Here is a 227,434-nt window from a genome sequence, read left to right on the forward strand (position 1 = left end):
TTCCCAGACGCATGCTCACGCCGAATCCGAACCACTGTCTCCACTACCAACATCCCGTTCTCGCCAACTGATCAAACCAGTCAGCCGCCTAAATCCTCGGGATGAAGGGGTCCTTTTTACACGCCGATCACCCCCCGACGGGGGTGCCTATTGCACGCTGATCCTCAGGCTTCGCCTTCAACCCACTGGCGGAAGCGATCGGTGGCGGCTGGTGAAGGCGAGTTGACGGGGACCATGCCGCGTCGTGATTTGGACCGCACGACTTCGTGGAGACCGCGAACCGAAGTCAATCGGATAGGGCGCGGGCCTCCGCCGGTCTGCACGCGAACGAGCCGCATGTCCCCTTCGGCAATCCTTCGGGCCGGTTGGTCCACCTGCGGAATACCGTTTTTCAGATGGAGAGCGAAAGCGCGGCACACGTCGTAAAGGACGAACCAAGGGCGCCCTTCGATGATGACGGCCCGAATGGCGTTGCCGGTATAGTCGAGGGTGATCGGGTGGAGGATGTCCATGTCGGTGATGTCCTGAACGGGTGAGCTGACAGGCCCCGAGCGGTCCTATAGGCCACCTTCATCCACCCTCCATCTAACCAGAGGCTAGGTCTGTAGGAGGTGTTTAGGTGAGCCTTCAAGGCCGTGACGGTCCCTGTAGGTGCCCTTTAAGGTGACCCATATATCTGACCGGGGGGCGGAGAGAGTATCTCTGTCCGATAGTCCGGACTAATTGCCCTTTTTCAGAATGGGTAGGATTTCTGCGGGTTTCAGCGCAGCCAACCAACTACGGTCAATAGGACGCCCGCCGCCACGGTGATGGACACGGCAGCGACCTCCCACAATCTCACCGGGCGGTCGTGTTGAGGGTCAGGCCACGGGCGCACGGTCAGAGCAGCGCGGGCGCGTCAGGCGTTGAAGACTTGCGCGCAAACCACGGATCGCTGCTCCGTTCCACAGTCAGCATCTCCGCCGGGTACTTCGCGACAAGCGCCATTGCTTCTTCCGCCGGGGCGTGAAGCCAAGTGTCGTGATCCTCGGGCCGAAGGATGACGGGCATACGGTCGTGGATATGCCAAAGCTCCTCGGTCGCATCGACCATGACGCCGGTATAGCAGTCGCCCCATTCATCGGTCGGGCGCCACAGGCCCGCCCACGCGGCTAGAGGCTGGTCGGCAACGCCGATCCACGTCCGAGTCATCTTTCCTTTCTCGCCCTCCGCCTCGGCGAACGAGGTGAACGGGATGAGGCATCGTTGCGCCGGGTTGGTGAACCAAGGACGCCAGAAGGTCAGGAGCTTGTCGTCGCGGGCGTTGTTGACCGGCTTCGGCTTGCTGGTCGGTTTCATATGTTTGAGCCTGACCGGGAAGCCCCATGTCATCGCCTGTACAACGCGCTCTCCGGAATCGCTCCGGACGACAAAACCCTGCCCGCCGGGATAGACGTCGCCGGGGGATGCGTTTGTTGCCTGTGGGCGCCGTGCTTTGAAATGCGATGCAACCTCGTCAACGGACGATTTCAGGGTGACCAAGTTGCACATAGGCGGTCCCTTCTAGGCCGCCCCAAGCAACTCGTCGAAGTTTTGCTGGATCGGCGGCATGATGCTGAAACTACCCTTGGGGAACGGGCGGAGAATGTCCAGCGGCGGACGCGCGCCCATAAGCCAGTCGAACCAGTCGTCGGGGGCCACGACGGCAACGTGGCGGTCCTTGTGGGGCGCAAGGTCATCATATGCTGGCACGGTGAGCGCCGCGAAGCTATCTGGCCAATCGCGACCGCCGGGACGCCAGACGGCCGCGATGCAGAAAAAGGGCTCATCGGAAATGAGGCTCGCCGCGTAGATCGTCTTCCCACGTTTCACCAATCCGAACTCATTGGCGAGGAGCAGGCACGGGCGGTCGATGATTGCCGTCTCCGATTTCAGGAGCGGTATTTGGAACACCTCGGGATCGCGTGAAGGCAGGCCCCAATGAAGTTCCTTCTCGCGCTCTTGGTGCCCGTCCCAAATCATTACGCGGTGTTGCTTGCCAATGCCCGAAAGGGCCTCGTCGTTCTCAATGTCCATCGGACACTCTCCTATGCGCGGAAGCGACTTACTGCTCGCTTCCATTCTCGCTCGTCCGGCATCGGAAGCTTGATGTCATCGGGGCCGGGCTTGACCAAGTCGAGCCGGATTGGCCGGACGCGCTTCCCGGTCCTTGCTTTGCATCGCGAACACCAAAACTTCTCGCGGGCTTTCCAGAGACTATCGTCCCACATCTTGCACTGAAAGCGCCACCATATCCCGTAGGGATCGAAAGTCGCGCTATGGCCGCACTGACACACAGGTTTGACCGCCTGATACCACGCGGCGGCTTCGAAGAGGTGAGAAGCGCGGCGCTGTCCGTCTCTCGTCCAGCCGCCCACGTCACAACGACCACCCTAGCTGGTCCCCTTCGGGGCCCTCGCGGGGCGAAACGTCCAGCTCGGCAAGAATTACGCGCGCAAGTTCGTGCGCCGCGTCTTCGCGAAGGTGCGCCGCAGGCGCGGTGATGCCAAGCCTCGCCCATCCGGGGGCGGAGAGGATGGTGTCGGCTATGCGGGCGGGATCGAGTCGTTCCATTCAATTAAGAGAACATAAGAAGAACAGACAGGCAAGGGCTATCGAACGAACTTTTCCCGCATGATTGGATGATTGCAGAGGAACTCAAACAACGGGGTCACTTGCTCTTTATCGCCTTCCAGCTTCACGGTCTTCCGTTTCCATAGTCCTTGGAGTGACCAATATTTCTCGTGGAAATGCAGCCACAGCACCGGATGCCCGCTGACGATCTCCACGGACCAGTGCGAAATCTCGCTATAGCTAGCGGGCGCACCCCTCACAGCAGGATGAAACTCCAAACGATCGGGCAGGGCCGTCACATCCGGCGTCGAGTCCACAGCCTTCCATAAGGACACGACCCCATAGACCGCAGCCCATGCAGCAAACGCCAACAGCAAAGCGACGAATAGCTCCCAGCCGATGGTCTGTTCTATGATTTTAAGGAAGCCACCGCGCCGCGCTCGTGTGCCGAGAAACTCCGTCTCGTTCATGAAGAAACCGACATAAACCACGCACGCGGTGAAGGATAGAAGCCCCAAGCCAGTGAGCGCATTGGAGGCCCTCGTCGATCTAAACTCGGCGTAATCCATCCGCCCTCTCCCCCTGTATCCCCATTGCACGACTATCACCGGGTTGAGTGAAGAAAACGGCCAAAAGGGACAAGGGCGGATGGAAGCTCAACCGATATGGTATCGAATAGGCCAGCGTAACGCCTCCTCTTTCGACGCCACAATACCAAAGCGGACGCGAGCGGTACACGAGTGCCCCCCGAGACCTTCGCGGCCCTAAAGGGATTCAAAAGTGGGCCTTACGTTGCATCGGCTGGCATGGTGTAAATGACTTCCGTAGAGCCACCTTGACGCCAATCGAAGCGCAGCCAACCCGTCCGATGGTCCACGACGACGCCAGAGAAGAGCAGCCGAAGCGCCGCGTTGATCTTCCCGAAGTCCAGCGGCTCGCTCTCCTCAACCTCAAAGGCCGCAGCAAGGCCCTCTAGGCGAGAATGTACAAGGCCATGATCGGCAACCGCTCGCGACTGCTCAATTGCCGAGAGGGACGAATGCAGGGCCGTTAGGCTCGCTTCCGCCGCCTGTACGCGCGCCGACAAAGCGAGAGAGGGTTTGCAGTCGAGAAGTTCGAGGAGTTCCGTTAGGTGATCCTCTGTCCCCGCTATTTCGCCCCGCAGACTCTGTGCCTCTCGATCAAGCTCCGGTGCGCGATCACCGGCAGGGATGTCGTCGATGAACTTGGCCCACCCGCTCGCGATGGCATCGTGGACGGCCTCCAACGATACCGAAACGTAGCCGTGCGCGGCTGCGCCGAGCTTCGCCTTGGTGCAAACCAACTTCGGCGATCCTGCTTTCTTCCGGTCTCCTTTATAGACCCGCGTCATGGCGGCGCCGCAGTCAGGACAGCGCGCGAGTCCGGCGATCATATTCTGAACGGGACCAGCGGCCGACTTCCCCCGCGCGCGGGCGATGCTGCCGTCCTTTATCGCACGAACAGCGGTCCAGTCCGCCAGCGAGACGGCGGCGGGGTAGAAGTCCGCAACAGGCTCTTCATACGCGCGCCGCTTCTTGCCCGACGAGTAGTCGAGATACCCCGGCACAAGCGTGCCGATGACGGAGACGTTGCCGAGTATCTTACAGACCGTCGAGCGGTGCCACATCATCCCGCGCCCCATCGCCGGCACGCCTTCGGCGTTCAATGCTTGGGCAATGGAATGGTCCCCGATGCCGCCGATGGCATCCCGATAGATGCGGCGGACTACTTCGGCGCGGTCAGGCTCCAGCTCCCATCCCTCGGGAGACCGGCGGAGCCATGCGGGGCCTCTAAGGGTGTAGTGGCTGCATTGACCAGAGGCGACTTGCCGCCGCTTCTCCTGCCATGCGGCAGCCACGCGGCGCCCCTTCGTCTTGCTCTCTTCATGGGCACGCCACGAGACCATGAGGGAGACAATGAGCGCCATAGGGTCGCCGTCGAGGCGCGCGGCATTGTACTCTTGCCCGTCGTTGAGGGTGACAATCGTCACGCCCGCGTCAACGATGTCGTCAACCAGCCGGGAAGCGCGGCGGGGTGTCATGCGAGATATGCGGTCGAGGCTCTCCACGAGAAGATAAGAGCCGTGCGGAATGAGACCTTCGCGGCAAGCATGGAGGAAGCCGCCAAGGCCGCTATCGGTGTCGGCGTTCGCGCCGCGATATGCGGACACGCCAAGGTCATGAAGCGACAGGCGGTTGTCCATCGCCAGCCCCTTGGCATCCGCCCACTTGCCAGCCGCGTCAGATTGGCGGCGATAGCTGTCGCCTTGGGCTTGCTCGGGCGTGCTGAAACGGGTGTAACTGTAAACCTTGGGAAGAGCGATGAGCGTGCCGGGGGAGTTTGCGAGTTGCAACATGCGTTGAGTTCCTTTGGAAAACCGGCGCGTTTTCATCGCCGGAAGTCCGGAGTAATTCCGGGTCTCAACGCCTCGTACTTGATGATGAGCGGGCCGCCGGGCTCGGGCAAATCCCTGATGGCGGCGTGCATGCCGGGAATATTGCCCGACCTCACGCCTGCCGAAGCGCTCGAAGTGTCGATGATCGCCTCGGTCGCGGGCAGCCTCGACGGCGGCCGGCTGAGGCGCGCGCGGCCCTTTCGTGCCCCGCACCATTCGGCGTCGATGCCTGCGCTGGTCGGCGGCGGGTTGCGCGTCCGGCCGGGCGAGGTCAGCCTTGCGCATCTGGGGGTCTTGTTTCTCGACGAACTCCCCGAATTCCAGCGCGGCGTGCTCGATTCGCTTCGCCAGCCGCTCGAGACGGGCGAGGTCAGCGTTGCGCGCGCCAATGCGCATGTCACCTTCCCGGCGCGCGTCCAACTGGTGGCGGCGATGAATCCGTGCCGCTGCGGCCATCTTGGCGACCCGGCGCTCGCGTGCAGCCGCGCGCCGCGCTGCGCCGCCGATTATCAGGCGAAGCTGTCGGGGCCGCTGCTCGATCGCATCGACCTGCATGTCGAGGTCGAGGCCGTGAGCGCCGCCGATCTCGTCCTGCCGCCGCCCGCCGAGGGCAGCGCCGACGTCGCGGCGCGCGTCGCGGCGGCGCGCGCTGTCCAGACCGCGCGCTACGCCGATCAGAAAGCGCGAACCAATGCCGAGATCGACGGCGCGTTGCTCGAGGCGGTCGCGACTCCCGACGAGCCGGGGCGAAAACTGCTGGCGCAGGCGGCCGAGGCGATGCGCCTGTCGGCGCGGGGCTATACGCGGATCTTGCGGGTCGCGCGGACGATCGCCGATCTGGCGGGTGCCGACGCGATCGGCCGCATCCATGTTGCCGAGGCGCTGAGCTATCGGCGCCAGGCGCCGCGGAACTGATGGCGGTGGACGCCATCGCATTCGACGCGGTGATCATCGAGTGGCGCGGCCCACCGCCCTATCTGTTCGCGGTCATTCCCGACGAGCATATCGCCGTTATCCGCTATGCGGCGCTGTCGGAAAGCTATGGCTGGGGCGTCGTGCCGGTGACCGCGCGGATCGGCGCGACCGACTTCACGACCTCGCTGTTCCCGCGCGACGGGGGCTATCTGCTGCCGGTCAAGGTCGCGGTGCAAAAGGCGGAAGCTATCGCGATGGGCGACCGCATCGCGGTGACGATGCGGGTCGGCCGACCCGCTCGCTGATCGCCGGTCAGATGCCGAGCGACTTGTTTCCGACGACTTCGAGCGGCGGCACCGCCTTGACCGCTCCGGCGCGGCGATGGCTGAGCTTGCCTTCGACCTTGCCGCCATTTTCGATCGTGATGCTTTCATAGATCACATCGCCGGTGATGCGGGCGGTCGCATGGACGATCAGCGTCTTGGCTTCGATCGACCCGTCGAGCAAGCCCGCGATCTTTGCGGTTTCGGCCACGACTGCGCCCTTGAGCTCGCTCGCCTCGCCCTGGACAAGGTTCGCGCATTTGAGGTCGCCGTCGATCTTGCCGTCAATGTGCAGATCGACGCTCGCCGACACATTGCCGGTGATGACGACATCCGATCCCAGGACCGAGAAGGTCGTGTGGCGCGCACCGCTTGCCATCTTAGCGGGCACTGCTGGCTGCGAGGGCCCCGACTCGCTGTCGGGCGTCGTCTTTGACTTCGAGAACATCGGCTTTGGCCTCCAGGAAACGGCGCGGATTGACCGCGACACCGTTCAAACGAACTTCGAAATGCAGATGGCTGCCGGTCGAACGGCCGGTCGAACCCATCTTGGCGATCTGCTGGCCGGCGGCAACCTGGCTGCCGACCGCAGTGGTGAAACCCGAAAGATGGGCATAACGGGTCAGGATGCCCTGGCCATGATCGACTTCGACGACATTGCCGTACCCCGACTTTTGCCCGACGAAGGTGACGCGGCCCGGAGCGGCGGCGACGATCGGCGTGCCGAGCGGCCCGGGGAAATCGAGCCCGGCGTGCATCGCGCCCGCGCCGGTGAACGGATCGCTGCGATAGCCGAAGCTCGACGAGAGCATCAGCACGTCGGCCGGCTTGCCCGAGGGCACTGCGACCAGCGTGCGCTCGAGCACTTCCATACGGAACAGCGCGCCTTCGAGCGCCGCGAACGAGGCGCCAAAGGCTTTCGTTTTCGCCATCTTGCCGCGGTACGGGATGAAAGGACCACCGCGGCCGGCCGCCGCGTTGCGGACGAGCGACCTGGGGTCGAGCCCAAGCTGGGCAACCGCGACTTCGGCTTTCGCCGCGCGTTCGTTGACGGCGGCGAGCAGGCGGCCGGCAAAGGCCTCCTGCCGCTTTTCAAGCCGCGCGAGCATCTGCGCTTCGGGGGGCAGGTTCGGATCGATCGCGCTCGTTTCGAGCGCGGCGGGGGCAGCCTTGGCCTCGGTCGCCGCTTCGGGCGCTGCCGCGGCAGGCTCGACGCCGAAATGATCCTTCGACCATTGTTCGAGCTGCTCCTGCCGCTCGTCGAGATCGGCGACGCTTTCGGCGACATTGTCGCGATATTTGGCGATGCGCGCTTCGGCTGCTGCTGCGGCGGCCTGCTTTTCGGCGACGTCGGCGCGTTCGCCCGAGGTCAGAAGCTGGTTCGCGAGAATCGCCAGGGTGATCCCGGCCCACAGCAACACCACCGCGCCGGCGATCAGCGCAACGCGCTTTTGCCAGACCGCGCTGATACGAAGAAACCGCACGTTGCCGTGCGTGCGAATGAAGATTTCATGGTCCTGAAACAGCGCAGAAATCCGCTGGCGCAAATCGCGCAGACCCATATATTTCGAAGACAAGTGGCGACCCCATCTTGTTATATTTTGGAGCCCTCCGCCCCGATTGATCGGCGCTGTATCAGGCCGATTGACCCCTTGCGAATCTTTGAGCGGCGACTCGCGCCGAGTCGAACATGACTCGCGGTGAACGGTGTCAGAGGGTGCAACCACTGCCATTCTGGCGGGATATCGCGCCGCGAATCGCCTGTTATCATTGACGGCTTGCTTACCATTTCGGGCTAAGGGAGAGGGGTGACCCATATGCCCAAAATCGCGCTCGCCGACGGTGCAAATGCCTTGGAAGAACAGGTGACTGCCGACACGCAGCGCCCGCGATCGGCCGTCAGCGCCGGCGTCGGGATTGTCGGGCTGATCGGGCTGATGACCTATCTTTTCATCGCCCGCTATGCGCCCGAGGTCGCGGCATTCCTCGGCGTCGACTGGGGCCAGCGCGGGCGGATGGACGGGCCGAATTCGGCGATCGCGAGCGTGCTCGCCTGCGGCATGCCGATGGTGCTGTGGTCGCTGTTCGTCGACAAGGTGCACCGCAATCCTTCGACGGGGATCGACTGGGCGCTGCGCCGTCCGTGGCGCGAGACCCTCGATATCAGCCTGACCAAGCTTGCGGGCCTGTGGGCGACCTGGGCGCTGATCGCCGGCTTCTACGCGATGATGCGCTATTATTGGGAGGGCAATTACGCTTTCTCGATGACCCTGCTCGAACGCGCGGCGCCGTGGCTGCTGCTCGTCTCGGTTCCGTATATCCTCTGGCTCGACCGCCGGATGACCGAACCGCGCGACGGCTGCTATCAGTTCGGTCGCTGGATGATTGCGCCGGGACAGGCGGTCGATGGCCGCGCGATCGCGCACCATTTTCGTGCCTGGGCGGTGAAGGGCTTTTTCACGGCCTTCATGCTGTCGATCGTGCCGGGCAATTTCTCGTCGCTCGTGTCGGTCGAGATGAGCGACGTGCTCGCGAACCCCTATATGACCGGCATCTGGACGATCAATATCCTCTATCTGGTCGACGTCCATATCGCGACCGTCGGCTATATCCTGACGATGAAGCCGCTCGATTCGCACATCCGGACGGCGAACCCCTATTTCATGGGCTGGATCGCGGCGCTGGTTTGCTATCCGCCCTTCATCCTGATGAACGGCGGGCCGCTCGATTATCAGGTCAACGGCGCCGACTGGGGCTATTGGCTGGAGGGTCACCACACGCTGTTGATGATCTGGGCCGCCGTGCTGTTTCTGCTCGTTTCGGTCTATGCCTGGGCAACGATGGCGTTCGGCATCCGCTTTTCGAACCTGACGCATCGCGGCGTGATCACGCACGGGCCGTACAAGTTCACGCGGCATCCGGCCTATGTGTCGAAGAACCTCAGCTGGTGGGTCGCCTCGCTGCCCTTCCTCGTGACCGCAGGCGGGCCGATCGAGGCGGTGCGCAACACGCTGCTGCTCGCGGCGGTCAGCGGCGTCTATTACTGGCGCGCCAAGACCGAGGAGAAGCATCTCCTGGCCGATCCGGCGTATCAGGCCTATTGGAACTGGGCGCAGGCGCATGCACCGGTGCCGCGGCTGTTCGCCAAACTGGCGGGCCGTTCACGCCCGCGGATCCGCCTTGAACCCGACCCGCGCGTGGGGCCGGTGGCCTGATCCGATCCTCCCCATCGCTGCGCGACAGGGAGGATCCCATGCTTAGAATTTGAAGCCCGCCTCGACGCCCCAGATGCGGGGTTCGTTGACGTAGCTGGTGATGTTGTTGAAATCGATGCCGCCGGTCGGCGAGGCGTCGTTCGTGATGTTGCGGACAAAGCCCGCGACATCGAAGCGATCGGTCTTGTAACCGACGCGCAGGCCGCCCTCGATCAGCTTGTCGTCTGAGAATTCGACCGAACGATACAGGAAGAACTGGATCTTCGAACGATAATACCAGTCGGTGAAGGCATAGATGGCGCCATTGCCGACGGGGATTTCATAGCCGGCGGTCCAGTTGAGCGTCCATTTCGGCGATTGCGGCAACTGGTTGCCGTCGATCGAATAGATGCCGGGGCTGCCCGCGCGAACCGGGTCCAGCACGGTGCAGGGCGTTGCCGAGCCGCAGCCCGCGACGAAGGCATTGCTATCGTCGATCTTGGCGATGTTCCACGCGCCGCCGACCGAGAAGGTCAGACCCTTTGCCGGCGCGGCCTGCAGTTCGGCCTCGACGCCATGACCCTTGGCATCGACGTTGAGCAGGCTGGCCACGTTCGACGTGCCGCCGACCGCCGTGAGCTGAAGGTCCTTGGTGTCGAAATAATAGCCGGTCAGGTTGAAGCGGACGCGGTCGTCGAGGAACGCCGTCTTGATCCCTGCCTCATACGACATCGTCTCTTCCTGGTCGGCGGTCGAGATCGCGCGCGAGAAGGTCAAGCGGCCCTGCACCGACGGCGCGCGATAGCCGCGCGCGACGCGGGCGTAGACGGTGAGCGCATCCGACGCCTCATAGGTCGCGCTGGCGTCCCACGTCAGCAGCTTGCCCTTGACGTTGGCAGCCTGCGGCGGGACCGGGGTGTTCGGATTGACGACGAAGATTGGCCGCGTCTCGACCGGACGCGACGCGACGAAATCGCGCGTGTCGTGGTTGTACCGCGCGCCGGCCTGCAGCTTGAAGCCATTGTCGAACGCATAGTTGACCGAGCCGAAGAGGCCATAGGCTTCGCTGTCCTGACGCTGGATCGCGATCGCCGACGGAGTCGCATCGGTCGGACCGCCGAACTCGAAGCTGGAAATGTCGAGCTTTTCGTCGAAGTAGAAGGCACCGAACTGATAGCCGAGCCCGCCGCTGTTGTTCGAGGCGATGCGCAGTTCCTGCGTGAACTGGTCGAGGCTGGGGACATTGTCCTGGCTCTGCGCCTGGAACGGGATGAGGCCCGGACCCGATACCGGCAGGAACACTGCGCCGAAGCCGCCGTCGATGTCGCCGCGGCTGCGGAAATTGCCGTTCCAGTAGGACGTGACCGAATAGGCGGTCACCGGCCCGAAATCATATTCGAGGTTCAGCCCGACATTATAGGTGTTGAGCTTCTGGAAGTTCAGCCCGTCCTGATAGACCTTGTCGCGCTCGAACGCGGTGCCCGCCCCGCCGAGGCCGACCAGATGGTTGCTGCCCGGAACCTGGGTGTTGGCGCGGAAGATGATCGCCGAGCCATCATAGATGCGGACCTGGCCGGTGACGCGGCCGGTGAAGGGGCCGCTTTCATATTGAAGCTGAAGCCGCGCGGCGATGTCGTCATAGCCGCCCAGATCCTCTTTCGCCGTCGTCGCGACATTGTCGACCCAATCGTCGCGATGCTGGAACAGGGTCGACAGACGGACCGAAAAGCCGTTGTCGTCGGCGGCGCCCGCCGCAACCTCGACCTGGCTGGTGCCATAGCGGCCATAGCTGACACGCGCATAGCCGCCGGTCTTGCCGGGGCGGACGGTGTCGAACTTGACGATGCCCGCGGGCGTGTTGCGGCCGAACAGCGTGCCCTGCGGCCCGCGCAGCACTTCGACGCGGTCGAGATCGAAGATCGGGAAGCCCTTCAGGATCGGATTTTCGAGCACGACATCGTCGTAGACGACGCTGACCGGTTGCGAGGCGTTGAGGTCGAAATCGGTGTTGCCGAGCCCGCGAATATAAAAGCGGGGGAAGGTGCGGCCGAACGAGCTTTCGATGTTCAGGCTGGGCACGCGGCCCGCAAGCGCGCGAACGTCGGAGCCCGTCGAGGTGATCGCGCTCAGCGTATCGCCCGACAGCACGCTGACCGCGACGGGCACGTCCTGCAGGCTTTCTTCGCGGCGCTGCGCCGTGACGATGATTTCGCCGAGGCCGCTTTCTTCAGCAGCGGGGGCATCCTGTGCGGCGGCGGGCGCGGCCCAGCCGGCCGAGGCGAGAACAAACGCTATAGCGGTGGCCGAAGGAAAATGGCGCATGGCGAGCTTCCTGAAACAGAGTGAGAGATGGGAGAGCGGAAATACCAATCGCTCTTTGGCTTCCGGCGCGCTCTCGATCAATTGCGGAAGCGCGCGCCGCTGACGTTCGTGTCAGCAGTGTTGCCGATTTGCTGCACTTTGGGGGGGTGATGGCGACCGGTTTCGACCGATTGCGGCCATTCTCCATCATCGTCATCCCGGACTTGATCCGGGATCCATGATCGCCACGGCAGCCATGGACCCCGGATCAAGTCCGGGGTGACGAGGGAGAAGACGATCGCTCTCCACCCGCTTCGGCCTCCCGCTGCTGGTCCGTGTGGAACCCTGGCAAACGAATGATTGCGAACGATGTTGACGTGTTCCCCGGCGAAGGCCGGGGTCCAGAGCGCGCGCACGCAACGTCGGCTGTCGAACGCCCTGGACCCCGGCCTGCGCCGGGGAACACGCTGGGTCATGGACCCCGGCCTTCGCGGGGGAACACGCTGGGTCGCTAGGTCCCGCTTTCGCGGCAATGACGAAGAGCGCGATGACCGCTTTCGACCGGAACGCGACATTTATAGCATCGTCATCCTGAACTTGTTTCAGGATCCATGGGCTGCCGTTTCCGTCGACGCGGCGCGAAAGGAGAGGTCAGGCCGTGGATGCTGAAACAAGTTCAGCATGACGGAGAGCTAACGACCCATTGCGGACGATTGTGATGTGCTCCCCGGCGAAGGCCGGGGTCCAGTGCGCGCGAACGCAACGCCGGCTCTGCAACGCCCTGGACCCCGGCCTTCGCCGGGGAGCACGCTGGGTCGCGCGACCGTCCACTCACCACCCTAACCGGACGCCCAATTGATCGTCACCCCGGACTTGATCCGGGGTCCATGACGACGGTGCAGCCGTGGATCCCGGATCAAGTCCGGGATGACGAAGGTGGGTGACGCCGCTCCCCACCCCTAACCGGCCATTCGCCGCGCACCAAAAAAACGCTGTCCTACATTATTCGGCTGTGCCAGCCTTTGTCCCGGCTCTTTGAACATGGGAAAAAAGCGATCGCTGCCGGTTACGGATAGCGGCAAAAGCCAGGCGCAGCCTGTCGGCGGAACGCGACAAACCGCGGGCCGCACGAGGCTGAACTTTCCTGAACTTTGGAATAGAGTGATGACGGCTCGCCATCCCAAAGGCGCCGTAGCTATCTAGAAACTCAGCTCGTCGTAGATCTTCGCCAGGTCGTGGTTCCACGGCCCTTCGTAGCGGTCGAGCAGGTCGTGCGCAGGCGATTTGCCGCTCGCGGCGATGCGGCGCAGCGGTTCGAGGAAGCCAACCTCGTTATCGCCCATCGAATTGACTTCGCCGCGCGCGGCGAGGCCGGCAGCCGCGATATCGAGGACGCGATGCGCAAGCTGTCCGACGGTACCGCCGCCCGGCGCGGGCGCGTCGAGGCCTTCGCTGGGGACGGCGTCGCGCAGCGTCTGCTGCTCCTCGATGCTCCAGCCCTTGACCAGATCCCACGCTGCGTCGAGCGCGCCCTGGTCATAAAGCAGACCGACCCACAGTGCGGGCAACGCGCAGATGCGGTTCCATGGGCCGCCGTCGGCGCCGCGCATTTCGAGGAAGCTTTTGAGGCGCACTTCGGGGAAGGCGGTCGAAAGATGGTCGTTCCAGTCGGACAGCCTGGGCAGCTCGCCGGGCAATACCGACAGCTCGCCGCGCATGAAGTCGCGGAAGCTCAAGCCCGCAGCGTCGATATATTTGCCGTCGCGGAAGACGAAATACATCGGGACGTCGAGCATATAGTCGACATAGCGGTCATAGCCGAAGCCATCCTCGAACACGAAGGGCAGCATGCCGGTGCGCGCCGGATCGGTGTCGGTCCAGATATGGCTGCGGTACGACATAAAGCCGTTGGGCTTGCCTTCGGTGAAGGGCGACGACGCGAACAAAGCGGTCGCGATCGGCTGGAGCGCCAGCGACACGCGAAATTTCTGCACCATGTCGGCCTCGCTCTTATAGTCGAGGTTGGTCTGGATGGTGCAGGTGCGCAGCATCATGTCGAGGCCCATGGTGCCGACGCGCGGCATATGGTCGAGCATGATCTTGTAGCGGCCCTTGGGCATGATCGGCAGCTCGGCGCGCGTCTTGTCGGGCCACATGCCGACGCCCAGGAAGCCAAGGCCGAGTTCGGCGCCGACTTCCTTCACCTGCTTCAGGTGGCGGCCGGTTTCGGCGCAGGTCTGGTGGAGGTTTTCGAGCGGGGCGCCCGACAGTTCGAGCTGGCCCGCGGGTTCCAGGCTGACGGTGCCGTCGCTGCCCGCGAGCGCGATGACGTTGCCGCCCTCGATCACCGGTTCCCAGCCGAAGCGCGTGAGCGCCATCAACAGGTCGCGGATGCCGCCCGGCTCGTCATAGGAAGGGGCGCGATGATCGGCGGTGCGATAGACGAATTTCTCGTGCTCGGTGCCGATGCGCCAGCGTTCCTTGGGCTTCTCGCCCTTGGCCATGGGAACCGCGAGCTGGTCGCGATTTTCGATGATGGGATCGTTTTGATCTGAAACCGTCCGCGTGCTCATTCCGCGCCCTTAAAAGCAATCGCGGAAAAAGCAATCGCCGCTATTGGACCATCGCGCGGAGATTGACCGTAAAGCTCGATCCCGGCGCCATGCTGCCTTTCGGATTGATGCGGATATTCGTGACATTGGCATCGACGCCGTTCGCGTCGGGTGCCGGCACATAGGTCCAGCTTGCGCCGCCATTGTTCGAGAAGGAGAGATCGTCGGTCGTGCTCGCGAGGCTGGCAAAGCTGTAGCTGAGGGCGCTTGCCCCGGCGCCGAAGGCTATCGGCCCCGGTCCCGGCGCATAGGTGCCGACGAACAGGCTGAGGTTTGCGGGAATCGCGTCGGAGACGATCACGCTGTTGCTGCTCGGCGCCGTGCCCGCGGGTGCGGTAACGGTCAGCGTATAGGTCGCGAAGCCGCCAGGGATCAGCTTGGGATTGATCGCGCCGTTGAACGGGTCGCTGTACGCGGTCGACGTCTTGGCGATCGACAGCGGCAGGACATAGGCGTTGGTATAGGTGCAGGTCGTCGCGGTAACGCTGCCCGCGATCGTCAGCGTACGGCCGGTCGCGCCGCTCGCGAGCGGGCTGCCGCCGGTGCATTCGACCGTCGCATTATAGAGCGCCGCCACCGCGCCGCCGCCATAGCTTTCGGCAGGCAGGGTCAGGACGTCGCCCGCGCGGACGGTGACGAAGCTTCCGGTGGTGGCCGTCGGCGCGGTCGAGGCGAAGCTGGGGTTCGCGGGTCCGCCGCTGGTTGTGGCGCTGGCCGTGTGCCCGGTCGTCGCGCCGCTCCACGCCTTGGCAAGGCGGATCTGCTGCGCGATCCGGCTGTTGGTGAAGGTGCACATGATCGCCGTGTCGGCGGCGCCCACCGTCAGCACCGCACCGGACAGCGCGGTCGCATTGCCGGTGCACGCGAGCGCTTGCGTGTAATGGGCGCCATTGCCGACCGTGAACGTCTCGCCCAGCGTTGCGGCTTCGGCGGCGTACACGGTGACCGCAGCGTTGGTATCGGTCTCGGTCGCGCTGTTGGCGACCGAGGCAAGGCTGGCGTTGTTGATCAGCCCGCTCGTCGCGACGATGACCGCATCGGCGACCAGCGCGTTCACCCAGCTTTTGCGGACGACAAGGGTCGCGCTCTTGCGGCTGTTCGTCCAGGTGCAGGTCAGCGCCGATCCCGAAGGCATGACGACGGTGCGGCTGAGCCCGGTGCCCGATGTCGCCACCAACGCATTGTCGCTGTTGCGCCGGCATTCGAGGCTGCTGTTGTAATTGACGGCGTTGCCCGCAGTGAAGGCTTCGGTGAGCGTCAGCGTCGATCCGGCGATAGCGACCGAGGTTGCGTTCGTCGCGCTGCCGCCGACCGTCGAGGTCCCGGCGACGGCGGCGAGACCGCCCGAAATCGCCAGGCCGACCGCGTCGTTCGCGATGCCGTTGGTCCACGCCTTGGCCAGAACGACGGGCGAGTCATTGTCGGTGATCGTATAGGTGCTGGCCGTGATCGGCGTGCCGCCGCAGCTCGACGTGCTCGATACCGTGTAGCCGGAGCCGGTGCCCAGCGCGATCTGGATCGTCTCGCTGCTCTCGGTCGCGGTGTCGTCGATGATCGCGATGCCGAGCGGGACGGTGGTGTTGTTATAGGTGCCCACCGGGATCGTGACGGTGAAGCTCGCCCCGCCGCCCGGCGTCGTATAATCGGTGCCGCGCACCGCGGTACCGCCTGTGATGCTGACATTGACCGTGCGCGCGGTGAACAGCGTGCCGCTGACGCGCAGCGCCGGGACATTCGCCGACGGAATCGATTCGACCCCGGACGCGCTGGCGGTCGACAGCTCGACGAACGGATTGAGCGTGATGCGGATGTCGTCGAGGAAATTGCCGTAGCTGCCGGGGTCGGTGGTGATGAACTGGACGCGCTGGACCCCCGACGTGCCGGTGTAGGTCGCCGACCCGCTGTTCACGTTCCAGATATTGTTGACCGTCGAGGCCTGGGTCGCAAGATTCTGGATCGGCGTGCCGCTGCTATTGGCGATCTGAAAGCTGGCGGTCTGCGTCGCGGGGCCGCCCGACCGCGCGCGATGTGCAAAGGTCCAGCCGATCGTCTCGCCATTCACCATGCAGATATTCTGGTAAAAGGCACCCGGGACGTTCGCGTTCATCTCGGCGAATACCGACCCGTCATAGGCCGGGACGCCCTGGAAGCCCGTATCCCACAATTCGATCTCGCCCGACGCCGAATCCCAGCCCGCGACCGATCCGTTCGAGTAGATTTCATAATTGGCCGCGCCGGGCCCCTGCGGATCGTTCGATTCGAACGAGGGGTTCACGATCACGCGCTGGGCGTAGGCGGGCGGGGGTGCAACGGCGAGCGCCGACGCCAGCCAGACGAACAGGGTCAATGTCCGTCCTGACAGCGTGCGCTGGCCCCCACGCCAGCGATCTCGGCTTTGGTCCCGCCGTTGCATGGCGCCGCTTTGGGACGGATATGACTAATATGGAGTTAAACGCTGCCAGATTGGCAGCAATTATGTCCCATAATAGAACAGGTTCACGCGATCAGGCGGTCCAGTCGCCGTGCTGCGCCATCCACACGCCGATTGCGGCGATTGCTGCGGTTTCCGCGCGCAGGATTCGGGGGCCGAGCGCGACTCGGCGCACTGCGGAGACCGTGAGCAGAAGGTCGCGCTCGCGCACCGTGAAGCCGCCCTCGGGTCCGGTCAGGATCGCGGCGGGCGCCGGCGCAGCGATCGTCGCCATCGGCGCGCCGCCCTCTTCGTCGGCGAACAGGAGCGTGCGATCGCCGGGCCAGCTCTTCAAGAGCTGCGGCAGCTTCACCGGATCGGCAAGCTCGGGCACTGCCGTGCGCCCGCATTGCTCGCATGCCTCGACGATCTGCGCCTCGAGGCGCTCGCTCTTCACGCGCTCGACGATCGTGCGTTCGGTGATCACCGGCTGAAGGCGACGGACACCCAGCTCGGTCGCTTTTTCGATGATCCAGTCGAGGCGCGCTTTCTTGACGGGCGCGAAGCAGAGCCAGAGGTCGGGCACCTGTTCGAGCGGCCGCGTCTGGCGCTCGATGCGCAGAGTCGCGGCGCGCTTTCCCGCGTCGGCGATGACAGCGAGCCATTCGCCGCTGCGATTGTCGAACAGCAGCAGCGGATCGCCGGCCTTCAGCCGCATCACGTTCAACAGATAATGCGCCGCCGGACCCTCGATGACAGGCGCGGCATCCGATCCCAGCGGCTGGTCGATGAAAAGGCGGGGCGTGCTGGCGGGCGGCCAAGCGGGTGTGGCGGGCATCAGACGGCGATAGCAGACGGCGATTTCTTGCGCATCTGTCGACGCAATAGAAACGCTTGTGTCCCGATACGGGTCAGAAAGGGCAGAAAACTGCGGATGCCGCCGGATGCGATTAGCAATTTGGTAAGCACTCCTGCCTTAGGTGCAAGACGCCGGACACGCATCTGGGTGGGTAGCGGGTGTTGGCCAAGAGGGGTTTTAGACCATGCGAGGGACCTTTTTCCGCCGCCTAAAGGCTGGCACCTCGAACCTGATTCGCGACCAGCGCGGCAACGCCATGATGCTGACGGCAGCCATGATCGTGCCGATCGTCGGTTTCGCCGGATCGGGCATCGACATCGGGCGCGCCTATATGGCGCAGCTTCGCCTGCAACAGGCGTGCGATGCCGGCGTGCTCGCCGGCCGCCGCTCGATGGCGGGCGGCGCCTACACGACTGAAGCGAAGTCCGAGGCGAGCAAGATGTTCTCGGTCAACTATGCGTCCGATGCCTATGGCAGCACGGGCGTCACCTTCAACTCGGTCGCGCAAGGCACCGCCGACGTCAACGGTACCGCGACGGCACGTCTCCCGTCGACGGTGATGCGCGTATTCTCTTTCGAAGGTTTCGACCTGTCGGTGAACTGCACCGCGAAGCTCGAAATCTCCAACGCCGACATCATGATGGTGCTCGACGTCACCGGGTCGATGGACACGGTGAATTCGGGCGACTCGGTGTCACGCATCGAGGCGCTGAAGTCGGCGTCGGTCGCGTTCTTCGATACGCTGACGACCGCCGACCTGGGCGACGGGCGTCTGCGGTTCGGCGTCGTGCCGTACAGCGGTACGGTCAATGTCGGCTCGATCCTGTATGCGGCCAACCCGGCCTGGATTGCCGACAAGGCGCCGACGCCGTCGCGCACTCCGCACTTCGACAACTGGAGCACCGGAACATCGGTCGACGGCGCCGTGAGCGGCACGACCTATCCCGGCACGGCGGTATCGGGCAGCAGCTGGTCGACCTATTCAAACCTGTCGAGCGGCATCACGCAGGCGAATTGCACGGTAGCTGCGCAAGGGGCTGGCGGCACCGCCAGCAAGTCGGGATCGCCGACGTCGACCCAGACCAGCCAGTATATCGACGGCAGCGGGAACAGGATCACGAAGTCGGACGTCAAGCAGGACTGGACGTACAAAAAATACGAGTATCAGTGGAGCTCCGGCAGCAGCCGATGCCAGCGGCGTCAGCGCGACTATCTCTATACCGAGACGAATCCGTCGACGCTGACCCAGGTTCCGGCCTTCTCGCACTTTACCTATCAGAACCGCGACCTGGATGTCGCGGCCGGCAAGGACGGCACTGGCCTGACCTTCAGCACGGGTACCAAGGGCGTCAATGAAACCTGGAGCTGGGGCGGTTGCATCATCGAACGCGCCACCAAACCGTTCAGCTCGACGCAGACGGCGCCATCGACGGCCTATGACATGAACATCGATTTGGTTCCGACCGCGGATGAGGCGACGCAATGGCGGATGTTCCTGTCCGACTTTGCCTATAGTCGCAATTCGACGGCGGACACCGACTCGACCAGCACGTCGAACGTCAACAGCTTTGGCGACAATGCCACGGGCGGTTCGGACATCGCGGCCTGTCCGCCGGCGGCGATGAAGCTGACGACGATGACGAAAAACGATCGGACGACCTTCTCGAACTACATCGGTTTGCTGAAGGCGCAGGGCTATACCTATCATGACGTCGGCATGGTCTGGGGCGCGCGGCTGCTGTCGCCTGACGGTCTGTTCGCGAGCGAAAATGCGACCGCGCCGAACAACCGGCCGATCGCACGCCACATCGTCTTCATGACCGATGGCGAACCGACCGCGCCGCGTTCCAACTTCTCGTTCCAGAGTCAGGAGCAATCGACCGGGCGCATCGGCGCGACGAGCGACACCGACGCCGTCAACCGCCACGTCAATCGATTCCTCCAGATCTGCGAGGCGATCAAGGCCAAGAATGTGACGATCTGGGTCGTTGGCTTCGGTACGTCGATCACGACGCCGCTGAAGACGTGCGCGACGCCGGGCAAGACCTATTCGGCAGCGAATTCGGCGCAGCTCAATGAGAATTTCCAGGCCATCGCCCGGCAAATCTCGAAGCTGAGGCTGTCGCAGTGACCCGGCGGTTCGCTTTCGTCCGCCGCCTGGCGCGCGACCGGCGCGCCACGGCCTTCATGGAATTCGCGCTGGCGGCGCCGCTCTTCCTCCTGCTCGCGCTCGGCGGCATCGATTATTGCTGGCAGCTCTATGGCCAGCAGGTGTTGCAGGGCGCCGTGAACAAGGCGGCGCGCTCGTCGACGCTCGAAGGCTATATCAACGACCCGTCGTCGCTCGACGCCGAGGTAAGGGCCCGCGTGCGGAACGTCTTCAAGGACGCGCAGGTGAATTTTTCGCGCAAATCCTATGAAAGCTTTACCGAGGTCGGCAAGCCCGAACCCTTCACCGACAAGAATGCGAACAACAGCTATGACAGCGGTGAATGCTTCGAGGATATGAACGCCAACGGGGCTTGGGACGCCGACCGCGGTTCGACCGGTAACGGCGGTGCCGACGATGTCGTCGTCTATATTGCGTCGATGAAATATGACCGCATCCTGCCGGTCTGGCGGATGCTCGGCCAGCCGCAGCAAAAGACGCTGGTTTCGACCACCGTGCTGCGCAACCAGCCGTTCAACGCCAACACAGTGTCGAGTAAGGTGATATGCACGTGAACCCGCTCCTCCGCCGGACGAAGATCGCTGGTCGGCGCGCCCTGCGCCGCACGCGCCTGCTTCGGGACAATCGCGCGACGGTGATGGTCGAAATGGCCTTTTGCGTCCCGCTGCTCGTCCTGATCGGCTTCGGCGGCATCGAGATTTCGAACCTGACGCTGGTGAACACGCGGATCAGCCAGATCGGCCTCAACACCGCCGACAATGCGGCGCGTATCGCCTATGGCAGCAACCTGTCGCTGCCGCGTGTGCGCGAAGTCGACATCAACGACGTCTTTGCTGGCGCCGAGGCGCAGGCCTCCGGCCTGAGCTTCAAGCAGAACGGCCGGATCATCCTGTCGAGCCTCGAGGTCAATGACGACGGCGGCCAGACGATCAAATGGCAGCGTTGCTATGGCGATCTGAACATCAATTCGAGCTATGGCCCGCAGGGCACCGGCGCGACCGGATCGAGCTTTCCGGGGATGGGCCCGTCCAACAACCAGGTCAAGGCGGTGTCGGGCACGGCGATCATGTTCGTCGAAGTCACCTATCGATATCAGCCGGTTGCCTATGGTAACTGGCTGGGTCCGCGGACGATCCGGAACGAGGCGGCCTTCAATATCCGCGAAGGGCGCGACCTCGAAGGGCCGGATGGTGGCGGCGTCTATAATCCGTCGCCCTCGGTCACCAAGTCGTCCTGCACCTGACGCGCCGACGTCCGATTTCGTAATCGGTCATTTATCGGCGACGCTCCGGCTGCTATCGCGCGCCGGACGATGACTGCAACGCACCCGCCCGACAGCCAGCTTCAGGGTTTCCTCGCCTATCTGCCCGCAGGTGCGCGGCCCTATGCGCTGCTTGCGCGGTTCGACCGGCCGATCGGTTGGTGGCTGCTCTATTGGCCCTGCGCCTTTGCGCTGGCGCTCGGCGGCGGCGCGGTCGATCACTGGCCGCTGCTCCTGTGGCTTCTGCTCGGCGCGATCGCGATGCGCGGCGCGGGCTGCGTCTATAACGACATCGTCGACCGCGATCTCGATGCGCAGGTCGCGCGCACCGCATCGCGCCCTGTCGCAAGCGGTGCGGTTTCGGTGCGCAATGCGCTGCTGTGGACCCTGCTGCTGTCGCTCGTCGGGCTGCTCGTCCTGATCCAGCTCCGCTGGCCGGCGCAGATCGTCGCGCTTGCCAGCCTCTTTCTGGTCGCTGCCTATCCCTTCATGAAGCGCATCACCTGGTGGCCGCAGGCGTGGCTGGGCCTGGTGTTCAGCTGGGGCGCGCTCGTCGGCTGGGTTGCGGTCGCAGGGCCCGAAGGATCCGGATTACCGCTTCTGTACGGCGGCTGCATCGCGTGGGTGATCGGTTACGACACCATCTATGCGCTCCAGGATATCGAGGATGACGCGCTGGTCGGCGTGAAGTCGAGCGCGCGCGCGATGGGGCGACATGTAAAGGGCGGCGTCGGCCTGTGCTATGCGCTGGCGCTGGCGTTTTGGGGCGCGGCGCTCTGGGCCGTCCGCCCCGATCCGCTGGTCCTGGTCGCGCTGATCCCGGCTGCGCTGCACCTGACGGGGCAAGTCGTCACGCTCGATCCCGCCAATGGCGCCGACGCGCTCGCGAAATTCCGCAGCAACCGCTTTGCGGGGCTGCTGGTGTTCGCAGCGATGCTGGTCGTGGGCAGCGCGCCCTGAGTTTCGATCCTCCCTGTCGCGAAGCGATGGGGAGGATATCATTCCGCCGCGAGCAGCTCCTCGGCGCCGCCCAGATCGACCGACACAAGGCGGCTCACGCCCTTTTCGATCATCGTGACCCCGAACAGCCGGTGCATGCGTGCCATCGTCACGGCATTGTGGGTGACGATCAGATAGCGGGTGTTCGTCTCGCGCGTCATGCGGTCGAGCAGGTCGCAGAAGCGCTCGATATTGGCGTCGTCGAGCGGGGCGTCGACTTCGTCGAGGACGCAGATCGGCGCCGGATTGGTCAGGAACAGGCCGAAGATCAAGGCGATCGCGGTCAGCGCCTGCTCGCCGCCCGACAACAGGGTCAGGGTGCCGAGCCGCTTGCCCGGCGGCTGCGCCATGATTTCGAGCCCGGCCTCGAGCGGATCGTCCGAATCGACGAGTTCGAGATGCGCCTGGCCGCCGTTGAAGAGAGTCGTGAACAGGCGCTGGAAATGTTCGTTCACCGTCTCGAACGCTGCGAGCAGCCGGACCCGGCCTTCGCGGTTGAGATTGCCGATCGAGCCGCGGAGACGGTTCACCGCCTGCGTCAATTCATCGATCTCGGCAGCGCTCTTCTCGCGCTCGGAGTCGAGTTCGGCGAGTTCGTCGGCAGCAACGAGATTGACCGGGCCGAGCCGCTCGCGGTCGGCGATCAGCCGGTCGTGCTGCGCCGATTCCGCGGTCGCATCATGGACGCTGTCGCTGTCGAACCCGGCCTTTTGCGGGAGCAGCGGCGGCGGGCATTCAAAGCGCTCGCCCGACAAACGCCCCATTTCGATGCGGCGAAGTTCGGCATTTTCGGAGCGGGCGATGGCGCCTGCGCGCGTCTCGCGTGCGGCCGCGACGCGCTCGCGGATCGCGGTGAGCGCGGTTTCGGCCTCGCGCAGCGCCGCTTCGGCTTCGCGCTCGCGCGCCTCGGCGCCGCCGACTTGTTCGCGTAGCGCGGCCTGCTGCGCTTCTGCTGCGCCGCTGTCGGCCGCGAGCCTTGCGGGCAGATCGGCCAGCTTGGCGGCTTCGGCGGCGAGGCCTTCGGCGCGCTTGTCCATCTCGGTGATACGGCGTGCGGCCTCGCCGGCGCGGGCCTTCCAGCTCTTGATTTCGGCGCTGACGACGGCCTGCCGTTCGCTCAGGGCTGCCAGTGTGCGGTCGTGCGCGGCGAGCGCTTCGCGCGCTTCGCCGGCGTCGTTGCGCGCGCGGTCGGCTGCGGCTTCCTCGGCCTCGAGCGCGGCGCGCGCGATGCCGTCGTCGGGAAGTGCGGCAAGCGCGGCGTCCTGCGCCGCGAGCCCTTGGGCGGCTTCCTTCGTGGCTTCGGCAATTTCGCCGAGCCGGCGGTCGAAGAGTGCAGCAGCGTCGCGGTGGCGGTCGAGCGCGGCCTGTGCCTGGTCGGCAGCGCGCAGCGCCGTGCGGCGCGTCTCGTCGGCTCCGGCCAGGCCTTTGCGTGCGGTTGCCGCCGACTCGGCGAGGGCGCCGGCCCTGGCGGCTGCGGCATCGCGCCGGTCGCGAAGTTCCTGCACGCCGAGTTCGACCTGGGGGCGCTGCGCGGCGAGATCTTCAAGGCGATTCTGGCGCATCAAGCGTTCGGAGGCGGTCGCGCCGTCGCCGCGCGTCACGAAGCCGTCCCAGCGACGCATCACGCCATCGGCCGTCACGAGGCGCTGCCCGACCGCGAGCGGCTGGCCGTTGTCGGCTTCGGCGACTGCGACCTGCGCCAGGCGGCGTGCGAGCGCTGCGGGGGCATTCACGAAATCGGCGAGCGGCTTGGTGCCGGGAGGCAGCGCGGGATCGCCCTTTGCCGCGTCGGCGCCACCCCAACTGCGCGCGGCGTCTTTGCCGGTGCCCGCGTCGAGGTCGTCGCCCAGCGCCGCGGCCAGCGCGGCTTCATAGCCCGATGTCACGCGGAGCTGATCGAGGATGCGATCCTTTCCGCTGCGCGCGGCGGCGAGCGCCCGCTCGAGCGTGGTGGCTTCGCCGTCGAGCGCAGCCAGGGCAGCGCGCGCTTCGGCAAGGCCTGCTTCGATCGTTGCCAGGTCTGCGGCCGTCGCTTCGCGATCGGCTTCGGCTTCCTGCAAAGCCGCTTCGGCTGTTGCGATCGCTGCTTCGGCGGTTTCGGCCGCTCGCGTGCTTTCGGCATGCGTTGCGCCGAGCGCAGCGCTGTCGCCGAGCGCAGCGATTTCGGCATCGACACGCGCCTTGTCATTGGCAACGCGGCGTACTGCCGCGTCGGCGGCGTCGCGTGCCGAAACGGCAATGCGCCGGTCGGCGGCTTCGCTCGCGGCCTTGGCGCGCGCCTGGGCCAGCGCGACTTCGGCATCGCGCAGGCGCGCCTGCGCGGCGTGGTTCGCTTCGGCGAGCGCCGTCTTGCCCGCGCCGTGCTTTGCGACGTCTTGCGCAAGGACCTTGGCCTCGGCGTCGAGCGCGGTCAGGGCGCCATGCGCTTCGCGGGCAAATTCACCCTCGCGCTCGCGGTCATCGGCAAGGCGCTGTTGTTGCGCGGCCAGATCCTGGAGCCGCTGGCGCGCCGCGCGCTCCTCGCCCTGAAGGCGGACGAGCGTCGCGGTTGCATCGGCGAGCGCGTCGCGCTTTGCCTGCGCTTCGGCGCGCGCGCTGCCGACACGGGTCGCGACTTCGGTCTGCGCGGCGGAGACCGTATCCAGCTCGTGCTGTGCTGTCTTCACCGCGGCTTCGGCGTTGTCGGCGTCGCGCCGGGCTTGATCGGCCGCTGCGGCGGCATCGCGCCAGCGGGCGTAGATCAGCCGACCCTCGGCGACGCGGATTTCGTCGCTCAGCTTCTTGTAGCGTTCCGCCGCGCGCGCCTGACGGCGCAGCGCGTTGGCGCGCACTTCCATATCGGCAACGATTTCGGACAGGCGCGTCAGATTGGTTTCGGTCGCGCGCAGCTTTTGCTCGGCGTCCTTGCGGCGGACGTGCAGTCCGGCAATGCCCGCGGCCTCCTCCAGCATCGCGCGGCGATCGGTCGGTTTCGCGGAAATGACGTTCGCGATCTTGCCCTGACTGACCAGCGCGGGGCTGTGCGCGCCGGTCGCCGCGTCGGCAAAGATCAGCGCGACGTCCTTCGCCCTCACGTCGCGGCCGTTGGCGCGATAGGCGCTGCCGGTGCCACGTTCGATCCGGCGGATAATTTCGAGTTCGCGGCCCTCGGTGGCGTCGGCCAGGCCGGCGACCAGTTCGCCTTCGCTGTCGCAGTGGATTGCGACTTCGGCGAAGTCGCGGGGCGGGCGCGATGTGGTGCCCGCGAAAATAACATCCTCCATGCCGCCGCCGCGCATCGACTTGGCGGAGGATTCGCCCATCACCCAGCGGATCGCTTCGAGCAGGTTCGACTTGCCGCAGCCATTGGGGCCGACGACTCCGGTCAGCCCGGGTTCGATGCGCAATTCGGTGGGTTCGACGAAGGATTTGAAACCGGTCAGGCGCAGCCGCTTTATCTGCACGAAGCCACCTCGTGCAGTTTGCCGAATCGGAGCTGGCGTAACCTTGGTGTCACATATCCCCCTGCAGCCGTCATGCCGCGCAGCAGGGGGAGTCGCAAGGGCTCTCTAATCCTCGTCACCCGGCTTTCGCCGGGATGACGAAAATGGATCGGGAACCGGCCTCAGCGGGCGCCCATCGTGCGCAGGCGATCGCGGAGCGGGCCCCATGCCGCAATGCCTTCGGCGACCTGGCCGTTGATGACGAAGGTCGGCGTACCCTGGATCGTATATTTCTCGGCCGCGGCGTTGGTGCCCGCCTCAAGCTTCGAGATATTATCGATATTGCCCAGGCAGGCGTTGATCTGGTCGGCGGTCACGCCGCGCGACTGGAAGAAGGTGTCGAGCTTCCACGCTTTCGCCAGCGCGGGAAAGCGCTGTGCGGGGGGGAGCTTCATGGCCGCTTCGCCGCCTGCGCCATTGGCCTGTGCGCCAGCGAACAATTCTTCCTGCGAAGCAAAGACATTCTCGGCGAGCGGGAAATAGCGGTCTACCGGTGCGCACTGGATGATCGCCGCGGCGGTGGCGTCGAGCGGATCGCGGATGAAATTATGAACTTCCAGGCTGACGCGGCCGGTGTCGATGAAGTCGCGCTTGATCTCCTCATGGCTTTCCTTGGAGAATTCTGCGCAGTGCGAACAGGTCAGCGACGCGAACTCGACGACCTTGATCGGCGCGTCGGGGTTGCCCATCACATAGCCGCCTTCGGCGGTCTTGCTGACCGTTTCCGACCATGTCTTGCCCGCAGGCGCCGCGACTTTTGCGACAACATCCTGTTCTTTGCTCGGGTCGGTCTTGCTTTCGCCGCAACCCGCAAGCGCCAGCGCGCCGAGCGAGGACAGAAGGAGGATGCGCAGGGGGGACTTGGTCATGTTCGGGCTTTCTCCAATAGATCCGGTTCGGCGGGCTTTTACGAGCCCTTCAGCGCGGCGTCGAGTTTCGTTTTCACCGCCGGCCATGCGGTCACGCCGGCTTCGCGACCGTTGATGAAAAAGGCGGGGGTGCCGTGCACGTCGTCGGCGCGGATCGCGATGTTGGTCATGCCGGTAATCTCGGCCTGCGCGACTTCGCTGTCGAGGCAGGCGTGCAGCGCCGCGACGGTATAGCCGCGCTTCTGCATCAGCGCCAAAAGCCCGGTATCGGCGGCAATCTTGCGCGCGCGCTGCCCGGTCGTGCCTTCGTACCAGCTCGTCTTTTGCGCGGTGCTCGCTTTCACGACCTTGTCGAGCCAGACGGGCTGCGCCGCAAAGATCGCCCGGTGGTTGCCGGCAAAATTATTGACCGTGCCGCAGCGGGCGAGAAGCGCGGCGGTCATGTCGACCGGATCGCGTACCAGATTGCGGTATTCGAAAAGAACGAGACCCTTGTCGATATATTGAAGCTTGAGCGGGCCGTCGCCGAGCTTCGAGAATTCGGCGCAATGGCTGCAGGTGTAACTGAAATATTCGACCATCTTCACCTTGGCATCGGGATTGCCGACGATGTGCGCGCCGATCGCGCTGGTGGCGATATTCGCCGACCAGAGCGGCTTGGCCGGCGCCGCCGCGGCGACAAGCGCCAGCGCGCTTCCGGCCAACGCGGCGGTTGCCAGGGCGCGGAACGGGAACAGGGTTCGAAATGCCGACATGGTTGGCCGTCTTTCCTAGCTTATCTTGGGGATTTTGGGCGCCGACGCCAGCCCTGCCGCCATGCGTTCGAGCACGGTGCGCAGTTCCGGGTCGCCGATGTCGCGCAGGCTATCCCCCAGTTCCGCCGGTACCGGTTTCAGCATTGCCGGTGGCTGAACGGCAGGGGCGGGGGTGACCTGGCCGTGGGTCATGCGCACGGTCGCGATCGCGGCATAGCCGAAGAAGCGGTTGACCGCGCCGATGATGTCGGGTGCGACATGCTGGAGCATCGGGGCGTGCGCGCCGCTGATCGTGAGGTGCAGCGTGCCGCCCGCTTTCTGCCCGACGGGAAAGCGGATCATCGCGGGCTGCGTCACATCGGCAAGCCGGTCGCCGACGATCTCGCGCCAGCGGCTGACCACCGACGACTGGATGAAGCCGAATTTGCGGAAAGCGGTGCGGCCGATTTCCGGAACAAGGTCTGCGATCGATCGCGCCTCGCCGCCGCGCGGCCGCTCGTAAGGACGCGCGGCAGGCTTGGCGGATTTCGCTCCGCGCTTCGCCGTCGCCTTTTTGGCGGGCTCGTCCTTCCCCACGTCTTTCGTCATCCCCGGCGCCATGCCATAGGCGGGGGGTGAGCGTCCAGACTTCGCACATCGATGGCAGTTTCGCGGATCGGCTGCTTGGCTGGTACGACCGCTCGGCGCGCGCGCTGCCGTGGCGCATTCCGCCGCACAGCGACGCGGTGCCCGACCCCTATCGCGTGTGGATGGCGGAGATCATGCTGCAACAAACGACCGTCGCGGCCGTCGCCGCCTATTTCGAGCGGTTTACTGCCCGCTGGCCGACCGTCACCGCGCTGGCCGCCGCGCAAGACGCCGATGTGATGGCGGCGTGGGCGGGGCTTGGCTATTATGCCCGCGCCCGCAACCTGCTCGCTTGCGCGCGGGCGGTCGTGGCCGATCATGGCGGGCATTTTCCGGGCAGCGAGGACGCGCTGCGTACCCTGCCAGGGGTCGGCGACTATACCGCCGCATCGGTCGCCGCGATCGCTTTCGGTCGGCCTTCGGTGGTGATCGATGCCAATGTCGAACGCGTGATGGCGCGGCACCGGCTCATCGAAACGCCGCTGCCCGCAGCGAAGCGCGAGATTCGCCGCGAACTGGCGCCGCTCGTCCCCGACGACCGGCCGGGCGATTTCGCACAGGCGTTGATGGACCTTGGCGCGACCATCTGCACACCGCGCTCGCCCCGTTGCGCGATCTGCCCGCTGATGGCCGATTGCCGCGCGCGGGGGCGGGCCGACATCGACCGGCTGCCCGTGAAGCCGCCCAAAAAGGCGAAGCCGCAACGCCATGGTCTTGCCTGGTGGATCGAGGAGGATGGCGCGATCTGGCTTGTCCGCCGACCCGACAAAGGCATGCTCGGCGGGATGCGGGCGTTGCCTGGCGACGAATGGACCGACAGCGCGCCGCTCGAATCCGGCATCCTTCATGTCGACCATGGCTTCACCCATTTCGACCTTCGGCTCACGCTCGTTCGCCGCGAAAGCGCGCTTGCCGCAGGGGAAGGCGAATGGTGGCCGCTTTCGGCGCTTGACGCGGCGGGATTGCCGACGCTCTATCGAAAACTGACCGACAAGATGCGGGAGAGAGTTGCATGAACATGATGGTTTCGCGCCGGGCGTTGCTGGGCGGTATGGCGCTGGGCGGGGCGGGTGCGATGCTACCGGGCGCGGCCTTTGCGTGGAAGGCCGACGGCGCGGCGCTCTATCCCTCGACCTACGCCTTCGTGAAAGGCTTCGTAGACCGGCGCGAGCTTGCCGGAACGCTCGCGGCGATCGGCAAGGGTCAGGACGCGCTCGATGTTTTCGGCGCGGGTACGCAGGCGATGGATTCGGCGAAGGCGGTCGATGGCGACACGCTGTGGCGGCTCTATTCGATGACCAAGCCGGTGACCGGCATGGCCGCGATGTTGCTCATCGAAGAAGGCAAGATGAAGCTCGATCAGCCGATCGCCGATTTCCTGCCCGCCTTCGCAAAGATGAATGTCCAGAACACCCCCGACGGGTCGATCACCGATGTCCGCCCCGCCAAAGGCCCGATCACTGTGCGCCAGCTGCTCACCCACACCGCGGGGCTTGGCTATGGCATCGTCCAGAAGGGGCCGCTCCGCGACGCGTATAACGAGGCGGGGATCCTGGGTGGCCAGGTTAGCCGGCTGCCGATTCCGGGCTTTCCGCCTGCAGTCGCGGCGCCGGGGCTCGCCGCTTTCGCCGACCGTCTCGCCAAGCTGCCGCTCGTTTACGAACCCGGCACGCGCTGGAGCTATTCGGTCGGGCTCGACCTGATGGGCCGCGTGATCGAGGTCGTGTCGGGCCAGCCGTTCGATGCCTTCCTGAAAGCGCGCATCTTTGGCCCGCTCGGCATGACGAGCACGGGGTTCCAGGTCGCGGCGGCCGATGTCGGGCGGCTCACCACCAACTATGCGCCCTATGGCGGCGCGTTGCTGCCGATCGATCCCGCGACGAGCTCGATCTATCTCGACCCGCCGCCAATCCCCTATGGCGGGGGCGGTCTTGTTTCGAGCGCGCGCGATTACGACCGTTTCCTCGCGATGTTGCTCGGCGAGGGCGAAACCGGCGGCGTGCGAATCCTGAAGCCCGAGACCGCGCGGCTCGCGATGTCGAACCTCCTGTCCGATGCGGTCGATACCAAGGGAACCTTCGTCGCGGGCGAAGGCTTCGGCGCGGGCGGGCGTGTCTCGCTGCCGACCTCGCCGACGGGCGAGGGGATTTACGGCTGGGGCGGCGCGGCGGGAACGATTGCGTTCGTCGATCGCAAACGCGGCTATCGCGTCGGCGGTTATGCGCAATATATGCCGTCCGAAGCGCTCCCCTTCCAGCGCGATTTCGGCAAGGCCTTTTTCGCCGATGCGATGACGCGCTGATGCCTTTGCCGCTTGGCTTTACCGGCGCGCGGCTCGACCGCGCGGATCAGTTGCGGACGAATGCAGAGGCTTTTGCCGCAGCGATCGCCGATCCGCGCGCGACCTGTCTCGCCATGGACGGGATCGATCCGGTTCCGGGCGAGGGCGGCGGCTTGATGTGGGATCCGCTCGACCCCGCCGACGACCGGTTCCTGATGCTGCTGGGGATCGACGACGCGGGTGCTCCGCATTTTGTTCGCGCTCCCGCGCCGGGGGCGCGCATCGACGCGCGCTCGCGCACCGTCATGCGGCTCCTTCCGCTGCTGTCGTCCGAGGAAGCGGCGCTCTATGGCGGCGCACGCAGCCTGATCGACTGGCACGCACGCCACGGTTTTTGCGCCGTCTGCTCGGCGCCGACCGAGATTTTCCGTGGTGGCTGGGGGCGGCGCTGTGGCCAGTGCAACGCCGAACATTTTCCGCGCGTCGACCCGGTGGTGATCATGCTTGCCGAATGCGAGGGCCGCGTCCTCGTCGGACGCCAGCCGGGATTTCCGCCCGGATTCTTCTCGGCGCTCGCGGGCTTCGTCGAACCGGGCGAATCGCTCGAGGAAGCGGTGGCGCGCGAATTGTTCGAGGAAGCCGGAATTCACGTCTCGGACGTGACGTATGTGGCGAGCCAGCCCTGGCCTTTCCCTTCGTCGCTGATGATCGGCTGCCGCGCTGTCGCGCACGATCCCGCGCTGACGCTCGACACGACCGAGATCGAGGCCGCGATGTGGGTCGACCGCGCCGAGGTGCGCGCGGCGCTGGCAGGCGAGATGGGCGCAAGCTTCATGGCGCCGCCGCCACTCGCGATCGCGCGCTATCTACTGGAAGATTGGGCGGCTTGAATCGTCCCTATCGCGGCGCGACAGGAACGATCGCACATATCAGAACCGATTGCCGGTAATCCGGCTGATTTCCTTCGCCACCATCGCCTCGACCATCGAGGGCAGGTTGGTGTCGAGCCAGTCCTTGAGCATGGGGCGGAGCGCGTCGAGCACGACCTCCTCCATCGAGCGGCCACCGGCGGGTGAGGGCGCGGCGGCTGCGACGGCGGGAGCGACTGCGGCGGTCAGCGCGTCGAGCGACTGGCGCGCGGCGTCGGCACTTGCGGCCGAAACCAGTTCTTCCTCGGTCGGAATCTCGGGCACGGCATCGTCCTCCGATTCTTGCTCGTCGAGATCGAGGACATCATCGCTCTCTGTCGCGAGAAGTTTCTCGCGGGCACCGGGGGCCTCGTCACGCGCGATGACGCGGCGAATCGACGACAATATGTCTTCCATAGATGGCTCTCGCGAAAGATCGCCCATTACTGCCCCCATTTGCCCGCTCAGGGCCCCACGATATCAGGGTCGCCCTTACAGGCGGTTAACCATCATCTTACCGGTCGGGAGCAGGCTTTGCCAAGCCTTATTGTTTCGGTCCCGCTTCGACATAGGCAGGAACATCGGCAGTGGCTGCCGGAACCGCCTTGGTATCGGTCGCCTGCTGTTGCGGCTTCGGATCGTCGGCCCAGTCGAAGATCTGGCCCCTCACGCGGCGATAATTGACTTCGGGATCATAGAGCGCGCCGCCCTCGATCCCCAGGTCGCGGGCTTCTGCCTTGCCCATCGCGGCGAGAACCGAGAAGGCAGCGACATAGCTGTTGCGCCGCGCCGACACGAGCTGGACCTGCGTGTTCAGATATTCCTGCTCGGCGTTCAAAATGTCGAGGATTGACCGCGTGCCAACACTGTTCTCGGCGCGCACGCCTTCGAGCGAAAGGCCGTTCGCGCTGACCGCTTGCTCGGTCGCGGCGATGATCCGCTCGTTCGCCTGCCACGCGGCATAGGCGCCGCGCGTCTGTGCAATCACATCGCGTTCGATCGCGACATAATTCTCGATCGCCTGGCTGGTGCGCGACTGTGCCTGGCGAACCTGCGCCGACGGGCGGCCGCCCTGGAAAATCGGCAGCGTCACCGAAAGGCCCGCCGTTGCACTCGTCGTCGTCTGCGCGAACCGGTTGCCATTCTGGTCGACGCCCTGGATCGAGCCGAGATAGTCGCTGTAGCCGCCGCTGACGATGCCCGACAGCTTCGGCATGCGCGTCGCGCGCGCCGCACCAATGTCGGACTTCGACGCGTTGACCAGCTGGTTTGCCGCTTCGATGTCGGGATTGGTGTTGAGCGCGATCGCCACCGCATCTTCGGCCGTCGCGGGCAGGTTCGGCAGCACCGGCGGGGCTTGCAGGTCGACCGGCGCTTCGCCGACGAGCTTGATATAGGCTTCGCGGCTGGCGATCAGATTCGCCTCGGAGGTGCGCAGATCGCCTTCGGCCAAGGCGAGGCGCGCCCGTGACTGCGCGACGTCGGTGCGCGTCAGGTCGCCGATCTCGAAGCGATCGCTCGTCGCCTGCAAATTGGTGCGCAGCACCGACACATTCTTCTGGTTGAGCTGGACGATCGCAATATCGCGGATGACGTCCATATAGGCGCCGACGACCTGCGAAAACACGCTCGCTTCGGTCGCGCGCAAATCGGCCTGACCCGCCTCGACGCGATATTTTGCTGCCTTCACCGCGTTGCGAACCGCGCCGCCCTGATAGATCGGGACGGTAACGCGCCCGCCAAGGCTCAGCGACCGCGACGGCGACGAAAAGCTGTTGCCCGGCTGGACGAGGATTTCCTCATAATCGGCCGAGGTGCCGATGTTCGGAAGCCCCGACGCCTTCTGGATCGGGACATTCTCGTCATTCGCGCGCTGCTGCGCGCGCGCGCCGGTCAGCGTCGGGTTATTCTCATAGGCCTTGGCCAGCGCGCCTTGCAGCGTCTCGGCGTGCGCCGGCGCCGCAACCGTCATCGCCCCCACCGCCAGGCCGGCAAGCCAGCGAGCGCGGCGACCGATAGTCTTGTTCTTCTTATCGTGCATCGTGATGATCAGCCTGAAACGGGGAAAGGGGAGATGCCTTTAGAACTGGAATCGCTGGGGTGCGGCAAAGCCGGGCAGCGGCGCGACGTCCATGTCGGCGAAAGAGCGGATCGCGATCGTGCCGCCCGCCTTCACCCCCTGGACAAGGCGCGTGACCGTGCCGTCGCGCCATGCGGCGACGATCCGGCCGCCTTCGACCAGCTGCTTCGCCAGCGCGTCGGGCAGCGCCTCGATCGCGCCCTCGATGATGATGCGGTCGAACGGCGCCGCTTTGGGCGCGCCGGCAGCGAGCGGCCCTTCGATCCATTTGATGTCGGTACCGGTCACGGTGGCGCGCGCGGTGCCGAGCAGGTCGGCCTGTTCCTCGACCGCGTGGACTTCGGCACCCAGCTTCGCAAGCAAGGCGGCCGTATAGCCCGTCGCAGCACCGATCAGCAGCACGCGCATCCCGGCGCGAATCTCGGCGGCAACGAGCAGGCGTCCGGTGACGAGCGGCGGGTTGAGCGCGCGCCCTTCGCCCAGCGCGATCGCGCGGTCCATATAGGCGACGCCCGACAGCGCGGCGGGCACATGCGCTTCGCGCGCCACGCTTCCCATCGCGGCGATGATGGCGGGATCGATCACGTCGTTGGTCCGCAGCTGGCTGTCGACCATCGCCGCACGCATGTCGGCCGCACCAATCTCGCTCAATTTCGTTGCCATCGTTCCGTTTCCGATTCCCTGGGACCCAAAGCTTTGCGGGCCGCTTTAGCCCAAGCGATGCTGTATTGCAATACTAATACAGCCATGCCCGCGCGTCGCGCCGCGCATAGCTGGCAAAGCGAAAGCCGCCAAGCCCGCAGTGCGGCGGCGAAACGCGAAACAGCGCCAGTGTCGGGAAACAATCGGATTGCAGTGGCGGACCATGTTCGCTAGGGGCGCTCACTCCACGCTAATCTGCGTTCGAGGCCCGATGGCGGAGTGGTTACGCAGAGGACTGCAAATCCTTGCACGCCGGTTCGATTCCGGCTCGGGCCTCCATCTATATGTCGATTAGCAACGAAAACTACTCATTGTGAGCAATTGAGTAGTTGTTGCGGAACGAGAAAAGTTGCTCTTGCTGACAAATCCTTTCCCACGGCAACCGAATCTGCCGAGGACCGATTGATCTGCTCGTCGCGCCAATGTGCGTCCGGATTTGATTTGATGAGTTTGACAGTTCGGCTGAGCGATTGGCAAAGCCGGTTGCGCGGTCGCGTTTGCTCGTCGCGGCAATCCCGCAGTCTGTCTTAGAACGAGGTTGCCTCGCCCTTTAAAAAGCGGCCCAGGAATTTCACCGGACCAAGGCGGGATACAGAAAGAGGGCCTAAGAAGTTAAGTCTCCGGCGAGCTTGCTTGCCGGCGGGTAATGCCGATTCGACGGCGGTCATCTTTTGTGCCGCGCCTAATCTCCGCAGACCAACCATTACAAAGTTGCATTCTCCCCGCGACGAGCGGTCACCGCGACAGACCGCCCGCGCCGACGATGACCGACAATAGATGGGTTGTCAGCGCAGCCGCGCTCTTTCGGTAGGCGATCTCCCCCCAATCATCCCAACGGTGCACCCGCTCGGCGATCCAGGCGAAGAGGTCATCGCGCGATTTTGCATCGGCGAAGGACTGCGACCACGCGATATTGCGCGTCGGCATCCGCGCGCCAACCTTAAGTCCGGTCAACGTCACCAGGTATCGACTTCCCAAATCTTCGCGCGCGAACAGATGGCGACGAAATCCAACCTGCTGCTCAAAGGTGATCAGCGCCCGCTCCCGCGCCTCGGCGTCGAGCCCTTTGCTCGCACTTACCGCGGCGACAACCGCCGACATTGGCAAGCGCTCGAATTCGGGCTCGCGCGTCGCCTGCAGCATCATGAGGACCGACCTGCCCAAAGATGTCAGTCCCCCGTCGAAAAAATTCCTCTCGTTCGATTTCCCGACCATTCCGATGCTGGCGAGCCAGCACTGATAGAAACGCCAGAACATCATGTCCCCGCCAAAAATGTCGTGCTGACGCTCTTCGCCGCACCACATCGATTTTATCGCGGTCATCACCCTGAGCATCAGTTCATGCTGTTCGGGCGCGAAGTGGACCGATGGGAAGCCAAGCTCGCCTACCCAGAATGCGTCCCTGACGCTCGCCCAATTTCGCCCAGCCTCATCCTCGTAGCCGCGCGGATTGGCTCGAAGCCACCAGCCCCACGGGAGTTCGCCGACGTGACGCTCAAAGTCAGCCACGGCGACCCCCGCGACCAGGATCGAGGCCGAGCGGCGGCGGCGCGCCATCGCGCGCGGGCATCGCGCCTCCTTCAGCGATTGCTCGCAGCTGAGCCGCGAGGGCGATCGTTTCCCGGACAACATAGGCGTCGTCACGATATATCCGGGCAAGTTCCGACGACTTCGATCCGGAGGAATTCGGCCTATCGTTCGGACTAAGATCGTAGGCATGATCGCAACTGAAGCCGAACCACCACGCATGCGAATTTTCGACCCGGTGGTCGGTTGCGTGTTCTACCGGATGGTAGAACGCCGGTCGTAATGTCACGTGGCAGATGCGGCGCGCCTCTACGGCTAAACGACGTGCCGGACTTGGCCCTTCCTCGCACAGTCGTGAATAGGTCAAACCGCCATGCACATCGATACCGATGTCCGGCGGAACTGCGTCGGCATCCCAGCCCCAGAGAGGGTGATCCTGGGGAATGCCGACATATCCGCATAGAAAGCCACTGTCCGTGTCACGCAACATGATGCAGTCGTAGCCACTCACCTCGTCGCGCCAGCTGACCTTGTCCGCCTCTCCGAGCCACGCGCCCTTGCCACCGGGCCGCGCGGCCTGATCGTAGAATATTTCTTCCGCGGGAACGACGCATTCGCGGGTTGCATAGGCTCGGCCGGTGACGAGACCGACGCCACCTTCTCGCGCGACATCGCCTCCAACGCCGATTAGTTTCGCCAGAGCGAGTTCGGAGTCGACGATCGACAGCAGCGTGTCGTCCGTGGCGGGCACGACCGCAAGCGTGGCAGCCTTTCGTTTGACGGGCGCCTTATGCCTTCCGGTCGGGACGAGCGCGGTGGACTTGGTGGACTTTTTGGTCATGCCTTTTCTCCAATCTAATAAGGGGTGTCGATGCGCATCGTTTCGGGCTGAGCGTTTATGGCGGTCGGTTCGATGGCGCTGTTGGTGCGTAGCGTTCCCGCCACGTCAGCCGCTCGATGATCGGTCCAAGAGCTCGGGGATTGGCCTCCATCGAGTAGACATGACTGGCGAGCCACCATTCCTCCTCGGCGCGACGGGCGTCGGGCACTTCTCGCCACCAGCATTTCGGATTGCTCGCAGCGTCCCAGCGGTAGCCCCGCAGTCGCAGCAAGTCCTTCACCTCGAAGGAGGCGCCGACCGCGCGGAATCGCCAGCTTGGCGCGCGGGCGTTAGTGAGCATCTGCGCGAGCGCAGTCGTGCCATCAGGTATATTCTGTCGTAGAATTTGGATCACCGCGTCGACATCGTCCACGGCGCGGTGCGCACCGTGGAAGTATCCGCTCTGCGCAAGAAGCCACCCCAGCGACCGGCCGTCGAAACCATTGGCGCGCCAGTCGATGTCGTTGCAGCTGCAGCACCACGCAAGCCCCGCAGCCTCCGGTAGGCGGCGTTCGACATGACGACGATCGAAGGCAGCATTGTGCGCGCAGACAAACGTGGCAGATTTGAGTAGTCGCACGGCCACCCCGTCGTCGATGGATTTGCCGGCTACGTCGACGTTGGTGATGCCAGTTAGGCGCACAATGTCCTCGGGCAGTTGGCATCCCGGATCCTCTAACCACGAGTATGGCCGGTCGATCTTGACGATCACGCCAGCCGGATCGACGCGGAAGCGCCGCAACGCGAGTTCGATGATCGCGTCATCATCACCGATGCCGGTTGTCTCGCAGTCGACGGCAACGCCGATAAAGGTATCGACCCGGCCGCCGACGCCGGTCTCTCCCTCGCGGACATCGAGCCGGCGCAGCAGGCGCACATCGTCATCGCCGTTCGGCACGCACAGCGCACCCGGATCAGGAACCTCGTCCTGCATGGTTGTCTCCGATCGTTGAAGGAACTTTGCCTGGGCCGAACGCCCCCATGATGGGCGGCGGACGTGGTCAGGAATATTGTCAGGCCGCGAAGCGCTGCCTGAGGCTAACGTTTAAACGACGCGTGACGACATAGGCTCGGCGTCGACCATCCTCATTTTGGATCAGACGTCGATGCGCTGCTCGATGGTCACTGCGAAATCATTGTGTAATGGATGATCTGCTTCAGGCGCCACACGGCGGATAAGTTCCGCGACGGGCTCCTGCACCAATGCCATCGCCACTGGGGTTGATTGGTGGAAACCTTCGCGAATGTCGGCGACATTGGCGGCAGAATGCCCAAAGCGTTCACACAAACGAGCCGAGATCTCGGACGGCTCATGTGCGATGGAGGCATGGAACGCCTGAAGCATCAGCTTTCGGCTAGAATATATGATGGTCGCCGTGAACAAGCGGGGCGCTGCCAAAGGCCGACGACCGGAACAGTGATCCTTTTTTCCCGCCTTCCGTTTGGACGACATATGTTGCCGTGATCGTCGGCGCTTGTCCTCATCATCGTTTGAAAGAAGCGTATCAACGACCGTGGGCGCGAGGTCGAGTCCAAGTGACAGCCCATGGACGAGAATGCTGCGTAGACAATGCTCGCGCTCGAGGCACGCGTCGATAGCCGCCCTGCCATCAAACAGCCGCCGCGGTGCGAGCATCCATGACATAGGGTCATGCTCGATGCCCTCGCGCTGGAAGCGGCCTCCCGTTTCTACCGCAACCAGAGCAACGCGTGTAATTGCGCGCCGTGTGGTGATGATGGCGGTGTCATCGTATGGACAGTCTTCCGCAAGGGGATCGAGAACGATCGGATTTACTTCGATTGAGGCAGCGCTGCCGGGAATGGTTTGCGGGGCAATGGTCATGATGTCCATTGGAAGTCTCCTGGTCGCCGAAGTGGCAATTCCTCTTATGCAAAAGCGGGGCGACACCGCCGGCGAATGACCATATGGAAACTTCAATTTATATTTCAATAGTTCGCGAAGTATTGCACGTTAAAATCTGTTAACCAGGATTGCGAAAGCCCACAGTTTAAGGGCTTCTCGAAGGGCACATCGCAAAAATGAATGTCCGATGGGCCGACAGTTCTGCTTCGATGACCGCCCTACAGGCCCAACAGTTTCCTTTTCTGCGCGTCAAATTCGGCGTCTGTTAGAACGCCGTCATCGCGGAGCTTGGCGAGCTTAGCCAATTCGTCGGCTACCGACGGTGCTGCCACCTCTTTAGCCGCCGCCGCCGGGGTCGTATCTGGCGCTGGCTTAGCAACCTCGGTCCAGTCAGGACGGAACGCCCGTGCAACAGTCACTTTCACGGGTTTACCATCGCGCATCAGTTCCACGACGTAAGTGGGGGTCTGCGCGGCCTTGGCGGTGGCGTCCAGATAATCGTCGTATTGCTTGAACTTCTTCCCGGCCACTGAGAACACGATATCGTTTGGCTTTATGCCGGCCACTTCCGCAGGGCTTCCCGGATCAACCTCAGTAACTCTCAACGCCGCATTTTTCCCCATCGCGTAATCGTCCGATTTGAATCCCATCATGACGTGGTTCGGGAATCGTGTGCCGACAGGGAATGTTCCGCCGGCGGCGCTCATGAATGAAAAAATGCTGTTCTGAAATTCCGGTCCTGAGAAATCGGTGCGCTTCATCTGCCCGAAGGCCATCTGCAGTTCCATCCATCCCGATGCCTGGACACGGGACACGCCGCTGATTTCAGCAACGTTAAAACGGAAGAAGCGGCGCGGCGGGGTTGAATAGCTGTTACCCATGAGCATCTGCCCCAACACCGACTGCCCCATGTTCATGGGAGCCTCGCAGACAAGATCTGTCGGGGTCGAAGATATGACCGTCCAACGGGCGTCGATGCACTTGTTCGACAGCTTACCAACCGCCTCACCGGCGTGATTAGGGAATAGCATCTCCGCCGCGCCGGAAGGCGTCACAGCCATAAATTCGTCCGCCAACGCCGGCACCGAAATATACGTCAAAACTAAAACACAAAGTAGCCGCCCCAATTTCATTTTTAATATCCCCCAAACTTTCGCACATTGTCGGCGTGTATATCCCAACCTCACTGCAAGGAATACGGCAACCATTTCTCAAGATTGTTGATGCATCAGCTAGACGCACCAACGGGAGAGAGATTGATCATGTCGTCTGAACTCCTCGCCGAACAAGCCAAAAAATTCTCCCGCCTTCATAGTCTAGATGACAAAGGTCGTGCCCGAGATCGTGAAGAAGGTGCGGCGATCTTCCTGCGGCTGAACGATCGCGAGCGTTTGGAACTGGTCGCTTCAATGGTCGAAGCCTGGGCATGCGATCTGCCCTTGAACAGGCCAATGATCAGTGGGGCGTTGCGCCATGCTTGGGACAGCGAGCCTTACATAGGCGTCGGCCGACGTGGATCTTATGTTAGCGCTGTTGCACGTTGTCCGGGCGGAGAAGAATGGACGATGCAGGATTTCGTAGAAGACTGGGGTCCGGATCTCATGACGGCGGACGAAGAAGATCAGCTCAACGCGATGGAATTTCCCCTAACCGTATATCGCGGCGGCGCAGGTGATTTCGAGGAGCTCGCGGACGGTGTGAGTTGGACCTTAAATCTCGAAATTGCGGAGTTCTATGCAAACACTTGGCCCAAATCATGGGGGATTATGGGTCAGCCATTGATCTTGTCGATGACAATCGAGCTGCAAGACGTCGCTGCATTTCTAAACGACCGGAAGGAAGAAGAATTGCTCATTCCCGAGGCGCGTTTCATGCACAAGTCGATGCGGATCGTGGACCATGAACAGCCTGCTGCAGCGATTGGATAGTTAGGGCGGATCGGGCGTTCCAATCTCATGGCTGATCTTAGCCAAATGAATCGCTGAGCCGCGTGATGCCGTTTGAGAATGCGTAGCGAACTACCATCTCAATGAAATGGACATTGTCGACGTCCCTGTAACTCAGTGCGGCCGACGCCTTTGAGCCCTGGGGACCATTGATTATGAATGATCCGGAGTAGGTCGTTACCGTTACGTCGCCCCAGTCGTATTCCGCTGGTTCATCTCCAAAAAATTTCTTTCGGCGTAAAATGACGGAGGTATCCTTTAGGACCGCATTACCGGCATGCAATTCGCGGCCGCTGCGCAGATGCGATAAGATTCCGCTGACAATCTGTTCCATCAGCGCCTTCCATAAGCACCCGATAAACGCCTCGAAAATGCGACTATTGCCAAATTCGACGGTGGTCGTCTGAATGCCGTCATACCAAGAAATCAAATATTCGGTGCCAGTCGAGATGCCATTGACCGAATTGTTCACCCCTCCCCAGCGGACGCTTCGAACGTCTTCCAAAGGTGTAATTTTGCCTTTCCATTCAAGTCCCGAGGGACTGATCGCTAGCCGAGTTTTGAAAATCTTTCCAACGTCGGCTGCGTAGGAAATCTCGGCTTCACGCGCGCTGGCCTGTGTCTCAAGATCAGCGAGGTCACTGCCATCCTTGGCAATCGCTCCAGCGACTTGTGGAAGAGCCGAGAAGCTAGAACCCACCAATTCGGAGATATGGCGCGACTCATTGATGAGATTATGTTTGTTGAAGAGATCGATCGAGAGGTCGCGAATCATGAACGCCAAATTTTCGCTGTCCCTGTCCTTCCGTCCGCGCAATGTTGCGCTCATCTGCACTGGGTAGGTCAGCTCCTCCCACGTATTCAGCAGCTCTGCGATCGCTGCGAAGATTGGCGGAAGAGCATCGGGACGATTGCCAGCTAACGTGCGGGCCTTTTCGATCAGCCTCTCAGCCGTCGCGACCTCTTTCGCCATGAAGGGTTGGGCGCGCAGTGCGTAATCGTCGATAATCTCATGCAGGAAACGCGGAAAGATATGGGCGTCAGCCGCGTCCTTGACCAAAATATACAAGGCTTCGGCCATCTCCGCTGTGGGCGCTCGATCGAGTGCGGTAATAACTGATCTGCGCCAAGCGTGTTGTCTGGACTGGAACGCGTCATCAGCGATCTGCTCATTCGCTATCGCGGGCAGTCCGGCGATTTCGCGATCCTCGTTGATCTCACGAATAACCTGATCGAGCTGGGCTTCGTCGACCGCCGCGACAACATTCTCAATAAATTGCCGAAGGTCGGATGTGGAAGACGGCGGCATCTTCGAAGCTGCCATAATTAGGGCATTAGCCATTGCCAGCCCAGACAGCGGGAGATTTTCCACCTCTCCAATACTGGATGCCTCAACCGCCTTCATCGCGGTCCCAGGGGCGACTCCAGGAAACCATGCGAATTCCGCTTCGACACGCCGCCTCGGATTGGTCAACGTTGCCCTGGCCTGCTGGCAGGCTTCGGGATCGTGGTAGAGCGATTGATCGTCGGCTGCTTCCATGATGCGACGGGCGTCGTCACGGGTGCTAACGGCAAGTAACGCAAATGCGTTCAGTTCCAAGCTGGTATCACTGGACACGGCGGCGTCCCTCCGATTCAAGCATATAGCGACGCCCGTTGACATTCGTTTCGGCTAACGGGCGCTGCGAAGCGCGGATTTGCCGGTTAGAGCATGCGCTGTTGTATTTTCTTACGGCTGAATTGAAGTCGTCCACGTTCCGATTGAAGCGGTCCGAATCGACGCCTTCTAGACTTTCCATCTCCGATTTTTGCGACGACAATCTGATGTCTTCCGCCAGACAATATTGCATTTCGGCCATAGTGAGAGTTGCGCTGCCAGGAGCAGGCATCATCTCCTCGGAAGGAGCGGCAACTGGGCCGTTATCCGATATCGAGTCGCCATCGTAGGGCGTATCCGTGCCGGCGCCACTTTCGACGCCATAGGCTGGCGCGGCCGATTCATCGGTCGCCATATAATCGCCCGAAGCGTCGGCGGCTTCGTCGCTACCGTCGGTAGAAGTCGAATAGTCCTGCATCGTTTCGTCATAATCGGGCGACGATGCGCTATCGACCACACTGCGTGTGCCTGCGAAGAAGCAAGATTTGATGGCAATAATTAGCGCGATTGCGAAGACCCATCCTCCGATCTTCTTGATGCCGCGGAAAAACGCGCCGCCATCTTGATCAATCGGTTCGGAAGGTGGTCCGGCCCGCGGCGTGGGAGCCTGCAGTGGACGGGGACCCGCTGCAATTTTATCAGCTGAAGCGATCGCCGCGTCGGCGTCCGTCACGAACGACGAGAGGCCATCGAAACCAGTAGGTATGGGTGGCAGCATCGTCAGAAACCTATCCGCTGTCTATCTTCGGGGTTTCGAGATGGACATCGCGCCAGTGCAGTCCCGATTTCCTCGTCCCCCACGCGATCCTTCCGCGCTTTGGCGGCTAGGCGACCAGCTTCGCGCACGACGAACGCTGCGTCAGACAAGGGTCGATCTGACAGTTTTTGAGCGAGGCCCGGCACATCAGTGACGTTATTTGGAATGTTTTCGAGCAATGCCTCGAGAAGACCAGCCACCTCATCCGCGCCTGCATGATCGACGTGAATAACGTGATCAAAGCGACCCCGCCGAAGGATTGCGGAATCGATCGCGTCGATCTGGTTCGTCATGCCGATCACGAGAACCCGGTTAGCGCTCGCTTCTGGAATGCGCCTTAAAAACTCGGCGATTTCTTCAACATTGTGTTGATGCGACCCGGAATCCCGGCTGGCCAAAAAAGCATCCATTTCGTCAATAACGACAACTGCTGGCGCTGACTTCATCGCTTCAGAAAAGATTTCGGCTACCTTGCGTGACGTTTCATGAATGTAGGGACTGGCGACGCTTGACGCTTCAATAGAAAAGCTGGGCCAGCCGAGGTGCTCGACCAGTCGTTCGACCGCATAGGTTTTGCCGCAACCAGTCGGCCCCTCAAGGATGATTCCGCCTGGAAAGCCGATCCCCATCGCGGCATAGCGTTCCTCGTCGGCGACGATGTCCACCACGTGCTCATTAAAAAACGCGGAAAGTTCGCGGCGGCCAGGTAGCGCGAATGGCGCCAATTGCTTTGCGCTCTCGGAATTATGGAGCCTCGGGTGCGGTTTGGCCAATGCCCTCCGGCCGCGGTCGATTGGCGTCTTCGGAGCTATGCCCGCAATACCCAAAAGGTTCGAGATTTGCTCCTCCGTCACCATTGGCACGATTTTCTGAAGAGCAACTACGTCGTCAGCCGATATATCGACTCCTCCGGTAAGATATGCCCCCAATACTTGCGCCTTGTTTTTCCGTTGGCTGCTCTCCGACGCGAGCATAACAAAGGCTTCGTATTCCTCGACGAAAATTGCCTCCTCGATCGTTCCGGATACCCGTGACAATGCTCTGGCGAAGGCCATCGCAGCATTGGCAGATCGAGGTCGAGGCAGTTTCGATACGGACTCCACAACCCCGGTCGCCAATATGAAACGATACCCCGTCCCACTATAGGTGAGATGGAGCCATTCGAGTTCATCGTCCCCGATCAGCGATGACGGCTCAGCGACGATGACTGCGCGTCTGCCGTCCTTGGTCACATGGATCCACGCAACCTCGTCGCAAGTAAATGTCGCCCGGCCGAGCTGAACACCATTCGGCAATTGGAAGCCTTGAGGAAAAGGGGATCCCTTCATCAGCCCCTCACAATGTTGGCCATCGCGAGCATTTCCTCTTCTCCAATTCGCGTGAAACGCATGTTGTCGAGATGAATGAGGATATCGCGCAACTTATCGAAATCTTGGCTTGCCAAAGCTGTCCGGCCTTTATCTACCAATCGTCCGTATTGAGCATGATCTGCGAACTGCTCCGGGCTCTGAGCGAGCCACTGGAAGCGGGCAACAATAAATTCGTCCGAACGCCACAGAATGACGATATTTTTGGAGCGAAGCTCAGACAGGTGAGACTCGAAGTCATTTCCGTTGATATCGATCGAATGCTGCGCCGTGCGCACCAAGGCATCGAATGCTTGCTCTTCGTCCGGACGCGCCAGACCGCGGGCCAAGCCATCGAAGCTATCAATGATGCCATCCAGGTCTACTTGGCGTATCAACTTCAGATGATCACGGCGCAGGATCGAGATGTCTTTTCGTGCCGCCCTGATTTCATCGAGCGCCTGCTTGGTCTCCTCCGGTTCGGCCCGGTCGATGTCGATCGCGCCCGCCTTAGCAATCCTGTCACGGATTTGATTGATACGGGGATCGTCGATATGCGCTGCGAAAGCGTCCAGCCTCTCGATGGTCGTCTCGGCCTCGACCGCGACGAGAGTAGCGGCTTGTCCGTAATCCAGCTGCGCGTCCTGACGCGCATAGTAGTTGTGACCGCTTGAGAACGATCCGCCGATATCGGGGACGGAAATATCGAGGCGAATATTGCCTGCGTCGGTAATCTCGTATTCGCAATGGACCTCAGCACCGGTTGCGATCATCCCCTCATCGAAGTCTGATCCGGAAACACGAAACGTGCCGATGAAGATATTGTCTTCGATCGGCTCGCGTATCGATCCCTCCCAAAGCTTGAAATTCAGTGCGCCCGGGCTTCCCGCTCGCAGGGTTTCACCTGCGCGAAACTTTAGGACGCCCTTCTTCGGAAGCGGATCACCTGCGCGCACTAGAGGCTCGAGGCCTCGCATTCCGTTCCGACCCTCAATTACCTCAATGCTGATCGTGTGCGATGCTGGAATTGCATCGATGGAAGCCGCGGTCCGGCTAATTGTGATACGATCGTTGGGGATGCTCACCGGACCGCCATCGGCGTCGAAAACGAAGACACGAAAGGCATTCTGCCCCGGCTTGGACAGAGGGAGGTCAATCGACGCACCATCCTTCAACAATTGCCGTCCGGACGACCAACCTGTCTCCAGACTGTCGACCTGGAATTCGCCGGCCATGCCCCCGACTTTCCGCGCGACGATTTTAGCCGACGCATCAGGGGTCCGCGCGACATAGGCGAATTCGAGCCCGCTCGAGGAGAGCGAACTACGGGACGATTTCCTTCCGCGGCTTTCAGTTTCCCAATTGATAGATTCCGCAAAAATAGCGGCACCCTCTGCAACCGCCGTCATCGGGTTAACGTCCGTTGAGGCAGAAATTCCAAGCTCGAATGCGACTTTGTCGCGAAGCGGCTTATATTGTGTCGGACCTCCCACGAAGACTACCCGATCAACATCGTGTGCGCTGATCCCGGCCTGATCCAGTGTTTCGCGTGCCGAATGAATGGCTTTCTGCAAGATAGGGTCGATGAGCGCATCGAGACGGGCACGGTCTAGGGGGATGTCAACATAGACTTCCTCTCCTGACCGATCCCGAACCCCAATCTCAGTCTCCGATAGCGCGATGACAGTATCTTCAGCGTGCGAAAGCTCGATCTTGGCTTTCTCTGCAGCCCAAGTCGCCATACGGACCAAAGTTTTGAACATCGGGTTAGTCGCGAAGTCGTCGCCGAGATCGAAGGTGTCAACGAGCCAAGGTTTGACCACATCATCCATGAGCGCGCGATCGATGTCCCGTCCGCCACACATTTCAACACCGCCGTGAGCGAGGAGGCTGACGCGCCCCTTCATGCTCTGCGCGATTGCAATATCAAGCGTTCCTCCGCCCAAATCGAACACGAGAAACGTGCCATCACGATTGCGTTGCCGCATGATGCTCATCACTGCGGCAACGGGCTCCTGCATGAGCGCGACGCGACCGATCCCAGCGCCCTCCGCGGCGGTCAATGTCGCGTCTTTCTGCATCTGATTAAATGCCGCCGGCACGGTGATCACCGTGCCCGTGTCTCCGCCATTGCGCATTGACTCTGGCAGATACCCAAACACGGTCCGCAAAATCTCGGCAGAGCATTCCTCCGGCGTCATCGTCTTATCGAGCGCCTTAAGATTGATCGGCGTGCTGGTGCCCATCATGCGCTTGAAAAGAACCGCCGCGTTGTCCGGATTACGAGCCGCATTGTTATAGGCGCGGGTCCCAACGAACTTATTGCCTCGTCGATCGAGGAATATTGCTGACGGCGTCACATCATGCTGCTCTGGGCTTTTGTAAAGTGACACGGATTCGCCGTCAAAACTCGCGATGGCGCTATTGGTGGTTCCTAGATCGATGCCAACGTAATCCATTTTATCACTTCCTAAGCATCATGGTGCCGGTCCGACGCACGCCGTCGGCGCCCATGACAACTGGTTCTATCATTTGGTCGACGAAGAGCTCATCTTCGGGACCGAAGTCGGCGACATTGAGTGCCGTGGCAGCCATGCCTGGCTCATAAGATTGCCCCTCAAGATCAACGATGCGTAATCCGAGTGGCAAGAGCGTGTCCTCCAGCTTGCGCTGGAAATACCGAACCTGATTGGATTGCCGTCCCGCCGATTTGATGTCTCGGGTATCGATTGATCGTTGAAACATGCGGCAAAGTCGCCAGCTTTCAACTGCGAGGCCGATTAACAAATCTTCGGTATCAACTTGTCCGTCCACGACTGCCCCGCCCCTTCATTCGCATGCGTTAAATACTTAAACTTTGGCATGGTTTTAGGTTGGAACCATGCATTTCGCCAAGGGCATAGAAGCTAAATCTGAAGATTTTTATTTGGGGCCAACAGCCTTACGGGCGAACCAAGGGTCATCGGTGCGCTCCACCGTCAGCTTCGCCGCGGGATATTGCGTCACGACGGCCATTGCTTCCTCGGCGTCAGCACGCAGCCATGCCTCATGTGCGTCAGGGTGCAAGATCACCGGCATTCGGTCGTGAATGTCCCAAAGTTCTTTGGTCGCATCGACCATTACGCCGGTATAGGCGTTGCCCCATTCATCAGTGGGCCTCCAAAGGCCGGCCCATGCAGCAACCGGCTGGTCGGCGACGCTGATCCAGGTTCGGGTCATTTTACCAGGCTCCCCCTCGGCCTCGGCAAATGACGTGAACGGGATCAGGCATCGTTGAGCTGGATCGGTGAACCACTGCCGCCAGATCGTCCATAATTTGTCGTCCCGAGCGTTGTTCGTCGCTGTCGGCTTGTTGGGTTTTCCGGTCCGCTTGTTGATCGAGTGCCGCGGAAAGCCCCAGGTCATCTGTTCGAGCACCCGCTTACCTTGATCTTCGCGAACCACAATGCCGGGATACTGCGGATACACGTCAGCGGGCGCGTTGAAGCCATGGGTCACTGGCGTCCCGAACAGCGAAGCCACCTCCTGCACAGTCGATTTGTTGGTGTAGAGGTTGCACATGGGCATAGAGTGGCGCCCGGTTGAAAACTGTCAACCGGGCGAGCTTCGGAGAACGATATAGTTTTTTGGCGTCTGGAACTGCAGCCGCGTCATCTTCATGGGTCTGGCACATCGAGCGCAAACTCGGACCGCCACCATTCCCGGTTTTCGGCCGTGTTTGTCGCCCTGGTTCCCGGGCGCTCCAACGATGGGTTGGATATTATCCAAAGGGCTCTGGGTATCCTCGACAGCCACCCCAAGCACCCCTGCAAATCGTCCCAACAGATAGAGTGTTTCTCGTCGTTGAGTTCCCAGTGCAGTTGGGCTGGCATTTGCTCATTTGCCGCCGAAATGCCGACAAGCCCGTGGCATAAGCCATTGCGTATATCGAGCGGCCCTTGCAGTTGGCATCGAAGAGTTGTCGCCAGCAACGGGCAAAGCGAGGTAGCTGGTTGAGCCGCGATCACTGTGCTTTCCCATGACCGCACTGCCGCAGCAATGCCGTGCGCTCTTGGCGGCAGAAAGCCGTGGAAGCGAACGACTTCGTCGCGCACAGATTTTTCGACCGTCGACCATATTAACAGCAGTGACCCCAACGATCCGCTGATCTTGTCATAGTTTATGTCCAATAGCGTGCGCCCCCCACTGCCGACCTCGTCAATGCACGATATTGCCCATGCGCTAATGTTTGGTATCCACCGATACGGGCAATCGAACGCGTTGATGTTTTTGCCGTGAACTTGCCATTCGTTTTAGATATCGTTGGCAGGAAGCGGTGATGAACGATAATGCATCTTGGGGCGGTCGATGTGAGTTCAAGTGGGACTAGGTTGCCGTGCCCGTGCTTTTTGGGCGTATTTCAGCGAAAAGCTCTTACACACGAACGGATATTTTTGTCGAAATTGCGGGGGTGGTAGTGGGTTTTTCTGACTGGATAACCGTTGTCGGCGTGGCAGTGACGCTGATAAGTATGTTTGTAAGTATTCGTCAGGCTCGAAGCGCCCGGAGCTCAAGTCAAGCTGCAAGAAGAGCGATGGCCACCGTTCAACTTGCTGCCGTCGGAGAACGCCTGAAGTCTGCTCAGGAACACATCCGCGACGTTTCGCCTGAAAAGAAGCGGGCGCGAGGCTACAAGGTGGGCAACAGGTTCGATCTTATCCGTCGAGAGTTTGACAACGCGTTGGGCGCATTGCCGAGAACCGGACACGGAAGTGTAGCCCGGGAGCAGTTGACCAAAGCACAGAAAGAACTCAACGCCTATGAGGCGTCATTTTTCTCGTCTCCAGATCCTACAAAATGGCGTGAGCTTCAGGTTCTAGTTCAAGACACAATTTCAGAACTGGCGGCGAACACGGCGGACATCGGAGAGTTGAAATGAACAGTGAAGATATAGAGAAAATTATCGATAAGCTCGCCTATCATGTGTCTCTACTCGGACTGACCATCGATCACGAAAAATATCCTGTTGAATCACTAGTCTTGGATATGAATTGGAATCGAGCGGAACTGGAAAAGGTTCACGATATTTTTGAGCAATGGGATCAGAGATTGGAAAACGGTGAAGTCATGAACACCGCTGCGTTCGAGAGCGACTTTGATCGAGAACTCGGGATTTCATACCAAGGCCTAAAATCTGTTGTTTTAGCATTTTACCGGAATCACCAGTGGACCAATGTTTGCGAAGCATACGTTGACGCTTTTGGAAAATCGCCAGCGCTTGAATACCATTCGATCATGCGACGGGAGCGCTGAAACATCGGTTGGATCCGAAAGAGTGGGAGCGAATGGATTTTAGCGTTCAGAGGCAAAACCTTAGAACGCGCAACTTAGCTTTCCACCCCATTCCAGCCGTTCGCTATCGTCGGCGCCTGAGCTGGCGCTTCCATTCGATGATGTCGGGCATCGGTAATTGCCGCGTATGATCGACGTTCACCAGTTCGAGCGTCGCGAGCGTTCTCTTCCGCTTTGCGTAATAGCATTGCAGACACCGCATGCGCTTGCGCACCTCGGGTAGCCGATCGTTCCAGCCTTTCCGCTCAAATAGATACCAGAGCGCGTGCGGATCGAAGATACCGACGTTCCCACACTTGCACGACACCTGAACGGTGTGGTGTCTGCAGGCGACATCGAAAAGGTCGCTGATGGGGTTCACTAGCTGCCGACTCATGACTCGACAAAAGAGAACGAAAGAGGAACAATGGGCAAGAGAGATTCGAGTCGGAGTATGGAAAAATGGATGGGATCGACCGCAAATATCGCGGCCTTGAGATATGGGATGTCGATGACGTTTCGCTCGAGATCAGAGACGAAGCGACCGCTGCCGCGTTAGCGGTGCTTGACCTAGCAGGCGTGTCGCCCCTGCAAGCTCGCGTCGCGCAGTTCACGCTTGAAGCGATGGACGACAAGGGCGTCCTCGATCGCGCTGATCCGTCAGACTTCGGCCTCAATATGGCGCACCTAAATGCCTGCCGAGAAGCTGAAGGCGCTTCTCGCCGAGTGATTGAACGGCTCGCGCCGAACCGCGCCGAACCCTATCTTATGCTGGGCGTCGCAGAATGGGCGCTAAGCGAATGGCAGACCCACGATACGGATCCGACCAAGTTATGACGCCGGGTCATAACGGTAAGCCAGAGGCGGACCGCATCGCCGATTACCTGGAAGGCAAGGCAGAGCGGTTCAAGGATCGCGCAGGGCGAACGGGCGACGTTGATCTACGCACTCGCGCTTCGACGCTGAATGCAGCCGCGTCAGACATTCGCGCGCGGTTGTTTGACGACTGACATGCACCGTGTTGATCGCGATTACCTCAGCACCTGTATCTATGTAGCCATTAAAACGATGCGTGCCGGGAAGAACGGAAAAGGAAAACATCCGGTCCCCGAATTGAGGGACGACTGGAATGTGCAGAAGCTCGTCAGCGCCGTGCTGAACCAGGTGGACAACGACAGCACGTTCGTTTGCCGTGCCGGACCCGCTCCCACTGACATCGCTTTCGTCCCATCCTACTCGACGAGGAAATTCGGGATCGACGAGCCGTGGCCCGATGGTATCAAACCGCGATGATGTTCACACTCCTGCTCGCCGTTTCCAACGTCCCCGCGGGGCAGACCTTCGATTGCACCCCTACCGCGGTGTGGGACGGCGATGGACCGATCTGGTGCGCGGAAGGTCCGCACATACGCCTCTCCGGTATCGCCACACGCGAGATGGATGGAACTTGTCGTCCAGGGCATCCTTGCCCCGCCGCCGACCCCATCGCGGCACGCGATCATCTTGTCGGATTGCTCGGCAACCGTGGCGGTGTGCGTCCCACAGGTCACGTCATCGTGGTCGGACCGGTTATGCGATGCAGGTCAGCTGGTTCGGCCGGCGGCAATCGCACGGCCGCATTTTGCACTTCGCCCCGATCGGGAGATATTTCCTGCGCGATGTTGCGAGATGGCTATGCGGCGAAGTGGGATCGCTATTGGCAAGGTCATCGCTGCCAGTGAAAGTTGATCCGGAGGAGAAATCGCTGGCGTTCGCGATCGAATATTGGATGCTGACGGCATTGGTCGCCGGATCATTCGTAGTCGGTATCGTATCCGCAGTGAAATATCTGCTCAAATGATTGATCTTGAATTTGGACTTCAGGCCTGCGCAACGCAATCATGATGTATCGCATGACCGCGTGGGGGATAGACTGCGCGATCGCATCCGCCCGAATCGTATTTGTCGGTGTGATCCGGCACTGACAAGGTAAGCTACGCCATGGCTGATACATTGAATCTAAATACAACTTATCAGGCGATCATTTCGGCGGCAAAGGCTCGCAAATTCATAGCCTATGGCGAAATCGCAAAAGCGCAAAGCCTCGATTGGCAAAAGGTGCGCTATGCCATGAATGGTCATCTTGAGACTTTGCTGGGAATATCCGCCGCCAACGATTGGCCCCTACTGACGGCAATTGTGGTGAACCAGGACGGGCTTCAATCGGGCAGCATGGTCGACAGCGCGATGGAAGGGTTCGTTGCGGCGGCGAAGCGACATGGACGCTCGGTATCTTCGCCTGCTGATTTCGTGCGCGCCGAACAAGAAGCTACATTCGAATGGGCGCAAACTGCTCCAGAAAATCTTCCCAACGAAGACGGTGCATCATCAGCACCGAAGGGTGCAGCGGGCCCAAGGTTCGTTCAATATTTCCCACATGTGCTCGATTTCCTGCGTGCGCATGGCGGCTCAGCCGAGCCGCGCGATGTCTATGCTGCACTGCCCAGTATGACGGTAGTTGGCGAGGACGAACTCACCAACAAGACCAAAGGCGGGCAATCTAAATTCGAGAACAAGGTCGGCTGGGCGAGGTTTTACCTCGCCAAGGCGGGTCTCATAGACGGCAAGAACCGCGGCGTGTGGGCCCTAACAACGGAGGGACGTGAAACCCACCTCGACCACGCGTCTTCTCTTGCTCTCTTCAAAGACGTTCAGTCGCGTTTCAAGGTGAAAGGCGGAGGCGATGTCGATGATGATGCACCCGCACCCTTGGTAATTGATGACACGCTACTTTTCGAGGATCCCAACCGCCGCTTCTGGTTTGTAGGTGCCGCTTGGGCTGGCAACGACGATCAAACTGATCGGTTTGTCGACGAGGGAATTTGGCAGAACGGTTACGACGACAAATTCTCGGAGCACGTGCAGCGGATGCAGGTTGGCGATCGCATCGCAATCAAGGCGGCATTCACGCAGAAGTATAATTTGCCGTTCGACAACGCAGGGAAGACGGTTTCCTGCATGCGGATCAAGGCCATTGGGACAATCACCAAAGCTTCTACCGACGCTAAAACTGTGAAGGTTGAATGGCAAAAGCTGGATTCGCCGAAGGAATGGTATTTCTACACCTATCGGGTCACTGTAGTGGAAGCGAACGCATCAGATGACCTGGCGAGGCGACTGATCCAGTTTACGTTCGGCGATCATCAGCAAGACTATGAATTCTGGCTGCGCATTCCCTATTTCGCCAAGAAGTATCGCCCCCAAATGGCGGTGGGCCTCGAACCGTTTTTCAGGGACGAACAGGACGAGACTGAGATCGAAAGTGACGAGTCCGCTCTAGAAGAGTATGATCTAGACACCATCGTCCATGAAGGCTGCTTCCTTGACGATCACGAGCTTTCAGATGCGTTCGACCGGTTGAAGGCGAAACGAAACCTCATATTGCAGGGGCCACCTGGAACTGGAAAAACGTGGCTTGCGAAGCGGCTCGGATACGCTCTTATCGGAACCAAGGATCGCAAGGTCACGCGAAAGCGTTTGCGCTCAATTCAATTTCATCCATCACTGTCTTACGAAGATTTTGTGCGTGGCTGGCGTCCTCATGGGAACGGGGATCTCTCGCTGGTCGATGGCCTGTTTCTTGAGGCCGTCGAAGCTGCACGCGCTGAGCCTGACCGCCCTCTGGTCGTGGTCATTGAAGAAATCAATCGAGGTAATCCCGCGCAGATTTTTGGCGAGATGCTGACGTTGCTCGAACGTGATAAGCGGCGCGAAGAAGAAGCCATTGAGCTTGCGTATCGTCGAGCTGAAGGCGAGCGCGTGTTCATTCCAGAGAATCTCTATTTGATCGGCACGATGAATATCGCTGACCGCTCCTTGGCTCTTGTCGATCTCGCGTTGCGCCGCCGCTTTGCGTTTGTCACGCTCAACCCAAGACTTAATGATCGATGGAAAGCCTGGTGCAGCGAGCACGCGAAAATTGATGATGCGTCCATCTCCCTGATCCAGCAGATCTTCACCGAACTGAACGCCGAGATTGCTGGCGATCGGTCACTCGGCCCGCAATTCCAGATTGGACACAGCTACGTCACGCCCACGACAGGGGAGGTCATCGGTGATGCGCGGGAATGGCTGCGGCAGATTGTGACCACCGAAATTGCGCCGCTGCTCGAAGAGTATTGGTATGACAATCCCGACCGCGCGCGGAAACTGACGGGGCGACTGTTAGAAGCGCTGTGATGCTAACCGCGGAACTTGATAGCCCGGATGGGGAGACTGACGGCCTAGTCGGCAAGATTCCGATCAAGAACGTCTGGCTACTGTTTCTATATGCTTCTGGTCTTGCGCAATTTCGCGATCGCTTTGATGCAGAGGTCGAGCAGTCTCCCGACCTCAAATCCCTGATCGCGCGCCTCCTCTGCTATGCGGTGGAAAAACGACTTCGCCGAAATCTCAGCTTTGGTTATCGAAACCGAAGCGAGGTTCTGAAGCGCATCCGAGGTCGCATCGATATTCTACAAACCGCCTCGGGAAATCTCCTCCGGCGCGGTGAAGTCGCGTGCCGGTTTGAAGAACTTACGATTGACACTCCACGCAATCGATTGGTCCGGACAGCTTTGGCGCGTCTGTCATCAATTCTCGATGACTACGATCTCGCGCACCGCTGTCGAACTCTGGCAAACGATCTCGGGCGCGTAGGTGTTTCTGGCCGCGAGCCCACACGATCGGAGATGGCAGCCGATCAAGTTGCGCGCCATCAGGGCGATGATCGCCTTATGGTGTCACTTGCGACCGCCGTGTTCGATTTGGTCTTGCCGCTGGAAGCGGCCGGAACGCGCGCGGTTTCAAAGGCGGAGCGCGAAGAGACAGAATTTCGGAAGCTCTTTGAGAAGGCCATCGGCAACTTTTTCGCGGCCGAACTTGATCGTGATGATGGCTGGAGGGTTTATCCCGGAAAGCATTATAGGTGGCCCGTTCAGGCAGCGTCGCATGGCCTGGCAGAATTCATGCCAATTATGATCACGGACATCATCATTGAGAACGAACGGCAACCGCGCCGGATCATCATCGATACCAAATTTACAAACATTTTGACGGCATCGAACCACAGTGGCGAGCGGTTTAAGACCGGGCACCTTTACCAGCTTTATGCCTACCTTCGCAGTCAAGAAAAAGACCACGATCCGCGATCACGGGATAGCGAAGGTTGGCTGCTCTACCCGTCGATTGACAAGGACATCGACGAAGCCGCGACAATCCAAGGACATCGCGTTCGATTGGTCACAATCGATCTCTCGCTGCCTAGCAGCGAGATCATCACCCGTCTCAGGAATCTTCCGCTACGTAGCGCAGTATCTTACGGCGAAGCCGCGGCAAGGAGCGCCCGCTGAACCAATGCAGGCGGAATTTTTACTCGAACCGCGGCGAAGCGACGCAACAGATCCTCGATCATAATGAATTCAGATTTTTGTTCCAATAGTTCGCGAAATGTTGTAGGTTAACGTCTCTTAACTATGGAATGCGGACTCCTGCCGCTTGCGGGGCCTGCGCTTTCGTTTGAGGAGGCGGAATGGAAAAGAAGAAGGCCCGGATGGCGATGAGCGCTCTGAGCCAGGAAACGCGGCTCGCGGTGTTCAAACTGCTGATCGACGCAGGCGATGCGGGTTTAGCGGCAGGCGCAATCTCGGAAACGACGAAGACATCGCCCACAGCAATGAGCGCGCATCTTGCCATACTGTCCCAAGCTGGACTGGTTAAATCAAAAAAGGTTGGTCGCAAGGTGATCTACCGGGCACTGCCTCGGGTTGCAGATGAACTGGCGGACTTTCTTAGAAATATCTCCGGTTCCGATGCACGCCCCTGATAATCGGAAATTTTGAATTCGGTCAACGTCTGGCACGCTTTGTTTCTCAGGCAAAGCTAGACCTCCATAATGATCGTCGTTTGGTTCGATTCCGCGAGCATCCTATAAGGCAGTTTTCCGCTTTAGCGGACCGATTGGAGAGTATGAGTGGCAACGCAATTGACTGGTCAAAGCACCACGCTAGCTTCCTTTATCTGGAAGAACGCGGACGACCTCTGGGGTGTCAAACGGCGTTCAAACGGGACCCCCGATCGGCGTCGAAGAAGGACCCCCTTGCGGATATGATGGGGGTTTGTTGAGGTGAGCCTTGCGCTGCGTGCGGCGGAGGTCGGGCGTAGCCCGACCGGAGGCGCACGCAGCGCAAGATAGATTTTTGAAGGCGGCGAAGGTGGCGGTCAGCTGCGGTTTTTGAAGCGCCAGCTATCGTTGCCCGTCTCGACGATATCGCAGTGGTGGGTGACGCGGTCGAGCAGCGCCGTGGTCATCTTGGGATCGCCGAAGACGGTAGGCCACTCGCCGAACGCGAGGTTCGTGGTGATGATGACGCTGGTGCGCTCATAAAGCTTGCTGATGAGGTGGAACAGCAACTGCCCTCCCGAGCGTGCGAACGGCAGATATCCAAGCTCGTCGAGCACGATCAGGTCGAGCCGCGACAGCTGCGCCGCCAGGGTCCCGCCCTTGCCGATCCGGGTCTCCTCTTCGAGGCGTGTCACCAGTCACGAACGTCTTCGCGGCGGAAGACTGGTGCCGGTATTCGATCCGGGTGACGTAAAACAGTTCGCAGAAGCGTTTAGCGCTCGCGTAGCCCCTGAAACCGTAGGGTATGGGTTTGGACTTGGTCGTCGAGCAATACAGGAGATCTTCGAGTGCGGTCACATCACCGCAAGCGGCATATCCCTGTTCGACGAAGACGTGTGGTTCACCACTTGGGACATCACGGATTTCGAAGCGCGAATTCGAAAAAAGCGCCGATCGAAACTCGAGAACCCTGTTAGCTTGAGAGAAGCACTCATGGTCGTTAATGGTCGACCAAAGCCTTGGGGAGCGATCACTGGCGCACTGCTGCAAGAAGACTTGCCTTTGTTGCCGTTCGCGATAGACCGGCCAGGTCGGAAGCTGTTCGATGCTATCATGGTGGAAAAGAACGCCATTCGTTCGATATCAGGGATGACATCGCCACCGCCTCGCGCCCCATTAGAATCTTTACGCGTGACCCAGCGTGAGGCGCGGGAAATCCTCAACGCCAACATCAAATGCAAGGCGCTCGATAGTCTCGATTCAGCCGGTAAGAACCCTATCACTTACTCGCTAGCTGACGTGCAAAATCTTGCTCAAAAAGGTGTGACAGTCCTTGAGATTGCAACCGTGATTGGACAATTGCCTCCCACCACATTTCAATTGATCAAGAACAAGAAGATCGATCTCGTGGCCGATGGACTGTGGGATCGCGCCCAAGTGTGCATTCGCATACCAGGCTTTCACGTTTGATATCCGCCGTTCGTCAATAATCAAGCGCTATTGATCGCGTCAGCAATCTCATGTTCGCGCCATCACGGAAATCTGAGCAGTCGTTGTTGCCAAATTCAGGATTTTGAGTAGTTTAATTCGCAAATTACTCAATCATCTGTTTTGCACTTTTCCAGTATTTACAGCGCATTGCGCTGGCAGTCCTTATTGCTAATCGACACTATAATCGATAAACCCGCAGGTTTGCTTGTGCCCCGCCAAAAGGGCGCAATTGCGCGCCCTTGGAAGAGGCCCGTGTGTCGCTGCCGTCACCCAGATCGACGGATTTGGCTGCGTTCTGCGGCAGAGTCTCTGCTCGCAAATCGGCATGCAGCGATGTGATTTTCCACCGCGGTATTGAGGCAATGTTGAGCGATTGCTTGCTCGTTCCGGCTGGAGTCGGGCCTTCGCTGACGGCCGACAATCTAGTTTTAGGCGGGGAGCGGCAGAAGCGGACATGATCGAGCCGCCGTCCGAACGATCTTAAAAGGCGCTCACAAAAGGACGCGTAGCCCGGCGCCGCGTTGGCGCTGCGAACAGTGCATATTACTTGGGCGACCGCAACCTAGTCCGCTCCGGATCGAATTTGTACACCCGCCGCACACCCGATATTGGCGATCGGCCTGGGAAAAGCGACGGAACTTCAACATGCTTCCGCGGCGCGGCGGCGGGCGTCCAGGCCGGGCGGCCATCCGGTGTATCCTCGGTCCGTCGCGACGATTCCGATACGGACCGGCCCCCGCGCGACAAACGCGCTGGCACATGCCATTCCATAGCAATCGAAACTGCCCTTAGTGGCTTTGCTGTATCGGAATAAATATCCGATGCAGTATTACCTGTTATTCTATCACTATAGATAAAATGTATCTCATTCCGATACACATATATTATTAATCTCTATTTCGTATTGTTTGCACATCGAAGACTATTTCTGCCGATTGTTCATCGCATGGCAGGACTTGTGGAGTGTGCATCATGCGGAAGACCATCCAATCATCGCTCGCGGGTCTCGGGCTCGCCGCGGCATCGCTGGCAACCCCGGCACAGGCCGACATCACCGGCACGATCGATGCGACGATCACGCTCGAGGCCGGCTGCATCATCAACGGCCAGACTCTCTCCGACGGAGCGGGCGGTGCCGATTTCGGCGCGATCAACTTCGGAACGCAGAACACCCTGTTCGCGCAGAGTGACGCCGAGGTGCTGAACAGCGGGAGCGCACTCTCGATCCAGTGCAGCCCAGGGATCACCCCCAATCTTTCGTTCGAGGCGGGTGAAAATGACGGCGACGGCGCCGGGGTCGGGCTCCGCGCGATGGCGCATGCGAGCGCCGTCGGCCAGTTCGTCACCTATAATCTCTACACCGATGCCGGACGCACGGCGATCCTGCCGATCGGCGGCGACATCGGCCTCGCCGCGACGGGCGCGGTGCAGACCGTCCGCATCTACGGCCGCGCCTTTGGCGAGGCCGGACTTCTACCCGGCAGCTACAGCGACACGATCACCGTCGTCGTCGAGCTCTGACCCGAGCCCTCTAGCCCGGCGCATCGACATGGCCCAACCCATGACGGATCCTTCGGAACCCTTGCGCCGGGTACTGGCCGCCCTCCTCGCTGTGGTCGCGAGCGGGGGCGGCCTTTTCTCGCCCGCACAGGCTGAAACATCTGCGAATTTCGATGTGACCGCGACGGTGACGCCAGGCTGCCGCGTCGACGCGCTCGGCGGCAGCGGCAATGCCGGGACGATCGGCACCCTCGACTTCGGGCAGGATTCGAGCCTGTCGACCGCCTCGCACAGTGCGACGACGACCGGCAACCAGGCGATCCGGGTGCGCTGCACGCCCGGCGTCACCCTGATGATGACGATCGACGGCGGCGCGCATGCGGCGAGCGGCCAGCGCCATCTCCAGCGCGGCGCCGATCCGGCGTCGCGCATCCTCTACTCGCTCTGCTCCGACGCCGCATGCAATCAGCCCATCGCGATCGGCGGCAGCACCGCAGTAACCGCAACTACGGCAAACGGCGAGGACATCCGCCTGCCCGTCCATGCCCGGTTGACGCTGCCCGGCGCACTCACGGCAGGGACGTACACCGACCGGCTCACGGTCACCCTTTCATGGTGAGGAAACCCGACCATCTCATGCGTTCGATCTGGCTCTCGCTCGCGCTGCTCGCCGCAGCCATTGGCCTCCTCGTCACCGTACCGCACCCCGCGGATGCACGCGAGGCGCCCTCGTCGGTGCTGATCTGGCCGGTCGGCCCCGTGATCGAGGCCGACCGGCAGGCCGCCGCGCTCTGGCTCGAAAATCCCGGCATCACCCCGGTCATGCTGCAGGTCCGCATCTATACCTGGGACCAGCAGGATGGCCGCAACGTCTATGCCGACCAGGGCGACGTGATCGGCACCCCGCCGATCGTCAGCATCGCACCTGGCACCAGGCAGCTCGTGCGGCTCACGCGCACCGGCGCCGCTCCCGAGGCCATCGAGACGCCGTACCGCGTCATCATCGACGAGATTCCCGCGGCCGATGCCGAGACCATGGCGCCTAGCGCCGCAGTCTCCTTCCGTATGCGCTATTCGCTACCGCTCTTCGTCGAGGGCAGGGGTGCGGGCGCGAAGGACAAGAACAAGCTCGCCCCCGCTCCTATCCTCGTCTGGCGTATCGCGCGCGAGGGCGAGGGCAGCTTTGTCGAGCTCCGCAACACTGGCCCCGTCCATGCCCGGCTCACGGAGGCCGCGCTCGGCGGCACGCCATTGGCATCGGGCCTTCTCGGCTATGTGCTCGCGGGGCGGACGATGCGCTGGCCGCTACCCGAAGGCACGCGCACCGATGCGGCGCTCATCGCTTCAATCAACGGCGCGCCCGCCGCGCCGATCGCGCCGCAGCCGGATTGAGATCATGGCCGCGCGCGCGCCGAGGACCGCACAGGCCAGCGGTGCCGCCGCGCTCATCGCGGCGGCCTGTTTCCTCCCCTTGCCCGCGCTCGCTGCCGACAGCGCGTCGAGCTTCGGCGAGCTGCCACCGCCGCCGTCGCGCGCCGACCTTGTGCAGGCACAGAGCCTCCGCCTCGAGCTCGTCATCAACGAGCGGCGGACGGGCATCGTCGCGGCGGTTCGCGTCGAGGGCGCGCGCTTCCAGCTTCCGCTCGCCGATCTCAAACGCGCCGGGCTGGTCGTCGGGGCGCAGGGCGACAGCGTCTGGCTCGACGAGCTGCCGGGGCTCGCCGCACGCTATGACGCACCGCTCCAACAACTCCTCCTTACCGCCGACGCCGACTATTTCCCGCGCCAGCGGATCGGCGGCGCAAAGGCGAAGTCCGTCCGCGCATCCTATGACATGGGGGTGCTCCTCAACTATGACGTCGTCGTCACCGGCGGCGGCGAGCGCAAGGCCGAGGCGTCGCTCTGGCACGAAACGCGCGTGTTCGGCGGCGCCGGTACCCTCTCGGCGAGCGGCGTAGCGCGCAGCGGCCCGGGCAAGACCTATGTCCGCTACGACACGAGCTGGCGCCGATCCGACGAGGCGACTGCGGTGACGCTAGAGGCCGGCGACCTTGTGACGCGCAGCCTCCCCTGGGCGTCCGCAGTGCGGCTCGGCGGTATCCAGGTCAGCCGCGATTTCGCGGTGCGGCCCGATATCATCACCTACCCGCTCCCCGAATTCACCGGCAGCGCGGCCGTGCCGTCGACAGTCGATCTCATCGTCGGCGGGCAGAGAATCGGCGGCGGATCCGTCGCCCCGGGGCCGTTCGCGATCGAAAGCCTGCCGCCGATCAACGGCGCGGGAGAGGCGAACATTCTCGTCACCGACGTGCATGGCCGCACCATTTCCACGTCGATGCCCTTCTATGTATCGAGTGACCTGCTCAGGCCAGGACTTACCGACTTCGCGCTCGCCTTCGGCGCTTTTCGCGAGAATTACGGCAGGCGCAGCTTCGACTATGGAGGGGTCGCCGCCAGCGGCTCGCTGCGCCACGGGGTCAGCGACACGATCACACTCGAAGTCCGCGCCGAGATCGCGGGCGACATGAGCGTCGCCGGCGGCGGGGCGGTCGTGCGGCTTGGCGGCGGCGGCGTGATCAACGGCTCATACAGCCGGAGCTTCCGCTCGGACGCGGACGGCGGCGACGGCGCGCAATGGACGCTCGGCTATGAATATCAGGGCCGGATCCTGTCGCTCGCGCTTCGGCGCAGCCACCAGAGCGCTGGCTATGTCGACCTAGGGCTTCTCGGCGCCATCGGTGCAGGCGGCGCGCGCGACATCAGTTCGGCAACGCTCGCGCTGTCGCTCGGGCCCGCGGGGACGCTCGGGCTGGGCTGGTTCGATGTGCAGGAGGAAGGCGGCACCGATCTCAGGCTCGCGAGCGCGTCGCTATCGCTGCCGCTCTGGGGCGGCAGCCGTCTCAACGCGAGCGCGTCGCGCGCGTTCGAGGCGCGGAGCTGGTCGGGCGCCCTCACAGTCACCCTGCCGCTTGGCGGGCGGCGTGGCAATATCGCTGTCGGCGTCGCCGACGACGCTCGGGGGCCGCGGAGCTGGCGCGCCGACTATGCGCGCGCGATGCCGAGCGAGGGGGGCTTCGGCTGGAACGCGAGCGCCGCAGGCGCGGGCAACGATGTGGCGTTGCGCGGCGATGTTTCGTGGCGAAGCGATCCGGTCCTGCTCCGCGGCGGCGTCTACGATGCGCACGGAACCAATGTCTGGGCCGGCGCGAGCGGCGCGCTCGTGCTGATGGACGGCAGCGTGTTCGCCGCCAACCGCGTCCCCGACGCCTTCGTCGTGGTCACCACGGACGGGGTCGAGGGCATACCGGTCCGCTATGAAAACCAGCTCGTCGGGCGCACCAATGGCGACGGCAAGCTGCTCGTCCCCTGGGCAAGCGCCTGGTATCCGGGCCTCTACGAGATCGACCCGCTCGACCTCGCCGCCAATATCGCGGCGCCGGTGGTCAGCGAGCGTGTCGCGGTGGCGCGCGGCAGCGGGCATATCGTCCGCTTCCCGGTCACGCGCACGCAGACCGCGCGCCTGACCCTCAAGGATTCCGCAGGCATGCCGCTTCCCGCCGGTATCCGCGTCCGCATCGGCGGGCACGAAACGCTCGTCGGCTGGGACGGCCTGCTCGTCATCGATGATCTCGCCGGATCGACCGCGATCGAGGTCGCGCTTCCGGCAGGCGGCCGCTGCCGTCTCACCGTCGCTCCGCCCGCGAACACCGCCGGCGCCGGCATCATCGACCTCGGAGATCATCTATGCGCACGCACCGACTGAGCTTTCGGCGCTGGCTGACCCGCGCGGCGCTGCTTTCCGCGGCCGCGCTCGCGCCCGAAGCGGCCTCGGCCTGCACCGTAACGGCCGCGAGCACCGATCTTGGCAGCCACAGCAGCTATGTCGCCGCCGCCAGCGCGCGGCAGGGCAGCGGCTCGGCAGGCCTCAGCTGCGACATCTTGCTCGCTGCGCTGACCGCGCATTATGTCGGGCTCAGCGTCGATGCCTCGACCTTCCAGCTTGCCGGTCCGGGCGGGAGCAGTATCGCCTTCCAGGCCTCGCTGACTCCGAATGGCACCGCGCTCGCCGTCGGAAGTTTCCAGAATCTGTCGTCGCTGAGCCTCGTCAGCCTGTTCGCCGGGGCGAGCAGCAGCGTCCCCATCTATATCCGAACGACGCCGACCGCGGGGCTGCGCGCCGGCACCTACACCGGATATCTCGATCTTCGTTGGCATTATTCGGTGTGCGCGCTCGGGGTCGCGGTCTGTCTTGCCCATTCGGCGAGTCCGGGGTTCGTGCGCCCGGTGCCGCTCGTCACCCCGATCAACTGGGGCCCGGGCACGGCGGTGCGCGTCAATATCGAACTGCGGATCGAGAAGGATTGCATCATCCAGGCTCCCGCGCTCGATTTCGGTAGCGCGCCGCTCGCCGGAAGCTTCAACCCGGTGACGCGGACGATTCAGATCCGCTGCAGCGCCGGCGCCACCTATTCGGTGGGTCTGGACAATGGCGGCCACGCGCTCGGCAATGTCAGGCGCATGGCGAGTGGTACCAACCATCTCCGTTACGAAATCTATCGATCGGCGACCTCGCCCGATCGCTGGGGCATGGCAGGCGCCGAGCGACGCCAAAGCACGAGCGCCGACACCGGCGCCGGCACGCTCGATTCGCTGACCAACCAGGGCTTCACCTACCGCGCCGCGATCGATCCCGCACAGCCCACTCCGCCCGGCGGGAGTTATAGCGACACGGTGCGGATCGACGTCGAATTCTGATGGCCGGCGGGATGCGAGCGATCCTCGGCTCGGAGAATGCTGCCAATGCTGTTTCACTTCGTCGCAACCATTCCGCTTCGGACCAGAAATGGGTCCGGATGGGGCTAAAATCCGCGATATCTGCGCCGTCACCTTAAGGTACGAAAGGGGATATGATGGGTCGATTGGTGGAGGTCAGGCGCGAGGCAGAGGGAGATCGGCTGGGCTCTCCCGGGACCTTCGATCGTCACATCGCGTCGCTGATCACGCAACTCGAGGATCTGCTCGACGAACGCGCGCGTTGCGGCCGTGCCGACTCAGTGCCGCCTGACCCGAATGCGGCGGCGGCAGCGCATCTCGCGGCTCCCTATTCGGACTTCCCTTCCGTTGCACCATCGGGATTTCCCGCTGGCCGGGCCGCGCTGGCGCGCGCGATTGTCCAGCGACGGCGGCTCCGGTCGGAGTTTCTGCCCCCGACGCTGTTTGCCGAGCCCGCCTGGGACATGCTCCTCGACCTTTATGCCGCGCATCATGAAGGCAAGCGCGTAAGCGTCTCGAGCCTTTGCATCGCCGCGGCCGTCCCGTCGACGACGGCCCTGCGCAGCATCGAAGGGATGACCGAGCAGGGTTGCCTTGTCCGCGAGCGCGATCCGGACGACGGCCGCCGCATCTTCGTGGCCCTGAGCGACAAGGCACGCCGCGGCCTCGATGCTTGGTTCGATGCCGTGGGGTCCTGACGCTCCTTACCCTCTGCGCCGAACTTCCCTCTGCCGTTCCGGATCCCCACCGCCGGAGCGGCATTTTTTTGCGCCGCGAATGGAGAGATTCTGACGCTGGTGCGTCTATCGTCTTGGGAGAATATATAATGCCGGAGCCATGGTTCGCCCGACCCGCAATCAGCCCGACGCGAAATCAGCGCCAGAGTGGCGCCATTTTGGCAATAATCGGGGCGAGACTTTCCCAATCGCCGCTGCCGATCGGCACTTTCGCTGTGCCGATTTCAGGTCTCACAATGCAACTCATATGGAACGTACTGATATTTCAAAATAATACGTCCAAAATGCCATAGTGACGCTGCCATCGGTCTCTTGAAGAGCTACGGGTAATTTGGGCAATATGGGCAGAACATGTTATTCCCTGTTAAGGAAACAATGCGTGCAGCTTTTTTCTGACGACACGAAAGTGACTAACCGAGCAGGATGAAAGTCATGGGGTCACAAAGCCCACCCGCTAGGGAATTTGATTTCCTGACCGACAAACAGGCTGCCGTGCTCGACCTGTTAGCGCACAACCGGACGAGCAAGGAAATCGCCTGGGCGCTTGGCGTGTCCGAAACCGCGATCAATCGCCGGATCGAGGTGCTGCGCTCGCGCCTCGGAGGGGTAACACGCCACGAACTGGCCCGGCGTTACCGTGAATGGATCGCGGCACGGCCGGGCCCCAAAACGGGCCCCGATCATACCAAGCCCCTGAAAGATCAAGATACCCCATGTGTAGAAACTGAAATCCGGATTCTACAACTGGCCTCGGACGAGCATCGCGAGACAAAAGCGCCACAGGACAGCAAGGTTTCCGCCGCAGCCTTCGAGGACCCGATCGCCATGTCGATCGACGCGCCCTGGAGAGAGTGGAAGGAGCCCGGCATCGTCCCCAGGGTGCTCGACGGCGAAAACGCCACACTCACCCGCGGCGCAGCGATTGCACTTTTGGTGCTCGCGATCGTTGCCAGCATCGTCGTGGCCCTGGCGGCCGCGAAGGCGCTCGCGGATGCAGTCAGCTAGCCGACCCTGAGTCGTCAAGGATAATGGACGCGATGACGGGCATCGCGGCCGAGGGGAATCAAATGACCATCGAAGCCATCAAGCCGGCTCCCGCCTATATGGCGCGAATCCGCAAGCAGATCCGCGATGCCGAAGCCAAGGCTGACGAGAGCCTGATTGCCAAGCTCGAACTCATGAGCTCGATCCTGCGTGCCCGTCAGATCGAAGAGATGCCGGCGCCTCACGTCGGCCAGGATGCCATCATCCGTATCGGCCGCGCCGTCGCGTCGGATATCAGTTCGGCAAACGACATCTTCCGCTCGCACAATGCGCTCGTCGACGCGCAAACGCGGATCACCGGCTGCCCGCCGGGCCATGGCGACACATTGAACTTCGTCGAGGACGACGGCAGCCGACAGGTTGCCGCCTGATCCTTGACGCCGTCGCTGCCGGGCGCCACCACCATGCCGTGGACCCCTTTCTCATCCTCAACCTGATTTGGGTCGGCCTTCTCGGCGCAGCGGCGCTGCGCTGGGGAGCTGCGCCCGAACGGATGTGTGTGGCAGCGCTCTTCGCGATGACCTTTGGCGACCCCGTGTATCACCTGCTGGTGGAGCATGGCCCGACCTACGGCACGGTCGACCTCGGTCATCTCACAATGGACGTGATCGTTGCCTCCGTTTTCGTGGGCGTCGCGCTCCGATCGAACAGGGTCTACCCCATATGGCTCGCGGCCTTTCAACTGGTCTCGCTCCTCTCGCACTTCGCGCGCGAGGTGACAGACTTCTTTCCCAGGCTCGCCTACGGGCTGATGAGCTATGGACCCTATTATATCATCCTGCTGATCATGACGCTGGGGATCGCGGCGCATGCGCGGCGAAGCCGATACCTCGGGCGGTATCGGTCGTGGCGGATCTCCTCAAGCCCTTCGCGGGACAGCAGGCCGAGGACGCAGCCGAGCGGCTGATCAGTCACTTCGGCGGCCTCGGCCGCGCATTGCTGGCATCGCGCGAGCAGCTCGATGTGGCGCTTTTCGACAACAAGAGCCTCGTTGACACGATCGTCGCCGCGCGCGACCTCGTCGGCGCGGGCCTTTACGAGCGGATCCAGCGCACACCCATTTCGGCGGATGATCCCGACTATCGGCGCTATCTTCGCTTCACGATCGGCAAGGGCGCGGTCGAGCGGTTGCACGCAACCTTCGTCACCGCCGAATGGGGCTATATCGCCGATGACCAGATCGCGGTGGGCAGCGCGGCACAGGTCGACGCAAACCTGCGCTTCCTCCTTGGTCGCGCGTTCGACGTCGGAGCGCATGGCGTGCTCCTCGCGCACAATCATCCCTCGGGTTCGGCCGAACCGAGCGCAGGTGATATTGCCCAGACCCGCCGTATCGGCGAGCTCATCCGCGCGGTCGGGGTCGAATTGCTCGATCATCTGATCGTCGGCGACGACGATATCGTCAGCATGAAGGCGCGGGGACTCCTCGCATGACGGGCCCGTCACGCAAGCTTGCTCTGTCCGCCAGCCTCGACGCGCTCGCTTGCGAACGGCGGCCGTTCACGAGCGAAGCGCCCGACGCCGACGTCGCCGCGTACCGCGAGGATGGGCGGCTCGCTGCCGTCGCGCAGGCCGAATATGCCGCACGGCGTACCCGCGACCGACTTTTTGGAATGGATCTCTTTGCTGAGCCTGCATGGGATATGCTGCTCGATCTCTACATCCAGCGCCACCGCGGGCGGCAGGTCAGCATCCACAGCCTCTGCATCGCAGCGGCGGTGCCGCAGACGACCGCGCTGCGCTGGATCAACAAGCTCGACGCGAACGGGCTGGTCGTCCGCGAGCCCTGCCAGCACGACAACCGCGTCATCCATGCATCGCTCAGCGCGGCAGGGACCGACCTCATGGAACGCTATCTCCTCGGCCAGCTCGGCGCGAGCGGCGCCGCCGCCGGACCGCAGCCGACGCTGAGCTGACTTGAAGGACCGATGATCATGCCAGTTTACCGGATCGCCGCCATCCGCCCCGACGGGCAGGATGCAGATCGCTGCATCGACGCGCTCCGGATCGAGGGCACGCTCTGGCCGATCGACACGGTAATCGACTGGATCCGGAGCGGAGCCCATGACTTCTGGATCAAGGCGAAGGAGGGCCGAATCGCCGTGGTCGTCGCCGAGCATCCGCAGTCCGGGCGGCTCTTCCTTACAACCGAGGGCGAGAGTTTTCCGCCGCACCGCCTGCTCGCGCTACGCCGAGCTTGATCGTTTCGTCGCAATTCCTCCGAAATGGAGGGAAATGCAGGAGCGCGCACATCGTCGATCGCAGATTGCCGCCTTATTGGCCGACAACGCGCAGAAGCCCCGGAATACCGACCACCGCTTCGGCTGGGCCACCGAACAGAAACCCCTGTGCCTGCGGGCAGCCTTCCTCAAGAACCATGCGGCGCTGCTCTTCGGTTTCGACGCCCTCGGCGACCACGGGCAGGTCGAGACTGCGCCCGAGCCCGACGATCGCGCGGATGATCGAGCGCGCCGATTCATCGTCCGTGACATGGCTGACGAAACTGCGGTCGATCTTGATCTTGTCGAACGGGAAGGCCTGGAGGTTCGAGAGCGACGAATAGCCAGTCCCGAAATCGTCCATCACGATCCGCACCCCGAGTGCCTTCAGACGATGCAACGTCGCCAGTGCGCCGACCCGGTCGCGTAGCATCACGCTTTCGGTGACTTCGAGTTCGAGCCGCTCGGCGGCAAGCCCGCTCTGTCCGAGCGCATCTTCGACGATCGCGGCAAGGTTCGGGAGCTGGAACTGCACGGCCGACACGTTGACCGCGATGTTGATATGGCTCGGCCATTGCATCGCCGCCGCGCAAGCTTCGCGCAGCACCCATTCGCCGATCGGAATGATCGCGCCCACATCCTCGGCGATCGGCACGAATATCTCGGGCGGGATCGACCCGCGCGTGGGATGCGCCCAGCGCAGCAGCGCCTCATAGCCGACGATACCGCCGCCCGCGGTGGCGACGAGCGGTTGGTACATCAGACTGAGTTGCGCGCGCGTGATCGCGTGACGGAGATCATGCTCGAGTTCGCGGCGCTCGCGCACGAGCTGATCCATTTCGAGATCGAAGAAGCAGGCCATGCCGCGGCCGCGTTCCTTGGCACGGTAAAGCGCGACATCGGCATTGTGGCGGATCGCCTCCGAACTGTCCGCGTCAGCGGGAAAGAGCGCGACCCCGATACTCACCCCGACCGCCATGGGATCGCGCGTGATGTCCATCTCGTCGGCGAACGCGACGAGAATGCGGGACGCGAGCATCTGTGCGTCGCGCAGATCGTCGATGCCGCGCTGGATGATCAGGAACTCGTCGCCGCCAATGCGCGCGACGAGATCTACCTCGCGCGTCTCGTCGCGGAGCAGCGCCGCGACACGGCAGAGTATCGCATCGCCGGCGGCATGGCCGAAGATGTCGTTGACCGCCTTGAACCGATCGAGGTCGAGCGCAAAGAGCGCAAAATTCTCTCCGCTCCGGACCAGTCCTTCCAGCACCGCGGTGAAGCGAGCTCGGTTGGGCAGCCCGGTGAGAGCATCGTGCGCCGCGAGATGCTCGACCTGGAGCTCGGCGCGCTTGCGCGCGGTGAGATCGCGCACCGCGAGCACTTCGCATCGGCGTCCGCGATATTCAACGGCGTGCGTCGTGACCTCGACGATGAGATCCTCACCCTCGTTGCGCACGATAACCGCCTCGGCAGGCGCTGCGCGCGGCGCTGTCAGTTTCTGTCCATCGGCGGCGACAAGCCAGCGCCCCGGATCACTCCCGACCAGTTCGGCAGACGGGACGCCGAGAAGTACGGCGAGTTGGCCGTTGGCTTCAACGATCCGCCCGCGGCTGAGGATCGCCAGCCCTTCGAGAGTCGCCTCGGTGAGGCCGCGCAGGTCGGTCAGCATACGATCGAGGAACGCGCCGCCGAGGACGAGCGCAATCAGGGAAAGCGTGGCGCCCACGATCGCGACGATCAGCCAGTTGTGCCCCTCCATCGCGGCCGGATTGAAGTGAGCGGGATCGGGCGCGAGTACGGTCGCCGACATCGCCGTGAAGTGGAGCGCAACGAGGCCCGCGACCGACAGCAGAGCCGGCACGGCTATGCGCGCCTGATCGCCGAGACGTCCGAAAGCGAAGAGCGCAAGGCCAAAGCACGCCGAGAGGATCAGGAACGCGACCGCGATCGCCCCGATATCATAGCGAACGATCGCCGGCGCGACGATCGCTGCCATCCCTGTGAAATGCATCGCGGTGACCCCGAGCGCCGCAAGGAGGCCGGCGAGAGCTGAAGCCCGGACACCGAACTCGCGGCCCGCGGCGAGGAAGCTCGCCCAGAAGGCAAGAATCGCGATGGCAACCGACAGGATCGTCGTCCCCGGGTCGAAGCTCAGCGGCATCGATCCGTCATAGGCGAGCATGGCGATAAAATGCGTCGCCCAGACTCCGACGCCCGCCGCGAGTGCGGCGACCGCGACCCATTGGCGTCGCCGCGCTTCGACGCAGTCGATCGACCGCGCGAGCAGCAGGAAGAGTGCCGCGCTGCCGAGCACCCAGACCAATGCTGCGAGAAGGACCAGCCGCAGATCATGCTGCCCAACAATGCATTCGAATACTCTGAACATGTCTCACCCCCATTTCGGCCAGGTTCGGGCAGAGGGAGTAAAGACCCGGTTGGGCGACGCCAACGAGACGAGTCCGCATCGGACCGAGTCTCATGCTGAGCGACGAGCAGATCTGCGCGCCCGGTGCTCGCCGCGATGCAGTGCGTCGCCGCTCGTGCAGCAATGCTTGGTGTGAGGCGGAAGTCGTCACACTGACTAAAACGGCAGCGGTACGGTACGGCAACATCGGCTATCGGATCCGAGTTGATGCGATTATCCGAGGCGTGGTCAAGGCTACACTGATCGACAATCCGATCGAAGCATCGGGCCCGCCCGAAGCGCTGCGCGCGGCTTATGATGGCATGCCGATGCCGAAGTGGATGGCGACCGTCGACGATGTTGCAGGGCTGGCGGGATATCTCGCCTCCGACGCGGCGGCGTTCATTTCGGGCCGGGAGTATGTGATGGACTGGGCCACAACAACAGGGACGATCGGCGTATGAACGAACTGGGCGCACAGCGACTGACGGGCAGGGTTGCTTTCATCTCGGGGGGATTGCGGGGTATCGGCCTTGCCTGCGCCGAACGGTTTCTGGCCGAGGGGGCCGAGGTCATCCTCTCCGACCTTGACGCACCCGACAGCGACATTGCGAGCAATGTAATGGATCGGCTGGGACACGCGGCCAGCTATATCCAGGCTAATGTCACCAGGGAAGAGGACTGGCAGCGCGCGCGCGATGTGGTGCGGGACCGGCACGGCGCGCTCCACATTCTTGTCAACAATGCCGGCACCGATCTGACCGGTGCGGTCGAGACGTTGAGCATGGAGGGCTGGCGGCGGATCATGGACATCAACGTCGATGGCGTGTTCCTGGGCGTCAAGACCTTCGTGCCGATGATGGCCGAGAGCGGCAAAGCTGTCACGGGCGGCGCCTCGATCATCAATGTCAGCTCGATCATGGGGCTCGTCGGCTATAACGAGGTCTCGGCCTATAACGCCTCAAAAGGGGCGGTGCGGATGTTCACCAAGGGCATCGCAATCGAATTCGCGCAGAAGCGGATGGCCATCCGCGCCAACTCGCTCCACCCGGGCTTCGTCGTGACCCCCTTGCTGGATGCAGGGTTCCAGCGTTGGGTCGATAGCGGCTTTGCCGACAAGAAGCAGGATCTGATGGACGCGGTGTCGGGCGCGACGCCGATGGGGCGGCTCGCCGAGCCCGCCGAATTGGCAGCCGGCGCTTTCTTCCTCGCTAGCGCCGACAGCGCCTATATGACCGGCGCCGAGCTGGTCATGGACGGAGGGTGGACCGCACAATGACGATCGCCCTCGATAATGTCGTCGCGCTCGTCACCGGTGCCAATGGCGGCATCGGCCGCGAACTGTGCAAATCGCTGAAAGCCGCCCGCGCCATCGTCGTCGCCACCGACCTCGCCGATGCGGCACCCGAGGTCGAATGCGACGCCTATTTCCGCCATGATGTGACGAGCGCGGCCGACTGGCAGCGCGTGGCGGACGAGATCGCCAGTCGCTGGGGCCGTCTCGACGGGCTGGTCCACAACGCCGGCATCTCGATCGTCGCCAGGATCGAGGACAGCCCCCTGGTCGAATGGCACCGGATCAACGCGGTCAATGTCGACAGCGTCATCATCGGAACGCAGACGCTGCTGCCGCTGTTGAAGGAAGGCGGCAAGGCGCGGACTAGCGGCGCCTCGATCGTCAACTTCTCCAGCGTCGGGGGGCTTCGCGGCGCGGCGTTCAACGCGGCCTACTGTACCAGCAAGGCTGCGGTGAAGATGCTGTCCAAGTGCATGGGCGCCGAATTTGCCGCGCTCGGCTATAATATCCGCTGCAACAGCGTTCATCCTGGCGGCATCGACACCGGCATGCTCAGCAGCATCATGGCGCGCTATGTCGAGCTGGGCGCGGCGCCATCGATCGAGGCAGCCGAAGCCGGGATCAAGCTCGCCCATCCCATCGGTCGCATGGGACGGCCCGACGAGCTGGGCGGCGGCGTCGTTTACCTGTTGTCCGAAGCCGCCAGTTTCGTGACGTGCAGCGAGTTCCTGATCGACGGAGGTTTTTCGCAAGTCTAGCAGGGCGGGCATGCCGGGGACCGGCGGGAGCCCACGACACGCAAAACTTGAGGTAAGGTCTGGTTTCCCGGTTTTCGCGCTAGAAGCCGCCGGGCCGAAACCGGCCGACCCAAGTCGCGCCCTCCATCGAGTCCGATCGGCCAGAATAGTGTGGGGTCAATCACGACGAGAAGCAGCGGTACTACCTGTAATACGGCGAGGACGGGCCATGTGCTCTTTGCCCCCTCGCTATCCGATCAACGAACACCATATAGCAGAGCCCGGCCTATCGACCAAAGCGGGGAAGGATTTGTTGGTTCGAAGAAGGAGGCTTCCGCAGCTTGGCGCAATTGACTGGCGAAACCTTGGAGGAGCTCGGCTGGACAACCGGGTTCAGTGAACAGCTCACCAGCGAGGAGGCAGGACAATGCCAACCTGTGCGGGTGATGGCTGTTCATCGCGGTAAAATTGCCGTCGCGGGCGCTGGCGCGCAGCGTTTCATCTCCCCATATATTCCCGGCGCCGGTCCCTTGGACGACCATCCCACGGTCGGCGACTGGCTGATCATCGATCGCGGCACGGCGGAACCGGTGCGTGTCCTTCGTCGGATGAATCTGTTCAAACGGCGCGCGCCGGGCGATCCGCGCAAAGAGCAGATGATTGCCGCCAACGTCGATACGCTATTCATCGTGGCCTCGTGCAATCAGGATTTCAGCGTCGCGCGGCTGGAACGCTACTTGGTACTAGCACGCGAGGTGGGTGTTAACCCGATCGTCGTTCTCACCAAGACGGACCTGACCGATACGCCGGAGACCTTCGCCGCCTCGGCGCGCGCGATACAGCAGGGGTTGCGCGTCGAAACCATCAATGCTCGCGATCCCGCCAGTGTCGCCCGCCTCGCTTCATGGTGCGGCAGGGGCGAAACCGTCGCGCTTCTAGGATCCTCGGGCGTCGGCAAATCGACTTTGGTCAATACGTTGCGGGGCTCGCAGAGCATCGCTACTCAGGCGATCCGCGCCGGGGATGGCACGGGGCGCCACACAACGACCGTCCGAGAGATGCACCGCCTCGATCAGGGCGGTTGGCTGCTCGACACGCCCGGCATGCGTGAACTTCAACTGTCCGACGCGGCCGAAGGAATATCCGAGGTTTTCGATGATTTCATCCTGGTGGCGCAGCGCTGCCGTTTCTCGGATTGTGCGCACGGGCGTGAACCCGGCTGCGCAGTCCGAGCCGCGATCGCGGAGGGCACGCTGTCATCGGCCCGTTTTGGCCGCTGGCAGAAACTCGCGATCGAGGACGGTGTCAGCACGAAGCGTCGCGCGAAGCGGCCCCGGTAACTACAGCGGTACCGTCCGCATTCGCTATTCTGTCTGTCAAAACTGTCAGTCCGCTGGCGGCCAATATGCGCTGTAGCTAACGCGGCGTCTTACCGATGTTGCGAGCCATCTGATCGAGATGGGGCGCCCATGTTCCGCAACAACCGCCGAAGATGTCGATGTGCGGATAACGCTCGGCCAGCGCTCCGATGCGGCGCCCGAGGTCAACGGGGTCACCGTCGTCGAGATGGCCGAGTTGACACAAGTCGATCTTGTCCTTGGCGCTGGCGTTAGGGCGCAAGCTGCGGATCCGACGAATCCATTCCCCGGGTTCAAGCGCAGGTTCGAATTCCAACGGGTGCGAGCAGTTGATGCCGTAAAAGTCCGGCCTTGCGTCGCCCGCTTCTGCATCGACGATTTCGATCGCTTCCTTCAGGCTTGGGCCCGCTTTGAGGCGATGGTTGCTGTCGAGAGTGAACGATATGCTTAGCGGCACGCCGATCCGAGCGGCAGCGCGCGCGACTCCGATCGCCTCGGGGACGTTGTTGAATGTCACCGCGCTCACGAAGTCGACCTCGGCCCGCTTCAGAGTTTGGAGTTGAAAGCTGTGATAATCCTCGGCTTCGACGGCAGTGATCGTGTGGTTGAGCGAATAGGCATCGCCTCTCGGACCGAGCATCCCGCCGATCAGGATTTCCGGAACCCGGCCTTCATATGGCAGAGCCACGGTCCGCAGGAATGCGATCGACTGTTCTAGCGCTTCCGCGAGGCGCTCCCGCGAGTAGCCGAGTTTCTCGCCCCAATCCGGGCTCGCGCGATAATCGAGGCCGCTGATCATTGCGGAAAAGCCATGTTCGGCAGCAACGTCGAGCACCCGGGCATACATTGCTGTCAGGTCCGCCATAGCGGCCGCATCGTCCAGCAGTGGATACATGGCGAACTCGGGCAGGTCGTGCCCGTGACGGTATTGAATTTCGGTCTCCTGGCCGCCTTCGGTCAAATAGAAGACGTTGTCGCGCTGCGGTGCAAATCCAGGCATGACCATCTCCTTGCTTGGGCAATGTCGGTCTAGCGCGTTTGGAAATGCGATTGAAGCTTGCGCTGATGTTGGCGTTCGCTTTGTGCCGGTTCTTATAGAGAGCGGAATGGCCGCAAGGGGTCATCGGCGGTAGCAGGTGCGCCGCGACCTCGTCGCCAAGACGGGCCAAAAAGGTTGCGAAGAGGAGCTGGTTGAGCGAGCGCACTCAGATCATCCTGCTTGTGCTAGCCGTTCCAAGATGCGAGGTTTCCGGCGACAGGAGGGGGACATGCCTTTTCGCAACGCCTGGATCTGGGTGCTGATACTGCTAGCGCTCACTTTTGCCGCGTTCTGGCCCGGATATTTCTCGAAGTTGCCAGAGAAAAAGCTGGCCCACCATTATCATGCCGCCAGCGCGGTTCTGTGGATGATCCTCGCCGTCGTGCAGAGTTGGACAATTCATCACGGTCAAATTGGCTTGCACCGCAAGGCGGGACTCGCAATCTTCGTGCTATTCCCATTCTTCCTGACTGCCGGAATGTGGGTCGTCCATGTGGAAGCGACAACAGTGTCCGGTGATTTCGTGAGCTTGGAAGGCAGGCAGCTTGCGCAGTTTGGCTTCTTCGACCCGCTTGCCAATATCGCATTCGCCCTGCTGTTCTGGGGCGGACTCAAATACCGCTACAATATTCATCTCCACGCTCGCTACATGCTCGGTACCCTGCTGTTTGTCATATCTCCGATCGGCTTCCGATTGCTGGCGATCCTGATTCCGTTTCTCAAACCCGAAGAGAATTTTTCCTACGCCATGGCGGGCGGAAACGTCATCGCTTTCGGCATCGCGCTTTACCTCTACCGCGAGGCGCCGAAACATGGCCAGCCGTTCCTGATCGCTGCAGGATTCATCGCCGCGCAGGAAATTATGTTCGAGACCCTGGGTCGGATCCCCGAATGGGCTGTGATTTTCGGCCGCCTTTCTCAAGTGAACCTCCCAATCCTGCTGGTGCTGACGGGATTGGCGGGCCTCGGGATTGCGTGGCACGGATGGGCCACTGGCGCGCGCTTGGTGGCCCGCAACGCTGCTGCAGCGAACTGATAATTAGCTTGGCAGGCCGTTTCAGATCCGTTTTCTGGTTTTCGTCGCCTTACGTCATCCACCCGAGATTCTCGCGAACGGCAGCTATCGGGTATTGATGACCGGAAGCTACCGGTCCGCATGCGGCCCGTTGCCGACGCAAAAATGGCAGCGGATCATCGTCGGCATTTACTGCAGCCGGGCAGCGCCATCGAAGCGGATGCAAGTACCGTTCACCATCGGACTTCTGATGATCGTCCAGACGAATTCTGCGAATTCTTCCAGACGGCCTAGCCGATTAGGATGCGGGACGGCCGCGGCGAGCGCATCCTTGTACGATTTCGGCAATGCTTCGACCATTGGGCTCAGGAACGTGCCCGGTGCGATGGCGACAATTCTGATCTTGTGGGGCGCGAGATCGCGCGCGATTGGCAACGACATTCCGACGATCGCGTTCTTCGATGCGCCATAGGCCGCCTGTCCGGCGATCCCGTCGAATGCGGCGATCGACGATGTGTTCACAATCACGCCACGCTCTTCGCCGATCGGGTCGGCGGCGCATAGCCTGGCCGCGAACTGTGACAGGGTGTTGAAAGTTCCGACCAGGTTGATGTCGATGATCCGCCGAAACACCTCGAGCGAATGCGGCCTGCCGTCATCGTCGACGGTTTTGACAAGATCCGAGACGCCGGCGCAATTGACGAGGATGCGGCCGATGCCGTGCCGCGCCTCGGCTGCGGCAAGCGCGGCCTCCACGCTCGCTTCGCTCGTCACGTCGCATTGGGCGAAAAAGGCGCCGGCTTCCGTGGCGCTCCTTTCGCCGGCTATCGGGTCGCGGTCGAGGATCGCGACCTTGGCGCCTCGTGCCGCGAGGAGCTTTGCCGTCGCGGCGCCAAGCCCCGATCCGCCGCCCGTGACAATAGCTACGACGCCGTCGATTTCCATCTAGCTTCCTTCCGGTTCCGGCGCGTCGATCATCGATCCGGCCCCGGCATACCAGCCGCCGTCGATGATCAGCTCCGCTCCGGTAACATAACGCGCATCATCGGAAGCGAAATAGAGGACGCCGTGCGCGATATCGATCGGGTCGCCCGTCCATCCCATGGGAATCCGCGCGTTGACCGCTGCCAGTTGCTCGGGCGCGATATGCCCTGCGATCGGCGTGTCGATCCGTCCGGGGAGGATGGTGTTGACCCTGATGCCTTGCCGCGCGAATTCGAGCGCTGCCGCACGGCTCATCATGCGGACCGCGCTCTTCGAGGCGTGGTACGACAGCGCGTCGGGGCTGGGGGTAATCGCATAGATCGACGCGATGTTGACGATCGCAGCGCTGCCCGCCTTGATCAGTTCGGAAGCAGCAGCCTGCATGCCCAGAAGCGTTCCCGTCTGGTTGACGGCGATCACATCGGACCAGATTTCGGGGGTGGTGGTGCGCACCCCGCCCATGCGGAAAATGCCGGCGTTGTTGACCAGCGTGGTCAGTCCGCCGAACTGTTCGACGGCGAAGCGCATCGCCTGCAGCCAGCTGTCGGCGCGCGTGACGTCTAACGGCGTGAAAGCCGCTTCGCCGCCCGCCGCGACGATGCCGTCGACGATACTCTGGCCGGCATCGAGCTGGATATCGCCCACCACGACCCGCGCACCTTCACGCGCAAAGAGCTGAGCCTGCGCCGCACCGAGACCGCTTGCGCCGCCAGAGATCAGCGCGATTTTGCCTGCGAGCCGGCCCACCTATTCGATGACCGCCAGGACGGCGCCGACCTGATAGGTCTCGCCAATCGTCGCGCGGATACGCAAGGTTCCGGTCGCCGGACTCTCGACCTCTTGCGTCGATTTCTCGCTCTCGAGGGCGTAGAGCGGCTGGCCTTCGACAGCCTGGCCGCCATCGGCAACAAGCCATTCGACCAGTTCTCCTTCGTTCATCGAGAAACCGATCTTAGGCAACAAGACTTCAACCGCCATGACTGGGCTTTCCTTTATTGTGCGAGCAGCGCCACCGCCGCCGCCTCGATGGCGGCGGCGCCGGGCGCGAAGGCGGCCTCGAGCGGCTGCGAGAAGGGAACGGGACAAAAGGCCCCGCCCAGTCGTTGGACCGGCGCCTTGAGTGCATGGAACAGATTTTCGTGGATCACCGAACTGATCTCGGCCCCCGCGCCGAACGGGGTCACGGCTTCGTGGACGACCAGCGCGCGCCCGGTTTTTTCTACCGATGCCAGCACCGCTTCGCGGTCCCAGGGGGCGATGCTGCGCAGGTCGATCAATTCGGCCGATATGCCTTGCTTCGCGAGCGCTTCGGCTGCCGCGGTCGCTTCCTGCACCATCCTGGCATAGGCGACGATCGTCACGTCGGTGCCCTCGCGCACGATACGGGCCTTGCCGATGGGTACGTAATGGCCGCTTTCGGGCGCTTCGCCCTTGGTGAAATAGGTCGGCAGATTCTCGATGAAGATCACGGGGTCGGGATCATCGATCGCACTCCGCAACAGGCCATAGGCATCGCTCGGGTTCGAAGGCGCCACGACCTTGATCCCCGCCGTATGAGCGAACCAGGCTTCCAGATAGTCGCTGTGCTGACCGCCGTTGGAAAAGCCGCTTCCGGTCATCGTGCGGATCACGATCGGGACGTTGGTCTGTCCGCCCGACATGAAGCGAAGCTTTGCTGCATGGTTGACGATCATGTCCATCGCGACGGTCGTGAAGTTCATCAGCATGATCTCTGCGACGGGTTTGAAGCCGCCCAGCGACACGCCGATCGCGGCGCCGACGATCGCCTGTTCGGCGATCGGGGTCGAGCGCACACGGTGATCGCCAAAGCGCGTCGAGAGTCCCTTGGTGACGCCAAGGACGCCGCCATCCTCGGGGTCGGCGACATCTTCGCCCAGGATCAACACGCTTTCGTCGGCTTCCATTGCATCGGCGAGCGCGCGGTTGATGCCTTCCAGGATCGTGATGTTGCCCATCAAGCCGCCTCCGCCGCGAAGACATCGCGCCCGAGTTCGGCGACATCGGGATAATCGCTCGCCAGCGCATAATCGATCGCTTCGTCGATCTCGGCGTCGATGGCTGCTTCCAACGCAGCAAGATCGGCCTCGGTGGTGTGCTCTTGGGCGATCAGCCAGGCGCGGAAGCGCGGGACGGGGTCTGCCGCTATCGCAGCCCGTTTGCGCTCGGGGTCCATATAGGCGTCGGCATCGCCGAAGATATGGCCGTGGAAGCGATAGGTCATCGCTTCGATCAAAGTCGGGCCTTCGCCGTTGCGCGCGCGCGCAATAGCGTCGCGCGCCGCGGCATAGGTGTCGAGCACGTCGTTGCCGTCGACGCGGATACCCGGCATCGAATAGGATGCCGCGCGGTCGGCGACGCGCGCCGCCGACGTCGCCTTCGCATAGGCGGTGTGCTCGCCCCATTCGTTATTCTGGCACACGAAAACGACGGGCAGTTTCCACACCGATGCCAGATTGAGCGCCTCATGGAACGCCCCGATATTCGAAGCGCCGTCGCCGAAATAGGCGACCGTGACCCGGCCGTCGCCCTTGAGCTGCGACGACCAGGCAAGGCCATTGGCGATCGGCATCGAACTGCCGACGATTCCGGTCGTCACCATGACCCCGGATTTCGGGTGGGTGATGTGCATCGGCCCGCCCTTGCCCTTGCACGTACCGGTGACGCGGCCCGCAAGCTCGGCCCACAGATCCTTCAGCGGCACGCCCTTTGCCAGCATGTCGTGCGTCCCGCGATAGATGGTGCAGATATAGTCGCTGTCGTTGAGATTGGCCGACACGGCGCTGGGGATGACTTCCTGCCCGCGCGGCGAATAATAGGGCATGACGAGCCGGCCCGTCATGATCACCTTGCGCGAGCGCTCGTCATTGGCCTTGATCAGCGCCATGCGCCGGTAGATCGCCACAAGCGTTGCGGTATCGGGATCGGTTCGGTTCGTCATGGTGCGAGCGTCCTTCAGTCGCGAAGCCGGGCGTAGGGCCGGTAGCCAAAATCGACGGCGTCGCGCTGGCCGATCACGAAGACGTCGGGATCGATCGCGCTGCTTGCGAGCCCGGCGTGGGTATAGACCCAGTCCATCACGACGACGCGGTCGAGCAAACGCCATTCACCGTCTCGACGTTCGAGGACATCGGCATAGCGGCCCCCCGCGACATCGTCGGCGATGCCCTCGCCATCGGGCCGGATGTGGTGCGCGATAAAGACGGTCTCCGCCGCCGCGCGGTTGCCCGCTACCTCGATGTTCGACTGGCCGATCATGTGGGTGGTCGAGGTCCAGTGTTCGCGCATATAGGGAATGATGAATTCGGCGAAGCCGGGCGCGGGACCATTATAGATGCCATGATTGTCATGGGCATCTTCCCAATAGACGCTGGCCAGCGCCTCGGCGTCGAGCCGATCGATGCCGCGGCAATAGCGTTCCAGCACCCGTCGGATGCGCTGATGGCTCAGAATCTCGTCCAGATTTTCCTGCATGTTTCAAACCTCTTCCCTTGCTGACAACGTTAGAATGTGTGTTCGGAGCGCATCTTGACGGGTCGCGACAATTTTTGCGCTCGGAACGACAATCTCGATCCGTACCGCGTTGGCCACGAAAACAGGCTTTGGACGCGACCGATACCGACCGCCTGCAATCGGGATTTTGTCGTCAAAGATAAAGACGCGCGGTGGGTGGCAAATTCATTATTCGCTGATCAGGGATCAAAAGAGCGACCAAAAAGAAGAGCTCGGTTGGGGAGGAAAATGATGAGGTTCAAACTCGGAAGCGTCGCGCTCGTGCTGCTGTCGTCGACAGCGCCCGCTTGGGCACAGGTCGCGGCACCGCCAGCCGATGCGACGGCGACGAATGACAGCAACGAGATCATCGTGCTGGCCCAGCGCCGTGCCGAACGGCTTCAGGACGTGCCGATCTCGGTTGTTGTGCAAAGTGGTGAGCAGCTCGAGACCGCGGGCGTCGACAATTTGCGCGATCTTGGTGCCGTGACGCCAGGCCTGACGTTCCAGGCGCAGGGCAATTTCGTGCAGCCGGCGCTGCGCGGCATTACGACGCTTGTGACTGGTCCGGGCTCGGACAATCCGATCGCTCTGTACATCGACGGCGTTTACGAGGGAACGCAGGCTGGCGCTTCGATCGACCTGCCCGATGTTGAGCGGATCGAAGTGTCCAAGGGGCCGCAAGGCACGCTGTTTGGACGGAACTCGACCGGCGGTGCGATCCAGATCTTCACCAAGACGCCGAGCTTCACTCCGACGGGCAGCATTTCGGCAACCGCGGGCTTATACGATGGTTCGGGATCGAGCCGGTCGTCCTATGATCTGGGTGTGAAGGGGTATGTGAGCGGGCCGATCGTCGCCGACAAGCTCGCGGCCAGTCTGTCCTTCGCCTATCGCGATGTCGACGGCTATTCGACGAATATCGTCTATGACCGCCTGCCGACGGCGATCCAGAATGCCTATGGCTCGGACCGTATGGATTGGGTGAAATCGGTCACGCTGCGCGGGAAGTTGCTGTTTACTCCGACCGAGACGGTGTCGATCCTGCTCAGCGGTTATTATATGCACCGCAAAAGCGATCATGGCAGCGCGGGCCTGCCGGTCGGCGGCCTGACCGCAGGCGCTTTCTATCCCGACGCCGTATTCGGTACGCGGCCTTTCGAATACGCTTACGACGCGCCCGATCCGCTGACCGAGATCAAGAATTATGGCGGCGCACTGAAGGTCGATATCGACACGGGTGCTGGGACGCTGACGTCGACGACCAGTTACACGCTCAGTCGTCACCGCGAACGGGTTGACGTCGACGCCTCCTATTCGCCGCAATGTCTTGCGGCGGCGCCCATGACCTTCGCGTGCATCGCTTTTGCCGATACGCAGCCCAATGACAATTTCCTGCAGGATTTGCTGTTCACGTCCGAACAGATGGGCAGCGTGAAATTCGTCGTGGGTGGCAACTTCTTCAGCAGCAACGGCGATCTGTCAGGGGTTATCAGCGACTTCAGCGGCGGAGCGCAACCCGGTGCACCGGCCGTCGTCTACAATCCGCTGTTAATCGCGACCACGCGCGTCAAGACGCGTGCCTATGGCATCTTCGCACAGGCCGATGTCGACCTTACGGACCAGCTCACGCTGACCGCGGGTCTGCGCTACAGCTATGAGAAGAAGAAAGGCTATATTACCTTCTTCGGTTCGCCCTTCACCAACTTTGCGAACCCGAGCTGGGACAGCTTTACGCCACGGCTTGGCCTTCGCTATGCGCTCGACGGTCGCAGCAATATCTATGCAACCTTCAGCAAGGGCTTCAAGAGCGGCATCCTTCCGATCTTGACAGTCGGCGATCCGGTCAACCCCGAAAAGATCACGGCTTACGAGGTCGGATACAAGACGGCACAGCCCGGATATTCGCTGAACCTTGCAGCATTCTTTTATGATTACAAAGATTTGCAGATTCAGTCGTTTACCGGGACGACGATCATCCCGACCAACGCCGCATCTGCGCGCATCTTTGGCGTGGAATTCGACGGGACCGTAAATCTCGGCTCGTCGCTCAGCGCGCGCGGCGGGGTGACATGGATGCCCAAGGCCGATTTCCGCAGCTTCCCCAACGCCGCAGGTTATCAGCCGGTCGTCACGGCTGGCGGGCTTCCTTCGGTGGTCGCCGATGTCAGCGGCCAGCGGCTGGTCCGCGCACCGAAGGTCAGCGCCGTCGCCAGCATCACTTATACCGGCCGCGTCGGCACCGGTGATCTGACGATCACGCCCAGCGTCCATTACTCGAGCAAATATCTGCCCTATGACGCGTTCGATCTGCTGGTTCAGGGCGCCTATGCCCGCGTGGCGACCGAGATTGCGTACAAGCCCGATAATAGCGGGCTGCGGATCGCGCTGTGGGTGCACAACCTGACCAACGCCAAATCGTTCAGTTCGACGACCATTTCGGCCGGCGCCGCACGCGCCACCTATGAAGAACCGCGCGAGTTCGGCATCACCGTGGGATATGATTTCTGACGGTGAAGCCGGCAGCGACGAAGAGGAGCAAGGCGTGACGCCGGAGATCAGTTTCAACGACCCCGATATCCAGCGTTGCCCCTTTGCGGCCTATGAGGAGATCCGAAGCCGGGGACCCGTCTATTACGACAAATCAAACGGCTTCCACATCGTCACCGGCTATGACGATATCCGCAAGGCTGCGATGGATACCAAGACCTTTTCGAGCGTGACGGGGCAATTGCTGGTCAAGACGGCGCCGTATCAGGAACGGATCGACGCCATCTATCGCGAAAAAGGGTATCTGCCGGTAACCGCGCTGGTCGTCGCCGATCCGCCTGTCCACAGCTTTCACCGCTCGCTCGTCGACAAGGTGTTCACTGTGTCGAGCGTCAAGCGGATGGAGGAGTATCTGGCTGGCGTGGTCGACGAGATGGTCGACGGGGTCATTGGGGGGGGGGAGGCTGATTTCTATTATGATCTAGCGGTCAAGATCCCCAACCATGTGCTGTCGGACCAGATCGGGCTGCCGCGCGAGCGGTTTGCCGATTTCAAGCGCTGGGCCGATGCGATCGTCCAGGAAGCCGATCCCAACAACGGCGAAGAGCGGCAGGTCGAGATCACGCACACCATTTGCGAATTGCAGCAGTTCCTGGTCGAACGGATCGAGGAATATCGCAAGGTTCCGCGCCCCTGTATCCTGAACGACCTGGTCCACGCCGACGTCGACGGCAAACGCCTGACGATCGAGGAGATCATCCAGATCGTCGAACAGATGCTGCCGGCAGGAAGCGACACGACGGTCGGCGCCGTTGCCAGCGCGATGCATCGGATCGCGACGACGCCGGGTCTGGAAGACGAGCTTCGCGCCGATCCGTCGCTCATCGCCAATTTCGTCGAAGAGGTCTTGCGAACGTCGGCGCCGGTGCAGGGGCTGTGGCGCCGCGCGACGTGCGATACCGAGATTGGCGGCGTGCCGATCGCGAAGGATTCGATCATCGTGCTGCGCTTTGGCGCGGGCAATTACGACCCTGCCGTATTCCCCGACCCCAATCGTTTCGACATCAGGCGGACCAACGCGCGGCGGCATTTCGCCTTTGGCGTCGGTCCCCATTTCTGCGTCGGCAACCTGCTCGCGCGCGGCGAGCTGCGCATCACGATCGACCGCATGCTCCAGCGCATGAAAAACCTGCGCCTGGCGCGCGGCGAGGATGGCGTGTCGTGGCAGGCGCATTTCTTTGCCTTTGGCCCCAGCCGGCTCGAAATCGCTTTCGACCCCGTCTGACCCCGCCTGATCCTGGCCAAGTCCGTCAGAGTTCGACGTCGGCCGACATGTCCTTGCGAAACTTGCGCGGACTGGCGCCGAACCAGCGGTGGCAGCTGCGGGTCAGCACCGACGGCTCGCTGTAACCCAGCATTGCGGCGACGCGCGTCAGCGGGATGGTGGGCTGGCCGAGATAGCGGATGGCCGCTTCGCGTCGCACCTCGTCCTTGATGTCCTCAAAGCTCACACCTTCCTCGCTGAGCCGCCGCTGCATCGTGCGGGGATGCATGCCGATCGCGGCCGCGACGTCGATGTGCAGACTGCCGCCGTGCGACAACAGCCGGGCCGCGACCGATCGCACGCGCCCGGACAGGGGCCTTGCCGAATCCGGAAACTGCGTGTCGATGAAGGATGTCGCCATGTCATAGAGCTGCTGGCTGCGATTGGCGATCGGGGCGGCCAAGTCGGCGCGATTGAGGAAGATCGCATTGAACGGCGCATTCATTTCCACCCGCGCACCGAAATATTGGGCATAGCGCGTCGGCGCCGAAATATAGTCATGCCCGAACCAGACTTCGCGGGCGCGCACGCTGCCGCCCGACAGCGCGAGAATCGCATGGTGCATCAGCGCCATGCCCTGTTCGATCGCCTGTTCCTGATGCGGCAGCCGATCGAGGCAAATCTCCCAACGGATATAGGGTCGGCCGCTGCCGCGCTCGTTCTCGAGCGTCAATTCGCTGGCCAGGCTGTAGGTCCGCAGATGGTCGGCGCAATACCGATAGGCATCGCCGAGCGTCGGCGCGTTCGACATCGCGACCTCGAGCGGGCCAAGAACCGCGGTGCCGCCCTGATGCGACGCAAATGCCATTCCGAAGTCGGGGCGTTGCAGCTCGATCGCCGTCCGGTGCAACAGCCGTATAGCGCGCCGATAGGATATCATCGCCCCCGTCTGGCCAAAGATTTCCGGCGAGATATTCTCTTTTGCCAGCAGGGGTTCGGGGTCGCCGCCAAGCCGGCTTACGACCTCCGGATACAGACGCAGGATGTCCGCGCGGACCAGCGCCGTCTTGATGCCGGCATCGTCGTGATCGCTCTCGAGAAGCTTTGCAGTGCTAGCCATTTTGCTCTCCCAGACGCCGCGTTCGCGGCGCCATTTCTTGTCCGGACCGTCGTTTGCGAGGAATCGCCGCGTTCCGTTACGACGCGAATCATCTGCTCTTTGTCGTCAAAAATCAAGATATTGCCCGACATGCGGCATAGGATGATGATGCCGCGATGCGCGTCGCGAAACCGGCGGTTTTTCGCGGCGCAGGTCGCAGGATGTCAGGTCAATGTCGCGCGCCGCCAAGATGCGCCAGGGCCGCTCGCTTATGCTCGCGGTGATACAGGTTTTGCGGTCGAGAGGAGCGTCGTTTTGGCAACGCAGCGATTTGATATGCCAGCTCTTTTCGGTCCCAGTGCGGTGCCCGATCGCAGCCTGATACCCTTTGCCGAAGTCGTATCGATCAGTTTCGAGACCAGCGTCGCCGCCGCCGAGCGCCTGTTGCCGCGTTTCTTCCGCGCTGCCGGGCAACCCGTCGTCACCGTCACGCGCATCGATTATCAGGACGTCGATTATCTGGGCGGCCGCGGATACCGCGAGATCGTCGTTTCGGTGAGCGCGCTGCACGGCGACAGCGATCGGCCGTCGGGCTTTGCGCCGGTGATGTGGGTGACCGAACCCGGCGCGCTGATCAGCGGCCGCGAATTCATGGGCTTCGCGAAATTGCCGGCGACGATGGACGCGATCGAAAAGGACGACGACAGCCGTCGTTTTCGCGCCGCCGAATATGATGCGGTGCTGGTCGAAGGCCAGGTTTCCGGCCTTCGCCCCTTGTCCGACGATGCGCTGGCGCGGGTGAACCAGAGCGCCGGCGAGGTACGGACCTATGGCTGGAAGCTGATCCCCGGCGACGGAGCCGAACCCGACGCCGACCATCCGATGGTGAATGTCATGCGCTGGAACTACCGTCGCGCCTGGTCGGGCGACGGCGATATTCGCTTTCATCGCCCCGCTTTCCGCGACGCGCCGCTGTCGGCACGGGTTGTCGATGCGCTGGCCGATGTGCCCGTGGTGGCGCGTCGCCGGGCCTTTGTCGCCGAGGGGAGCGCTGAAATCGACCGCACCGCGACGCAGCGCCTTCATGGCTGACCAGGCCTATCGTCAGGACGTCGGGGGCTGGCGCACGCGCTGGGATTCCGCGCGCGCCGAACGAGCGGTCCGCGGTGGCGACTGGACCAACCGCACAATTGCCGATTTCGCCGCCGAGCGGGTGGCGGCCGATCCGGGACGCATCCTGCTGATCGACGGTGAGGACCGGCTGAGCTGCGGCGATCTGTATGATCGTGCCCGGCGGCTCGCAGGCTATTTCGACATCGTCGGGTTGCAGCCGGGCGACGTCGTATCGTTTCAGCTGCCCAACTGGTGGGAATGTTCGGTGATCAACCTCGCCGCCGCGATGACGGGTGTGGTCGTCAACCCGATCGTCCCGATCAATCGCGACGCCGAAGTCACGTACATGCTCAATGAATCGCGAAGTCGGCTGATGTTCGTGCCGTCGACGTTCCGGGGTTTCGACTATGCGGCGATGATGGTGCGGATCGCGCCCGGTCTTGCCGCCGCGCCCGAGGTGATCGTCGTCCGCGGCGTGGGCGAGGGGTCGCAGAACTTCGGCGCGATACTGGCAGCGGAGCCGCTCGCCACCGATCGACGGGTCGACCCCGACGCGGTGAAACTGCTGATGTATACGTCGGGGACGACCGGCCGCCCCAAGGGCGTGCTTCATTCGCACAACAGCATCGGAGCGGATTCGGTCAAGATGGCCGCCGCCATGGCGCTCGGCGCCGACGACAGCATTTTTTCGCCCTCGCCGGTCACGCACGTCAGCGGTTTTCTGTGGGCGCTCAACGCCCCGTGGATCATCGACGTCCCCGCGGTGATCGTTGATATATGGGAACCCGAGCGTGCGCTCGATCTGGTGACGGCGCATCGCTGTACCTTCATGCTCGGCGCAACGCCCTTTCTGCAGGATTTCCTCGGCGTCGCTCGCGCACGCGGCGACACGGTACCGTCGCTGCGCTATTTTCTGTGCGGTGGCGCGTCGGTGCCGCCCGATCTGATTTTTGATGCGGCGCGGCAATTTCCGAACTGCATCCCGTTCCGCACCTTCGGCGCGACCGAGGCACCGACGATGACCGCCGGCCCGGCGACGCGCGACGATCTTCGGCTGGCGGCCGAAACCGACGGTCGCCTGCTCCATTGCGAGGTGAAGATCGTCGATGTCGTGACCGGCCTGCCGCTGGCGCCGGGCGAACAAGGTGAAATATTGGCGCGCGAGCCCAGCATGGCGCTCGGCTATGCGCGCGCCGAAGACAATGAAGAGGCGTATGACGAGGAAGGCTATTTCCGGATGGGCGACCTCGGCCATCTCGTCGAGGGCGATCATATCGTCTGTACCGGTCGCAAGAAGGATCTGATCATCCGGGCCGGCGAGAATATCAGCGCGCGCGAGATCGAGGATGTGCTGTTTGCGTCATCGCTGATCGAGGAGGTCGCCGTCGTTTCGATGCCGAGCAAACGCACCGGCGAAGCGATTTGCGCGTTTGTCGTCCCCGCCCGGGATGTACCGATCGATCTTGCCGACGTGGCGGCGCTGGTGAGCGCGGCAGGCCTCGCGCGTCAGAAGACGCCCGAGCATCTGATGATCGTGGCCGAACTCCCGAAGACGGCGTCGGGCAAGGTCCGCAAGGACCAGCTACGGCTGATCGCCGCCGACGAAGTGCTGGAAAAGGAAAGGGCGTCATGAAGCTGGCCTTCTCGTCCGAGGATGAGGCGTTCCGCGCCGAGGTGCGCGCCTTTCTGTCTGCCGAATTGCCCCCCGCACTCGCAGCGCGCGAGGCGAGGGGCTTTCACAACAAGCGTGCCACGGTGCATCCCTGGCAGCAGAAATTGTACGCGAAGGGGTGGGCGGCACCCAATTGGCCGTGCGCATTCGGCGGGGCGGGCTGGTCGCCGATCCAGCGCTATATCTTCGAGCTGGAATGCGGCCTTGCCAATGCGCCCGAATATAGTCTGATCGCCATGTCGATGGCGGGGCCGGTGCTCTGCCGCTTTGGCAGTCCAGCGCTCCAGGCCGAATTTCTGGAACCGATGCTGAAGGGCGATTGCTGGTTCTGCCAGGGCTTTTCGGAACCGCAGGCGGGGTCGGATCTGGCCAGCCTGCGCACCCGCGCGGTGCGCGACGGCGATGAGTATGTCATCACCGGACAGAAGATATGGACCACCGACGCCCATATGGCCGACTATATGATCTGCCTCGCGCGGACCGATCCCGACGTGAAACCGCAGGCGGGGCTGTCGATGATCATCATGCCGATGGACGCGCCGGGCGTGACGGTGCGCCCGATCGACACGATCGACGGCGACGCGCATGTCAACGAAGTCTTCATCGAGGACGTTCGCGTTCCCGCCCATTACCTGATCGGCGAACCCAACGCGGGCTGGACGCAGGCCAAATATCTGCTCGGCCACGAGCGCACGCACAACGCCTATCTGGGCATGTTGCGCCGGTATCTGGCGCGCATCCCGGCGTTGATCGACGACGAGTTTGGTCGCGGTCTGCCTGCGGTCGAAGCCGGCGAATATCGCCGCCGCCACGCGCGGCTTGCGATCGATGTCGACGCGCTCGAATGGTCGGTGCTGCGCGTGCTGGCGGGCGAGGAAGGCCCGGCGCTGGGCGCCGCAGCGTCGGCGATCTCGATCCGCGGCGCCGCCTATCTGCTGCGCGCCGCCGACCTGGAAATGGCGATCCTCGGGCCGCAGGTCGCGCCACGCTTCGCGCCCGATGACCAGGCGCCGCTGGCCGCCGGAGCACCGCCCGCAGCGGCGGGGCGCACGACCCAATATCTCTATTGGTGGGCGGCGACGATCTTTGGCGGGTCCGACGAGGTGCAGCGCAACATCATCTGGAGCACGCTGTTCCGTTGAAGTGGCGGCGCACGATAGAGAAAGGTCGATCAAGTGGATTTTGCCCCGAGCCAGGAACAGGACATGCTGCGCGACGGCGCGCGGCGCTATCTGGCGGATGATTTTGCCGCCCGGCGTCGCGGCGACCAGCCGACGGCCTGGCAGGGCTATGCCGATCTCGGCTGGCTTGCGCTGCTGGCACCCGAAGATGCGGGGGGGCTGGGCGGCGATATCGAGGATGTGCTGATCCTCGCCGAAGAAATGGGTCGCGCGCTATCGCTCCAGCCTTATGTCGCATCGGCGATCCTCGCGATCGGGCTTGTCGATCTGGTCGCCAGCGGACAGCAGCGCCTCGACCTTCTCGCCGCGATGACGAGCGGCGAACGACGCCTCGCCCCGGCGCTGTACGAACCCGGCCGCCGCTATTCGATCGAGCCCGAGACCCGCGCCGCAGCGTCGGGCGCCGGATATCGATTGTCGGGCGCCAAAAGCCTGATCGCCGGCGGGCCCGGCGCCGACGCGCTGCTTGTTCCGGCTCGGCTCGACGACGGTTCGATCGGCCTGTTTCTGGTCCCGATGGACGTCGCGATGGACGATGCGGCGGTCGCGGCGTCGCATTATGCGACGATCGACGATGGCGGCGCGTCCGACGTCGGGTTCGAACGGCTCGAGCTTGGCCCCGACGCCTTGCTCGGCATCGCGACGCTCGACGCGATCGACGATGTCCTCGACGAAGCGCGACTGGCGCTGTGTGCCGACGCGCTCGGCGCGCTGGAACGCGCGGTTGCGATCACCGCCGACTATCTGAAGACGCGCACCCAGTTCGGCCAGCCGCTTGCCAATTTCCAGGCGCTGCAGCACAGCATCGTCGAGATCCATATCGATGCCGACTCGATCCGCTCCAGCCTTTACAATGCCATCGCCGCCTTTCATCGCGGCGTGCGCGACGACCGGCGGCGCGCGGTATCGAGCTGCTGGGTCAAGACCTTTGACGCGGCGAAAGGGATTGCGGGCATGGCGGTGCATCTGCATGGCGGGATCGGGATGACCACCGAATATCCCGTCGGACATGCGCTGCGCCGCGTGATGGTGTCCGAACGCCGCTTTGGCGACGTCGAGTATCATCTGGCGCGCTACATGGAATTGGCGGGCTAGTCGCCCTTGAACAGCGGGGCGCGTTTCTCGATGAAGGCGAGCACCGCTTCATGGTGGTCGTTCGACGCCATCGTATAGGATTCAAGTCCCGCATGCGCTTCGGCGGTCGCGATCGCCTGACGGCACAGTTCCATGTTGATCGAGCGCTTGGTTGCGCGGATCGCCATCGTCGCGCCGTTCGCCAGCCGGTCGGCATAGGCATCGACTGTCGCGTCGAGCGCGTCGGCTGCAACGGCCTTGTGGATCAACCCGATCGCTTCGGCTTCTGGCGCGGTCAGCGGGTCGCCGGTCAGCAGGTGGTGGCGCGCGCGGGCATAGCCGATCAGTTGCGGCCAGATCAGCGCGCCGCCGTCGCCCGCCGACAGGCCTATCCCGACATGCGGGTCGGCGATGCGCGCATCATTCGACGCGATGACCACGTCGCAAAGCAGCGCCAGCGTCGCCCCCAGCCCCATCGCATGGCCGTTCACCTTCGCGATGATCGGCTTTTCGAGGCTCAGCAGCGAGTGGACGATCGCGGGCGCGCGCGACAGCAATGCGGTGCGCAGCGCCTTGTCCTCGGTCGCCTTCAGCAATCCGGGCAAATCCGCGCCGGCCGAGAAGGCACGCCCCGCGCCGGTCAGGACGATGACATCGCAATCCTCGTCGCGTGCGACGTCCAGAAAGACGTAAGACAGCTCGTCATGGAGCGCGCGGCCCACCGCATTGAGCGGCGGGCTGTCCATCGTCACGGTCAGGACGCGGCCGCGCCGCTCGAACCGGATGAAGGCATATTGCTCGTACATCGCCATGCTCATCTTGTCCGCGTAACCGGCGGCTTGTCATAGGGGTCGCGCAGGAACTGCCGCAAGACCCGGTGAAAACTCGACACCGATCGCTCCTGCACCGGGTTGGTGCGCTCGCCCTTGAAGCCGCGCGATTTGAAGCCCTTCTGGACTTCGGGGATATTCTCGAAGTCCTGACGGAAAATCAGTCCCCAGTCGCCGTCGCGCCAGTCGGCGTAAAATTCGCGTTCGAGCGGCGGTTCCTGTCCGGGACCATAGCGGACGAGCGACCAGATATCGAAGATGCAGCTCTCGGGATCGCGCCCGTTGGGCCGCACGCGGTACCAGAGCACGCCATCGACGAATCCGTGCAGGAAGATGGTGTTGGGGAAGACATGCCAGTCGAGCCCCGACCGCTCGATATAATCCGGGGTCAGCCCCTCTGGCCAACCCGACCCGTCGGCCGCGGCTGCCTCCATCTGGAACTCGGCCCATTTGGTGAGCGTCTCGACCGCCCCGGTCTCGGCGGGCACCTCGTCGCGCACGCGCATCGCCGCCGCATAGTTGCGCGGCGTCAGCATGGTGCGAAGGTCTTCCCTATATTGCTCGGCAAAGGTGACGATATGGTCCTTCATCGGCGGCTCGGGCCGCGCGGGAAGGCGCGGAGACCGGCGGAACGGCAGCGCGCCTTCGGATTCGAACCATGTCTGCGAATGGCGGCCGAATTCGCCGCTGTTCGAATAATCGTCGGTGAATTCCAGCAATTGCGGATGCGCCTGTTGCACATGGTAGAATTCGTTGAAGAAGCCGAGAACGGTCTTCCAGTTCGACGGCATCACGACCGTCTTATACCATTGAAACCGCAGCTTTTCGAATTCGAACTTCTCGCAATAATCGGGCATCGGCGACAGGAAATCGAGCAGCGGCTCGGCGTTCGCGTCCATGTTGATGAAGACGAAGCCGCCCCAGGACTGGCACTGGACTTCGGACAGTTTGATATCCTCGTCCTTCAGGCAGTCGCCCCAGTCGCCCTTGTCGATCACCTTGATGTTCCGCCCATCGAGCCCGAAACGCCAGCCGTGAAACGGACAAACGAACTGCTTGTTGTTGCCGCAACCCTGGGTCAGCCGCCGCGCGCGGTGCGGGCAGACATTGTGATAGGCTTTGATTTCGGTTTCGCTGGCGCGGATGACGACGATCGAATCGTCGACGATATCATAGGTGACATAGTCGCCAACATTCGGAAGCTCTTCGGCGCGGCAAGCCAGTTGCCAGACGAACGGCCAGAGCCTCTCTCCCTCCAGATCGGCAAAATCCTGCGCGTAATATACCTCTTTGGGAACGAAATCGTCGCGCACTTCGTCGGGCGAATATTTGTCGGTCGGCATCGGCGTTCGGGCTCCGGTGCGCCACGCGATTGCGCGACTATTTCCATGGTGCGCCGAGACTAAAATGTGCCGTTCGTAACCGTCTTGATATGCAGCGACAAAATCCCTCCATCGCGCGACACGCGGCAAGCTCGCAAGGGAAAGCCTGCTGCCGGCGTTGCGGAAGCCGTCCTCGACTGTCTGCTCACGTCGAAAAAGGTCCCAAAGCTGCCAGTCTCCAATCGGCCAGAATTCACCAATCTAATGATCGTGCAACGGCTTGTCGGATGGTTCGGATTTCGAGGCCGGAACGACAAATGTCACCGACTTTCCGGTCAGAACTTCATGCTCCGGCGTGGCGAGTTCGATCAGGATCTTGTGCGGACCGGCGGGGAGGCCGTTGACGACGACCGCGCCATTGTCGCCGGCGTCGGCCCACCGCCACGGCAGATCATCGACGCTGACGTGGAGATGCCCGGCGCGCGGCGAAACGTCGACCGCTGCCGCGCCGAAAATCGGCAGGATGCGAAAATTCCTGGTTCGGTAGGGGATGATCGTCGCGCCCCGCGCCAGCGGACCGGCGAGCGGCGGATCGACGAACAGTTCGGCGGGCGGCTCATTTTCTATCGGCACGAATTGCGATGCTTCGCGCCCGGCTTCGGTAGATTGAGCTCCCACGGTCGCGGGCGAAGCGAAAGCAAGGGCGGCGATCAGGATTGCGCGGATCATTCCGATTTCTCCGGCCGGCTGGACACGAGCGTTGCTTCATCGACGGGGACAAGCAGCGGCTTGCCCTTCTCGACGATATAGGTTGCCAGTTCGGCGCCGTTGCCGGCGGTTCGGTTGCGCGCCATATGCGCGACGCCTGCGGGAACGAACAGGACCTCGCCTGCCTTGATCGTGACCGGCGCCTGCCCTTCGAGCTGATATTCCAGCGTGCCCTCGATCACGTAGATGACTTCCTCCCCAGGGTGGCGATGCCAGGGCGCGACCGCGCCTGGAGCGACGTCGATGCGGGCCTGGATGGTCTCGCGACCGTCGATTGAAAGATCATGCCGCTGAAGGTCGGTGCGTGTGACTCCCGCGGGCGGCATCGCCGACGGATTGGCCGGCGCGACGGCGACGAGAATTGCAAAGAGGGCGGTGAAGGTCATCATCGGTTTCCTTATTTGCTGACGGCGTCGGCCGTGGCCGATCGGATTTCCGCGGCGGTCTCGCGCGGGTTCTGGAGATGCGGATAGTGGCCGATTCCAGGAAGGATGCTGATCTTCGAGTCGGCTCGTGCGGCGAATTCTACTCCCATTGCCTTGTCGATATAGATGTCGCGCGCGCCCCAGACGATTTTCACCGGCGTCTGCAGTTTTCCGAGGTTGGCCTCGAAATAATTCTGGTCGCGCGTGAACTGGGCATAATAGCGCGCGAAGGCGTCGGCGGTGGTCAGAGTGCCATGGTTCCACGCCGCGGTCATGTCCGCCTTGAAGATGGCGGAGATCCCGAACTGCTCTTCGGGTTTGAACCCGCGGCGCCATGCGTTTTCGATGATCTCGTCGCGCGTCGCGTTGAACTGGGCGCGGACCTGCTCGCCCGTCTCGGGGGACTTCAGCGCCTGCAACCGCTCCTGCATATAATCCGGCCGGTCGAAGGGCGCGAAGTCGCCGACGATGATTGTCCGGGCGATATCGGGCTCGTCGAGAGCGGCGAGAAGCGCCGGAAGCGCCCCTATGTCGGTCGCATAGATCGTCAGCCTCGACCGGTCGATGCCGGCCTTGTCGATATATTGCCGCAGAACGCGCGCGTAATCGCGCGGACCGTAGCCGAACCTCGCGGCGGAGGGACGCGACGAGAACCCAAAGCCGGGCCAATCGAAGGCGTGCACCTCGAATTCGCCACCAAGTTCGTCGGTCACGCCCTGCCACGCGTGGATCGTTTCGGGGAAGCCGTGCAGCAACAGGACGACGCCTTTCGGATGGGTGCCGCGAACGATCATGTGCCGCAGCGAGATGTCACGATCGATTTCGACATAGCCGATTTCAGTCGTCGTCTTTTGCGTGGTTGCCGACTGAGCGGCGGCGGGAACGATGGAGGCGCCGAGCGCCAGTGCGGCGGCGATGGTCGGCAGGAGTTTCGGCATGAGCCAGATCCTTTCATGGGTCGAAAGCCGCCGCGTCTCGGCCTGTGACGAGCGCGACGGCGTGGGGAGGGTCAGACGATATTGATCTCGACGCCGATGTTGCCGCGCGTCGCTTTCGAATAGGGGCAGATCTGATGCGCGCGGGCGGCAAGCGTTTCGGCCGTGTCGCGGTCGATGCCGGGCAGGCTGACGTTGAGACGCGCCATCAGCGAGAAGCTGCCGTCGTCGAGCGCGAGATCGACTTCGGCATCGATTGCGGCGTCGGCGGGCAGCCGGAGCTTGTGTTCGGCGGCAGCCTTGCCGATCGCGCCGAGGAAGCAGGCCGACCAGCCGGCCGCGAAAAGCTGTTCGGGGTTCGTGCCGGCGCGGGTCGAGCCCGGAGGCGACAATGCGATATCGAGTTCGCCGTCAGAACTGCGCGAGGCGCCGTCGCGGCCGCCGGTGGTGTGGGTCTTGCCCGTGTAAACGATGGTCTGTGACATGATTTTACTCCTGCTATGCTTTGGGGGTCAGGCGGCCAGATATCGGGCCGCAGGGGTGCTGGTGGACAGTTCGCCCGCCATGGCCTGCCGGGCGGTCTCGAAGGCGTGCCAGCGGGATTCGTCGTGAAGGCTGGGGATCGTCGCGAATTCGCCGCGCGCAAGGCCGGACAGTGCCGCGTCGACCAACTGGTCGGCGCGCATGACGATCTCGCCGGGCAGATGCTCGACGGGCGTGCCGGCGATGTCCCAGAAATCGGTCGCGGTAGCGCCGGGAAGAACGACCTGGACCTTGACGCCCGTGCCATCGAGGTCGCGGTGCAGGTTCTGACTGAAGGCGAGGACAAAGGCCTTTGTTCCGCCATAGACGCCGTTCAGCACCTCGGGCGCCACTGCGACGATCGAGGCGATGTTGACGATCGTACCCCGGCCGCGCGCCACGAACGCGGGTACGACGGCATAGGTGAGGCGCATCAACGCTTCGACGTTGAGCGATACCATGGCGCTCATCGTGTCGACATCGGCGTCGAGCGCCCGGGCAGTCGATCCGATGCCGGCGTTGTTGACCAGCAGGGTGATGTTGCGATCGTTCGCCAGCCGTGCTTCGACGAGGCGAAGGTCGCCGGGGTTCGCCAGGTCGGCGGGCAGCGTGTCGATCCGTCGGCCCGTCGCGGTCCGGATCGCCTTCGCCACCTGTTCGAGCTTGTCGGCATTGCGCGCCACAAGGATCAGGTCATGGCCTTGGCGGGCCAGGCGGTCGGCGTATAGCGCGCCGATCCCGCTCGACGCGCCGGTGATGAGGGCAGTGCCCTTTGCTTCGTTCATCGCTCTTCCTCTTCAACAAGGGATGGATGCCGGCCGGCCGGGATGGACGGGGCGGACCAGAGCGATTTAGTCGGGCGGGAAAATGCCGGTAGCGGGCGAAAGCGAGAGCGAGCCTCTCAATCCGGGCAAGGCCGGGTCAGGCGCAGTCTAAGCCCGTGCATGCGGCGCGCAGTCGCGGTGTCGTCCAGTCGATGAAGGCGCGCACTTTCAGCGGGAGCAGCCCTTGGCGAGGATAGACGATATGCACCGGACGCGGTTCGCTGTCGCCGTCGGGAAGGACGCGCACCAGCGTACCCGACTGGATCTGCCCCGATAGCTGATAATCGAAGAGGCGCGCGATCCCGACACCGCCGAGTGCTGCGGCGAGATTGCCCGCAGCGCTGTTGACGGTGATGCGCGGGCGGGGGGAGCAGATCATGTCCTCGCCGTCGACGCAGTAGGTCCAGAACATTTGCTGGGTGCCGAACAGGACGCCGTCGTGCTCGGAAAGCTCGCGCGGATCGGTCGGTGTGCCGCGCCGTTCGAGATAATCGGGGCTGGCGCAGGTGATCAGACGAAAGGCACCCGCCTTGACCGCATAAAGCGCGCTATCGGCCAGATGGCCGAGGCGGATCGCGACGTCGACCTGTTCGTCGATCATATGGACGAGCCGATCGGATGTTACGAGCTTCAGCGTGACTTCGGGATATTCCGCCATGAATGACAGCGCGATCGGCATCACATGAAGGGCGCCAAACTCGACCGGCATGGTGACGGTCAGTTCGCCGCGCGGGGTGCTATATTCGCCCGATGCGCGCCGCTCGGCGTCGTCGAGGTCGGCGATGATCCGCCGCGCGGCTTCGACATAGTCGCGGCCGGCGTCGGTGAGATGGATGTTGCGGCTGGTACGAACGAGGAGATTGGTCCCGAGATGTCGTTCGAGCTCGGCGACCTTGCGGCTGACGCTGGGGAGCGGCGCGTTCAGCTTGCGGCTTCCCGCCGAGAGACTGCCTGCGTCAACCACCGCCAGAATGACCCGCATGGCGTCGAGCCGATCCATGTCGCTTCCTCTTTTGCTAGGCACGCTGAATAGCGGATTTTCCCCGGTCGATATAGCGCGAAGCACCCGCCATCGGCAGCCGATGGCGGGTGAAGCGCGCGCGGCGTCCTGGCTCAGCCTGGAGGACCGGCAAGTTTCTTGCGGTATTCGGCGACGGGCATTCCGCCCCAGCCCCAATCTTCCATCTCGACTTCCTGAAAGATGACCCACGTCCATTCGGGCGGCTTTTTGAGCACGTCGAACAGGACCTGGCTCATACCCTTGTAGATGGCGGCTTTTTGCTCGGCAGTCACATGGTCGACGCCGGCTTCGGTGCCTTCCTTGGTGACCTGTACGGTTACGATCGGCATGATCTGTCTCCTCTCGCGCCCGGTCAGTGGCCGGCCGACTGGCCGCCATCGACATGGAGGATTTCGCCCGTCACGAAACCGGCGTTTTCCAGATATAGCACGGCCTCGACGATGTCCGAAATATCGCCCATGCGGCCGACCGGGTGTAGCGCCGACAGGAAGTCGTGCGTTTCGGCGGTGTGCATCGGCGTCTTGATCACGCCTGGCGACACCGCATTCACGCGGATCCCGCGCGTCGCATATTCGATCGCCAGGCTCTTGCTCGCGGCGTTGATCCCGCCTTTCGACAGCGATGCGAGGACCGATGGCACCTGCGACAGGGCATGATCGACAAGGCTGGTCGTGATGCTGACCACATGCCCGCGGCCAAGCTTTTCCATCGCCGCGATCGCAGCCTGGGTGATGTAGTAGAAGCCGTGGATATTGGTCGACACGACATCGGCATATTGCTGCGCACTGTAATCGGTGAACGCACCGGCGAGGAAGATGCCGGCGTTGTTCACCAGCGTGTCGACCCGACCGAACGTTTCCATTGCCGCTGCGATGACGCGCGGACCGGTTTCGGGATCGCCGATGTCGCCCGCGATGGCCAGTACGTCGGGGTTGGTCGACGGCTGGATCGAGCGCGAGGTCGCGACGACGCGATAGTTGCGATCGAGATAGGCGCCCACGAGGGCAGCGCCGATTCCCTGCGATGCGCCGGTGATGACGACGACTTTCTTTCCGTTGCTCATGATATTTGGCCTTCCTTGTCTTGCGATTATGCGGGCCAAATTCCTTGGTCCGGCCGGCGCATCTCGCGTCGACAGGGGCCATTTAGGTCAGGTCAGTTTCGGCGATAATCCAGATAGAGCGGCAAACATTATGCCGGATATCGGGATAATGGTCAGAGCGCCTCGGCGTCGAGCGCCAATCGGGAAAAGGCGGCACGCAGGCGCGGGGCCGCGAAATCAATGAACGCGCGCACTTTGGGCACGGCACGCCGTCCGGCGGGTGTCAGCAGATGCGCCGGCTGAACGGCGGGTTCGGCATCGGCCAGCACGACTTGCAGGCGGCCCTTCTGCACCTCTTCCGCAACATGATAGGAATAGACCCGCGTGAGCCCGCCGCCCGCGGCCGCCGAGGCCACCGCGGCGCGCACGCTGTTGACGATGAGGCGGGGCGCGAAGTGGACCGTGCGCAGCGGGCCCGGCTTGCCGGCGGAAGCGAAGGCCCAGGATTCAAGACCGAAATGGGTCAGCGAGATGATTTGATGTCCGACAATATCACCGGGTTCGGCGATGGGCGGGTGCTGAGCCAGATAGTCCGGCGCCGCGACAATTACCCGGCGCACCCCGTCTCCGACACGCGTTGCAAGCAGCGAGGAGTCGGGCAGTTCGGCGACACGGAGAGCGATATCGACGCCCTCGTCGATGAGGTTGACCGACCGGTCGACCAGTAACAGGCGGGCGGTGACCAGCGGATAGGCGTCGAGGAAGTCGTCGAGGATGGGGCGCAATATTTCCTCGCCGCTGATCGGCGGCGCCGTCAGCGTCAACAGGCCGCGCGGTGCCGCGCGCTCGCCGCCGGCGAGCAGGTCCGCCTCTTCGAGTTCGGCAAGGATGCGGCGGCACGACGCGACATAATGCTGGCCCGTTTCGCTGAGACGGATGCTGCGTGTGGTGCGATGGAGCAGTTCGGCTCCGACATGCGTCTCCAGTGAAGCGATAGCGCGGCTGATGGCGGTCGGTGAACGGCGCAGACGCCGCGCGGCGCCCGCGAGGCTGCCTTCATCGACCGCCGTCACAAATATCTTCATCGCATCGATGCGGTCCATTGCCCGTCCGAACATAGGTTCAACTTGCATACGCTACAGGGGGGCGAGCGATCGGTCGAGCGTCGAACGTCTGTTCCGCTCTCGGTCCTGCCCGCCGCTTGCAAAAGAGAAACCTGCTAGCAGATTTGTGCGCTGCAGCGTAAGGGCGCGAGAATGAGGATCGCGATCATCGATACCAGTACCACGCGCGCCGCCATCATTTCGGATGGTCTGCGCGAGGCCGGTCTCGACGACCTGGTGCTGATCGATCCGGCGGGAGCCGTCGTTGCGCAAATCGAAGCCGCGCAGCCCGAAGTCATCCTCGTCAATCTCGAAAACCCCAGCCGCGACCTGCTCGAGGATTTCTTTGCGATGTCGCGTGCCCTCGCGCGCCCGATCGCGATGTTCGTCGACCAGAGCGATGCCGAAGCGACTGGAGCCGCGATCGACGCGGGCGTGTCGGCCTATGTCGTCGACGGTCTTTCGAAGCAGCGCATCAAGCCCGTCATCGACCTGGCCGTGCGGCGGTTTCAGGCCTTTTCCCGGCTACAGCGCGAACTCGACGAAGCCAAAAATGCCCTGGCCGAGCGCGCGACGATCGATCGCGCAAAGGCGATCCTGATGCGACGCCGCGCGATCGACGAACCCGCTGCCTATGCGCTGCTGCGCAAACAGGCGATGAGCACCAACCGCCGCATGGCCGAGATTGCCGAGGCGATCGTCACGAGCGACGCGCTCTTGGGAGACATCGAATGAGCGCCGAGACATTCCGCATCGGCTTCCTGCCGCTGGTCGATGCCGCGCTGCCGATCCTCGCGCATGAACTGGGTTTCGCTGCACGCGAAGGGATCAGCATCGAACTGGTTCGTGACATGACCTGGGCAACGGTGCGCGACCGGCTGCTCTATGGCCACACCGACGCGGCGCACATGATCGCGCCGCTGGCGATCGCGACCGCGCTCGGGCGCGACCGGCCCGCGGTCCCGATGGCGGTGCCATTCGTGCTCGGGCTCAACGGCAATGCGGTGACGTTTTCGACCCAGCTCGCCCGGGATGTCGGACTGGGCGAAACGCTGGGCGATCCGGCCGTTATCGGCGCGGCGCTGCAGCGCGTGGCAGCAGCGCGAAAAATCGCGGGAACGCCGCTGCGCTTCGGCGTCGTCCATCGCTATTCCAGCCATAATTACATGCTGCGATACTGGCTCGCGGGGGTGGGAATCCGTCCCGACACCCATATCGACATCGTTGTCACCAGCCCGCCCTTTGCCGCCGACGCGCTTGCAGTCGGCGAAGTCGATGGCATCTGCGTCGGCGAGCCTTGGAATTCGATCGCGGTCGAGCGCGGCGTCGGCCATATCGCGCTCGCGACCGCGCAGATCTGGCGGCGCGGCGTCGAGAAAGTGCTCGCGATGCGCGAGGCGGTTGCCGATGAACGGCGCGATGCGGTCGAGGCGCTGCTGCGCGCGCTCCACGCCGCCGCCGCCCATTTCGTCCAGCCCGGCACGGCAGAGGAAAGCGCACGGATTCTGGCGCGGCCCGAATATCTGGACGCGCCGCGCGATGCGGTGTTGCGCGCGATCACCGATCACATCCGCCTCGTCCCCGGCGGCGAACCGATCCACTATCCCGATTTCATGTTCCAGCACCGCGAAGCGGCGAATTTCCCATGGCGCAGTCAGGCCGCGTGGCTCTATTCGCAGATGCTTCGCTGGGACCGGGTTCCCTATTCCGCCGTGGATGCTACGACCGCCACGGCGGTGTTCCGTCCCGACATCTATCGCGCCGCGCTGGCGGGGTCGGGGGCGCCCCTTCCCGGCGCCAGTTCAAAGCTCGAAGGCGGCATCGATGAGCCCCTCGGCGCCGGCTCGGTGCAGGGGCGCCTGCTCCTCGGCAGCGACCGTTTCTTTGACGGTCGTGCGTTCGATCCCGACGATATTCAGGGTTATCTTGCTGATCTTCCCTGAGTTTCCGATTATGCTGCACCTGCGAAATAACCGCTTGCGGCCGCGCCGCGAATCAGGCAGTCTTGACGCACTCGGCAAGGATGCCGGGGCAGGATAAAGCGACTACGGCTCCAACGACGGGACCGGTTCGCGCGGCAGGTGGGGAGCCTTTCCCCGCACTCCAACAGGCAATGAAGCCGTCAGGATGCGCCCGCGTGGTCGCCGTCCTGGCGGCTTTTTTATTGCCCGTCGCACAAGGGGACGGACGATGACGAATGGGACAAGCGGCGCCGGCGCCGGGGCAAAAACGGGTTTCTGGGCCAGCGGGCACTGGCCGACGCTGGTCGCGGCGTTTCTGTATTTCGACCTCGCCTTCATGGTGTGGGTCATCCTGGGGCCGCTCGCGCCGGCGATTTCGGAAGATCTGGGCCTGACCCCGGCTCAAAAGGGCCTGATGGTAGCGGTGCCGACGCTTGCGGGGGCGCTGCTGCGCGTCGTCAACGGGCTGCTCGTCGATCGCATCGGGCCGAAGCGTTCGGGCGCGATCAGCCAGCTGGTGGTCATCGCGGGACTGTTCATGGCCTGGGTCATGGGGGTTCACAGCTTTGGAGGCACGCTCGCGCTCGGGGTGATACTGGGTTTTGCTGGCGCCAGTTTCGCGATCGCGCTGCCGCTCGCCAGCCGCTGGTATCCGCCCGAGCATCAGGGCAAGGCGATGGGCCTTGCCGGCATGGGCAATTCGGGAACCGTGCTCGCGGCGCTGTTCGCGCCCGGTCTTGCCAAGCTGTTCGGCTGGAACGCGGTGCTGGGGCTCGCCTGCATCCCGCTGACGATCGTCTTCTTCGTGTATCTCGCGATGGCGAAAGACGCGCCGAACGCGCCCGCGCCGAAGAAGCTGGCGCATTATTTCGAACCGCTCAAGACCGCCGACGCCTGGTGGCTGATGGCCTTCTATTCGGTCACCTTCGGCGGCTTCGTCGGGCTTGCCGCATCGCTGCCGATCTATTTCACCGATCAATTCCATCTGACCCCGGTGATGGCCGGCTATTGCACTGCGGCCTGCGTTTTCGCCGGATCGCTGGTGCGGCCGATGGGCGGCGCGCTCGCCGACCGGATCGGCGGAGTGCGCGCGTTGATGGCGGTGTTCGTCGTCGCGGCGCTCGCCCTCGCCGGGGTGCCCCAGGCCGACACGCTGCCCGCCGCGCTCGGCCTGTTCGTGATCGCGATGCTCGCACTGGGCACCGGCAACGGGTCGGTATTCCAGCTCGTGCCGCAACGCTTTTCGGCCGAGATCGGCGTGATGACCGGGCTGGTCGGCATGGCGGGCGGGGTCGGCGGCTTCTACCTCGCCTCCTCGCTCGGCTTCGCCAAGCAGTGGAGCGGCAGCTTCGCCCCCGGATTCTACATCTTCGCCGGACTTGCGGTGGTCGCGCTGGTCGGGCTGCTGTTCGTGAAAAGCCAGTGGCGGGCAACCTGGGGCGCGGCCGAAGGCGTGCGGATCTGATCATGACCCGCACCCTCATCTTCCTGCTGGCGCTGGCGCCGGCCGGGGCCGCGCATGCCCAGGACCTGGTCCTGAAACCGCTCGGCGAAGCACGGCTGCGTCATGAAAGCGTCGACCAGGACGGGTTGGCGCGCAACGCCGACGCCCTGACCCTGCGCATCCGCGCCGGGGTCGAGGCGAAGGCAGGGCCGTGGTCGGCGCTGGTCGAAGGGCAAGGCAATCTGCCGATCATCGACGATTATTTCGATGGTCTCCATGGCCCCCCGACCCGCCCGATCGTTGCCGACCCCGATACCATCGCCCTTGCTCGCGCACAGGTTCGTTACGCCTCGCCCGGCTTTGCGATGACCGCAGGTCGCCAGCGTCTCGCGTTCGACGACGAACGCTTCGTCGGCGGCGTCGGCTTCCGCCAGAACGGCCAGAGCTTCGACGCGGTGCGCGCCGAGATCACGCCCCTCAAGGGTGTGAAAGCCGACATCGCCTATGCGTGGAGCGTTCGCACCATCTGGGGCATCGACGGCGCAGGCGCGCGGCAACAGGCGGTGTCGGGCGACAATATCCTTGGCAACGTCAGCGCGCAGACGCCGGCCGGCAAGCTCAGCGGCTTCGCGTATCTGATCGACCAGGACGAAGCCGCGATGCAGGGTTTCCGCATGTCGAGCCAGAGCTATGGCGCCCGGCTCGACGGATCGAAGCCGATCGGCAAGGCGAAGATCGCGTGGCAGCTGAGCTATGCCCGCCAGTCGGACTGGCACCGCAATCCGAACGCTTACAGCGCCGACTATTACCTGGCCGATGTCGCGGTCGATTTCGGCGGCCCGCGGATCGGCGCGGGCTATGAAGTGCTGGGCGCTGCCGACGGGATTGCCCTGACCAGCTTCCAGACCCCGCTCGCGACGGGCTTCAAATTTCAGGGCTGGGCCGACAAGTTCCTGGTTACCCCGCCCGACGGCGTGCGCGATCTTTATGCGAACGCGGGCTGGGGCTGGAAAATGCTCGGCCCGCTGAAGGCCGTGACGGTGCAAGCCGCCTATCACGCCTATCGCAGCGACCGCGCGAGCCGGACCTATGGCGACGAGATCGACCTCCTCGCCAGCGCGAAGCTCGGCAAGATCGCCGGCTCGGTGCGCTACGCGCGCTACGACGCCGACAGCTTTGCCACCGACACCGACAAATTTTGGCTCCAACTGGACTGGATGCTCTGATGGAACATCACCCCCTGAAGCCCGCAGCCGACACCCGCGATCATCTGGTCGTGATCGGCAACGGCATGGCGGGCTGCCGCGCGGTCGAGGAGTTGCTCGCGCGCGACGCCGACCGTTACCGCGTGACGATCTTCGGCGCCGAGCCGCGGGTCAACTATAACCGCATCATGCTCTCGCCGGTGCTCGCGGGCGAAAAGAGCTTCGACGACATCGTGATCAACGATGCCGACTGGTATGCGGCGAACGGCATTGCGCTGGTCGCGGGCGACCCGGTGGCGGCGATCGACCGCGCGGCAAGGACCGTGACTACGCGCAGCGGCACGGTCGAAAGCTATGACCGGCTGCTGATCGCGACGGGCTCCGATCCGTTCATCATCCCGGTACCGGGCAAGGACCTGCCCGGCGTCATCGCCTTTCGCGACATGGACGATGTCGACACGATGCTCGCCGCGGCCGATGCTGGTAAAAAAAGCGGGGGCGGCGATGCCGTGGTGATCGGCGGCGGGCTGCTCGGGCTCGAGGCGGCGCACGGCCTCAGCCTGCGCGGGATGAAGGTCACCGTCGTCCACCTGATGCCGACGCTGATGGAGCGCCAGCTCGACGAAGCGGCGGGATGGCTGCTCAAACAGGCGCTCGAAGCGCGCGGCCAGACGATCCTGACCGGCGCCGACACCGCGGCTATCGTCGGCGACGGCAAGGTCGAGGGGGTGAAGCTCAAGGACGGCACCCTGATCCCTGCCAGCCTTGTCGTGATGGCGGTCGGTATCCGTCCCTCGGTCGCCCTCGCACGCGATGCCGGCCTCGCGGTCGGGCGCGGCATCCAGGTCGACGATCATATGGTCACCAGCGACCCCGCCGTCCTCGCGGTCGGCGAATGCGTCGAGCATGACGGACAGGTTTACGGCCTGGTCGCGCCCTTGTGGGATATGTGCCGCAGCCTCGCCGACGGGCTGGTCGAAAGGCCGACCGGCTATCGCGGCTCGGTGACCTCGACCAAGCTCAAGGTGTCGGGGATCGACGTCTTTTCGGCGGGTGATTTCTCGGGCGGCGACGGGTGCGAGGATATCGTGCTGCGCGACGCCAGTCGCGGCGTCTACAAGCGCGTCATCGTCAAGGAAGACCGCATCATTGGCGCGGTGCTCTATGGCGATACCGCCGACGGCGGCTGGTATTTCGACCTGCTGAAAAAGCAGGAGGATGTCTCGAACCTTCGCGACCTGTTGATCTTCGGCCAGTCCTTCGCCTCGGGAGGGGGCGCCGCGGACCCTAAGGCCGCCGTTGCGGCGCTCTCGGACGATGCCGAGATTTGCGGCTGCAACGGCATCACCAAGGGCCAGGTCGTCTCGTGCATCGCCAAGGGTGCACACAGCCTCGATGCGGTGCGCGCTACCTGCAAGGCATCGGCAAGCTGCGGCAGCTGCACCGGGCTCGTCGAAAATCTGCTCGCGCTGACACTCGGCGACGAGGTGCAGGCGGGGCCGAAGACGATGTGCAAATGCACCAGCTTCGGCCATGACGACGTCCGCCGCGAGATCGTCGCGCAGACGATGCGCTCGATCCCCGAGGTGATGCAGAAACTGCACTGGACGACCCCCGACGGCTGCTCCTCGTGCCGTCCGGCGCTCAACTATTACCTCCTCTGCGCGCTCCCCGGCGGTTATGTCGACGACCAGCAGAGCCGGTTCGTCAACGAACGGCTGCACGCCAATATCCAGAAGGACGGCACATATTCGGTCGTCCCCCGGATGTGGGGCGGGCTCACCAACCCGACCGAGCTGCGCGCGATCGCCGACGTCGTCGAAAAATTCAATGCGCCGATGGTCAAGGTCACCGGCGGCCAGCGGCTCGATATCTTCGGGATCAAGAAGGAGGATCTGCCCGCAGTCTGGGCCGACCTCAACGCCGCGGGGATGGTATCGGGGCACGCCTATGGCAAGGCGCTGCGCACCGTGAAGACGTGCGTCGGGTCCGAATGGTGCCGCTTCGGCACGCAGGATTCCACCGGGCTGGGTGTCAAGATCGAGCGGATGAGCTGGGGCAGCTGGATGCCGCACAAGTTCAAGATCGCGGTGTCGGGCTGCCCGCGCAATTGCGCCGAGGCGACGATCAAGGATTTCGGCATCGTCTGCGTCGACAGCGGCTACGAACTGCATGTCGGCGGCAATGGCGGCATCCACGTCCGCGTCACCGATCTCCTGTGCAAGGTCGCGACCGAGCAGGAGGCGATGGATTACTGCGCCGCCTTCATCCAGCTCTACCGCGAGGAAGCCCGCTATCTCGAACGCACCGCGCCATGGATCGAACGCGTCGGGGTCGATTATGTGAAGGCGCGGATCGCCGACGACGATGCCGGTCGCGAGGCGCTGCGCGCTCGCTTCCTCTATGCCCAGAGCTTTTCGCAGGACGACCCCTGGGCGCAGCGCGCCGAAGGTGCCGAGGCCGAACATCATGCGCCGATGGCGCGCTTCACCCCACAGGAGGGCGCTTTGAAAGAGGAGGTTGGGGTATGACCGGCGACTGGCTCGATATCGGCTGGGTCGATGAGATTCCTGTCCGCGGCAGCCGCACCGTTCAGGTCGCGGGCGGCGACGACATCGCCGTCTTTCGTACGGCCGAGGGCAAGGTCTTTGCACTGCGCGACCGCTGCCCGCACAAGCATGGGCGCCTCAGCCAGGGGATAGTCCACGGCGGTGCGGTCGCCTGCCCGCTGCACAATTGGCGGATTTCGCTGTCGACCGGCGAGGCCCTCGGCGACGACAAGGGCTGCACGCCGATTGTCCCCGTCAAGATCGACGCCGGCCGCGTGCTGATCTGCCGCGCGAGCACGCTGAAGGCAGCGGCGTGACATTTGCCCCCTCCATCATGTTCCCCCGCGAAGGCGGGGGCCCATCACCTGTGGTGCCCATGTTCAACGACCCTCGGTTCCATGCCGCCCGGGCAGGCGATGGACCCCCGCCTGCGCGGGGGAACGGCCATGGCAATGGGCGAACCAAATGACCGCGATCCGCACCACCCACGCCTATAGCGGCGTGACATTTGCCCCACCCTTTGCGTTCCCCCGCGAAGGCGGGGGCCCATCGCCTGCGGTGTCCATGTTCAACGACCCCCTGTTCCATGCCGCCCGGGCAGGGGATGGACCCTCGCCTGCGCGGGGGAACGGCCATGGCAATGGGCGGGCCAAATGACCGCCATCCGCACCACCTGCGCCTATTGCGGCGTCGGCTGCGGTATCCGCGCGACGGTGACGGGCGCGCGGACGGTCGAAATCGCGGGCGACCCTGACCACCCCGCCAACCGCGGGAAGCTCTGCTCGAAGGGCACCCATCTGGGCGAGACTGTCGGCCTCGAAGGCCGCCTGCTCGCGCCCATGATCGGCCAGAAGCGCGCGAGCTGGAACAAGGCGCTCGATCTTGTCGCGAAACGCTTCAAGGAGACGATTGCGCGCCATGGTCCTGGCAGCGTCGCCTTCTATGTCTCGGGCCAATTGCTGACCGAGGATTATTACGTCGCCAACAAGCTGATGAAGGGGTTCATCGGCACCGCGAACATCGACACCAATTCGCGGCTCTGCATGTCGAGCGCGGTCGCCGGCCATATGCGCGCGTTCGGCGAGGACATCGTGCCTGCGACCTATGACGATCTCGACGCGGCGGACCTGATCATACTGGTCGGCAGCAACACCGCCTGGTGCCACCCGATCGTCTATCAGCGCATCCGCACACGCTGCGATGCGGGTGCGAAGCTTGTCGTCATCGATCCGCGGCGCACCGAAACCGCCGAGGAAGCCGACATCCACCTCGCGATCCGCCCCGGCAGCGACGTCGCGCTGATGAACGGCCTGCTCCAGCATTGCCGCGATGCGGGCGCGGTCGACGAGGAATATCTTGCCGCGCATGTCGCGGTGCCCGCGGATTTCTGGCACCAGCTTGGGGAGGGGAACGACCTGTGGTCGGTAGCACGGACATGCGAAGTGCCGGCTGCCGACCTCAGGCGTTTCTATGAGCTGTTCGCCGCCACGCCGCGCACCGTCACGATGTTCAGCCAGGGGATCAACCAGTCTACGTCGGGGACCGATCAGGTCAACGCGATCACCAACCTGCACCTCGCCACCGGCCGCATCGGCAAACCCGGCGCGGCGCCCTTCTCGATCACCGGGCAGCCCAATGCGATGGGCGGGCGCGAGGTGGGCGGACTTGCCTCGACCCTTGCCGCGCATATGGATTTTGCGCCCGAGAACCGCGCCCGGGTCCAGCGTTTCTGGGCCGCCCCCGCGATGGCCGAAAAGCCCGGCCTGAAAGCGGTCGATATGTTCCGCGCGATCGGCGAAGGCCGGATCAAGGCGCTGTGGGTAATGGCGACAAACCCCGCGGTGTCGATGCCCGACGCGAACAGCGTGCGCGACGCGCTTGCCACCTGCCCCTTCGTCGTCGTCAGCGACGTCATCGAACAGACCGACACCGGCGCCTTTGCACACGTCCGTTTGCCGGCCGCGGCATGGGGGGAAAAGGACGGCACCGTCACCAACAGCGACCGCACGATCAGTCGCCAGCGCGCGCTGTTCCCGCTGCCCGGCGAGGCGATGCCCGACTGGTGGATCGTCAAGGAAGTCGCCCGGCGGATGGGATGGAAGAACGCCTTCGCCTATGACCGGCCCGTCGACATCTGGCGCGAGCATTGCCGCCTGTCGACCTATGACAATGATGGCAGCCGCCGGTTTGCGCTGTCCGGTGCAGCGCCCGGCGGTCATGCTGCCTATGACGATATGGCGCCCTTTCGTTGGGGCGGCGATCAAATCTTTTCCGACGGGTCCTTTCCCACCGACGACGGGCGCGCGCGTCTGGTTCCGGTGGTTCAAAAAAGCCTGCCCGCGCCGCTCGCCAAATGGCCGCTGACGCTCAATACCGGCCGTTACCGCGACCAGTGGCACAGCATGACGCGCACCGGCCTCGCGCCCAAGCTGGCGCGCCATCGCGAGGAGCCGCTGGTCGAGGTGCATCCGGGCGATGCGTCGCGGCTCGGGCTGACCGACGGCGGCCTTGCAAGCGTCGAGACCCCGCAGGGCGGCAGCATCTATCGCATCCAGGTCAGCGCCGGCCAGCGCCCCGGCGAACTGTTCGTCCCGATCCACTGGACCGACCGGACGTCGAGCGGCGGGCGCACCGGCCTGCTCTCGCGCCCGCTCGTCGACCCCGTCTCGGGCCAGCCGGGTTTCAAGCGGACGCCCGCATCGATCGCGGCAGTCGCCACGAAATGGCGCGGTTTCCTGTTGCTGGCGCACGAACTCGACGCTCCCCCGAAATGCCTGTGGGCGACGCGGGTCGCGGTCCCTTCGGGCACGCTGTGGGAACTCGCCGGCAACGGCGACTTCAAGGCCATCGAGGCCCTGCTCCCACGCGGCGAGCGGATCGAGGCGCAGGATGCCGCGCGCGGGACGCGCCGCGTCGCCGTCGTTGCGCGCGGCCGCCTTGCCGCCGCGCTGTTCGTCACCGAAAGCGGCGAACTGCCCCCGCGCGACTGGCTGATCGCACAACTCACCGCCCCCGATGTCGCTCCGACATTGCTGGCCGGCCGCGCCCCCGGCGCGCAGGCCGACCGTGGTCCGGTCATCTGCGTCTGCTTCGACATCGGTATGAAGACGATCGCGGCGGCCATCCGCGACCAGGGGCTCGCCGACGTCGCCGCGATCGGCGCCGCGATCGGCGCCGGCACCAATTGCGGGTCGTGCCGTCCGGCCCTCGCAAGAATATTGGCGGAGGAGACGAGCGATGCAGCCTGACGATTTCGCGCCCGGTACGGTCTGGCTGGTCGGCGCCGGACCCGGTGACGCCGAATTGCTGACGATGAAGGCGGTGCGCCTGATCGAACGCGCCGACGTCATCTTTCACGATGCCCTCGTCGGCGACGCCGTGCTCGCCTTGATCCCGCCGAGCACCGAGCGCGTCAGCGTGGGCAAGCGTTCCGGTCATCATTCGAAAGATCAGCAGACAATCAACCCAATGCTCATCGACGCTGCCGCGGCTGGCAAGAGGGTGGTGCGCCTGAAAGGCGGCGACCCGTCGATTTTCGGCCGTTCGACCGAGGAGCTCGGCGCGCTCCGTGCCGCCGGCTTCCCCGTCCGCATCTGCCCCGGGATTACGACCGCCTGCGCCGCCGCCGCCTCAGCCGGGATTTCGCTCACGCTCCGCGGGGTCGCGCGCGACGTCCGCTTCGTCACGGCGCACAGCAAACGGGGCGCGGCGCTCGATATCGACTGGGACTCGTTGGCGCGCGGCGGCTCGACGCTTGCCTTCTACATGGGCCGCGACGCGGCGGCCGAGATCATGCGCGGCCTCATGCGGGCGGGCATGCCCGGCGAAATGCCGGTGATGATCGCCTGTCATGTCAGCGCCCTGGACGAACGGCGACTGGCGACGCGGCTCGATCTGCTTGAACTGGCGACCAGATCCTTCGCTGCTGCTGCTCCGACGTTGATTCTGGTCGGCAAAGCCCTGGCCATGGCGGAGCTCGTGCCCGCCAGTGTCCCGGATATGGCGCGGACGAGGCATCACTGACGTTACCTCATTCGCTTTTGTGGCAGCAGATGCACAGCTAATTGCCATTCATTTCCTGCGGCGACGGTCACCATCGCCGCGAGCGATGGCTTCGGCGCCGGCGAGCGTGATGTCAGCGCCGCCGCGCTGAAAAACTCCGGGCGTCAGGGCATTCGGACGATCAGGTCGAATGCCGACGCCTTCGAATTCGCGGCCGTCGGGGAACGAGTGGCGGCGCGGGCCAACCCACAGCTTCATGCCGTTGCCCCAGTCGGTGAAACGCGGCTGACCGCTCGACCCTGCAGTGACCTCGCCGACAAGTATCGCGCGTCCGCTTATCGAGGACGACATCGCGAAATCTTCGCACGCCGAAGCGCAACCATGATCGGCGTGACGCGCGCTGGCGGCATCGTGAGCGGGTGCGTTCGTTCGAAGCCCTTTTGGTCGATCGGACCCTGTTCGGTTCTGCTGCCGGGGGCCGATGGTTTGCGGTGGCGTTCGCGAAGTCACCGACGGCGCGATTCCGGATCAACGGTAGCCGGCATCGATCAAGGGACCGATCCCATTTGGCCTTCCGTCGGGCTGGGCGGGATGGTGTCGATCGCTTCAACGAACCCGGCAAGAAAGGCGCCGAGGCGCGTGTCTGGGTCAAAGGCCGCGGCGATCGCGCGATAGCCTTGGACGCGCCGGTTCTCGATCGGGCTTGGGAAGCCAAGATCATAGAATTTTTGGCGAATCCGGTTGACCATCACTTTGAGCGATCCGGACGTGCAACCGACCTCGGCGGCCAGCCGGTGATAAGCGACAAATTCCCCGCGCCGTCGCAGCAGCACGAAGAGTATCTTCATCTGCGTCGACCCGCGCTGGCCCAGCCGCGAAAGCTGGTGCCAGGCAATGACGCTTTGGGGCAGCATCGGCTCGCGAAAGGGCGAATGGCCGGACTCGCCGGAAAATGCGTCCGCTCCCGTAGCGCCCGCCCCCGCGGTATCCGCCATGTCCGAACTGCCCGCCAATGCGCCCGGCGACGCAGCATCAACGCCGCAATCCGGCGCGATTTTCCGCGCGCGGATATAGGGCGACCACCATGCGGCAAGGGCCGGGTCGCAGCGCGATTTGATCGCGTCGATAGCGACACCCGAGAAATAATATCCGTCCTGGAACGTCGCGAGATGATCGCGAAGGCCCAGTTCCGACAGAGCCCTTCTGATCTGCGATATCATCACGAACATGCTCTGCCGACTGGTATTGAGTCGGCGTGCCAGGCTTTCCCGGCTTTGCCATTGATCGGGCCGCTGCATCAGAAGGAGCAAAAGCTGGGCGCATTTGGGATAAGGAAGGCCGAGCGCGAGCCTGAGTTCGAGCGCCGCTATTGCGCCGTCGCGGTTCCCGGCGCCGGCGAGGCGTCGGCTCTCGTCGGCGAGGATCGTGATCTGATCGGCTATCGTGAGCAGTTCGCCCGACGCATCGACGCTTCTGAACATCGCAATGTCGCGAATCGCATCCGCGAGGCCGTGCAGCGACGCCGGGCGAACCGTCCGGCTTTCTGCCCGTGCCTGATAGCCCGTCTTCACATACACCTGTGCCTCGCTCGTCGAAGTCCACGTCGGAAGAGCCGGGAAAGCTCGCCGCAAAACAGCCCGAGGCTGACGCCATTGCCGCGCCAAACGCCGCGCCGACACCGCCCCGGAAGCCGGGAAAGGTGCAGACTTCGGCTCCCCTATCCTTCGGCTTGGCCGCGATACTGGGGCCCGGAGGCGCCGCGAGACATTCTCCCGATGATCAAATATTTAAGCGTTCCGGCCGGGGATCCTGCCCTAACGGCTAGGCCGCCCACCTGCTGCGCCTTAGATGGGGCGGCATCCTCAACGCCATCGACCACAGCGCCGCGCCGAACTGGTTATCCATAATGTCATTATGAGTGTCCGACGATCTAAATGATAAGCCGGGCCCTGAATGTTATTATGGGATATCAAATTATATTAGGATCTGTTGGTTGATTATTTGTTTGGTGACGATAGCGTAACTGGGCACTTGCTGGTAGTCCCGCCACAAGAAAATTGCAGTGTGCTCCGTCGCATTTCCCCTTCCGTGCTCGGAGTGGGTCGCGGTCGTCATCACTTTTCAATTCCGGAAGTGATGGCGATCTCGCCTTCGAGGCGTTGCGGCCGTCGTTGGTTCGTCCGGATTGGCCAGGCCGCGAGCGAGCGAAGAACATGAAAAATTGCCCAAATTATGCAACGAATACGTGATCGCGCTGCGGTCGCCAAGCGCCTCTGCTGAAAAGGGTAGATATCTACCAGTTTGGCGTAGGGGTTTCATCGACACGGTAAGGGCGTCGCCGAGAATGCCCATATTCGCTAAGACAGTGGTGAATAAAATTGGAAATTGTTAAAGTATCTGACCTTATGCTTATTCCAACCTTCCGAGCAATTGGCGAGACTATTGCGGTATTCTGGAGCAACACGACGCTCCGGCAGATCGGAGTCGCCAATGCAGCATTCTATCGGATCCGGGCACGTCGGTCGCAAGATTGACCGCATCGGGCGCCATGTCGAATTCAGGCTCCGGCTGGAAAATCACGCTCATATCCGGCTTGCATTCGGCGAAGCGTCGGCGCTGGTTGCCATGCAAATCATCGAGGATGCGCTGAAAGACGCCGTCGGCTCCGATGCTCATGTGAGCTGGGTTTCAAGCGACTGCATCCTGGTCCGGCTTCTGGACGACCGCTTCCTTGGCACCGGGCCGAGTTCGACGCTTTGCCAACGATGGCTTGCCGAATTCTGCCTGGCGATGGCGGTACGACCTGTTGCGGGCGACACCGGCATATTCCACGTGGCGGTCTCGGGAGACTGGTCGGCGACCGATTTGGCGTCGGGAGAACGACAAAGCGGCAAGGAAAAGCCATTTGTCTGCGGCGCGATTTCAACTGCCGACGATTGGGCTCTGGCCTATCGCTCCGACATGGGCTGCGTCGTCAAGCTGTTCGACCTTTTGAGGTGCAAGGAAGCGGGCTTGCCTCGCGGCCGCCTGATCGTGCGCTGGCAACCGATTTTCGACGTTAGCGTCGCGGGCGAAATCTTCTATTACGAGTCCCTGATCGGCGAGATGAAAGACGACGGCGAGGTCGCCTCGCTGTTTCCGTCGATCCTGAGCGCGGAAAGGGTCGGGTTGGCGCGCATACTCGATCGGCACATGTTCGACGTGATCGTTGCGGAGCTGGAGGCGTTTCCCGACGTGGCGCTCGCGGTGAACATATCCGCTCAAAGCGTTCAGCAGGACGCGGGCTGGGCGGCGATTCAGGAGCGGCTTCGGCATGATCCGGCCGTCGCTCGCCGGTTGATTATCGAGATCACCGAAACGGCGGCTTTGCCGCAGCTCGCCGATGCTGCGCATTTTGTCCGCGCGATGCAGCATCTTGGCTGCCGCATCGCGCTCGACGATTTCGGCACCGGCTTTGCGTCGATCCGCCAGTTGCTGGCGCTCGAGCCGAGCATCGCGAAAATCGATCGCTTTTTCGTTCGTCGGTTGGCGAGCAAGAACGCCGACACCGCGACCTTTGCCAGCCTTTTGGGGCTCGCCAAATCGCTGGGCGTCCATGTCGTTGTCGAAGGTATCGAAACCGCGGCGCAAGCCGAAGCCGTCGCCGAGCTTGGCGGTACGCTGCAACAGGGATGGTATTGGCAAACGCTGACAAGCGCCCGCCCGTGGGCCCGCGCGGGAGCAACGGAACGCACCAGCGCGGTGAGTTAGGGTTCTTGGACCCGCCAATGGGAACATGGTTCGCGCCGCTGGCGGGTTAGGGTCAGGACCCCAGCGTGTGTCCTGGCGCCGGTTATGCGGCGACGTCGGCCGTCATTCCGTTGCCCGCCAGTGCCGGCCCGGCGATGTTGGGCCCCGCGCCCGCGCCCCTTCGCCGAACGGACAGGTTTCAAACAACCGGAATTCGCAGCGATGCGGTCGTGCCGACGCCGGGCTCGCTCTCGATGATCAGCGAGCCGCCGTGATTTTCGGCAATCTCGCGGCAAATCGCCAGCCCAAGCCCCATGCCTTTCGGCTTCGTCGTATAGAAACTGTCGAAAATGCGGCCGAGTTCGGACTGGCTGATCCCCGGCCCGTTGTCGATGATGTCGATATAGAGCCAATCGCCCGGTGCGAGCGTCAGCGCAACGGTGATCGTCTTGGACGCCTGTCCGTGAGGGAAGGCTTCGACCGCATTGTTGACAAGGTTGATGATGACTTGGGAAATATCTCCCGGTCGAACGAACGCGACGATTCCCGGGTCGGACATCCGATTTTCGAGCGTCAGCGCGACCTCCTGATGCTCGATCGAGTCGCGCATGAGATCGAGCAGCGACCGGACAAGATCGTCGATCGAGGTCTCTTTCGACTTGCCGGGATTGCGGGCGGCGAGCCGGCGGATCGAACTCAGCACCTGGCCGGCGCGTGAAATCTGCGAAATCGCACCCGTGAGCGCCTTGGTCGCTTCCTGGACATCGGGCGCGGGCCGCGTCAGCCAGCTCCGCGAGGCTTCGGCGAACGTCAGCGCCGATCCGATCGGTTGTCCCATTTCGTGCGCAATGGTCGTCGTCATGGCTTCGACCACGGTAATCCGGTTCATGCGCGAAAGCGCCTCGCGAATTTTGAAATTCTCGATCGCAAGCTGACTATTTTCCCAGATTTCTTCGATCGGGCGGCGCTCCGCGACCAGGCGGGACCGCCAGGCCTCGCGCTCCACCATCGCAACATCCTGCAGGATCAGGGCGGTCACGCACAGGATCAAGGCCTGTATCGCCTCGATGCTCGATCTGGCTTCCTCGACCGGCGGCATGGCGAGGGACCCGATCGTGTAGAGAGCGGCGGCAGCGAAAATCGTACAGTTCAATAACAGTGTCGCCTTTCTCCTGAACGGGACGCTGTTCAGGATAATGATGAAGAAGGCGGACGATATCCATAATGGGGCGCTGGTGTAATATTGAAAATAGGTCAGAAATCCGAAGAGAAAAATGAAAACGACCGTCAGCAGTTTCGATATTGTGCAGATGATATTCGCCGACAGCGATTTTTCCTGATCATGAAAGATGAAAAAATTGCGGAACATGATCAGGAATTCGGAAACGGATCTTTCGATTATCATTCTGCCGTGGCCAAAGCCGCTAAAATGTTGGCGCTTCATCTTTATTCCGGCCGATGCCCGAAGACCAAAATCAACTGATGGATGTTGGGGATGCCCAGCTTTTGCATGATGTTGCGCCGGTGCACTTTCACCGTCGCTTCCGAAATCGTCATCGCATGCGCGATCTGCTTGCCGACGAAACCCTGGCACAGAAAATCAAAGACTTCGCGTTCTCTCGCCGACAGGGTCGATACCAGCGACATCTCCTTCTGGCGGTCGATGTTGCGCGACAGGCGTTCGCTTTCGGTCATCAGCGCGCGACTGATGGCATCGAGCAGCGCCTGTTCGCGAAAGGGCTTGGTCAGGAAATCGGTCGCATGACGCTTCATCGCTTCGACGGCCATTTCGATGTCGCCATGGCTGGTGATGAAGACGATTGGACATTGCACGCCCTGCTCGGCAAGCCGGAGCTGAATCTCGAGCCCGCTGGGCCCGGGCAGCCGGACGTCCATGACGACGCAGCCGGAAAGCCCTGGATCGGCGCGTTCCAGAAATTCGATACCACTCGAGAATAATTCGACCTTGTAGCCAACCGACCGGAGCATCGAGTCCAGCGATTGCCGGATCGAATCTTCGTCATCGACAACGAAAACCGTGTCGACTCTTGACATATCTAGCGGTTTCATAGCCCGTCCCAACTCTTCAAGCCTCGCCCCATTTCCATGGCCGACGCTCGCGTGGCTGTCACAGGATTCGCCGGGGCCACGCCGCCCTGTCGTTCAATAGACTAGTCCCTATTCAGCGTTAAGTAAGCGGTTCCTGCGTGGCTATTTAAATTTTCAAATCAATTCCTTAACCGAAGTACCGCGCAAATTACCCGGTTCCAACGATCTTCTGAATAGCGCGCTTTGTGCTGCCGAAATATAATCACTATAGAATATCAACTTAGCCGTATGGGTCGTCGTCTAAACTATAATGGTATAAATCCCATGCCTCAAGAGGCTTAACGCGGTGTGCCCCGCGCTCAGGCTCGCGCTCATCGGGCTCTCCGACATGCAGGAAGACAGCGCCGCCTACTGCGTTGTTTCCCTGCAAGATCATTTTGATGCGGGCGCGCCCGATCGAATCGCTCTGCGATCGACGGTCGGGGACCGAAGCTGGCGGGCCAGGTTGAACGCGGTCGGCCCGGCCCGGCCTTTCCCGTTAGTCTATCCGCCTAACCCTTAAGGCTAGTCGATCGCGAGACTCGTAGCACGGCTACGCGAAACCTCGCGATACTCCTCCTAACCGCAGGGTCCAGATCGAACTCTACACGACGGCAATGGGGCGACCGGCACCGGCCGTCGATCGATAATGCGCCCTTTGGTCGCCCGTTGGGCCGGATGGCTCGTTCTCCTGCTGGCGGGGCTGTCGCTCGCGCCCGCGGACGCCAGGGCACAGGTGAGCAATTCGGGTCAGCGCGTGGCGACGCTTGGACCGACCGACTTTCTGAACGCCGCGCTCTTCGTGATCGGATCGGTCGACCGATACGAGATAGCCGAGATTTGGGAGAAGTCGTCGCCGATCATGAAGGCGAGCGTAGCGAAGGACCAATTCATTGCCAGCGTGGCGCAGCGCCGAGCGACGCTCGGCGGTGTGACCGGGCGCGACTGGATCGCGATCATGCGAGTGATCATCAGCGAAAAGACCGCCCCCCTACCCCCCGGCCGCTACATTTCCGTTCGTTTTCGCACGACAGGTCAAAGTGGCAAATCCTTGGAAGAAGTCGTGTCTTTTCATCTCGATACGGACGGCCAGTGGAAGATGGCCGGATATTCGATTCTGTAAGAAATGGGAGCCAAACCGTGAAGAATATGACGATGAAGCACACCATAAGCGGCACGTTGAAAAAATTTCGTGAAGCTTTGCTGGAACTCGAAAAGATCGTCGAAGATGAAATCAACATCGACGATGTCCGACGCATCGAAATATTTCAATTGGACAGATTGAGAATTATATTTCCGGAAGCGACGGATGGTACGGTCAGGTTGCTCGACTTGCTTTTGGAGAACCCGGGCTCTTTATTATTTGATGCCGATATTTGTGAACAGCTCGGGATTTGTCAGTCTTCGTTGAAGGTCTATATTTGTCATGCGAGGAAAGCCCTGGTGGCTCGCCGTTTTGTTCCTGGCATATTTCGTGTGAGGAATGGCGGCTATTACCTCAGCAGAGCTTCGTGTCAGCAGCTCCTGAACGCGCAGGAGATGTTGATCGCCGACGGGCCGCAGTCGGCTCCGCGGCCCGGTCGGATGAATTGAGCCATGCTGCCTGATCGTAGCGTGGATATCGAAGCGCTGGGTCGGCTGATGAAGGGCGCTGGCGTGGACCCCGCCCGGGCCGAGGCCATGATCGAAGACTTTCTGGATCGGTCGATGAGGGAAAATCCGATCGAATATTTACGGCAAGAGGCCGTTTTCTTGCGAAATACTCTCAATAATAGACTCAATGAAATAAGCCATTCCAATTCGGAAATCGTGGATTTTGTCGAAGATATCATATTGAATTGTGATGATCAGATCATAAAAATCCTCAATAGAATATTATACTCCGTTATAATTTTATCTCTTTCTGTAATTTCTCTCATATTTCTTCAGTTTTATTTTCGGGCGTAGCAGAGATTTTATGGGCCGAGGGACCCATATTCTCTCCACGACCCTGCCAATCGCGCCCTGATCGAGGGAGAATTCCCCCGCAGCGATGGCGTCCCGCGTCTTGGCGATGTTCTCCCAAGCCGCGGTCGCGCGCATTTTCGGTTTCAGCGCGGCCAGCCAGCCTATTGCTTGGCCTGACCCAACCACCCAGGCTTCTGCGCTTCCGTTGGCGCCCGTCCTCGCGCATCGACGCCAACCATGTGGCGCAATTGACCTTCCCGCCGCGCAGCAGATGCCGCGAAATGGGAGTGCGCGGCCTGGTCGATCCGCGCACCCGTAAATTCAACCTTGGGCGCCGCCAGCGCACGACCCTGTGAGCGTGCTCGTTACCTGCATTTCCATTTCCATCTGGCCGCCGGCGGGGGTCGCACCCTTGGTCGAGACCGTCACGTCGGTCTTGTTGGCGCCCATCGTGCCCGCCATTGCCAGTTCGACCTTCTGGCCGTTCGCGGTGCAGCTTCCGGCCACGTCGATTTTGCCGCCGCCAATGTCCTTCTTCGACCACGCGCAGCCTTGGCCCATGCCCTTCGTCAGCGTGTCGGCGAGATCTTCCTCCTCGGCCTGTTCCTGCGTGAGGCACTGGTCGGTGCCGCCCGACGCCGCGAACTGCCTGGCCATCTCGTCCTTCATATTGGCGGGCAGGCCCGGCATCTCGAATTTCAGCAGCTTCACTTCGGTTTTCCAGTTGCCAGCCTCGCGCTTGACTGGCCCATCCGCCGGTGCGTCGGCTCCCTTGCTACAGCCGGCCAGCACCGACAGCGCACCGATGGCCGCAATCACGTACAAATTTTTCATCGCGTTCTACTCCGCCCCATTTAACAAAATTAACTAATATAATCATGATGTTAAACTGCATCACGAGCCGTTTCGACGCTAGGGAAAGATGAGGAACAGATCAACCGCCGCACGCTAGTATATCCGGCCGACGCCGCAACAATATGAGGCTCGGACCAGGTGGCTGCGTCTGGTTTCGCGCGCTTCGGGCATCTCGTTCGAGCCGGGGCTATGGTTCAAGATCGCATCGATCGACCTGGCGCGAGCACCGCCCGCACCTTTCACCTTGTTCCTTCGAAAACGACGATCCGCCGGAAAGCGGTCAGCGGCGCTCGACCAGCCCGCCGCCCAGCGCCACATATAGCGTGACCAGATTGTCGACCTGCGCGCGACGCAGTTCGATCAGCGCTTGTTCGGACGCGAAAAGATTGCGTTCGGCGTCGAGCACTTCGAGATAGGTCGACACGCCTTCGCGATAGCGTTTGCGCGCCAGATCGGCGATCCGGCGCTGCGCGAGCGTGCCGCGTTCCTGCGCCTCGACCTGCTCGGCAAGATAGCGTCGCCCCGCGAGCGCGTCGGCGACTTCGCGAAAGGCGGTCTGGACGGTCTTTTCATATGTGGCGACGGCAATATTCTCGCGCGCTTCGGCGACGGTCAGATTGCCCTTGTTGCGCCCGAAATCGAAGATCGGCAGGCTGATTGTCGGGCCAAAGCTCCACGTCAGGCCGTTGCTGCCAAACAAGCCGTCAAGCGATCCCGACGCGAAACCGAGATTGCCGGTGAGCGAGATCGACGGGAAGAAGGCGGCGCGTGCGGCCCCGACATTGGCGCGCGCGGCGCGGAGCTGCTCCTCGGCGCCAACGATATCGGGGCGGGCGACGAGCAGGTCGGACGGCAAGCCAGCGGTGAGCGCCGGGGGCGTGCTCTGCGCGACGAGCGGCAGCGGCGCCGGAAGATCTGCCGGGACCGGCCCGCCGACCAGTACGGCAAGGAAATTGTCGGCTTGCGCCTTGGCGAGTTTCAGGCTCGCGAGCTGCGTCTCGGCCTGCGTCAGCAGCGTTTCGGACTGGCGATAGTCGAGCGCTGACGTCACCCCGGCGTCGAGCCGAAGCTTGGCGATCCGCAGCCCTTCGCGGCGGCTCGTCACGGTCGCTTCGGCGAGGATGATCTGTTCCTCGGCACCGCGCGAGGCGAAATAGGTCGATGCAACGTCGCGCACCAAGGTCAGGCGAAAGGCGCGCTCGGCCTGCTGCGTGGCAAAATACTGGCTGCGTGCGGCTTCCGAGAGATTCTTCACCCGTCCCCAGAAATCAAGTTCGAACGATGTGACACCGACCCCGACCGAATAACGGTTCGAGGTGTCGGTGCCCGGCCCGGTGAGCGAGGGCCCCCGGCTGCGAACGGCTTCGGCGCTTGCGCCAACGGTCGGCAGGCGGTCGGCGTCCTGGATGCGATATTGCCCGCGCGCTTCCTCGATCCGTGCAACCGCGATCACCAGGTCGCGATTGCGCTCGATCGCGCGCGCGATCAGCACTTCGAGCTGCGGGTCGGCAAAGAAATCGTGCCACGCAATATCGGTTGCGCGCTGACCCAGCGTTACGTCATTCTCGAACCCCGCCGGATAATGGGCGTCGGTCGGCAGCGCCGGCTGCGTGTGCCGGGGGGCGAGGTTGACGCAGCCTGTGAGCGCGGTCGCGGCGAGCAGGACCAAGATCTTACGCATGATCGGTCTCCGGCTCATGATGGCCTTTTTCGCCTGGCGCCGGCGGCCGCTTGCGGCTCAGCCATTTGCGAACCGACAGATAAAAGAGCGGGATGAAGAAGATTCCGAGCAAGGTCGCGGCAATCATGCCCCCCATCACGCCCGAACCGACCGCGATGCGGCTGGCCGCGCCAGCGCCGGTCGCGATCACGAGCGGCACCATGCCCAGGATGAAGGCAAGGCTGGTCATGATGATCGGACGGAGGCGCAGCTTGACGGCTTCCATCACCGCGTCGAGCGTCGACTTGCCTTCGGCTTCCTGCTCGATCGCGAATTCGACGATCAGGATCGCATTCTTGGCGGACAGGCCGATGATCGTGATCAGGCCGACGTTGAAATAGATGTCGGCGGACAGCCCGCGGAACATCGAAAGAAGCACCGCTCCCAGCACGCCCAGGGGCACGACAAGCAGCACCGCAACCGGCACCGACCAGCTTTCATAGAGCGCCGCGAGCAGCAGGAAGACGACGACGAGCGACAGGCCGAGCAGCATGCCGATCTGTCCCGACGACTGCTTCTCCTCATAGGAGATGCCCGTCCACTCGAACGCGAAGCCCGCAGGAAGCGCCTGCGCGATGCGCTCCATTTCGGCCATCGCTTCGCCGGTCGACTGGCCGGGCGCGGGTTCGCCCGAAATCGTCATCGCGGGATAGCCGTTATAGCGTTGCAGCTGCGGCGCTTCGGCCGACCATTCGGCGGTGCTGAACGATCCAAAGGGGACCATGTCGCCCGCCGCGGTGCGAACGCGCAGATCGACGACGTCCTGCGGCGTCATCCTGTTCGCGGCATCGGCCTGGAGCAGGACGCGCAACACGCGGCCTTCGCGCGTGAAGTCGTTGGCATAGGCGCTGCCGAACGTGATCGCGAGCGTCGCGTTGACGTCGCCGATCGACAGGCCCAGCGCGCGCGCCTTGATGCGGTCGATGTCGACTTTCAGGACGGGCGCATCCTCCTGCCCCTCGGGGCGGACGTTGGCGAGCAGCTTGCTCTGCATCGCGCCGCCGAGCATCTGGTTGCGCGCCTGCATCAGCGCCGTGCGGCCGTTGCCGCCACGGTCCTGCAATTTGAAGGTGAAACCGCTCGCAGTGCCCAACTCGGCGATCGATGGCGGACTCAGCGAGAAGACGAAGGCTTCCTTGATCCCCATGAAGGCGCCCATCGCCTTGCCCGCGATCGCATCGGCGCCGTTTTCCTTGCCGCTGCGTTCGTCCCACGGCTTCAGAGGCGTGAACATGATCGCGTTCGCCTGACCCTGGCCGAAGAAGCTGAAGCCGCGGACGAGCACGGTGTTTGCAACCTGCGGCTGCGCGGCGAAGAACTTCTTCACCTGGCTCGACGCGAGGTCGGTGCGCTGTGTCGTCGCGCCTGGCGGCGCCTGGATGACGGTGATCAGATAGCCCTGATCTTCCTGCGGCAGGAAGGATCCGGGCAAGCGCGTGAACAGCAGCGCGGTCACCGCCACAAGCGCGAGGAAAATGCCAAGCCAGCGTAGCGGTGCCGACAGGATGCGCCCGACACGGCCCTGATAGCGGTCGGTCGTTCGTCCGAACCAGCGATTGAAGCCGCCGAAGAAACGATCGAAACGTTCGCCGATCGGGCCGCTGCGCTTTGTATCGTCATGCGGCTTCAGCAAGGTCGCGCAGAGTGCCGGGGTCAGCGTTAGCGCGAGCAACGCCGAGAAGCCGATCGAAATGGCCAGCGTCAGCGAGAATTGCCGGTAAATGCCTCCCGTCGATCCGGGGAAGAACGCCATCGGGATGAACACCGCGATCAGCACGAGTGTGATGCCGATGATCGCCGAGGTGATCTGGCTCATCGCCTTCACGGTCGCTTCATAGGGCGACAGATGCTCCTCGTTCATGATGCGTTCGACATTCTCGATCACGACGATCGCATCGTCGACGAGGATGCCGATGGCGAGCACCATGCCGAACAGGGTCAGCACATTGATCGAAAAACCCGCGAGCCAGAGGCCAAGGCACGCGCCAGCGAGCGCGATCGGGACGACCACGGTCGGGATCACGGTCGCGCGCCAGTTCTGCAGGAACAGGAACATGACGAGGAAGACGAGCAGCATCGCCTCGCCCAGCGTCTTGACGACTTCCTCGATCGACAGGCTGATGAAAGGCGTCGTGTCATAGGGAATCGACCAGGTGACGTCGGGCGGAAAGCCTTTCGACAATTCGGTCAGCCGGTCGCGAATCCCTTTCGCGGTCGCGAGCGCGTTGGCGCCTGGCGTCAGCTGGACGGCCAGGCCGGCCATCGGCTTGCCGTTGAGCTCGGACGAGAAGACATAGCTGGCAGCACCCAGCTCGACGCGCCCGACATCGCCAAGCGTGACCGCCGATCCATCTGGGTTCGCGCGCAGGATGATGCTTTCGAACTGCTCGGGCTTGGTGAAGCGACCCTGCGTCGTGATCACGGCGTTGAGCTGGGCGCCCTTGGCGAGCGGCTGGTCGCCGAGCTGGCCGCCGGGGGTCTGGCTATTCTGCTCCTGCACCGCGCCAAGCGCTTCGCCGGCCGACAGATTGTGCGACGCAAGCTTCTGCGGATCGAGCCAGATGCGCATCGCATATTCGGGTGCAAAGGCCTGGACATTGCCGACGCCGCCGACCCGGCGTAGCTCGTCGAGCACGCGCGTGTTCGCGAAATTATTGACCTCCATCGGGTCGGTGTTGCCGCTCTTCGACGTGATCGCGACGATCAACAGGAAACCCGAATTGGCCTCGGTCACCGAAATGCCCTGTCGGCGCACATCCTCGGGCAGGCGCTGCTCGACGCGGCGGAGGCGATTCTGCACTTCCATCTGCGCATTGTCGATGTCGGTCCCGGCCTCGAACGTCAGGGTGATCGATGCGGTGCCGTTCGATTCGCTGGTCGAGGCCATGTAGAGGAAGCCCTCGACCCCGTTCAGTTCCTGCTCGATGACCTGAGTCACATTCTGCTCGAGCGTGCCCGCATCGGCGCCGGGATAGGTGACGCTGATCGTCAGCGAAGGCGGCGCGACCGACGGATATTGCTCGACCGGCAGGCTGCGCAGCGCGATGATCCCGGCAAGCAGGATGCCGATCGCAATGACCCATGAAAAGATGGGGCGGTCGATGAAAAAGCGGGGGGTCATATGATCACCCTCAGCGCTTGGTCGTCGCGGTTTTTGCGGGCTTCGGCCGGGTCGCGGCGGTTCCGGCGACCTTGGCCGGCTGTCCCGGCTGAACCTTTTGCAGGCCGTCGACGATCACCCGGTCACCGGGCCGCAGCCCGTCGAGGATCGCCCACTGCCCCATCTGCATCGTGCCGAGCTTCACCGGGCGGATCGTCACGATATTCTTTGAATCGAGGATCATCACCGTCGCGGCGTCGGCCGAAAGCTTGACCGCGCGTTGCGGGATCAGAATCCCGTTCGGCCGAAATCCCGCTTTGACGCGCGCGCGCACGAACTGGCCCGGGAGCAGCGCGTCGGCGGGGTTCGGGAACTCGGCGCGCAACGCGGCGGTGCCGGTTGCTTCGTCGATCGACAGATCGAGGAAATCAAGGTGGCCGACCACCGGATAGGGGGTGCCGTCCTCGAGCACCAATTGTACTTCGACGCGTCCGACTGGCGGAATTTCCAGCTTTCCATTCTCGATATCGCGGCGGATCGCCATCAGGTCCGAACTCGACTGGCCGAAATTGACATAGACGCGGTCGATCTGCTCGATCGTCGTGAGCAACGTGCCCGCAGCGGCGCTGACGAGTGCGCCTTCGGTGACCTCGGCGCGCCGCGCGCGGCCGCCGATCGGCGCAGTGACGGTCGAATAGCCGAGGCTGAGCCGCGCCGAATCGAGATTCGCCTGCGCCGACTGGACATCGGCCTCGGCGGTGCGCTGCGCCGCGATCGCGGCGTCATATTCCTGCTTGCCGATCGCCTGATCCACGAGCAGCGGCTGATACCGGTTCACCACCTGCCGCGCATTGGCCGCCGTCGCTTGCGCGCGCGAAAGCTGCGCCCGCGCGGCATTGACGTTGGCGGTAAGTTGCCGGGGGTCGATGCGGAACAGCGCCTTGCCCGCGGCGACGAAGCTGCCTTCCTCGAACAGTCGCCGCTCGACGATGCCGTCGACGCGCGCGCGCACTTCGGCCGTGCGATAGGCCTGCACGCGGCCGGGCAGTTCGATGACGTTCGGCACCGCCTGCGCGCTGACGGTCACGATATTGACCTCGGGCGGCGGCGGCGCGGGGGGCGCTTCCGACGAACAGGCGGCCAGCAACAGCGCCAGCGCGGCGCTTGCAAAGGGACGAACGCGACTCATAAGGACCCCTGGAAATTCGCTATTTTGGTGAAAGTCGAACGAACTGAAACCGTTGCGCTTTGGCGATATGTAATTTAAATTACACAAAAGAGCAAGGGAGAGGAGCAGAACTTGGACGGGAAAGAATTGACGGCATGTCAAATAGATAGACCTGGTCCGCGCGAACGGAGATATGAAGCGATCCTCGATGCGGCGGAGGCGCTGTTCATAGAACAGGGTTATGACAGGACGAGTCTGGCCGAGATTGTCCGGCGTTCGGGCGGGTCGCTTGCGACGCTCTATGAATTGTTCGGCAACAAGCAGGGTCTGCTCCACGCGATCGCGGTTCGCTGGTGTGGCGAGACGATGGCGGAACGCGCCGACCGCGGCGCCGGTGCCGGCCGGTCGAAGGTCGATACGCTGATGGATTATGTCCGTAGCGAATGCGAAACATGGCGATCACCGCGAGCGATCGCGCTCATGCGCATGCTCGTGTCCGAATCGCTGCGCGATCGCGACTTCGCGCTGCAAACCTATCGCGATCTCCACTTGCCGTTCATTGCCGAACTGGCCGACCTGTTCGCAGGCTGGGCCAGAACCGGCGAGGCAGCGATCGACGATCCCGAGGCGACGGCGCATCTTTTCCTGTCGACCATCTCGGGCGACATGATGCTCAGCAGGCTTTTCGGCGTCGAAGATGGAATCCTCGACGAACAGCAAATCCGCTGGCGGCTGCAACCCTTCTTCGACCATTTCAGGATCGGGTAGGGCATTCGCAGGCGCGACAAGCCAGAGTTCGGTAGAGGAGAATGATATGGCGCAAGGCATCGCCCGCATCGGCAAGGATAAATATCGTACCGAGATCCATGTCGGCGACCACGACCTGGTTGCCGACGAGCCGCCCGCGCTGGGCGGACAGGGTGCGGGCTTCGCGCCGTACGACCTGCTGCTCGCGAGCCTGGGCGCCTGCACCGCGATCACGCTGCGCATGTACGCCGACCGCAAGGGCTGGCCGTTGGAATCGCTCGAGGTCGGCCTGCGTCTCCACGGCGTGGAGGAGCGTCGCATTGCCCGAACACTGACGATCGCCGGACTCGACGAAGAACAGAAGGTGCGGATGGCCGATATCGCCGAGCGCACGCCTGTGACGTTGACGCTGAAGAACGGCCTGCCGATCGATACGCGGCTGACCTGATGTGCTGGGGGAGATGGTGCGCTCCCTACCCCGAAACGGACACCCGTCCGATACGCCGAATCCCCGCTCTTGCCCCTTTCGCCAAACCGGCATATATCCGCCGCCAAGGTCCGGCCGCCCCGCGAGGGGCGGCCCTTATTATTTGCGCTTTTGGAGAGCAGTCATGGCCAATGCCGATGCCACCCCGTTGATGCCCCACGCGACCGCCGCCTGGCTAGTCGACAACACCGGCCTCACCTTCATTCAGATTGCCGAATATTGCGGCATCCACATCCTCGAGGTTCAGGCGATCGCGGACGAGACCGCCGCGACCAAATATACCGGCCGCGACCCGGTTCGCGCGCACGAACTGTCGATGGAAGAAATCGAAAAAGGTCAGGAAGACCCGAACTACAAGCTCAAGATGACCAAGCAGGCGCAGGACACGATCCGCCGCACCCGCGGCCCGCGCTATACACCGGTGAGCAAGCGTCAGGACAAGCCCGACGGCATTGCGTGGATCCTGAAGAATCATCCCGAGGTTTCGGACGGCGCGATCGGCAAGCTGATCGGCACGACGCGCAACACGATCGGCGCGATCCGCGACCGCAGCCACTGGAACAGCGCGAACATCGTGCCCAAGGATCCGGTCACGCTAGGCCTCTGCTCGCAGCGCGAACTCGATGCGCTCGTCGCCAAGGCAGCGAAGAAGGCTGGCATCAAGGCGCCCGAGGACAGCCGTTTCGAAGGCGACCGCGAAGCGCTGATCGAGGAACTGCGTGCCGAGCGTACCGCCGCCAACGAAGCGCGCGCCGCCGAGGAAGCCAGCGAAGAGCAGGCGTAAGGCGTGCCGGGCAGCGACGAGGACAATATTCCGGCGGCCAGCGGCTCGCCGGACGCTTCCTTGACGCAGGACGACAGCTTCACCGCGACAAGCCGTGCCGGGCTGACCTATCCGTGGGGCGAAGCCGCGCCCGGACCGGGCGAAACGATCCGCATCGCCGACGGGATCAGCTGGGCGCGCATTCCGATGCCGGGGTCGCTCGGGCATATCAACAGCTGGATCTTGGACGATGTTGCCGATGATGGAGGGGATGGCGTTGCCGTCGTCGACACCGGCGTCTGCCTGACCATCTGTTCGGACGCGTGGAAGGCGCTCTACGCCGGCGCGCTTGCCGATACGCCGGTCACGCGCGTGATCGGCACGCACCTCCATCCCGATCATATCGGGCTGGCCGGCTGGATCGCGAAAAAGAAGGGCGTCAAGCTGTGGATGACGCGCGGCGAGATGCTGACGGCGCGAATGATCGTCGGCGACACGAGCGACACGGTGCCCGACGAAGCGCTCGCGCAATCGCGCGCCGCGGGCTGGGATGATGCGGCGATCGAGGCGCAGAGGGCGAGCGGTTGGGGCCGTTTCGGCGCGATCGTCTTTCCGTTGCCGCGCAGCTATGTGCGGATCAAGGACGGCGATGTCCTCGACATGGGCGCGCATCAATGGCGCGTCGTTGTCGGATCGGGGCACAGCCCCGAACATGCCTGCCTGTGGAACGAGCGCGCGGGCGTGTTCGTCGCGGGCGACCAGGTGCTGCCGCGGATCAGTTCGAACGTCTCGGTCAATATCACCGAACCCGATGCCGATCCGCTCGGCGAATGGCTGGCATCGATCGACAAGCTGATCGCGGTTGTTCCTGGCGACGTGACTGTCTGCCCCGCGCATGGCGAGCCGTTCAAGGGGCTCCATGTCCGCCTGATGGCGCTCCGCGACGAGCATCGCATGCGGCTCTACAATCTCGCCGAAGCGATCGCCAAAGCGCCGATGCGCGCGGTCGACACCTATCCGTTGCTCTTCAACCGCCCGATCGGCGCCGACAATCAGGGCCTCGCGACCGGCGAGGCGCTCGCGCATCTCAAGCGGCTCGAAGTCGAAGGCCGCGTTCGCAAAGAAGATCGCGACGGGGTGTGGTGGTACCACGGCGTCGCGTGACGCGCGGCGCGGTTGGCCCTTTGGGGTGGACAGCCCAAAGTGCCTCCCCCTCGTCATCATCCCGGATTTGATCCGGGATCCACGACAACGGTGCGGCTATGGATCCCGGATCAAGTCCGGGATGACGAAAAAGAGCAATGCCTGCCTTCCGTCGCTATCCGCCGCGCGCGATCAACGCGGCCGGTGCATGACCCAGCTGAATGCGAGTCCGTTGAAGATGGTATAGAGGCCATAGAGCAACAGGCCGGTGAACCAGTTGCGCGACGCGATCGCCATCGCGCCGACGAGCAGCAGGAATTCGAACACATAGGTGATGTTCGGCCCGACCTTGTCGGCGAGCGGGCGTACCATCTGCTGGATCAGCGGATCGTCGCTCTCCATGAAGGCACGGTGCATCGCGAAATTGCCGACGCCGGCGCAGAAAATGGCGATGATCGCGATCCACATAGCGTTGCAAATGGCGCCGCGGGGGTGGAAATGCCAGCAAAATTGACGCTATAAGGCGGCGGCGAAGGCAGCACGCGCCGCATCGCGATCGAATGAACGCAGTTCCCCCGCGAAGGATTCTTCGATGTTTTCTCTCCCTCGCCTTGCCGCTTTCGGCCTGCTTGCCCTCGGCATCGGGCCAGCGCACGCGGCGCAGGAGTCCGTCAATCCCGCGCTCGTCGACCCGGTGCTGGCCGGCCCGCTCCCCGTGACGCTCGTGCCGACCGATCCCCCGCTGGCGGACGCCGTGCGCGTGATGATCGACGCGGCGTTCGCGAGCGGCGAGGACGCCGATGTCGAAGCCGTCGTCCGGCTCGCCAGATTGACCAATCCGGACAGCCTGGGCGAAATCGACGCGCTGACCGCCTATTACCGGAGTGCGTATCCCACGGTCATTCCCCCCGATCCGGTAAGCGAGATGCTCGCGGCGGCGATGGCGAGCGGCAAGGATGGCGACGTCGAGGCGGTGGCCAAGTTGGCGAAGGAGACCAATCCCGACCAGACGGAAGAGATCGATGCGCGGGTGCTCGCCTATCGCGCCGAACGGCAGCGGTCGAGAGACGAGGAGGCCGCGGCGGCGCGCGCAAAGCTGGCCGCGGCGAAGATCTGGCAGAACTGGAAGGGCGAAGGACAAGTCGGCGCCTCGTTCGCCACGGGCAACACCCGCTCGAAAGGTCTGAGTGCGGGGCTCGCGCTCGCGCGCAAGGGCCTCGACTGGGATTATAAGTTCCGCGCACAGGCCGATTATCAACGCACCAATGGCCGGACCTCGGTCGAGCGTTTTATCGTCGAGGCCGAGCCCCAGTACAAGATCAGCGACCGCGGTTTCGCATACGGGCTTGGCCGCTGGGAGCAGGATCGCATCCTCGGCTATGACGCGCGATGGAACCTGTCGGCCGGCCTCGGCTACAAGGTGTTCGACAACAAGAGCGTGTCGCTCAGCCTGAAGGGCGGGCCCAGCTGGCGCCAGACCGATTTCGTCAGCGGGCTGAGGGAAAGCGAACTGACTGGGCTCGCGGGCGTCGACTTCGGCTGGCAATTGTCGCCCAGTCTGCGGTTGACGCAGGTCGCCTCGACGATCGTCGGCGAGCGCAACAGTTCGACCAATTCGCTGACCGCGATCAATGCCAAGCTGACCGGTGCCCTGTCGGCGCGGCTTGCCTATTCGGCCGATATCACGACGAACCCGCCGCCGGGCATCGAGAAAGTCGACACGCTGACGCGGTTTACGCTGGTCTATGGCTTCTAGCTGCCGTCGAACGCCTCGCCGCCGCGGATCTCCTCCCCGTCGACCAGCAGTCCCGCGCCGGGGACATGGTTGAATTCGATGCGGATGCCGTCGGGATCCTCGAACAGGATCGAATAATAGCCTGGCGCCCACGGCTCCTCCTGCGGACCATGGACAAAGACGATGTCGCCACGGTCTTTCAGAAAATCATGGATGGCATCGACCGCCGCGCGATCGCGCATCCGGAAGCAGACATGGTGCAGCCCCGGCGCGCCCTGGTCGAAGCGCTTGCCCGCGTTTTCCGCGCTGCCGGTGCGGATGCCGATCGCGGTGCGGCCGCCCACGCCATAGAGCATATGCTCGGTGTCGAGGACGAGCTTGAGGTCCAGATAGCCAATGACGTCGCGCCAGAACGCCGTCGAGCGGGCGAAGTCGCCCGCCGTCAGGATGACATGCGCGACGCCATTGAGGCCGCTCATTTGATCGCCGCCAGCGTATAGAGGAACTCGACGAAGCCCATCGTGGCGTCGACGAGTCCCGCGACTTTCGGGTTGGTCGAATCGATCAGATAATATTCGTTCGGTGCGTGCGCCCCTGCGCCATGGCCGATACCGAAATGGCCCGCAGGGATCGACACCGGCGGCGCGGTGAAGGTCGCGCCCGGCCAGCTGCCTGCGAGCCGCGCGTTGACGTTCGTGGTGACGCCAAGCTTCTTGTAAGTCGCGAGTTCGGTGCGGATCAGCAGGCTGTTCTCGGCGACCTCGGTCGGGTCGTAACCGCCCGAAACATTCATCTCGACATCGGCGAAGCCATGCTTGTCGAGATGCGCGCGGAGCTTCTTCTCGGCCTCGGCGCGCGTCTGGTTCGGGACAAGGCGAAGGTCGAGCTTGGCAACCGCGCGGCCGGGCAGCACGGTCTTGCCGCCGGGGCCGGTATAGCCCGCGACGAGCCCTTCGATATTGACCGTCGGCTCCTGCGCGAGGCGGATCAGTGCGTCGTCATATTTCAGATTGTCGATCCAGGTCTTGACCCCTAGCGCCTGCTTTTCGGCGGCCTCGTCGGCGCCCTTCGCGGCCTCGCGGATCAGCGTCTTCTCGCGCTCGGTCAGCGGCCGGACATTTTCGAACCACCCCTCGATCACCGGCGTGTTGCCGTCGGGCGAGACGAGCGTCTGAAGCGCCTGCACCAGCCGCCAGGCGGGCGAGTCGATCATGGCCTTCAGGCTGGAGTGGACATCGCCCTTTGGCCCGCGGCCCCATTTCTCGCCGCTGGCGATCAGTTCGAGCTCGATGATGCCCTTCGACCCCAGGTTGACGTCGACCGCTCCGGTCTTGTCCTGCGAAGGGAAGGGGATGAAGATGCCTTCGCATTTCTTGAGCGCGGCGAGGACATTCGGCTTCGTGGCGACCTGGCGGAAATGCGGCGAGCCGATTTCCTCTTCGCCTTCGCAGATCAGCACGATGTTGACCGGCAGCGTCGCCTTGGCGGCGCGGATCGCGTGGAGTGCAGCGAGGAAGGCCGATTCAGGCCCTTTCTGGTTTGTCGCGCCGCGCCCCACGAGCGTGGTGCCGAAGCCGGCCTTTTCGACGAGCTTGCCCTCGAGCGGCGGTGACGACCATTCGGCGGGATCGAACTGCTTCACATCATACATGAAATAGATGCCGAGGGTGCGCTTGGCGCCGACGTCGATCGTCCCGAACACGCCGGGATGGCCGTCGGTCGGCACGATCTCGACCTGGGTGAAGCCCGCGTCCCTGGCGAGCTGGGCCATATAGGCGGCGCCTTCGGGCATGTTGCGGTTCTCGGCAGCGATCGAGGGGAGCGCAATCCAGTCGCGCAGCCGCTTGACCGAAGCCTCCTTGCCCGCCTCGGCCGCTTTGCGGATCGCGGCGGTCTGGCTGCTCGCGGCGAGCGCCGGCAGCGGGCTCATCATTGTCGCGCCTGCACCCAGCATGGCGGCGCCGCGCAGCAGTCCGCGTCGCTCGAGCATCGTCCGGAGCATCTGATTGTCATCGTTCATCGCGAGCCTCTTTCCCTGTTGCTATGGCTTGTCCCAATATTCCTGCATCAATGCATGCGACCAGTCGGGCTGCCGCACATCCCCACGCGGCAGAAACTCCACCATCACGGGCTTGATGTCGAGTACCGGCGTGCCGTCGATCGCATCGAGTCCCTCGACTTCAACGGACAGCCCGTCGACCGCGACGATCCGGCAGGTGGTGAGGCCGAGGCGATTGGGGCGATTCTTGCCGCGCTGCGCGAAGATGCCGACCAGCGGCCAGTCGGCCCGGTTCCGGGGATGGCGTGCGCCGGTCTCGATCTTGTCGCCCGGCACCTTGTCGAAAAGGAAGATGACCTCGGCATGGCTGAAGTCGGCAAGGCCCGCGAGCGCGTTGGGCGCGAAGTGCGCTTCAAGCTCGATCGTCGCGCGACTGGCGCCCCAATCGTCATCGACTGCGTCGGCGCGGCCGCCGCGGACATGGCCGATCGGGGTTAGGGTAAAGCTCATCGTTGTTTCCCTGCTGCGTTGACGCTGATGGCGCAGCGCGCCTAGCCTTGCAAGAAAGGAGAGACGCGATGGACTTTCAGGGCAAGAGCGTCGTCATCACCGGCGGCGCAACTGGGATCGGTTTTGCACTGGCAAAGCGGATCGGCGCCGCGGGTGCGCGGATCATCCTGTTCGAGCCGCGCGCCGACAAGCTCGCCGACGCGGTCGCCGACCTGGCGGCGCAGGGCATCGACGCGCGCTATTTTGCGGGCGATGTTACGGACCCGGCGGCGGTCGAGGCGCTGGCCGATTTCGCCTGGGCCGAACATGGCCGTGCCGATGCGATCATCGCCAATGCCGGGGTCGGCGGCGTTCGCACGTTGGTGCTCGACACCGACGCGGCTGCGGCGCGCGCGCTGATGGAGGTCAATTTCTGGGGCGTGTGGAATTGCGTGCAGACCTTTGGCCGACGCTTCCGCGACGACGGGCTGCCGTCGGCGATCTATGCGACGGCGTCGGAAAATGGGCTTTTCAATGCGGTGCGAACGAACGGCGGCATCTATGTGGCCAGCAAGCATGCGGTGCTGGGCCTGATGGACACGCTTCGCAACGAGGCGCCGCGCGGCATCGATGTCGGGGTGATCATCCCCGGGTGGGTCAAGTCCGACATGACGCGTCATGCCGACGCAGCGATGGACGCCGACGCCTTCGCTGCGCGCATCGTGCCGCAGATGGAGGCGGGCGAATTTTACCTCGTCAGCCATCCGTACAATGTCGTGCGGATGGAAGAGCGATGGGACGAAGCCTATGCCGCATTCGCGAAATACGCGCCGCGCGAGTCCGGCGACGAGGCGATGGATGTTGCGCTGTTCGTCGAACGGATGCGCGCCGCGCGCTAGGCGGTGTAGAAAAGCCGATTGCTGCGGTTGGTGAGGATATGGGTACAAGGCTGGCGCATGGCGCGAACCTATCCCGTATCGTCATCCCGGCGAAGGCCGGGATCTTGCCGTTTCGGAGGTTGATGGTCGCGAGGGCGCGACCCCGCCCTTCGCCGGGGTGACGGGGAAGGACAAGTCAGGCGTGACGGAGAAGGACAAGAAAGGCGTTGTCCCTGAATGCGCCTCGAAAGATGGGCGATGCGGTCGGACGCGAACAAGCTCCAGATTAAAAGGAGCCATCCAAATCTGCCGATTCACTCTAGCTGTTACCGGCGTCAGCGCTCACGCCTTCTCGAGCAGCCCCTCGTCCGCAATGCGCTTTTGCCACAGCTTCGGCGCATTGACGTGGACATTCTGGCCTTCGCTGTCGACCGCGACGGTGACGGGGAAGTCCTGGACCTCGAACTCATAGATTGCTTCCATGCCGAGATCGGCGAAGCCGACGACCTCGCTGCCCTTGATCGCGCGTGAAACCAGATAGGCCGCGCCGCCGACCGCCATCAGATAGGCGCTCTTGTGCTTGGCGATCGCCTGCGTCGCGGCGGGGCCGCGTTCGGCCTTGCCGACGCAGGCAAGCAGGCCCTGGTCGAGCATCATGTCCATGAACTTGTCCATGCGCGTCGCGGTCGTCGGGCCAGCGGGACCGACGATTTCCTCGCCGACCGGATCGACGGGGCCGACATAATATATGACGCGGTCGCGGAAGCTTACCGGCAGTTCCTCGCCCTTGGCGAGCATCTCGGCAATCCGCTTGTGCGCGGCGTCGCGGCCGGTAAGCATCTTGCCATTGAGCAGCAGGCGGTCGCCCTGTTTCCAGCTCGCGACCACTGCGGGGGTCAGAGTGTCGAGGTCGACGCGGATCGCCGCCTGGTCAGGCTTCCAGTCGATCTGCGGATAGTCGGCGAGCACCGGCTGTTCGAGGAACGCCGGGCCGCTGCCGTCGAGCGTCACATGCGCGTGGCGTGTCGCTGCGCAGTTCGGGATCATCGCGACGGGCTTGGATGCGGCATGCGTCGGCCAGTCGGCGATCTTGACGTCGAGCACGGTCGCAAGGCCGCCAAGCCCCTGTGCGCCGATGCCGAGCGCATTGACCTTTTCATACAGCTCGATGCGCAGTTCCTCGGTCGGCGACGACGGCCCGCGCGCGAGCAGTTCGGTCATGTCGATCGGGTCCATCAGCGACTGTTTCGCGAGCAGCATGGCCTTTTCGGCGGTGCCGCCGATGCCGATGCCGAGCATGCCCGGGGGGCACCAGCCGGCGCCCATCTGCGGCACCATTTCGAGCACCCAGTCGACGATCGAGTCCGACGGGTTCATCATCTTGAACTTCGACTTATTCTCGCTGCCGCCGCCCTTTGCGGCAACGTCGATCACGACCTTGCTGCCGGGGACCATCTCGACGTTGAGTACCGAGGGCGTGTTATCCTTGGTGTTGACGCGGCTGAACGCCGGGTCGGCGAGGATCGAGGCGCGCAGCTTGTTCTCGGGATGCAGATACGCGCGGCGGACCCCCTCGTCGACGACCTGTTGCAGGCTGCGCGGGCTGTCGAGGCGGCAGTCCATGCCCCATTTGATAAAGACCGTGACGATGCCGGTGTCCTGGCAGATCGGCCGGTGCCCCTCAGCGCACATGCGGCTGTTCGAGAGGATCTGCGCCATCGCATCCTTTGCGGCGGGCGACACTTCGCGGTCATAGGCTGCGGCCAGCGCGCGGATATAATCCATCGGGTGGAAATAGCTGATGTACTGGAGCGCGTCGGCGATGGTTTCGACGAGGTCATCCTCGCGGATCATGACGGTGTTCATGGGTGCAGTCCCCTCTTCCTGTTTCAGGATTCGGGTCTCCCTAGACCCGGTCGCCGGTAACGGAAAGGGGTTAGCTGCCTTGCGCTATTGGCACTCGGCGCATTTGCCGCGCACTTCGATCACCGGGCGCTCGGCGGCGAAGCCCGTCGCCTCGGCGGCGGCGCGGACGCCGTCGGACAGCTTGTCATTGTCGACGTGGACCGCGGTGCCGCAGGTGTCGCAGATCAGGAAAATGCAGTCGTGGAGGCAGCCCGGATGGCTGTTCGCGACAAAGGCATTGGCGCTCTCGACGCGGCGGACCAGGTTGTTCGCGACGAACAGGTCGAGGATGCGATAGACGCTGTTCGGTGCGACGCGCTTGCCGCGTTTCTGCGACACGATGTCGGCGATTTCATAAGCGCTTGCGGGTTTGCCTATTTCGGCGACGGCATCGAAAATCTGGGCGCGCATGTCCGTCCACGCTTCGCCGCCCTTTTCGAGCGCGGCCTGCGCTGCGGTGGCGAGCGAGGCGCCGCTCGCCTCGACATGCGGATGTTCATGCTTGCCCATTGGCGTTTCCTTGTGCGCGGCCATACCCGCGCCTGCTGCCCCGATCGGGATAATGTATGTTGTTTGAGCGGCACCCGCAAGCTGCGGGCGCTCCTGCGTGGCGCCGGATCAGTTTCTGGCGCGGCGGTTGAGGTCGTGGCCGAGCGCCACCACGGCGACGCCGATCATCGTCGCGAGGATTTCGCTGCCGTCATGCGGTCGCGACAGCGCCCCCGCCATCATGCCGAGCCCGAAGCAGCCGACCGCGAAGGGCATCATATAACCGTGGCTGAGCACGCCCGAGACCAGCGTGATCAGCGCGAAGCCGATCGCGATGACAAGGCCGATTTCGTGGAACGCCGGGTTGAGCAGCGCGCCGCCGACCGAAGCGATCGACGCGAAAAAGATCGTGCTGGCCAGGCAATGGACAAGGCAGAGACCCGACAATCCCATCGCCAGCTGGTCGCCGGTGAGCGATGTCAGCGGCCGCGAATCGCGCGCAGCCCGAACCACCGCGCCGAGGCGCGGCCAGAAATGGCTGTGATTGGCGACATTCGTCACCCGATTCTCCGTTGGTCCAACTGCGGTGCTGGATATGGCATATCATGACAAAGGTTACAATATCTCATTGCAACATAATGCTGCCCCCGTCGTCACCTCGCGGAGACGCGGGTAACGGGGTTGGCGGATCAGGCCCCTTCCTCGGCGCGCAGCGCTTTCCGGTCGAGCTTGCCGATCATCGTCTTGGGCAGATTGACACGTACCTCGACCGCACTGACCCGCTCATGCTTGCCGAGCTGCGGATTGAGCCAGGCGGCGACCGCTTCGCCCGAAACCTCGAACCCCTCCTCCAGCGTGACGAAAGCCTTGGGGACTTCGCCGCGATAGGCGTCAGGGACGCCGAGGACGATCGCTTCCTTGACCGCGGGGTGCTCGTGCAGATGCGCCTCGATCACGCTCGGATAGACTTTGAATCCGCCGACCGCGATCATGTCCTTCAGCCGGTCGACGATGCGGATATAGCCGTCGGCTTCGATCGTGGCGACGTCGCCGGTGCGCAGCCAGCCGTCGATGGTGAAGCTGTCGGCGTCGGCTTCGGGGCGGTTCCAATATCCCTGCATGATCTGCGGGCCTTTGACCGCAAGTTCGCCGGGCTCGCCCACCGGCGCTTCCTTGGTGGGATCCTCCTTGTCGAGCAGGCGGATATGCGTTGCGGGAAGCGGCTGGCCGATCGTGCCGGGCTTCACCGGGCCATCATAGGGATTGGTCGCCACCACCCCCGAGCTTTCGGTGAGGCCATAGCCTTCAACCAGCGATGCGCCTGTCGCGGCGACAAACTTCTCGCGCAATTCGGCGGGCATCGGTGCGCCGCCAGAGATACAGATGCGCAAGCTGGAAAAGTCGGTCTGCGCCAGATCGGGATGGTCGAGCAGCGCCTGATACATCGTCGGCACGCCGGGCAGCGCCGTCGCTTTCGTCCGCGTGATCGCCTGCAGCGCGGCCTTCGCGTCGAAGCGCGGCAGCATCGTGATCATCCCGCCGTTGAGGATGGTCCGATTGAGGACGCAGGTGTTGGCGAAGACGTGAAAGAACGGCAGCACGCCCAGGATTCGGTCGCCCGCGTCATGGTCGGGGTCGATCGCATTCACTTGCCGGGCATTGGCGGTCAGGTTCTGATGCGTCAGCTTGGCACCTTTCGGGGTGCCGGTGGTGCCGCCGGTGTATTGGATCAGCGCGATGTCCTTCGCGGGGTCGATCGCGACCGGCTCCGGCCGTCCGTCATTGGCCACGAGCGCCGAAAAGCGGATGACGCGCGGATCGTCGGGCAGCGCCGCGACCTCGCTTTTCTTGAACAGGCGGTACAGCACCGACTTGGCGGCGGGCAGCCCGCCCGCGATCGATCCGACGACCAGCCGCTTCAGGCTCGACCCCTCGAGCACGGCGAGCGCGGTCGGCAACAACGCCGCGGCGCTGAGCGTCACCAGCGTTTCGGCGCCCGAATCCTCGACCTGTGCCTCCAATTCGTGGACGGCATAGAGCGGCGAGAAGTTGACCACCGTGGCACCCGCGGCGAGCGCACCATAATAAGCCGCGACATAGTGCGGGACGTTGGGGAGGAAGAGCCCGACGCGGCTGCCCTTGCCGATGCCCTGCAACTGCAACCCGCGCGCGACGCGGGCGGCCCCGTCCGCGACCTCGGCATAGGAAAAGCGCCGGCCCATGAAGTCGAGCATCGGCGCGTCGCCCTGCCTCCGCGCGCTCGCGGCGAGCATATCGGGAAGCGAAAGCGGCTCGAAGCTGTGGTCCCACGGCGTCGGATGGCGGTAATCGTGCGACCAGTCATAGGGGCTGTTCATCGCGGTGGGGGACCCTTTCGTTCGTTATTGACATCACTCTAGGGTCAAGACCCATTTCGGCGTCCCTTCGGGATTTGACCGATTTTGCCCAGCGCGTCGTCGGAAAGTCTGGAGATATCGGCATATCCCGGCGCCTTTCCTTCTAGCCCTGAACAAAATCGCTTCAAACCTCGAACGCGCCATCAATGGGTCCTGACCCTAGGCAAGCCGACCCGCGACCGCAATCTTGCGGGCGCCGAGCGTGGCGGCTAGTCAGGGCCGTCGTTCTCGCCAGGGGTTTTCCATGTTGCAGCATATTTCGCGTTTCGCCGCGCCGTTCGCCCTTCTTGCTCTCGCCGTCGCGACCCCAGCCGCCGCGAAGGACAAGGCGCCGCCGCCGCGCCCGGCGCAGATCCAGGAACTCTACGCCTGCCGCGATATCGCCGACCCGACCGCGCGCCTTGCCTGCTTCGATCGCGAAGTCGGCGAATTGTCGAGCGCCGACCAGGCGCGCGAGATCGTCTTTACCGACAAGGAAACCGCGAAGAAGACGCGCCGCGGCCTGTTCGGCTTTTCCTTTCCCAAGCTGGGCGGGATATTCGGTGGCGACGAGGACCAGATCAACGAGATCGATACGGTGATCCGTTCGGTCAGCATCGACCGCTCGGGCAAATATACGCTGGTGATGGAAGATGATGCAGTGTGGGTGCAGATCGACACGACCAAGCTGCCGCGCCAGCCCAAGCCCGGACAAAAGATTCATATCAAGACCGCGACGATGGGCAGCTATTTCGCGACGATCGAGGGCGGCCGGGCGATCCGCCTGAAGCGCGACCGCTGATCGCGGCCTGCGCGCCGCGAGACAGCCATGACAGGTGACGTGGCGATTCCGGTTCCGGGCCCCGAATGCCCGCCCTTCGTGCTGCTCGACGACGCGCGCGCCGAGGGCGCGGTTCCGGCACGGCTGTTTCTGAATCCGGTCGAGATCGTCACAGCCGGTTCGGCGGCCGAGGTGCCGGCGCTGCTCGCCAAGATCGAGATGGCCGGAAAACGTGGGCTCCATGCCGCAGGATATCTGGCGTATGAAGCGGGGAAGGGGCTTGCGCCGGCTTGGCGCGGGACGGTCGATACCGCGCGCGAAGGCGCGCCGCTTGGCTGGTTCGGATTGTTCGAGCGTCTGGAGCGGATCGACGCCGATGCCGTTCCGGACGAGCTACCCGACCCCGCCAGCGGCTGGGTCGGAAAGGTCAAGCCGCGGATCGCGCGCGACGACTATCTCGCGGCGATCGAGACCGTGCTCTGGCTGATCCGCGACGGCGACATCTATCAGGCCAATTATACCTTCCGCGCCGATGTGCCGGTCGCGGGCAATCCGCTGGCCGTCTATGCGCGGCTGCGCCGGACGGCGCGAGCGGGCTATGGCGGCTTTGTGTGGACCGGCGATCGGGCGGTGGCATCGCTATCGCCCGAGCTGTTCTTCGCGCTGCGCGGATCGCAGGTGATGGCGCGACCGATGAAAGGAACCGCGGAACGACTGCGCGATCGCCATGCCGACGCGGCGGCGGCGCGCGAACTGGCCGAGGATCCGAAGCAGCGGGCCGAAAATCTGATGATCGTCGATCTGATCCGCAACGACCTGTCGCGCGTCGCCGTGCCGGGAAGCGTTGCGGTCCCCGACCTGTTTCGCGTCGAAAGTTTCCCGACGATCCACCAGCTTGTTTCCGACGTATCGGCAACTTTGCCCGACTGGGCGGGCGCGGTCGATATCCTGCGCGCCGCTTTTCCCTGCGGTTCGATCACCGGCGCGCCCAAGGTGCGCGCGATGGAGATCATCGACGCGCTCGAGGCCGACGCGCGCGGCATCTACACCGGATCGATCGGCTTCATCGAGGCCGGGGGCGACGCGGCGTTCAACGTCGCGATCCGTACGCTCGTCTTTCCGTCGCAGAGCGGCTTGCAGGACGCGCCGATGTGCGCCACGCTGGGTCTGGGATCGGGAATCGTTGCCGACAGTCAAGCCGCTGGGGAGTGGCGCGAATGTCTGGCCAAGGGGGAATTTGTGGGCGCAGCGGGGGAAAGCTTCGACCTCATCGAAACCATGTTCTTCGATCCGGTCGAAGGCGTGCAACGGCTGGAGGGACATCTGGCGCGGATGAAGGCGAGCGCGGCCGCGCTCGGCTTTGCGTTCGACCGCCATGGCGCGCGCAACAGCCTGCAATCGGCGACGTTCCGCCTGCGCAGTGCGGCGCGGGTGCGGATGCGGCTTGCCGCGTCGGGCGCGCTCGCGGTCGAGGTTTCGCCGCTGCCCCGCCTCGCCGAACTGCCCGTGCCCGTCGCGGTACGGCCTGCACCGATGACAGCCGACGATTTCCGCCTCGTCCACAAGACGAGCCTGCGCGCCGCCTATGACGAAGAGCGCCGGGCGAGCGGCTCGGCGGAGGTCGTGTTCGTCGACGAACCGGGCTTTGTCACCGAGGGCAGCTGGAGCAACATCTTCGTCGAACGCGACGGGCAGTTGCTGACGCCGCCGCTGTCGCTGGGGCTGCTTCCCGGCGTGCTGCGTGCCGAGTTGATCGAAAAGGGCCGCGCGGTCGAATCGCACCTGCGCCTCGCCGATCTTCGGGACGGATTTTTCATCGGCAATTCGCTGCGCGGACTGGTTCCGGCGCGGCTGGCAGAGAATTCGGCGGCCTGAAGCAGCTGCATAGGTAAATATCCCATGCTGCGCTTGCGAAATGCAGGCGGAAGCTTTAGGCGCGGCCCCGCGCAATTTCCTGTCAATTCGCAGCCTGTCCGCGCAAGCCACGGAAAGTATCGTCATGTCGTTGAAGCCGCATCTCTCCGCCGCCCTCAATCGCATCCAGCCCTCGGCGACGCTCGCGATGACGGCGCGCGTGACCAAGCTGAAAGCGGACGGTGTCGACGTGATCGGCCTGTCGGCGGGCGAGCCCGATTTCGACACGCCCGATTTCGTCAAGGAAGCCGCGATCGAGGCGATCCGGAGCGGCCAGACCAAATATACGCTGGTCGACGGTACCATCGCGCTGAAGGAAGCGATCCGCGGCAAATTCCGCCGCGACAACGGGCTCGAGTTCGGCCTCGACCAGATAACCGTCAACGTCGGCGGCAAGCATACGTTGTTCAACGCGCTCGTCGCGACGGTCGACGCCGGCGACGAAGTGATCATACCCGCCCCTTATTGGGTGAGCTATCCTGACATCGTCGCTTTTGCGGGCGGTACGCCGGTGATCGTCGAGGGGACCGCCGCGCAGAATTACAAGATCACGCCGGCGCAGCTCGACGCCGCGATCACGAAAAAGACGCGCTGGGTGATGTTCAACTCGCCGTCGAACCCGTCGGGCGCGGCCTATTCGCCGGAGGAACTCGACGCGATCGGCGACGTGATCCGCCAGCATCCGCATGTGATGGTGATGACCGACGATATGTACGAGCATGTCTGGTACGCCGACTTTGCCTTCTCGACGCTGGCACAGCGTTGCCCCGACCTGATCGACCGCATCCTCACCGTGAATGGCTGCTCGAAAGCCTATGCGATGACCGGTTGGCGGATCGGCTATGCCGGCGGTCCCGCCTGGCTGATCAAGGCGATGGCCAAGCTCCAGTCGCAATCGACCTCGAACCCCTGCTCGATCGCGCAGGCCGCTGCCGCGGCAGCGCTCGGCGGGCCGCAGCAGTTCCTCGACGACCGCAACGCCGCTTTCAAAAAACGCCGCGACATGGTCGTCGCGATGCTCAACGATGCGCCGGGCCTGTCGTGCCCGGTCCCCGACGGCGCTTTCTATGTCTATCCCGACGCGAGCGGCTGCATGGGCAAAAAGACGCCTGCGGGCCAGTTGATCGATACCGACGAAAAGCTGATCGACTATTTCCTCGACAGCGCACGCGTCGCTGCGGTGCATGGCGGGGCGTTCGGGCTGTCGCCGGCATTCCGCGTCTCCTACGCAACGTCGGAAGCGGTGCTGAAAGAGGCATGCGTGCGCATCCAGCAGGCGTGCGCGGTTCTCGGCTGACCGATCGCTCCTCCCGCTTGCAGGGCAGGCGATTTCTGAACGCCCGACAACCAACCGGTTCACCGGATAGTAAGCACTCTTGTCCAAGGGTGACCGCCATCACTGCACGTCTGGTCGGGGCGCTCCATATCGTCGGTGTAACCAAAGCGGCTTTGCCCGCGAATCGACATGATATGAGAAGAGGCCTATATGTTGTCCATGCTCCGCTCCGACTGGTTTCCGACCATGCTCGCCGGCTTTGCCATTGGCGCCGTGATCGTCGTCATGCAGCAGCCTGCACTGGCGATGCCGCTGTAAGGTTTTCCGCATGAGAATGGTCAAGATGACTTTCACGCGCCACGTCATCGTGGCGCTCGCGGGTGTCGCGATCTTCACCCAGGTCCTGCCGGCGCAGGCCGAAAGCGTCGTCAAGCTTCCCCCCGCGGCCGTCGATCCCGCCGTTGCGACGAAGCGCGCGACCGCCGTGCTGGCGGGCGGTTGCTTCTGGGGTGTCGAGGGTGTCTTTTCCAACGTGAAAGGCGTCGTCTCGGTCGAATCGGGCTATCATGGCGGCAACAAGGCGACCGCCAGATACGAGCTGACGCACGACGGCACTTCGGGGCATGCCGAGGCGGTGCGCATCGTCTATGATCCGACGCAGGTCAGCTATGGCACACTGCTGCGCGTTCTTTTCTCGGTGATCGCCGACCCGACGCTCAAGAATCGCCAGGGTCCCGACAGCGGCCCGCAATATCGCGCCGCGATCGTTCCGATGGACGCGGCGCAGCGTCAGGTCGCGACGGCCTATCTGGCGCAGATCGCCAAGGGCAAATATTTCGCGAAGCCGATTGTCGTCCCGGTCGAAAGCTACAAGGCCTTTTATCGCGCCGAGCCCGGGCATCAGGATTTCATGCGGCTGAACCCGACGAACGGCTATATCACCCGCTGGGACGCGCCAAAGCTGGCCGCGCTCAGGCGGCTGTTTCCCGACCTCGTCCGCGCCAGGCCCGCGCCCTAGATAATCCCGGCGCCGCCGCTTATCGCGGCATTAGAATCGTTCGTCGCAAATCGCTGGTCCCACCCGCACGCGTGCGAGACGAACGACCCGACCAAAGGGGTCGGCATATACGACGGCCATGGGCCGCGGGGTTTCAATGAGTTTGAGGTTTTCGAGCAGGCCACTGCTCGGCATTACCATTGGCGCGGCTTTTCTGGCAGGCTGCGTGAGCAGCGCGGCCCTGGTGCCGGCGCCGCGTCAGGCGCAGACTGTGCATGGTTCGAGTCCCGTCACGGTTCCGATCGGCCCGCCCGTGCGCGCTTCGGCTGCCGCCCCGGCGCCGCGCGGCACGCTCGACGCAGGCTTTCGCCGTCCGCCCGCAGGTCTCAGCGACCGTCTCTATGTCCTCTGGCGTGCCTTTCCGGGGAAGACCGGGATTGCCGTGCAGCGCATCGATGGCGAATGGGCGCTCGCGCAGCGCGGCGGCGACCTGTTCCCGCAGCAAAGCGTGTCGAAGCTGTGGGTGTCGATGAGCATCCTCGATGCCGTCGACAACCGTCGGGTCAGCCTGGACCAGAAGGTCCGCATCGGCCCCGAGGATCTGGTGGTCTTCCACCAGCCGCTCGCCGACCGTGTCCGCTCCGAAGGCAGCGTGACGATGAGCGTGCGCGACCTGATCGAGACGGCGATCACGCACAGCGACAACCTGGCGAACGACAGCCTGCTTCGTACCGTGGGCGGCCCCAGTGCCGTGCGCTCGTTCATCGCGAAGAAGGATCTGGGTTCGATCCGCTTCGGCCCCGGTGAGCGACTGCTCCAGAGCGGAACGGCCGGACTGACCTGGCAGCAAAGCTATTCGATCGCCCGCAATTTCCAGGCGGCCCGCGCGGCGCTGCCCATGTCGACGCGCCAGTCGGCGATGAACAATTATCTCGCCAATCCGGTCGACGGCGCCAGCCCGTCGGCGATCGCGAGCGCGCTGACGCGGCTGGCGCGCGGGACATTATTGTCGCCCGACTCGACCGACTATCTGCTCGGCGTGATGAGCCGGACGAAGAGCGGGCCAAAGCGGCTGAAAGCCGGGCTGCCGCCGGGGTGGACCTTTGTCCACAAGACCGGCACCGGGCAGGATCTGGGCGGCATGACCGCGGGCTATAACGATATCGGCATCGCGACCGCGCCCGACGGCACGCGCTATGCCATCGTCGTGATGATGGGCAGCACGACCTCTTCGATCCCGTCGCGAATGGCGCTGATGCAGGCTGTGTCGGGCGCTGTCGCCGAATTTCATGGAAGATAGACCCCGATGAGACTTGCTGCCCTTCCCCTGATTGCGGTCTCGCTGATGCTCGCCGGCTGCGCGACGCCCGAGGCGCGGCTGCGCACCGGGCTCAACAATGCCGGTCTGTCGAAAGCGATGTCGGCGTGCATGGCCGAGCGGATGGTCGACCGGCTGTCGCTGGTTCAGCTTCGCCGCATTTCGGCACTGGGCAGCCTGAAGGACAAGCAGCTCACCGATCTGTCGCTCGACCAGTTCCTGCGCAAGGTGCGCGCGCTCAAGGATCCCGAGATTCTGACGGTGACGACCAGCTCGGCCGCGCTTTGCGCGCTGCGCTGACGACTTAGCCCCCACTTTCGCTAACCCAAGATTTTCTGGGCGCGGCAGGGGTAGCCTTGCCGCGCAACTTGTGCTTAGGCGGCCCCGATCACCTCCCCTTCCAGAGTCGAAAGGCCCGGCAGACCTCATGAACATCCACGAATATCAGGCGAAAGAACTGCTCGCTAAATTTGGCGTCGCGGTGCCCAAGGGCATTGCCGCGATGAGCGTTGCCGAAGCCGTCGCGGCGGCGAAACAGCTCCCCGGGCCGCTCTATGTCGTGAAGTCGCAGATTCATGCGGGCGGCCGCGGCAAGGGCAAGTTCAAGGAACTCGGTCCCGACGCCAAGGGCGGTGTCCGCCTCGCCAAGTCGATCGAAGAGGTCGAGGCGCACGCCAAGGACATGCTCGGCAACACGCTGGTGACGATCCAGACCGGCGACGCCGGCAAGCAGGTGAACCGCCTCTACATCACCGACGGCGCCGACATTAAGCAGGAATTCTATCTCGCCCTGCTCGTCGATCGCGGGTCGAGCCGCATCGCGGTCGTCGCCTCGACCGAGGGCGGCATGGACATCGAAACCGTCGCGCACGACACGCCGGAAAAGATCCACACGATCACCATCGATCCCGCCACCGGTCTGCAGCCGCACCACGGCCGCAGCGTCTCGGCAGCGCTCGGCCTGTCGGGCGACCTCGCCAAGCAGGCGGCCAAGGTTCTGGCCGGTCTTTACGCGGCGTTCCTCGGCACCGATGCCGAGCAGATCGAAATCAACCCGCTCGCCGTGTGCGAAGGCAAGGATGGCGACGAACTGCTGGTGCTCGACGCCAAGGTCGCGTTCGACGGCAACGCGATGTTTCGCCACAAGGACCTCACCGAACTGCGCGACCTGACCGAGGAAGATCCGGCCGAGGTCGAAGCGTCGGAATATGACCTCGCCTACATCAAGCTCGACGGCAACATCGGTTGCATGGTCAATGGCGCGGGCCTTGCGATGTCGACGATGGACATCATCAAGCTCAACGGCGAATTCCCGGCCAACTTCCTCGACGTCGGTGGCGGCGCGAGCAAGGAAAAGGTCACTGCGGCGTTCAAGATCATCCTCAAGGACCCTGCTGTGAAGGGTATCCTCGTCAACATCTTCGGCGGCATCATGAAGTGCGACATCATCGCCGACGGCATCGTCGCGGCGGCGAAGGAAGTGAATCTGTCGGTGCCGCTGGTCGTCCGCCTCGAAGGCACCAACGTCCAGGAAGGCAAGGACATCCTCGCCAATTCGGGCCTGCCGATCGTTGCAGCCAATGATCTGGGCGACGCGGCAAAGAAGATTGTTGCCGAGGTTCGCGCGGTCGCGTGATAACAGACATCCCTCTCCGCTTGAGGGAGAGGGATGCGAAGACTTGCCAGCCTGCTGGCCAGTCGAAGCTGGGTGAGGGGTTGCGAGCCATTGGCTCGCGCGGAGCGAGGCTCCGCTCACCCTCGTCCAGGTTCGCCCGATCGCCTTTGGCGATAAGGCTGCCTATCCTTCGCCTCTCAAGGGAGAAGGGAGTCAGGTTGACGTTTACGTAAAGCGCAACTATGGCGCAGTGCACAATTTTTGAGAGGAGCTGACAGAGCCATGAAAATCCTCGTCCCCGTAAAGCGGGTGCTCGATTACAACGTCAAGCCGCGGGTCAAGTCCGACGGCACGGGTGTTGACCTTGCGAATGTCAAAATGTCGATGAACCCGTTCGACGAGATCGGGATCGAAGAAGCGATCCGCCTGAAGGAAAAAGGTGTCGCGACCGAGGTCGTCGCGATCAGCGTCGGCCCGGCAAAGGCGCAGGAAACGCTCCGCACCGCGCTCGCGATGGGCGCCGACCGTGCGATTCTGGTCCAGACCGACGATGCCGTCGAACCGCTCGCGCTCGCGAAGATCTTCAAGGCGATCGCAGACGCCGAACAGCCGGGTCTCGTGATCCTGGGCAAGCAGGCCATCGACGACGACAACAACCAGACCGGCCAGATGCTTGCCGCACTCACCGGCTGGGCGCAGGGCACCTTTGCCAGCGCGGTCAATGTCGAGGGCGATCATGTCAGCGTGACGCGCGAAGTCGACGGCGGTCTCGAGACGGTGAAGCTCAAGCTTCCCGCGATCGTCACCACCGACCTTCGCCTGAACGAGCCGCGCTATGCGTCGCTGCCGAACATCATGAAGGCGAAGTCGAAGCCGCTCGATAGCAAGACCCCCGCCGATTATGGCGTCGACACCGCGCCGCGGGTCAAGGTCGTCAAGGTCAGCGAACCGCCGGTTCGCTCGGCCGGCGTCAAGGTCGCCGATGTCGATGAACTGGTTGCCAAGCTGAAGGCTATGGGAGTGCACTCATGAAAACGCTCGTCTGGGTCGAACATGACGGCAAGGCCGTCAAGGACGCCACGCTCGCGGTGGTCACTGCCGCGTCGAAGCTCGGCGAAGTCCATCTGCTCGTCGCCGGTAGCGGCGTCGATGCGGTCGCCAAGGACGCCGCGCAGATTGCCGGTGTCGGCAAGGTCCATGTCGCCGACAACGCCGCTTTCGGTCATAACCTGCCCGAAAATATCGCGCCGCTCGTCGCCGATCTGATGGGCAGCCACGACGCGTTTCTCGCGCCCGCAACCACGACCGGCAAGAATATCGCGCCGCGCGTCGCTGCGTTGCTCGACGTCATGCAGATCAGCGAGATCCTGTCGGTCGAGGGTCCCAAGACCTTCACCCGTCCGATCTACGCCGGCAACGCGATCGCCACGGTCGAAAGCTCGGATGCGAAGCTGGTCCTGACCGTGCGCGGCACGGCGTTTGAAAAGGCCGCGACTTCGGGCGGTTCGGGCACCGTGGAAGCCGTGGGCAGCGGCGGCGATGCCGGCATCTCCAGCTTCGTCGGCGCCGAAATCGCCAAGCAGGATCGCCCCGAGCTGACCTCGGCAAAGATCATCGTGTCGGGCGGCCGTGCGCTGGGTTCCAGCGAGAAATATCAGGAAGTCATCGTTCCGCTCGCCGACAAGCTCGGCGCCGCGCTCGGTGCTTCGCGCGCCGCGGTCGATGCGGGCTATGTCCCCAACGACTATCAGGTCGGCCAGACCGGCAAGATCGTCGCGCCGCAGGTCTATTTCGCGATCGGCATCTCGGGCGCGATCCAGCATCTCGCCGGCATGAAGGATTCGAAGACGATCGTCGCGATCAACAAGGACGAAGACGCGCCGATATTCCAGGTCGCCGACTTCGGCCTCGTCGCCGATCTGTTCAGCGCCGTCCCGGAGCTGACCGGCAAGATCTGACCGGCGGACCGAATAGCAATGCAAAAGGGCGGTCCCGCCGGGGCCGCCCTTTTTCTTTGGCGTCTGTTTGATAAGCTGGTCGCGCATAACAGCCTGTGCCCCCGCGAAGGCGCGGGTCCATCTCCGGTGGGCGCGATCCGGGTCCGGTCGAAGATGGGGCCCCGCCTTCGCGGGGGCACAGGGTAAACTGGCGGAGGGATTTCATGCGTAAGTCGATTTTCGCACTCGTTCTTGCGTTCGCCCCGATCATGCTGCCGGCGCCAGTTGCCGCCAAGCCGGCAGCATCCGCCGAAAAACTGGTCATCGACCGGGCGCGCATCGACGCGGCGCTGAACCAGATGGTCGACAGCGGCCGCGCCACCGGCACGTCGGCGCTGATCTGGCAGGACGGGCGCGAGGTCTATTTCGGCACGACAGGCATGGCCGATCGCCAGGCCGGGCGTCCGATGCGCCGCGACACGATCGCCCAGATCTTTTCGATGACCAAGCCGGTGACCGGCGTCGCGCTGATGCAGCTGTGGGAACAGGGCAAGTTTCACCTCGACGATCCGCTGGCGAAATATCTGCCCGAATATGCGTCGATGCGCGTGTATGCGGGCCAGGATGCGGGCGGCACGCCGCGCTATGTGCCTGCCGATCGGCCGATCCTCGTGCGCGACATCCTGCGCCATACCGCGGGCTTCGCTTATGGCCCGGGGCCGACGCCGGTTCACGACGCCTATGTCGCTGCCGATCCGCTCGCGCTGACGGTTCCGCTTGCCGAAGCGAGCCGCCGGCTTGCGCGCGTGCCGCTGATGTTCCAGCCGGGCACGCAGTGGGAATATAGCATGGCGGTCGACGTGCAGGCGGCGCTGGTCGAGAAATTGTCGGGCGAGCCTTTCGCCGACTATGTCCGCGGCCACATCTTCGAGCCGCTTAAGATGCACGAGACCGCATGGCGCCAGCCCGACGAACGGCTGCCGCGCTTTGCGGCGATGAACGTCATGACCGACGGCAAGCTGGTCCAGCAGAGCGACGCCGCGGCGCGCCTGCTGAACTTTCAGGATCATGCGCTGACCCCCGGCGGCTTCGGCCTCGCCTCGACGCTCGACGATTATCAGCGCTTCGCACGCATGCTGCTGGGCCGGGGCGAACTCGACGGCGTCCGCATCCTCAAGCCTTCGACGGTTCGCTTGATGGCGACCGACCAGCTCGATCCCTCGATTACCGAACGCGCGTGGCTACCCGGCAAGGGCGCGATGGGTTTCGGCTTCGACGTCGCAGTGCGCAAGGCCCAGCCGCAGACATCGGCGGAGAATCGCGGCGCGGTCGGCGAATTCTTCTGGGATGGCCTGCCGTCGACGCTGTTCTGGGTCGACCCTGCGAACCGGCTGACCGCGGTCTTCTTTGTCCAAAGCCAGCCGTTCGACGGTACGCTCCACCATGATTTCCGCGCAGCGGTCTATGGGCCGGACTATCAAGGGCCGCCGGGCGACTGACATCGCTCTGTCACAATCCTGTTCTTGAGCCGGAGCTTGCGCTAACCGGGAGCGGCCAAGGAGAATCTGATGTCCCAGCCCGACAAACGCGCGCTGCTTGCCGAAGGGCTGGCGGCGGGCGATGACGATGCCGCGCTGCATGTCCGGCTCACCGGTGCCGGCATCTCGGTGGCTGCGGCGAAGTACGAGATCGACCGGCTCGCCAAGGACCCGATGGCGGCGATGCTGCGGCGGCAGACGGCGCGGATGGCAAAGCAGGACTGGTTGCTCGCGAACCAGCAGCGTCTGGCGTTCGAGGCTGAGGGCGGCTTTGCGCTCGACACGCTCGATCGGCCCGCTCCCGATCTCTTCTATCGTCACCATTATGCAGCGAACAGGCCTGCGAAGCTGACCGGCATCATCGATCATTGGCCCGCGCTCCAGCGCTGGTCGCTCGACCATTTCGCGGCGGTCGCGGGCAACAAGGCGGTCGAGGCGCAGGTCGAGCGCGAGCGCGATCCCGACTATGAACTCGCCAAGGACGACTACCGCCGCCTGATCCGCTTCGCCGAGCTGATCGACTGGCTCCGCAAGGACGAGCCGAGCAACGATGTCTATCTGACCGCCTATAACAGCGGCACCAACGCCGCGGCGCTGGGCGTGTTGTGGGACGATCTTGCGCCCATCGACCTGCTCGACGCGAAAAGCGCGCGCGACGGCTTCTTCTGGCTGGGGCCAAGGGGCACGCTGACGCCCTGGCACCACGACCTCACGAACAATCTGCTGATGCAGGTGATCGGCCGCAAGCGCGTGCGCATGGCGCCGCCCTGGGCCTTTGCGCGGATGCGCAACAGCCGCCACTGCTTCTCCGACTGGGGTAACGAGCCGCTACCCGCCGGCGAAGGCGATGGGGTGACGCCACCGGTTCTCGAAGCCATCGTCGGGCCGGGCGAGGGCATCTTCCTGCCCGTGGGATGGTGGCACCAGGTCGAAGCGCTCGACCTGTCCGCGAGCATGAGTTTCACGAGCTTTCGCAAGCCGAATGCGCATGTCGAGGATTATCGATCATGGGGCGCATTGTAACAGAGGCTTGCGTCCGATACCTTCCCGCGGCAAAAATGACGCATGGGGGAAAAGATTTATCTATTGCCGAAGGCTGCGATATCGCTGTTGGTAGCCTTGTCGATGCCCGTTTCGGCGCACGCGCAGGAAAGGCTGGTTCTGGCAGCTTCGTCGTCATGGAACATCAATTATGCCGACGACTATTGCCGACTGCAGCGGATGTTCGGCACGGGCGACGAAAAGGTCATGTTGATGATCGATCGCTTCTCGCCAAGCGAAAGTTTTCGTCTAAATCTGGCGGGAAAACGGTTTTCGCGTAGTGGCAGCGTCGAAGCCGCGACCGTCCAATTCGGGGCCGACCTTCCCGAGCAGAAACTCGAATTTTATGCAGGCGATCTGGGCAAGGAGGTTCCTGCCTGGCTGTTCATCCCGAACGTCCGGATTCGGCCGCTTGCCGAACCCATCAAAGAGGATGAGCCACGCAAGGTGACTTTCTCTGAGGCTGACGAGGCCGCGGTGAACGAAATTCGCATTGGCAAGCCGCTCAAACAGCAAGTCGTGCTGCAAACCGGTTCCATGAAGGGCGCCTTCGGCGCGCTTCGCGCCTGCACCGACGAATTGCTGCGACATTGGGGCATCGACGTCGATCGACACCGCGAGGTAGCCCAAATCGCCAGGCCCATCGGGTCGCCCGGCAATTGGTTGCGCAACAGCGATTACCCCGGCGATATGGTCGTCAAGGGGGAGCCGGGAATGGTCCAGTTCCGGCTGGTCATTGGCGAGGATGGTCTGGTTCGGTCGTGCCATGTACAGCAGTCCACCAATTCGGAAGGGTTCGACGAGGCGGTATGCAACGCGCTGAAACGGAGAGCGCGTTTCGAGCCGGCGCGTGACAAAGCGGGTAATCCGCTCGTGTCCTATTACATGAATCGGGTACATTTCTCGGTGGGCCGATAGCAGCGGGACATTAGCGCGATTGTAAGCTCTGCGCGCTACCGCCGCGGCATGGCTTTGGTCAGCGATTATCAAAAGCGGCAGATCCGCGATACCGAACTCGGGCGGTTCGACCGCTGGTTCGTCGATACCGCGATGGGTCCGGCCTATCGTGGCCGCGACGGGCGCGGGCGGAGCGTGCGGGCGGAGGAGATCGCGCGCTGGCGTGCCGATGTCGAGGCGCATGTCGATGCGATGATCGCCGCGATTCCGGTGCAGGCGGCGTGGGGGATCGGCGCGCTGCTCGTGATCATCTTCGGCGGCGGCTGGCTGCTCGACCTGATCGACATTCCGGAACGCTTTCACGGCCCGGCGATCGGGCTCGGCATTTTCATCGTCGAGGTCGGGCTCTTCGGGCTGGAGGCGTGGGATTATATCGCGGGCTGGCAACGCCGCCGCGACGGGATCGAGGCGGCGGTGCGCGTGCGCGCGCCCCTGCCGATCGAGGCCGCGCGCCTCGGCAGCGGGCACAACTGGTTCCAGACCGCGTCGATCGCGGTCGTCGTGCCCGTCATCCTCCTCGCCTTCTTCTCGCACCTCGACGAGAGCATCATCGATCGGATCGACTGGTGGGGCTGGATGATGCTGGTCGTCCCGCTCGCCTGGGGCCTGCATTTCGCGGGCAAATGGTACGACCGGCATCTGAAGCGCGAGCGCCGCTGACCGCTTGGCTGCCGATTGCAGCGGGCGTTCCCCTTTCCTGATCGCCGATTTCACGAATGCAATTGCCCGCTTGCCGTTTACGTAAGCTGCAAGCACTATTGGGCATGCTCGATCTCGCGTCCGCCCTGTCCGCCTTCATGACTCGCATCGCCGGCGCCGGCGACCTGACGGCGCTCGCCCGCCTGTCGGGCGGCGCGAATATGGAAAGCTGGGCGTTCGACTGGGACGGAGCGGCCTATGTCCTGCGCCGGGCGCCGTCAGCGGATTATATGGCCGACCGTCCCTATGGCCATGCCGATGAAGCCGCGCTGGTGATCGCGGCGCACGACGCCGGGGTGAAGGCGCCCGAGGTTGTCGGCGTACTGGCCGACAGCGACGGCATGGGCACCGGCTATGTCATGCGGCGCGTGATCGCCGAGGTAAACCCCGCCTTGATCCTTGCGAGCCCGCCGCCGACGCTGCTTGCCGACCTGGGCCGCGAACTCGCGCGCATCCACGCGATCCCCCGCGCGACGATTCCCGCGGCGATCCCGCTGATGGATACCGCCGCGGCGCTCGCCGAACTCAAGGCGCGCTTCGTCGCGTACGGCGGCGACCGGCCTGCGATCGCGCTGGCGATCAAATGGTGCGAGGATCATCTGCCCGCGGCGGCCGATCCCGTCCTCGTCCATGGCGACTACCGGATGGGCAATATCATGGTCGATGCCGATGGCCTCGCGGTCGTGCTCGACTGGGAACTGGCGCACCGCGGCGACGCGCACGAGGATCTGGCCTTCGGCTGCATGACCGTGTGGCGGTTCGGCCGGCTCGACAAACCGGCTTTCGGCGTCGGCAGCCTCGAGGAATATTTCGCCGCCTATGCCGCCGCCGGAGGGACGCCGGTCGATCGCGCCCGCTTCCGCTTCTGGCTGATCTACCGCACGCTCTGGTGGGCGCTGGGCTGCCTCCAGATGGGCCAGGCCTGGCGGAGCGGCGCCGATACCACCGTCGAGCGCGTCGTTGTGGGGCGCCGGACCGCAGAGCAGGAACTCGACCTGATCGCGCTGCTCGAAGCCGAGGCGCCCGAAGCCGAACGCGCGAGTCCGCTGCCCCCATCGCCGCCCTTCGCGCCCGCCCCGACCGGCGAGCCCACCAATCGCGAAATGGTGCAGGCCGTGCGCGACTGGCTGAACGACGAAATCAAGCCGAAGGCCGAGGGGCACGGCAAGTTCCAGGTCGCGGTCGCGATGAACGCGCTCGGGATCGTGATGCGCGATTGCGATGCGCGCACGCGCGCCGAGGACAAGGCGCTCGCCGAAGCCTTGCTGTCGGGCGCGACGACGCTTGCAGAGCCTGGCCTGCTCGCAACGCTGCGCCGCGCCGTCCTCGACAAATGTGCGGTCGACAGCCCCAAATATGCGGCGCTCGCTGCGGCGCGCGCCGCATGGAGCGGATCAGAATAATCAGGGAGAGAGACGATGGATTTTGCGATGCCGGCCGATCTGCAGGCCTATCTGGACGAACTCGACGCGTTCATCGACGCCGAGATCAAGCCGCTTGAGCTGGCCGACGACAATATCCGTTTCTTCGACCATCGCCGCGAACATGCGCGCACCGACTGGGACAATCAGGGCCTGCCGCGCCACGAGTGGGAGCAATTGCTGCGGGCCGCGACGCGCAAGGCCGATGCCGCGGGCCACTGGCGCTTTTCGGCGCCGAAGAAATATGGCGGCCAGGACGGATCGAACCTGTGGATGGCGGTGATCCGCGAGCATTTCGCCGCGAAGGGCCTCGGCCTCCACAACGACTTGCAGAATGAGCACAGCATCGTCGGCAACTTCCCCTTTGTGGAGATGTTCGAGCAGTTTGCGACGAGCGACGAACAGAAACAGGAATTCATCCTCGGCGGGTTCGAGGGCAAGCGGCGCACCGCCTTCGGCCTGACCGAGCCCGACCATGGATCGGACGCCACGCATATGGAAACACGTGCGGTCAGGGAAACTCGCGACGGCGTCGACGGCTGGCTGATCAACGGACGCAAGATGTGGATCACCGGCATGCACGTCGCGACGCACTGCGCGACCTTCTGCCGCACCGACGGCAAGGACGGCGATGCCAAGGGGATCACCTGCCTGCTCGTGCCCACGGGGACGCCGGGGATGACGGTCGACGAATATATGTGGACCTTCAACATGCCGACCGACCATCCGCGCATGACCTTCACCGATGTCTGGGTCGCCGACAGCGCGCGGCTCGGGCCCGAAGCCGGCGGGCTGTCGATCGCGCAGAGCTTCGTCCACCAGAACCGCATCCGCCAGGCCGCGTCATCGCTCGGCGCGGCGGTCTTCTGCATCGAGGAAAGCGTGAAATACGCGCGCCAGCGCAAACCGTTCGGCGAGGCGCTCGCGAAGAATCAGGCGATCCAGTTCCCGCTCGTCGAGCTGGCGACGCAGGCGGAGATGCTCCGCCTGATGATCCGCAAGACCGCGTGGGACATGGACCAGACGCCGCACAAGGAGATCGAGCACAAGCTCTCCGACAAGGTCAGCATGTGCAATTACTGGGCGAACCGTCTCTGCTGCGAAGCTGCGGACCGCGCGATGCAGGTCCATGGCGGCATCGGCTATTCGCGTCACAAGCCGTTCGAGCACATATATCGCCACCACCGCCGCTATCGGATCACCGAGGGCGCGGAAGAGATCCAGATGCGCAAGGTCGCGGCCTATCTGTTCGGATATCTGGGGCCGCGGAAGGGGACCTTGGGGAAGATTTGAGGCAGACTGTCGGCCTTGGCAGACGTTCGTCATCCCGGACTTGATCCGGGATCCATGGCCGCACCGTCGTCATGGATCCCGGATCAAGTGCAGATATATCCCATTGGAGCAAGTCTGTGTTCCCCCGCGAAGGCGGGGGTCCAGCTTTGACGCGAAGCGTCGAAGGGCGTGCTGCTGCGCGCGTCTTTCCTTGCCGCTGGACCCCCGCCTTCGCGGGGGAACACCCGTTCGTTATCCCAGTGAAATAGTTGTGGATCAAGCCTGTCCTGAGCCTGTCGAAGGGCCCGGGATGACGAGGAATGAGGGGTTCCTCCCTGTGGCGCAGCCATGGGGAGGGGGACCGTCCGCGAAGCGGATGGTGGAGGGGCCCCTCCGTCAGCGCTGCGCGCTGCCACCTCCCCATCGCTGCGCGACAGGGAGGATCAACGGCAACAACCGGTCGCTACCCGCCGCCCGAGGCGCCGTCGATCGAACCTGGGGCCCCCCTCAACCGGGCTTGCGGAAGCGCAGCGTGAACTGGTCGGTCTTGCCGCGGATTGCGGCGTCGAACACGTTCGCGGTGCGCGGATCGGCGGGGTGGCTGTAGAGGTCGCTTTCCGCTTCCAGTTCGAATCCCGCCTTGGTCAGCGCCGCGACCACCGCGGCCTTGTCGATGCGGTGCAGGCTGTCCGACAGCGTCGTCCCCGTCCCCGCGGCGGCGCTATGATCTACGACGACAAGCACGCCGTCCGGCTTCAGCGCCGCGAACAGCGCCGCGCTCGCCCTGTCGCCCGTCCCGGCGGGAAAGGGCTTCAGATACAGGTCGTGAAAATTCTGCACCGTGATGATGACGTCGAGCGGCTCGGGAAAGGCGGGCGCCGCGAACGGTCCCCCGACGGCGTCGACATTGGCATAGGCTGCATCGACCGCGGCCTGATCGGTTCCATATTGTGCCTTGAACGCAATGAATTCGGCAGGTTGGAAGGCGTAGACCTTGCCCGTCGGGCCGACCGCGGCGGCGAGCAGTCGTGTGACATAGCCGCCACCCATCACATAATCGCCGACCTTCTGACCGGGTTCGACCCGGGCAAAGGCGAGTAACGTTGCAGGCAATCGGGCCGCGTCGCGGTCGCGATCGGTTGCGGGCCGCGCCGGGTCTGCGATTGCGGCGCTATAGTCGGCGGAAGGAACAGTGGTCAGAGGAACCGAAGGGGCGGCGCAGCCGACCAAGAGCAGCGACAGGGTGCAGACGGCGGCGTTCAAGCGTTTCATGGCAACGACTCCCGGATGTTTATCGCTCCACCATAGCCGCTTGCCGCACATCCCGCGCACTTATTTGCATATCGCGCTTTTGATGATAGGTTTTCGCCTGAAACTAAAAAATCGGGAGAGCAGACATGCATGATCTGGTGATTCGCGGCGGCACCGTCGTCGATGGTTCGGGCGGACAGCCCTTTGTTGCGGACGTCGCGGTCGATGGCGACCGGATCGTCGCGGTGGGCGAGAATCTGGGCGCGGGCACCAGGGAAATCGACGCCAGCGGCAAGATCGTTACCCCCGGCTTCGTCGACGTCCACACCCATTATGACGGTCAGGCGACCTGGGATGCCGAAATGGCGCCGTCGAGCTGGCACGGTGTCACCACCGTCGTCATGGGCAATTGCGGCGTCGGCTTCGCCCCCGCCAAGCCCGATCGCCACGAATGGCTGATCAGCCTGATGGAGGGGGTCGAGGATATTCCCGGCACCGCGCTCGCCGAGGGCATGTCGTGGGATTGGGAAACCTTCCCCGAATATATGGACGCGCTGGAAAAATTGCCGCGCACCGTCGATGTCGCCTGCCACGTCCCGCATGGCGCCGTCCGCGCCTATGTGCTCGGCGATCGTGAAAAGCCCGGCGCGATCCCGACCGACGCCGACATCGCCGAAATGTCGCGCATCGTCGAAGAAGGTATCCGTGCCGGCGCGCTCGGCTTCTCGACCAGCCGCACCGTGCTCCACAAATCGATCGACGGCGAACTCGTCCCCGGCACCACCGCGACCGCCGAGGAACTGATCGCGATCGGCCGCGCGATGGGCCGCGTCGGCTATGGCGTCTTCGAAATGGCGAGCGACCTCAAGCGCGAGTGGAACGAGTTTCAGTGGATGGGCGACCTCAGCCGCGAGACCGGGCTGCCGGTGACGTTCGCCGCGCTCCAGTCGATCGCCAAGGAGGTGTCGCTCGAGGAACAGATTGCCGAAATGCGCCACCAGAATGCGACCGGCGCGAACATCGTCGCGCAGATCGCGCTGCGCGGCAACGGCATCATCATGGCGTGGCAGGGCACCGTCCACCCGTTCCGTTTCAAGCCCGCATGGAACGAGATCATCGACATGCAGTGGGCCGAACAGCTCGCGAAACTGAAAGACCCGGCGTTCAAGGCGCGGATGATTTCGGAAGAGAATGTCTGGCCCGAAAGCGACATCCTCGATTTCCTGAAGATCGTTGCCGAGGGCTGGCCGGTCCATTTCGAAATGGACCCCGACTTCAACTACGAACCGAAGATGGACGAGAGCATCGCGGGCCGCGCGGCTGCGGCGGGCGTGTCGCCGGCCGAATATGCCTATGACCTGCTGATGAAGGATGACGGCAAGGGCTTCATCTATTTCCCGATCCTCAACTACCGCGACGGCAACCTCGATTTCCTCGAGGATCTGCAGGCTGCCGACGACACGGTGAACAGCCTCTCGGACGGCGGCGCGCATTGCGGAACGATCTGCGACGCCGCGTCGCCGACCTTCATGCTCCAGCATTGGGTGCGCGACCGCGCCGGCAAGCGCATTGCGCTCGAACATGCGGTCAAGCGCCAGTGCCGCGACACCGCGCTGCTCTATGGCCTCGAAGACCGCGGCGTGCTGGCGCCCGGCTATCTTGCCGATCTCAACGTTATCGACATGGATGCGATCAAGCTGGGCAAGCCCTGGCTCGCCTTCGACCTGCCCGCGGGCGGCAAGCGCCTGCTGCAAAAGGCCGATGGCTATGTCGCGACGGTGAAGTCGGGGGTCGTGACCTTCAAGGACGGGGCGATGCAGGGGCCGACCCCGGGCGGTGTCATCCGCGGCCCGCAGCGCGTCGAAATGGCGATGGCGGCCGAATAGGGCTGCTCGCCCCGGCCGCCATTCCCGCTTCGGCATGCTGAACCTGTTTCAGCATCCATGACCTGCGCTATCGGCCCGTATGGCGCCATAGGGATGCCGACCATGGACCCTGAAACAAGTTCAGGGTGACGAATTGAAAGCGGAGATTCTTGTCTTTGACGCGGTTCTCCACGCGCCACCCGATGGAAAGAAAATGCCATGAAAGCCATCCGCATTGCCGCCCCGGCGGCTCTCGACAGCCTGACCCTTGCCGATCTGGCCGACCCCGGCGATCCGGGGCCGGGCGAGATTCGCGTTCGGCTCGCGGCGTCGTCGCTCAACTTTCATGACTTTGCGGTGGTCGCGGGGATGATCCCGACCGTGGACGGACGCATTCCGATGTCCGACGGCGCCGGGACGGTCGAAGCGGTCGGCGACGGCGTGGCCGACTTTAAGGTCGGCGACAGCGTCGTATCGCTCTTCTTTCCCTTTTGGGACGACGGCGCGCCGCCACCGCGGGCCTTTACCCAGGTTCCGGGCGACAGCATCGACGGTTATGCGCGCGAAGTGGTGGTGACGCCGCAGCATTGGTTCACCCATGCGCCCAGCGGCTATTCGGCGGCCGAGGCGGCAACGCTGACGTGCGCGGGGCTGACCGCGTGGCGCGCGCTGTTTGTCGACGGCGCCACCCGGCCGGGCTCGACCGTGCTCGTGCAGGGCAGCGGCGGCGTGTCGGTCTTCGCACTGCAATTCGCCAAGGCGGCGGGCGCGCGCGTGATCGCGACGAGCTCGTCCGATGCGAAACTCGAACGTTTGAAAGCGCTCGGAGCCGACGAACTGATCAACTATAAGGCGGAACCCGCGTGGGGGGCGAAGGCGTTCGAACTCACGGGCGGGTCCGGTGTTGATACGGTCGTCGAGATCGGCGGAGCGGGGACGCTCGACCAGTCGATGGTTGCCACGCGCGTCGGCGGTCATGTCGCGCTGATCGGGGTGCTCGCGGGCATCGTCGGGCCGGTGCAGACCGCGCTGCTGATGCACAAGAATTTGCGCGTGCAGGGGCTGACGGTCGGCAGCCGGGCGCAACAGCTGGCGATGATTGCGGGGATCGAGGCAAACGGCATCAAACCGATCCTCGACCAGCATTTCCCGCTCGAAAGCCTCGCCGACGCATTTCGTCATCAGGCATCGAATGCGCATTTTGGAAAAATTATCGTTGATATTCAATAGGGTATATTGCAGTAACCGCGCGCTTGCGCGGATTTCCAGAAAATCCTTTCCTACAATATCCCGCTATGCTTCAAACTTGCAGACGAGCGGTCTCTCGCGCGTCGCAGCACCCGTTCGCGCCAAGGTGCGGCACTCCGGCTCAGGGTCGCCATTGGGCTGAACTTTGCTGAACTTTGGAACGACGGACCCGTTGCCTTCGCCCCTCATGGGCATATGCTTTCGGCCAGTGTGCCTCGGTTCCGCGCGCCAGAAATCACGATAGCGCGTCAATCGCGGCCTCGACGTCCGCGACCCGGTTATAGGCATGAAACGACAGCCGCATCACCGTGCCGCGAAAGTCCGCCTTGATACCATGCGCGTCGAGCGCCGCCGCAACCCGCGGCTGGTCGGCGCCGGTGTCGATACACAGCGTCCCGCCAACGTCACCCTCGGGCCAGTGCCACTGCGGCGTGCACGGCTTGAGCGCATGGCCGAGCATCGCCTGCAACGCCTTGTTATGCGCGCGGATCGCCGGCACGCCGATCGCCGCAATCTCGCCGATCCCGGCGGTCGACAGCACAAACGGCGCGACGTCGGGCGTCCCGCCCCACCAGCGCCGCGCGTCGGGGGCATAGCGGAAGTCGCGGATAGCCATTTCGAACGGATTGTCATGGCTCCACCAGCCGCGTTCCATCGGATCGAGCGCGGTGCGGTCGTGCGGGGCGACCCATAGCCAGGCCGCGCCCGGCCCGCCGCACAGCCATTTGACGCTGGTGCCCAGCACCGCGTCGACGCCCCAACCGGCGGGGGCCACCGGAACGACGCCAACCGATTGCGCGCAGTCGGCGATGCAGCGCGCGCCGGCGGCTTTTGCGGCGGCGGCGACGGCGGCGATGTCGGTCAGGGCGCCGCTGTTCGAACTGACATGCATCGCGGCGACCAGCGCGACATCATCGTCGAGCGCGGCGGCCCAGTGCGCCGGATCGCGAACGTCGACATCGTCAGGCAGGTAACGCGTCGTCCACCCCGCCGCCGCGAGGCCGCTTGCGACATAACCGATCGTCGGAAAGGCGCTCGGCGCGAGCAGGATCGTCCGCCGGTCGGTCGCTGTTCCCAGCGCCGATATATAGCGCGACAGCGCTGCGCTGACATTGGCCGCGGGACACAGATCCTGCGCTTCGACGCCGATCAGTCCGGCCAGCGCCGTGCGCCACTCGTCGATCGCTTCGATCCAGTGCGGCCACGCCTCTCCTGTTTCACGCCATGGTTGCAGCATCTTGTCGCGCAGCAGCGCTTCGGCCGCGCGCGGCTGGCATCCGACGCTGTGGCTCTTCAGATAGACGGCGTCCGGCGGCAGGTGAAAGCGCGCCGCGATGGCGGGCGAGAGCAGCGCGCGGGTCACAGCCCGCTGCCGTGCCCGGGCGACGAATGCCCGCTGATGCTGTCGCGCTTGACGCCATATTCGGCGCCCCATCGGTCGGTCATCTCGGCGCGAATGTCCCACAGTTCGGGGAAGAAGCGATGCCGCGCCCCCGCGTTGAGCAGCTCGACCGGGCGGCCTTTCAGCGACTTCGACCCCATGCCGATCGATCGGTGGATCAGATAGATGTGGTGGGCGCGGAAAATCTGGAACAGTTCGTCGAACTCGATCAGCGCCTCGGCGACCATATAGGCGTCGTCATGCTGATATCCGGTGTCGTAAATGTCGGCGATGCTGCGCGCGGCGGGATCGAGATAGGCCGCCTTGTAGCGCGCCCACAGCGGCTGGGGCAAAGTGAGCAGCAGCTGGAAACCGGGACTTTCCTGTCCCGATCCGTTGCCGAGCTGGAGGCGGATCGACTGATAGTCGAAGGGGCTCATTGTTTCGAGCAGCGACAATTGGTCGGTCATCATCCGCATGATGCGGTTCACCCGGTCGAACAGCGTGAGGACGCGCATCGTCTCGCCCGCTGCCATGTGACCGTCGATCTCGACGAGCGTGAAGGCCATCAGCTTCATCCACAATTCCTCTACCTGATGGACGATCTGGAACTGCAATTCGTCTGGCGTGCAAAGCTCGGCGAGCGGCTTCTGGCATTCGAGCAGGCGGTCGACCGCCAGATAGACGCCATAATCCTTCATGTCGGGCGTCTCGATGCGGCGGTGGAGGTCGGTCTTGTCGAGCATGGTCTGCTCCTCTGGGTCGGTTGGGCACGGATGACGGACGGCGCCGGGCGCCGCGACCTCAGCCGCGCGGCAGCACGCCCGCGGGCGGGCGCCGCGGCGACCCCGACTGGCCGAGCCACAGAAGGACGCTGGCCCCGCTCATCGCGGCAGCAGGTCCGCTGGCAGCGTCGGTTCGCTGATGATCTTCGCCATGCGGCGCCACATTTCCTCGCGGTTCGGTTTGCCGCGTTCGATATAGGCCTGAACCAGCTGTTCGCCGAGCCCGTAATTGATCACATAGCTGCGATATTGTTCGGTGAAGCGCACCGACTGGTCGGCGCGTTCGGGCGAGACCAGCATATATTTCTGCGTCAGCGCGACCGCCGTCGGCCGGTCGATTGCGCCGTCGAGATATTGCTGCGCAATCGTCAGCCGGGCCCCCGACACGCGCTTGATCGCTTTCAGCAGCTGCCAGTAACGATCGTCCGACGGCACCGCGATCTCGGCGATCGGCATCAGCACGTCGCGTTCGGTGTCGGCGCGGCTTTCGCCTGGGAATGCCAGGTCGATGCCGTAATTGGCGCTGCCCTCCGCGATCAGGCTTTGCGGACTGTACAGCGGATAGACGGTGAACTCGGCCCAGCCGCGTCCCCGCGACAGCAGCTCCTCGAGCTTCATGTTGAGCAGATGATGCCCCGGATAGCCTTCATGGCAGCCGAGATCGAGCGCGCGCGACAGGCGGATCGGCAGGTCGGTGTTGACCTGGATCAGGCTGTGATAGCCGCCCTGGTAATAATTATAGCCGCTCCAGCTCTTGCCGGTGACGAATTCAAGGCGAAAGCTCTCGTCGGCGGGCATCGCGATCTGCGCCGCGCTTCGCCCGCGGCAACGCGCGATCGCGGCATCGAACACTTTCTGGAGCCGATCCTTGGGGATGGTGAAGCGGTCGAGATAGGCCTCGACGCGCTGCCACAGCGGGCCGTCGCCCGGCGCCAGCGCCTCGACCTTGGCAAGGTCGGCGTCATAGCTTGCAAGCGTCTTCAACCGGGGCCGCACCCCGAACAGCCGCTCGGCTTCGTCGGCAAAAGCGAAACGCGTGCCCTGCATCATCAGCAGCCGCGTTTCGGCAGCGCGCAACTGCGCCCGCAGGAAAGTCGCGCGCCGTCGCTCCATTGGATCGGAGACGCGGCGCGCGGCGCCGTCGAGCCGCGCCGAAAGGTCGCGCGTCGCGGCCAGCAAGGCCGCCTTGTCGCGCGGCGCTGCCTCGGCCGCCGTCTTCGCGTCGGCGGGGCCATAATAGGCGTCGATATAGCCGTCCTCGTGCGTCCCGATTTCGAGGCTCAGCTGCACATAGGCCGCGGCAATGTCGTTCATGGCCTGCGCCGAAGCGGGGGTGCGGCGCACGTCGATCGAGGCGACCGCCGACTTGCCGGCCGCTGGTTTCGATCCGTTCGCGGCGCAGCCGGGCAGGGCGGCGATCAATGCCAGGGCCATCAGTTTGCGTATCATGGCGCTTCTATACCGGCGCTTTCCGACGTGTCACGCACATCGCCATCGGCAGCGATCTCGTCGTCGGATGCGGTTTCGATCGCGTGATGCTGCGGATGCAGCGGCGCGAAGCGCAAAAGCGCGTAGCCGGCGAGCGCTGCCGCCAGCGATCCCATCAAAATGCCGACCTTGGCCTCTTCGATCAGCAGCGGTCGATCGGGAAAAGCCAGGCCGCCGATGAACAGGCTCATCGTAAAGCCGATCCCGCACAGCATCGACACGCCATATATTTGCAGCCAGGTCGCGCCGCGCAGCTTTCCCGCGATACCGAATGTCACCGACAGCCAGACGCTGCCGAAGATGCCGATCTGCTTGCCAAGGAAAAGCCCCGCTGCGATTCCGAGCGGCAGCGGCGCGAAAATCTGGTCGGCGCCTAGGCTGCGGATATCGACCCCGGCATTGGCGAAACCGAAGATCGGGACGATCGCGAACGCAACCCAGGGATGGAGCGCATGTTCGAGCCGGTGGAGCGGCGACGACGCGCTGTCGGGCGCGCCCGGCGTGCGGTCGAGCGGGATGGCGGTCGCGGCGAGGACACCGGCAATCGTCGCATGGACCCCCGACAATAGCATCGCGTACCAGAGCAGAGCGAAAAGCAGCAGATAGAGGGCGAGATGCTTCACGCCGCCGCGATTGCAGGCGACCATGATACCAAGGAGCGCGGCGGCGGCGCCCAGCGCGACCAGGTTGAGCTTCGCGGTATAGAAGAGCGCGATGATCGCCACCGCGCCCATATCATCGACGATCGCGACTGTGACGAGAAACAGCTTGAGCGACGTTGGCGCTCGCTTGCCCAGGAGCGCGAGCACACCCATCGCAAAAGCGATGTCGGTCGCCGCCGGGATCGCCCAGCCTTGCGCGAGCCCCGACGTGCCCCCCGCAAAGGCCATGTAGAGCGCGGCCGGCACCGCCATCCCCGCCGCCGCTGCGATGAAGGGCAGTCGCCGCCGGTCCCAGCTCGCGAGGCGGCCGTCGACAAATTCGCGTTTGATCTCCAGCCCGACGAGCAGGAAGAAGATCGCCATCAGCCCGTCGTTGATCCACAGATGGACCGTCATCGGGCCGAGCTTGTCGGTCAGCGTCGGGCCGGTCGCAGCATGAAGAAGATGCACATAGGTTTCGCCGAGCGGCGAATTCGCAACAATCATCGCCATTATGGCTGCGAAAATCAGCAGCATTCCGCCGGCGCTTTCGCTTTCAAGGAAGTCGCGCAGGACTGAACGATTGGCAGAAATGCTGGACATGAAGCGAAGACAGCCTGGTTTTTGGGAACGGAGCGATGCGCTTTTCTAGCGGTCGCGCTGCGGCCCGTCACGCTTTACAAAAATCGAGCCATAATTACCCCTGTATCGTCGGCGCGGGCGCGCCATCAGGGGGCGGGGGAAGCCGGGTGGAGCCGTTATCCGCATGGCTGGAGTGGTTCGTACAGGGGGCTGGCCGTGAGTTGATGCTGTTTGCATCAGTCGGTATCCTGTTTTTCGGCATCGACGACCTGCTGTTCGATATCCTGTGGCTCGGAATGCGAGAGCGTCGGCGGCCCGACGCCGAAGCCGAAGCCGAACCTCGGCGCGCGCGCGCAAACTCGCGCGAGGGAAAACTCGCGATCTTCATGGCGGCCTGGTGCGAAGATGCTGTGCTGCCGGCAACGCTGACACGCGCGGTCGCTGCCTGGGAAGGCGAGGATTTCCGAATCTACATCGGCTGCTACCCCAACGACACGGCGACGATTTTCGCGGTGTCGCCGCTTGCCGCTGCCGATCCGCGCCTGCGCCTCGTGATCGGCGAAGCCGCCGGCCCGACGACCAAGGGTGACAATCTCAATCGGCTCTGGACCGCACTCGGCGAGGATGAACGCGCGGAGGGCTTCCACTTCATGGGGATCGTGCTGCACGACGCCGAGGATTATGTGCACCCGGAGGAGCTGGCGCTCTATCGGGGAGCGCTGCGCGACCATGCGATGGTGCAGATTCCCGTCATCCCCTTCATTGACCGCGGTTCGGTCTGGATCGGCGGGCATTATTGCGACGAATTTGCCGAAGCGCATGGCAAGGAAGTCGCGCTCCGCTCGCGGCTCGGTCTGCCGGTGCCGTCGGCAGGTGTCGGCTGCGCTTTGTCGCGAAGCGCGGTCGCGCTGCTGGCAATCGAGCGCGGCGGCCTTCCGTTTCGGTCGGAAAGCCTGACCGAAGACTATGAGCTCGGCATGTTGATCGGCGCTTATCGCCTCAGCTCGCGCTTCATCGATGCGCGCGGGCGGACGGGCGATCGGATTGCCTCGCGCGGGCCCTTCCCGATTACCGTCGAAACCGCGGTGCGGCAAAAGTCGCGCTGGATTGCCGGGATAGCGCTGGCTGCATGGGACTCGCTCGGCTGGATCGGGTCCCATCGTCGGCGCACCGGACGATCGCTAGCGCATGTCTGGCTGACGTGGTGGATGTTGTGGCGCGATCGCCGCGCACCGCTCGCGGCGCTTGTCTTGCTCACGGCCTATGGAGCGTTGATCCTGACCACGCTCGGCTGGCTCGGGCAGGTCCTGATGGGTTGGGACAGGCCGGATTCGACGGATGCGCTGGGTCTCCTGTTCGGCGTGAATGGTGCGATCCTGCTCTGGCGATTGGGGATGCGCGGCTATTTCACCGCGCAATGGTATGGCGGCAAGCAGGCGCTGCTGGCCGTTCCGCGCGCGTTCGTGGCGAATGTTATTGCCATTCTCGCGGCGCGCCGGGCAGTGGCGCTATACTGGCGAATGCTGCGTTCGGGGACGGTCCTGTGGGAAAAGACCGATCATCGCGACAGCCAGCCGCTTCCCGAACATGCGCCGGCGCCTGTGGTGGCGCCATGAAATGGCTTCTCTCCGGTTTGCGCAAAGGCGGCGAGGCGCGCGCGCTGCGTTTCCTGCTGCTGAGCCTTTGCGGCTGGGTCGCGCTGCGGATGATCGCCACATGGGACCTCGCCAACCCGGACGTGATCGCGGCGGTCAGGCCGCCGCCTGCGCCGCCCGCCTTGTTTGTCATCGCGGCGGCTGCCCCGGCGTTTTCGCAGGGCGTAGCCGCCACCTTGGCGGCGCGCGCGTCGACCATGTCCGAACCTCGGCGGCGGGACCTGTCCCAATCGGGCCAGGGCCCAGCGAGCCGGCCGGCGCGATGGCGCGCCCGCCGCGGCGACCGTGGTTTCGAGCCCGATCGCCACGACTTACGCCTCGTGATGATGGCCCGCTTTTTCCCGCAGCCCGCTACTGCGGCAGCGGCGCTTCCGACGCGCCAGGACAGCGACTGGTCATCCATGCCGCCCGCCGCTCCGTCGGCAGGAGGGAGCAGCGGCTCCTTCTGGATGCAGCGACAGCTCGCGGGCTGGTCGCTCGGCAGCTGGGTCTATCTGCGCCAGGGATCGGGCCGTGCGTCCGGCATGATCGGAGCCGGTAGCCAGCTTGGCGGGTCGCAAGCCGGTTTGCGGCTGGCCTATGGCCTGGGAGAGACCGGGCTGCTGCGCGGCTATGGCCGCGCGACGGTGGCGATCGACCAGCCGAAGCAGCGCGAGCTGGCCATCGGCGTTGCCTTCGCGCCTGTGCCGCGAATCCCGCTTGATATTGCGGTCGAGCAGCGCGTCGCGTTGGGCCGCGAGGGCCGCACGGCACTCGCGGCGATGATCGCAGGAGGAGTCGGCGATGTCGCGTTGCCCGCCGGCTTCCGGCTGGAGGCTTACGCCCAGGCGGGCGTCGTCGGCGCACGGCGGCATGACGGCTTCGCCGACGGTGCCGTCGTGGTCGACCGCCGGATGGGCGCCGACGATAGCGCGCGGATCCGGATTGGCGCGCTCGTCGCGGGAGCCGTGCAGCGCGGAGCCGCCCGTGTTGATATAGGGCCGCGGCTGACATGGAAGTTGCCCGAGGTGGGAAAAGGCAGCCGGATCGCGCTCGACTGGCGCCAACGGATCGTGGGCGACGCGCAGCCCGAAAGCGGCGTTGCGCTGACGCTTGCGACGGACTTTTAGCGCGCGGCAAATTTAGCTGCCACAGCCGATTCCCCGCCCCGGAAAAATGCTCTAGGGTCGGGGGACTCGGCGCAGTTTTGCGCCGCGAATGCGCATTTGGGGACCCCCTTGGACCTTTACCTTCCCGTCGCCAATCTGTCGGTCAACGCGCTGGTGATCATATTGCTCGGCGGGGGGGTCGGCTTTCTGTCCGGGATGTTCGGCGTTGGCGGAGGCTTTCTGACCACGCCGTTGCTGATCTTCTATGGCATTCCGCCGACCGTCGCGGCGGCATCGGCCGCGACGCAGGTGACGGGCGCGAGCGTGTCGGGCGCGCTCGCCCATTTCGAGCGCGACGGTGTCGATGTCCGGATGGGCGTGGTGCTGATTGTCGGCGGTCTCATCGGCTCGCTCATCGGCGCGGGGCTGTTTGAACTCCTTACCGCCTGGGGCCAGATCGATACGACGATCAACATCCTCTATGTCGTGCTGCTGGGGTCGGTGGGCGGATTCATGGCGCGCGAGGCGTGGCGCGCGCTGCACCATATGCGGGCTGGGCTTCCCGCTCCGGCGCGCAAACGGCGGCACCATCCGATGGTCGCCAACCTGCCGCTCCGCTGGCGCTTCTATCGCTCGGGCCTTTATATCTCGCCGCTGGCGCCGCTGTTACTCGGCATGGCGGTTGGCGTCCTGACCATGCTGCTTGGCGTCGGCGGCGGTTTCATCATGGTTCCGGCGATGCTGTATCTCCTCGGCATGGGGACGCAGGTCGTGGTGGGGACCTCGCTGTTCCAGATCCTGTTCGTGACGATCGCGACGACCATGGTCCACGCCATGACGACCGGCGCCGTCGACATCGTGCTGGCGGGGCTGCTGTTGCTCGGCAGCGTCACTGGCGCGCAGGTCGGTGCGCGCTTCGCGCAGAAGGTGAAGCCCGAATATCTGCGCATGGCGCTCGCGGTGATCGTGCTGATCGTGGCGCTCCGCATGGCGGTCGACCTCTTCATCCGTCCCGAAGAAATCTACACGGTGCAGTGACCATGCTTCGCGCCTTGATCTGCGGCGTCGCGCTTCTGCTGTCGGCCGGTACCGCGCAAGCCGCCGACCCGCGACTGGTGCCCGACGTGTCGAGCCGCGCGATCGACATTCAGTACAGCTTTACCGGCGAAGAATTGTTGCTGTTCGGCGCGATCCTGTATCCGGGTCAGCGGTTGCCCGATGACCGCGCGGACATTGTCGTGGTGCTGAAGGGGCCTGTACGTCCGATGGTGCTGCGCGAGAAACGGCGCGTCGCGGGCATCTGGGTCAATGCGAGCAGCATCCGGCTGCGCACGTCGCCCGGTTTCTATGCGATCGGCTCGTCGCGGCCCATCGACAAGCTGGTCGACGAGCGCACGGCAGCGATCTTCGAGCTCGGGCTCTCCAACCTCTCGATGTCACCGACGGGCTTTTCCGAAGCGCGAAAGCTCGAACGCTTCGAAGGCGGCTTGATCGACCTTTATCGCCGCATGGGCCTTTTCTATGAGAACCCGGCCGCGGTCGAAATCACCGAAGGCGTGCTCTATCGCGCCCGCATCCCGGTGCCGGCGCGCGTTCCGGTCGGCACCTATCGCGCCGAAACCTATCTGATCAGCCGCGGCCGCGTGCTCGCCGTCGCCTCGCGCGACGTGCAGATCCGCAAGGCCGGATTCGAGCGGTTCGTCGCGCTCGCGGCGCAGCGGCACGGCTTTCTCTACGGGCTCAGCGCCGTCGCGCTGTCGTTGCTGCTCGGCTATGGCGCATCGGCTATTTTCCGCCGCCGCTGATCGCCTGTGCGATCAATGTAAGCGCTTTGTTTACCCCCACCTGCGATACCCGGCACCGGGACAACAATGGCGGGGCTGAATATGGATATGCAAAGCGGCGGGTTTCCCGCCGGAGATTCGACAGCTGTACAACATGTCCGGCTGGCCGGCGGCGGCACGGCTGCGGCGGTCGTGCCGGCGGCTACGCATCACCGCGACGACCTGTTGATCGGCGAAGTGATTGATATCTCCGGCTCTGCCTCGCGCATATTGATCGATTCCGCTGCCGTCGGCCAGCTGTCGACCTCGACCGACGCCGCCGTCGCGATGGCCGGGCAGGTCGGCGCGCAGGTCAAGATCCGCGTCGGCAACACCTGGCTGCTTGCCAGCATCCGCGACCAGCAGCTGCACGAACGCGGCGAAGGGCTGATCCTCGCGACCATCGACTTCCTGGGCGAAGGCGACGAAGAAAAAATCACCGGCCGCATCCACAATTTCCGTCGCGGTGTGACGCGCTACCCGATTCCGGGCAGCCAGTGCTATGCGGCGACCAGCCACGACCTGAAGCAGATTTACGCCGCCGACGAGCGCGCGCATGTCGAGATCGGCACCGTCTATCCCACGAAGGACATCCGCGGTTCGCTCTATGTCGACGCGATGCTCGGCAAGCATTTCGCACTCCTCGGATCGACCGGTACCGGTAAGTCGACCAGCGCCGCGCTGATCCTGCACAAGATCTGCGAACTTGCGCCGCAGGGTCATATCGTGATGATCGATCCGCACGGCGAATATTCCGCTGCCTTCAAGGGCACCGGCGCGCTGTTCGACGTCGACAATCTGGCGATGCCGTATTGGCTGATGAACTTCGAGGAACATTGCGAAGTCTTCGTCACGGCCGAAGGCCGCGACCGCCAGGCCGACTGCGACGTGCTCGCCCGCTGCCTGCTTCAGGCGCGCATGAAGAACCGCCTGGCCGAGGGCATGACCAAGATCACGGTCGACTCGCCGATTCCCTATCTGCTCTCCGATCTGCTCAACATCCTGCAGAACGAGATGGGCAAGCTCGACAAGGCGACATCAAGCGCGCCCTTCATGCGCATCAAGGGCAAGATCGAAGAAATGCGGGCCGATCCGCGTTACAATTTCATGTTCTCCGGCATGCTCGTCGCCGACACGATGGCGAACTTCCTCGGCAAGATCTTCCGTCTGCCGTCGGACGGGCGCCCGATCTCGATCATCGACGTGTCGGGCGTCCCGTCGGACATCACCGGCGTCGTCGTCGCGGTGCTCGCCCGCCTGACCTTCGACTATGCGATCTGGTCGCGCGGCGAACCGCAGCGCCCGATCCTCCTCGTCTGCGAAGAGGCCCACCGCTATATCCCGTCGAAGGAAATCGGCGGCGGCCAGGCGGTTCGCAAGATCCTCGAACGAATCGCCAAGGAAGGCCGTAAATACGGCGTCTCGCTCGGCCTGATCACGCAGCGTCCGTCGGATCTTGCCGAAGGCGTGCTGTCGCAGTGCGGCACGATCATCTCGATGCGTCTGAACAACGAACGCGACCAGCATTTCGTGAAAGCCGCGATGCCCGAAGGCGCACGCGGCTTCATCGATTCGATCCCGGCCTTGCGCAACCGCGAATGCATCGTTTGCGGCGAGGGCGTGTCGATCCCGATCCGCGTCTATCTCGACACGCTGGAAGAAGACAAACGCCCGGCGTCGAGCGATCCGATGTTTTCCAAGCTGTGGCGTGAAACGGGCGGCGAGGCCGAAATCCTCGAACGCGTCGTCAAACGCTGGCGCAGCCAGGGACGGTAAGCCGCTCAGGTCCGATACAAGACGGCGCCGCTCCATCGAGCTGGCGCCGTTTTGCTATTCGGATGCGGGTGGTTCCCACAGCTCGATCGGATTGCCTTCGGGATCGTGGACCCGCGCGAAGCGCCCGACCGCAGGGTCGTCCCATTCGGGGTTGGTGATGATCTCGTCGCCGGCCTCGCGGAACGGCGCCAGCACGGCGTCGAGATCGTCGACGCGCAGGTTGAGCATATGCTGGCGATCCGCCGGAAAATAGTCAGTGTCGGCCTTGAAGGGCGCGAAGACGAGCGGTCCTGCCGTGACGTTCCACACCCATTGGTTGGGCGGCACGCTGGCGTCGGCGCTGCACCCGCCGCCGACGCCAAGGCGTTCGCGGTACCATTTGCCAAGCGCTTCGGGGTCCTTCGCGCGGAAGAACAGCCCGCCGATCCCTTTCACATGTCCCATGCGATCCTCCCTTGCGGTGATGGCGCGAGACTAAGCCGCTTCGCTCAGCGAATCCACTCTCCGCTCTTGCTGAATTCTTCCTTGACCTGACCCGACTGGTTCAGCCGCGGATCGGTGTAGGTTGGCACAGGTGCGACAGGCGCAGCCTGCGGTGCGGCAACGGGTGCGATCATGGTACCGGGCAGCGGCGCGGGCGCCACGTCGGGCAGTGGTGCGGCGCCGCCGGCAAGCGCCGGGAGCGGCCCTGCGCCCGGTGCAATGCCCTGACCCTTCAGGATCGCGAGCTGCTGTGCGAGCGGCAGATACGGGCCGGGCACTGGCTCGCGGCCCAGATAGGGGGCGCGGAATGCGTCGGGCATGCCCCAGCGGCCGCGCCAGCGGTGGAAGATATGCGCGCCGACGATGTTCGTCATGACCAGGCTTTTGCCCCAGCGCGGCCAGATTGCAGTCGTGTGATAGTGCGTCGCGAGGCCGACGCCGGAAAAGGCGTAACCGTTGAGCGCTGCCGCGGCGACGCGGCTTGCGCGCAGCCAGTTCCGCTTTTCGGGTGCGCGCGCCATCGCGCCGTCGCATGAGAAAGTGAACTGGCACACGCCAGCGCGCTGCGAGCCCTGAAAGACGACGCCGCAAATCGTGTTCGGAAAGCTCGGGTGGCGCGCACGGTTGACGATGACCTGCGCAACGCCGCGCATTCCGTCGTCGCTTTCGGACGCGGCCTCATAATAGATGGCCGACGTCAGGCAATAATGCGCACGCTCGCGGTCGAGCGCGGTGAGGCCGCGAAAGACATAGGGTTTGGCCGGCGGCCCGACAAAGGCCTCCTGCTGCAACTGCGTTGCGGTCAGCGGCGCATTGGCGGTGGCGTCGGCATAGCCCACGCTGTCCGGGTTCGGCAGCGTCGGGTCGATTTTCAACGCGTCTGCATAAGTATCTGCGTTCATCACGGCCCAGCGCGCGGGATCATAAGTCTTGAAGCTCAGCGGCACGCTGACGCTATACGGCCCGAAACCGCGCGGACGATATTGGCCGGTCGAGAGGGTGAGGGCGAGGCACGCGACAACCACGACTGCGACGAGCAGGCCCCAATATTCACGGCCCGGCCCGGCCGGCCTTTCCGGCTCCGGGTCGCGCCACGTCGAGCGGGCGGCAAGGTTCAGTTCGGGCTTCATCGTCGCGTCAACTGTCTCCGCAGCCGATTCGCCCGGCCGCCGTCGCTCTGCCTTATGCCCTGAAACGCCAATAAAATGTTTCATCGCAGCGCGCCTGTACCGCAAAGGGACATCGATACGCGGGCCGTCCTCTCCAAATTTGCTGCAAATCGGCGTCTCGGCAGTGCGTTAGCGACCTGTTGATACCGTGCTGCTATGATCCGTATCATGACCGACCCCGGCATTCCGACCTATCGCCGCAGCGCACGGACCGATGTCCGGATGTGGCTGTTGCTCGCTTTCGGGCTCATTTTCTTCTGGACGGGGTCGATGCTCCGCCCCGAGGAGAATTGCAGCGAGGACGGACGCGAATGCGCGCCGTGGCTCGTCCCGATCGCGCAGGGTTTGGGCGCGCTCGTCGGTCTTGCCGCGCTCGCCAATATGCTCGCCAACCCCCGACGCGGCAGCTTCGTCGATCCGAAGACCGGCGACCTCGTCTGGTGGAAGGGGCGCATCGGCAACGCCGGCGGCGATGAAGGCCGCATCCACCCCTCGCGCATCGGCAAGGTGCGCATCGTCAAGGAGGACGAAAGCGACGACGAGGTCCACCTCTATGATGTCGACGGCAACCGCCTCTTCTGGTTCGACCAGGAAGTGATCCCCTGGCCCTATGGGCGTTGGGCGGACAAGCTCGTGAAAGCATGGCCGCATATCGAGATCGAGATCGTCGACTAACGGATCTCGACCGTCAGATGCTCGATCTGGCGGACCGGCCGCAGACGCTGGCAGATCGTGGCGCGTTCTGCGCCCGTGACGCTGACGATCGCGGCGTGCGCGCCCGGGCCGACGCGCCAGACATGAAGGTCGGTGATCGTCGCATCGCCCGGTCCTTCGACGCGTTCGCGGATTTCGGACTCGAGCTTTGCGTCGGTTGCATCGAGCAGCACCGCGCCGGTGTCGCGGATCAGCGACCACGACCAGACCGCGATGACGATGGCGCCGACGATGCCCATCGCCGGGTCGAGCCACACCCAGCCGAGATAGCGCCCGCCGAGCAGCGCCGCGATCGCGAGCACCGAGGTCAGCGCATCGGCGACGACGTGCAGATAGGCCGACCGAAGGTTGTTGTCCTTTTCATGCCCGTGATCATGCCCGTGATCATGGTCGTGGTCGTGATCATGGCCATGCGCGTGATCGGAATGATCATGCCCGTGGCCAAGAAGCAGCGCGCTGAGGATATTCACGCCAAGGCCGATCACGGCGATGATCGTCGCCTCGCCGAACTCGACGGGGCTGGGATTGGCCAGACGGATCGCCGATTCATAAGCGATGCCAAGCGCGACCATCCCCAGCACGAGCGCCGAGGCGAAGCCCGCGAGGTCGCCGACCTTGCCGGTACCGAAGGTGTAACGGCCGCTCGCCGCATGACGCCTGGCATAGCGATAGGCGATCGCCGCGATCCCGAGCGCGCCGGCGTGCGTCGCCATATGAAAGCCGTCGGCGAGCAGCGCCATCGAGTTGAATGCGATCCCCGCAGCGATCTCGCCGACCATCATCACCGCGGTCAGCGCCACCACCCAGAGCGTGCGGCGCGCATTCTCGTCGTGCCGCTTGCCCAGATAGACATGGCTGTGCGTCAGGGCATCGATTTCGCTGTCGAGCGACATGCTTGATGCCCTATCCGATGGAAAAAGAATGGCAAGGGCCTGCTTTGGGGTGGAGAGCGGCCAGCGCCGCCTTCGGCGATCCAGGACCGGGTCGGCGACCCGGCCGCCGCATGGGCCGCCTTTTCATTCCAAAGTTCAGGAAAGTTCAGCCCTGTGGAGTCCCCGATTTGCCGCGCTCCGCAGACAGGCCGCGCGTGGCTTTTGCCGCTATCCGTAACCGGTAGCGATCGCGTTTGTCCCCCTGTTCAAAGAGCCGGGATAAAGGCTGGCACAGCCGAATAATGTAGGACAGCGTTTTTTTTGGCGGGGCGGATGGCCGGTTAGGGGTGGGGAGGGGACGGTCGCCCGACCCAGCGTGCTCCCCGGCAAAGGCCGGGGCCCAGGGCGTTGCAGAGCCGGCGTTGCGTGCGCACGCTCTGGACCCCCGCCTTTGCGGGGGAACACGTCACAATCGTCCGCAATGGGTCGTTAGCCCTCCGTCATGCTGAACTTGTTTCAGCATCCATGGCCGGACCTTTCCTTTCGCGCCGTGTCGAAGGAAACGGCGCCCCATGGATCCTGAAACAAGTTCAGGATGACGAGGAATGAGGGGTTCCTCCCTGTGGCGCAGCCATGGGGAGGGGGACCGTCCGCGAAGCGGATGGTGGAGGGGCCTTGCGACGGCGGTGTCATGGCCCCTCCGTCAGCGCTGCGCGCTGCCACCTCCCCATCGCTGCGCGACAGGGAGGATCAACGGCAACAATTGGTCGAAAGCGGACGGTGCGTCACGCACCTTCGTCAGCCCGGGTCAAGCCCGGGGTGACGAGGGGAAAAATCCTCCCCACCTGTAGGGAGGTGGCAGCGCGAAGCGCTGACGGAGGGGGCGTCGTCGCGCGACGTCGCGTCAGGCCGCCACTCCCCTCCACCACCTTCGGTGGCCCCTTCCCCGTTCCTGGGAGGATTTGGAGTGTCGCCTACCGGCCGCGTCCTGCCTTCAAATAGGCAAAGCTTATCTTTCTTCCCCTCCGCGACGACCATGATAAACAGCCGGCACGGGCCGTGCGGACGCCCGTTCAGACGGCTTGCTGTCCAAGATCCGCTCCATCATGCCGCGATCGCGGCAAGGAGCGCGCTTGTCATGACGATTCTCGAGCCTTCGCCGCCGCCGCTTTCGCTTCTCCATCTGTTCTTTCGCTTCCTGCGTTTCGGCTTTCTCGCGTTCGGCGGGCCGGTCGCGCAGATCGCAATGGTCAAGCAGGCGCTGGTCGAGGAAGAGCGCTGGATTTCGCCCGCGCGGTTCAACCGGCTGCTTGCGGTGATGCAGATCCTGCCGGGGCCGGAGGCGCATGAGCTGTGCGTTCACCTGGGCATGGTCGCGCGCGGGCGCATCGGCGGGCTGCTCGCCGGGCTGGGCTTCATGCTCCCCGGCTTTGTGCTGATGCTCGCCGCAGGGTGGCTCTACAAGGACTGGATCGTTGGCAATCCGGCGATGGCGCCGGTCTTCCTTGGCGTGCAGATCGCCGTGCTTGCGATCATCCTGCGCGCGGTGCGGCGGATCGGCACCCATATATTGGAGGACAGGCTGCTGTGGGCCCTCGCGGCGGTGTCGCTAGGCGCGACGCTGGCGGGTGTGCCATTCTGGATTCCGTTGATCGCGGCGGCGCTGATATACACATTTGCCGCGCGGCCGGTCGTTGCGACGGCGGTGTTTGCCGCGGCAGTCGCGCTGGCTTTTCTGGTTTCGGGCGCCGCGCCGGCGGCGGCGGCCAGCACCGCTGCCAGCGAAGCGGGCATCATCGCGCTGTTCGTTGCCGGACTGAAAGGCGGCCTTCTGACCTTTGGCGGCGCATATACGGCGATCCCCTATGTACGCACCGATACCGTCGGACGCGGATGGCTGTCCGACGCAAGCTTTCTGGACGGGGTGGCGCTGGCCGGGATGCTGCCCGCGCCGCTCGTGATCTTCGCGACCTTTGTGGGCTATGTCGCGGGCGGCTTTCCGGGCGCGCTCGCGATTACCGTGGGCATGTTCCTGCCCGCCTTCGCCTTTTCGATGATCTTCTTCGAGCGGCTCGAGGCGGTGGTCGAGAATCCCGCGTTGCACCGCGCGCTCGCCGGTGTCGCGGCGGCCGTGGTCGGGGTCATCGCGGGGACTTTGCTCCAGCTCGGCTGGGCGACCGCGCAGCGCATCTCGACCCCGCTTGCCGCGATTATCATCTTTGGCGGCGCGGTGACGGCGGTGATGCTGCTCAAGGGGAAATGGGTCGCTCCGTTGCTGGTCATCGCGGCCGGAGCGGCAGGGTGGCTGCTCAACCCCTAGGGTCCTGATCCCGAGGCCCACTTCCCCCTTGCCGACTCAGCCGTCTAGGCCTATATGCGCCGTACTTCTTGACATGGTCAGCCAGTTGGGACGTCGGGGCCGCGGGCCGCGGCGGCTGTTCCCGCATGGTTTTCCGGTCATCCGATCTGGGAAACATCATTGGTCGATATCGACACCCTGAATGCGATCATCGCGCCCGAAGCCGAGGCAATGGGCCTTGCGCTCGTGCGCGTCGCCTTCTTTGGCGGCGAGAGCGACCCGACGTTGCAGGTGATGGCCGAACGCCCCGACACGCGCCAGCTGACGATCGACGATTGCGCCGATCTGTCGCGCCGCATCTCGGCCCAGCTCGACGCGCTCGAGGAAGCGGGCAAGGACCCGATCGACCAGGCCTATCGTCTGGAAGTGTCGTCGCCCGGCATCGACCGGCCGCTGACGCGCCCCGCCGACTTCGCCGACTGGGCGGGGCATGAGGCGAAGATCGCGCTCAAGGAAAAGCGCGACGGGCGCCAGCGCTTCAACGGCGAGCTGATCGGTATCGACGGCGATGTCGTCATGATTTCGGATAAGGAAGGTGTGGAGCACAAGTTGCCGTTCGACGCGATCGACACGGCGAAGCTGGTTCTCACCGACAAATTGATTGCCGCAACCGTCCCGCTTTCAGTCGAAGGCGCCGACGAAATGGAAGAAGAAGGACAGGACTGATGGCCACTGCCATTTCCGCCAACAAGGCCGAGCTGCTCGCGATTGCCAACAGCGTCGCCAGCGAGAAGATGATCGACAAGGGCATCGTTATCGAAGCCATTGAAGAAGCGATCCAGCGCGCCGCCCGCGCCCGCTATGGTGCCGAGAACGACATTCGTGCCAAGCTCGATGCGCAAACCGGCGATCTTCGCCTGTGGCGCGTCGTCGAAGTCGTCGAGACCGTCGAGGATTATTTCAAGCAGGTCGACCTGACTGCCGGCCAGAAGTTGCAGAAGGACGCCCAGCTTGGCGACTTCATCGTCGATCCGCTGCCCGCGGTCGATCTGGGCCGCATCGACGCCCAGTCGGCGAAGCAGGTGATCTTCCAGAAAGTCCGCGAAGCCGATCGCGAGCGCCAGTTCGAAGAGTTCAAGGACCGCGGTGGCGAGATCATCACCGGCGTCGTGAAGTCGGTCGAATTCGGCCACATCGTCGTCAACCTCGGCCGCGCCGAAGGTGTGATCCGCCGCGACCAGCAGATCCCGCGCGAACTGATGCGCGTCGGTGACCGCGTCCGCGCGCTGATCCTGTCGGTGCGCCGCGAGAACCGCGGCCCGCAGATTTTCCTCAGCCGCGCGCACCCCGACTTCATGAAGAAGCTGTTCGCGCAGGAAGTGCCCGAAATCTATGACGGCATCATCGAGATCAAGGCCGCGGCGCGCGACCCGGGTTCGCGCGCCAAGATCGGCGTGATCAGCTATGACGGCTCGATCGACCCCGTCGGCGCGTGCGTCGGCATGAAGGGCAGCCGCGTCCAGGCGGTCGTCCAGGAAATGCAGGGCGAAAAGATCGACATCATTCCCTGGTCGGAAGACACGGCGACCTTTGTCGTCAATGCGCTTCAGCCGGCAACGGTGCAGCGCGTCGTGATCGACGAGGACGACAGCCGCATCGAAGTCGTCGTTCCCGACGACCAGCTGTCGCTCGCCATCGGCCGCCGCGGTCAGAATGTCCGTCTCGCCAGCCAGCTGACCGGCAGCCAGATCGACATCATGACCGAGGCCGACGCGAGCGAGAAGCGCCAGCGCGAATTCGTCGAACGCTCGACGATGTTCCAGGAAGAACTCGACGTCGACGAAACGCTCGCGCAGCTGCTGGTCGCCGAAGGCTTCGGCGAACTCGAAGAAGTCGCCTATGTCGGCATCGACGAGCTGGCGAGCATCGAAGGCTTTGACGACGAGCTGGCGCAGGAGCTGCAGAGCCGCGCGACCGAAGCGCTCGAACGCCGCGAGGAAGCCTCGCGCGCCGAACGCCGCGACCTCGGCGTCGAGGACGCTCTGGCCGAAATCCCGCATCTGACCGAAGCGATGCTCGTCGTCCTCGGCAAGGCCGGGATCAAGACGCTCGACGATCTCGCCGATCTTGCGACCGACGAGCTGATCGCCAAGAAGCGCCAGGACAACCGCCGCGGCCCGGCACGCAGCGAGCGTGCCGAGGACAAGGGCGGCGTGCTCGGCGAATATGGCCTGTCGGAAGAGCAGGGCAACGAGATCATCATGGCTGCGCGTGCGCACTGGTTCGAAGACGAACCGCAAGCCGGGGAGGCCGCCGATGCGGACCCCGCGCAATGATCAGCTAAGCCAAACCGACCGCGCGGGTAAGCGCGGAGACCACGTGCCCGAGCGGCGCTGTGTGGTGACCGGCGAAGTGGCGCCGGCCGAACGGCTCGTGCGCCTGGCGCTCGGGCCCGACGGCACGATCGCGCCCGACGTTCTCGGCAAGGCGCCGGGACGCGGTGCGTGGATCGGCGTCGATCGCGCGACGCTGGAAGCCGCGCAGGCGAAGGGCAAGCTCAAGGGCGGGCTCGCGCGCGCGCTGCACGAAGGCGCCATCACGATTCCCGACGACCTTGGCGAGCGGATCGAGGCGCAGCTTCGTCGCGCGACACTCGACCGGCTCGGCCTCGAATCGCGATCGGGCACGCTGATCAGCGGCAACGAGAAGATCGAGCAGGCAGCGCGCAAGGGCCAGATCCGCCTTCTCCTCCATGCGAGCGATGCAGGCGAGGACGGGCGCAAGAAACTCGCGCAGGCATGGCGTGTCGGCGAAGAGGATGAAGGCTCGGGCCGCGAAGGGGTGATCTTGCCGGTGGACCGGCAGTCCCTATCTATGGCATTGGGGCGTGAAAATGCAGTGCATCTGGGCGTAACCGACGCCCGTGCCGCAGACCGGGTGCTCGCGCATTTGAGCCGCTGGCAGTTTTTTACCGGATGGAGTAGGGACGCGGCGAACCGTGGTCCCGGTATGGATTCCCGCACGGCGGGAGAAGGGGCGGCGCCGGACGGCACCGTCCAATCGGACGCGTTTTGAAGGAATGATGGTTTTCGATGAGTGACGAACAGGACAAGCCGACTCTTACCCGCAAGCCCCTGGGGCTGAAGCGGACGGTCGAGGCCGGCCAGGTGCAGCAGCAGTTCAGCCATGGTCGCCGCAACACGGTGGTGGTCGAGGTAAAGCGTCGCCGCGTGCTCGGCCGCCCCGGCGAAGCTGCGCCCGCGCCCGAGATCGAAGAAGTCCAGGCTGCTCCGGCGCCCGCACCGGCACCGGCCCCTGCTCCGGCGCCCGCTCCTGCGGCGCCCAAGGCCGACAGCCTGATGTCGCGCCAGGAACGCCAGTCACAGCTTCTGCGCGAGGCCGAAGAAGCGCGCATGAATTCGCTCGAGGAAAACCGTCGCCGCGAAGAGGCCGAGCGGGCCCGCGCCGTCGATGAAGAAAAGGCGCGTGTCGAAGCCCGTGACGGGAAGGCCGCAAAGGCCGACGAACCGGCAGAAACTCCGACCGCGACGCCCGAAGCCGAGGCGGCTGTGGAAGCACCCGCCGCTGCGGAAGCGAGCGATGACGCCCCGCGCAGCGCGACGAGCACGGCGCCGACGCCCGCGCCGCGCCGCTTTACGCCGGTCGAGGCGCCGAAGCGCCCCGAACCCAAGCGCCCCGAGCCCAAGACGGGTCGCGGCGGTGGCGACAATCGCCGCCAGTCGGGCAAGCTGACCGTCACGCGCGCGCTCAACGACGACGAGGGTGCGCGCGCGCGCAGCCTTGCGGCGCTGAAGCGTGCCCGCGAAAAGGAAAAGCGTTCGCATCTGGTATCGTCGGGCCCGCGCGAGAAGCAGGTCCGCGAAGTCGTCGTTCCCGACAGCATCACGGTGCAGGACCTTGCCAACCGAATGGCCGAAAAGGGCGCGGACCTGGTGAAGGCCCTGTTCAAGATGGGCATGCCGGTGACCGTCAACCAGACGATCGACCAGGATACCGCCGAACTGCTCGTCACCGAGTTCGGGCACGAGATCAAGCGCGTCAGCGACGCCGATATCGACATCCGCCACGACGAGGACGTCGACGATGCCGAGCATCTGAAGCCGCGCGCGCCGGTCGTGACGATCATGGGGCATGTCGATCACGGCAAGACGTCGCTGCTCGACGCGCTGCGCGGTGCGAATGTGCAGGCGGGCGAAGCCGGCGGCATCACCCAGCATATCGGCGCCTATCAGGTGAAGACGCCCGACGGGTCGCTCGTCACCTTCCTCGATACGCCGGGCCACGAAGCCTTCACCGAAATGCGCCAGCGCGGTGCGAACGTCACCGACATCGTCATCCTGGTGGTCGCGGCCGACGACGGGCTCAAGCCCCAGTCGATCGAGGCGATCAGCCATGCGAAGGCGGCGGGCGTGCCGATCATCGTTGCGATCAACAAGGTCGACAAGGAAGGCGCGAACCCGCAGCGCGTCCGCGAACGCCTGCTCGAACACGAGCTGGTGGTCGAGGAAATGGGCGGCGACGTGCAGAATGTCGAAGTGTCGGCGCTCAAGAAGACCGGTCTCGACAAGCTGCTCGACGCGATCGCGGTGCAAGCCGAAATCATGGAACTGAAAGCCAACCCCGACCGCGCCGCCGAAGGCACGGTCGTCGAGGCCAAGCTCGACAAGGGCCGTGGCCCGGTGGCGACGATCCTCGTTCGCCGCGGCACGCTGAAGGTCGGCGACATCTTCGTCTGCGGCGCCGAAAGCGGTCGCGTTCGCGCGCTCGTCAACGATCAGGGTCAGCAGATCAAGGAAGCTGGCCCCTCGATGCCGGTCGAGGTGCTGGGCCTCGGCGGCGTGCCGATGGCGGGCGACACGCTGACCGTCGTCGAAAATGAATCGCGTGCCCGCGAGGTCGCGGCCTATCGTCAGAGCGAGGCGCTCAAGAAGCGCACCGTGCAGGCGCCGGTCAGCCTCGAAGGCATGTTCGAAGCGCTCGCCGACAAGGCGAACGTCATCCAGTTCCCCGTGGTCATCAAGGGCGATGTGCAGGGCAGCGTCGAGGCGATCGTCAATGCGCTGAACAAGCTGTCGACCGACGAGATCCGCGTCCGCGTACTCCAGTCGGGCGCCGGCGCGATCACCGAAAGCGATGTGACGCTCGCGGCGGCAACGGGGGCGCCGATCATCGGCTTCAACGTCCGCCCGAACGCCAAGGCGCGCGAGATCGCGAACCGCGAAAAAGTGCGCTTCCTTTATTATGACGTCATCTATCACCTGACCGACGAAATCGCGAAGGAGATGGCGGGCGAGCTGGGTCCGGAACGCGTCGAAACCGTCGTCGGCCGCGCCGAGGTCAAGGATGTCTTCCCCGCCGGCAAGCGCGACAAGGCCGCAGGCCTGCTCGTGCTCGAGGGCGTCATCCGCAAGGGACTTCATGCGCGTCTCACCCGCGAGGATGTCATTGTCTCGGCCACGACGATCGCGTCGCTCCGCCGCTTCAAGGACGATGTCGCCGAAGTGCGCGCGGGTCTCGAATGCGGTGTCGTGCTGGCGGATACCAACGACATCAAGCCGGGCGATCACCTCGAAGTCTTCGAAGTCGAGCTGCGCGAACGGACGCTGTAACAAGCGTCCGCTTCGCCCGGATCAGGAGGCGCCAGCATGGCTCGCTACGTCGCTCTGTTCGGCAGCATCAATGTCGGCGGCAACCGGCTGAAGATGGCCGACCTCCGCGCGGCGTTCGAGGCGGAGGGCTTTTCCGATGTCTAGACGGTCGTCGCCAGCGGCAACGTGATCTTCTCACACCCCGCGCGGCCGACGCGCGGGCTGGAGGAAAAGCTGACGCTGATGGTCGACGATCGCTTCGACATGAGCTGCGCAGCCTTGGTGCGCAGCCGCGACGAGCTGGCGGCGGCGATCGCCGACAATCCGTTCGCGGGGACGAACGAGGACCGGATCGTCCACACGATGTTCCTCGACGGACAGCCGACCGCGGCCCAGTTCGAGGCGTTGGCGTCGGATAAATGGATCCGGCCCAACGAGCGTCTCGCGCTGGGCGACCGGGCACTCTATATCGATTTCGGCGACGGAGCAGCCGATAGCAAATTGACTGGACGGATGATCGAGCGCCGGCTGGAACACAAAGGCACGGCGCGCAACATGCGCTCGATTGCGCGAATTATCGACAAGCTCGACCAATTGGAGAAAGGGGCGGCATGAAAGCGGTTGAAACCAAAGGCCCCTCGGTCCGAGTGCTGCGCGTCGGCGAACAGGTGCGCCATATCCTGTCCGACATCCTGGCGCGCGGCGATGCCCATGACGAGCTGCTCAGCAAGCATCCGGTGAGCATCACCGAAGTGCGCATGTCGCCCGACCTGCGCCACGCGACGGTGTTCGTGAAGCCGTTGCTCGGCAAGAACGAGGAAGCGGTGCTGAAGGCGCTGCGCACCAACACCGCCTGGCTGCAAAAGAGCGTCGCCGAAAAGATGAGCATGAAATACGCCGCGAAACTGAAGTTCCTGAGCGACGACAGCTTCGACGAGGCGAGCCATATCGACAAATTGCTGCGCGATCCGAAGGTCGTGCGCGATCTGGAGAACGGCGAGGGCGAGGTATAATCCCACGCATCGTCACCCCGGACCCTTCGACAGGGTCAGGACGGGCTTGATCCGGATATATCCCATTGGAGCAAATATATGTTCCCCCGCGAAGGCGGGGGTCCAGCGTCGACGCGAAGCGTCGAAGGGCGCGCGGCCGCGCGTCTTGCCTTGTGGCGGGGCCCCCGCCTTCGCGGGGGAGCGCCTTCCTTGTCCAGGTGGGATAATTGCCGACTTGATCCGGGGTGACGAAGGTGAAGGCAAGGCTTGCCTGGCCTTGGGCCCCTGCAGGGCTGCCTATTTCCCCTTGATTCCCGCCGCCTCCTCGAGTTCGACGAGCGCGTCTTCCAGATAGTCGATCAGTCGCTGCACATGCGGGACGCTGCGGCGGCACGCGGTAATCCCGAAATCGATATTCTTGTTGTTCGACACCTGCGTGATGTTCATCGCCATGCCGTCGACCGGGATGCTCGCCGGGTACATGCCGTCGAGCCGCGCACCGTTCCAGTATAGCTGCTCGCGCGGCCCCGGGACGTTCGAGATGGTGACGCTGTACGCCGGGAATTTGTCGGCGGTGCGCGTCAGCGCAGTCAGCATCTGCGGCATTTGCGTGATCGCGGTGTAGATCTGGATCTGCTGCGCGGTCATTTCGCGCAGCTGCGCCTTTGCCGCGTTCATCGACGCCTGAATCGCGCGCATGCGCTCCGCCGGATCGTCGATATGCGTCGCAAGATTGGCTGTCACCGCGGCGACCGAATTGCCCGAATCGATATCGTCCTTGGCGCGGATCGATACCGGCGCCATGGCCTTCAGCGGCTTGTCGGGCAGCTCGTTCAGCGACTGCAGATATTTGCGCATCGCGCCCGAGCACATGGCGAGCACCGCATCGTTGATCGTCCCGTCATACGCCTTGCCCATGGCGCGGACCCGCTCGAGCGACCAGCTTTGCGCGACGAAGCGGCGCGCGCCGGTGATGTTGCGGTTGAAGCTGGTGCGCGGCAGTCCGCCCCACGGCGTCGTGAGGTCGCCGCCGCCGAGCCCGAACATCGCGGCTGCATATTGGTTCAGCGCCTTGGTCACGCCGACGCTGTTGCCCCATTGCTCCTTCAGGAAGGCGCCGATCGCTTTCAGGTCGGTGATGCTGGGGGTCGGCGGCTTTTTCGCGGTCGGGAATTTGCGCTTATAGGCTTCATAGACCTCGACCGACATCGGCGATGCGGTGGGTTTGTAATTCTTGTCGTTGCTCAGCATCGCATTGGTGAAATGCATCGAGCTGGCGCCGTCCATGAAGGCATGGTGGATCTTGAAATAGGTTGCGATCTGGCGATTGGGCAGGCCCGAGATCAGCGTGATTTCCCACATCGGGCGGGTGCGGTCGAGCAGGGTGCCGTGGAGCCGCGAGGCGAGTTCGAACATCTCGCGATAGCGGCCCGGCTTGGGCAGGGCGGCCGCGCGGACATGATAGTGCATGTCGATGTCCTTGTCGGGCACCAGGCGGATCGGGCCATATTGACCGAGCGGCGTGAGTTTCAGCACTTCGCTGAACGGCCGCCGCAGCCCCTCCTGCTGGCGTAGCAGGGCGAGCATCTCGTTCAGCCACTCGGTCTCGTCGACCTTGTCGGGCAGGGTATAGAGATTGACCCCGCCGACGTGCATCGGCGTCTCGCGCGTTTCCGCGACCAGGAACATCGCGTCGGTCACCGGCATCAGCCGCATGGCAGCTCTCCCCACTGTTTATGCTGCATCTTTTGTTGCGCAGCATGCGAGGGGGGTGGGGACGAGTCAAGCACCCCACCTCTTCGTCATCCCGGACCCTTCGACAGGCTCAGGACGGGCTTGATCCGGGGCCTATTCGGCGCGGAGGTCGTGGACCCCGGATCAACTCGGGATATATCGCATTGGAGCAAGTATATGTTCCCCCGCGAAGGCGGGGGTCCAGCTTCGACGCGACGCGTCGAAGGGCGCGCTGCGGCGCGTCTTTCCTTGTCGCTGGGCCCCCGCCTTCGCGGGGGAGCACCCCTTCCTTGTCCCAGTGCGACAATTGCCGATCAAGTCCGTCCTGAGCTTGTCGAAGGGTCGGGGGCGACGATGGTTTGATGATTGGCGGGGGGCATCGAACGCGTTATCGCACCCATCATGGCCAAGCTCTATTTCTACTATGCCAGCATGAACGCCGGCAAATCCACGACGCTGCTCCAGGCGGATTTCAACTATCGCGAGCGCGGCATGGAAACGATGCTGTGGACCGCGGCGCTCGACGACCGTTATGGCACCGGACAGGTAACGAGCCGCATCGGCTTGATGGCCGAAGCGCATAAATTTGACCCCGACAGCGATTTGTTCGCGGCGGTGGCCGCCGAGAACAGGGAGCGTCCGCTCGCTTGCGTGCTTGTCGACGAGGCGCAGTTCCTGACGCGCGCACAAGTGCTCGATCTGGCACGCCTTGCCGACGAGATCGGCATCCCGGTGCTCTGCTATGGTCTCCGCACCGATTTCTCGGCCGAGCTGTTTCCCGGATCGGCCGCACTGCTCGGCATCGCCGACGCGCTCGTCGAACTCAAAGCTGTGTGCGAGTGCGGGCGCAAGGCGACGATGAACCTGCGCGTCGACGCGAACGGCCGCGCGGTGGTCGAAGGCGCGCAGACCGAGATCGGCGGCAACGACCGGTATGTCGCGATGTGCCGTCGCCATTTCATGGAAAAGCGGCGCGACGCCGCGGCGGCGCGCACCGATGCGTGATCGTCTCTATGTCAAACTGGCCGACGGCGACCTGAAACTCGTCAAGCTTGCCGAAACGCATCGCGAGGCGCTGCGCGTTGTCTGCGCCGCCGATGCCGATGTCTGGACGATCTATTCGTCGAGCTTTTACGCCAGCCATTTCGATGCGAGCTTCGCCGCGCTGATCGGGGGCGACAGCCGTATGCCTTATGCGATCTTCGATGACGATCGGCTCGTCGGCATGACCGCCTGGCTGCGCCCCGACTGGACCGCGCAGACGATCGAGATCGGCAACAGCTATATCCATCCCGATGCGCGCGGCACCGGTTTCAACCGTCGGCTCAAGCGGCTGATGATCGACCATGCGTTCGCCGTCGGCATCCGCCGCATCGAGTTCCGCATCGACGAGCGCAACAAGCGGTCGCAGGCGGCAGTCGCGAAACTCGGCTGTACCAAGGAGGGCGTGCTGCGGTCGGAGCGGATCACCTGGACCGGCTATCTGCGCGACACCGGCCTCTGGTCGTTGCTGGCCGGCGAGTGGCAAACATAATCCTCCCTGTCGCGCAGCGATGGGGAGGGGGACCGCCGCCGTAGGCGGTGGTGGAGGGGCGGCGAGGTCGCGCAATTGCCCCTCCGTCAGCGCTTCGCGCTGCCACCTCCCCATGGCTTCGCCACAGGGAGGATAAGGGTCAGCCCCGGTTCAGCCTGCTCTCGCTAAACGATTCGCCATGACGAAACTCGCTCTCTCCCTGGCCGCCTTCCTGCTTCCCCTTTCTGCAGCGGCGGCCATCGAGCCCGCGCAAACCGAGCGCGCGCTCGGCGTCGAATCGAGCATCAGCTTTCCGAACGACGCCACGATCAAGACCTGGCAGGCCGATGGCGAAGACGGCATCTGGATTCAGGCGCGCGGCCGCGACTGGTATCATGGCACATTCGCCGGCCGGTGCCGCGACCTCGATTTCGCGCATGGCATCGGCATCGACAACCGCGGATCGTCGCAACTCGACAGATTTGCGGCGATTCTCGTCGGGCGCGAACGCTGCCAGCTCATCTCTTTCGTGACGTCGGCGCCGCCGCCGACGAAGGCGGAAAAGAAGGCGGCCGCCGACGCCGCGAAAGCCGCGCGAGCCGCCGAGTCAAATTGACAGCAGCGCCTCCGCGCCATAGCGGCGCGGGATGAACGGCTGGATCATTCTCGACAAACCCGTGGGCCTCGGCTCGACGCAGGCCGTCGGCGCAGTCAAGCGCGTGTGCCGCGAGGCGGGGCTGGGCAAGGTCAAGGTCGGCCATGGCGGGACGCTCGATCCGCTCGCCTCCGGGGTGCTGCCGATCGCGCTTGGCGAAGCGACCAAGCTGTGCGGGCGGATGCTCGATGCGAGCAAGGTTTACGACTTCACGGTCAAGTTCGGAACCCAGACCGACGGGCTCGATGCCGAGGGCGAGGTCGTCGCGACGAGCGACGCGCGGCCGACGCTGGCGGAGGTCGAGGCCGTGTTGCCGCGCTTCACCGGTCCGATCGAACAGGTGCCGCCCGCTTTTTCGGCGATCAAGATCGACGGCCAGCGCGCCTATGATCTCGCGCGCAAAGGCGAAACGGTGGAGATGGCGGCGCGCAGCGTCACCATTTACTCGCTTCGCCATGCCGGACCTGACCCGGCATCCATTGCTGCGGCGGAAGAATCGGCCCCGGATCAAGTCCGGGGTGACGAGGGAGGGGAGGGGCTCCAAGACATCACGCTCACCGCCCATGTCTCCAAAGGCACCTATATCCGCAGCCTTGCCCGCGACATTGCGCACGCGGTCGGCACCGTCGGGCATGTGACGATGCTCCGCCGCACCAAGGCAGGGCCGTTCACGCTCGATCACGCGATTTCGCTGGACAAATTGAACGCTTTCGGTCAAGGCGCCGCCCAATCAGACATCATTCTGCCGCTTGAGGCAGGGCTGGTCGACATCCCGGCTCTGAATCTTTCTCCGGAAGCGGCAGGGGCGATCCGTCAGGGTCGCGTCTGGACCGGGGAAAGCACGCACGACGGGCTCTATTGGGGGCGGGACAGCGAAATGCGACCCGTTGCGTTGATAGAGGCTTTGGCGGGAACGCTGAAAGTCGTGCGGGGCTTCAACTTGTAAGCACGATGTTCGAGGAAAAGAAATTATGTCGATTACCGCCGAGCGCAAAACCGAAGTCATCAAGGACAACGCCCGCGAAAAGGGTGATACCGGTTCGCCGGAAGTCCAGGTCGCGATCCTGACCGATCGCATCAACACGCTGACCGATCACTTCAAGGCGCACCACAAGGACAACCACAGCCGCCGCGGCCTTCTGATGATGGTCAACAAGCGTCGCAGCCTTCTCGACTATCTGCGCAAGAAGGACGAGGGCCGCTATCAGGCACTGATCGCGAAGCTTGGTCTGCGTAAATAAGAGTTTCTGGCGGCCCCGGATTTCCGGGGCCGCTGTCATATTGGTCGTCCGCATATTGCGCGACCACAGGGCCGCTCCCGCATCCGGCGGGACCGCCATTGGGGCAGACAGACGCCCCGTACCGCCCCGGGCCGGATTGCCCGGAACTAGAGGCCCCGCCCGGCATAGGGCCCGGCGGGCGAAGGAAATCTCATGTTTGACGTAAAGAAAGTATCGATCGAGTGGGGCGGTGAAACGCTCACTCTCGAAACGGGCAAGGTTGCCCGCCAGGCTGACGGCGCCGTCGTCGCGACCCTGGGCGAAACGGTCGTCCTGTGCGCCGTGACCGCCGCCAAGACGGTCAAGGAAGGGCAGGACTTCTTCCCGCTTACCGTCCATTATCAGGAAAAATATTCGGGCGCGGGCCGCATTCCCGGCGGCTTCTTCAAGCGCGAACGCGGTGCGACCGAAAAGGAAACGCTGGTTTCGCGTTTGACCGATCGTCCGATCCGTCCGCTGTTTCCCGAAGGTTTCTATAACGAAATCAACGTTATCGCTCAGGTTCTGAGCTATGACGGCCACAACGAGCCCGACATCCTCGCGATGATCGCCGCGTCGGCCGCGCTCACGATTTCGGGCGTGCCCTTCATGGGTCCGATCGGCGCTGCACGCGTCGGTTATCTGAACGGCGAATATATCCTGAACCCGACCGACGCACAGGTTGCCGAAGGCGACCTCGATCTCGTCGTCGCCGCCACCTATGACGCCGTGATGATGGTCGAATCCGAAGCAAACGAGCTGTCGGAAGAGATCATGCTCGGCGCCGTGCTGTTCGCGCACGATGCGTGCAAGGATGTCGTCAAGGCGATCGTCAAGCTTGCCGAACAGGCTGCCAAGGATCCGTGGGACATGGCCGAGCAGGCCGACCTGTCGGCCGCCAAGGACAAGCTGAAGAAGCTGATCGGCAAGGACATCGCCGCGGCGTACAAGCTGACCGACAAATCGGCCCGCTCGAACGCGCTCAACGAAGCGCGCGCTGCTGCGAAGGCCGCGTTTGCTGATGCCGCGCCGCAGGACCAGATGGCTGCGGGCAAGCTGATGAAGAAGCTCGAAGCCGAAATCGTTCGCGGTGCCATCCTCAAGGACGGCAAGCGCATCGACGGACGCACGACGACGCAGATTCGTCCGATCGTCGCCGAAACGCACTTCCTGCCGCGCGCGCATGGCTCGGCGCTGTTCACCCGCGGCGAGACGCAGACGATCGCGACCTGCACCTTGGGTACCAAGGAAAGCGAGCAGATGATCGACGGGCTCAACGGCCTGTCCTATTCGAACTTCATGCTGCACTATAACTTCCCGCCCTATTCGGTCGGTGAAGTCGGTCGTTTCGGGGCGCCCAGCCGCCGCGACATCGGCCATGGCAAGCTGGCATGGCGTGCGCTGCACGCGGTGCTGCCGACCAAGGACGAGTTCCCCTATACGATCCGCATCACCAGCGACATCACCGAGTCGAACGGCTCGTCGTCGATGGCGTCGGTCTGCGGCGGGTCGCTCGCGATGATGGACGCCGGTGTGCCGATCAAGCGCCCGGTTTCGGGTATCGCGATGGGCCTGATCCTCGAAGGCAAGGATTTCGCGATCCTGTCCGACATCCTGGGCGATGAAGATCATCTCGGCGACATGGACTTCAAGGTTGCGGGCACGTCCGAAGGCATCACCACGATGCAGATGGACATCAAGATTGCGGGCATCACGCGCGAGATCTTCGAAGCCGCTCTGAATCAGGCCAAGGAAGGCCGCGCGCACATCCTGGGCGAGATGAACAAGGCGCTGGGCGAAGCCCGCACCGAGTTGTCGGCCCACGCTCCGCGTATCGAGACGATGCAGATCGACAAGGCGAAGATCCGCGACATCATCGGTACCGGCGGCAAGGTGATCCGCGAGATCGTCGCGACCACCGGCGCCAAGGTCGACATCGACGATGAAGGCCTGATCAAGATCTCGTCGAGCGATCCCGAGCAGATCGAAGCCGCTCGGAAGTGGATTTCGGGCATCGTCGAGGAAGCCGAAGTCGGCAAGATCTATGATGGCAAGGTCGTCAACCTCGTCGATTTCGGTGCGTTCGTGAATTTCATGGGCGGCAAGGACGGTCTCGTCCACGTCAGCGAAATCGCCAACGAGCGCGTCGAGAAAGTTGCCGACGTCCTGAGCGAAGGCCAGGAGGTCAAGGTCAAGGTTCTCGAGATCGACCCGCGCGGCAAGGTTCGCCTGTCGATGCGCGTCGTCAATCAGGAAACCGGCGAAGAGCTGGAAGACACCCGCCCGCCGCGCGAACCGCGCAGCGATCGTGGTCCGCGCCGTGACGGCGGCGACCGCGGTGACCGTGGCGATCGCGGCCCGCGTGGCGGCGGTGGCGGTCGTGATCGCGGCCCGCGTCGCGACGGCGGCGGCGGCGGCGAAGGTCGCGGCGATCGTGGCCCGCGCCGCGAACGCAGCGAAGGTCCGGAAGACCAGGGCCATGTGCCCGACTTCCTGAAGGACTAAAGCTTCCGATACCGGATCAGGAAAGGGGCCGCGAAAGCGGCCCCTTTTTCGTTGGCGGAGCCGGTGATGGGCGGCCTTTCATCGAAAGCGGCCGCCCGCTCGCTTGAGCCGGCGCGGGGTATTTGGTAGCAGAACATATAGTGAATGATCTGCGAGGTTTTCCCTTCCACATGACAACCCTCTTCTCTTCCTCCGACGGCCTCGCGCGTTGCGGCTGGTGCGCGGCGTCGGCGGATTATATCGCCTATCACGATAGCGAATGGGGCTTCCCGGTTGCCGATGACCGGCGATTGTTCGAAAAGCTCAGCCTCGAGGGCTTTCAGTCGGGTCTCAGCTGGCGCACCATCCTGATGAAGCGCGACAATTTTCGCGCGGCGTTCGCCGGCTTCGATTTCGACCAGGTTGCCGGCTTCGACGAACGCGATGTCGAGCGACTGGTGCAGGACGCGGGGATCGTGCGCCATCGCGGCAAGATCGAGGCGGTCATCAACAACGCAAGCCGCGGATCGTGCGCCATCGCGGCAAGATCGAGGCGGTCATCAACAACGCAAGCCGCGCGCAGGAACTGGTGCGCGAGAAAGGCTCGCTCGCAGCCTATGTCTGGGGCTTTGAACCCGATGGCGATGCGCCGCATCTGGCTTCGACCTCGCCCGCGTCGATTGCGATGTCGAAGGATCTCAAGAAGCGCGGCTGGAAATTCGTCGGACCCACCACCGTGCATGCGTTCATGCAGGCGATGGGTCTGATCAACGACCATGCCGAGGGCTGCGCCATTCGCGCGCGGGCAGCAGGCGCGCGACTGGCGTTTCGGCCGCCCGGCGCTTGACTGCTAACGGGATCGGCCTTCAGAAACGCCACGATCCTGCGCCAGCTATCCGCCTGCGAACCGCTCGGCATAGACGGCGCGCAGCCGCACCCAATTGTCCCAGTGTGGCGCGGGCGTCGTGCCGCGCAGCGTGGCTTCGAGCACATCGACATGCGCGTGCCAACCGGCGCTGACGTTCAGCCGGACGGTCACATCCTCGACGCGCTTGTGGACGATCGTCAGCAGCACGTCGTCGCCCTGTTCCTGAAGGCTGAAAGTCACGCCGCCGGTGCTGCCCCAGGTGATCGACAGGCTGTGCGGCGGATCGATCGTGGTGACTTCGCAGGTCATCCGGTTTTCGGCGTTCATGCCCTCGGGCCGTTCGCCCGGCGGATCGGTCAGCTCGTCGTTGCGCCACACGAATTCGACCGGCGCGCCGACCTTTTCCTCCATTGTGCCCGCAGCGAGCCACTGGCGGCGCAGCTCGCCGTTGGTGAGATAGGCCCAGACACGATCGATCGGGCCGGGGAGCAAGCGCTGGAGCGTCAGAGTCGCGGGTTCGGTCAGCGCGCCATAGGCGTCGTCGGTCAGCATGGCAGTCATCATCATTCTCCTTCTTTCCCGGGGAGGGGGGTCGCGGGGGGGACAAGGGGCGCATCGCGGAGCAGTTGCTCAAGCGTATCGAGCCGGTCGGTCCAGAAGCGGCGATAGATACCGAGCCACTGGTCGGCGTTCATCAGCGGCACCGGATCAAGGCTGCACATATGGGTGCGGCCGCACACGTCGCGGCGGATCAGTCCCGCCGCTTCGAGCACCTTGATATGCTTCGATGCCGCCGCGAGCGACATCGCGAAGGGCTCGGCAAGCTCGCCGACGCTACGCTCGCCTGCGGCGAGTTCGCCGAGCATCGAACGGCGCGTCGCATCGCCGAGGGCGTGAAAGATCGTGTCGAGTGTGCGCGCATCATGTTCAACCATGTAGTTGAATATGAAGTCGTCTGATCCAACTGTCAACCATTTGGTTGAATGAAGACTAGGACACGAACGAACAGACGCTTATCCGCCGACCAGCGCCGATTTCGCCGGGCCAATTTGCCCCTTCCCCTTTTCGAATCGTCGCGGCGTCTTGGCGCGGCCGCCGTCAGCGTATAGCCTGATGCCACCCCTTGTCCGACCCAGAGTGAGTCCATGATTTTTGAAACCCTGATCCTGACATTTGCCATGGCCACTGCGGCAGCACCGGCATCGAGTCCGATTCCGGCTCCGCCCCCTCGGCCGAAGATGATGGCGCCGCCGCCTCCGCCGCCGCCGCTCCCCCCGCCGCTCCCTGGGCCCCCGAGGGCCGACGCACCCGACACGCGCCCCTATGTCGCGCTCGTCACCAACGCCGGCACGATCACCGTTCGGCTGGAGGACAAGCGCGCGCCCGGTACCGCGGCCAATTTCCTGCGCTATGTCGACACGAAACGGATGGACGGGTTCAAATTTTATCGCTCGACGAAAAGCTGGGGCGGCGCGAGTGCGCTGGTCCAGGGGGGCAATCGCGGCGATGCGCGCCGGAATTTCCCGCCGATCGCGCACGAGCCGACGAATGTCACTGGCCTGACCGCGTGCAAGGGCGCGATTCTGATGGCGCGCGGCGCGCCTGGTGATGCCACCAGCGATTTCTTCCTGCTGCTTGCCGATGTGCCGGGTTTCAACGCCGACCCGTCGGCGAGTGGCGATAATGCAGGCTTTGCGGTCTTTGGCGAGCTGGTCGGGGGCGCCGACGTCGTCCAGAAACTCTATGATGCGCCCACTTCGCCGACCGCGGGCCATGGCGTGATGGTCGGGCAGATGCTCGAGCCGCAGTTTACGATCGTCTCGGCGCGCCGCGTTCCGGCGCCGGTCGGTGCCCCTAAAGGCTGCGTCGTGAAAGCAGCGCCTTGACCGAGCGAGCGGGTGCCGGAACCCGGACAAATCGCCTGATCATTTATTTTGCGTTCATGCGCGCTGTGGCTATACCGCGCGCATGACTCAACGCCCCTCCGGTCGCGCCGCTGCGCGCCTTATCGCCGCCGCTCTTGTGATTTCGCCGATGCTGGCCGCCTGTGCCGGCGGCGCGGGGGTGAAGAAAGACACGCGCTACATCGCGCGCGACGTCAACACGCTGTACCGTGCGGCGCAGGATCGCCTCGACCGCAAGCAATACAAGATTGCCGCGGCGCTGTTCGACGAGGTCGAGCGCCAGCATCCCTATTCGCCCTGGGCGCGCCGCGCGCAGCTGATGAGTTCGTTCAGCTATTATATGGACCGCGAATATACGCCGGCGATCGAGTCCGCGCAGCGCTTCCTTGCGATCCATCCGGGCAACAAGGACGCGCCCTATGCCTATTATCTGATCGCGCTCAGCTATTATGAGCAGATCAGCGACGTCACCCGCGACCAGAAGATCACCCAGCAGGCGATGGATGCGCTCGGCGAAGTGATCCGCCGCTATCCCGACACCCGCTACGCCTCCGACGCGCGGCTGAAGGTCGACCTCGTCCAGGATCACCTTGCCGGCAAGGAGATGGAGATCGGCCGCTTCTATCAGCGCAGCTCGAACTGGCTCGCCGCGTCGATCCGCTTCCGCGAAGTGACGGAGAAGTTCCAGATGACGAGCCACGCTGCCGAAGCGCTCTATCGCCTGACTGAATGCTATCTCGCGCTCGGCATTCCCGAGGAAGCGAAGAAGTCGGCCGCTGTGCTCGGCGCCAACTATCCGGGCAGCGAATGGTATGAGCGCGCGTACAAGCTGATGCAGAAGAACGCGCCGACCGCCTGAGCGTTCGCGGCCAGATATATCCATGGGAGTAAGTATGCGTTCCCCCGCGAAGGCGGGGGTCCATCTTCGACGCGAAGCGTCGAAGGGTACGCTGCCGCTCGCTTCTCTCGTTGCCGCTGGACCCCCGCCTTCGCGGGGGAGCACCTCTTCCTTGTCTCAGTGGTACAATCGCCTTCGCGGGAATAGATTCGCATTTTGTTCTGCGTTAAGAGCGGGGCATGCTGACGGCGCTTTCCATCGCCAATATCGTTCTGATCGAACGGCTCGACCTTGATTTCGAGGCCGGACTGGGCGTGCTCACGGGCGAGACGGGCGCAGGCAAATCGATCCTGCTCGACGCGCTCGGCCTGGCGCTGGGCATGCGCGCCGACAGCGCGCTGGTTCGGCAGGGCACCGACAAGGCGCAGGTGACCGCCAGCTTCACCCCTCCATCCCATGGCTCGCCCCTCGCAGCGTTGCTCGCGGAAAATGAAATCGCGCTCGATGCGGGCGAACCGCTGCTGATCCGCCGCACGCTGAAAGCCGACGGCGGCAGCCGCGCCTTCCTGAACGACCAGCCCTGCTCGGCGGCGCTGCTCCGCGAGGTCGGAACCTGGCTGGTCGAAATCCACGGCCAGCATGACGATCGCGGTCTGCTCGCGCCTGCGGGACATCGCGCTCTGCTCGACACATATGCGCGCGCGGACACTGGCGCGGTCGCGCGTGCGCATGCGGCATGGCGCACCGCCGAGGAGAGGCTGGCGGCCGCCAAAGCCGCGATCTCCGAAGCGACGCGCGACCGGGAATGGATCGAACATTGCGTTGCCGAGTTGCGCACGCTGAACCCGCAGCTGGGCGAGGAGGCCGAACTCGCCGAGGCGCGGGCGGCGATGCAGAAAGGCGAACGGATCGCCGGCGACCTTGGCGCCATCATGGAAGCGTTCGACGGCAGCGCGGGCGGCCCGGCGCTGCTGCGCGGCGCGGCGCGGCGGCTCGACCGGCTCGCGGGCGATCATCCCCTGCTCGCCGAAGCACTCGCGGGTCTCGACCGCGCGATCATCGAGGCTGACGAGGCCGAGCAGGCGTTGCACTCCGCCGCGCGCGCGATGGAATATGATCCCGAGCGACTGGAAGCGACGGAAACGCGCCTGTTCGAACTTCGCGCGATGGCCCGCAAACATGGTGTTCAGCCCGACGCGCTCGCAGAATATACGGGCGAGCTTGCCGCACGCCTCGACGCGATCGAGGGCGGCACGCTCGGCCTTGCCAAGCTCGAGGCCGCGGTCGCCGAAACCGCCGCTGCTTATACCCACGCCGCCACCGCACTCTCCGGTCTGCGCAGCAAGGCGGCGGTGCGGCTCGACGCGGCGGTTGCGGGCGAGCTGGTCCCGCTCAAGCTCGACGCCGCGCGCTTTCAGACGCTTGTCGAACGTCTTCCTGCCGAACGTTGGGGTCCCGACGGCATGGACCGCGTCGAATATCTCATCGCGACGAACCCCGGCGCACCTTTCGCTCCGCTCGCCAAGATCGCGAGCGGCGGTGAATTGTCGCGCTTCATCCTCGCGCTGAAGGTTGCGCTCGCCGAAGAGGGCGGCGCCGATACGATCATCTTCGACGAGATCGACCGCGGCGTCGGCGGCGCGGTGGCGAGCGCGATCGGCGAACGGCTGGCCAGACTGGCCAAAGGGAACGGCGAAGGCGCAGGCAAGCAGTTGCTCGCCGTCACGCACAGCCCGCAGGTCGCTGCCAAGGGTGCGGCGCATTTCGTGATCGCCAAATCGAGCGAAGGCACGGTGACCCGCACGAGCGTCCACGCCCTCGACGACGCGGGTCGCCGCGAGGAGATCGCGCGGATGCTCTCGGGCACCGAAGTCACCGAAGAGGCGCGAGCGCAGGCGGAGAGGCTGCTGGAGAGCGTATGAGCACGGGCGATACTCGGGACGACGGCTCTCTCGCGTGCTCCGGCTTCCTGCCGACTAGAACGCTCGCGATGGAACAGAGCTGAGGCTGGCGATGGCGGCACATCCGCTCGATCGGCCGATCTGGACCATGCTCACCGGGCGGCAGGCGCATCTGGCCGAGGGCGATGCGCGCGCGCTGCGGATCGACCGCGGCTATGGCGTGTTCGGCGTCGCGGTGGATGCAGGCAGCGAAGCGCAAGCGGCGCTGGCGGCGCTGGTTCCCGATGATGGCGAACTGTGGATCGTCGAGAGCGATCCCTGGCCGGTCCCGGCGGGCACGCGCGAGGTCAAGCGCGCGGTGCTCGCGCAGATGGTTGCCGACGGCGCACCGCCCGAAGCGCGGGCGGGCGAAGCCGAAATGCTGGCGCTCGGCGAAGGGGACGCGGCCGAAATGGCGGCGCTTGCCGATCATGCGAAGCCCGGTCCGTGGGGGCCGAAGACGCACCTTTACGGCCCCTTCTTCGGCATCCGCGAAAGCGGCCGGCTGCTCGCGATGGCAGGGCAGCGCATTCTGGTGCCGGGCATGGCCGAGGTGAGCGGCGTTTCGACGTGGGAAGACTGCCGCGGGCGCGGACTTGCGCGTTCGCTGATCGGTCATGTCATGCGCGCGATGGTGGCGCGCGGCGAACAGCCGTTCCTGCACAGCTATGCCGACAATGCGGGTGCGATCGCGCTCTATGAATCGCTCGGCTTTCGCATCCGGCGCGCGGTGCATGTGCTGGCGATCGCCCGATGATGAACCGGCGCGACCATCTGGCGGCGCTGCTCGCGATGGCGGCGGCGCTGCTGCCCGCGACGAAACTGCGCGCTCTGGAGGACAAGATGGAAGAAGCCGATCCGCAATATGGCCTCATCGGCCAGATGATCGCGCAGCCGGGACAGCGCGCGGCGCTCGTCGCGATCCTGTCCGAAGGCACCGATGCGATGCCGGGCAACATCGCCTATCTGATCGGCGAAGACAGCGCGAACCCCGATGCGATCTGGATCGTCGAGCTGTGGGACGACAAGGAATCGCACGCGGCGTCGCTGCAACTGCCGGGCGTGCAGGACGCGATCAAAAGGGGGCGTCCGCTGATTGCAGGATTTGGCACTCGCGCCGAGTTCAAGCCGGTGGCAAATAGCCGCGCATGACAGAGATGGAATCGCTGCCCGACGCCGACGCCGCCAACGAACTGATGCGTCTGGCGAAGACGATCGCTCATCACAACAAACGTTATCACGCCGAGGATGCGCCCGAGATTTCGGATGCCGATTATGACGCGCTCGTTCGCCGCAACAACGCGCTGGAGACCGCTTTCCCGCACCTGATCCGCGCCGACAGCCCGAACCGGCTGGTCGGCGCCGCGGTCGAAAGCTCACCGCTCGCCAAGGTGACGCATGCGCAGCGGATGATGAGCCTCGACAATGCGTTTGCGGCCGAGGACGTCGAAGAGTTTGCGGCGCGGGTGCGAAGGTTCCTGAACCTTGCCGACGACGCCGCCGTCGCGCTGACCGCCGAGGACAAGATCGACGGCCTGTCGTGCTCGCTGCGCTATGAGGGCGGCAAGCTGGTGCAAGCCGCGACGCGCGGCGACGGCAGCGTAGGAGAGGATGTGACCGCGAACGTCGGCACGATCGCCGATATTCCGCAGCAGTTGAAGGGCGATGTTCCCGACGTCTTCGAGATTCGCGGCGAGGTCTATATGGCGAAGGCCGATTTCGCCGCGCTCAATGCGCGCCTCCTTGCCGAGGCCGACGATCCCGAAAAGGCGCGCCAGTTCGCCAATCCGCGCAACGCCGCCGCCGGATCGCTGCGCCAGAAGGATGCGGGCGTCACCGCCGCGCGCCCGCTGCGTTTCCTCGCGCATGGCTGGGGTGAAGCGAGCGACGTGCCGGCCGCGACGCAGTATGAGATGATGCGGCTGATCGAAAGCTGGGGCGTGCCGGTGTCGCCGTTGCTGCAACGCTTCGAAAGCGTCGCCGAAGTCCTCGCGCATTATCGCAGGATCGAAGCCGAGCGCGCCGAGATGCCCTATGACATCGACGGCGTCGTTTATAAGGTCGACCGGCTCGACTGGCAGGGGCGCCTCGGCTTTGTCGCGAAAGCGCCGCGCTGGGCAATCGCGCATAAATTCCCCGCCGAGCGCGCACAGACGACGCTCGAAGCGATCGATATTCAGGTCGGGCGTACCGGCAAGCTGACCCCCGTCGGTCGGCTCGTCCCGGTCACCGTCGGCGGCGTCGTCGTGTCGAACGTCACGCTGCACAACCGCGACGAGATCGGCCGCCTCGGCGTGCGTCCGGGCGACCGTGTGATGATCCAGCGCGCCGGCGACGTCATCCCGCAGGTGGTCGAAAATCTGACGCGCGACGAGGACCGCGCGCCGTACCTGTTTCCCGACCATTGCCCCGTCTGCAACAGCGAGGCGGTCGCCGAGGACGGCGAAGTCGACGTCCGCTGCACCGGCGGCCTGATCTGCAATGCGCAGAAGTTCGAGCGCCTCCGCCATTTCGTCAGCCGCGGCGCGCTCGACATCGAAGGGCTGGGCGAGAAGAGCATTCAGGAATTTCTCGACCTCGGCTGGCTCGACAAGGGGCCTGCCGACATCTTCCGGCTGAAGCACCACCGCGCCGCGCTGCTGGGACGCGAAGGCTGGAAGGAGAAGTCGGTCGACAATCTCTTCGCCGCGATCGAGGCGAAGCGCGCGCCCGACGCCGCGCGATTGCTCTTCGGGCTCGGCATTCGCCACGTCGGCGCGGTCACTGCGCGCGACCTGCTGAAGGGGCTCGGCGACATCGGGCTGCTCCCGGCAAAGGCCGCCGAAATTCAGGCCTATCTCGACGCGCAGCCACAGGCCGAAGGCGAATCCGACGGGAAGTTCGTCGCGCGCAAGATGGACGCGATCAAGGCGATTCTCGAAGTCCGGGCGGACGGCATCGGGCCTGCGGTTGCCGAAGCGCTCGGCGATTTCTTCCACGAACCGCACAACCGCGACCTGTGGGACGACCTGCTCTCCGAAGTGACGCCGCCGCCCTATGTCGTCGAAACGCGCGAAAGCGAGGTGTCGGGGATGACCGTCGTGTTCACCGGCAAGCTCGAAACGATGAGCCGCGACGAAGCGAAGGCGCAGGCCGAGGCTTTGGGCGCCAAGGCCGCGGGTTCGGTGAGCGCGAAAACCGACCTGGTCGTGGCGGGACCGGGCGCGGGGTCAAAGCTCAAGCAGGCGAGCGCGCTCGGAATTCGCGTGATCGACGAGGCCGATTGGGCCAGGATCGTCGAGGCGGCGGGGTGAGAAGACAGCCGCCCTCGTCTCCCCGGACCGGATCCCGGGTCCATGACGCCGGGGCGGACATGGGTGCCGGATCACGTCCGGCATGACGAAGATGGGATGAGGGTGATAGAAGCCGTGCACGCCGTCCCGGACGGTGCAATCAAAATGCTGTGAGGGGGCCACATGGCAAAGCGTGATTTTCTGACCAGTCTGATGAGCGATCTGGAATCGCACACCGAAGTGCGGCGGTTCGGCAGCGGTTGGCTGTCCGGCTTTTTCGGGCTGCTTTTTGCGATCGCAGGCTTCTTCATGGTGATCGCGCTGCGCTTTCCCGACTGGTTTGCGACGCCGGAGCTGGAGATCGTCAAGAATTGGGGCGGCTTTCGCGGCGCCGTCCATATCGTGTTGCTGATCAGCTATGGCTTGTCCTTGCTCAGCCTGCTGCTCCGTCCGCGCAAGGCCCTCGGGCTCACCGCGCTGATGATCGGGCTCGCCGCGATTCTGGTGGGCGGATCGAACGTCCAGCCGCAGGAAACGCGCGACTGGGGGATTTTCTTCGGGCTCGATTTCTTCGTCGTGAACCTGCTCGTCACCGGTTTCATGTTCGCGCCGCTGGAGCGCGCCTTTCCGCATCGCCGCGCGCAGCGATTGTTCCGCACCGAATGGCGCGAGGATCTCTTCTATTATCTCGTCAGCACGATGTTCGTGCAGGTGCTGGGCTTCCTCGCGCTCGCGCCGCAGCAGTTCGTCAACGACCACACGAACAGCTGGGATGCCTTCCGCGCCGGCGTCGCCTCGCTGCCCTGGATCGTCCAGTTCCTGATCGTGCTCGTCGCGTCGGACTTCGTGCAATATTGGTTCCACCGCACCTTCCACCGTTACCCGTTCCTGTGGGGTTTCCACGCCGTGCACCACAGCGCGAAGTCGATGGACTGGCTCGCGGGGTCGCGGATGCATTTCGTCGAGATCATCCTGCTGCGCGCGATCACCTCGCTACCGCTCTTCACCCTGGGCTTCGCGCCGTCGGTGATGCAGGCCTATATCGGCTTTGTGTACGTCTGGTCGTCGCTGCTCCACGCCAATGTCGGTGGTAATTTCAATCGCCTCGGCCACTGGCTTGCGACGCCGCGTTTTCACCATTGGCACCACGGGCTCGAGCGCGAGGCGTTCGACGTCAATTTCTCGATCCACTTCCCCTGGATCGACAAATTATTCGGCACCTTCCATCTACCGAAGGATCGCTGGCCCGAAAATTACGGCATCCCCGAGGATGTGCCGAAAAAATATTGGGGCCAGTTCCTCTACCCTTGGACGCGGACGGGCAAGAAGACCGACGAGACGCCCGCGGAATAGCGATCAAGATGAGGCGCTTTGTCCGCTTGCCAGCGTCGCGGACGCGCCATAAGGCGCGGGGCGTGAGCATCCTCACCGCCTTTCGCCGTCCCGGCATCGTGCTGCTTCTGCCGCTGATCCTCGCGCTTGCGGCGCGCGTACTCGTCGCGCCGGGCTGGATGATCGAGAGCGATGCGGCGGGCAGCATCACCGTGCGCGTCTGTTCGGACCCGGCCAACCCCGGCGCGACGATGACGATTGCGCTTGAAAAGGCGGGCGATCATCAGCCGGGCGAGGGGCGGCAACATTGCCCATGGGGCGCGCTGGCCGCCGCGCCGATCGGCCCCGATCTTCCCATCTTGGTTGCACGGCTGACCGAAGCCGTCCCGGCTCCTGTCGCGACGCCGTCGCTCGGCTACGCGCCCGGCATCGCCTCGCCGCTGCCGCCGAGTACCGGACCCCCTGCCTTCGCCTGATCCAGACCGACCGGCTGCCCGCTTCGCGCGGCGCGGCCCGTGACTGCATCCAGCGAAGGAAATACCATGAAAACCCGTATCCATCGGACGGCGCCATGGCTGGCGCTTGCGACCTGTATCGTCGCCTCACATGCCCATGCCGAAGAGGCCGACACGACCATCATCGTCACCGCACCGACCGCGACCGACGCCGCCGAACAGCGCGCGTCGAAAACAGCCGGCGCCACCGACGTCGTCTCCTACGAAGAATATGCCGACAAATCGGTCGTCAGCTTGCGCGACACGCTGGCGTTCTCGCCCGGCGTCTATCTCCAGCCGCGCTATGGGCAAGAGGTGCGGATTTCGATCCGCGGTTCGGGGCTGTCGCGCGGCTTCCATATGCGCGGGCTGACGCTGTTGCAGGACGGTGTGCCGATCAATCTGGCCGACGACAATGGCGATTTCCAGGAACTCGAACCGATCTTCTTCGATCATCTCGAGGTGTATCGCGGCGCCAACGCGCTGCGCTTCGGTTCGGGCACGCTTGGCGGGGCGATCAACGGCGTGACCCCGACGGGACGCACGGCCGGGGGGATCTATCTACGCGGCGATGTCGGCAGCTTTGATATGGCGCGCGGGCTCGTCGCGGCGGGCATCGCGAGCGATCGCGTCGATGCGTGGGGCGCGATCAGCGCCGACCGCTCGGACGGCGACCGCAATCATGCGAAGCGCCGCAGCTTGCGCTTCCACGGCAATGTCGGGCTGAAGCTCGGCGATACGGTCTCGACGCGCTTCTATGCCAGTTACAACAACATCGACCAGCAATTGCCGGGCGCGCTGACCGCCGCGCAAGCGCTGACGACGCCGAGAATGGCGAATGCGGGCAGCGCGGCGGGCGACCAGCAGCGCGATATCGACTCGCTGCGCCTGCAGAACCGAACGAGTTTCGACTGGGGCGCGCTCAGGCTCGACGTTGGCGGTTTCGTCAACGCCAAGTCGCTCCACCACCCGATCTTCCAGCTCATCGACCAGAAATCGGTCGACGTCGGCACCTTCTTTCGCGCCGATTATGCCGCCGGTCCGGTCGAAGTGACGCTCGGCGGCGAGATCCGGCGCGGGAACACCCGGGCCCGCCAGTTCGTCAACGTCGCGGGCGCGCGCGGCGCGCTGACGTTCGACGCCGATCAGAAAGCGCAGACCGCCAATCTTTATGGCGAGCTGCGCGTCCGGCCCGTCGAAGCGCTGACGCTGATCGCGGGCGGTGTCTATGCCGACGGGTATCGCCAGCGCCACGTCCATCGCTCGGCGACTCCGGCGACCGACGGGCGGATCGATTTCGACAGCGTCTCGCCCAAATTCGGACTGTTGTTCGAACCATCGGCAACGGTCCAGATCTTCGCCAATTACAGTCGCTCGGCCGAATTTCCGGGTTTCGGCGAAGTGTTCCAGACGATCGGTACGCCGCCGACCAGCACCGTCGTGTCGGCCATTCGCCCGCAGCGCGCGCGGACCGCCGAAGTCGGCACGCGCGGCAAGGTGGGGATCATCCGCTGGGACCTCGCGCTGTACCGCGCGTCGATCACGGGCGAATTGCTGCAATTCACGACCAACAGCAATATCCCCGCGGCGACGTTCAACGCCGACCGCACGCGGCATCGGGGTATCGAGGCGGGGCTGGACATCGAACCGGCCGACTGGCTGCGCCTGCGCCAGGTTTATACCTATAGCGACTTCCGTTTCCGGAACGACGCGCAGTTCGGTGACAATCGCCTGCCGGTGGTGCCCAGACACGCCTATCGCGCCGAGCTGCGCGTCGGCACCGATGCGCTGCACATCGCGCCGAACCTCGAATGGGTGCCCGATGGACCGTTCGCCGATTATCGCAATCAGGTGCGAACGCCCGGCTACGCGCTGCTGGGCGTGACGGGCGGTGCACGGATCGGGCGCGGCCTCGACGCCTTCGTCGATGTCCGCAATATCACCGGGAAGAAGGCGATCGGCGACATCAGCGCGGCGATCGCCGCGAACGCTGCGTCGGCGATCTATTATCCCGTCGAGCGACGTGCGGTATCGGCGGGATTGAGGGCGCGTTTTTGACGGCGAAACGGCCCGGCATCGCCCTCCAACGATGCCGGGCCGCGCGCGGACGGGCAGGCTGCGACCCGGTTCAGCCCGCCGCGACGGCACGCGGCTCGGGCTGCGCGACGAGGGCGCCCGGAATCACCGCATGCATATCCTTGTTTTCGGGGACGATCGGCCACAACAGCTGCTGTCCGAGGGTCGCCGGTGGCAGATTCTCGACGCCATAGCTTTGGGGATAGCCGCGCGTGATCTTTGCCGTGCCGAACAGGACATCCCAGAAGAAGAGCAGGTTGCCGAAATTGCCCTTATAATTCACCGCCGGATCGTCGGCGTGGCGCCCGTGGTGGGCGTGGTGCGTTGCGGGGGTGCTGATCGTCCGTTCGACCAGCCACATGACGGGCGCCAGGGCCTTGATGCGATAGAACGGGGCGTCCCATGCGACATCGCTGTGCGCGCCGATGATCACCGTCATCTTGACGATCAGATAAAAGGCATAGAACCAGCCGAGGCCGAGATAGACGAGCACGCCAGCGAACCAGATGCTCGGCATCATCGCATAATAAAGCAGGTTGTTCCGGTAGACGAGCCGCATGCTCATATAGCGGGCATTGTGATGCGCGCGGTGGAGATTGTAGAGCCAGGCAAAGCTGTGCGACGCGCGGTGCCACCAATATTGCATCATATCCTCGCACACGAGGAACAGCGCGAGCGCCGCGACGACGGGCAGCGTTGCCAGCGCACCTTCATATTGCGGCAGGAAGCGTTGGCCGAGCGCCCCGACGACCAGCAGGATCGCCGGCTGGGTCAATATGGTCAGCGCCAATGTGCTGACAATCTCGACGATGCCGTCGTCGCGCGATTGTTCGGCTTTGGCAAAAAGCCGCGTGCGCGCGAGTTCGAGGAGGCCGAAGCCCAGATAGATGATCGCGACGATCAGGCTCGATTGAGCGGTTGTCAGCTGCATGTCCCTTCTCCCTTGTCCGGCTGCGCGTTGGCGCTTGTCTTTGACAGGCCTTTCGCACATTGCTTTGAGCAAGAATGCAAAGGTCTTATCATTTTGCCCGGGCGGCGCAGTCGATGCTGTCGCCACGCGCGTTGGCGCAGCTCGCTGCGCGGGCATCGGTGCGCCCGTTTTCGGACGGCCAGTTCATCCAGCATCAGGGCGATCCAGGCGACAGCTTCTGGGCGGTGATCGAGGGGAATGTCTTGATCGGCCGCTATGCCGAGGACGGCGCCTTCACCGCCTTTGGCGTGATGGGGCCGGGGGACTTGTTCGGCGAACTCGCTTTCTTCACCGGCGTGCCGCGTCAGGTCGATGCCGTCGCAAGCGGCCCCGCACGGCTCGCCGCGATCGATCGGCCGCTGCTGCGCTCGCTGATGTCCGCCGACGTGGGCTGGGCCGAACTGTTGCTGCGCAGCCTCGGCCGCCAGCTTGCGGTGGTGCTCGACATGGTCGACTCGGGGCGGCGGCTATCGTCGGCGGAGCGGCTGGCGCAATTGCTCGCGGCGATGGCCGCCGACAGCGCCGACGGCGTGACGGTGCGGGCAACGCAGCAGCAGCTGGCCGATCTGCTCGGCGTCTCGCGCGTCACGCTGGGAGCGGCGATGCGCCAGCTGACGGGTGCGGGCGTCGTCGATTGCGGCTATGGCCAAATCCGCTATCATGGCAGCGCGGCTGGCAAAGACAGTTTCATTTGAAACTAAATCATGATAGATCATCGTGTATGAAAGACGGCTTTTCCCACGTCCACGAAACGCCGCCGCCGGGGGCCGCGGACGATTGGACGATCGCCCAGAATTGGGATGCCTTTACCGCCGACGAACATGCGATGTGGGACCGGTTGTTTGCACGCCAGTCGGCGATGCTGCCGGGCCGTGCGTCAGAGGCATTTCTGCGCGGTATCGACGTTCTCAAACTCGAAAAGCCTGGCATTCCGGACTATCGCGAACTCAACGCGCGGCTGATGGCGGCGACGGGGTGGCAGGTCGTTGCCGTGCCGGGGCTCGTGCCCGACGATGTGTTCTTCGACCATCTGGCCAACCGCCGTTTCCCCGCGGGCAATTTCATCCGCACCCCCGAACAGCTCGACTATCTGCAGGAACCCGACGTCTTTCACGACGTCTTTGGCCACGTTCCGATGCTCGCCGACCCGGTGTTCGCCGACTATATGGTCGCCTACGGCGAAGGCGGGCTGCGCAGCCTGAAGTTCGACGCGCTGAAACAGCTCGCGCGGCTTTATTGGTATACCGTCGAATTCGGGCTGATTCGCGAAGCCGGCGGCTTGCGTATCTATGGCGCGGGGATCGTCTCCTCTTATGCCGAGAGCGTATTCGCGCTCGATTCGGACAGCCCGAACCGCATCGGCTTCGACCTCGCACGCGTGATGCGCACCGATTACCGGATCGACGATTTCCAGCAGAATTATTTCGTCATCGACAGCCTTGGCCAGTTGCTCGACACCACGGTGAATACCGACTTCGCGCCGCTCTATGCCGCGAACGATGCGCTGCCGGCGATCGCGATCGCCGACATCCTGCCGGGCGATGACGTGGTCACGCGCGGCACGCAGGACTATGCGCTCGCGAAGAGCAACTGACGCCTACCAGCTGCCGAAGCTGGCATCCGACGGGCTCGCGCGATGGAAGGCGCGTTCCTTGCGGCGAGTGCCATAACGCCGCCGCTTCACGAGCAGCAGGCACGGCCAGTCCGCGCTGCCGCCGCGCGCGACGAGGCGAAAACCCTGCGCCCAATAAGCGGCGAGAACCGGTTCCATCTGCCGCGCGATCAGTCCGGCCAGGATGACGTGGCCGCCGGGCGCGGTTGCCGCGGCGATATCGGGCGCGAGCGTGATCAGCGGCCCGGCAAGAATGTTCGCGATGACCAGATCATAGGGCGCGCGGTGCCTGATCGCGGGGTGGTCGGTCCCCGGCGCAACGGCAAGCGCGAGCCCGCCGCCGCCACGGCCGAGCGGCACCCCGTTGATCGCGGCATTGTCGCGCGTGACGAAAATGCTCGCGGGGTCGATGTCCGACGCGATCGTCTTCGCGCGCCGCCAAAGGTGCATCGCTGCAAAGGCGAGCAGGCCGGTTCCGGTGCCGATGTCGGCGATGTTGCGAGGGGTGGCGCCCTGCCGGGCCAGCCGATCGAGCATCGCGAGGCAGCCCGCCGTCGTGTCATGCCCGCCGGTGCCGAACGCCTGGCTCGCGTCGATCAGAAAGGGGACGGTGCCCGGCGGCACGCGGTCGGCATAGCTGCTCGTATGCACGAAAAATCGGCCCGCCTGTACGGGCTCGAGTCCCTGCTGCGACAGCGTCACCCAATCCTGTTCGACCAGCTCCTCGACCAGGGTTTTTTTGCCCTTTGCGCTCGGCGCCAGCGCCTGCAGCAGCTTCAGCAGCGCCGCGCCGGGCTTGTCGTCCATATAGGCGTCAAGCTGCCATGTGCCCGCGTCCTCGTCGATCTCGCGCGTCACGACGACGGGCGCTTCGGGCAAGGCGTCGAGTTCGGGCATCTCGCCGCTCAGCGCTTCGGCCTCGGCGCGGGTGCAGGGGAGGGATACGATCCAGCTCATCGTCTAGCGGACATAGCTCGCGCCGTTGGCGTCGAGAACCGCACCGGTCATCGACGCGGGCGCGTCGAGTGCGCACCAGCGCGCCATCTCGCCGATCTCCTGCGGCGCGGCGACGCGGCCAAGCGGGATATCGGCGAGGAGTTCATCGCCGCCGCGGCTTGCCAGATAGCCCTCGGCCATGCCCGTCATCGTGAAGCCGGGGCAGATGGCGAAAGCGAGGATGCCGTCCTGCGCATAGCCGCGCGCGATCGTCTTGGTCATCGCGACCATCCCGGCTTTCGACGCGGCATAATGCCAGTGCGCCGGGCTGTCGCCGCGATAGGCGGCGCGGCTCGCGATGTTGACGATCCGGCCGCCGGCGCCACGATCCTGCCAGTGCAGCACCGCGCGGCGGCAGAGCAGCGCGCTTGCGGTCAGGTTCACCTGCATCGTGCGCTCCCAGTCCGCGAGCCATGCGGCGTCGTCGCCGGCGATCGGGTTGGCCTCGAAAATGCCGGCGTTGTTGATCAACACGTCGATGCGCCCGCCCAGCCGATCGAGGCTCTGTTGCCACAGACGCTCGGGGATGGCCGGGTCGGACAGGTCGCCGTCGGCGCTCGACAGCGCCACGACGTTGGTCGCGTCGGCGGTCAGCGCCTCGGCGATGGCGGCGCCGATGCCGCGGCTCGCGCCGGTGATCAGGATATGGGTTCGCATGACCGGGCTTTAGAGCCCGCGATCAGTCGGCGCTAGAGTGTGTTCCCCGGCTTTCGCCGCGGATCGCGCAGGGTTACGCCACGCGGCGGCTGAACTCGCTGGCGGCCTTTTCGAGCGACTGGAGCCGGTCGCCCATCTTGGCGAACTCCTGGCTCAGCGTGCTGATTTCGCCCGCGACCATTCCCGAATCGTTGCGGATCGACGCAATCGTCGATGACATCGAATCGGCGGCGAGTGCGGTTTCGTCGACAGCGGCGGTGATCGACGTGACCGTCTGGGCCTGCGCGTCCATCGCGTCGCGGATGCGCTGCGCCGAATATTGCACTTCGACGATCGTCTGCTGGATCGACTGGTTTGCCGAGACCGAGCCGCGCGTTGCTTGCTGGATCGCGGTGATCTTGTTCGCGATGTCGTCGGTTGCGCGCGCGGTTTCGTTGGCGAGGCTCTTCACTTCCTGCGCGACCACGGCGAAACCGCGACCCGATTCGCCGGCGCGCGCGGCTTCGATGGTCGCGTTCAAGGCCAGCAGGTTGGTCTGGCCCGCGATCTCGCGGATCAGGCTCAAAATCGATTCGATCGATTCGGCGTGGCGCGACAGCGCCTCGGACATGGCGACGGCTTCGCCTGCCTGTTCGGACGCACGCGTGGCGACACTGGCCGATGCTTCGACTTCGCTGCGCGCATCTTCGATCGCGCGGATCAGGCCTGCGGCGGTCGAGGCGGCTTCGCGCATCGCGATCGCCGATTGTTCGGACGCCGCGGCGACTTCGCTCGTCTTAGCGATCATGCCTTTCGCGGCCTGGTCGGCCGAGGCGGCCTGTTTTGACAGCTGCTGGCGTGCCGAATCGGTATCCTGAACCAGCGACGCGATCGAGCGGTCGAAATCGCCTGCGAGCGACTGGCGCTCGGTCGAGATGACGGCGCGGTCGAGCTTGGTCGCATAGCGCTGCATGATATCGAACTCGAGCAGCGCGAGCCGGTTGATCGCGCCGGTCAGCCGCGCTTGCCGCGGGGTATCGCCCGCGCAGGCGTCGATCACGAACTCGATGGTCAGGCGCAGGCTTTCGGCGATGCACGACATCACCGACGCCAGCGGCAGCTTCACGCGGCGCGCCATATGCGTGTTCTGACAGGCGATCGTGGCGACCTCCTGTCCGGCGGCATCGCGATATTTGGTTTCGGTGTGGCGCGCGCTGCCCTTGATATAGGAGTCGAGCAATTCGCCCTCGACCTTGCGCTCGATGCTGGAAAGCGCGTTGAACGCATCCCAATAGGCGCGCGCGATATGCTCTTCGCGGCCAGCGATGATCCCGTAAATCTCGGCGGCATCGGCGGCCAGATTGCCGTCGAGGTCATAATAGGGAAAGCGATCGGCCATCAGCACCGGATCGATCTGCTGCTTATGAATCGGATTTTCCTTCACCATGATCCTGCTTCCCTGACCCAATCTTCGGACGTTCGGAATCTGCCGTCCCTGATCGTCCGCGAAACTCGTCACCGAGCTATGCGGGGAGGATGGTAAAAGGGTCGTTAACCACTGGTCGAGATTTTGGGCCTCAACGGCGGTCGTCGCCAGCGATCGGCGCCGCGATCGGATAGCCCTCGAACGCCTTGATCGTGCGCAGTGCAAAGGCGCTGTGCATCGCCGCGACGCCGGGCAGGCGCGACAGGCAATGGCGGTGGAGGCGGTCGAAGTCGGCGACATTGCGCGCCGCGACGCGCAGCCGGTAATCGGATGCACCCGACAACAGCTGGCACTCCAATATCTCGTCAAAGCTTTTGACCGCGCTCTCGAACGCGGTCAGCGCTTCTTCGCTCTGCGAGGTCAGGCTGATGTCGACGAACACGTCGAGCCCCAGCCCGATGCGTTCGGGGTCCAGCCGCGCGGTATAGCCGGTGATGATCCCGCCGGCCTCGAGCGCGCGGATGCGGCGATGACACGCCGACGGCGACAGGCCGACGGCTTCGCCAAGCTCGGCGGTGGGCCGCGGTCCAGTCCGTTGGAGCAATGCGAGCAACTTAATGTCAATTCGATCAAGCATTGTGCGTATTTCACCGATTATGTGCAAAATCTGTGCGTCGCTATCGCCGCGGTCGCGCTGATATGCAAGCACCTCGCGCGCGCTTTCTGTTATAAGCCCACGCCATCGGCCCTGGTCTGCGATGGACTGGCCCTTCGATGGAGAGCGAAGATGATCATCGGCACCCCCAAGGAAATCAAGAATCACGAATATCGCGTCGGGCTGACCCCCGAGAGCGCGCGCGAACTGCACGCGCACGGCCACCGCGTGCTGGTTCAGACCGGCGCGGGCGCGGGCATCGGCGCGCACGACCGCTATTATGTCGAGGCGGGCGCCGAGATCGTGCAGACCGCCGAAGAGATTTTCGCGACCTGCGACATGGTCGTGAAGGTCAAGGAACCGCAGCCGGTCGAGCGCGCGATGCTGCGCCCCGGCCAGATCCTCTATACCTATCTTCACCTCGCGCCCGATCCCGAACAGACGCGCGACCTGATGAAATCGGGCGCGGTGTGCATCGCCTATGAAACCGTGACCAGCCCGCACGGCGGCCTGCCGCTGCTGAAGCCGATGAGCCAGGTCGCGGGCCGCATGTCGATCCAGGCCGGCGCGACCGCGCTGGAAAAGGCGCATGGCGGACGCGGCGTGCTGCTCGGCGGCGTGCCGGGCGTTGCGCCGGGCAAGGTCTGCGTGATCGGCGGCGGCGTCGTCGGTTTCAACGCGGCGCAGATGGCCGCCGGGCTTGGCGCCGACGTTACGATCCTCGACCGCGACCCCGAAGTGCTCGAACGCGTCGGCACTTTCTTCGAGGCGCGCGCCAAGACACGCTTCTCGAACCGCGCCAACCTGGCCGAATGCGTTGCCGAGGCCGACCTGGTGATCGGCGCGGTGCTGATCCCCGGCGCCGAGGCGCCGAAGCTCGTGACGCGCGACATGCTGAAGACGATGCAGGCGGGATCGGTGCTCGTCGACGTTGCGATCGACCAAGGCGGCTGTTTCGAGACCAGTCACGCGACGACCCACGCGGAACCGACCTATGTCGTCGACGGTATCGTTCATTATGCCGTCGCCAACATGCCGGGCGGCGTCGCGCGCACCAGCACCTACGCGCTCAACAACGTCACGCTGCCGCATGCGCTGCGTATCGCCGACCTCGGCTGGAAAGAAGCGCTGAAACGCGACGTGCACCTTGCGCAGGGACTCAACGTCTGGAATGGTAAGGTGACGTTCGAAGCCGTCGCCGAAGCGGTAGGAACCGACTATGTGCCTGTCGATCAGGCACTCGCCTGATAACAAGGACTTAGCTAGATCATGACCGAGCCAGTGCCGCCGCAAGACGAAGGTGAAAATGAAGTTCTGCGCGCTGCGCGCGAGCTTCAGGCGCAAAAGGAAGCCGCCGAGGCGACCGAAGCTGCCGACCGCGAAGCGGCGGCGAAGGGCGCAGGCGGCAAGAAGATCGGCTGGAAGGCCGCCGCCGGCATCGGTGTCGGCTCGGCCGCCGTTCTTGCCGCGTTGCTCTATGCGAACCGCGACAAACTGAAGTGACGCACCGGCTGACGGAGGGTCGCGCAACCTCCGCGCCACCTACCTTCGTCATCCCATTGGAGCAAGTCTGTGTTCCCCCGCGAAGGCGGGGGTCCAGCAGCGATGAGACGCGTCAAAGGGCGCACTGCTGCGCGCGTCGTTCCTTGTCGCTGGACCTCCGCCTTCGCGGGGGAACACCCCTTCCTTGTCACAGTGGCACAATTGCGGATCAAGCCTGTAAATTGTTCGCTTACCGTCCCCTAAGCAATTGCATATCGCGGCTAGGGCGCTAAACCGGCGCCCATCGACCGACAGAGTCAGGAAACGGGGCTGATATGGCTGGCAAGGAAACGAGCGGGCGACCGCTCTCGCCGCACCTTCAGGTGTATAAATGGGCGCCCTCGATGGCGGTCTCGATCTTCCATCGCATCACCGGCGACGGGCTGGCGATCGTCGGGGCGTTGCTGTTCCTCTGGTGGCTCGGCGCGATCGCGGCGGGGCCCGATGCCTATGCGGCGTTCGTCGCCTGCGTCTGGCACGATCCCAGCCCCGAAGCGGGCACCTTTCACATGGTCACCAATATCCTTGGCAAGGTCGTGCTCGTCGGGCTGAGCTGGGCCTTTTTCCAGCATCTTTTCTCGGGGCTTCGCCACTTCGTCCTCGATATCGGCGCGGGTTACGAGCTCAAGACCAACAAGCTCTGGTCGGTCGCCGTATTCGTCGGGGCGCTCTTCGCGACCGCCGCGACATGGCTCTACATCGCGAAGGAGGCGCTTCATGGGTAATGGTACGCGCCTTGGCCGGGTCCGCGGGCTCGGGTCCTCGCATCACGGTTCGCAGCATTGGCTGCAACAGCGGCTGACCGCGCTGGGCAACATCCTGCTCGTCACCTGGTTCTTCGTTTCGCTGATCCGCTTGCCGCTGTCCGATCATGGCGCCGTCCAGCGTTGGGCCGCGAACCCGACGGTCGCGCTCGCGCTGATCCTGCTCGTGATCAGCGTGTTCTGGCACTTCCGGCTCGGGCTGCAAGTGATGATCGAGGACTATGTTCATGGCGAAGCGGTCAAGCTGCTGTCGCTGGTGATCCTCAATTTCTATGCGATCGGCGGCGCCGCATTCGGCATCTTCGCTATTGTCCGCATCGCTCTGGCGCCCGCTGGGCTCGCTCCGGGGGGCATGTGACATGACCGAATCCTACAAGATCATCGACCATATCTATGACACGGTCGTCGTCGGTGCCGGCGGCTCCGGCCTGCGCGCCACGATGGGCAGCGCCGAAGCGGGGCTCAAGACGGCCTGCATTACCAAGGTGTTCCCGACGCGCAGCCACACCGTTGCGGCGCAGGGCGGGATTGCCGCCAGCCTTGGCAACAATTCGCCCGACCATTGGCAATGGCATATGTACGACACCGTCAAGGGCTCCGACTGGCTCGGCGACCAGGATGCGATCGAATATATGGTGCGCGAAGCGCCGCAGGCGGTTTACGAACTCGAACATGCCGGCGTGCCGTTCAGCCGCAACCAGGACGGGACGATCTATCAGCGCCCGTTCGGTGGCCATATGCAGAATATGGGTGAAGGTCCGCCGGTCCAGCGCACCTGCGCCGCGGCCGACCGTACCGGTCACGCGATGCTGCACGCGCTCTATCAGCAGTCGCTGAAATATGACGCCGACTTTTTCATCGAATATTTCGCGCTCGACCTGATCATGGAAAATGGCGCGTGCCGCGGCGTGATCGCGCTGTGCATGGAGGATGGCAGCATCCACCGCTTCCGCAGCCAGGCCGTTGTACTGGCGACCGGCGGTTATGGCCGCGCCTATTTCACCGCGACCTCGGCGCATACCTGCACCGGCGACGGTGGTGGCATGGTGCTGCGCGCCGGCCTGCCTTTGCAGGACATGGAATTCGTCCAGTTCCACCCGACCGGCATCTATGGCGCGGGCGTGCTGATCACCGAAGGCGCGCGCGGCGAGGGCGGCTATCTCACCAACTCCGAGGGCGAGCGGTTCATGGAACGCTATGCCCCGTCGGCGAAGGATCTGGCGTCGCGCGACGTCGTGTCGCGCTCGATGGCGCTCGAAATCCGCGAAGGCCGTGGCGTCGGCCCGCACAAGGACCATATTTACCTGCACCTCGATCATATCGATCCCGCGGTGCTCCACGAACGCCTGCCGGGCATCACCGAAAGCGGCAAGATTTTCGCCGGCGTCGATTTGACCCGCCAGCCGCTGCCGGTCGTGCCGACGGTTCATTATAATATGGGCGGCATCCCCTGTAACTATCACGGTGAAGTCGTCACGCTGAAGGACGGCAACCCCGACGCCGTCGTCCCCGGCCTGTTCGCGGTCGGCGAGGCTGCTTGCGTCTCGGTCCACGGCGCGAACCGGCTCGGTTCGAACAGCCTGATCGATCTGGTCGTGTTCGGCCGCGCGACCGGTCATCGCCTGCGCGACATCATCAAGCCCGGCGTCGCGCAGCAGCCGCTGCCAACAGACAGCGCCGACCTCGCGCTTGGTCGTCTCGACCATTTCCGCCATGCGAGCGGCGGGTCGCCGACCGCCGAAGTCCGGCTCGAGATGCAGCGCGCTATGTCGGCGCACGCCGCGGTGTTCCGCACCGACGAACTGATGGCCGAAGGCAAGGACAAGCTCGCCAAGACCTATCAGCGGATGAATGACATTCAGGTCACCGACCGCAGCCTGATCTGGAACACCGACCTCATCGAAACGCTCGAGCTCGACAATCTGATCAGCCAGGCGACGGTGACGATGCATTCGGCGTTCAATCGCAAGGAAAGCCGCGGCGCCCACGCGCACGAGGATTTCCCGAACCGCGACGACAAGAAGTGGATGAAGCATTCGATCAGCTGGTTCGACGGCTGGGGCGGCAAGGGCGGCGGCGTCCGCCTCGATTACCGTCCGGTCCACGAATATACGCTGTCGGACGACGCCGAATATATCAAGCCGAAGGCGCGCGTTTACTGATGCAGGCAAAGGCGGCTGCGGGCCTGCTTGCGGTGCTCGTGGCGGCCGGTTGGCTTAGCGCCGGCGCTTCTGAAGTCACCGCATCGCCGATCGAAGCCAGGGCTCTGATCGCGCTGACTCGCGAAACGCGCGCGACCTATACGGTCGTTTCGTCCAATCTTGTTTATCATCCCGACGGGACCCGGATCCGCGAATGGGGCGCCGAATTTCACGACGGCATTCATCATCGCGTCGAAACCCCTCGCGACCGCCTCTTCGCCGACTGCGAGGCGATGACGGGCACCTATCTGAATCTGGCGACGGTGAAAATCGTCCAGGACGCGAGCGTGGCACGCGCGGCGTGCGGTGTGCAGGCAAATTCCACGATGTTGTCGGCCAGGCTTGACGGCAAGCGGCAGACCCGTTTCGGACCGACGACGCATCTCGTCGTCATCGACGCAGAGAATATCCGGACCTATGACGTCGCGCCCGACGGCGCGCTCCTCGGCGCGACCATCACGGGCCGTGACGGAACAAAGAAACTCGTGATGCGGGCGATCTATTATGCGCCTGAAGTGCCGACCGGCATCTTCTTTCCGGATTCGCTGGGGAAAAGCGCTGTACCGGCAAATTTGCGCGGCGCGGCCAAACCTTAACTCCCGGTTTATTCCTTGCCGAAGATGCTCTGGATCGGATTGAGGTCGGAGAAGGGCTCGTCGACATCCTGACCCATGACCCACAGCCGGTGGCAGGCGATGGCGAAGAACATGACCGCGATCGTCCAGACGATGATCGTCTTGATCACTTCCCAGCGCTTGGCTTCATAAGCGGCGAGCGCGCGGGCTTTGTGATCGATGCCGAGTTCGCCTTCGAACTCGGCGACGAGCTGCGCGCGGCGGGTACGCGAAATGTTCGCGAGACTCGCGGCTTGTGCATCATCGTTCGAGCGGTGATTCCCCATCGCGAATACCTTGCGGTCCCTATAGTCCGGATCTCACCATAAGCGGCGATGCCCTGATAAAGGGTTAACCGGACGGTCGGAAATGTCGCATCGGACCCGCGCTGTCGCGCCCCGCGCCGTCCCGCCGGCGCACGCGGCGCGGCGGTCGGCGCGGACCTGTCAGATCGTGACGACCAGCTTGCCGACCGCGGTGCGGTCACCCAGCTTGGCAATCGCTTGGCCGCCGTCTGCCAGGCTATAGGTTCCGGTGACGCGCGGCTTGATCTTGCCCTGTTCCCACAGCTGGAACAGCCGCGCGATGTTGGCGCGGTTGCGCACCGGTTCGCGGGCAACGAACGCGCCCCAGAAGACGCCCGCAACGTCGCAGCTCTTGAGCAGGGTCAGGTTGAGCGGCAGGCGCGGGATGCCGGCGGGGAAGCCGACGACGAGATAGCGGCCCTCCCAGGCGATCGAGCGCAGCGCCGGCTCGGCATAGTCGCCGCCGACGGCGTCATAAATGACGTTCGCGCCGTTGGGGCCGACCGCGGCCTTGAAGGTTTCGGCCAGCGCTTTCGAGGCATCCTTGTCGAACGGCTGGCGGCCATAGACGACCACCTCGTCGGCGCCGGCCTGGCGTGCGATTTCGGCCTTTTCTTCGCTCGATACGCCGGCGACGACGCGCGCGCCGAACGCCTTGCCAAGCTCGACCGCGGCGATGCCGACTCCGCCCGAAGCGCCCAGCACCAGCAGCGTATCGCCTTCCTGAATATGCCCGCGATCGATCAGGGCATGGATGCTCGTGCCATAGGTCATCAGCAGCGACGCACCCTCGGCAAAGTCATGCTCTTCGGGAAGATGATAGACGTTGTGCGCGCCAACCGCGACGGCTTCGGACATGCCGCCATTGCCGCAGCCGGCGATGACGCGATCGCCGACCTTGAACTCGGTCACACCGTCGCCGACTTCGGCGACCAGCCCCGCGACTTCGCCGCCGGGGGCAAAGGGGCGTTCGGGGCGGAACTGATATTTATCCTCGATGATCAGCACGTCGGGGAAATTGACCGCGCAGGCCTTCACATCGATGACGAGCTGGCCCTTGCCCGCGGTCGGGCGCGGCAATTCGCCCAGGGTCAGGGTTTCGGGGCCGCCGGTGGCCGTCGACAAAAGAGCCTTCATCATCTTCTCCTTTATGGTGTTTTTTCCAGCCTTACGCCGCGGGGCGCATCCAGGGACGGTCGGCGTCGAGCTTCGTCTCATAGGCGCCGATCGCGGCATCGCTCTTTTCGGTCAGCGAAATTTCGTCGAGCCCTTCGAGCAGGCACATCTTGCGGAACGGATCGATGTCGAACGTGAACCGGTCCTGGAACGGTGTGGTGACTGTCTGCGTGTCGAGATCGACGTGGACCGGATCGGTCCGCGCGACCTCCATCAGCCGGTCGATCGCCGCCTGTGGCAGCACGACGGGCAGAATGCCGTTCTTTACCGCATTGCCCGAGAAGATGTCCGAGTAGGAGGGCGCGATCACGACGCGGATGCCCAGATCGCCGAGCGCCCAGGCAGCGTGCTCGCGGCTCGACCCGCATCCGAAATTGTCGCCCGCGATCAGGATCGGCGCGCCTTTATATTCGGCGCTGTCGAACAGATTGTCGGGATCGGCGCGCAGCGTCTCGAACGCTCCCTTGCCCATGCCGTCGCGTGTCGTGGTCTTGAGCCAATGCGCCGGGATGATGACGTCGGTATCGACATTTTTCAGCCCGAACGGAATCGCGCGGCCCTCGACCTTCTCGATCGGGGTCATGCCATCAGCTCACGGACATCGGTCAGCTTGCCGGTCACCGCCGCGGCCGCCGCCATCGCGGGGCTGACGAGGTGCGTGCGGCTTCCGGGCCCCTGGCGGCCGACGAAGTTGCGGTTGCTCGTGCTCGCACAGCGTTCGCCGGCGGGCACCTTGTCGGGGTTCATCGCCAGGCACGCCGAACAGCCGGGCTCGCGCCATTCGAGGCCGGCGTCGAGGAAGATACGGTCGAGCCCTTCGGCCTCGGCCTGCGCTTTCACCAGCCCCGATCCCGGGACGACGATCGCCCATTTGACGCCCGGCGCCTTCTTGCGGCCTTTGACGATCGCGGCGGCGGCGCGCATGTCCTCGATGCGGCTGTTGGTGCAGCTGCCGATGAAGATATTCTCGATCGGCACGTCCTGCATCCGCGTGCCGGGCTCAAGGCCCATGTAAGCGAGCGATTTCGCGGCCGCGACCTGTTTCGACGGGTCGGCAAAGCTGGCGGGATCGGGCACCACGCCGGTGATCGGGACGACATCTTCGGGGCTGGTGCCCCAGGTGACGCTGGGCGCGATATCGGCGGCGTCGATCACGACGGTCTTGTCGTATGTCGCGCCCGGATCGGTCGCGAGGCTCTGCCAATAATCGACTGCGGCGTCCCAGTCGGCACCCTTCGGCGCATAGGGACGGCCTTTGAGATATGCGAAGGTCGTCGCATCGGGCGCGATCAGCCCGGCGCGTGCGCCGCCTTCGATCGCCATGTTGCTGACGGTCAGGCGGCCTTCGACCGACAGCGCGCGGATCGCGCTGCCGGTATATTCGATGACATGGCCGGTGCCGCCCGCGGCGCCGATCGTGCCGGTGATGTGGAGGATGATGTCCTTCGCGGTGACGCCGGGGCCGACCTCGCCCTCGACGCGCACTTCCATCGTCTTCGCGGGCTGCAGCAACAGCGTTTGCGTTGCCAGCACATGCTCGACCTCGCTCGTCCCGATGCCGAAGGCAAGCGCGCCGATGCCGCCGTGGCACGCGGTGTGGCTGTCGCCGCAGACGATCGTGGTGCCGGGCAGCGAAAAGCCCTGCTCGGGACCGACGACATGGACGATGCCCTGCTCGGGTGCGACCGCATCGATATAGCGGATACCATATTCGGGGGCATTGGTTTCGAGCGCCGCCAATTGCGCGGCGCTTTCGGCGTCGGCGATCGGCAGCCGGTTGCCCGCCGCATCCTTGCGCGCCGTCGTCGGCAGATTGTGGTCGGGCACCGCCAGCGTCAGGTCGGGGCGGCGCACCGTGCGCCCGCTCGCACGAAGCCCGGCGAACGCCTGCGGGCTGGTGACCTCATGGACGAGGTGGCGGTCGATGAAGATCAGGCAGGTGCCGTCGGGGCGCTGTTCGACAACATGCGCGTCCCAGATTTTCTCATACAGGGTGCGGGGGCGAGTCATGCGGTTCACTTAAGCCCGTGGCATAACAATGCAAGCGAGAGGGACACAAAAGCGCAATTTTCGGTCGCGTTGTTCGCACCTTCCCGTTCGTCACCCCGGACTTGATCCGGGTCCATGTCCGGTGGTGGGGTGGATGCCGGATCAAGTCCGGCATGACGAAAGACGGGAGATGGTTTCAGGCACGCAAAAAGCCTATGATCCCGGCCATGTCGCCACTCGCCATCACCCTGCTCATCCTTGCCACCGTCGCCGCGATGGAGGGGGTCGCGTGGGCGAGCCACAGATATATCATGCACGGCTTCGGCTGGGCCTGGCACCGCGACCATCACGAGCCGCATGACAGGCTGCTCGAAAAGAACGACCTGTTCGCGATTTTCGGGGCCGCGGCGAGTATTTCGATGTTCGCGGCGGGCAGTCCGATGATCATGGGCGCCGCGGCGTGGGAGCCGGGGACGTGGATCGGGCTCGGCATATTATTCTATGGCATCATCTACACGCTGGTGCACGACGGGCTGGTCCATCAGCGGTATTTCCGCTGGGTGCCGCGGCGCGGCTATGCGAAGCGGCTGGTGCAGGCGCACAAGCTCCACCACGCGACGGTCGGCAAGGAGGGCGGCGTCAGCTTCGGCTTCGTGTTCACGCGCGATCCCGCGAAGCTGAAGGCCGAATTGAAGGTGCAGCGCGAAGCGGGGATCGCTGTGGTGCGCGAAGCGCTCGCCGACTAGCCCGTCCGATAATCCGCCGTGACCACACCCGCGGCCGCGAGCTCGACCTCATGGCTTTCCTCGCGCCATGCCTCCAGCAGTGCCTGCCGTTCCCATTCGACCATCGCGGGATGCGCCAGGATATGGTCGACCCACGTTTGTCCGGCGCCGACGTCGAGGCCATAGGTGCGGATGCGGAACGCGACCGGCGCGAAAAAGGCATCGACTGCGCTGAAGCGGTCGCCGGCAAGCCAGGGGCCGCCGAATTTTTTGAGGCCGTCCTCGAACAATTCGCGAAGGCGCGCGACATTGGCCGACAGCGCTGCCGACATCGGCTTCGGCGTCACGCGCACCCCGACGTTCATCGTGCAATCGTTGCGCAGCGCCGAAAAGCCGCTGTGCATCTCGGCGGTGGCGCATTGCGCCCAGGCGCGCGCGTCGGCGTCGGCGGGCCAGACACCGTCGTGGCGGTCGGCCAGATAGAGCGCAATGCCGAGCGAATCATGGATGGTGCGGCCGTCGTGGAGAAGCGCGGGAACTTGCCCGGTGGGCGAGAAGCTGCGGAAGGCATCATAATTGACCGGCTGGGCAAAGGGTTCGATGCGATCGTCGAACGCGATGCCGAGCCCCTGCATCAGTATCCAGGGGCGGAGCGACCAGCTCGAATAATTGCGGTTGGCGGTGATCAGCACATACATGCGTCGCGCTCCTGTCGGGCGATGGGGGAGGTGTAATCGGGATCATGGGCAAAGGGCAGCTCGGCGCCGTCGCGGAGTGCCGTCAGCACGCTGCCGAAATCGGTCGCGGCGCGCCAGCCGAAGCGTCGCTCGGCGCGCGACGGGTCATAGACGCGGTCGATGGTCGGGGGCAGCGTCCAGCCTTTCGCGGCATAAAGGTCGGCAGCGTCGGGATGGTGGCGTGCAATCACTGCTGGCGCATCGCGGGCAAGTTCGTCGGCCTCGGCGCGCAGGAACGGCGGCGGGGCCGACAGGATGAAAGTGTCGCATCCGATCTGCGGTGCGGCCTCCAGCGCGGCGAGATGCGCCGCGGCCGCATCCTCGACCGTCAGGCGGCGGTTGAGCAGTTCGTTGGCCTTGAGGTTCGGCCCGCTGGGCAGCGCATGCGTGTCGTCATCTTCGGGGAAGAACCGCCCGGTGCGCAGGATCAGGGCGGCGATGCCATGGTCGCGGTGCACCAGCCGGCACGCCTGTTCGGCGGCCAGCTTGGTGATGCCATAGATGTTGCGCGGCTCGATCGGGCCGAAATCCTCGTCCATCCACCACGCGCCCGCGTCGCCTGCACCGTCGCGCACATCGGCGCGCACCATCAGCGAGGTGGTCGAGGTGAAAAGGAAGCGGTCGTTGCCCGCCGCGACCGCGGCCTCGATCAGGTTCAGCGTGCCGCTGACATTGACGTCGACGAACGCCTGCCGCGGATAGCGGATGATGTCGGGCTTGTGCAACGCGCCGCCGTGGATGATCGCCTCGATGCCGTGGATGCCCATCGTCCGGTCGATCAGGGCGCGGTCGGCGACGGTGCCGATCACTTGCGTATCCGCGCCGGGCACGACGTCGAGCCCGGTGATCTCATGTCCGTTTCGCGCCAGCAGCGGAGCAAGACTGCGGCCGAGCCATCCCGACGATCCGGTCAGCAATATGCGCATCGATTCTGCTCCTTCCTCGACGCGCCTGATAAACAGACAGCCGATGCGGCGGCAAGGGTCGTTACCCCTTTGGGTCCGCGGGCCTTGGCGTGACGGCAGCCGTGTCCCCCGCCGCGGGAGGCAGCGCGCTCAGGTCGAGCCAGCCTGCGTCCTCGCGCTTGTGATAGCTGTCGATCGCCGCGAACGGGATGCGAAAGGGCAATCCCCAATCGCTGTTCCACATCACGACTACGCCGGTCCGCGTCGCCGGCTCGAAAATCATCGTCGCGCGATAGCCCGACACCGCCCCCGAATGGCCTTCCAGCCTGTCGCCGCCATAGGTGAAGCTCCGCCAGCCCAGGCCATAGGAAGCGTCGCCGATGGCCTGCCGCAAGGCACCGCTATAGAGCCGCGCCGTCGCGACGCGGGGGCGATGGGCAATTTGCAACACCGACTTCGGCAGCACATCGGGGCGGTCGCCCATCATCGCCTGCATCCATGTGGCGAAATCGACGATGTCGCTTTCGACGCCCGCAGCGGCGGGAACGCGCCAATAGGCCTCCTTGACCGGCCGGACCTGTGCGCCGCGGTGCGGCCGGGCCCAGTCCTTGGCGCTCGTCAGCCGCTCCATCCCGTACCCCGCACTCGCCATGCCGAGCGGGCGGAAAAAGCGATCCTCGACGGCATCGGCGAAAATCTCGTTCGCCGCCGCGCCCAATATCTCGCTCGCCGTGTCGAACGCGACATTCTGATAGGTGTGGCACGTGCCGGGCTCGCATTGCAGCGGTGCAAGCGCCAGGCTGGCGCGCAAAAGCTGGGGACTCTGCCCCTCCTCCAGCTTCTCGTCATAGGCATTTTTGGTGAGGCCGGTGCGCTGCGCGAGCAGATCGTCCAGCGTCACCCGCTCCTCGGCGCCGCCGGGCAGGCGCAGCGAGGTGCGCCAGCGCGAGAGCGGACGGTTGAGATCGAGCGCGCCGTCATTCGCCAGCGCGGCGGCGAGCGTGCCCGTCGCGGTCTTGGAAACCGAGGCCCAGCGGAACAGCGTCTGCGGCGTCACCGGCGCTCCGGTCGACTTGTCGGCGACGCCATAGGTGCGCACGAAGCTGAGCTTGCCGTCTTCGACGACCGCCACGGCCAATCCCGCCATTTCGGGCCGCCGCGACAGATCGGTCAGTTGCCGGTCGAGCGTGCGATAGTCGATCCGGCCGCGCCATTCGGCGGGCGTATCGGGCAGATTCTCGGCGGCCTTGAACGGGATCGCGACGCTGGCAAGCGGATGGTCGCCGCGGGCGGCGCGAAAACCGAACCAGCCCGCCAAACCCAGCGCGAGAATTGCGATCAGAAAAGTAAAAACGCGCTGCATGGACCCGTGACTGGCTTGCGACCTCTTATGTGGCGGCCGTCTTAGCCGCGGCTTTCCCTGCCGTCACCCCCACGATGGTTCAGGGTGCGAGATACGGCCACGCGCGGATCGTGCCGACGGCATGGACGGCGCCGAAAGCCAGGACGATCAGCGACGACCAGATGGCAAAGCCGCTGTCATATTGCGGGCGCCAGAGGTTGAAGGGGACGAACAGCAGCCCGCGGAGCAGATAGACCGCCGTGATCGCCACCAGTCCGGTCCGCAGCAGCGGCAGGCGCGGCAGCCACCCGGCGCCCGCGAAGGCATAGGCGGCCCACCCGAACAGCACCGCGGCGATGACCAATGTGATCAGCGTTGGCCGCCAGTCGCCGCGCGCCGCGGCGCGTGCCATGCCTTCGCCGGCGCCGAAGAAGCGGTACCAGTCGGGTCCGCCGACGATGCATCCGATATGCAGAAGCGCCGCGACCGCCGACAAACACCCGCCGACGATCAGCCAGCTGGTGCCGGGGCTCGCCGCGAGGTCAGGCAATATAATGCGCCGTGGTCTTTTCGGCGACCTCGTCTGCCGTCACCCCCGGCGCGAGCTCGATCAGCTTGAACGGGCTGTCATGGTCCGCGCGCTTGAAAACTGCGAGGTCGGTGATGATCATGTCGACGACATTCTTGCCGGTCAGCGGCAGCGTGCACGCGGGGATGAACTTGGGGCTGCCGTCCTTGGCGTTGTGTTCCATCACGACGATGATCTTCTTGACCCCGGCGACCAGGTCCATCGCGCCGCCCATGCCCTTGATCATCTTGCCCGGGATCATCCAGTTGGCGATGTCGCCATTCTCGGCAATCTCCATCGCGCCCAGGACAGTGAGGTCGATATGGCCGCCGCGGATCATCGCGAAACTGTCTGCCGAGGAGAAATAGGCCGATTGCGGCAGCTCGCTGATCGTCTGCTTGCCCGCGTTGATCAGGTCGGCGTCTTCGTCGCCTTCGAGCGGGAAGGGGCCGATGCCCAGCATGCCGTTCTCCGACTGGAGAGTCACCGTCATTCCTTCGGGGATATGGTTCGCGACCAGCGTCGGGATGCCGATGCCCAGGTTGACGTAATAGCCGTCCTGCAGCTCCTTCGCGGCACGCGCCGCCATGTCATCGCGGGTCCAGCCTTTGGTGTCTTGGGCCATCATTTCGGCTCCCATTGCTTGTCGGAGGGGAAGGCGTCGTCCCAGCCCAGTTTTTCCCACGGGCCATAGACGGGGTTGGGGAACAGGAACCAGCCCTTGTCCCACAATGTGGCGGCGGCGGCGCTGGTGGCGAGCGCCATGCGCTGCGCGGCGGGCAAATCCCGGACGTTGAACTGTTGGCTGAAATCGCCGAGCTGGTCGCCGCCGAGGATGATCACGCAATATTTCGACGCGATCGTCGCGCGGCGCGGATCCTTGCTCGACCCGCCGGCGTCATCGCCCATCAGGAATAACGTCTCGCCATGCTTGAACTCGCCGAGCCCTGCGGCGCGCAGCGTATCCTCGCTGCCCTGCGCATTGCCGGCGCTGCGGTTGGTGTTGGCGATGACAATGATCCCCGCGGCGCGGAGCCGGTTCACCATCTCGACGCTGCCCGGCATGGCAACGGCCTTGCCCGCGCCGGTTTTTTCCCACTGGTCCCAGACCTTTGGATCGAACGCCGTGCCCTTTTCGGCGAAATGCCGCATCGGGCCGAGGTTCCAGATCAAGGTCTCGTCGGCGTCGAACACCGCGGCAAAGGGCTTGGTGCCGCATGGTTCGAACGCCGGGGCGTCCATCGTCGCACCGGCGGCAAGGATCACGCTGTCTTGCGGGCGTTGCTTGATCCGTCCCACGCCATAGTCGGCGATGCGCGCATTGGTCGCCCGCACTGCGACCGAAGCCTCGGGCGAGCCATAGAGATATTGCAGCGCGGCGGGCGGTTTGGCCGCTTCGACCGGCGCCGGGGTGGATGGCGGAACCGGAGCCGTTGCCACTTCGGCGGGCGCGCTGGCGCAACCGGCGAGGAGCAGCGCGGCAGCAAGCGGAGCTGCGCGCATCACGCCGCCTCGCGCGGGCGCACCGTGCGGAACTCGATCTTCTTGTCGTAGGGCGCGCCGACGATCATGCGCTTCACATAGATACCCGGCAGGTGGATCGCGTCGGGGTCCAGGCTGCCGGTCGGCACGATTTCCTCGACCTCGGCGATGCAGATCCTGGCGGCGGTCGCCATCGGCTGGTTGAAGTTGCGCGCGGTCTTGCGGAAGATCAGATTGCCGCTCTCGTCGGCTTTCCACCCCTTGATGATCGCGAGGTCGGCGAAGATCCCGCGCTCCAGAATATAATCCTGCCCGTCGAAATTCTTCACTTCCTTGCCCTCGGCGACCAGCGTGCCGACGCCGGTCTTGGTGTAGAAGCCCGGAATGCCTGCGCCGCCGGCACGGCAGCGTTCGGCGAGCGTCCCTTGCGGACAGAATTCGACCTCGAGCTCGCCTGCCAGATACTGGCGCTCGAATTCCTTGTTCTCGCCGACATAGGACGAGATCATCTTTTTCACCTGGCGCGTGCGGAGCAGCTTGCCGAGCCCTTCGCCGTCGATCCCGGCATTGTTGCTCGCGATCGTCAGGTCCTTCGTCCCCGCGTCGCGGATCGCGTCGATCAGCCGTTCGGGGATGCCGCACAGGCCGAACCCGCCCGCGCAAATCTGCATCCCGTCAAAGAGCAGTCCGTCGAGGGCCGCGGCGGCGTCGGAATAATGCTTCTTCCCCATGGAACGGCTCTCCTGAATGGCGTCGTGCGTGACCTTGGCGCATTTGATCTATCAATTCTAATTGTTCTATTTTTCGATTATACATAAACAATGTCTATCAATCGCGTCTCGCTCTATCATCTCGAAACGCTGCTCTGGATCGACCGTCTGGGCACGTTTTCGGCCGCGGCCGAGCGGCTGAACACGACCCAGCCGACCGTGTCGGCGCGGATGCGCGAACTGGAGCAAAGGCTCGGCACCGCCCTGTTCCGCCGCGAAGGCCGCGCGATGTCGCTCACCGCTGCGGGGCGCAAGCTGGTGCGCGACTGCGATCCGCTGCTTCGCGACATGCAGGTCGCGCTCCTCGGCAGCGGTGGATATGGCGAGGCGAGCGGGGTCGTTCGCATCGGTGCGGGCGAGATCGCGGCGGCAAGCTGCCTTCCCGCCTTTGTCGCGGAATTGAAGGGCGACATGCCGCAGGTCGGGCTCGAGATCGAAATCGACCTGACCGCGAACCTGATCCAGCAGCTTCTGACCGGGCGCACCGACATCGCCTTTGCCGCAGGGCCGATCGCGCACCCGGCGCTGAAAACGCACCCGATCGGGGCGGTGGGGCTGGTCTGGCTTGCCAGCCCAGCGATCGCATCGGCGTTTGCGGGGGGAGAGGTCAAGGTCCCCGTGTGGTCGCTCGCCAGCCATTCGCCGATCCATGGCCGGATGCGCGATGCGATCGAGGCGTCCAGAATCGCGCAGAAATCGCTCAATCTGTGCAACAACGCTCGGACGATGATCGACATCGCAAAAGCGGGCGGGGGCATCGGCATTTTTCCGCTGCCGATGGTGCGCGCCGAGATCGAAAGCGGCGCGCTGACACGGATCGGCGGCATGCCCGCGCTGGCGCCTGTCGAGTTTCAGGTCGCGATGCGCGTCGCCGATACCGAGCCTGTCCTCGCGCAGATTTTCGACCGTGCGGCAAAGCTGAATCTTGCCGATGCGGCGGCCTGAGCCGAATGTCCGGGTGACGAGCGGTAGCGGCCATCCCTATCCTTCCCACAAGTGGGGAGGATTTTTTCGATCGTCACCCCGGACTTGATCGGCGATTATCCCACTGGGACAAGGGATGGGTGTTCCCCCGCGAAGGCGGGGGTCCCGCGACAAGGAAAGGCGCGCGTGCGGCAGCGCGCCCTTCGACGCTTCGCGTCGAAGCTGGACCCCCGCCTGCGCGGGGGAACACATCGTTGCTCCAATGGGATATATCCGGACTTGATCCGGGGTCCATCACGTCAGGGGCTGCGGTGGATCGCGGATCGAGTCCGGGATGACGAAGGGCTGAAAACCACCCCTATGCCTTCATGGAGCGCGCGATCGAACGGCCGATCGTCAGGGCAGCTGCATCCCCAGCGCCGCCGAAAGATCCGCAAGCGCCTGCTCGCCGCTCGTGACCTTGATCGCATGCATGCCAAGCTGGCTCGCGGGTTTGCAGTTGATGCCGAGGTCGTCGAGATAGATGCATTCGGCAGGCTCGACGCCCAGAGCCTCGCACATCATCAGATAGATGCGTGGATCGGGCTTGCGCACCCCGGCTTTGCTCGATTCGATGACATGCGCGAACCGCGCCATGATGTCCGCAACCTCGATCGCCGACTCTTCGCTGCGCGTCATGCCCGCGCCGCGGATGCCCATCTTGCCGCCCGGCACATTGTTCGTGATGCAGGCGATGGTGAAGCCGCGATCCTTCAGCGTATCGAGCGCCGCGACCATCGCCGGACGCACCGCGCCCGCGATCACGGCGAGCACCGCTTCGCCTTGCAAGTCCTGCCCCAGCGATCGCGCTTCCTCGGCGAACAGCGCGTCGAACGCGGCGGCGTCGATCTCGGCACGCTCGAACTTGGCCCAGGCATTGTCGTCGGGGTCGGCCGCGTTGACGCGGCGCACGAAATCGTGCGGCAGTCCGCGCTCGGCCTCGAGCCGGTTGAACGCCTCAAAAGGTGAAGCGGTAATGACGCCGCCGAAGTCGAAAATCACGGTCGTGTATGGCATGGGTCGGTAACGGTCCTTATCGGGGAGCGGGAGCTGCGACGCGCGTACCCGACCAGCTCGCATCGTCGATCGTGAGGTCGAGGCGGTCGGGCGAGCGGACGGTATCGAGCAGAAACACCCAGGGGCCGCTCGCCGCAAGGATGGCGTCCATCGCCTTTTCGAGCGGGATGGTAACGGTCGGCAAGCGGGCATAGTCGGACTTGATCTCGACCTTGTTCGCACCGATGCGGGTGACGGTGATCGTCACATTGTTTTTCGACGATCCGCGCGCATCCGATATGACCGCGCCGTTGTAGGTGCCGGCCACGCGGTCGGCGAGGTCGGCCTTGTGCGGCGCGGTGGCCGGCTTGGTTTCGGCATGCGCTGCCAAGGGCATCAGCAGTGATGCCGCAATGGCGACGGAAAGCAAACGATGCATCGGATATCCTCTCAAGGTCAGGGCGTGATCAAAATTCCCTTTTGGGGATCGGCGCGACCCGAAAGCATTTCCTGATAGGCGGCAAGCGCGGCCTCGCCGCCGCTCCTTTTGTCGATTGCGGCGAGGCGCGGCGCGACGTCCATGAAGGCCAGCCACGCTTCGGCGATTTTCTGTCCAAAGACCTGCGGTCCCCAATCGGCGATCCGCTTCTGGCTGCGGCCGGGGGCAAAGAAGCCTTGGCGCTCGGGACCCGGCAGCCCTTCGGCATCGGCCTGGGCGTCCCAATGCGATTTGCCGACGACGATCGACGCCTGAAGCTGGCTGCCGAAATGGCTGTGGACGCTGCGCGTCACCGCGCCATTGCCCGCCATGTCGACAAGCGCGGCAGGCGTCGTGGCATTGAGCGTCATGATCTGGTCATAGCTGACCACGCGGTCATAGATGCCTTGCGCGGTCAGCGCATCGACATTGGCGGCACTGGTCAGGCCGATCGTTTCGGGGCGATCGGCGCGCTGTTTGAGCGCGAAGCCCAGGCCGATGGCGGTCTTGCTCGATGCGCTGGCGATCAGGATCTGCTGGACGCCATAGTCGCCTTCATCCTCGAACTGGTCGGCGATCAGCCAGCCGGTCAGGAAGAGCGGACGAAACACCGGCCAATAATCATGATCGGCGGCGCGGTAGTCGGCCAGCGCCTCGATCCGTTGGTAATTGTTATAGATTGGCGGCAGCGTCGTGCGCCGCGGCGTGACGTCGGTGAAGCCGCCGCGACCCGGCTTTCCAACGGTCAGCACCGCGTCGCTCGCCATCGGATAATAGCCATAGAAACGGTCGCCGACCGACACGCCCTCGGCGCCGCTTTCGGTGACGGTCGCAAAGCCCCAGACCGGCAGGCGCCCCGGTTCGCCGCGTTCCGCGAAGAAATCCCAATAGCCCTGATCGTTGCCGAACAATCCGGCGGGCTTGCCGAATACGGCATAGGTGATGTTGTTCGCAGTCATCGCATAGCTGTCGAGATGCACGCGCACCTGCCCTTCTGCGAGCGCTACCACCGGATCATTTGCCAATGTCGCTTGCGTTACGTCGTCGCGGTCGATGTCGATCGCCCAATTCATATTCGGACCCCTCCGATGATTGTCCTGCATCCGCGCGGCGGCGGATGTCCTTGCCCGCGGTTGCGGGATGGCCGATAGTCATACAGATGACGACGAGCCTGACAATCGCGGTAAAGCGCATTCACGACGCGGCGGCGGCAAGCGACGGCGCCCGGTTCCTCGTGGACCGGCTCTGGCCGCGCGGGGTGTCCAGGGAAAAGGCGGCGCTCGCAGCGTGGCTGAAGCCGTTGTCGCCCAGCGATGCGTTGCGCAAGCGCTATCATGGCGAGACCGCCGATTCGGACGAAGCGTGGGACGCCTTCCGCCTCGACTATTTTGAAGAGCTCGATGCGGGCGGCGAAGAGGCGAAGGCCGCGCTGTTCACACTCGATGCGGCGGCCAAGGTCGGGCCGGTGACGTTGCTCTATGCCGCAAAGAGCGCCGAACGGAACAATGCGCTCGCGCTGCGCGAGTGGTTGGAGCGGCGCACCCGTTAATCGCCGTCCCGGTTGATCGCCGTCCGGCCTCCGCCGGAAGGACGAGGTTTATGGCTAACCCACTGCCCCGAACAGCGATCCGATCGCGATCGTCGCTGCCATCGCCATCGCACCCCAGAATGTCACGCGTGCGACCGGGCGCAGCATCGGCGCATTGCCCGCCCGCGCACCCAGCGCGCCCAGCAGCGCGAGGAAGACCAGCGACGCCGCCGACACTGTCCACGGCAGCGATCCGCCGCGGTCGAAAAACAGCGTCGCAAGCGGGAGCGCCGCCCCGACCGTGAAACTCGCCGCCGACGCGATGGCCGCCTGGATCGGCCGTGCCGCCGATTCGCTCGTCAGCCCGAGCTCGTCGCGCAAATGAGTGTCGAGCGCGTCATGCGCGGTGAGCTGCACCGCAACCTGTTCGGCGAGCGCGCGGTCGAGCCCGCGCTGCTCATAGATTTGCGTCAATTCCTCCAGCTCGAACTCGGGATCGGCGGCAAGGTGGCGTTTCTCCAGTTCGACGTCGGACTTTTCGGCGTCGCTCTGCGAGCTGACCGAGACATATTCGCCCGCCGCCATCGACATCGCGCCCGCGACGAGCCCCGCCGTGCCGGTGACGAGGATCGAAGATTGCGCCGCACCCGCCGCTGCGACACCTGCAATCAGGCTCGCGGTCGAGACGATCCCGTCATTCGCACCCAGGATCGCGGCGCGCAGC

The 227,434-nt window shown here is 64.0% G+C and carries 215 protein-coding genes, 1 tRNA gene and 4 pseudogenes (2 of these 220 cut by a window edge); 120 read left to right on the plus strand and 100 right to left on the minus strand.

The window, feature by feature from the left end; genetic code table 11:
• The 7 genes from istA to ACO055_RS15795 form a co-directional block, all read right to left on the minus strand.
• Nucleotides 1-53, minus strand: partial view of an IS21 family transposase gene (istA, locus tag ACO055_RS15765; RefSeq protein ID WP_422059577.1) — the start only. 1,462 nt of this gene lie to the left of the window's left edge; 53 of the gene's 1,515 nt are visible here — the first part of the coding sequence; it begins with the start codon at nt 51-53; its stop codon lies beyond the left edge, outside the window.
• A gap of 111 nt (nt 54-164) precedes the next feature.
• Nucleotides 165-512 (minus strand): Bro-N domain-containing protein, encoded by a 348-nt coding sequence (locus ACO055_RS15770; protein ID WP_422059779.1) that lies wholly within the window; start codon nt 510-512, stop codon nt 165-167.
• A gap of 367 nt (nt 513-879) precedes the next feature.
• Nucleotides 880-1,530, minus strand: a complete 651-nt coding sequence (locus ACO055_RS15775) for an SOS response-associated peptidase (RefSeq protein ID WP_422059780.1) — start codon at nt 1,528-1,530, stop codon at nt 880-882.
• A 12-nt stretch (nt 1,531-1,542) separates the two neighbouring features.
• Complete coding sequence (locus ACO055_RS15780) at nt 1,543-2,055, minus strand: hypothetical protein (RefSeq protein WP_422059781.1); 513 nt, start codon at nt 2,053-2,055, stop codon at nt 1,543-1,545.
• Between the two features lie 342 nt (nt 2,056-2,397).
• Nucleotides 2,398-2,592 (minus strand): DUF6771 family protein, encoded by a 195-nt coding sequence (locus tag ACO055_RS15785; protein WP_422059782.1) that lies wholly within the window; start codon nt 2,590-2,592, stop codon nt 2,398-2,400.
• 38 nt (nt 2,593-2,630) lie between these two features.
• A complete protein-coding gene (locus tag ACO055_RS15790) occupies nt 2,631-3,161 on the minus strand; it encodes a hypothetical protein (RefSeq protein ID WP_422059783.1) in 531 nt (176 codons plus the stop codon).
• A 218-nt stretch (nt 3,162-3,379) separates the two neighbouring features.
• Complete coding sequence (locus tag ACO055_RS15795; RefSeq protein ID WP_422059784.1) at nt 3,380-4,969, minus strand: recombinase family protein; 1,590 nt, start codon at nt 4,967-4,969, stop codon at nt 3,380-3,382.
• A gap of 78 nt (nt 4,970-5,047) precedes the next feature.
• On the opposite strand from ACO055_RS15795, the pseudogene ACO055_RS15800 reads away from it, so the two are divergent.
• Together ACO055_RS15800 and ACO055_RS15805 are read left to right on the plus strand one after the other, a co-directional pair.
• A pseudogene (locus tag ACO055_RS15800) lies at nt 5,048-5,923 on the plus strand (YifB family Mg chelatase-like AAA ATPase); the annotation flags it as partial.
• Nucleotides 5,923-6,228: a DUF1905 domain-containing protein gene (locus ACO055_RS15805; protein ID WP_422059785.1), complete on the plus strand. Its 306-nt coding sequence runs from the start codon at nt 5,923-5,925 to the stop codon at nt 6,226-6,228. The pseudogene ACO055_RS15800 and the gene ACO055_RS15805, both read left to right, overlap by 1 nt.
• Before the next feature lie 7 nt (nt 6,229-6,235).
• Here ACO055_RS15805 and ACO055_RS15810 read toward each other — a convergent pair whose 3' ends face one another.
• Both ACO055_RS15810 and ACO055_RS15815 read right to left on the minus strand, forming a co-directional pair.
• The gene (locus tag ACO055_RS15810; RefSeq protein ID WP_422059786.1) at nt 6,236-6,625 is read right to left on the minus strand and encodes a bactofilin family protein; all 390 of its coding nucleotides are present in this window, start codon (nt 6,623-6,625) and stop codon (nt 6,236-6,238) included.
• Between the two features lies 1 nt (nt 6,626).
• Nucleotides 6,627-7,823, minus strand: a complete 1,197-nt coding sequence (locus ACO055_RS15815; RefSeq protein WP_422059787.1) for a M23 family metallopeptidase — start codon at nt 7,821-7,823, stop codon at nt 6,627-6,629.
• 240 nt (nt 7,824-8,063) lie between these two features.
• On the opposite strand from ACO055_RS15815, the gene ACO055_RS15820 reads away from it, so the two are divergent.
• Nucleotides 8,064-9,461: a methyltransferase family protein gene (locus ACO055_RS15820; RefSeq protein ID WP_422059788.1), complete on the plus strand. Its 1,398-nt coding sequence runs from the start codon at nt 8,064-8,066 to the stop codon at nt 9,459-9,461.
• A 42-nt stretch (nt 9,462-9,503) separates the two neighbouring features.
• Here the strand turns inward: ACO055_RS15820 and ACO055_RS15825 are convergent, their stop codons facing one another.
• The 4 genes from ACO055_RS15825 to ACO055_RS15840 form a co-directional block, all read right to left on the minus strand.
• Nucleotides 9,504-11,762 carry a TonB-dependent receptor gene (locus ACO055_RS15825; RefSeq protein ID WP_422059789.1) on the minus strand — a complete coding sequence of 753 codons (2,259 nt, stop codon included), beginning with the start codon at nt 11,760-11,762 and terminating at the stop codon, nt 9,504-9,506.
• 1,178 nt (nt 11,763-12,940) lie between these two features.
• The gene (locus ACO055_RS15830) at nt 12,941-14,314 is read right to left on the minus strand and encodes a glutamate--cysteine ligase (protein WP_422059790.1); all 1,374 of its coding nucleotides are present in this window, start codon (nt 14,312-14,314) and stop codon (nt 12,941-12,943) included.
• A gap of 40 nt (nt 14,315-14,354) precedes the next feature.
• Nucleotides 14,355-16,700 carry a hypothetical protein gene (locus tag ACO055_RS15835; protein WP_422059791.1) on the minus strand — a complete coding sequence of 782 codons (2,346 nt, stop codon included), beginning with the start codon at nt 16,698-16,700 and terminating at the stop codon, nt 14,355-14,357.
• Nucleotides 16,701-16,857: 157 nt separating this feature from the next.
• Nucleotides 16,858-17,601: a 16S rRNA (uracil(1498)-N(3))-methyltransferase gene (locus tag ACO055_RS15840; protein WP_422059792.1), complete on the minus strand. Its 744-nt coding sequence runs from the start codon at nt 17,599-17,601 to the stop codon at nt 16,858-16,860.
• 205 nt (nt 17,602-17,806) lie between these two features.
• Between ACO055_RS15840 and ACO055_RS15845 the strand changes: the two genes are divergently transcribed.
• From ACO055_RS15845 to ubiA, 4 genes are all read left to right on the plus strand, one after another.
• Entirely contained in the window at nt 17,807-19,753 is a 1,947-nt protein-coding gene (locus tag ACO055_RS15845) for a pilus assembly protein TadG-related protein (RefSeq protein ID WP_422059793.1), read from the plus strand.
• The gene (locus tag ACO055_RS15850; RefSeq protein WP_422059794.1) at nt 19,750-20,346 is read left to right on the plus strand and encodes a TadE/TadG family type IV pilus assembly protein; all 597 of its coding nucleotides are present in this window, start codon (nt 19,750-19,752) and stop codon (nt 20,344-20,346) included. The genes ACO055_RS15845 and ACO055_RS15850 overlap by 4 nt, the downstream gene beginning before the upstream one ends.
• Nucleotides 20,343-21,035 carry a TadE/TadG family type IV pilus assembly protein gene (locus ACO055_RS15855; protein WP_422059795.1) on the plus strand — a complete coding sequence of 231 codons (693 nt, stop codon included), beginning with the start codon at nt 20,343-20,345 and terminating at the stop codon, nt 21,033-21,035. Before ACO055_RS15850 ends, ACO055_RS15855 begins: the two co-directional genes overlap by 4 nt.
• Nucleotides 21,036-21,104: 69 nt before the next feature.
• The gene (gene ubiA, locus ACO055_RS15860) at nt 21,105-22,013 is read left to right on the plus strand and encodes a 4-hydroxybenzoate octaprenyltransferase (RefSeq protein WP_422059796.1); all 909 of its coding nucleotides are present in this window, start codon (nt 21,105-21,107) and stop codon (nt 22,011-22,013) included.
• A gap of 38 nt (nt 22,014-22,051) precedes the next feature.
• Here ubiA and smc read toward each other — a convergent pair whose 3' ends face one another.
• From smc to ACO055_RS15880, 4 genes are all read right to left on the minus strand, one after another.
• Nucleotides 22,052-25,495: a chromosome segregation protein SMC gene (smc, locus tag ACO055_RS15865; protein WP_422059797.1), complete on the minus strand. Its 3,444-nt coding sequence runs from the start codon at nt 25,493-25,495 to the stop codon at nt 22,052-22,054.
• Between the two features lie 161 nt (nt 25,496-25,656).
• A complete protein-coding gene (locus tag ACO055_RS15870) occupies nt 25,657-26,403 on the minus strand; it encodes a thioredoxin domain-containing protein (RefSeq protein ID WP_422059798.1) in 747 nt (248 codons plus the stop codon).
• 38 nt (nt 26,404-26,441) lie between these two features.
• On the minus strand, nt 26,442-27,158 hold the full coding sequence (locus ACO055_RS15875) for a thioredoxin domain-containing protein (protein WP_422059799.1): 717 nt from the start codon (nt 27,156-27,158) through the stop codon (nt 26,442-26,444).
• A 15-nt stretch (nt 27,159-27,173) separates the two neighbouring features.
• Entirely contained in the window at nt 27,174-27,746 is a 573-nt protein-coding gene (locus ACO055_RS15880; RefSeq protein WP_422059800.1) for a DUF721 domain-containing protein, read from the minus strand.
• Nucleotides 27,747-27,772: 26 nt separating this feature from the next.
• Here ACO055_RS15880 and ACO055_RS15885 point away from each other — a divergent pair, with 26 nt between their 5' ends.
• The 3 genes from ACO055_RS15885 to nudC are packed head-to-tail and all read left to right on the plus strand — an operon-like array spanning nt 27,773 to nt 30,956.
• Nucleotides 27,773-28,801 (plus strand): A/G-specific adenine glycosylase, encoded by a 1,029-nt coding sequence (locus ACO055_RS15885; protein ID WP_422059801.1) that lies wholly within the window; start codon nt 27,773-27,775, stop codon nt 28,799-28,801.
• Nucleotides 28,798-30,087, plus strand: a complete 1,290-nt coding sequence (locus ACO055_RS15890; protein WP_422059802.1) for a serine hydrolase domain-containing protein — start codon at nt 28,798-28,800, stop codon at nt 30,085-30,087. The genes ACO055_RS15885 and ACO055_RS15890 overlap by 4 nt, the downstream gene beginning before the upstream one ends.
• Nucleotides 30,087-30,956 (plus strand): NAD(+) diphosphatase, encoded by an 870-nt coding sequence (nudC, locus tag ACO055_RS15895; RefSeq protein WP_422059803.1) that lies wholly within the window; start codon nt 30,087-30,089, stop codon nt 30,954-30,956. Before ACO055_RS15890 ends, nudC begins: the two co-directional genes overlap by 1 nt.
• 39 nt (nt 30,957-30,995) lie before the next feature.
• Here the strand turns inward: nudC and ACO055_RS15900 are convergent, their stop codons facing one another.
• The 4 genes from ACO055_RS15900 to ACO055_RS15915 all read right to left on the minus strand — a co-directional run bounded on the left by ACO055_RS15900 (nt 30,996) and on the right by ACO055_RS15915 (nt 33,940).
• Nucleotides 30,996-31,391, minus strand: coding sequence for a DUF2497 domain-containing protein (locus tag ACO055_RS15900; RefSeq protein ID WP_422059804.1), 396 nt, complete (start codon nt 31,389-31,391; stop codon nt 30,996-30,998).
• A 127-nt stretch (nt 31,392-31,518) separates the two neighbouring features.
• Nucleotides 31,519-33,015, minus strand: coding sequence for a TolC family outer membrane protein (locus ACO055_RS15905; protein WP_422059805.1), 1,497 nt, complete (start codon nt 33,013-33,015; stop codon nt 31,519-31,521).
• Nucleotides 33,016-33,054: 39 nt separating this feature from the next.
• The gene (locus tag ACO055_RS15910) at nt 33,055-33,717 is read right to left on the minus strand and encodes a protein-L-isoaspartate O-methyltransferase family protein (protein ID WP_422059806.1); all 663 of its coding nucleotides are present in this window, start codon (nt 33,715-33,717) and stop codon (nt 33,055-33,057) included.
• Between the two features lie 73 nt (nt 33,718-33,790).
• On the minus strand, nt 33,791-33,940 hold the full coding sequence (locus tag ACO055_RS15915; protein WP_422059807.1) for a hypothetical protein: 150 nt from the start codon (nt 33,938-33,940) through the stop codon (nt 33,791-33,793).
• 21 nt (nt 33,941-33,961) lie between these two features.
• Here ACO055_RS15915 and ACO055_RS15920 point away from each other — a divergent pair.
• Nucleotides 33,962-34,035: transfer RNA gene (locus tag ACO055_RS15920), tRNA-Cys, on the plus strand.
• A gap of 456 nt (nt 34,036-34,491) precedes the next feature.
• On the opposite strand, the gene ACO055_RS15925 is transcribed toward ACO055_RS15920, so the two are convergent.
• From ACO055_RS15925 to ACO055_RS15945, 5 genes are all read right to left on the minus strand, one after another.
• Nucleotides 34,492-35,313, minus strand: coding sequence for a hypothetical protein (locus ACO055_RS15925; RefSeq protein ID WP_422059808.1), 822 nt, complete (start codon nt 35,311-35,313; stop codon nt 34,492-34,494).
• Nucleotides 35,258-36,124, minus strand: coding sequence for a hypothetical protein (locus ACO055_RS15930; RefSeq protein ID WP_422059809.1), 867 nt, complete (start codon nt 36,122-36,124; stop codon nt 35,258-35,260). The genes ACO055_RS15925 and ACO055_RS15930 overlap by 56 nt, the downstream gene beginning before the upstream one ends.
• 55 nt (nt 36,125-36,179) lie before the next feature.
• Nucleotides 36,180-37,097: a 3'-5' exonuclease gene (locus tag ACO055_RS15935; RefSeq protein WP_422059810.1), complete on the minus strand. Its 918-nt coding sequence runs from the start codon at nt 37,095-37,097 to the stop codon at nt 36,180-36,182.
• A gap of 162 nt (nt 37,098-37,259) precedes the next feature.
• Nucleotides 37,260-38,015, minus strand: a complete 756-nt coding sequence (locus tag ACO055_RS15940; RefSeq protein ID WP_422059811.1) for a hypothetical protein — start codon at nt 38,013-38,015, stop codon at nt 37,260-37,262.
• A 230-nt stretch (nt 38,016-38,245) separates the two neighbouring features.
• Complete coding sequence (locus ACO055_RS15945; protein ID WP_422059812.1) at nt 38,246-39,160, minus strand: PDZ domain-containing protein; 915 nt, start codon at nt 39,158-39,160, stop codon at nt 38,246-38,248.
• 129 nt (nt 39,161-39,289) lie between these two features.
• Between ACO055_RS15945 and ACO055_RS15950 the strand changes: the two genes are divergently transcribed.
• Nucleotides 39,290-39,955 (plus strand): hypothetical protein, encoded by a 666-nt coding sequence (locus ACO055_RS15950; RefSeq protein ID WP_422059813.1) that lies wholly within the window; start codon nt 39,290-39,292, stop codon nt 39,953-39,955.
• A gap of 37 nt (nt 39,956-39,992) precedes the next feature.
• On the opposite strand, the gene ACO055_RS15955 is transcribed toward ACO055_RS15950, so the two are convergent.
• The 6 genes from ACO055_RS15955 to ACO055_RS15980 form a co-directional block, all read right to left on the minus strand.
• A complete protein-coding gene (locus ACO055_RS15955; RefSeq protein WP_422059814.1) occupies nt 39,993-41,591 on the minus strand; it encodes a hypothetical protein in 1,599 nt (532 codons plus the stop codon).
• Nucleotides 41,581-42,303, minus strand: coding sequence for a hypothetical protein (locus ACO055_RS15960; protein ID WP_422059815.1), 723 nt, complete (start codon nt 42,301-42,303; stop codon nt 41,581-41,583). Before ACO055_RS15960 ends, ACO055_RS15955 begins: the two co-directional genes overlap by 11 nt.
• Nucleotides 42,304-42,350: 47 nt before the next feature.
• Nucleotides 42,351-43,715 (minus strand): ATP-binding protein, encoded by a 1,365-nt coding sequence (locus ACO055_RS15965; protein ID WP_422059816.1) that lies wholly within the window; start codon nt 43,713-43,715, stop codon nt 42,351-42,353.
• A complete protein-coding gene (locus ACO055_RS15970; RefSeq protein WP_422059817.1) occupies nt 43,715-46,192 on the minus strand; it encodes an Hsp70 family protein in 2,478 nt (825 codons plus the stop codon). The genes ACO055_RS15965 and ACO055_RS15970 overlap by 1 nt, the downstream gene beginning before the upstream one ends.
• A gap of 4 nt (nt 46,193-46,196) precedes the next feature.
• Entirely contained in the window at nt 46,197-46,547 is a 351-nt protein-coding gene (locus ACO055_RS15975; RefSeq protein WP_422059818.1) for a hypothetical protein, read from the minus strand.
• Nucleotides 46,548-46,655: 108 nt separating this feature from the next.
• Entirely contained in the window at nt 46,656-47,294 is a 639-nt protein-coding gene (locus ACO055_RS15980) for an SOS response-associated peptidase (protein ID WP_422059819.1), read from the minus strand.
• An 814-nt stretch (nt 47,295-48,108) separates the two neighbouring features.
• Between ACO055_RS15980 and ACO055_RS15985 the strand changes: the two genes are divergently transcribed.
• The 9 genes from ACO055_RS15985 to ACO055_RS16025 all read left to right on the plus strand — a co-directional run bounded on the left by ACO055_RS15985 (nt 48,109) and on the right by ACO055_RS16025 (nt 54,885).
• Nucleotides 48,109-48,651 carry a hypothetical protein gene (locus ACO055_RS15985; RefSeq protein ID WP_422059820.1) on the plus strand — a complete coding sequence of 181 codons (543 nt, stop codon included), beginning with the start codon at nt 48,109-48,111 and terminating at the stop codon, nt 48,649-48,651.
• On the plus strand, nt 48,648-49,025 hold the full coding sequence (locus ACO055_RS15990) for a DUF1878 family protein (RefSeq protein WP_422059821.1): 378 nt from the start codon (nt 48,648-48,650) through the stop codon (nt 49,023-49,025). The genes ACO055_RS15985 and ACO055_RS15990 overlap by 4 nt, the downstream gene beginning before the upstream one ends.
• A gap of 480 nt (nt 49,026-49,505) precedes the next feature.
• Nucleotides 49,506-49,880, plus strand: a complete 375-nt coding sequence (locus tag ACO055_RS15995) for a hypothetical protein (RefSeq protein WP_422059822.1) — start codon at nt 49,506-49,508, stop codon at nt 49,878-49,880.
• 174 nt (nt 49,881-50,054) lie between these two features.
• Complete coding sequence (locus ACO055_RS16000; protein WP_422059823.1) at nt 50,055-50,336, plus strand: hypothetical protein; 282 nt, start codon at nt 50,055-50,057, stop codon at nt 50,334-50,336.
• Nucleotides 50,333-50,764, plus strand: coding sequence for a hypothetical protein (locus ACO055_RS16005; RefSeq protein WP_422059824.1), 432 nt, complete (start codon nt 50,333-50,335; stop codon nt 50,762-50,764). Before ACO055_RS16000 ends, ACO055_RS16005 begins: the two co-directional genes overlap by 4 nt.
• Nucleotides 50,761-50,883, plus strand: coding sequence for a hypothetical protein (locus ACO055_RS16010; protein ID WP_422059825.1), 123 nt, complete (start codon nt 50,761-50,763; stop codon nt 50,881-50,883). Before ACO055_RS16005 ends, ACO055_RS16010 begins: the two co-directional genes overlap by 4 nt.
• Nucleotides 50,884-51,023: 140 nt before the next feature.
• Nucleotides 51,024-53,261, plus strand: coding sequence for an AAA family ATPase (locus ACO055_RS16015; RefSeq protein ID WP_422059826.1), 2,238 nt, complete (start codon nt 51,024-51,026; stop codon nt 53,259-53,261).
• On the plus strand, nt 53,261-54,412 hold the full coding sequence (gene mcrC / locus ACO055_RS16020; protein WP_422059827.1) for a 5-methylcytosine-specific restriction endonuclease system specificity protein McrC: 1,152 nt from the start codon (nt 53,261-53,263) through the stop codon (nt 54,410-54,412). Before ACO055_RS16015 ends, mcrC begins: the two co-directional genes overlap by 1 nt.
• Nucleotides 54,413-54,591: 179 nt before the next feature.
• The gene (locus ACO055_RS16025) at nt 54,592-54,885 is read left to right on the plus strand and encodes an ArsR/SmtB family transcription factor (protein ID WP_422059828.1); all 294 of its coding nucleotides are present in this window, start codon (nt 54,592-54,594) and stop codon (nt 54,883-54,885) included.
• A gap of 395 nt (nt 54,886-55,280) precedes the next feature.
• Here the strand turns inward: ACO055_RS16025 and ACO055_RS16030 are convergent.
• Nucleotides 55,281-55,601: pseudogene (locus tag ACO055_RS16030) on the minus strand (ATP-binding protein); the annotation flags it as partial.
• 28 nt (nt 55,602-55,629) lie between these two features.
• Between ACO055_RS16030 and ACO055_RS16035 the strand changes: the two are divergent.
• The 13 genes from ACO055_RS16035 (at nt 55,630) to ACO055_RS16095 (ending at nt 66,649) form a co-directional block, all read left to right on the plus strand.
• Nucleotides 55,630-56,373, plus strand: a complete 744-nt coding sequence (locus ACO055_RS16035; protein ID WP_422059829.1) for a hypothetical protein — start codon at nt 55,630-55,632, stop codon at nt 56,371-56,373.
• Nucleotides 56,374-57,366: 993 nt separating this feature from the next.
• Nucleotides 57,367-57,915, plus strand: a complete 549-nt coding sequence (locus tag ACO055_RS16040; protein WP_422059830.1) for a spore coat U domain-containing protein — start codon at nt 57,367-57,369, stop codon at nt 57,913-57,915.
• Nucleotides 57,916-57,955: 40 nt separating this feature from the next.
• Nucleotides 57,956-58,513 carry a spore coat U domain-containing protein gene (locus tag ACO055_RS16045; protein WP_422059831.1) on the plus strand — a complete coding sequence of 186 codons (558 nt, stop codon included), beginning with the start codon at nt 57,956-57,958 and terminating at the stop codon, nt 58,511-58,513.
• Between the two features lie 17 nt (nt 58,514-58,530).
• Entirely contained in the window at nt 58,531-59,286 is a 756-nt protein-coding gene (locus tag ACO055_RS16050; RefSeq protein WP_422059832.1) for a molecular chaperone, read from the plus strand.
• A gap of 4 nt (nt 59,287-59,290) precedes the next feature.
• Nucleotides 59,291-61,657 (plus strand): fimbria/pilus outer membrane usher protein, encoded by a 2,367-nt coding sequence (locus ACO055_RS16055; protein ID WP_422059833.1) that lies wholly within the window; start codon nt 59,291-59,293, stop codon nt 61,655-61,657.
• Nucleotides 61,639-62,649 (plus strand): spore coat U domain-containing protein, encoded by a 1,011-nt coding sequence (locus ACO055_RS16060; protein ID WP_422059834.1) that lies wholly within the window; start codon nt 61,639-61,641, stop codon nt 62,647-62,649. Before ACO055_RS16055 ends, ACO055_RS16060 begins: the two co-directional genes overlap by 19 nt.
• Before the next feature lie 155 nt (nt 62,650-62,804).
• Nucleotides 62,805-63,365 carry a winged helix DNA-binding protein gene (locus ACO055_RS16065; protein ID WP_422059835.1) on the plus strand — a complete coding sequence of 187 codons (561 nt, stop codon included), beginning with the start codon at nt 62,805-62,807 and terminating at the stop codon, nt 63,363-63,365.
• A 462-nt stretch (nt 63,366-63,827) separates the two neighbouring features.
• Nucleotides 63,828-64,409: a helix-turn-helix transcriptional regulator gene (locus tag ACO055_RS16070; RefSeq protein WP_422059836.1), complete on the plus strand. Its 582-nt coding sequence runs from the start codon at nt 63,828-63,830 to the stop codon at nt 64,407-64,409.
• 62 nt (nt 64,410-64,471) lie between these two features.
• Nucleotides 64,472-64,819 (plus strand): hypothetical protein, encoded by a 348-nt coding sequence (locus ACO055_RS16075; RefSeq protein WP_422059837.1) that lies wholly within the window; start codon nt 64,472-64,474, stop codon nt 64,817-64,819.
• Between the two features lie 38 nt (nt 64,820-64,857).
• Nucleotides 64,858-65,355 (plus strand): hypothetical protein, encoded by a 498-nt coding sequence (locus ACO055_RS16080; protein WP_422059838.1) that lies wholly within the window; start codon nt 64,858-64,860, stop codon nt 65,353-65,355.
• Nucleotides 65,295-65,882, plus strand: coding sequence for a JAB domain-containing protein (locus ACO055_RS16085; protein WP_422059839.1), 588 nt, complete (start codon nt 65,295-65,297; stop codon nt 65,880-65,882). The genes ACO055_RS16080 and ACO055_RS16085 overlap by 61 nt, the downstream gene beginning before the upstream one ends.
• Nucleotides 65,879-66,364 carry a winged helix DNA-binding protein gene (locus tag ACO055_RS16090; RefSeq protein ID WP_422059840.1) on the plus strand — a complete coding sequence of 162 codons (486 nt, stop codon included), beginning with the start codon at nt 65,879-65,881 and terminating at the stop codon, nt 66,362-66,364. The genes ACO055_RS16085 and ACO055_RS16090 overlap by 4 nt, the downstream gene beginning before the upstream one ends.
• 18 nt (nt 66,365-66,382) lie before the next feature.
• The gene (locus ACO055_RS16095; RefSeq protein WP_422059841.1) at nt 66,383-66,649 is read left to right on the plus strand and encodes a hypothetical protein; all 267 of its coding nucleotides are present in this window, start codon (nt 66,383-66,385) and stop codon (nt 66,647-66,649) included.
• 73 nt (nt 66,650-66,722) lie between these two features.
• Here ACO055_RS16095 and ACO055_RS16100 read toward each other — a convergent pair whose 3' ends face one another.
• The gene (locus ACO055_RS16100) at nt 66,723-69,053 is read right to left on the minus strand and encodes a bifunctional diguanylate cyclase/phosphodiesterase (RefSeq protein ID WP_422059842.1); all 2,331 of its coding nucleotides are present in this window, start codon (nt 69,051-69,053) and stop codon (nt 66,723-66,725) included.
• Between the two features lie 92 nt (nt 69,054-69,145).
• On the opposite strand from ACO055_RS16100, the gene ACO055_RS16105 reads away from it, so the two are divergent.
• The 4 genes from ACO055_RS16105 to rsgA all read left to right on the plus strand — a co-directional run bounded on the left by ACO055_RS16105 (nt 69,146) and on the right by rsgA (nt 72,445).
• A complete protein-coding gene (locus tag ACO055_RS16105; protein WP_422059843.1) occupies nt 69,146-69,535 on the plus strand; it encodes an SDR family oxidoreductase in 390 nt (129 codons plus the stop codon).
• Nucleotides 69,532-70,350 carry an SDR family oxidoreductase gene (locus tag ACO055_RS16110; RefSeq protein WP_422059844.1) on the plus strand — a complete coding sequence of 273 codons (819 nt, stop codon included), beginning with the start codon at nt 69,532-69,534 and terminating at the stop codon, nt 70,348-70,350. The genes ACO055_RS16105 and ACO055_RS16110 overlap by 4 nt, the downstream gene beginning before the upstream one ends.
• Nucleotides 70,347-71,126, plus strand: a complete 780-nt coding sequence (locus tag ACO055_RS16115) for an SDR family oxidoreductase (protein ID WP_422059845.1) — start codon at nt 70,347-70,349, stop codon at nt 71,124-71,126. Before ACO055_RS16110 ends, ACO055_RS16115 begins: the two co-directional genes overlap by 4 nt.
• A gap of 320 nt (nt 71,127-71,446) precedes the next feature.
• Nucleotides 71,447-72,445: a ribosome small subunit-dependent GTPase A gene (gene rsgA, locus ACO055_RS16120; RefSeq protein WP_422059846.1), complete on the plus strand. Its 999-nt coding sequence runs from the start codon at nt 71,447-71,449 to the stop codon at nt 72,443-72,445.
• A 76-nt stretch (nt 72,446-72,521) separates the two neighbouring features.
• Here the strand turns inward: rsgA and ACO055_RS16125 are convergent, their stop codons facing one another.
• Nucleotides 72,522-73,463: a homocysteine S-methyltransferase family protein gene (locus ACO055_RS16125; RefSeq protein ID WP_422059847.1), complete on the minus strand. Its 942-nt coding sequence runs from the start codon at nt 73,461-73,463 to the stop codon at nt 72,522-72,524.
• 268 nt (nt 73,464-73,731) lie between these two features.
• Between ACO055_RS16125 and ACO055_RS16130 the strand changes: the two genes are divergently transcribed.
• Complete coding sequence (locus ACO055_RS16130) at nt 73,732-74,538, plus strand: hypothetical protein (protein ID WP_422059848.1); 807 nt, start codon at nt 73,732-73,734, stop codon at nt 74,536-74,538.
• Between the two features lie 168 nt (nt 74,539-74,706).
• Here ACO055_RS16130 and ACO055_RS16135 read toward each other — a convergent pair whose 3' ends face one another.
• The 6 genes from ACO055_RS16135 to ACO055_RS16160 are packed head-to-tail and all read right to left on the minus strand — an operon-like array spanning nt 74,707 to nt 78,993.
• Entirely contained in the window at nt 74,707-75,462 is a 756-nt protein-coding gene (locus ACO055_RS16135; protein ID WP_422059849.1) for an SDR family NAD(P)-dependent oxidoreductase, read from the minus strand.
• On the minus strand, nt 75,463-76,248 hold the full coding sequence (locus tag ACO055_RS16140; protein WP_422059850.1) for an SDR family NAD(P)-dependent oxidoreductase: 786 nt from the start codon (nt 76,246-76,248) through the stop codon (nt 75,463-75,465).
• Nucleotides 76,249-76,479 carry a biotin/lipoyl-containing protein gene (locus ACO055_RS16145; RefSeq protein ID WP_422059851.1) on the minus strand — a complete coding sequence of 77 codons (231 nt, stop codon included), beginning with the start codon at nt 76,477-76,479 and terminating at the stop codon, nt 76,249-76,251.
• A gap of 14 nt (nt 76,480-76,493) precedes the next feature.
• Nucleotides 76,494-77,477, minus strand: a complete 984-nt coding sequence (locus tag ACO055_RS16150) for an alpha-ketoacid dehydrogenase subunit beta (protein WP_422059852.1) — start codon at nt 77,475-77,477, stop codon at nt 76,494-76,496.
• Complete coding sequence (locus tag ACO055_RS16155; RefSeq protein WP_422059853.1) at nt 77,477-78,460, minus strand: thiamine pyrophosphate-dependent dehydrogenase E1 component subunit alpha; 984 nt, start codon at nt 78,458-78,460, stop codon at nt 77,477-77,479. The genes ACO055_RS16150 and ACO055_RS16155 overlap by 1 nt, the downstream gene beginning before the upstream one ends.
• A 14-nt stretch (nt 78,461-78,474) precedes the next feature.
• A complete protein-coding gene (locus ACO055_RS16160) occupies nt 78,475-78,993 on the minus strand; it encodes a nuclear transport factor 2 family protein (RefSeq protein ID WP_422059854.1) in 519 nt (172 codons plus the stop codon).
• Nucleotides 78,994-79,263: 270 nt separating this feature from the next.
• Here ACO055_RS16160 and ACO055_RS16165 point away from each other — a divergent pair, with 270 nt between their 5' ends.
• Together ACO055_RS16165 and ACO055_RS16170 are read left to right on the plus strand one after the other, a co-directional pair.
• A complete protein-coding gene (locus ACO055_RS16165) occupies nt 79,264-81,522 on the plus strand; it encodes a TonB-dependent receptor (protein ID WP_422059855.1) in 2,259 nt (752 codons plus the stop codon).
• Complete coding sequence (locus ACO055_RS16170) at nt 81,512-82,786, plus strand: cytochrome P450 (protein ID WP_422059856.1); 1,275 nt, start codon at nt 81,512-81,514, stop codon at nt 82,784-82,786. Before ACO055_RS16165 ends, ACO055_RS16170 begins: the two co-directional genes overlap by 11 nt.
• 25 nt (nt 82,787-82,811) lie before the next feature.
• On the opposite strand, the gene ACO055_RS16175 is transcribed toward ACO055_RS16170, so the two are convergent.
• Nucleotides 82,812-83,885, minus strand: coding sequence for an AraC family transcriptional regulator ligand-binding domain-containing protein (locus tag ACO055_RS16175; RefSeq protein ID WP_422059857.1), 1,074 nt, complete (start codon nt 83,883-83,885; stop codon nt 82,812-82,814).
• A 315-nt stretch (nt 83,886-84,200) separates the two neighbouring features.
• On the opposite strand from ACO055_RS16175, the gene ACO055_RS16180 reads away from it, so the two are divergent.
• Genes ACO055_RS16180 through ACO055_RS16195 form a run of 4 tightly spaced genes read left to right on the plus strand, consistent with a single transcriptional unit; the run spans nt 84,201 to nt 88,925 of the window.
• Complete coding sequence (locus ACO055_RS16180) at nt 84,201-84,956, plus strand: acetoacetate decarboxylase family protein (protein ID WP_422059858.1); 756 nt, start codon at nt 84,201-84,203, stop codon at nt 84,954-84,956.
• A complete protein-coding gene (locus tag ACO055_RS16185) occupies nt 84,949-86,610 on the plus strand; it encodes an AMP-binding protein (RefSeq protein WP_422059859.1) in 1,662 nt (553 codons plus the stop codon). The genes ACO055_RS16180 and ACO055_RS16185 overlap by 8 nt, the downstream gene beginning before the upstream one ends.
• The gene (locus ACO055_RS16190) at nt 86,607-87,791 is read left to right on the plus strand and encodes an acyl-CoA dehydrogenase family protein (RefSeq protein ID WP_422059860.1); all 1,185 of its coding nucleotides are present in this window, start codon (nt 86,607-86,609) and stop codon (nt 87,789-87,791) included. Before ACO055_RS16185 ends, ACO055_RS16190 begins: the two co-directional genes overlap by 4 nt.
• A gap of 33 nt (nt 87,792-87,824) precedes the next feature.
• Entirely contained in the window at nt 87,825-88,925 is a 1,101-nt protein-coding gene (locus ACO055_RS16195) for an acyl-CoA dehydrogenase family protein (RefSeq protein WP_422059861.1), read from the plus strand.
• Here ACO055_RS16195 and ACO055_RS16200 read toward each other — a convergent pair.
• From ACO055_RS16200 to ACO055_RS16250, 11 genes are all read right to left on the minus strand, one after another.
• Nucleotides 88,922-89,716: an enoyl-CoA hydratase/isomerase family protein gene (locus ACO055_RS16200; RefSeq protein ID WP_422059862.1), complete on the minus strand. Its 795-nt coding sequence runs from the start codon at nt 89,714-89,716 to the stop codon at nt 88,922-88,924. The genes ACO055_RS16195 and ACO055_RS16200 overlap by 4 nt on opposite strands.
• A 2-nt stretch (nt 89,717-89,718) precedes the next feature.
• Nucleotides 89,719-91,077, minus strand: coding sequence for an aromatic ring-hydroxylating oxygenase subunit alpha (locus tag ACO055_RS16205; protein ID WP_422059863.1), 1,359 nt, complete (start codon nt 91,075-91,077; stop codon nt 89,719-89,721).
• A 240-nt stretch (nt 91,078-91,317) separates the two neighbouring features.
• Nucleotides 91,318-91,785, minus strand: a complete 468-nt coding sequence (locus tag ACO055_RS16210) for a DUF6130 family protein (protein ID WP_422059864.1) — start codon at nt 91,783-91,785, stop codon at nt 91,318-91,320.
• Nucleotides 91,782-92,210: a cupin domain-containing protein gene (locus tag ACO055_RS16215; RefSeq protein WP_422059865.1), complete on the minus strand. Its 429-nt coding sequence runs from the start codon at nt 92,208-92,210 to the stop codon at nt 91,782-91,784. The genes ACO055_RS16210 and ACO055_RS16215 overlap by 4 nt, the downstream gene beginning before the upstream one ends.
• Nucleotides 92,211-92,221: 11 nt before the next feature.
• Nucleotides 92,222-93,187 (minus strand): alpha/beta fold hydrolase, encoded by a 966-nt coding sequence (locus ACO055_RS16220; protein WP_422059866.1) that lies wholly within the window; start codon nt 93,185-93,187, stop codon nt 92,222-92,224.
• Between the two features lie 71 nt (nt 93,188-93,258).
• Complete coding sequence (locus tag ACO055_RS16225) at nt 93,259-93,669, minus strand: organic hydroperoxide resistance protein (RefSeq protein ID WP_422059867.1); 411 nt, start codon at nt 93,667-93,669, stop codon at nt 93,259-93,261.
• A gap of 27 nt (nt 93,670-93,696) precedes the next feature.
• The gene (locus ACO055_RS16230) at nt 93,697-94,491 is read right to left on the minus strand and encodes an SDR family NAD(P)-dependent oxidoreductase (RefSeq protein ID WP_422059868.1); all 795 of its coding nucleotides are present in this window, start codon (nt 94,489-94,491) and stop codon (nt 93,697-93,699) included.
• Between the two features lie 136 nt (nt 94,492-94,627).
• Complete coding sequence (locus tag ACO055_RS16235) at nt 94,628-95,530, minus strand: LysR family transcriptional regulator (protein WP_422059869.1); 903 nt, start codon at nt 95,528-95,530, stop codon at nt 94,628-94,630.
• Between the two features lie 113 nt (nt 95,531-95,643).
• The gene (locus tag ACO055_RS16240; RefSeq protein ID WP_422059870.1) at nt 95,644-95,880 is read right to left on the minus strand and encodes a tautomerase family protein; all 237 of its coding nucleotides are present in this window, start codon (nt 95,878-95,880) and stop codon (nt 95,644-95,646) included.
• A 23-nt stretch (nt 95,881-95,903) separates the two neighbouring features.
• Nucleotides 95,904-96,614 (minus strand): SDR family NAD(P)-dependent oxidoreductase, encoded by a 711-nt coding sequence (locus ACO055_RS16245; RefSeq protein WP_422059871.1) that lies wholly within the window; start codon nt 96,612-96,614, stop codon nt 95,904-95,906.
• Nucleotides 96,615-96,766: 152 nt separating this feature from the next.
• Nucleotides 96,767-97,711, minus strand: coding sequence for a LysR family transcriptional regulator (locus ACO055_RS16250; protein WP_422059872.1), 945 nt, complete (start codon nt 97,709-97,711; stop codon nt 96,767-96,769).
• A 138-nt stretch (nt 97,712-97,849) separates the two neighbouring features.
• Between ACO055_RS16250 and ACO055_RS16255 the strand changes: the two genes are divergently transcribed.
• From ACO055_RS16255 to cobA, 8 genes are all read left to right on the plus strand, one after another.
• Complete coding sequence (locus ACO055_RS16255; RefSeq protein WP_422059873.1) at nt 97,850-98,431, plus strand: ANTAR domain-containing response regulator; 582 nt, start codon at nt 97,850-97,852, stop codon at nt 98,429-98,431.
• Nucleotides 98,428-99,639, plus strand: a complete 1,212-nt coding sequence (locus tag ACO055_RS16260; RefSeq protein WP_422059874.1) for a CmpA/NrtA family ABC transporter substrate-binding protein — start codon at nt 98,428-98,430, stop codon at nt 99,637-99,639. Before ACO055_RS16255 ends, ACO055_RS16260 begins: the two co-directional genes overlap by 4 nt.
• A 247-nt stretch (nt 99,640-99,886) precedes the next feature.
• Nucleotides 99,887-101,122, plus strand: coding sequence for a nitrate/nitrite transporter (locus ACO055_RS16265; protein ID WP_422059875.1), 1,236 nt, complete (start codon nt 99,887-99,889; stop codon nt 101,120-101,122).
• A gap of 2 nt (nt 101,123-101,124) precedes the next feature.
• Entirely contained in the window at nt 101,125-102,327 is a 1,203-nt protein-coding gene (locus ACO055_RS16270; protein ID WP_422059876.1) for a hypothetical protein, read from the plus strand.
• Nucleotides 102,327-104,837, plus strand: a complete 2,511-nt coding sequence (nirB, locus tag ACO055_RS16275) for a nitrite reductase large subunit NirB (protein WP_422059877.1) — start codon at nt 102,327-102,329, stop codon at nt 104,835-104,837. Before ACO055_RS16270 ends, nirB begins: the two co-directional genes overlap by 1 nt.
• Nucleotides 104,834-105,172 (plus strand): nitrite reductase small subunit NirD, encoded by a 339-nt coding sequence (gene nirD, locus ACO055_RS16280; protein ID WP_422059878.1) that lies wholly within the window; start codon nt 104,834-104,836, stop codon nt 105,170-105,172. The genes nirB and nirD overlap by 4 nt, the downstream gene beginning before the upstream one ends.
• A 336-nt stretch (nt 105,173-105,508) precedes the next feature.
• A complete protein-coding gene (locus ACO055_RS16285; RefSeq protein ID WP_422059879.1) occupies nt 105,509-108,103 on the plus strand; it encodes a molybdopterin-dependent oxidoreductase in 2,595 nt (864 codons plus the stop codon).
• Nucleotides 108,093-108,878: a uroporphyrinogen-III C-methyltransferase gene (cobA, locus tag ACO055_RS16290; protein WP_422059880.1), complete on the plus strand. Its 786-nt coding sequence runs from the start codon at nt 108,093-108,095 to the stop codon at nt 108,876-108,878. Before ACO055_RS16285 ends, cobA begins: the two co-directional genes overlap by 11 nt.
• A 48-nt stretch (nt 108,879-108,926) precedes the next feature.
• Here the strand turns inward: cobA and ACO055_RS16295 are convergent, their stop codons facing one another.
• On the minus strand, nt 108,927-109,208 hold the full coding sequence (locus tag ACO055_RS16295; protein ID WP_422059881.1) for a hypothetical protein: 282 nt from the start codon (nt 109,206-109,208) through the stop codon (nt 108,927-108,929).
• A 197-nt stretch (nt 109,209-109,405) separates the two neighbouring features.
• A complete protein-coding gene (locus ACO055_RS16300) occupies nt 109,406-110,434 on the minus strand; it encodes a helix-turn-helix domain-containing protein (RefSeq protein ID WP_422059882.1) in 1,029 nt (342 codons plus the stop codon).
• Between the two features lie 913 nt (nt 110,435-111,347).
• Here ACO055_RS16300 and ACO055_RS16305 point away from each other — a divergent pair.
• Nucleotides 111,348-112,607 (plus strand): EAL domain-containing protein, encoded by a 1,260-nt coding sequence (locus ACO055_RS16305; protein ID WP_422059883.1) that lies wholly within the window; start codon nt 111,348-111,350, stop codon nt 112,605-112,607.
• Between the two features lie 178 nt (nt 112,608-112,785).
• On the opposite strand, the gene ACO055_RS16310 is transcribed toward ACO055_RS16305, so the two are convergent.
• Nucleotides 112,786-113,955 (minus strand): sensor histidine kinase, encoded by a 1,170-nt coding sequence (locus ACO055_RS16310; protein WP_422059884.1) that lies wholly within the window; start codon nt 113,953-113,955, stop codon nt 112,786-112,788.
• 77 nt (nt 113,956-114,032) lie between these two features.
• A complete protein-coding gene (locus ACO055_RS16315; protein ID WP_422059885.1) occupies nt 114,033-114,641 on the minus strand; it encodes a response regulator transcription factor in 609 nt (202 codons plus the stop codon).
• A gap of 835 nt (nt 114,642-115,476) precedes the next feature.
• Here ACO055_RS16315 and ACO055_RS16320 point away from each other — a divergent pair.
• Together ACO055_RS16320 and ACO055_RS16325 are read left to right on the plus strand one after the other, a co-directional pair.
• A complete protein-coding gene (locus ACO055_RS16320; RefSeq protein ID WP_422059886.1) occupies nt 115,477-115,797 on the plus strand; it encodes a DUF4019 domain-containing protein in 321 nt (106 codons plus the stop codon).
• A 17-nt stretch (nt 115,798-115,814) separates the two neighbouring features.
• A complete protein-coding gene (locus tag ACO055_RS16325) occupies nt 115,815-116,267 on the plus strand; it encodes a helix-turn-helix domain-containing protein (protein WP_422059887.1) in 453 nt (150 codons plus the stop codon).
• A 675-nt stretch (nt 116,268-116,942) separates the two neighbouring features.
• On the opposite strand, the gene ACO055_RS16330 is transcribed toward ACO055_RS16325, so the two are convergent.
• From ACO055_RS16330 to ACO055_RS16345, 4 genes are all read right to left on the minus strand, one after another.
• A complete protein-coding gene (locus tag ACO055_RS16330) occupies nt 116,943-117,455 on the minus strand; it encodes a DUF3617 domain-containing protein (RefSeq protein WP_422059888.1) in 513 nt (170 codons plus the stop codon).
• Nucleotides 117,456-117,756: 301 nt separating this feature from the next.
• On the minus strand, nt 117,757-119,157 hold the full coding sequence (locus ACO055_RS16335; RefSeq protein ID WP_422059889.1) for an efflux transporter outer membrane subunit: 1,401 nt from the start codon (nt 119,155-119,157) through the stop codon (nt 117,757-117,759).
• Nucleotides 119,150-122,317, minus strand: coding sequence for a multidrug efflux RND transporter permease subunit (locus ACO055_RS16340; RefSeq protein WP_422059890.1), 3,168 nt, complete (start codon nt 122,315-122,317; stop codon nt 119,150-119,152). The genes ACO055_RS16335 and ACO055_RS16340 overlap by 8 nt, the downstream gene beginning before the upstream one ends.
• Before the next feature lie 10 nt (nt 122,318-122,327).
• Entirely contained in the window at nt 122,328-123,485 is a 1,158-nt protein-coding gene (locus ACO055_RS16345) for an efflux RND transporter periplasmic adaptor subunit (RefSeq protein ID WP_422059891.1), read from the minus strand.
• Between the two features lie 111 nt (nt 123,486-123,596).
• On the opposite strand from ACO055_RS16345, the gene ACO055_RS16350 reads away from it, so the two are divergent.
• From ACO055_RS16350 to ACO055_RS16365, 4 genes are all read left to right on the plus strand, one after another.
• A complete protein-coding gene (locus ACO055_RS16350; RefSeq protein ID WP_422059892.1) occupies nt 123,597-124,232 on the plus strand; it encodes a TetR/AcrR family transcriptional regulator in 636 nt (211 codons plus the stop codon).
• A 46-nt stretch (nt 124,233-124,278) separates the two neighbouring features.
• Nucleotides 124,279-124,659: an OsmC family protein gene (locus ACO055_RS16355; protein WP_422059893.1), complete on the plus strand. Its 381-nt coding sequence runs from the start codon at nt 124,279-124,281 to the stop codon at nt 124,657-124,659.
• Between the two features lie 190 nt (nt 124,660-124,849).
• Nucleotides 124,850-125,482, plus strand: coding sequence for a cell cycle transcriptional regulator TrcR (locus ACO055_RS16360; protein ID WP_422062487.1), 633 nt, complete (start codon nt 124,850-124,852; stop codon nt 125,480-125,482).
• Between the two features lie 3 nt (nt 125,483-125,485).
• Nucleotides 125,486-126,625 (plus strand): MBL fold metallo-hydrolase, encoded by a 1,140-nt coding sequence (locus ACO055_RS16365; protein WP_422059894.1) that lies wholly within the window; start codon nt 125,486-125,488, stop codon nt 126,623-126,625.
• 171 nt (nt 126,626-126,796) lie between these two features.
• On the opposite strand, the gene ACO055_RS16370 is transcribed toward ACO055_RS16365, so the two are convergent.
• On the minus strand, nt 126,797-127,072 hold the full coding sequence (locus tag ACO055_RS16370) for a hypothetical protein (protein WP_422059895.1): 276 nt from the start codon (nt 127,070-127,072) through the stop codon (nt 126,797-126,799).
• Between the two features lie 124 nt (nt 127,073-127,196).
• Here ACO055_RS16370 and ACO055_RS16375 point away from each other — a divergent pair, with 124 nt between their 5' ends.
• A complete protein-coding gene (locus tag ACO055_RS16375) occupies nt 127,197-128,360 on the plus strand; it encodes a DUF481 domain-containing protein (RefSeq protein WP_422059896.1) in 1,164 nt (387 codons plus the stop codon).
• On the opposite strand, the gene ACO055_RS16380 is transcribed toward ACO055_RS16375, so the two are convergent.
• From ACO055_RS16380 to ACO055_RS16390, 3 genes are read right to left on the minus strand one after another with little or no spacing between them, the layout of a single operon-like run.
• Complete coding sequence (locus tag ACO055_RS16380) at nt 128,357-128,818, minus strand: VOC family protein (protein WP_422059897.1); 462 nt, start codon at nt 128,816-128,818, stop codon at nt 128,357-128,359. The genes ACO055_RS16375 and ACO055_RS16380 overlap by 4 nt on opposite strands.
• Complete coding sequence (locus ACO055_RS16385; RefSeq protein ID WP_422059898.1) at nt 128,815-130,359, minus strand: M20/M25/M40 family metallo-hydrolase; 1,545 nt, start codon at nt 130,357-130,359, stop codon at nt 128,815-128,817. The genes ACO055_RS16380 and ACO055_RS16385 overlap by 4 nt, the downstream gene beginning before the upstream one ends.
• A 21-nt stretch (nt 130,360-130,380) precedes the next feature.
• Nucleotides 130,381-130,848, minus strand: coding sequence for an SAM-dependent methyltransferase (locus ACO055_RS16390; RefSeq protein ID WP_422059899.1), 468 nt, complete (start codon nt 130,846-130,848; stop codon nt 130,381-130,383).
• A 68-nt stretch (nt 130,849-130,916) separates the two neighbouring features.
• Here ACO055_RS16390 and ACO055_RS16395 point away from each other — a divergent pair, with 68 nt between their 5' ends.
• Complete coding sequence (locus tag ACO055_RS16395; RefSeq protein WP_422059900.1) at nt 130,917-131,726, plus strand: SDR family NAD(P)-dependent oxidoreductase; 810 nt, start codon at nt 130,917-130,919, stop codon at nt 131,724-131,726.
• A gap of 321 nt (nt 131,727-132,047) precedes the next feature.
• Here ACO055_RS16395 and ACO055_RS16400 read toward each other — a convergent pair whose 3' ends face one another.
• The 4 genes from ACO055_RS16400 to ACO055_RS16415 all read right to left on the minus strand — a co-directional run bounded on the left by ACO055_RS16400 (nt 132,048) and on the right by ACO055_RS16415 (nt 136,456).
• Entirely contained in the window at nt 132,048-133,571 is a 1,524-nt protein-coding gene (locus tag ACO055_RS16400) for a fumarate hydratase (RefSeq protein WP_422059901.1), read from the minus strand.
• Nucleotides 133,572-133,655: 84 nt separating this feature from the next.
• The gene (locus ACO055_RS16405; RefSeq protein WP_422059902.1) at nt 133,656-134,120 is read right to left on the minus strand and encodes a Fur family transcriptional regulator; all 465 of its coding nucleotides are present in this window, start codon (nt 134,118-134,120) and stop codon (nt 133,656-133,658) included.
• A 108-nt stretch (nt 134,121-134,228) separates the two neighbouring features.
• Nucleotides 134,229-134,660 carry a MerC domain-containing protein gene (locus tag ACO055_RS16410; protein WP_422059903.1) on the minus strand — a complete coding sequence of 144 codons (432 nt, stop codon included), beginning with the start codon at nt 134,658-134,660 and terminating at the stop codon, nt 134,229-134,231.
• Between the two features lie 128 nt (nt 134,661-134,788).
• Nucleotides 134,789-136,456, minus strand: a complete 1,668-nt coding sequence (locus ACO055_RS16415; protein WP_422059904.1) for a long-chain-fatty-acid--CoA ligase — start codon at nt 136,454-136,456, stop codon at nt 134,789-134,791.
• 283 nt (nt 136,457-136,739) lie between these two features.
• Here ACO055_RS16415 and ACO055_RS16420 point away from each other — a divergent pair, with 283 nt between their 5' ends.
• The 15 genes from ACO055_RS16420 to ACO055_RS16490 all read left to right on the plus strand — a co-directional run bounded on the left by ACO055_RS16420 (nt 136,740) and on the right by ACO055_RS16490 (nt 153,261).
• Entirely contained in the window at nt 136,740-137,276 is a 537-nt protein-coding gene (locus tag ACO055_RS16420; protein WP_422059905.1) for a hypothetical protein, read from the plus strand.
• A 27-nt stretch (nt 137,277-137,303) separates the two neighbouring features.
• A complete protein-coding gene (gene pabB, locus ACO055_RS16425; RefSeq protein WP_422059907.1) occupies nt 137,304-139,130 on the plus strand; it encodes an aminodeoxychorismate synthase component I in 1,827 nt (608 codons plus the stop codon).
• A 124-nt stretch (nt 139,131-139,254) separates the two neighbouring features.
• Nucleotides 139,255-140,466, plus strand: a complete 1,212-nt coding sequence (locus ACO055_RS16430) for a pyridoxal phosphate-dependent aminotransferase (RefSeq protein ID WP_422059908.1) — start codon at nt 139,255-139,257, stop codon at nt 140,464-140,466.
• Between the two features lie 307 nt (nt 140,467-140,773).
• Nucleotides 140,774-141,463, plus strand: a complete 690-nt coding sequence (gene msrA / locus ACO055_RS16435; RefSeq protein ID WP_422059909.1) for a peptide-methionine (S)-S-oxide reductase MsrA — start codon at nt 140,774-140,776, stop codon at nt 141,461-141,463.
• A gap of 136 nt (nt 141,464-141,599) precedes the next feature.
• Nucleotides 141,600-142,742, plus strand: a complete 1,143-nt coding sequence (locus ACO055_RS16440; RefSeq protein ID WP_422059910.1) for a serine hydrolase — start codon at nt 141,600-141,602, stop codon at nt 142,740-142,742.
• A 6-nt stretch (nt 142,743-142,748) separates the two neighbouring features.
• Entirely contained in the window at nt 142,749-143,060 is a 312-nt protein-coding gene (locus ACO055_RS16445) for a hypothetical protein (protein ID WP_422059912.1), read from the plus strand.
• Nucleotides 143,061-143,187: 127 nt separating this feature from the next.
• Complete coding sequence (sucC, locus tag ACO055_RS16450; protein ID WP_422059913.1) at nt 143,188-144,396, plus strand: ADP-forming succinate--CoA ligase subunit beta; 1,209 nt, start codon at nt 143,188-143,190, stop codon at nt 144,394-144,396.
• Between the two features lie 261 nt (nt 144,397-144,657).
• Nucleotides 144,658-145,407, plus strand: a complete 750-nt coding sequence (locus ACO055_RS16455; RefSeq protein WP_422059914.1) for an electron transfer flavoprotein subunit beta/FixA family protein — start codon at nt 144,658-144,660, stop codon at nt 145,405-145,407.
• Nucleotides 145,404-146,333, plus strand: coding sequence for an electron transfer flavoprotein subunit alpha/FixB family protein (locus ACO055_RS16460; RefSeq protein WP_422059916.1), 930 nt, complete (start codon nt 145,404-145,406; stop codon nt 146,331-146,333). Before ACO055_RS16455 ends, ACO055_RS16460 begins: the two co-directional genes overlap by 4 nt.
• 203 nt (nt 146,334-146,536) lie before the next feature.
• Nucleotides 146,537-147,811 carry a serine hydrolase domain-containing protein gene (locus tag ACO055_RS16465; protein ID WP_422059917.1) on the plus strand — a complete coding sequence of 425 codons (1,275 nt, stop codon included), beginning with the start codon at nt 146,537-146,539 and terminating at the stop codon, nt 147,809-147,811.
• A gap of 69 nt (nt 147,812-147,880) precedes the next feature.
• Nucleotides 147,881-148,873 carry a cupin-like domain-containing protein gene (locus tag ACO055_RS16470; protein ID WP_422059918.1) on the plus strand — a complete coding sequence of 331 codons (993 nt, stop codon included), beginning with the start codon at nt 147,881-147,883 and terminating at the stop codon, nt 148,871-148,873.
• A gap of 42 nt (nt 148,874-148,915) precedes the next feature.
• Nucleotides 148,916-149,809: an energy transducer TonB gene (locus ACO055_RS16475; protein ID WP_422059919.1), complete on the plus strand. Its 894-nt coding sequence runs from the start codon at nt 148,916-148,918 to the stop codon at nt 149,807-149,809.
• Between the two features lie 48 nt (nt 149,810-149,857).
• Nucleotides 149,858-150,508 carry a hypothetical protein gene (locus ACO055_RS16480; RefSeq protein WP_422059920.1) on the plus strand — a complete coding sequence of 217 codons (651 nt, stop codon included), beginning with the start codon at nt 149,858-149,860 and terminating at the stop codon, nt 150,506-150,508.
• A 104-nt stretch (nt 150,509-150,612) separates the two neighbouring features.
• A complete protein-coding gene (locus tag ACO055_RS16485; protein WP_422059921.1) occupies nt 150,613-151,950 on the plus strand; it encodes a phosphotransferase family protein in 1,338 nt (445 codons plus the stop codon).
• A 15-nt stretch (nt 151,951-151,965) separates the two neighbouring features.
• Entirely contained in the window at nt 151,966-153,261 is a 1,296-nt protein-coding gene (locus tag ACO055_RS16490) for an acyl-CoA dehydrogenase family protein (protein ID WP_422059922.1), read from the plus strand.
• 486 nt (nt 153,262-153,747) lie between these two features.
• On the opposite strand, the gene ACO055_RS16495 is transcribed toward ACO055_RS16490, so the two are convergent.
• A complete protein-coding gene (locus ACO055_RS16495; RefSeq protein WP_422059923.1) occupies nt 153,748-154,512 on the minus strand; it encodes a class I SAM-dependent methyltransferase in 765 nt (254 codons plus the stop codon).
• 125 nt (nt 154,513-154,637) lie between these two features.
• Here ACO055_RS16495 and ACO055_RS16500 point away from each other — a divergent pair, with 125 nt between their 5' ends.
• Together ACO055_RS16500 and ACO055_RS16505 are read left to right on the plus strand one after the other, a co-directional pair.
• Complete coding sequence (locus tag ACO055_RS16500; RefSeq protein WP_422059924.1) at nt 154,638-156,377, plus strand: N-acyl-D-amino-acid deacylase family protein; 1,740 nt, start codon at nt 154,638-154,640, stop codon at nt 156,375-156,377.
• Between the two features lie 198 nt (nt 156,378-156,575).
• On the plus strand, nt 156,576-157,586 hold the full coding sequence (locus ACO055_RS16505; protein WP_422059925.1) for a zinc-dependent alcohol dehydrogenase family protein: 1,011 nt from the start codon (nt 156,576-156,578) through the stop codon (nt 157,584-157,586).
• 253 nt (nt 157,587-157,839) lie between these two features.
• Here the strand turns inward: ACO055_RS16505 and ACO055_RS16510 are convergent, their stop codons facing one another.
• From ACO055_RS16510 to nhaA, 4 genes are all read right to left on the minus strand, one after another.
• A complete protein-coding gene (locus ACO055_RS16510) occupies nt 157,840-158,967 on the minus strand; it encodes an aminotransferase class V-fold PLP-dependent enzyme (RefSeq protein WP_422059926.1) in 1,128 nt (375 codons plus the stop codon).
• Nucleotides 158,964-159,731, minus strand: a complete 768-nt coding sequence (locus tag ACO055_RS16515; protein WP_422059927.1) for a tryptophan 2,3-dioxygenase family protein — start codon at nt 159,729-159,731, stop codon at nt 158,964-158,966. Before ACO055_RS16515 ends, ACO055_RS16510 begins: the two co-directional genes overlap by 4 nt.
• A gap of 138 nt (nt 159,732-159,869) precedes the next feature.
• On the minus strand, nt 159,870-161,219 hold the full coding sequence (locus ACO055_RS16520) for a hypothetical protein (protein ID WP_422059928.1): 1,350 nt from the start codon (nt 161,217-161,219) through the stop codon (nt 159,870-159,872).
• Nucleotides 161,216-162,502, minus strand: coding sequence for a Na+/H+ antiporter NhaA (gene nhaA / locus ACO055_RS16525; RefSeq protein WP_422059929.1), 1,287 nt, complete (start codon nt 162,500-162,502; stop codon nt 161,216-161,218). Before nhaA ends, ACO055_RS16520 begins: the two co-directional genes overlap by 4 nt.
• A gap of 203 nt (nt 162,503-162,705) precedes the next feature.
• Between nhaA and ACO055_RS16530 the strand changes: the two genes are divergently transcribed.
• From ACO055_RS16530 to ACO055_RS16550, 5 genes are all read left to right on the plus strand, one after another.
• Nucleotides 162,706-164,097, plus strand: coding sequence for a glycosyl transferase family protein (locus ACO055_RS16530; RefSeq protein WP_422059930.1), 1,392 nt, complete (start codon nt 162,706-162,708; stop codon nt 164,095-164,097).
• Nucleotides 164,094-165,245, plus strand: coding sequence for a hypothetical protein (locus tag ACO055_RS16535; protein ID WP_422059931.1), 1,152 nt, complete (start codon nt 164,094-164,096; stop codon nt 165,243-165,245). The genes ACO055_RS16530 and ACO055_RS16535 overlap by 4 nt, the downstream gene beginning before the upstream one ends.
• Before the next feature lie 108 nt (nt 165,246-165,353).
• A complete protein-coding gene (locus tag ACO055_RS16540; protein ID WP_422059932.1) occupies nt 165,354-166,262 on the plus strand; it encodes a sulfite exporter TauE/SafE family protein in 909 nt (302 codons plus the stop codon).
• A gap of 2 nt (nt 166,263-166,264) precedes the next feature.
• The gene (locus tag ACO055_RS16545) at nt 166,265-167,029 is read left to right on the plus strand and encodes a TIGR02186 family protein (protein WP_422059933.1); all 765 of its coding nucleotides are present in this window, start codon (nt 166,265-166,267) and stop codon (nt 167,027-167,029) included.
• An 81-nt stretch (nt 167,030-167,110) separates the two neighbouring features.
• Nucleotides 167,111-168,823 (plus strand): ATP-binding protein, encoded by a 1,713-nt coding sequence (locus ACO055_RS16550; protein ID WP_422059934.1) that lies wholly within the window; start codon nt 167,111-167,113, stop codon nt 168,821-168,823.
• A gap of 54 nt (nt 168,824-168,877) precedes the next feature.
• Here the strand turns inward: ACO055_RS16550 and ACO055_RS16555 are convergent, their stop codons facing one another.
• Together ACO055_RS16555 and ACO055_RS16560 are read right to left on the minus strand one after the other, a co-directional pair.
• Nucleotides 168,878-169,267, minus strand: a complete 390-nt coding sequence (locus ACO055_RS16555; RefSeq protein ID WP_422059935.1) for a VOC family protein — start codon at nt 169,265-169,267, stop codon at nt 168,878-168,880.
• 44 nt (nt 169,268-169,311) lie between these two features.
• On the minus strand, nt 169,312-170,520 hold the full coding sequence (locus ACO055_RS16560) for a cell wall hydrolase (RefSeq protein WP_422059936.1): 1,209 nt from the start codon (nt 170,518-170,520) through the stop codon (nt 169,312-169,314).
• A gap of 111 nt (nt 170,521-170,631) precedes the next feature.
• On the opposite strand from ACO055_RS16560, the gene ACO055_RS16565 reads away from it, so the two are divergent.
• Entirely contained in the window at nt 170,632-171,150 is a 519-nt protein-coding gene (locus tag ACO055_RS16565; protein ID WP_422059937.1) for a hypothetical protein, read from the plus strand.
• Here the strand turns inward: ACO055_RS16565 and dmeF are convergent.
• Nucleotides 171,147-172,082 (minus strand): CDF family Co(II)/Ni(II) efflux transporter DmeF, encoded by a 936-nt coding sequence (gene dmeF, locus ACO055_RS16570; protein WP_422059938.1) that lies wholly within the window; start codon nt 172,080-172,082, stop codon nt 171,147-171,149. The two genes, ACO055_RS16565 and dmeF, sit on opposite strands and share 4 nt — an antisense overlap.
• Before the next feature lie 1,117 nt (nt 172,083-173,199).
• On the opposite strand from dmeF, the gene chrA reads away from it, so the two are divergent.
• The 7 genes and pseudogenes from chrA (at nt 173,200) to rbfA (ending at nt 180,982) form a co-directional block, all read left to right on the plus strand.
• A complete protein-coding gene (chrA, locus tag ACO055_RS16575) occupies nt 173,200-174,381 on the plus strand; it encodes a chromate efflux transporter (RefSeq protein WP_422059939.1) in 1,182 nt (393 codons plus the stop codon).
• A gap of 159 nt (nt 174,382-174,540) precedes the next feature.
• On the plus strand, nt 174,541-175,086 hold the full coding sequence (gene rimP, locus ACO055_RS16580; RefSeq protein WP_422059940.1) for a ribosome maturation protein RimP: 546 nt from the start codon (nt 174,541-174,543) through the stop codon (nt 175,084-175,086).
• Nucleotides 175,086-176,696 (plus strand): transcription termination factor NusA, encoded by a 1,611-nt coding sequence (nusA, locus tag ACO055_RS16585; protein ID WP_422059941.1) that lies wholly within the window; start codon nt 175,086-175,088, stop codon nt 176,694-176,696. Before rimP ends, nusA begins: the two co-directional genes overlap by 1 nt.
• Nucleotides 176,677-177,435: a DUF448 domain-containing protein gene (locus ACO055_RS16590; RefSeq protein WP_422059942.1), complete on the plus strand. Its 759-nt coding sequence runs from the start codon at nt 176,677-176,679 to the stop codon at nt 177,433-177,435. The genes nusA and ACO055_RS16590 overlap by 20 nt, the downstream gene beginning before the upstream one ends.
• 17 nt (nt 177,436-177,452) lie before the next feature.
• Complete coding sequence (infB, locus tag ACO055_RS16595; protein ID WP_422059943.1) at nt 177,453-179,990, plus strand: translation initiation factor IF-2; 2,538 nt, start codon at nt 177,453-177,455, stop codon at nt 179,988-179,990.
• Between the two features lie 93 nt (nt 179,991-180,083).
• Nucleotides 180,084-180,584 (plus strand): annotated as a pseudogene (locus ACO055_RS16600) (DUF1697 domain-containing protein).
• A complete protein-coding gene (rbfA, locus tag ACO055_RS16605) occupies nt 180,581-180,982 on the plus strand; it encodes a 30S ribosome-binding factor RbfA (RefSeq protein ID WP_422059944.1) in 402 nt (133 codons plus the stop codon). Before ACO055_RS16600 ends, rbfA begins: the two are co-directional and overlap by 4 nt.
• Nucleotides 180,983-181,258: 276 nt before the next feature.
• On the opposite strand, the gene ACO055_RS16610 is transcribed toward rbfA, so the two are convergent.
• Nucleotides 181,259-182,677, minus strand: coding sequence for a WS/DGAT/MGAT family O-acyltransferase (locus ACO055_RS16610; protein ID WP_422059945.1), 1,419 nt, complete (start codon nt 182,675-182,677; stop codon nt 181,259-181,261).
• A gap of 420 nt (nt 182,678-183,097) precedes the next feature.
• Here ACO055_RS16610 and ACO055_RS16615 point away from each other — a divergent pair, with 420 nt between their 5' ends.
• The 8 genes and pseudogenes from ACO055_RS16615 to ACO055_RS16650 all read left to right on the plus strand — a co-directional run bounded on the left by ACO055_RS16615 (nt 183,098) and on the right by ACO055_RS16650 (nt 189,453).
• The gene (locus ACO055_RS16615) at nt 183,098-183,700 is read left to right on the plus strand and encodes a thymidine kinase (RefSeq protein WP_422059946.1); all 603 of its coding nucleotides are present in this window, start codon (nt 183,098-183,100) and stop codon (nt 183,698-183,700) included.
• Nucleotides 183,693-184,229 (plus strand): GNAT family N-acetyltransferase, encoded by a 537-nt coding sequence (locus ACO055_RS16620; RefSeq protein WP_422059947.1) that lies wholly within the window; start codon nt 183,693-183,695, stop codon nt 184,227-184,229. Before ACO055_RS16615 ends, ACO055_RS16620 begins: the two co-directional genes overlap by 8 nt.
• 178 nt (nt 184,230-184,407) lie before the next feature.
• Entirely contained in the window at nt 184,408-184,824 is a 417-nt protein-coding gene (locus ACO055_RS16625; protein WP_422059948.1) for a DUF6491 family protein, read from the plus strand.
• Nucleotides 184,825-184,855: 31 nt separating this feature from the next.
• Nucleotides 184,856-185,809: a tRNA pseudouridine(55) synthase TruB gene (gene truB, locus ACO055_RS16630; RefSeq protein WP_422059949.1), complete on the plus strand. Its 954-nt coding sequence runs from the start codon at nt 184,856-184,858 to the stop codon at nt 185,807-185,809.
• Between the two features lie 25 nt (nt 185,810-185,834).
• Nucleotides 185,835-186,104, plus strand: a complete 270-nt coding sequence (rpsO, locus tag ACO055_RS16635; RefSeq protein WP_422059950.1) for a 30S ribosomal protein S15 — start codon at nt 185,835-185,837, stop codon at nt 186,102-186,104.
• A 192-nt stretch (nt 186,105-186,296) separates the two neighbouring features.
• Nucleotides 186,297-188,627 (plus strand): polyribonucleotide nucleotidyltransferase, encoded by a 2,331-nt coding sequence (pnp, locus tag ACO055_RS16640; protein WP_422059951.1) that lies wholly within the window; start codon nt 186,297-186,299, stop codon nt 188,625-188,627.
• Nucleotides 188,628-188,797: 170 nt separating this feature from the next.
• Nucleotides 188,798-189,007: pseudogene (locus ACO055_RS16645) on the plus strand (DNA-3-methyladenine glycosylase I); the annotation flags it as partial.
• Nucleotides 189,008-189,135: 128 nt separating this feature from the next.
• Nucleotides 189,136-189,453, plus strand: a complete 318-nt coding sequence (locus ACO055_RS16650) for a DNA-3-methyladenine glycosylase I (RefSeq protein WP_422059952.1) — start codon at nt 189,136-189,138, stop codon at nt 189,451-189,453.
• 45 nt (nt 189,454-189,498) lie between these two features.
• Here ACO055_RS16650 and ACO055_RS16655 read toward each other — a convergent pair whose 3' ends face one another.
• Both ACO055_RS16655 and ACO055_RS16660 read right to left on the minus strand, forming a co-directional pair.
• On the minus strand, nt 189,499-190,035 hold the full coding sequence (locus tag ACO055_RS16655) for an SRPBCC family protein (RefSeq protein ID WP_422059953.1): 537 nt from the start codon (nt 190,033-190,035) through the stop codon (nt 189,499-189,501).
• A gap of 2 nt (nt 190,036-190,037) precedes the next feature.
• Nucleotides 190,038-190,409, minus strand: coding sequence for an ArsR/SmtB family transcription factor (locus ACO055_RS16660; protein ID WP_422059954.1), 372 nt, complete (start codon nt 190,407-190,409; stop codon nt 190,038-190,040).
• A gap of 210 nt (nt 190,410-190,619) precedes the next feature.
• Here ACO055_RS16660 and ACO055_RS16665 point away from each other — a divergent pair, with 210 nt between their 5' ends.
• The 9 genes from ACO055_RS16665 (at nt 190,620) to ACO055_RS16705 (ending at nt 201,312) form a co-directional block, all read left to right on the plus strand.
• A complete protein-coding gene (locus ACO055_RS16665; protein WP_422059955.1) occupies nt 190,620-191,360 on the plus strand; it encodes a peptidylprolyl isomerase in 741 nt (246 codons plus the stop codon).
• Nucleotides 191,361-191,442: 82 nt separating this feature from the next.
• Entirely contained in the window at nt 191,443-192,237 is a 795-nt protein-coding gene (locus tag ACO055_RS16670; protein ID WP_422059956.1) for an outer membrane protein assembly factor BamD, read from the plus strand.
• 218 nt (nt 192,238-192,455) lie between these two features.
• Nucleotides 192,456-194,138: a DNA repair protein RecN gene (gene recN / locus ACO055_RS16675; RefSeq protein ID WP_422059957.1), complete on the plus strand. Its 1,683-nt coding sequence runs from the start codon at nt 192,456-192,458 to the stop codon at nt 194,136-194,138.
• Nucleotides 194,139-194,229: 91 nt separating this feature from the next.
• Nucleotides 194,230-194,913, plus strand: coding sequence for a GNAT family N-acetyltransferase (locus ACO055_RS16680; RefSeq protein ID WP_422059958.1), 684 nt, complete (start codon nt 194,230-194,232; stop codon nt 194,911-194,913).
• Complete coding sequence (locus tag ACO055_RS16685) at nt 194,913-195,308, plus strand: putative quinol monooxygenase (protein ID WP_422059959.1); 396 nt, start codon at nt 194,913-194,915, stop codon at nt 195,306-195,308. Before ACO055_RS16680 ends, ACO055_RS16685 begins: the two co-directional genes overlap by 1 nt.
• Nucleotides 195,305-197,449, plus strand: a complete 2,145-nt coding sequence (ligA, locus tag ACO055_RS16690) for an NAD-dependent DNA ligase LigA (protein WP_422059960.1) — start codon at nt 195,305-195,307, stop codon at nt 197,447-197,449. Before ACO055_RS16685 ends, ligA begins: the two co-directional genes overlap by 4 nt.
• A 162-nt stretch (nt 197,450-197,611) precedes the next feature.
• The gene (locus ACO055_RS16695) at nt 197,612-198,781 is read left to right on the plus strand and encodes a sterol desaturase family protein (protein ID WP_422059961.1); all 1,170 of its coding nucleotides are present in this window, start codon (nt 197,612-197,614) and stop codon (nt 198,779-198,781) included.
• 62 nt (nt 198,782-198,843) lie between these two features.
• Nucleotides 198,844-199,236: a hypothetical protein gene (locus ACO055_RS16700; protein ID WP_422059962.1), complete on the plus strand. Its 393-nt coding sequence runs from the start codon at nt 198,844-198,846 to the stop codon at nt 199,234-199,236.
• Nucleotides 199,237-199,302: 66 nt separating this feature from the next.
• Nucleotides 199,303-201,312, plus strand: coding sequence for a TonB-dependent receptor family protein (locus ACO055_RS16705; protein WP_422059963.1), 2,010 nt, complete (start codon nt 199,303-199,305; stop codon nt 201,310-201,312).
• Between the two features lie 70 nt (nt 201,313-201,382).
• Here the strand turns inward: ACO055_RS16705 and ACO055_RS16710 are convergent, their stop codons facing one another.
• On the minus strand, nt 201,383-202,261 hold the full coding sequence (locus ACO055_RS16710; RefSeq protein WP_422059964.1) for a sterol desaturase family protein: 879 nt from the start codon (nt 202,259-202,261) through the stop codon (nt 201,383-201,385).
• 113 nt (nt 202,262-202,374) lie between these two features.
• On the opposite strand from ACO055_RS16710, the gene ACO055_RS16715 reads away from it, so the two are divergent.
• Together ACO055_RS16715 and phhA are read left to right on the plus strand one after the other, a co-directional pair.
• On the plus strand, nt 202,375-202,995 hold the full coding sequence (locus tag ACO055_RS16715; RefSeq protein ID WP_422059965.1) for a Crp/Fnr family transcriptional regulator: 621 nt from the start codon (nt 202,375-202,377) through the stop codon (nt 202,993-202,995).
• 26 nt (nt 202,996-203,021) lie between these two features.
• Nucleotides 203,022-203,894, plus strand: coding sequence for a phenylalanine 4-monooxygenase (gene phhA, locus ACO055_RS16720; protein ID WP_422059966.1), 873 nt, complete (start codon nt 203,022-203,024; stop codon nt 203,892-203,894).
• A gap of 3 nt (nt 203,895-203,897) precedes the next feature.
• On the opposite strand, the gene ACO055_RS16725 is transcribed toward phhA, so the two are convergent.
• The 4 genes from ACO055_RS16725 to ACO055_RS16740 all read right to left on the minus strand — a co-directional run bounded on the left by ACO055_RS16725 (nt 203,898) and on the right by ACO055_RS16740 (nt 207,607).
• Entirely contained in the window at nt 203,898-204,869 is a 972-nt protein-coding gene (locus ACO055_RS16725) for a 50S ribosomal protein L11 methyltransferase (RefSeq protein ID WP_422059967.1), read from the minus strand.
• A 3-nt stretch (nt 204,870-204,872) separates the two neighbouring features.
• Entirely contained in the window at nt 204,873-205,565 is a 693-nt protein-coding gene (locus ACO055_RS16730; protein ID WP_422059968.1) for an SDR family NAD(P)-dependent oxidoreductase, read from the minus strand.
• A gap of 73 nt (nt 205,566-205,638) precedes the next feature.
• Nucleotides 205,639-206,991 (minus strand): methyl-accepting chemotaxis protein, encoded by a 1,353-nt coding sequence (locus ACO055_RS16735; protein WP_422059969.1) that lies wholly within the window; start codon nt 206,989-206,991, stop codon nt 205,639-205,641.
• Between the two features lie 130 nt (nt 206,992-207,121).
• Nucleotides 207,122-207,607, minus strand: coding sequence for an Lrp/AsnC family transcriptional regulator (locus tag ACO055_RS16740; RefSeq protein WP_422059970.1), 486 nt, complete (start codon nt 207,605-207,607; stop codon nt 207,122-207,124).
• Between the two features lie 150 nt (nt 207,608-207,757).
• Between ACO055_RS16740 and ald the strand changes: the two genes are divergently transcribed.
• From ald to ACO055_RS16770, 6 genes are all read left to right on the plus strand, one after another.
• On the plus strand, nt 207,758-208,873 hold the full coding sequence (ald, locus tag ACO055_RS16745) for an alanine dehydrogenase (RefSeq protein WP_422059971.1): 1,116 nt from the start codon (nt 207,758-207,760) through the stop codon (nt 208,871-208,873).
• Between the two features lie 21 nt (nt 208,874-208,894).
• On the plus strand, nt 208,895-209,128 hold the full coding sequence (locus tag ACO055_RS16750; protein WP_422059972.1) for a hypothetical protein: 234 nt from the start codon (nt 208,895-208,897) through the stop codon (nt 209,126-209,128).
• A gap of 314 nt (nt 209,129-209,442) precedes the next feature.
• Complete coding sequence (gene sdhC, locus ACO055_RS16755; protein ID WP_422059973.1) at nt 209,443-209,892, plus strand: succinate dehydrogenase, cytochrome b556 subunit; 450 nt, start codon at nt 209,443-209,445, stop codon at nt 209,890-209,892.
• A complete protein-coding gene (sdhD, locus tag ACO055_RS16760; protein WP_422059974.1) occupies nt 209,885-210,289 on the plus strand; it encodes a succinate dehydrogenase, hydrophobic membrane anchor protein in 405 nt (134 codons plus the stop codon). The genes sdhC and sdhD overlap by 8 nt, the downstream gene beginning before the upstream one ends.
• Before the next feature lies 1 nt (nt 210,290).
• Nucleotides 210,291-212,093 (plus strand): succinate dehydrogenase flavoprotein subunit, encoded by a 1,803-nt coding sequence (gene sdhA, locus ACO055_RS16765; protein WP_422059975.1) that lies wholly within the window; start codon nt 210,291-210,293, stop codon nt 212,091-212,093.
• Entirely contained in the window at nt 212,093-212,728 is a 636-nt protein-coding gene (locus tag ACO055_RS16770; RefSeq protein WP_422059976.1) for a hypothetical protein, read from the plus strand. Before sdhA ends, ACO055_RS16770 begins: the two co-directional genes overlap by 1 nt.
• Nucleotides 212,729-212,736: 8 nt before the next feature.
• Here the strand turns inward: ACO055_RS16770 and ACO055_RS16775 are convergent, their stop codons facing one another.
• The 4 genes from ACO055_RS16775 to leuC form a co-directional block, all read right to left on the minus strand.
• Nucleotides 212,737-213,033, minus strand: a complete 297-nt coding sequence (locus ACO055_RS16775; protein ID WP_422059977.1) for a hypothetical protein — start codon at nt 213,031-213,033, stop codon at nt 212,737-212,739.
• 159 nt (nt 213,034-213,192) lie between these two features.
• Nucleotides 213,193-214,188, minus strand: a complete 996-nt coding sequence (locus ACO055_RS16780; RefSeq protein WP_422059978.1) for an NADPH:quinone oxidoreductase family protein — start codon at nt 214,186-214,188, stop codon at nt 213,193-213,195.
• A gap of 31 nt (nt 214,189-214,219) precedes the next feature.
• A complete protein-coding gene (gene leuD / locus ACO055_RS16785) occupies nt 214,220-214,810 on the minus strand; it encodes a 3-isopropylmalate dehydratase small subunit (RefSeq protein WP_422059979.1) in 591 nt (196 codons plus the stop codon).
• The gene (leuC, locus tag ACO055_RS16790) at nt 214,807-216,237 is read right to left on the minus strand and encodes a 3-isopropylmalate dehydratase large subunit (RefSeq protein WP_422059980.1); all 1,431 of its coding nucleotides are present in this window, start codon (nt 216,235-216,237) and stop codon (nt 214,807-214,809) included. The genes leuD and leuC overlap by 4 nt, the downstream gene beginning before the upstream one ends.
• 206 nt (nt 216,238-216,443) lie before the next feature.
• On the opposite strand from leuC, the gene ACO055_RS16795 reads away from it, so the two are divergent.
• Entirely contained in the window at nt 216,444-216,962 is a 519-nt protein-coding gene (locus tag ACO055_RS16795) for a sterol desaturase family protein (protein WP_422059981.1), read from the plus strand.
• Here the strand turns inward: ACO055_RS16795 and ACO055_RS16800 are convergent.
• From ACO055_RS16800 to ACO055_RS16830, 7 genes are all read right to left on the minus strand, one after another.
• A complete protein-coding gene (locus ACO055_RS16800; protein ID WP_422059982.1) occupies nt 216,959-217,639 on the minus strand; it encodes a glutathione S-transferase family protein in 681 nt (226 codons plus the stop codon). The two genes, ACO055_RS16795 and ACO055_RS16800, sit on opposite strands and share 4 nt — an antisense overlap.
• Nucleotides 217,627-218,604, minus strand: coding sequence for an NAD-dependent epimerase/dehydratase family protein (locus ACO055_RS16805; protein WP_422059983.1), 978 nt, complete (start codon nt 218,602-218,604; stop codon nt 217,627-217,629). The genes ACO055_RS16800 and ACO055_RS16805 overlap by 13 nt, the downstream gene beginning before the upstream one ends.
• A gap of 61 nt (nt 218,605-218,665) precedes the next feature.
• On the minus strand, nt 218,666-219,946 hold the full coding sequence (locus tag ACO055_RS16810; RefSeq protein WP_422059984.1) for a serine hydrolase domain-containing protein: 1,281 nt from the start codon (nt 219,944-219,946) through the stop codon (nt 218,666-218,668).
• Between the two features lie 79 nt (nt 219,947-220,025).
• Nucleotides 220,026-220,475, minus strand: a complete 450-nt coding sequence (locus tag ACO055_RS16815) for a hypothetical protein (RefSeq protein ID WP_422059985.1) — start codon at nt 220,473-220,475, stop codon at nt 220,026-220,028.
• A complete protein-coding gene (locus ACO055_RS16820; RefSeq protein ID WP_422062488.1) occupies nt 220,468-221,118 on the minus strand; it encodes a CoA transferase subunit B in 651 nt (216 codons plus the stop codon). Before ACO055_RS16820 ends, ACO055_RS16815 begins: the two co-directional genes overlap by 8 nt.
• Nucleotides 221,118-221,996 carry an HAD family acid phosphatase gene (locus ACO055_RS16825; protein WP_422059986.1) on the minus strand — a complete coding sequence of 293 codons (879 nt, stop codon included), beginning with the start codon at nt 221,994-221,996 and terminating at the stop codon, nt 221,118-221,120. The genes ACO055_RS16820 and ACO055_RS16825 overlap by 1 nt, the downstream gene beginning before the upstream one ends.
• On the minus strand, nt 221,996-222,706 hold the full coding sequence (locus tag ACO055_RS16830; RefSeq protein ID WP_422059987.1) for a CoA transferase subunit A: 711 nt from the start codon (nt 222,704-222,706) through the stop codon (nt 221,996-221,998). The genes ACO055_RS16825 and ACO055_RS16830 overlap by 1 nt, the downstream gene beginning before the upstream one ends.
• Before the next feature lie 90 nt (nt 222,707-222,796).
• Between ACO055_RS16830 and ACO055_RS16835 the strand changes: the two genes are divergently transcribed.
• Complete coding sequence (locus ACO055_RS16835) at nt 222,797-223,690, plus strand: LysR family transcriptional regulator (RefSeq protein ID WP_422059988.1); 894 nt, start codon at nt 222,797-222,799, stop codon at nt 223,688-223,690.
• A 375-nt stretch (nt 223,691-224,065) separates the two neighbouring features.
• Here the strand turns inward: ACO055_RS16835 and ACO055_RS16840 are convergent, their stop codons facing one another.
• The 3 genes from ACO055_RS16840 to ACO055_RS16850 are packed head-to-tail and all read right to left on the minus strand — an operon-like array spanning nt 224,066 to nt 226,255.
• Complete coding sequence (locus ACO055_RS16840) at nt 224,066-224,725, minus strand: HAD-IA family hydrolase (RefSeq protein ID WP_422059989.1); 660 nt, start codon at nt 224,723-224,725, stop codon at nt 224,066-224,068.
• Nucleotides 224,726-224,741: 16 nt separating this feature from the next.
• Nucleotides 224,742-225,143 (minus strand): hypothetical protein, encoded by a 402-nt coding sequence (locus ACO055_RS16845; RefSeq protein WP_422059990.1) that lies wholly within the window; start codon nt 225,141-225,143, stop codon nt 224,742-224,744.
• Nucleotides 225,144-225,160: 17 nt separating this feature from the next.
• Nucleotides 225,161-226,255 (minus strand): DUF2855 family protein, encoded by a 1,095-nt coding sequence (locus tag ACO055_RS16850; RefSeq protein WP_422059991.1) that lies wholly within the window; start codon nt 226,253-226,255, stop codon nt 225,161-225,163.
• Nucleotides 226,256-226,341: 86 nt separating this feature from the next.
• On the opposite strand from ACO055_RS16850, the gene ACO055_RS16855 reads away from it, so the two are divergent.
• A complete protein-coding gene (locus ACO055_RS16855) occupies nt 226,342-226,731 on the plus strand; it encodes a DUF488 domain-containing protein (protein ID WP_422059992.1) in 390 nt (129 codons plus the stop codon).
• Nucleotides 226,732-226,785: 54 nt separating this feature from the next.
• On the opposite strand, the gene ACO055_RS16860 is transcribed toward ACO055_RS16855, so the two are convergent.
• Nucleotides 226,786-227,434 carry the 3' portion of a VIT1/CCC1 transporter family protein gene (locus tag ACO055_RS16860; RefSeq protein WP_422059993.1) on the minus strand. 38 nt of this gene lie beyond the right edge of the window, so only the last 649 of its 687 coding nucleotides appear in the window; the start codon falls outside the window, past its right edge; the stop codon is at nt 226,786-226,788.

Source organism: Sphingopyxis sp., from assembly GCF_965227415.1.
Taxonomy (GTDB): Bacteria; Pseudomonadota; Alphaproteobacteria; order Sphingomonadales; family Sphingomonadaceae; genus Sphingopyxis.

Excerpts from the sequence above, each read along its gene's own strand:
- ACO055_RS16385 (WP_422059898.1), bottom strand. The coding sequence starts at position 130,359 with ATGAACGATGACAATCAGATGCTCCGGACGATGCTCGAGCGACGCGGA.
- ACO055_RS16215 (WP_422059865.1), bottom strand. The coding sequence starts at position 92,210 with ATGACCTTCACCGCCCTCTTTGCAATTCTCGTCGCCGTCGCGCCGGCC.
- ACO055_RS16310 (WP_422059884.1), bottom strand. The coding sequence starts at position 113,955 with ATGTTCCGCAATTTTTTCATCTTTCATGATCAGGAAAAATCGCTGTCG.
- ACO055_RS16135 (WP_422059849.1), bottom strand. The coding sequence starts at position 75,462 with ATGGAAATCGACGGCGTCGTAGCTATTGTCACGGGCGGCGGATCGGGG.
- leuC (WP_422059980.1), bottom strand. The coding sequence starts at position 216,237 with ATGACTCGCCCCCGCACCCTGTATGAGAAAATCTGGGACGCGCATGTT.
- ACO055_RS16355 (WP_422059893.1), top strand. The coding sequence starts at position 124,279 with ATGGCGCAAGGCATCGCCCGCATCGGCAAGGATAAATATCGTACCGAG.
- ACO055_RS16045 (WP_422059831.1), top strand. The coding sequence starts at position 57,956 with ATGACGGATCCTTCGGAACCCTTGCGCCGGGTACTGGCCGCCCTCCTC.
- ACO055_RS16130 (WP_422059848.1), top strand. The coding sequence starts at position 73,732 with ATGCCTTTTCGCAACGCCTGGATCTGGGTGCTGATACTGCTAGCGCTC.
- ACO055_RS15905 (WP_422059805.1), bottom strand. The coding sequence starts at position 33,015 with ATGCACGATAAGAAGAACAAGACTATCGGTCGCCGCGCTCGCTGGCTT.
- ACO055_RS16775 (WP_422059977.1), bottom strand. The coding sequence starts at position 213,033 with ATGGGGAATCACCGCTCGAACGATGATGCACAAGCCGCGAGTCTCGCG.
- ACO055_RS16225 (WP_422059867.1), bottom strand. The coding sequence starts at position 93,669 with ATGTCACAGACCATCGTTTACACGGGCAAGACCCACACCACCGGCGGC.
- ACO055_RS16505 (WP_422059925.1), top strand. The coding sequence starts at position 156,576 with ATGAAAGCCATCCGCATTGCCGCCCCGGCGGCTCTCGACAGCCTGACC.
- ACO055_RS16415 (WP_422059904.1), bottom strand. The coding sequence starts at position 136,456 with ATGAACAGCCCCTATGACTGGTCGCACGATTACCGCCATCCGACGCCG.
- ACO055_RS16095 (WP_422059841.1), top strand. The coding sequence starts at position 66,383 with ATGCCAGTTTACCGGATCGCCGCCATCCGCCCCGACGGGCAGGATGCA.
- ACO055_RS15830 (WP_422059790.1), bottom strand. The coding sequence starts at position 14,314 with ATGAGCACGCGGACGGTTTCAGATCAAAACGATCCCATCATCGAAAAT.
- ACO055_RS16100 (WP_422059842.1), bottom strand. The coding sequence starts at position 69,053 with ATGTTCAGAGTATTCGAATGCATTGTTGGGCAGCATGATCTGCGGCTG.
- ACO055_RS16610 (WP_422059945.1), bottom strand. The coding sequence starts at position 182,677 with ATGCGGCTGATGCCGGTGACCGACGCGATGTTCCTGGTCGCGGAAACG.
- ACO055_RS15910 (WP_422059806.1), bottom strand. The coding sequence starts at position 33,717 with ATGGCAACGAAATTGAGCGAGATTGGTGCGGCCGACATGCGTGCGGCG.
- ACO055_RS16420 (WP_422059905.1), top strand. The coding sequence starts at position 136,740 with ATGTTGCAGCATATTTCGCGTTTCGCCGCGCCGTTCGCCCTTCTTGCT.
- ACO055_RS16845 (WP_422059990.1), bottom strand. The coding sequence starts at position 225,143 with ATGCATCGTTTGCTTTCCGTCGCCATTGCGGCATCACTGCTGATGCCC.
- ACO055_RS16770 (WP_422059976.1), top strand. The coding sequence starts at position 212,093 with ATGCAGGCAAAGGCGGCTGCGGGCCTGCTTGCGGTGCTCGTGGCGGCC.
- infB (WP_422059943.1), top strand. The coding sequence starts at position 177,453 with ATGAGTGACGAACAGGACAAGCCGACTCTTACCCGCAAGCCCCTGGGG.
- ACO055_RS16850 (WP_422059991.1), bottom strand. The coding sequence starts at position 226,255 with ATGAATTGGGCGATCGACATCGACCGCGACGACGTAACGCAAGCGACA.
- ACO055_RS16370 (WP_422059895.1), bottom strand. The coding sequence starts at position 127,072 with ATGTGGATCGCGATCATCGCCATTTTCTGCGCCGGCGTCGGCAATTTC.
- ACO055_RS16180 (WP_422059858.1), top strand. The coding sequence starts at position 84,201 with ATGCCAGCTCTTTTCGGTCCCAGTGCGGTGCCCGATCGCAGCCTGATA.
- ACO055_RS16665 (WP_422059955.1), top strand. The coding sequence starts at position 190,620 with ATGATTTTTGAAACCCTGATCCTGACATTTGCCATGGCCACTGCGGCA.
- ACO055_RS15840 (WP_422059792.1), bottom strand. The coding sequence starts at position 17,601 with ATGCCCGCCACACCCGCTTGGCCGCCCGCCAGCACGCCCCGCCTTTTC.
- truB (WP_422059949.1), top strand. The coding sequence starts at position 184,856 with ATGAACGGCTGGATCATTCTCGACAAACCCGTGGGCCTCGGCTCGACG.
- nusA (WP_422059941.1), top strand. The coding sequence starts at position 175,086 with ATGGCCACTGCCATTTCCGCCAACAAGGCCGAGCTGCTCGCGATTGCC.
- ACO055_RS16680 (WP_422059958.1), top strand. The coding sequence starts at position 194,230 with ATGGCGGCACATCCGCTCGATCGGCCGATCTGGACCATGCTCACCGGG.
- ACO055_RS15990 (WP_422059821.1), top strand. The coding sequence starts at position 48,648 with ATGAACAGTGAAGATATAGAGAAAATTATCGATAAGCTCGCCTATCAT.
- nudC (WP_422059803.1), top strand. The coding sequence starts at position 30,087 with ATGCCTTTGCCGCTTGGCTTTACCGGCGCGCGGCTCGACCGCGCGGAT.
- ACO055_RS16800 (WP_422059982.1), bottom strand. The coding sequence starts at position 217,639 with ATGTATGTGCTGATCACCGCCAACCGCAATTATTCGAGCTGGTCGCTC.
- ACO055_RS16145 (WP_422059851.1), bottom strand. The coding sequence starts at position 76,479 with ATGGCGGTTGAAGTCTTGTTGCCTAAGATCGGTTTCTCGATGAACGAA.
- ACO055_RS16515 (WP_422059927.1), bottom strand. The coding sequence starts at position 159,731 with ATGCTCGACAAGACCGACCTCCACCGCCGCATCGAGACGCCCGACATG.
- ACO055_RS16560 (WP_422059936.1), bottom strand. The coding sequence starts at position 170,520 with ATGAAACATTTTATTGGCGTTTCAGGGCATAAGGCAGAGCGACGGCGG.
- ACO055_RS16220 (WP_422059866.1), bottom strand. The coding sequence starts at position 93,187 with ATGCCGAAACTCCTGCCGACCATCGCCGCCGCACTGGCGCTCGGCGCC.
- ACO055_RS15870 (WP_422059798.1), bottom strand. The coding sequence starts at position 26,403 with ATGACCAAGTCCCCCCTGCGCATCCTCCTTCTGTCCTCGCTCGGCGCG.
- ACO055_RS16830 (WP_422059987.1), bottom strand. The coding sequence starts at position 222,706 with ATGGGGAAGAAGCATTATTCCGACGCCGCCGCGGCCCTCGACGGACTG.
- ACO055_RS16175 (WP_422059857.1), bottom strand. The coding sequence starts at position 83,885 with ATGGCTAGCACTGCAAAGCTTCTCGAGAGCGATCACGACGATGCCGGC.
- ACO055_RS15950 (WP_422059813.1), top strand. The coding sequence starts at position 39,290 with ATGTCGTCTGAACTCCTCGCCGAACAAGCCAAAAAATTCTCCCGCCTT.
- ACO055_RS16735 (WP_422059969.1), bottom strand. The coding sequence starts at position 206,991 with ATGGTGAAGGAAAATCCGATTCATAAGCAGCAGATCGATCCGGTGCTG.
- ACO055_RS16715 (WP_422059965.1), top strand. The coding sequence starts at position 202,375 with ATGCTGTCGCCACGCGCGTTGGCGCAGCTCGCTGCGCGGGCATCGGTG.
- ACO055_RS16710 (WP_422059964.1), bottom strand. The coding sequence starts at position 202,261 with ATGCAGCTGACAACCGCTCAATCGAGCCTGATCGTCGCGATCATCTAT.
- ACO055_RS16400 (WP_422059901.1), bottom strand. The coding sequence starts at position 133,571 with ATGAACACCGTCATGATCCGCGAGGATGACCTCGTCGAAACCATCGCC.
- ACO055_RS16445 (WP_422059912.1), top strand. The coding sequence starts at position 142,749 with ATGAGACTTGCTGCCCTTCCCCTGATTGCGGTCTCGCTGATGCTCGCC.
- ACO055_RS16205 (WP_422059863.1), bottom strand. The coding sequence starts at position 91,077 with ATGCCGACCGACAAATATTCGCCCGACGAAGTGCGCGACGATTTCGTT.
- ACO055_RS16150 (WP_422059852.1), bottom strand. The coding sequence starts at position 77,477 with ATGGGCAACATCACGATCCTGGAAGGCATCAACCGCGCGCTCGCCGAT.
- ACO055_RS16245 (WP_422059871.1), bottom strand. The coding sequence starts at position 96,614 with ATGAGCAACGGAAAGAAAGTCGTCGTCATCACCGGCGCATCGCAGGGA.
- ACO055_RS16305 (WP_422059883.1), top strand. The coding sequence starts at position 111,348 with ATGCAGCATTCTATCGGATCCGGGCACGTCGGTCGCAAGATTGACCGC.
- ACO055_RS15900 (WP_422059804.1), bottom strand. The coding sequence starts at position 31,391 with ATGGAAGACATATTGTCGTCGATTCGCCGCGTCATCGCGCGTGACGAG.
- ACO055_RS16335 (WP_422059889.1), bottom strand. The coding sequence starts at position 119,157 with ATGCGTAAGATCTTGGTCCTGCTCGCCGCGACCGCGCTCACAGGCTGC.
- ACO055_RS16155 (WP_422059853.1), bottom strand. The coding sequence starts at position 78,460 with ATGACGAACCGAACCGATCCCGATACCGCAACGCTTGTGGCGATCTAC.
- ACO055_RS16500 (WP_422059924.1), top strand. The coding sequence starts at position 154,638 with ATGCATGATCTGGTGATTCGCGGCGGCACCGTCGTCGATGGTTCGGGC.
- ACO055_RS16855 (WP_422059992.1), top strand. The coding sequence starts at position 226,342 with ATGACGACGAGCCTGACAATCGCGGTAAAGCGCATTCACGACGCGGCG.
- ACO055_RS16065 (WP_422059835.1), top strand. The coding sequence starts at position 62,805 with ATGGGTCGATTGGTGGAGGTCAGGCGCGAGGCAGAGGGAGATCGGCTG.
- ACO055_RS16295 (WP_422059881.1), bottom strand. The coding sequence starts at position 109,208 with ATGTCGTCCTCGATAAGCGGACGCGCGATACTTGTCGGCGAGGTCACT.
- ACO055_RS16105 (WP_422059843.1), top strand. The coding sequence starts at position 69,146 with ATGCTGAGCGACGAGCAGATCTGCGCGCCCGGTGCTCGCCGCGATGCA.
- ACO055_RS16625 (WP_422059948.1), top strand. The coding sequence starts at position 184,408 with ATGACGAAACTCGCTCTCTCCCTGGCCGCCTTCCTGCTTCCCCTTTCT.
- ACO055_RS16330 (WP_422059888.1), bottom strand. The coding sequence starts at position 117,455 with ATGAAAAATTTGTACGTGATTGCGGCCATCGGTGCGCTGTCGGTGCTG.
- ACO055_RS16055 (WP_422059833.1), top strand. The coding sequence starts at position 59,291 with ATGGCCGCGCGCGCGCCGAGGACCGCACAGGCCAGCGGTGCCGCCGCG.
- ACO055_RS16660 (WP_422059954.1), bottom strand. The coding sequence starts at position 190,409 with ATGGTTGAACATGATGCGCGCACACTCGACACGATCTTTCACGCCCTC.
- ACO055_RS16200 (WP_422059862.1), bottom strand. The coding sequence starts at position 89,716 with ATGGCGATGTACGAGCAATATGCCTTCATCCGGTTCGAGCGGCGCGGC.
- ACO055_RS16490 (WP_422059922.1), top strand. The coding sequence starts at position 151,966 with ATGGATTTTGCGATGCCGGCCGATCTGCAGGCCTATCTGGACGAACTC.
- ACO055_RS15970 (WP_422059817.1), bottom strand. The coding sequence starts at position 46,192 with ATGGATTACGTTGGCATCGATCTAGGAACCACCAATAGCGCCATCGCG.
- sdhD (WP_422059974.1), top strand. The coding sequence starts at position 209,885 with ATGGGTAATGGTACGCGCCTTGGCCGGGTCCGCGGGCTCGGGTCCTCG.
- ACO055_RS16185 (WP_422059859.1), top strand. The coding sequence starts at position 84,949 with ATGGCTGACCAGGCCTATCGTCAGGACGTCGGGGGCTGGCGCACGCGC.
- ACO055_RS16780 (WP_422059978.1), bottom strand. The coding sequence starts at position 214,188 with ATGAAGGCTCTTTTGTCGACGGCCACCGGCGGCCCCGAAACCCTGACC.
- msrA (WP_422059909.1), top strand. The coding sequence starts at position 140,774 with ATGAGAATGGTCAAGATGACTTTCACGCGCCACGTCATCGTGGCGCTC.
- nirB (WP_422059877.1), top strand. The coding sequence starts at position 102,327 with ATGGAACATCACCCCCTGAAGCCCGCAGCCGACACCCGCGATCATCTG.
- ACO055_RS15825 (WP_422059789.1), bottom strand. The coding sequence starts at position 11,762 with ATGCGCCATTTTCCTTCGGCCACCGCTATAGCGTTTGTTCTCGCCTCG.
- ACO055_RS16115 (WP_422059845.1), top strand. The coding sequence starts at position 70,347 with ATGACGATCGCCCTCGATAATGTCGTCGCGCTCGTCACCGGTGCCAAT.
- recN (WP_422059957.1), top strand. The coding sequence starts at position 192,456 with ATGCTGACGGCGCTTTCCATCGCCAATATCGTTCTGATCGAACGGCTC.
- ACO055_RS16730 (WP_422059968.1), bottom strand. The coding sequence starts at position 205,565 with ATGCGAACCCATATCCTGATCACCGGCGCGAGCCGCGGCATCGGCGCC.
- dmeF (WP_422059938.1), bottom strand. The coding sequence starts at position 172,082 with ATGTCGCTCGACAGCGAAATCGATGCCCTGACGCACAGCCATGTCTAT.
- ACO055_RS15925 (WP_422059808.1), bottom strand. The coding sequence starts at position 35,313 with ATGGCGCGCCGCCGCCGCTCGGCCTCGATCCTGGTCGCGGGGGTCGCC.
- ACO055_RS16025 (WP_422059828.1), top strand. The coding sequence starts at position 54,592 with ATGGAAAAGAAGAAGGCCCGGATGGCGATGAGCGCTCTGAGCCAGGAA.
- ACO055_RS16565 (WP_422059937.1), top strand. The coding sequence starts at position 170,632 with ATGATCCGTATCATGACCGACCCCGGCATTCCGACCTATCGCCGCAGC.
- ACO055_RS16000 (WP_422059823.1), top strand. The coding sequence starts at position 50,055 with ATGCACCGTGTTGATCGCGATTACCTCAGCACCTGTATCTATGTAGCC.
- ACO055_RS16460 (WP_422059916.1), top strand. The coding sequence starts at position 145,404 with ATGAAAACGCTCGTCTGGGTCGAACATGACGGCAAGGCCGTCAAGGAC.
- ACO055_RS16260 (WP_422059874.1), top strand. The coding sequence starts at position 98,428 with ATGAGCGCCGAGACATTCCGCATCGGCTTCCTGCCGCTGGTCGATGCC.
- ACO055_RS16430 (WP_422059908.1), top strand. The coding sequence starts at position 139,255 with ATGTCGTTGAAGCCGCATCTCTCCGCCGCCCTCAATCGCATCCAGCCC.
- ACO055_RS16805 (WP_422059983.1), bottom strand. The coding sequence starts at position 218,604 with ATGCGCATATTGCTGACCGGATCGTCGGGATGGCTCGGCCGCAGTCTT.
- ACO055_RS16125 (WP_422059847.1), bottom strand. The coding sequence starts at position 73,463 with ATGCCTGGATTTGCACCGCAGCGCGACAACGTCTTCTATTTGACCGAA.
- ACO055_RS16190 (WP_422059860.1), top strand. The coding sequence starts at position 86,607 with ATGAAGCTGGCCTTCTCGTCCGAGGATGAGGCGTTCCGCGCCGAGGTG.
- ACO055_RS15880 (WP_422059800.1), bottom strand. The coding sequence starts at position 27,746 with ATGACGAAAGACGTGGGGAAGGACGAGCCCGCCAAAAAGGCGACGGCG.
- ACO055_RS16620 (WP_422059947.1), top strand. The coding sequence starts at position 183,693 with ATGCGTGATCGTCTCTATGTCAAACTGGCCGACGGCGACCTGAAACTC.
- ACO055_RS15890 (WP_422059802.1), top strand. The coding sequence starts at position 28,798 with ATGAACATGATGGTTTCGCGCCGGGCGTTGCTGGGCGGTATGGCGCTG.
- ACO055_RS16015 (WP_422059826.1), top strand. The coding sequence starts at position 51,024 with ATGGCTGATACATTGAATCTAAATACAACTTATCAGGCGATCATTTCG.
- ACO055_RS16270 (WP_422059876.1), top strand. The coding sequence starts at position 101,125 with ATGACCCGCACCCTCATCTTCCTGCTGGCGCTGGCGCCGGCCGGGGCC.
- ACO055_RS16470 (WP_422059918.1), top strand. The coding sequence starts at position 147,881 with ATGTCCCAGCCCGACAAACGCGCGCTGCTTGCCGAAGGGCTGGCGGCG.
- ACO055_RS16480 (WP_422059920.1), top strand. The coding sequence starts at position 149,858 with ATGGCTTTGGTCAGCGATTATCAAAAGCGGCAGATCCGCGATACCGAA.
- ACO055_RS15875 (WP_422059799.1), bottom strand. The coding sequence starts at position 27,158 with ATGTCGGCATTTCGAACCCTGTTCCCGTTCCGCGCCCTGGCAACCGCC.
- ACO055_RS16375 (WP_422059896.1), top strand. The coding sequence starts at position 127,197 with ATGTTTTCTCTCCCTCGCCTTGCCGCTTTCGGCCTGCTTGCCCTCGGC.
- pnp (WP_422059951.1), top strand. The coding sequence starts at position 186,297 with ATGTTTGACGTAAAGAAAGTATCGATCGAGTGGGGCGGTGAAACGCTC.
- ACO055_RS16405 (WP_422059902.1), bottom strand. The coding sequence starts at position 134,120 with ATGGGCAAGCATGAACATCCGCATGTCGAGGCGAGCGGCGCCTCGCTC.
- ACO055_RS16835 (WP_422059988.1), top strand. The coding sequence starts at position 222,797 with ATGTCTATCAATCGCGTCTCGCTCTATCATCTCGAAACGCTGCTCTGG.
- ACO055_RS16170 (WP_422059856.1), top strand. The coding sequence starts at position 81,512 with ATGATTTCTGACGGTGAAGCCGGCAGCGACGAAGAGGAGCAAGGCGTG.
- ACO055_RS16380 (WP_422059897.1), bottom strand. The coding sequence starts at position 128,818 with ATGAGCGGCCTCAATGGCGTCGCGCATGTCATCCTGACGGCGGGCGAC.
- ACO055_RS16795 (WP_422059981.1), top strand. The coding sequence starts at position 216,444 with ATGTCGCCACTCGCCATCACCCTGCTCATCCTTGCCACCGTCGCCGCG.
- rpsO (WP_422059950.1), top strand. The coding sequence starts at position 185,835 with ATGTCGATTACCGCCGAGCGCAAAACCGAAGTCATCAAGGACAACGCC.
- ACO055_RS16495 (WP_422059923.1), bottom strand. The coding sequence starts at position 154,512 with ATGAAACGCTTGAACGCCGCCGTCTGCACCCTGTCGCTGCTCTTGGTC.
- ACO055_RS16070 (WP_422059836.1), top strand. The coding sequence starts at position 63,828 with ATGAAAGTCATGGGGTCACAAAGCCCACCCGCTAGGGAATTTGATTTC.
- ACO055_RS16090 (WP_422059840.1), top strand. The coding sequence starts at position 65,879 with ATGACGGGCCCGTCACGCAAGCTTGCTCTGTCCGCCAGCCTCGACGCG.
- chrA (WP_422059939.1), top strand. The coding sequence starts at position 173,200 with ATGACGATTCTCGAGCCTTCGCCGCCGCCGCTTTCGCTTCTCCATCTG.
- ACO055_RS15785 (WP_422059782.1), bottom strand. The coding sequence starts at position 2,592 with ATGGAACGACTCGATCCCGCCCGCATAGCCGACACCATCCTCTCCGCC.
- ACO055_RS16165 (WP_422059855.1), top strand. The coding sequence starts at position 79,264 with ATGAGGTTCAAACTCGGAAGCGTCGCGCTCGTGCTGCTGTCGTCGACA.
- ACO055_RS15820 (WP_422059788.1), top strand. The coding sequence starts at position 8,064 with ATGCCCAAAATCGCGCTCGCCGACGGTGCAAATGCCTTGGAAGAACAG.
- ACO055_RS16050 (WP_422059832.1), top strand. The coding sequence starts at position 58,531 with ATGCGTTCGATCTGGCTCTCGCTCGCGCTGCTCGCCGCAGCCATTGGC.
- ACO055_RS16235 (WP_422059869.1), bottom strand. The coding sequence starts at position 95,530 with ATGGATCGGCTCGACGCCATGCGGGTCATTCTGGCGGTGGTTGACGCA.
- ACO055_RS16390 (WP_422059899.1), bottom strand. The coding sequence starts at position 130,848 with ATGAGCTTTACCCTAACCCCGATCGGCCATGTCCGCGGCGGCCGCGCC.
- ACO055_RS16550 (WP_422059934.1), top strand. The coding sequence starts at position 167,111 with ATGGATATGCAAAGCGGCGGGTTTCCCGCCGGAGATTCGACAGCTGTA.
- ACO055_RS16825 (WP_422059986.1), bottom strand. The coding sequence starts at position 221,996 with ATGCGCGCAGCTCCGCTTGCTGCCGCGCTGCTCCTCGCCGGTTGCGCC.
- ACO055_RS16555 (WP_422059935.1), bottom strand. The coding sequence starts at position 169,267 with ATGGGACATGTGAAAGGGATCGGCGGGCTGTTCTTCCGCGCGAAGGAC.
- ACO055_RS16655 (WP_422059953.1), bottom strand. The coding sequence starts at position 190,035 with ATGACTGCCATGCTGACCGACGACGCCTATGGCGCGCTGACCGAACCC.
- sdhA (WP_422059975.1), top strand. The coding sequence starts at position 210,291 with ATGACCGAATCCTACAAGATCATCGACCATATCTATGACACGGTCGTC.
- ACO055_RS16240 (WP_422059870.1), bottom strand. The coding sequence starts at position 95,880 with ATGCCGATCGTAACCGTACAGGTCACCAAGGAAGGCACCGAAGCCGGC.
- ald (WP_422059971.1), top strand. The coding sequence starts at position 207,758 with ATGATCATCGGCACCCCCAAGGAAATCAAGAATCACGAATATCGCGTC.
- mcrC (WP_422059827.1), top strand. The coding sequence starts at position 53,261 with ATGCTAACCGCGGAACTTGATAGCCCGGATGGGGAGACTGACGGCCTA.
- ACO055_RS16265 (WP_422059875.1), top strand. The coding sequence starts at position 99,887 with ATGACGAATGGGACAAGCGGCGCCGGCGCCGGGGCAAAAACGGGTTTC.
- ACO055_RS16520 (WP_422059928.1), bottom strand. The coding sequence starts at position 161,219 with ATGATACGCAAACTGATGGCCCTGGCATTGATCGCCGCCCTGCCCGGC.
- ligA (WP_422059960.1), top strand. The coding sequence starts at position 195,305 with ATGACAGAGATGGAATCGCTGCCCGACGCCGACGCCGCCAACGAACTG.
- ACO055_RS15945 (WP_422059812.1), bottom strand. The coding sequence starts at position 39,160 with ATGAAATTGGGGCGGCTACTTTGTGTTTTAGTTTTGACGTATATTTCG.
- ACO055_RS15845 (WP_422059793.1), top strand. The coding sequence starts at position 17,807 with ATGCGAGGGACCTTTTTCCGCCGCCTAAAGGCTGGCACCTCGAACCTG.
- ACO055_RS15775 (WP_422059780.1), bottom strand. The coding sequence starts at position 1,530 with ATGTGCAACTTGGTCACCCTGAAATCGTCCGTTGACGAGGTTGCATCG.
- rbfA (WP_422059944.1), top strand. The coding sequence starts at position 180,581 with ATGAAAGCGGTTGAAACCAAAGGCCCCTCGGTCCGAGTGCTGCGCGTC.
- ACO055_RS16210 (WP_422059864.1), bottom strand. The coding sequence starts at position 91,785 with ATGATCCGCGCAATCCTGATCGCCGCCCTTGCTTTCGCTTCGCCCGCG.
- ACO055_RS16465 (WP_422059917.1), top strand. The coding sequence starts at position 146,537 with ATGCGTAAGTCGATTTTCGCACTCGTTCTTGCGTTCGCCCCGATCATG.
- ACO055_RS15780 (WP_422059781.1), bottom strand. The coding sequence starts at position 2,055 with ATGGACATTGAGAACGACGAGGCCCTTTCGGGCATTGGCAAGCAACAC.
- ACO055_RS15965 (WP_422059816.1), bottom strand. The coding sequence starts at position 43,715 with ATGAAGGGATCCCCTTTTCCTCAAGGCTTCCAATTGCCGAATGGTGTT.
- sdhC (WP_422059973.1), top strand. The coding sequence starts at position 209,443 with ATGGCTGGCAAGGAAACGAGCGGGCGACCGCTCTCGCCGCACCTTCAG.
- ACO055_RS16060 (WP_422059834.1), top strand. The coding sequence starts at position 61,639 with ATGCGCACGCACCGACTGAGCTTTCGGCGCTGGCTGACCCGCGCGGCG.
- ACO055_RS16440 (WP_422059910.1), top strand. The coding sequence starts at position 141,600 with ATGAGTTTGAGGTTTTCGAGCAGGCCACTGCTCGGCATTACCATTGGC.
- ACO055_RS15930 (WP_422059809.1), bottom strand. The coding sequence starts at position 36,124 with ATGACCAAAAAGTCCACCAAGTCCACCGCGCTCGTCCCGACCGGAAGG.
- ACO055_RS16820 (WP_422062488.1), bottom strand. The coding sequence starts at position 221,118 with ATGGCCCAAGACACCAAAGGCTGGACCCGCGATGACATGGCGGCGCGT.
- cobA (WP_422059880.1), top strand. The coding sequence starts at position 108,093 with ATGCAGCCTGACGATTTCGCGCCCGGTACGGTCTGGCTGGTCGGCGCC.
- ACO055_RS16255 (WP_422059873.1), top strand. The coding sequence starts at position 97,850 with ATGAGGATCGCGATCATCGATACCAGTACCACGCGCGCCGCCATCATT.
- phhA (WP_422059966.1), top strand. The coding sequence starts at position 203,022 with ATGAAAGACGGCTTTTCCCACGTCCACGAAACGCCGCCGCCGGGGGCC.
- ACO055_RS16535 (WP_422059931.1), top strand. The coding sequence starts at position 164,094 with ATGAAATGGCTTCTCTCCGGTTTGCGCAAAGGCGGCGAGGCGCGCGCG.
- ACO055_RS15980 (WP_422059819.1), bottom strand. The coding sequence starts at position 47,294 with ATGTGCAACCTCTACACCAACAAATCGACTGTGCAGGAGGTGGCTTCG.
- ACO055_RS16395 (WP_422059900.1), top strand. The coding sequence starts at position 130,917 with ATGGACTTTCAGGGCAAGAGCGTCGTCATCACCGGCGGCGCAACTGGG.
- ACO055_RS16670 (WP_422059956.1), top strand. The coding sequence starts at position 191,443 with ATGACTCAACGCCCCTCCGGTCGCGCCGCTGCGCGCCTTATCGCCGCC.
- ACO055_RS16840 (WP_422059989.1), bottom strand. The coding sequence starts at position 224,725 with ATGCCATACACGACCGTGATTTTCGACTTCGGCGGCGTCATTACCGCT.
- ACO055_RS16810 (WP_422059984.1), bottom strand. The coding sequence starts at position 219,946 with ATGCAGCGCGTTTTTACTTTTCTGATCGCAATTCTCGCGCTGGGTTTG.
- ubiA (WP_422059796.1), top strand. The coding sequence starts at position 21,105 with ATGACTGCAACGCACCCGCCCGACAGCCAGCTTCAGGGTTTCCTCGCC.
- ACO055_RS16345 (WP_422059891.1), bottom strand. The coding sequence starts at position 123,485 with ATGAGTCGCGTTCGTCCCTTTGCAAGCGCCGCGCTGGCGCTGTTGCTG.
- ACO055_RS16230 (WP_422059868.1), bottom strand. The coding sequence starts at position 94,491 with ATGAACGAAGCAAAGGGCACTGCCCTCATCACCGGCGCGTCGAGCGGG.
- ACO055_RS16360 (WP_422062487.1), top strand. The coding sequence starts at position 124,850 with ATGCCCCACGCGACCGCCGCCTGGCTAGTCGACAACACCGGCCTCACC.
- ACO055_RS16475 (WP_422059919.1), top strand. The coding sequence starts at position 148,916 with ATGGGGGAAAAGATTTATCTATTGCCGAAGGCTGCGATATCGCTGTTG.
- nhaA (WP_422059929.1), bottom strand. The coding sequence starts at position 162,502 with ATGTCCAGCATTTCTGCCAATCGTTCAGTCCTGCGCGACTTCCTTGAA.
- pabB (WP_422059907.1), top strand. The coding sequence starts at position 137,304 with ATGACAGGTGACGTGGCGATTCCGGTTCCGGGCCCCGAATGCCCGCCC.
- ACO055_RS16160 (WP_422059854.1), bottom strand. The coding sequence starts at position 78,993 with ATGCAGGAAAATCTGGACGAGATTCTGAGCCATCAGCGCATCCGACGG.
- sucC (WP_422059913.1), top strand. The coding sequence starts at position 143,188 with ATGAACATCCACGAATATCAGGCGAAAGAACTGCTCGCTAAATTTGGC.
- ACO055_RS16695 (WP_422059961.1), top strand. The coding sequence starts at position 197,612 with ATGGCAAAGCGTGATTTTCTGACCAGTCTGATGAGCGATCTGGAATCG.
- ACO055_RS16285 (WP_422059879.1), top strand. The coding sequence starts at position 105,509 with ATGACCGCCATCCGCACCACCTGCGCCTATTGCGGCGTCGGCTGCGGT.
- ACO055_RS15770 (WP_422059779.1), bottom strand. The coding sequence starts at position 512 with ATGGACATCCTCCACCCGATCACCCTCGACTATACCGGCAACGCCATT.
- ACO055_RS16075 (WP_422059837.1), top strand. The coding sequence starts at position 64,472 with ATGACCATCGAAGCCATCAAGCCGGCTCCCGCCTATATGGCGCGAATC.
- ACO055_RS15935 (WP_422059810.1), bottom strand. The coding sequence starts at position 37,097 with ATGCAGGACGAGGTTCCTGATCCGGGTGCGCTGTGCGTGCCGAACGGC.
- ACO055_RS16040 (WP_422059830.1), top strand. The coding sequence starts at position 57,367 with ATGCGGAAGACCATCCAATCATCGCTCGCGGGTCTCGGGCTCGCCGCG.
- ACO055_RS16250 (WP_422059872.1), bottom strand. The coding sequence starts at position 97,711 with ATGTTCGGACGGGCAATGGACCGCATCGATGCGATGAAGATATTTGTG.
- ACO055_RS16545 (WP_422059933.1), top strand. The coding sequence starts at position 166,265 with ATGCTTCGCGCCTTGATCTGCGGCGTCGCGCTTCTGCTGTCGGCCGGT.
- ACO055_RS15995 (WP_422059822.1), top strand. The coding sequence starts at position 49,506 with ATGGATGGGATCGACCGCAAATATCGCGGCCTTGAGATATGGGATGTC.
- ACO055_RS16485 (WP_422059921.1), top strand. The coding sequence starts at position 150,613 with ATGCTCGATCTCGCGTCCGCCCTGTCCGCCTTCATGACTCGCATCGCC.
- ACO055_RS16740 (WP_422059970.1), bottom strand. The coding sequence starts at position 207,607 with ATGCTTGATCGAATTGACATTAAGTTGCTCGCATTGCTCCAACGGACT.
- ACO055_RS16530 (WP_422059930.1), top strand. The coding sequence starts at position 162,706 with ATGCTGTTTGCATCAGTCGGTATCCTGTTTTTCGGCATCGACGACCTG.
- ACO055_RS16750 (WP_422059972.1), top strand. The coding sequence starts at position 208,895 with ATGACCGAGCCAGTGCCGCCGCAAGACGAAGGTGAAAATGAAGTTCTG.
- ACO055_RS16340 (WP_422059890.1), bottom strand. The coding sequence starts at position 122,317 with ATGACCCCCCGCTTTTTCATCGACCGCCCCATCTTTTCATGGGTCATT.
- ACO055_RS15795 (WP_422059784.1), bottom strand. The coding sequence starts at position 4,969 with ATGTTGCAACTCGCAAACTCCCCCGGCACGCTCATCGCTCTTCCCAAG.
- ACO055_RS16685 (WP_422059959.1), top strand. The coding sequence starts at position 194,913 with ATGAACCGGCGCGACCATCTGGCGGCGCTGCTCGCGATGGCGGCGGCG.
- ACO055_RS16315 (WP_422059885.1), bottom strand. The coding sequence starts at position 114,641 with ATGTCAAGAGTCGACACGGTTTTCGTTGTCGATGACGAAGATTCGATC.
- ACO055_RS15810 (WP_422059786.1), bottom strand. The coding sequence starts at position 6,625 with ATGGCAAGCGGTGCGCGCCACACGACCTTCTCGGTCCTGGGATCGGAT.
- ACO055_RS15940 (WP_422059811.1), bottom strand. The coding sequence starts at position 38,015 with ATGGACATCATGACCATTGCCCCGCAAACCATTCCCGGCAGCGCTGCC.
- ACO055_RS15805 (WP_422059785.1), top strand. The coding sequence starts at position 5,923 with ATGGCGGTGGACGCCATCGCATTCGACGCGGTGATCATCGAGTGGCGC.
- ACO055_RS16005 (WP_422059824.1), top strand. The coding sequence starts at position 50,333 with ATGATGTTCACACTCCTGCTCGCCGTTTCCAACGTCCCCGCGGGGCAG.
- nirD (WP_422059878.1), top strand. The coding sequence starts at position 104,834 with ATGACCGGCGACTGGCTCGATATCGGCTGGGTCGATGAGATTCCTGTC.
- ACO055_RS16725 (WP_422059967.1), bottom strand. The coding sequence starts at position 204,869 with ATGAGCTGGATCGTATCCCTCCCCTGCACCCGCGCCGAGGCCGAAGCG.
- ACO055_RS15790 (WP_422059783.1), bottom strand. The coding sequence starts at position 3,161 with ATGGATTACGCCGAGTTTAGATCGACGAGGGCCTCCAATGCGCTCACT.
- leuD (WP_422059979.1), bottom strand. The coding sequence starts at position 214,810 with ATGACCCCGATCGAGAAGGTCGAGGGCCGCGCGATTCCGTTCGGGCTG.
- ACO055_RS16455 (WP_422059914.1), top strand. The coding sequence starts at position 144,658 with ATGAAAATCCTCGTCCCCGTAAAGCGGGTGCTCGATTACAACGTCAAG.
- ACO055_RS16590 (WP_422059942.1), top strand. The coding sequence starts at position 176,677 with ATGCGGACCCCGCGCAATGATCAGCTAAGCCAAACCGACCGCGCGGGT.
- ACO055_RS16110 (WP_422059844.1), top strand. The coding sequence starts at position 69,532 with ATGAACGAACTGGGCGCACAGCGACTGACGGGCAGGGTTGCTTTCATC.
- ACO055_RS16705 (WP_422059963.1), top strand. The coding sequence starts at position 199,303 with ATGAAAACCCGTATCCATCGGACGGCGCCATGGCTGGCGCTTGCGACC.
- ACO055_RS16615 (WP_422059946.1), top strand. The coding sequence starts at position 183,098 with ATGGCCAAGCTCTATTTCTACTATGCCAGCATGAACGCCGGCAAATCC.